Annotated in this window: 203 protein-coding genes, 2 tRNA genes and 1 pseudogene (1 of these 206 only partly in view); 135 read left to right on the top strand and 71 right to left on the bottom strand. The window is 70.5% G+C overall.

Translation table 11 applies throughout. From position 1 onward, the window contains the following. Nucleotides 1-1,012: 1,012 nt before the first annotated feature. The 10 genes from C4K88_RS17725 to C4K88_RS06415 all read left to right on the top strand — a co-directional run bounded on the left by C4K88_RS17725 (nt 1,013) and on the right by C4K88_RS06415 (nt 11,303). Entirely contained in the window at nt 1,013-2,638 is a 1,626-nt protein-coding gene (locus tag C4K88_RS17725) for a hypothetical protein (RefSeq protein WP_241521737.1), read from the top strand. Continuing rightward, nucleotides 2,631-3,620, top strand: coding sequence for an HAD-IIA family hydrolase (locus C4K88_RS06455; protein ID WP_104120779.1), 990 nt, complete (start codon nt 2,631-2,633; stop codon nt 3,618-3,620). The genes C4K88_RS17725 and C4K88_RS06455 overlap by 8 nt, the downstream gene beginning before the upstream one ends. A gap of 71 nt (nt 3,621-3,691) precedes the next feature. Further along, nucleotides 3,692-3,904 (top strand): hypothetical protein, encoded by a 213-nt coding sequence (locus tag C4K88_RS06450; RefSeq protein ID WP_104120778.1) that lies wholly within the window; start codon nt 3,692-3,694, stop codon nt 3,902-3,904. Further along, complete coding sequence (locus C4K88_RS06445) at nt 3,891-4,739, top strand: TlyA family RNA methyltransferase (RefSeq protein WP_104120777.1); 849 nt, start codon at nt 3,891-3,893, stop codon at nt 4,737-4,739. Before C4K88_RS06450 ends, C4K88_RS06445 begins: the two co-directional genes overlap by 14 nt. Beyond that, entirely contained in the window at nt 4,732-5,658 is a 927-nt protein-coding gene (locus C4K88_RS06440) for an NAD kinase (RefSeq protein WP_104120776.1), read from the top strand. The genes C4K88_RS06445 and C4K88_RS06440 overlap by 8 nt, the downstream gene beginning before the upstream one ends. Further along, the gene (gene recN, locus C4K88_RS06435) at nt 5,655-7,382 is read left to right on the top strand and encodes a DNA repair protein RecN (protein ID WP_104120775.1); all 1,728 of its coding nucleotides are present in this window, start codon (nt 5,655-5,657) and stop codon (nt 7,380-7,382) included. Before C4K88_RS06440 ends, recN begins: the two co-directional genes overlap by 4 nt. Next, nucleotides 7,379-9,079, top strand: a complete 1,701-nt coding sequence (gene pyrG, locus C4K88_RS06430) for a CTP synthase (RefSeq protein ID WP_104120774.1) — start codon at nt 7,379-7,381, stop codon at nt 9,077-9,079. Before recN ends, pyrG begins: the two co-directional genes overlap by 4 nt. Before the next feature lies 1 nt (nt 9,080). After that, nucleotides 9,081-9,767, top strand: a complete 687-nt coding sequence (locus tag C4K88_RS06425) for an NUDIX domain-containing protein (protein WP_104120773.1) — start codon at nt 9,081-9,083, stop codon at nt 9,765-9,767. A 5-nt stretch (nt 9,768-9,772) separates the two neighbouring features. Then, nucleotides 9,773-10,735 (top strand): site-specific tyrosine recombinase XerD, encoded by a 963-nt coding sequence (gene xerD, locus C4K88_RS06420; protein WP_104120772.1) that lies wholly within the window; start codon nt 9,773-9,775, stop codon nt 10,733-10,735. Between the two features lie 4 nt (nt 10,736-10,739). Beyond that, complete coding sequence (locus tag C4K88_RS06415) at nt 10,740-11,303, top strand: 8-oxo-dGTP diphosphatase (protein ID WP_167398980.1); 564 nt, start codon at nt 10,740-10,742, stop codon at nt 11,301-11,303. Nucleotides 11,304-11,327: 24 nt separating this feature from the next. Here C4K88_RS06415 and C4K88_RS06410 read toward each other — a convergent pair whose 3' ends face one another. The 4 genes from C4K88_RS06410 to C4K88_RS06395 form a co-directional block, all read right to left on the bottom strand. Then, complete coding sequence (locus tag C4K88_RS06410) at nt 11,328-12,470, bottom strand: bifunctional 2-methylcitrate synthase/citrate synthase (protein WP_104120770.1); 1,143 nt, start codon at nt 12,468-12,470, stop codon at nt 11,328-11,330. After that, complete coding sequence (gene prpB / locus C4K88_RS06405) at nt 12,467-13,423, bottom strand: methylisocitrate lyase (RefSeq protein WP_104120769.1); 957 nt, start codon at nt 13,421-13,423, stop codon at nt 12,467-12,469. Before prpB ends, C4K88_RS06410 begins: the two co-directional genes overlap by 4 nt. Nucleotides 13,424-13,432: 9 nt before the next feature. Next, entirely contained in the window at nt 13,433-14,953 is a 1,521-nt protein-coding gene (locus C4K88_RS06400; protein ID WP_104120768.1) for an MmgE/PrpD family protein, read from the bottom strand. A gap of 98 nt (nt 14,954-15,051) precedes the next feature. Further along, nucleotides 15,052-15,696 carry a GntR family transcriptional regulator gene (locus C4K88_RS06395; protein WP_104120767.1) on the bottom strand — a complete coding sequence of 215 codons (645 nt, stop codon included), beginning with the start codon at nt 15,694-15,696 and terminating at the stop codon, nt 15,052-15,054. 193 nt (nt 15,697-15,889) lie between these two features. Between C4K88_RS06395 and C4K88_RS06390 the strand changes: the two genes are divergently transcribed. After that, the gene (locus C4K88_RS06390) at nt 15,890-17,845 is read left to right on the top strand and encodes an AMP-binding protein (protein WP_104120766.1); all 1,956 of its coding nucleotides are present in this window, start codon (nt 15,890-15,892) and stop codon (nt 17,843-17,845) included. A gap of 6 nt (nt 17,846-17,851) precedes the next feature. Here the strand turns inward: C4K88_RS06390 and C4K88_RS06385 are convergent, their stop codons facing one another. Both C4K88_RS06385 and C4K88_RS06380 read right to left on the bottom strand, forming a co-directional pair. Next, nucleotides 17,852-18,574, bottom strand: coding sequence for a response regulator (locus C4K88_RS06385; protein ID WP_104120765.1), 723 nt, complete (start codon nt 18,572-18,574; stop codon nt 17,852-17,854). Then, nucleotides 18,571-20,223 (bottom strand): sensor histidine kinase, encoded by a 1,653-nt coding sequence (locus tag C4K88_RS06380; protein WP_104120764.1) that lies wholly within the window; start codon nt 20,221-20,223, stop codon nt 18,571-18,573. The genes C4K88_RS06385 and C4K88_RS06380 overlap by 4 nt, the downstream gene beginning before the upstream one ends. Before the next feature lie 206 nt (nt 20,224-20,429). Between C4K88_RS06380 and C4K88_RS06375 the strand changes: the two genes are divergently transcribed. The 11 genes from C4K88_RS06375 to C4K88_RS06325 all read left to right on the top strand — a co-directional run bounded on the left by C4K88_RS06375 (nt 20,430) and on the right by C4K88_RS06325 (nt 32,016). Beyond that, nucleotides 20,430-21,842 carry a cation:dicarboxylate symporter family transporter gene (locus C4K88_RS06375; RefSeq protein ID WP_104120763.1) on the top strand — a complete coding sequence of 471 codons (1,413 nt, stop codon included), beginning with the start codon at nt 20,430-20,432 and terminating at the stop codon, nt 21,840-21,842. Between the two features lie 304 nt (nt 21,843-22,146). Continuing rightward, complete coding sequence (locus C4K88_RS06370; protein WP_104120835.1) at nt 22,147-23,034, top strand: ParA family protein; 888 nt, start codon at nt 22,147-22,149, stop codon at nt 23,032-23,034. A 45-nt stretch (nt 23,035-23,079) separates the two neighbouring features. Beyond that, nucleotides 23,080-23,991: a segregation and condensation protein A gene (locus C4K88_RS06365; protein WP_241521736.1), complete on the top strand. Its 912-nt coding sequence runs from the start codon at nt 23,080-23,082 to the stop codon at nt 23,989-23,991. Continuing rightward, entirely contained in the window at nt 23,988-24,623 is a 636-nt protein-coding gene (gene scpB / locus C4K88_RS06360; protein WP_104120761.1) for an SMC-Scp complex subunit ScpB, read from the top strand. The genes C4K88_RS06365 and scpB overlap by 4 nt, the downstream gene beginning before the upstream one ends. A gap of 27 nt (nt 24,624-24,650) precedes the next feature. Continuing rightward, the gene (locus C4K88_RS06355; RefSeq protein WP_104120760.1) at nt 24,651-25,955 is read left to right on the top strand and encodes a pseudouridine synthase; all 1,305 of its coding nucleotides are present in this window, start codon (nt 24,651-24,653) and stop codon (nt 25,953-25,955) included. A gap of 3 nt (nt 25,956-25,958) precedes the next feature. Then, nucleotides 25,959-27,077 carry a prephenate dehydrogenase gene (locus C4K88_RS06350; RefSeq protein ID WP_104120759.1) on the top strand — a complete coding sequence of 373 codons (1,119 nt, stop codon included), beginning with the start codon at nt 25,959-25,961 and terminating at the stop codon, nt 27,075-27,077. A 32-nt stretch (nt 27,078-27,109) separates the two neighbouring features. Continuing rightward, nucleotides 27,110-27,835: a (d)CMP kinase gene (cmk, locus tag C4K88_RS06345; protein ID WP_104120834.1), complete on the top strand. Its 726-nt coding sequence runs from the start codon at nt 27,110-27,112 to the stop codon at nt 27,833-27,835. Nucleotides 27,836-27,930: 95 nt separating this feature from the next. Next, the gene (gene der, locus C4K88_RS06340) at nt 27,931-29,487 is read left to right on the top strand and encodes a ribosome biogenesis GTPase Der (RefSeq protein ID WP_104120758.1); all 1,557 of its coding nucleotides are present in this window, start codon (nt 27,931-27,933) and stop codon (nt 29,485-29,487) included. A gap of 76 nt (nt 29,488-29,563) precedes the next feature. Then, nucleotides 29,564-29,640, top strand: a tRNA-Pro gene (locus C4K88_RS06335). A gap of 250 nt (nt 29,641-29,890) precedes the next feature. Further along, nucleotides 29,891-30,727, top strand: a complete 837-nt coding sequence (locus C4K88_RS06330) for a hypothetical protein (RefSeq protein WP_146065632.1) — start codon at nt 29,891-29,893, stop codon at nt 30,725-30,727. Next, entirely contained in the window at nt 30,724-32,016 is a 1,293-nt protein-coding gene (locus C4K88_RS06325) for a wax ester/triacylglycerol synthase domain-containing protein (protein ID WP_241521735.1), read from the top strand. The genes C4K88_RS06330 and C4K88_RS06325 overlap by 4 nt, the downstream gene beginning before the upstream one ends. A gap of 45 nt (nt 32,017-32,061) precedes the next feature. Here the strand turns inward: C4K88_RS06325 and C4K88_RS06320 are convergent, their stop codons facing one another. After that, nucleotides 32,062-32,589 (bottom strand): flavodoxin family protein, encoded by a 528-nt coding sequence (locus tag C4K88_RS06320; RefSeq protein ID WP_241521734.1) that lies wholly within the window; start codon nt 32,587-32,589, stop codon nt 32,062-32,064. A 215-nt stretch (nt 32,590-32,804) separates the two neighbouring features. Here C4K88_RS06320 and gcvH point away from each other — a divergent pair, with 215 nt between their 5' ends. From gcvH to C4K88_RS06295, 5 genes are all read left to right on the top strand, one after another. After that, complete coding sequence (gene gcvH, locus C4K88_RS06315; protein WP_104120756.1) at nt 32,805-33,191, top strand: glycine cleavage system protein GcvH; 387 nt, start codon at nt 32,805-32,807, stop codon at nt 33,189-33,191. Nucleotides 33,192-33,266: 75 nt separating this feature from the next. Next, nucleotides 33,267-33,758, top strand: coding sequence for an FHA domain-containing protein (locus tag C4K88_RS06310; RefSeq protein WP_104120755.1), 492 nt, complete (start codon nt 33,267-33,269; stop codon nt 33,756-33,758). Nucleotides 33,759-33,766: 8 nt separating this feature from the next. Then, on the top strand, nt 33,767-34,516 hold the full coding sequence (gene ftsR, locus C4K88_RS06305) for a transcriptional regulator FtsR (RefSeq protein WP_104120754.1): 750 nt from the start codon (nt 33,767-33,769) through the stop codon (nt 34,514-34,516). Nucleotides 34,517-34,527: 11 nt separating this feature from the next. After that, entirely contained in the window at nt 34,528-35,028 is a 501-nt protein-coding gene (locus C4K88_RS06300) for a bifunctional nuclease family protein (RefSeq protein WP_104120753.1), read from the top strand. Nucleotides 35,029-35,250: 222 nt separating this feature from the next. Beyond that, nucleotides 35,251-35,838 carry a MerR family transcriptional regulator gene (locus C4K88_RS06295; protein WP_104120752.1) on the top strand — a complete coding sequence of 196 codons (588 nt, stop codon included), beginning with the start codon at nt 35,251-35,253 and terminating at the stop codon, nt 35,836-35,838. A 45-nt stretch (nt 35,839-35,883) separates the two neighbouring features. Here the strand turns inward: C4K88_RS06295 and C4K88_RS06290 are convergent, their stop codons facing one another. Then, a complete protein-coding gene (locus tag C4K88_RS06290; protein WP_104120751.1) occupies nt 35,884-36,708 on the bottom strand; it encodes a ParA family protein in 825 nt (274 codons plus the stop codon). Between the two features lie 202 nt (nt 36,709-36,910). Here C4K88_RS06290 and C4K88_RS06285 point away from each other — a divergent pair, with 202 nt between their 5' ends. Together C4K88_RS06285 and C4K88_RS06280 are read left to right on the top strand one after the other, a co-directional pair. Beyond that, nucleotides 36,911-40,357, top strand: coding sequence for a pyruvate carboxylase (locus tag C4K88_RS06285; RefSeq protein ID WP_104120750.1), 3,447 nt, complete (start codon nt 36,911-36,913; stop codon nt 40,355-40,357). A 73-nt stretch (nt 40,358-40,430) separates the two neighbouring features. After that, complete coding sequence (locus tag C4K88_RS06280; RefSeq protein ID WP_104120749.1) at nt 40,431-41,834, top strand: mycothione reductase; 1,404 nt, start codon at nt 40,431-40,433, stop codon at nt 41,832-41,834. A gap of 83 nt (nt 41,835-41,917) precedes the next feature. Here C4K88_RS06280 and C4K88_RS06275 read toward each other — a convergent pair whose 3' ends face one another. Continuing rightward, nucleotides 41,918-43,726, bottom strand: coding sequence for an AMP-dependent synthetase/ligase (locus C4K88_RS06275; RefSeq protein WP_104120748.1), 1,809 nt, complete (start codon nt 43,724-43,726; stop codon nt 41,918-41,920). Nucleotides 43,727-43,940: 214 nt separating this feature from the next. On the opposite strand from C4K88_RS06275, the gene C4K88_RS06270 reads away from it, so the two are divergent. Continuing rightward, nucleotides 43,941-44,945, top strand: coding sequence for an ROK family glucokinase (locus tag C4K88_RS06270; protein WP_167398984.1), 1,005 nt, complete (start codon nt 43,941-43,943; stop codon nt 44,943-44,945). A gap of 21 nt (nt 44,946-44,966) precedes the next feature. Here the strand turns inward: C4K88_RS06270 and C4K88_RS06265 are convergent, their stop codons facing one another. Continuing rightward, nucleotides 44,967-45,524, bottom strand: coding sequence for a hypothetical protein (locus C4K88_RS06265; RefSeq protein WP_104120746.1), 558 nt, complete (start codon nt 45,522-45,524; stop codon nt 44,967-44,969). Nucleotides 45,525-45,783: 259 nt separating this feature from the next. Here C4K88_RS06265 and C4K88_RS06260 point away from each other — a divergent pair, with 259 nt between their 5' ends. Both C4K88_RS06260 and C4K88_RS06255 read left to right on the top strand, forming a co-directional pair. Next, nucleotides 45,784-46,653, top strand: a complete 870-nt coding sequence (locus C4K88_RS06260) for a lysophospholipid acyltransferase family protein (RefSeq protein ID WP_104120745.1) — start codon at nt 45,784-45,786, stop codon at nt 46,651-46,653. 152 nt (nt 46,654-46,805) lie between these two features. Further along, the gene (locus C4K88_RS06255; protein WP_104120744.1) at nt 46,806-48,188 is read left to right on the top strand and encodes a class II 3-deoxy-7-phosphoheptulonate synthase; all 1,383 of its coding nucleotides are present in this window, start codon (nt 46,806-46,808) and stop codon (nt 48,186-48,188) included. 74 nt (nt 48,189-48,262) lie between these two features. On the opposite strand, the gene pknB is transcribed toward C4K88_RS06255, so the two are convergent. Together pknB and C4K88_RS06245 are read right to left on the bottom strand one after the other, a co-directional pair. Next, nucleotides 48,263-50,389 (bottom strand): Stk1 family PASTA domain-containing Ser/Thr kinase, encoded by a 2,127-nt coding sequence (gene pknB, locus C4K88_RS06250; protein ID WP_104120743.1) that lies wholly within the window; start codon nt 50,387-50,389, stop codon nt 48,263-48,265. 87 nt (nt 50,390-50,476) lie between these two features. Next, nucleotides 50,477-52,054: a lytic transglycosylase domain-containing protein gene (locus tag C4K88_RS06245; RefSeq protein ID WP_241521732.1), complete on the bottom strand. Its 1,578-nt coding sequence runs from the start codon at nt 52,052-52,054 to the stop codon at nt 50,477-50,479. 281 nt (nt 52,055-52,335) lie between these two features. Here C4K88_RS06245 and C4K88_RS06240 point away from each other — a divergent pair, with 281 nt between their 5' ends. Beyond that, a complete protein-coding gene (locus C4K88_RS06240) occupies nt 52,336-52,689 on the top strand; it encodes an Rv2175c family DNA-binding protein (RefSeq protein WP_104120741.1) in 354 nt (117 codons plus the stop codon). 51 nt (nt 52,690-52,740) lie between these two features. On the opposite strand, the gene C4K88_RS06235 is transcribed toward C4K88_RS06240, so the two are convergent. Continuing rightward, nucleotides 52,741-53,874 carry a polyprenyl synthetase family protein gene (locus tag C4K88_RS06235; RefSeq protein ID WP_104120740.1) on the bottom strand — a complete coding sequence of 378 codons (1,134 nt, stop codon included), beginning with the start codon at nt 53,872-53,874 and terminating at the stop codon, nt 52,741-52,743. 118 nt (nt 53,875-53,992) lie between these two features. Between C4K88_RS06235 and dinB the strand changes: the two genes are divergently transcribed. From dinB to dnaE, 23 genes are all read left to right on the top strand, one after another. Beyond that, complete coding sequence (gene dinB, locus C4K88_RS06230; RefSeq protein WP_277621637.1) at nt 53,993-55,222, top strand: DNA polymerase IV; 1,230 nt, start codon at nt 53,993-53,995, stop codon at nt 55,220-55,222. A gap of 230 nt (nt 55,223-55,452) precedes the next feature. Then, nucleotides 55,453-55,830 (top strand): SCO2097 family morphological protein, encoded by a 378-nt coding sequence (locus C4K88_RS06225; protein ID WP_104120738.1) that lies wholly within the window; start codon nt 55,453-55,455, stop codon nt 55,828-55,830. 262 nt (nt 55,831-56,092) lie between these two features. Next, entirely contained in the window at nt 56,093-56,524 is a 432-nt protein-coding gene (gene mraZ / locus C4K88_RS06220; RefSeq protein WP_104120737.1) for a division/cell wall cluster transcriptional repressor MraZ, read from the top strand. A gap of 217 nt (nt 56,525-56,741) precedes the next feature. Beyond that, complete coding sequence (gene rsmH, locus C4K88_RS06215) at nt 56,742-57,743, top strand: 16S rRNA (cytosine(1402)-N(4))-methyltransferase RsmH (RefSeq protein ID WP_104120736.1); 1,002 nt, start codon at nt 56,742-56,744, stop codon at nt 57,741-57,743. Then, nucleotides 57,740-58,333 carry a cell division protein FtsL gene (gene ftsL, locus C4K88_RS06210; RefSeq protein ID WP_104120735.1) on the top strand — a complete coding sequence of 198 codons (594 nt, stop codon included), beginning with the start codon at nt 57,740-57,742 and terminating at the stop codon, nt 58,331-58,333. Before rsmH ends, ftsL begins: the two co-directional genes overlap by 4 nt. A 52-nt stretch (nt 58,334-58,385) precedes the next feature. Continuing rightward, nucleotides 58,386-60,173 (top strand): peptidoglycan D,D-transpeptidase FtsI family protein, encoded by a 1,788-nt coding sequence (locus tag C4K88_RS06205; protein ID WP_306418606.1) that lies wholly within the window; start codon nt 58,386-58,388, stop codon nt 60,171-60,173. 57 nt (nt 60,174-60,230) lie between these two features. Then, nucleotides 60,231-61,832, top strand: a complete 1,602-nt coding sequence (locus C4K88_RS06200) for a UDP-N-acetylmuramoyl-L-alanyl-D-glutamate--2,6-diaminopimelate ligase (RefSeq protein ID WP_174705216.1) — start codon at nt 60,231-60,233, stop codon at nt 61,830-61,832. A gap of 6 nt (nt 61,833-61,838) precedes the next feature. Then, nucleotides 61,839-63,380, top strand: a complete 1,542-nt coding sequence (locus C4K88_RS06195; RefSeq protein WP_104120733.1) for a UDP-N-acetylmuramoyl-tripeptide--D-alanyl-D-alanine ligase — start codon at nt 61,839-61,841, stop codon at nt 63,378-63,380. Continuing rightward, on the top strand, nt 63,377-64,477 hold the full coding sequence (mraY, locus tag C4K88_RS06190) for a phospho-N-acetylmuramoyl-pentapeptide-transferase (protein ID WP_104120732.1): 1,101 nt from the start codon (nt 63,377-63,379) through the stop codon (nt 64,475-64,477). The genes C4K88_RS06195 and mraY overlap by 4 nt, the downstream gene beginning before the upstream one ends. Further along, nucleotides 64,474-66,054: a UDP-N-acetylmuramoyl-L-alanine--D-glutamate ligase gene (murD, locus tag C4K88_RS06185; RefSeq protein ID WP_104120731.1), complete on the top strand. Its 1,581-nt coding sequence runs from the start codon at nt 64,474-64,476 to the stop codon at nt 66,052-66,054. Before mraY ends, murD begins: the two co-directional genes overlap by 4 nt. Then, nucleotides 66,054-67,415, top strand: coding sequence for a putative lipid II flippase FtsW (gene ftsW / locus C4K88_RS06180; RefSeq protein ID WP_104120730.1), 1,362 nt, complete (start codon nt 66,054-66,056; stop codon nt 67,413-67,415). Before murD ends, ftsW begins: the two co-directional genes overlap by 1 nt. A 25-nt stretch (nt 67,416-67,440) precedes the next feature. After that, the gene (gene murG, locus C4K88_RS06175) at nt 67,441-68,562 is read left to right on the top strand and encodes an undecaprenyldiphospho-muramoylpentapeptide beta-N-acetylglucosaminyltransferase (protein WP_104120729.1); all 1,122 of its coding nucleotides are present in this window, start codon (nt 67,441-67,443) and stop codon (nt 68,560-68,562) included. Further along, a complete protein-coding gene (gene murC / locus C4K88_RS06170) occupies nt 68,559-70,076 on the top strand; it encodes a UDP-N-acetylmuramate--L-alanine ligase (RefSeq protein ID WP_104120728.1) in 1,518 nt (505 codons plus the stop codon). Before murG ends, murC begins: the two co-directional genes overlap by 4 nt. Next, nucleotides 70,073-70,939 carry a cell division protein FtsQ/DivIB gene (locus tag C4K88_RS06165; protein ID WP_104120727.1) on the top strand — a complete coding sequence of 289 codons (867 nt, stop codon included), beginning with the start codon at nt 70,073-70,075 and terminating at the stop codon, nt 70,937-70,939. Before murC ends, C4K88_RS06165 begins: the two co-directional genes overlap by 4 nt. A gap of 222 nt (nt 70,940-71,161) precedes the next feature. Beyond that, entirely contained in the window at nt 71,162-72,358 is a 1,197-nt protein-coding gene (gene ftsZ / locus C4K88_RS06160; RefSeq protein ID WP_104120726.1) for a cell division protein FtsZ, read from the top strand. A gap of 3 nt (nt 72,359-72,361) precedes the next feature. Further along, nucleotides 72,362-73,111, top strand: coding sequence for a purine nucleoside phosphorylase YfiH/LACC1 family protein (locus C4K88_RS06155; RefSeq protein ID WP_241521731.1), 750 nt, complete (start codon nt 72,362-72,364; stop codon nt 73,109-73,111). Nucleotides 73,112-73,152: 41 nt separating this feature from the next. Next, nucleotides 73,153-73,899 carry a YggS family pyridoxal phosphate enzyme gene (locus C4K88_RS06150; RefSeq protein ID WP_104120725.1) on the top strand — a complete coding sequence of 249 codons (747 nt, stop codon included), beginning with the start codon at nt 73,153-73,155 and terminating at the stop codon, nt 73,897-73,899. Between the two features lie 94 nt (nt 73,900-73,993). After that, nucleotides 73,994-74,515: a cell division protein SepF gene (locus C4K88_RS06145; protein ID WP_104120724.1), complete on the top strand. Its 522-nt coding sequence runs from the start codon at nt 73,994-73,996 to the stop codon at nt 74,513-74,515. Nucleotides 74,516-74,572: 57 nt separating this feature from the next. Next, on the top strand, nt 74,573-74,863 hold the full coding sequence (locus tag C4K88_RS06140) for a YggT family protein (protein ID WP_104120723.1): 291 nt from the start codon (nt 74,573-74,575) through the stop codon (nt 74,861-74,863). 147 nt (nt 74,864-75,010) lie between these two features. Beyond that, nucleotides 75,011-75,652 (top strand): DivIVA domain-containing protein, encoded by a 642-nt coding sequence (locus C4K88_RS06135; protein WP_104120722.1) that lies wholly within the window; start codon nt 75,011-75,013, stop codon nt 75,650-75,652. Between the two features lie 168 nt (nt 75,653-75,820). Continuing rightward, nucleotides 75,821-76,522, top strand: coding sequence for a signal peptidase II (gene lspA / locus C4K88_RS06130; protein WP_438502328.1), 702 nt, complete (start codon nt 75,821-75,823; stop codon nt 76,520-76,522). Continuing rightward, on the top strand, nt 76,512-77,447 hold the full coding sequence (locus C4K88_RS06125) for an RluA family pseudouridine synthase (protein ID WP_241521730.1): 936 nt from the start codon (nt 76,512-76,514) through the stop codon (nt 77,445-77,447). Before lspA ends, C4K88_RS06125 begins: the two co-directional genes overlap by 11 nt. 70 nt (nt 77,448-77,517) lie before the next feature. Beyond that, the gene (dnaE, locus tag C4K88_RS06120) at nt 77,518-81,057 is read left to right on the top strand and encodes a DNA polymerase III subunit alpha (protein WP_277621636.1); all 3,540 of its coding nucleotides are present in this window, start codon (nt 77,518-77,520) and stop codon (nt 81,055-81,057) included. A 45-nt stretch (nt 81,058-81,102) separates the two neighbouring features. Here the strand turns inward: dnaE and C4K88_RS17720 are convergent, their stop codons facing one another. Then, the gene (locus C4K88_RS17720; RefSeq protein WP_104120827.1) at nt 81,103-81,591 is read right to left on the bottom strand and encodes a flavin reductase family protein; all 489 of its coding nucleotides are present in this window, start codon (nt 81,589-81,591) and stop codon (nt 81,103-81,105) included. 129 nt (nt 81,592-81,720) lie between these two features. Here C4K88_RS17720 and C4K88_RS17715 point away from each other — a divergent pair, with 129 nt between their 5' ends. The 3 genes from C4K88_RS17715 to nrdR all read left to right on the top strand — a co-directional run bounded on the left by C4K88_RS17715 (nt 81,721) and on the right by nrdR (nt 84,294). Beyond that, complete coding sequence (locus C4K88_RS17715; protein ID WP_104120720.1) at nt 81,721-82,248, top strand: hypothetical protein; 528 nt, start codon at nt 81,721-81,723, stop codon at nt 82,246-82,248. Between the two features lie 52 nt (nt 82,249-82,300). Then, nucleotides 82,301-83,665, top strand: a complete 1,365-nt coding sequence (hisD, locus tag C4K88_RS06105; RefSeq protein WP_241521729.1) for a histidinol dehydrogenase — start codon at nt 82,301-82,303, stop codon at nt 83,663-83,665. 128 nt (nt 83,666-83,793) lie between these two features. Beyond that, nucleotides 83,794-84,294 carry a transcriptional regulator NrdR gene (gene nrdR, locus C4K88_RS06100; protein ID WP_104120719.1) on the top strand — a complete coding sequence of 167 codons (501 nt, stop codon included), beginning with the start codon at nt 83,794-83,796 and terminating at the stop codon, nt 84,292-84,294. Nucleotides 84,295-84,421: 127 nt separating this feature from the next. On the opposite strand, the gene ppgK is transcribed toward nrdR, so the two are convergent. Together ppgK and map are read right to left on the bottom strand one after the other, a co-directional pair. Next, a complete protein-coding gene (gene ppgK / locus C4K88_RS06095) occupies nt 84,422-85,234 on the bottom strand; it encodes a polyphosphate--glucose phosphotransferase (protein ID WP_104120718.1) in 813 nt (270 codons plus the stop codon). 85 nt (nt 85,235-85,319) lie between these two features. After that, the gene (map, locus tag C4K88_RS06090; RefSeq protein ID WP_104120717.1) at nt 85,320-86,198 is read right to left on the bottom strand and encodes a type I methionyl aminopeptidase; all 879 of its coding nucleotides are present in this window, start codon (nt 86,196-86,198) and stop codon (nt 85,320-85,322) included. Nucleotides 86,199-86,294: 96 nt separating this feature from the next. On the opposite strand from map, the gene C4K88_RS06085 reads away from it, so the two are divergent. Beyond that, nucleotides 86,295-86,459 (top strand): SPOR domain-containing protein, encoded by a 165-nt coding sequence (locus C4K88_RS06085; RefSeq protein ID WP_146065630.1) that lies wholly within the window; start codon nt 86,295-86,297, stop codon nt 86,457-86,459. An 11-nt stretch (nt 86,460-86,470) separates the two neighbouring features. On the opposite strand, the gene panB is transcribed toward C4K88_RS06085, so the two are convergent. Continuing rightward, entirely contained in the window at nt 86,471-87,352 is an 882-nt protein-coding gene (gene panB / locus C4K88_RS06080; RefSeq protein ID WP_104120715.1) for a 3-methyl-2-oxobutanoate hydroxymethyltransferase, read from the bottom strand. Between the two features lie 263 nt (nt 87,353-87,615). Here panB and glnA (C4K88_RS06075) point away from each other — a divergent pair, with 263 nt between their 5' ends. Both glnA (C4K88_RS06075) and C4K88_RS06070 read left to right on the top strand, forming a co-directional pair. Then, entirely contained in the window at nt 87,616-88,956 is a 1,341-nt protein-coding gene (glnA, locus tag C4K88_RS06075; protein ID WP_104120714.1) for a type I glutamate--ammonia ligase, read from the top strand. 32 nt (nt 88,957-88,988) lie between these two features. Next, nucleotides 88,989-91,997, top strand: coding sequence for a bifunctional [glutamine synthetase] adenylyltransferase/[glutamine synthetase]-adenylyl-L-tyrosine phosphorylase (locus tag C4K88_RS06070; RefSeq protein ID WP_104120713.1), 3,009 nt, complete (start codon nt 88,989-88,991; stop codon nt 91,995-91,997). Between the two features lie 21 nt (nt 91,998-92,018). On the opposite strand, the gene C4K88_RS06065 is transcribed toward C4K88_RS06070, so the two are convergent. Continuing rightward, entirely contained in the window at nt 92,019-92,675 is a 657-nt protein-coding gene (locus C4K88_RS06065) for a GmrSD restriction endonuclease domain-containing protein (protein ID WP_104120712.1), read from the bottom strand. 201 nt (nt 92,676-92,876) lie between these two features. On the opposite strand from C4K88_RS06065, the gene C4K88_RS06060 reads away from it, so the two are divergent. Next, a complete protein-coding gene (locus tag C4K88_RS06060) occupies nt 92,877-93,731 on the top strand; it encodes a carbohydrate kinase family protein (RefSeq protein WP_104120825.1) in 855 nt (284 codons plus the stop codon). Nucleotides 93,732-93,935: 204 nt separating this feature from the next. On the opposite strand, the gene glnA (C4K88_RS06055) is transcribed toward C4K88_RS06060, so the two are convergent. Next, on the bottom strand, nt 93,936-95,360 hold the full coding sequence (gene glnA / locus C4K88_RS06055; protein ID WP_104120711.1) for a type I glutamate--ammonia ligase: 1,425 nt from the start codon (nt 95,358-95,360) through the stop codon (nt 93,936-93,938). 255 nt (nt 95,361-95,615) lie between these two features. Between glnA (C4K88_RS06055) and C4K88_RS06050 the strand changes: the two genes are divergently transcribed. Then, the gene (locus tag C4K88_RS06050; protein ID WP_104120710.1) at nt 95,616-96,053 is read left to right on the top strand and encodes an RDD family protein; all 438 of its coding nucleotides are present in this window, start codon (nt 95,616-95,618) and stop codon (nt 96,051-96,053) included. Between the two features lie 74 nt (nt 96,054-96,127). Here C4K88_RS06050 and C4K88_RS06045 read toward each other — a convergent pair whose 3' ends face one another. From C4K88_RS06045 to C4K88_RS06030, 4 genes are all read right to left on the bottom strand, one after another. Next, the gene (locus C4K88_RS06045) at nt 96,128-96,880 is read right to left on the bottom strand and encodes a DUF4191 domain-containing protein (RefSeq protein ID WP_104120709.1); all 753 of its coding nucleotides are present in this window, start codon (nt 96,878-96,880) and stop codon (nt 96,128-96,130) included. A gap of 70 nt (nt 96,881-96,950) precedes the next feature. Next, a complete protein-coding gene (gene lipA, locus C4K88_RS06040) occupies nt 96,951-97,952 on the bottom strand; it encodes a lipoyl synthase (protein ID WP_104120708.1) in 1,002 nt (333 codons plus the stop codon). Further along, on the bottom strand, nt 97,949-98,686 hold the full coding sequence (gene lipB, locus C4K88_RS06035; RefSeq protein WP_104120707.1) for a lipoyl(octanoyl) transferase LipB: 738 nt from the start codon (nt 98,684-98,686) through the stop codon (nt 97,949-97,951). The genes lipA and lipB overlap by 4 nt, the downstream gene beginning before the upstream one ends. A 61-nt stretch (nt 98,687-98,747) precedes the next feature. Continuing rightward, nucleotides 98,748-99,149, bottom strand: a complete 402-nt coding sequence (locus tag C4K88_RS06030) for a hypothetical protein (RefSeq protein ID WP_104120706.1) — start codon at nt 99,147-99,149, stop codon at nt 98,748-98,750. A 133-nt stretch (nt 99,150-99,282) separates the two neighbouring features. Between C4K88_RS06030 and C4K88_RS06025 the strand changes: the two genes are divergently transcribed. After that, nucleotides 99,283-101,439, top strand: a complete 2,157-nt coding sequence (locus tag C4K88_RS06025; RefSeq protein WP_104120705.1) for a serine/threonine-protein kinase — start codon at nt 99,283-99,285, stop codon at nt 101,437-101,439. A gap of 33 nt (nt 101,440-101,472) precedes the next feature. Here the strand turns inward: C4K88_RS06025 and C4K88_RS06020 are convergent, their stop codons facing one another. The 5 genes from C4K88_RS06020 to C4K88_RS06000 all read right to left on the bottom strand — a co-directional run bounded on the left by C4K88_RS06020 (nt 101,473) and on the right by C4K88_RS06000 (nt 108,255). Next, complete coding sequence (locus tag C4K88_RS06020; protein WP_104120704.1) at nt 101,473-102,369, bottom strand: TIGR01777 family oxidoreductase; 897 nt, start codon at nt 102,367-102,369, stop codon at nt 101,473-101,475. Nucleotides 102,370-102,470: 101 nt separating this feature from the next. Further along, a complete protein-coding gene (locus C4K88_RS06015) occupies nt 102,471-102,902 on the bottom strand; it encodes an OsmC family protein (protein WP_104120703.1) in 432 nt (143 codons plus the stop codon). Nucleotides 102,903-103,040: 138 nt separating this feature from the next. Next, nucleotides 103,041-104,906, bottom strand: a complete 1,866-nt coding sequence (sucB, locus tag C4K88_RS06010) for a 2-oxoglutarate dehydrogenase, E2 component, dihydrolipoamide succinyltransferase (RefSeq protein WP_104120702.1) — start codon at nt 104,904-104,906, stop codon at nt 103,041-103,043. 153 nt (nt 104,907-105,059) lie between these two features. Then, nucleotides 105,060-106,442, bottom strand: a complete 1,383-nt coding sequence (gene lpdA, locus C4K88_RS06005) for a dihydrolipoyl dehydrogenase (RefSeq protein WP_104120701.1) — start codon at nt 106,440-106,442, stop codon at nt 105,060-105,062. Between the two features lie 265 nt (nt 106,443-106,707). After that, nucleotides 106,708-108,255 (bottom strand): leucyl aminopeptidase, encoded by a 1,548-nt coding sequence (locus C4K88_RS06000; RefSeq protein WP_104120700.1) that lies wholly within the window; start codon nt 108,253-108,255, stop codon nt 106,708-106,710. A 174-nt stretch (nt 108,256-108,429) separates the two neighbouring features. On the opposite strand from C4K88_RS06000, the pseudogene C4K88_RS05995 reads away from it, so the two are divergent. The 4 genes and pseudogenes from C4K88_RS05995 to C4K88_RS05980 form a co-directional block, all read left to right on the top strand. Continuing rightward, a pseudogene (locus C4K88_RS05995) lies at nt 108,430-109,323 on the top strand (proteasome assembly chaperone family protein); the annotation flags it as partial. Between the two features lie 178 nt (nt 109,324-109,501). After that, nucleotides 109,502-110,833: an MFS transporter gene (locus C4K88_RS05990; RefSeq protein ID WP_104120698.1), complete on the top strand. Its 1,332-nt coding sequence runs from the start codon at nt 109,502-109,504 to the stop codon at nt 110,831-110,833. Nucleotides 110,834-110,945: 112 nt separating this feature from the next. Further along, nucleotides 110,946-112,424: a DUF4192 domain-containing protein gene (locus tag C4K88_RS05985; protein WP_104120697.1), complete on the top strand. Its 1,479-nt coding sequence runs from the start codon at nt 110,946-110,948 to the stop codon at nt 112,422-112,424. Between the two features lie 312 nt (nt 112,425-112,736). Then, complete coding sequence (locus C4K88_RS05980) at nt 112,737-113,942, top strand: RNA polymerase sigma factor (RefSeq protein WP_104120696.1); 1,206 nt, start codon at nt 112,737-112,739, stop codon at nt 113,940-113,942. Nucleotides 113,943-114,149: 207 nt separating this feature from the next. Here the strand turns inward: C4K88_RS05980 and C4K88_RS05975 are convergent, their stop codons facing one another. Next, nucleotides 114,150-114,371 carry a DUF7455 domain-containing protein gene (locus C4K88_RS05975; protein WP_104120695.1) on the bottom strand — a complete coding sequence of 74 codons (222 nt, stop codon included), beginning with the start codon at nt 114,369-114,371 and terminating at the stop codon, nt 114,150-114,152. A gap of 271 nt (nt 114,372-114,642) precedes the next feature. Between C4K88_RS05975 and C4K88_RS05970 the strand changes: the two genes are divergently transcribed. After that, nucleotides 114,643-116,748: a DNA gyrase/topoisomerase IV subunit B gene (locus C4K88_RS05970; RefSeq protein WP_104120694.1), complete on the top strand. Its 2,106-nt coding sequence runs from the start codon at nt 114,643-114,645 to the stop codon at nt 116,746-116,748. Between the two features lie 7 nt (nt 116,749-116,755). On the opposite strand, the gene C4K88_RS05965 is transcribed toward C4K88_RS05970, so the two are convergent. After that, a complete protein-coding gene (locus tag C4K88_RS05965) occupies nt 116,756-117,742 on the bottom strand; it encodes a M56 family metallopeptidase (RefSeq protein ID WP_104120693.1) in 987 nt (328 codons plus the stop codon). Nucleotides 117,743-117,751: 9 nt separating this feature from the next. Then, nucleotides 117,752-118,120: a BlaI/MecI/CopY family transcriptional regulator gene (locus C4K88_RS05960; RefSeq protein ID WP_104120692.1), complete on the bottom strand. Its 369-nt coding sequence runs from the start codon at nt 118,118-118,120 to the stop codon at nt 117,752-117,754. Nucleotides 118,121-118,343: 223 nt separating this feature from the next. Here C4K88_RS05960 and C4K88_RS05955 point away from each other — a divergent pair, with 223 nt between their 5' ends. The 6 genes from C4K88_RS05955 to C4K88_RS05930 all read left to right on the top strand — a co-directional run bounded on the left by C4K88_RS05955 (nt 118,344) and on the right by C4K88_RS05930 (nt 127,646). Continuing rightward, nucleotides 118,344-119,927, top strand: coding sequence for a cytochrome ubiquinol oxidase subunit I (locus C4K88_RS05955; RefSeq protein ID WP_104120691.1), 1,584 nt, complete (start codon nt 118,344-118,346; stop codon nt 119,925-119,927). An 81-nt stretch (nt 119,928-120,008) separates the two neighbouring features. After that, on the top strand, nt 120,009-121,031 hold the full coding sequence (gene cydB, locus C4K88_RS05950) for a cytochrome d ubiquinol oxidase subunit II (RefSeq protein WP_104120690.1): 1,023 nt from the start codon (nt 120,009-120,011) through the stop codon (nt 121,029-121,031). 95 nt (nt 121,032-121,126) lie between these two features. Then, nucleotides 121,127-124,795 (top strand): thiol reductant ABC exporter subunit CydC, encoded by a 3,669-nt coding sequence (gene cydC, locus C4K88_RS05945; RefSeq protein ID WP_104120689.1) that lies wholly within the window; start codon nt 121,127-121,129, stop codon nt 124,793-124,795. Between the two features lie 127 nt (nt 124,796-124,922). Next, a complete protein-coding gene (locus C4K88_RS05940; RefSeq protein WP_104120688.1) occupies nt 124,923-125,972 on the top strand; it encodes a GNAT family N-acetyltransferase in 1,050 nt (349 codons plus the stop codon). 172 nt (nt 125,973-126,144) lie between these two features. Continuing rightward, the gene (locus tag C4K88_RS05935; protein WP_104120687.1) at nt 126,145-127,182 is read left to right on the top strand and encodes a TerC family protein; all 1,038 of its coding nucleotides are present in this window, start codon (nt 126,145-126,147) and stop codon (nt 127,180-127,182) included. Beyond that, the gene (locus tag C4K88_RS05930; RefSeq protein ID WP_104120686.1) at nt 127,179-127,646 is read left to right on the top strand and encodes a succinate dehydrogenase hydrophobic membrane anchor subunit; all 468 of its coding nucleotides are present in this window, start codon (nt 127,179-127,181) and stop codon (nt 127,644-127,646) included. The genes C4K88_RS05935 and C4K88_RS05930 overlap by 4 nt, the downstream gene beginning before the upstream one ends. Before the next feature lie 446 nt (nt 127,647-128,092). Here C4K88_RS05930 and C4K88_RS05920 read toward each other — a convergent pair whose 3' ends face one another. Then, complete coding sequence (locus C4K88_RS05920) at nt 128,093-128,935, bottom strand: helix-turn-helix transcriptional regulator (protein ID WP_104120685.1); 843 nt, start codon at nt 128,933-128,935, stop codon at nt 128,093-128,095. A 100-nt stretch (nt 128,936-129,035) separates the two neighbouring features. Between C4K88_RS05920 and C4K88_RS05915 the strand changes: the two genes are divergently transcribed. Both C4K88_RS05915 and C4K88_RS05910 read left to right on the top strand, forming a co-directional pair. After that, nucleotides 129,036-129,242 (top strand): hypothetical protein, encoded by a 207-nt coding sequence (locus C4K88_RS05915; RefSeq protein WP_104120684.1) that lies wholly within the window; start codon nt 129,036-129,038, stop codon nt 129,240-129,242. Nucleotides 129,243-129,292: 50 nt separating this feature from the next. Then, nucleotides 129,293-130,249 carry an SDR family NAD(P)-dependent oxidoreductase gene (locus C4K88_RS05910; protein WP_104120683.1) on the top strand — a complete coding sequence of 319 codons (957 nt, stop codon included), beginning with the start codon at nt 129,293-129,295 and terminating at the stop codon, nt 130,247-130,249. Between the two features lie 321 nt (nt 130,250-130,570). Here C4K88_RS05910 and C4K88_RS05905 read toward each other — a convergent pair whose 3' ends face one another. Continuing rightward, entirely contained in the window at nt 130,571-130,918 is a 348-nt protein-coding gene (locus C4K88_RS05905) for a nuclear transport factor 2 family protein (protein ID WP_104120682.1), read from the bottom strand. 189 nt (nt 130,919-131,107) lie between these two features. Here C4K88_RS05905 and C4K88_RS05900 point away from each other — a divergent pair, with 189 nt between their 5' ends. Continuing rightward, nucleotides 131,108-131,644 (top strand): MarR family winged helix-turn-helix transcriptional regulator, encoded by a 537-nt coding sequence (locus C4K88_RS05900; protein ID WP_104120681.1) that lies wholly within the window; start codon nt 131,108-131,110, stop codon nt 131,642-131,644. Nucleotides 131,645-132,282: 638 nt separating this feature from the next. Further along, entirely contained in the window at nt 132,283-132,825 is a 543-nt protein-coding gene (locus C4K88_RS17900) for a putative immunity protein (RefSeq protein WP_368771583.1), read from the top strand. A 102-nt stretch (nt 132,826-132,927) separates the two neighbouring features. On the opposite strand, the gene C4K88_RS05890 is transcribed toward C4K88_RS17900, so the two are convergent. From C4K88_RS05890 to C4K88_RS05865, 6 genes are all read right to left on the bottom strand, one after another. Further along, nucleotides 132,928-133,209 carry a hypothetical protein gene (locus tag C4K88_RS05890; RefSeq protein WP_104120679.1) on the bottom strand — a complete coding sequence of 94 codons (282 nt, stop codon included), beginning with the start codon at nt 133,207-133,209 and terminating at the stop codon, nt 132,928-132,930. 145 nt (nt 133,210-133,354) lie between these two features. Continuing rightward, a complete protein-coding gene (locus tag C4K88_RS05885; protein ID WP_241521748.1) occupies nt 133,355-133,681 on the bottom strand; it encodes an ArsR/SmtB family transcription factor in 327 nt (108 codons plus the stop codon). Nucleotides 133,682-133,793: 112 nt separating this feature from the next. After that, complete coding sequence (locus tag C4K88_RS05880; RefSeq protein WP_104120678.1) at nt 133,794-135,074, bottom strand: MFS transporter; 1,281 nt, start codon at nt 135,072-135,074, stop codon at nt 133,794-133,796. Between the two features lie 88 nt (nt 135,075-135,162). Further along, entirely contained in the window at nt 135,163-136,782 is a 1,620-nt protein-coding gene (locus C4K88_RS05875) for an ABC transporter permease (protein WP_104120677.1), read from the bottom strand. Continuing rightward, complete coding sequence (locus C4K88_RS05870; RefSeq protein WP_104120676.1) at nt 136,779-137,732, bottom strand: ABC transporter ATP-binding protein; 954 nt, start codon at nt 137,730-137,732, stop codon at nt 136,779-136,781. Before C4K88_RS05870 ends, C4K88_RS05875 begins: the two co-directional genes overlap by 4 nt. Before the next feature lie 61 nt (nt 137,733-137,793). Further along, nucleotides 137,794-140,394: a DNA gyrase/topoisomerase IV subunit A gene (locus C4K88_RS05865; RefSeq protein WP_104120675.1), complete on the bottom strand. Its 2,601-nt coding sequence runs from the start codon at nt 140,392-140,394 to the stop codon at nt 137,794-137,796. Nucleotides 140,395-140,516: 122 nt separating this feature from the next. Between C4K88_RS05865 and C4K88_RS05860 the strand changes: the two genes are divergently transcribed. Genes C4K88_RS05860 through C4K88_RS05845 form a run of 4 tightly spaced genes read left to right on the top strand, consistent with a single transcriptional unit; the run spans nt 140,517 to nt 146,089 of the window. Next, nucleotides 140,517-143,408, top strand: a complete 2,892-nt coding sequence (locus tag C4K88_RS05860) for a bifunctional acetate--CoA ligase family protein/GNAT family N-acetyltransferase (protein WP_104120674.1) — start codon at nt 140,517-140,519, stop codon at nt 143,406-143,408. A gap of 58 nt (nt 143,409-143,466) precedes the next feature. Further along, nucleotides 143,467-144,144: a DUF5998 family protein gene (locus tag C4K88_RS05855; RefSeq protein WP_104120673.1), complete on the top strand. Its 678-nt coding sequence runs from the start codon at nt 143,467-143,469 to the stop codon at nt 144,142-144,144. 6 nt (nt 144,145-144,150) lie between these two features. Next, nucleotides 144,151-145,359 (top strand): alkaline phosphatase family protein, encoded by a 1,209-nt coding sequence (locus tag C4K88_RS05850; protein WP_104120672.1) that lies wholly within the window; start codon nt 144,151-144,153, stop codon nt 145,357-145,359. Beyond that, entirely contained in the window at nt 145,352-146,089 is a 738-nt protein-coding gene (locus C4K88_RS05845) for a thymidine kinase (protein WP_104120671.1), read from the top strand. The genes C4K88_RS05850 and C4K88_RS05845 overlap by 8 nt, the downstream gene beginning before the upstream one ends. Before the next feature lie 139 nt (nt 146,090-146,228). Here C4K88_RS05845 and sepH read toward each other — a convergent pair whose 3' ends face one another. After that, nucleotides 146,229-147,581, bottom strand: coding sequence for a septation protein SepH (sepH, locus tag C4K88_RS05840; protein WP_104120670.1), 1,353 nt, complete (start codon nt 147,579-147,581; stop codon nt 146,229-146,231). Between the two features lie 202 nt (nt 147,582-147,783). On the opposite strand from sepH, the gene C4K88_RS05835 reads away from it, so the two are divergent. Then, nucleotides 147,784-148,083, top strand: coding sequence for a DUF4193 domain-containing protein (locus tag C4K88_RS05835; protein WP_104120823.1), 300 nt, complete (start codon nt 147,784-147,786; stop codon nt 148,081-148,083). Nucleotides 148,084-148,086: 3 nt separating this feature from the next. Here the strand turns inward: C4K88_RS05835 and C4K88_RS05830 are convergent, their stop codons facing one another. Beyond that, nucleotides 148,087-148,563, bottom strand: coding sequence for a DUF3093 domain-containing protein (locus C4K88_RS05830; protein ID WP_104120669.1), 477 nt, complete (start codon nt 148,561-148,563; stop codon nt 148,087-148,089). A 154-nt stretch (nt 148,564-148,717) separates the two neighbouring features. Here C4K88_RS05830 and dut point away from each other — a divergent pair, with 154 nt between their 5' ends. The 4 genes from dut (at nt 148,718) to C4K88_RS05810 (ending at nt 151,275) form a co-directional block, all read left to right on the top strand. Then, nucleotides 148,718-149,215, top strand: coding sequence for a dUTP diphosphatase (gene dut / locus C4K88_RS05825; protein ID WP_104120822.1), 498 nt, complete (start codon nt 148,718-148,720; stop codon nt 149,213-149,215). Nucleotides 149,216-149,451: 236 nt separating this feature from the next. Then, the gene (locus C4K88_RS05820) at nt 149,452-150,144 is read left to right on the top strand and encodes a DUF3710 domain-containing protein (protein WP_104120821.1); all 693 of its coding nucleotides are present in this window, start codon (nt 149,452-149,454) and stop codon (nt 150,142-150,144) included. A 65-nt stretch (nt 150,145-150,209) separates the two neighbouring features. Further along, nucleotides 150,210-150,497 carry a hypothetical protein gene (locus C4K88_RS05815; protein ID WP_241521728.1) on the top strand — a complete coding sequence of 96 codons (288 nt, stop codon included), beginning with the start codon at nt 150,210-150,212 and terminating at the stop codon, nt 150,495-150,497. Nucleotides 150,498-150,507: 10 nt separating this feature from the next. Next, entirely contained in the window at nt 150,508-151,275 is a 768-nt protein-coding gene (locus tag C4K88_RS05810) for a DUF3159 domain-containing protein (protein ID WP_104120668.1), read from the top strand. Here C4K88_RS05810 and C4K88_RS05805 read toward each other — a convergent pair. Continuing rightward, nucleotides 151,272-151,973, bottom strand: a complete 702-nt coding sequence (locus C4K88_RS05805) for a potassium channel family protein (RefSeq protein WP_104120667.1) — start codon at nt 151,971-151,973, stop codon at nt 151,272-151,274. The genes C4K88_RS05810 and C4K88_RS05805 overlap by 4 nt on opposite strands. After that, nucleotides 151,970-152,644 (bottom strand): potassium channel family protein, encoded by a 675-nt coding sequence (locus tag C4K88_RS05800; protein WP_104120819.1) that lies wholly within the window; start codon nt 152,642-152,644, stop codon nt 151,970-151,972. Before C4K88_RS05800 ends, C4K88_RS05805 begins: the two co-directional genes overlap by 4 nt. A gap of 102 nt (nt 152,645-152,746) precedes the next feature. Between C4K88_RS05800 and C4K88_RS05795 the strand changes: the two genes are divergently transcribed. The 4 genes from C4K88_RS05795 to C4K88_RS05780 all read left to right on the top strand — a co-directional run bounded on the left by C4K88_RS05795 (nt 152,747) and on the right by C4K88_RS05780 (nt 162,083). Further along, nucleotides 152,747-154,723, top strand: a complete 1,977-nt coding sequence (locus C4K88_RS05795) for an APC family permease (protein ID WP_104120666.1) — start codon at nt 152,747-152,749, stop codon at nt 154,721-154,723. A gap of 11 nt (nt 154,724-154,734) precedes the next feature. Further along, a complete protein-coding gene (locus C4K88_RS05790) occupies nt 154,735-156,150 on the top strand; it encodes a class I SAM-dependent RNA methyltransferase (RefSeq protein ID WP_104120665.1) in 1,416 nt (471 codons plus the stop codon). 126 nt (nt 156,151-156,276) lie between these two features. Continuing rightward, nucleotides 156,277-158,250: a 1-deoxy-D-xylulose-5-phosphate synthase gene (gene dxs, locus C4K88_RS05785; protein WP_104120664.1), complete on the top strand. Its 1,974-nt coding sequence runs from the start codon at nt 156,277-156,279 to the stop codon at nt 158,248-158,250. A 392-nt stretch (nt 158,251-158,642) separates the two neighbouring features. Further along, nucleotides 158,643-162,083, top strand: coding sequence for an Rne/Rng family ribonuclease (locus C4K88_RS05780; RefSeq protein ID WP_104120663.1), 3,441 nt, complete (start codon nt 158,643-158,645; stop codon nt 162,081-162,083). A 180-nt stretch (nt 162,084-162,263) separates the two neighbouring features. Here the strand turns inward: C4K88_RS05780 and C4K88_RS05775 are convergent, their stop codons facing one another. From C4K88_RS05775 to C4K88_RS05765, 3 genes are all read right to left on the bottom strand, one after another. Then, nucleotides 162,264-162,647, bottom strand: a complete 384-nt coding sequence (locus tag C4K88_RS05775; protein ID WP_146065628.1) for a hypothetical protein — start codon at nt 162,645-162,647, stop codon at nt 162,264-162,266. Between the two features lie 99 nt (nt 162,648-162,746). Then, nucleotides 162,747-162,869, bottom strand: a complete 123-nt coding sequence (ykgO, locus tag C4K88_RS05770) for a type B 50S ribosomal protein L36 (RefSeq protein WP_011693081.1) — start codon at nt 162,867-162,869, stop codon at nt 162,747-162,749. Continuing rightward, nucleotides 162,866-163,993: a GTP-binding protein gene (locus tag C4K88_RS05765; protein ID WP_104120661.1), complete on the bottom strand. Its 1,128-nt coding sequence runs from the start codon at nt 163,991-163,993 to the stop codon at nt 162,866-162,868. Before C4K88_RS05765 ends, ykgO begins: the two co-directional genes overlap by 4 nt. A gap of 511 nt (nt 163,994-164,504) precedes the next feature. On the opposite strand from C4K88_RS05765, the gene rplU reads away from it, so the two are divergent. From rplU to C4K88_RS05700, 12 genes are all read left to right on the top strand, one after another. Further along, nucleotides 164,505-164,813: a 50S ribosomal protein L21 gene (gene rplU / locus C4K88_RS05755; RefSeq protein ID WP_043444935.1), complete on the top strand. Its 309-nt coding sequence runs from the start codon at nt 164,505-164,507 to the stop codon at nt 164,811-164,813. A gap of 55 nt (nt 164,814-164,868) precedes the next feature. Continuing rightward, nucleotides 164,869-165,129, top strand: coding sequence for a 50S ribosomal protein L27 (gene rpmA / locus C4K88_RS05750; protein ID WP_028280075.1), 261 nt, complete (start codon nt 164,869-164,871; stop codon nt 165,127-165,129). 115 nt (nt 165,130-165,244) lie between these two features. Then, a complete protein-coding gene (obgE, locus tag C4K88_RS05745) occupies nt 165,245-166,822 on the top strand; it encodes a GTPase ObgE (RefSeq protein WP_104120659.1) in 1,578 nt (525 codons plus the stop codon). A gap of 5 nt (nt 166,823-166,827) precedes the next feature. Next, nucleotides 166,828-167,982, top strand: a complete 1,155-nt coding sequence (gene proB, locus C4K88_RS05740) for a glutamate 5-kinase (RefSeq protein WP_104120658.1) — start codon at nt 166,828-166,830, stop codon at nt 167,980-167,982. 47 nt (nt 167,983-168,029) lie between these two features. After that, on the top strand, nt 168,030-169,346 hold the full coding sequence (locus C4K88_RS05735) for a glutamate-5-semialdehyde dehydrogenase (RefSeq protein ID WP_104120657.1): 1,317 nt from the start codon (nt 168,030-168,032) through the stop codon (nt 169,344-169,346). Nucleotides 169,347-169,448: 102 nt separating this feature from the next. Further along, nucleotides 169,449-169,685, top strand: coding sequence for a hypothetical protein (locus C4K88_RS05730; RefSeq protein ID WP_104120656.1), 237 nt, complete (start codon nt 169,449-169,451; stop codon nt 169,683-169,685). A gap of 92 nt (nt 169,686-169,777) precedes the next feature. Then, nucleotides 169,778-170,419 (top strand): nicotinate-nucleotide adenylyltransferase, encoded by a 642-nt coding sequence (nadD, locus tag C4K88_RS05725; protein ID WP_104120655.1) that lies wholly within the window; start codon nt 169,778-169,780, stop codon nt 170,417-170,419. A 7-nt stretch (nt 170,420-170,426) separates the two neighbouring features. Continuing rightward, on the top strand, nt 170,427-171,182 hold the full coding sequence (locus C4K88_RS05720; protein ID WP_104120654.1) for a hypothetical protein: 756 nt from the start codon (nt 170,427-170,429) through the stop codon (nt 171,180-171,182). Nucleotides 171,183-171,209: 27 nt separating this feature from the next. Next, complete coding sequence (gene rsfS, locus C4K88_RS05715; RefSeq protein WP_104120653.1) at nt 171,210-171,620, top strand: ribosome silencing factor; 411 nt, start codon at nt 171,210-171,212, stop codon at nt 171,618-171,620. Further along, entirely contained in the window at nt 171,617-172,297 is a 681-nt protein-coding gene (locus tag C4K88_RS05710) for a histidine phosphatase family protein (protein ID WP_104120652.1), read from the top strand. The genes rsfS and C4K88_RS05710 overlap by 4 nt, the downstream gene beginning before the upstream one ends. A gap of 95 nt (nt 172,298-172,392) precedes the next feature. Beyond that, nucleotides 172,393-172,465 (top strand) — tRNA-Ala (locus C4K88_RS05705). A gap of 136 nt (nt 172,466-172,601) precedes the next feature. Further along, on the top strand, nt 172,602-174,212 hold the full coding sequence (locus tag C4K88_RS05700; protein ID WP_241521727.1) for an FG-GAP-like repeat-containing protein: 1,611 nt from the start codon (nt 172,602-172,604) through the stop codon (nt 174,210-174,212). A 12-nt stretch (nt 174,213-174,224) separates the two neighbouring features. Here C4K88_RS05700 and C4K88_RS05695 read toward each other — a convergent pair whose 3' ends face one another. Next, the gene (locus C4K88_RS05695; protein ID WP_104120651.1) at nt 174,225-175,622 is read right to left on the bottom strand and encodes a pyridoxal phosphate-dependent decarboxylase family protein; all 1,398 of its coding nucleotides are present in this window, start codon (nt 175,620-175,622) and stop codon (nt 174,225-174,227) included. A gap of 131 nt (nt 175,623-175,753) precedes the next feature. Between C4K88_RS05695 and pnuC the strand changes: the two genes are divergently transcribed. From pnuC to C4K88_RS05675, 4 genes are read left to right on the top strand one after another with little or no spacing between them, the layout of a single operon-like run. Then, nucleotides 175,754-176,419 carry a nicotinamide riboside transporter PnuC gene (gene pnuC, locus C4K88_RS05690; protein ID WP_104120650.1) on the top strand — a complete coding sequence of 222 codons (666 nt, stop codon included), beginning with the start codon at nt 175,754-175,756 and terminating at the stop codon, nt 176,417-176,419. Then, complete coding sequence (locus C4K88_RS05685; protein WP_104120649.1) at nt 176,416-177,525, top strand: AAA family ATPase; 1,110 nt, start codon at nt 176,416-176,418, stop codon at nt 177,523-177,525. Before pnuC ends, C4K88_RS05685 begins: the two co-directional genes overlap by 4 nt. Continuing rightward, complete coding sequence (locus tag C4K88_RS05680) at nt 177,522-178,271, top strand: NUDIX hydrolase (protein ID WP_104120648.1); 750 nt, start codon at nt 177,522-177,524, stop codon at nt 178,269-178,271. The genes C4K88_RS05685 and C4K88_RS05680 overlap by 4 nt, the downstream gene beginning before the upstream one ends. Next, on the top strand, nt 178,268-178,885 hold the full coding sequence (locus C4K88_RS05675) for a hypothetical protein (protein ID WP_104120647.1): 618 nt from the start codon (nt 178,268-178,270) through the stop codon (nt 178,883-178,885). The genes C4K88_RS05680 and C4K88_RS05675 overlap by 4 nt, the downstream gene beginning before the upstream one ends. Nucleotides 178,886-178,971: 86 nt before the next feature. Here C4K88_RS05675 and C4K88_RS05670 read toward each other — a convergent pair whose 3' ends face one another. Continuing rightward, on the bottom strand, nt 178,972-179,376 hold the full coding sequence (locus C4K88_RS05670) for a hypothetical protein (RefSeq protein WP_104120646.1): 405 nt from the start codon (nt 179,374-179,376) through the stop codon (nt 178,972-178,974). Nucleotides 179,377-179,567: 191 nt separating this feature from the next. Between C4K88_RS05670 and C4K88_RS05665 the strand changes: the two genes are divergently transcribed. Next, the gene (locus tag C4K88_RS05665; RefSeq protein ID WP_104120817.1) at nt 179,568-179,978 is read left to right on the top strand and encodes an SRPBCC family protein; all 411 of its coding nucleotides are present in this window, start codon (nt 179,568-179,570) and stop codon (nt 179,976-179,978) included. 31 nt (nt 179,979-180,009) lie between these two features. Here the strand turns inward: C4K88_RS05665 and C4K88_RS05660 are convergent, their stop codons facing one another. Genes C4K88_RS05660 through C4K88_RS05640 form a run of 5 tightly spaced genes read right to left on the bottom strand, consistent with a single transcriptional unit; the run spans nt 180,010 to nt 183,901 of the window. Next, nucleotides 180,010-180,732, bottom strand: a complete 723-nt coding sequence (locus C4K88_RS05660; protein ID WP_104120645.1) for a VOC family protein — start codon at nt 180,730-180,732, stop codon at nt 180,010-180,012. A gap of 11 nt (nt 180,733-180,743) precedes the next feature. Next, nucleotides 180,744-181,286, bottom strand: coding sequence for a P-loop nucleotide/nucleoside kinase family protein (locus C4K88_RS05655; RefSeq protein ID WP_104120644.1), 543 nt, complete (start codon nt 181,284-181,286; stop codon nt 180,744-180,746). A gap of 57 nt (nt 181,287-181,343) precedes the next feature. Further along, nucleotides 181,344-182,717 carry a hypothetical protein gene (locus C4K88_RS05650; protein WP_146065627.1) on the bottom strand — a complete coding sequence of 458 codons (1,374 nt, stop codon included), beginning with the start codon at nt 182,715-182,717 and terminating at the stop codon, nt 181,344-181,346. A 24-nt stretch (nt 182,718-182,741) separates the two neighbouring features. After that, nucleotides 182,742-183,326, bottom strand: a complete 585-nt coding sequence (locus tag C4K88_RS05645; protein WP_104120642.1) for a GrpB family protein — start codon at nt 183,324-183,326, stop codon at nt 182,742-182,744. Then, nucleotides 183,323-183,901, bottom strand: coding sequence for a P-loop NTPase family protein (locus C4K88_RS05640; protein ID WP_104120641.1), 579 nt, complete (start codon nt 183,899-183,901; stop codon nt 183,323-183,325). The genes C4K88_RS05645 and C4K88_RS05640 overlap by 4 nt, the downstream gene beginning before the upstream one ends. 179 nt (nt 183,902-184,080) lie before the next feature. On the opposite strand from C4K88_RS05640, the gene C4K88_RS17595 reads away from it, so the two are divergent. Next, nucleotides 184,081-184,329: an aminoglycoside phosphotransferase/kinase family protein gene (locus C4K88_RS17595; protein ID WP_206604352.1), complete on the top strand. Its 249-nt coding sequence runs from the start codon at nt 184,081-184,083 to the stop codon at nt 184,327-184,329. Between the two features lie 36 nt (nt 184,330-184,365). Beyond that, complete coding sequence (locus C4K88_RS17895; RefSeq protein WP_206604354.1) at nt 184,366-184,902, top strand: phosphotransferase; 537 nt, start codon at nt 184,366-184,368, stop codon at nt 184,900-184,902. 52 nt (nt 184,903-184,954) lie between these two features. On the opposite strand, the gene C4K88_RS05630 is transcribed toward C4K88_RS17895, so the two are convergent. Continuing rightward, on the bottom strand, nt 184,955-185,728 hold the full coding sequence (locus tag C4K88_RS05630) for a GAF domain-containing protein (RefSeq protein ID WP_104120640.1): 774 nt from the start codon (nt 185,726-185,728) through the stop codon (nt 184,955-184,957). Nucleotides 185,729-185,866: 138 nt separating this feature from the next. Between C4K88_RS05630 and C4K88_RS05625 the strand changes: the two genes are divergently transcribed. From C4K88_RS05625 to C4K88_RS05615, 3 genes are all read left to right on the top strand, one after another. Continuing rightward, nucleotides 185,867-186,664 (top strand): sigma-70 family RNA polymerase sigma factor, encoded by a 798-nt coding sequence (locus C4K88_RS05625; protein ID WP_306418604.1) that lies wholly within the window; start codon nt 185,867-185,869, stop codon nt 186,662-186,664. A 95-nt stretch (nt 186,665-186,759) separates the two neighbouring features. Continuing rightward, nucleotides 186,760-187,257, top strand: a complete 498-nt coding sequence (locus tag C4K88_RS05620; protein ID WP_104120638.1) for a hotdog fold thioesterase — start codon at nt 186,760-186,762, stop codon at nt 187,255-187,257. A 426-nt stretch (nt 187,258-187,683) separates the two neighbouring features. Then, complete coding sequence (locus C4K88_RS05615) at nt 187,684-188,067, top strand: hypothetical protein (protein ID WP_146065626.1); 384 nt, start codon at nt 187,684-187,686, stop codon at nt 188,065-188,067. Between the two features lie 39 nt (nt 188,068-188,106). On the opposite strand, the gene C4K88_RS05610 is transcribed toward C4K88_RS05615, so the two are convergent. The 3 genes from C4K88_RS05610 to C4K88_RS05600 form a co-directional block, all read right to left on the bottom strand. Beyond that, the gene (locus tag C4K88_RS05610; protein ID WP_104120636.1) at nt 188,107-188,997 is read right to left on the bottom strand and encodes an HNH endonuclease; all 891 of its coding nucleotides are present in this window, start codon (nt 188,995-188,997) and stop codon (nt 188,107-188,109) included. Between the two features lie 32 nt (nt 188,998-189,029). Then, the gene (locus tag C4K88_RS05605; RefSeq protein ID WP_104120635.1) at nt 189,030-189,407 is read right to left on the bottom strand and encodes a hypothetical protein; all 378 of its coding nucleotides are present in this window, start codon (nt 189,405-189,407) and stop codon (nt 189,030-189,032) included. 164 nt (nt 189,408-189,571) lie between these two features. Then, nucleotides 189,572-189,919: a hypothetical protein gene (locus C4K88_RS05600; RefSeq protein ID WP_104120634.1), complete on the bottom strand. Its 348-nt coding sequence runs from the start codon at nt 189,917-189,919 to the stop codon at nt 189,572-189,574. Between the two features lie 162 nt (nt 189,920-190,081). Between C4K88_RS05600 and C4K88_RS05595 the strand changes: the two genes are divergently transcribed. Beyond that, a complete protein-coding gene (locus C4K88_RS05595; protein ID WP_104120633.1) occupies nt 190,082-191,233 on the top strand; it encodes an App1 family protein phosphatidate phosphatase in 1,152 nt (383 codons plus the stop codon). Nucleotides 191,234-191,258: 25 nt separating this feature from the next. Further along, nucleotides 191,259-192,173, top strand: a complete 915-nt coding sequence (locus C4K88_RS05590; protein ID WP_174705212.1) for a methylenetetrahydrofolate reductase — start codon at nt 191,259-191,261, stop codon at nt 192,171-192,173. A 27-nt stretch (nt 192,174-192,200) separates the two neighbouring features. Here the strand turns inward: C4K88_RS05590 and C4K88_RS05585 are convergent, their stop codons facing one another. From C4K88_RS05585 to C4K88_RS05565, 5 genes are all read right to left on the bottom strand, one after another. After that, on the bottom strand, nt 192,201-193,037 hold the full coding sequence (locus tag C4K88_RS05585) for an SRPBCC family protein (protein WP_104120631.1): 837 nt from the start codon (nt 193,035-193,037) through the stop codon (nt 192,201-192,203). Continuing rightward, the gene (locus C4K88_RS05580) at nt 193,034-193,612 is read right to left on the bottom strand and encodes a winged helix-turn-helix domain-containing protein (protein WP_104120630.1); all 579 of its coding nucleotides are present in this window, start codon (nt 193,610-193,612) and stop codon (nt 193,034-193,036) included. Before C4K88_RS05580 ends, C4K88_RS05585 begins: the two co-directional genes overlap by 4 nt. Nucleotides 193,613-193,720: 108 nt before the next feature. After that, a complete protein-coding gene (locus C4K88_RS05575; RefSeq protein WP_241521725.1) occupies nt 193,721-194,068 on the bottom strand; it encodes a hypothetical protein in 348 nt (115 codons plus the stop codon). Nucleotides 194,069-194,241: 173 nt separating this feature from the next. Then, complete coding sequence (locus C4K88_RS05570) at nt 194,242-195,189, bottom strand: LysR family transcriptional regulator (protein WP_104120628.1); 948 nt, start codon at nt 195,187-195,189, stop codon at nt 194,242-194,244. A 176-nt stretch (nt 195,190-195,365) separates the two neighbouring features. Continuing rightward, nucleotides 195,366-195,599: a hypothetical protein gene (locus tag C4K88_RS05565; RefSeq protein ID WP_104120627.1), complete on the bottom strand. Its 234-nt coding sequence runs from the start codon at nt 195,597-195,599 to the stop codon at nt 195,366-195,368. A gap of 472 nt (nt 195,600-196,071) precedes the next feature. Between C4K88_RS05565 and nrdH the strand changes: the two genes are divergently transcribed. The 4 genes from nrdH to nrdF all read left to right on the top strand — a co-directional run bounded on the left by nrdH (nt 196,072) and on the right by nrdF (nt 200,039). Beyond that, a complete protein-coding gene (gene nrdH, locus C4K88_RS05560; protein ID WP_104120626.1) occupies nt 196,072-196,317 on the top strand; it encodes a glutaredoxin-like protein NrdH in 246 nt (81 codons plus the stop codon). Between the two features lie 36 nt (nt 196,318-196,353). Then, on the top strand, nt 196,354-196,824 hold the full coding sequence (gene nrdI, locus C4K88_RS05555) for a class Ib ribonucleoside-diphosphate reductase assembly flavoprotein NrdI (protein ID WP_438502327.1): 471 nt from the start codon (nt 196,354-196,356) through the stop codon (nt 196,822-196,824). Continuing rightward, nucleotides 196,821-198,980 carry a class 1b ribonucleoside-diphosphate reductase subunit alpha gene (nrdE, locus tag C4K88_RS05550; RefSeq protein WP_104120625.1) on the top strand — a complete coding sequence of 720 codons (2,160 nt, stop codon included), beginning with the start codon at nt 196,821-196,823 and terminating at the stop codon, nt 198,978-198,980. The genes nrdI and nrdE overlap by 4 nt, the downstream gene beginning before the upstream one ends. An 84-nt stretch (nt 198,981-199,064) precedes the next feature. Continuing rightward, entirely contained in the window at nt 199,065-200,039 is a 975-nt protein-coding gene (nrdF, locus tag C4K88_RS05545; RefSeq protein ID WP_104120624.1) for a class 1b ribonucleoside-diphosphate reductase subunit beta, read from the top strand. A 143-nt stretch (nt 200,040-200,182) separates the two neighbouring features. Here the strand turns inward: nrdF and C4K88_RS05540 are convergent, their stop codons facing one another. Further along, nucleotides 200,183-201,775, bottom strand: coding sequence for an HNH endonuclease (locus tag C4K88_RS05540; protein ID WP_438502326.1), 1,593 nt, complete (start codon nt 201,773-201,775; stop codon nt 200,183-200,185). Nucleotides 201,776-202,293: 518 nt separating this feature from the next. After that, complete coding sequence (locus C4K88_RS05535) at nt 202,294-203,337, bottom strand: AAA family ATPase (protein ID WP_104120622.1); 1,044 nt, start codon at nt 203,335-203,337, stop codon at nt 202,294-202,296. A gap of 235 nt (nt 203,338-203,572) precedes the next feature. On the opposite strand from C4K88_RS05535, the gene C4K88_RS05530 reads away from it, so the two are divergent. The 7 genes from C4K88_RS05530 to C4K88_RS05505 all read left to right on the top strand — a co-directional run bounded on the left by C4K88_RS05530 (nt 203,573) and on the right by C4K88_RS05505 (nt 210,261). After that, on the top strand, nt 203,573-204,424 hold the full coding sequence (locus tag C4K88_RS05530) for an SRPBCC family protein (RefSeq protein WP_104120621.1): 852 nt from the start codon (nt 203,573-203,575) through the stop codon (nt 204,422-204,424). A gap of 207 nt (nt 204,425-204,631) precedes the next feature. Then, a complete protein-coding gene (locus tag C4K88_RS05525) occupies nt 204,632-205,648 on the top strand; it encodes a DUF808 domain-containing protein (RefSeq protein ID WP_104120620.1) in 1,017 nt (338 codons plus the stop codon). Between the two features lie 151 nt (nt 205,649-205,799). Further along, nucleotides 205,800-206,507 carry an ABC transporter ATP-binding protein gene (locus C4K88_RS05520; protein ID WP_104120619.1) on the top strand — a complete coding sequence of 236 codons (708 nt, stop codon included), beginning with the start codon at nt 205,800-205,802 and terminating at the stop codon, nt 206,505-206,507. Continuing rightward, nucleotides 206,504-206,677 carry a hypothetical protein gene (locus C4K88_RS17330; protein WP_167398965.1) on the top strand — a complete coding sequence of 58 codons (174 nt, stop codon included), beginning with the start codon at nt 206,504-206,506 and terminating at the stop codon, nt 206,675-206,677. The genes C4K88_RS05520 and C4K88_RS17330 overlap by 4 nt, the downstream gene beginning before the upstream one ends. Then, nucleotides 206,661-207,320 (top strand): TetR/AcrR family transcriptional regulator, encoded by a 660-nt coding sequence (locus tag C4K88_RS05515; protein ID WP_104120618.1) that lies wholly within the window; start codon nt 206,661-206,663, stop codon nt 207,318-207,320. The genes C4K88_RS17330 and C4K88_RS05515 overlap by 17 nt, the downstream gene beginning before the upstream one ends. Before the next feature lie 236 nt (nt 207,321-207,556). Beyond that, nucleotides 207,557-208,336: a hypothetical protein gene (locus C4K88_RS05510; protein ID WP_104120617.1), complete on the top strand. Its 780-nt coding sequence runs from the start codon at nt 207,557-207,559 to the stop codon at nt 208,334-208,336. A gap of 170 nt (nt 208,337-208,506) precedes the next feature. Continuing rightward, on the top strand, nt 208,507-210,261 hold the full coding sequence (locus C4K88_RS05505) for an ABC-F family ATP-binding cassette domain-containing protein (RefSeq protein WP_206604351.1): 1,755 nt from the start codon (nt 208,507-208,509) through the stop codon (nt 210,259-210,261). Between the two features lie 25 nt (nt 210,262-210,286). Here C4K88_RS05505 and C4K88_RS05500 read toward each other — a convergent pair whose 3' ends face one another. Genes C4K88_RS05500 through C4K88_RS05490 form a run of 3 tightly spaced genes read right to left on the bottom strand, consistent with a single transcriptional unit; the run spans nt 210,287 to nt 213,070 of the window. Continuing rightward, nucleotides 210,287-211,168 carry a ribonuclease Z gene (locus C4K88_RS05500; RefSeq protein WP_104120616.1) on the bottom strand — a complete coding sequence of 294 codons (882 nt, stop codon included), beginning with the start codon at nt 211,166-211,168 and terminating at the stop codon, nt 210,287-210,289. A gap of 33 nt (nt 211,169-211,201) precedes the next feature. Beyond that, nucleotides 211,202-211,876 carry a GAP family protein gene (locus C4K88_RS05495; RefSeq protein WP_104120615.1) on the bottom strand — a complete coding sequence of 225 codons (675 nt, stop codon included), beginning with the start codon at nt 211,874-211,876 and terminating at the stop codon, nt 211,202-211,204. 39 nt (nt 211,877-211,915) lie between these two features. Continuing rightward, nucleotides 211,916-213,070 (bottom strand): AI-2E family transporter, encoded by a 1,155-nt coding sequence (locus C4K88_RS05490; protein WP_104120814.1) that lies wholly within the window; start codon nt 213,068-213,070, stop codon nt 211,916-211,918. A 332-nt stretch (nt 213,071-213,402) separates the two neighbouring features. Between C4K88_RS05490 and C4K88_RS05485 the strand changes: the two genes are divergently transcribed. Next, nucleotides 213,403-214,230 (top strand): CPBP family glutamic-type intramembrane protease, encoded by an 828-nt coding sequence (locus C4K88_RS05485; RefSeq protein ID WP_104120813.1) that lies wholly within the window; start codon nt 213,403-213,405, stop codon nt 214,228-214,230. Here the strand turns inward: C4K88_RS05485 and C4K88_RS05480 are convergent. Then, the gene (locus C4K88_RS05480) at nt 214,224-215,183 is read right to left on the bottom strand and encodes a formylglycine-generating enzyme family protein (protein WP_104120614.1); all 960 of its coding nucleotides are present in this window, start codon (nt 215,181-215,183) and stop codon (nt 214,224-214,226) included. The genes C4K88_RS05485 and C4K88_RS05480 overlap by 7 nt on opposite strands. Before the next feature lie 6 nt (nt 215,184-215,189). Between C4K88_RS05480 and C4K88_RS17870 the strand changes: the two genes are divergently transcribed. From C4K88_RS17870 to C4K88_RS05465, 3 genes are all read left to right on the top strand, one after another. Then, a complete protein-coding gene (locus C4K88_RS17870; RefSeq protein ID WP_306418603.1) occupies nt 215,190-215,693 on the top strand; it encodes an FmdB family zinc ribbon protein in 504 nt (167 codons plus the stop codon). A 36-nt stretch (nt 215,694-215,729) separates the two neighbouring features. Then, nucleotides 215,730-216,986, top strand: coding sequence for a formamidase (gene fmdA, locus C4K88_RS05470; protein WP_104120612.1), 1,257 nt, complete (start codon nt 215,730-215,732; stop codon nt 216,984-216,986). A 124-nt stretch (nt 216,987-217,110) separates the two neighbouring features. Continuing rightward, nucleotides 217,111-217,743: a DNA alkylation repair protein gene (locus C4K88_RS05465; RefSeq protein ID WP_104120611.1), complete on the top strand. Its 633-nt coding sequence runs from the start codon at nt 217,111-217,113 to the stop codon at nt 217,741-217,743. Between the two features lie 44 nt (nt 217,744-217,787). Here the strand turns inward: C4K88_RS05465 and C4K88_RS05460 are convergent, their stop codons facing one another. From C4K88_RS05460 to C4K88_RS05450, 3 genes are all read right to left on the bottom strand, one after another. Beyond that, nucleotides 217,788-218,549 carry a glycosyltransferase family 2 protein gene (locus C4K88_RS05460; protein ID WP_167398977.1) on the bottom strand — a complete coding sequence of 254 codons (762 nt, stop codon included), beginning with the start codon at nt 218,547-218,549 and terminating at the stop codon, nt 217,788-217,790. 53 nt (nt 218,550-218,602) lie between these two features. Further along, complete coding sequence (gene ypfJ / locus C4K88_RS05455; protein ID WP_104120610.1) at nt 218,603-219,505, bottom strand: KPN_02809 family neutral zinc metallopeptidase; 903 nt, start codon at nt 219,503-219,505, stop codon at nt 218,603-218,605. Between the two features lie 66 nt (nt 219,506-219,571). Further along, nucleotides 219,572-221,071 (bottom strand): MDR family MFS transporter, encoded by a 1,500-nt coding sequence (locus C4K88_RS05450; RefSeq protein ID WP_104120609.1) that lies wholly within the window; start codon nt 221,069-221,071, stop codon nt 219,572-219,574. Nucleotides 221,072-221,179: 108 nt separating this feature from the next. Here C4K88_RS05450 and C4K88_RS05445 point away from each other — a divergent pair, with 108 nt between their 5' ends. From C4K88_RS05445 to C4K88_RS05435, 3 genes are all read left to right on the top strand, one after another. Next, nucleotides 221,180-221,962, top strand: a complete 783-nt coding sequence (locus C4K88_RS05445) for a thioesterase family protein (protein WP_104120608.1) — start codon at nt 221,180-221,182, stop codon at nt 221,960-221,962. Nucleotides 221,963-222,074: 112 nt separating this feature from the next. Then, nucleotides 222,075-222,359 carry a DUF427 domain-containing protein gene (locus C4K88_RS05440; RefSeq protein WP_104120607.1) on the top strand — a complete coding sequence of 95 codons (285 nt, stop codon included), beginning with the start codon at nt 222,075-222,077 and terminating at the stop codon, nt 222,357-222,359. A gap of 113 nt (nt 222,360-222,472) precedes the next feature. Next, on the top strand, nt 222,473-223,317 hold the 5' portion of the coding sequence (locus C4K88_RS05435; RefSeq protein ID WP_104120606.1) for an aldo/keto reductase. Its footprint extends 187 nt past the window's final position; 845 of the gene's 1,032 nt are visible here — the first part of the coding sequence; it begins with the start codon at nt 222,473-222,475; its stop codon lies beyond the right edge, outside the window.

The raw sequence follows: 223,317 nt of genomic DNA, 5'->3' as shown, positions 1-223,317 counted from the left end.
CCGGAAGCTAAGACCCACAGCGCCGATGGTACTGCACCCGAGAGAGTGTGGGAGAGTAGGACACCGCCGGACAACCACTTCCAGGGAAGGCCCCGACACCACGTCGGGGCCTTCCCCCCTTTAACCACATATCCGCCTCCAAGACGATTAGGAGGCGTGGCGCGGGGTTCTGGCCGTCGCGGTGCGCCGGCCGGTACACGAAGCAGAGGCGTGCATCACAAGGGGCTGATTGCAGCATCCTGATGAAGTAGGGCCCGCCGCTTCGTGGTTCCATAGATGAGTAGTACGTCGCAGACGAGTAGTACCCACAGAACAATAGAGACCCGCCGGCAGAGATGTCGGAACCTGATGAGAGGACCGCGCTGCCATGGCTGAGCAGGAGCACACTGCCGGACGAGACGGAGACCCCCGCCAGTCGGATGGAACGCCGGACGGCAGTCAGGAAGAATCGGGTCAGCCCGAACGCCGCCACTCCTGGGGCTCCAAGTCGGCCGGTCGGAGCACTCCTTCATCGGCTCCCCGTGACGGAGATGAGGTCCGTTCCCGGGATGCTGCCCGCAACCCCGACGAGGACCGCTCGCGTACGCGCGGGGGTTCACGGGAAGCAGGAAGTGCAGGGCGTCCCCCCGGTGATCGGTCGGCCCGGAAGGGACCGTCGGATAGCCGTGGACGGTCGTCGTCGGGTTCCGCATCGGACCGTCAGCCACGGTCGTCCGATCGGGGACAGGCGCCGACGCGACGCTCCGATGAGGGACGCGATCGCCCATGGCAGGCGCGTTCTTCATCCGGAGACGGAAAGTCCGGCGGACAACGGCGTTCACCCGAGCGCGGTAACAGCCACCGACGGCCATCGGACCGTCAGGAAAAAGGCGCCGGTCCCGAGCGCCGGGGCAGCGACCGACACTCGGGCTACGGATCGGAAGAATCGGCTGCGCCGCGCCCTCATAATGCGCGTGATCTTCGGAGTGCCAACCGACCGGATAGGGAGCGCTCCCCGGAGATCGACGAGGACGTGAAGGGCGACGAACTCGACCGGGTGACGCGGGCGCAGATCCGCAACCTCGAGGAGCGAAGCGCCCTGTGGGTTGCCAAGCACCTGGTGATGGCGGGTCGTCTGCTCGACCTCGACCCGGAACTCGCCTTCCAGCATGCCCTCGCGGCCAGCCGCCGCGGCGGACGACTGGCGGCTGTCCGTGAAGCGGTCGGTCTGACGGCGTACGGCGCAGGACACTACGGTGAAGCGTTGCGTGAATTCCGGACTTTCCGCAGGATCAGTGGGTCCAACGTCCACCTTCCCGTCATGGCCGATTGTGAGCGCGGTCTCGGGCGTCCGGACAGGGCACTCGACCTCGCCCGCAGCGAGGAAGCCGAATCGCTGGACCCCGCCGGCAAGGCAGAACTCGCCATGGTCGTATCCGGTGCGCGCTCGGATCTGGGCCAGCTCGACGCCGCAGTCGCCGCATTGGAGATCCCTCAGCTCGATCTGCACCGGGCGTTCTCCTTCAGCCCCCGCTTGTTCCGTGCGTATGCGGCGGCGCTCGACGCGGTCGGTCGAACGGGTGAATCCGAGAAGTGGCGGCGCCAGGCGCGGGTCGCGGAGAAGGCTCTCGGTCTGGACGATGAGCTCGAGCCCGACATCGTCGACCTAGGCGAGGACGACGAGCCCGCTCCCGGCCCGGTGCCGAAGGTGTCCGACGTCCTCGGTACGCCGGCCGCAGCACCCGCCTCTGCGGATGCTGATGAGCCTGATACCGACGGGACCGCAGCTGAGCATCGCACCGGTAGCGAGCAGCTTGCCGCCAGTGCGTCGAACGACGCGGTGGCAGTCGCGCCTGAGGACGACGTCGAGGACGGGCAGGAAGACCCGAGCGAGCCGGAGGCCTCTCCGGCGCGAGCCGAGGAACCGGCAGATGCTTCGCCGGAGGTCGGCGTCCAGACTGTCGTTGCACTGACGGACGACGGGCTCGAAGTGCCGATCGTGGAGGACGAGCCCGTCGTGGAGGTTGCCCCGATCGTGGAGGATGCACCGGCAGGGGACACCGCCGGGGCAGCCAAGAGCGAGCGTGCAGGCATCGGACCGGTGCCTGCCGACGCCATCCGGGCCGGTGAGTCTGCGGCCTCGGTGCAGCCGCTTCAGGCCGAAATGCTGTTCAGCATGGATGATGCCGGGGCCGGGGATTCCGCGCCGTCGGCCGTCGGAGATGCTGACAGTGCCGGCGGTGCTGATGACGTCGAGAGCCCTGAGGACACGGATACCCCCCAGAAGGCCAAGTCCGTCAAGAAGGCCAAGAAGGCCAAGGAGTCCAAGGCCGCCAAGGGCGGAAAGGACGCGAAGAGCGCCAAGAACGCGGACGGTACGGAGGAGTCCAAGGCGGCCAAGAGCTCGAAGGGTGTGAAGGAGTCCAAGGCAGCCAAGGGTTCCGAGGGCACAAAAGAGCTCAAAGCCGCCAAGGGTGGAAAGGAGTCCAAGGAGTCCAAGGAGTCCAAGGGCATCGAAGACGCCGAGTCGATCAAGCACACCAAGGACACCAGCGCGATGACTGCCCCGTCGTCCCTGGTCGAGTTCTCCGCCGCGACCGACCAGTCGCCGTCGGAGTCGCTGTCGGAGTCGTCGTCGAGGGACGCCGTCGATGACTGACCGGTTGATCGACGCCTACGACGGAGTGCTCGCGGACCTCGACGGCGTCGTGTACGCCGGCCCGCACGCCATACCGGGCGCCACGGCGGCCCTGGAACGGCTCGCCGGTGAGGGCAAGAGCCTCGCCTACGTCACGAACAACGCATCGCGGTCCTCCGAGCAGGTGGCCGCACACCTGCGGGAGCTCGGCGCGCCGGCCCGCGCCGATCAGGTCTTCGGGTCCGCTCTGGCGGGCGCCGAACTGCTGGCCGGCTTGGTGCCCGACGGCTCGTCGGTGCTGGTGGTCGGCAGTGAGGCCCTCGCGGAATGCGTGCGGGAGCAGGGGCTCGTCGTCGTCGGATCGGCGAAGGACGAGCCGGCCGCCGTCATCCAGGGCTTCTCGCCCACCCTCGGCTGGAAGGACCTCGCGGAGGCGGCATACGCCGTCGCCGGGGGTGCCGTGTGGGTAGCGACGAACACCGACCTGTCCATCCCGCAGGAGCGCGGGATCGCCCCGGGTAATGGAACCCTCGTCGCTGCGGTCACCTCAGCGACGGGGAAGTCGCCGGCGGTGGCCGGGAAGCCGGAGGCGGCCCTCTTCCTGACGGCGGCACGCCACTCGGGCGTCGAACGCGCCCTCGTGGTGGGGGACCGCCTCGACACGGACATCCTGGGCGGCAACCGGGCGGGCCTGGCGACGGCCCTCGTCCTCACCGGGGTGGACTCCGGGAGGACCGCCCTGGGCGCGCGCGCCGAGGAGCGCCCCGACTACCTCCTCGCCTCCCTCTCCGAGCTGTACGAGGAGTATCCCGCGGTCACCGTCGACGGCGCCGCCGCCACCTGCAACATGTCGACGGCCCGCGCCTCGGAGTCCGAGGTGGTCGTCTCCGGCCGCGAGGACGACGTCGACAGCTGGCGTGCCGCCTGTGCCGCCTGGTGGGCCGTCCACCCGGATACGGCGACGGCGGCCGCGCCTGCCGTGCGCTTCGAGGCCGCTGGCTAGGCTGGACGCAGGACGGACCGTGCGCGCAGCGCAGCACCCGGGGTAACGGGCAGACACCAGGGAGGAATCGAATGGACGAGGCGCAGGACGCCGTGCCGGCACGCGGCATTCCGTCACCGACGGACGACCCGCGCGTCGACAGGATCCTCGGGCTCCTCGACGGGCTCGAGGACCTCCCGGTCGCGGAGCACGCCGACGTGTACCTCGACGTCCACGACCGCCTGGCCGGGGAGCTGGACCCGGACCGGGCGCTCCGTCAGGCGGGGGCCCATGGCGCGCCTTGACCAGGAACTCGTGGCCCGGGGACTCGCACGCTCCCGCTCGCACGCAGCCCAGTTGATCGGTGCCGGCAGGGTGCTCCGCGACGGCGTCGTGGCACGAAAGCCCTCTGTCCCCGTCCTACCGGACGACGTCCTCGCCGTCGAGGGGCAGGGCGAGGACTACGTGAGCCGTGCCGGCACCAAGCTCGACGGCGCCCTGCGCGCCTTCCCCGGCGTCGACCCGGCCGGTCTCCGCTGCCTCGACGCCGGGGCCTCCACCGGAGGTTTCACGGACGTCCTGCTCCGGCGCGGTGCGCGCGAGGTCGCGGCGGTCGACGTCGGACACGGCCAGCTCGTGCAGCAGCTGCGCGACGATCCCCGGGTGCACGTGTTCGAGGGCATGAACGTCCGTCACCTCGCCCCCGAGGACATCGGCGGACCGGTCGGGCTGACCGTCGCGGACCTCTCCTTCATCTCCCTCCGGCTGGTGATGCCGGCCCTGGCGGGCGCCACGCTCCCCGGCGGCGACCTCCTCCTGATGGTGAAGCCCCAGTTCGAGGTGGGGCGCAGCGGTCTCAACCGCCTCGGCGTGGTCACGTCTCCGGACGCCCGCCGCCGCGCGGTCGCCGGCGTGCTGCGCAGCGCCCTCGGGTGCGGGCTGGACATCGCCGGTGTCGCGCAGAGCGAATTGCCCGGACAGGATGGCAACCTGGAGTACTTCGTGTGGATAAAGATGCCGAGCCGGGCGATGGTGCCTAGGATCGAGGGGGAGCTCGACCGGTTGACGGACCAGGCGCTCGAGAGGGCAGCACTCTTCCCGCCGCCCCGACCGACCAATCAGACGGAGCTTGATGACTAGACGAATTCTGGTGCTCGCGCACACCGGCCGCAGGAACGCGATGATCGCGGCGCAGGAAGCATGCACGGGCCTCCACGACCTCGGGCTCCAGCCCGTCATGCGCTCCGAGGAACTCGCAGACCTCCGGGTCGAGTACGGGGCCTCCGCCGCGCCCGCCGAGGAGCTGGGCGACGGCGTCGACTTCGGCGACGTCGAACTCGTCATGGTCCTCGGCGGCGACGGCACCATCCTGCGCGCCGCGGAGCTCGTGCGGGAGGCGGAGATCCCCCTGCTCGGCGTGAACCTGGGGCACGTGGGCTTCCTCGCGGAGAGCGAGCGGGCGGACCTCGCCGAGACGGTGCGCTGGGTCGCGGACCGCAACTACACCGTCGAGGAGCGGACCACCATCGACGTGCTCGTCTGGCAGGGCGACACCCTGCTCGGGCGCAGCTGGGCACTGAACGAGGCCGCCATCGAGAAGGCGAGCCGCGAACGCATGATCGAGGTGGTCATGGAGGTCGACGGCCGCCCGGTCAGCTCCTTCGGGTGCGACGGCGTGGTCCTCGCCACCCCTACCGGATCGACCGCGTACGCCTTCTCCGCCGGCGGGCCCATCGTCTGGCCGGAGGTCGAAGCGCTGCTCATGGTGCCGATCAGCGCCCACGCCCTGTTCGCGAAGCCGCTCGTCGTCGCGCCCACCTCCGTGCTCGCCGTCGAACTGCTGACCCGCACCGACGCCGCGGGCGTCCTCTGGTGCGACGGGCGGCGCCACCTCGACCTGCCGCCCGGTGCCCGCGTCGAGGTGCGGCGCTCCGACAACCCGGTGCGTCTCGCCCGCACCCGGCGGACGCCGTTCTCCGAACGCCTCGTCCGCAAGTTCGAACTGCCCACCCAGGGGTGGCGGGGCCCCGTGCAGCACCAGGACGGACACACACCATGATCGAGGAGATGCGCATCCGCGACCTCGGCGTCATCACCGACGCCACCCTCCGCCTCGGGCCCGGCCTGACAGTCGTCACGGGTGAGACCGGCGCGGGCAAGACGATGGTCATCACGGCCCTCGGTCTGCTCCGCGGTGCCCGGTCCGACGCCGGTGCCGTCCGGCTCGGTGCGGGCTCCGCGTCCGCCGAGGCGGTGCTGCGCCTCGAACCGACGAGCCCCGCCGTCCTGCGGGCCGCGGAGGCCGGCGCCGCCCTGGAGGAGTACGACGGCGTCGCCGAACTGATCCTCGCCCGCACCGTGACCAGCGAGGGCCGCAGCCGGGCCTACGTGGGCGGCCGCGCGGCGCCCGTCGGGGTCCTCGCCGAGCTGGGCGATGAGCTCGTCGTCGTGCACGGGCAGTCGGACCAGCTGCGGCTGAAGGGCGCCGCCGCCCAGCGCCAGGCACTCGACAAGTTCGGTGGCAAGCCCGTCGAGGAAGCCCTCCGCGCCTACGGGGAGGCCTTCCGGCAGTGGCGCGACGCCCTCGCCGAACGGGACCGGCTGCGGAGCGAAGCGCGGGAGCGCCTGCGGGAGGCCGAGGGTCTCGAGGCGGCGCTGACGGAGATCGGCGACCTCGACCCGCAGCCGGGGGAGGACGCCGCACTGAAGGCCGAGTCGATGCGGCTCGGCAACCTCGAGGAGCTCCGCACCGCAGCCCTGGTGGCCCACCAGGCCCTCGTGTCCGAGGACATCGGGGCCAGCGCGGACGCGGTCTCGCTGGTCGACGAGGCGAAACGCCAGCTCGAGGCCGTCGCCGAGCACGACGCCGACCTGGGCCGGCTCGCCGAGCGGCTCGCGGAGGTGGGCTACCTCCTGGCGGACATCTCCGCGGAGCTGGCCGGCTACGGGACGGCGCTCGACAGCGAGGGTGCGGGCCGGCTCGAGGAGGTCGAGTCGCGGCGTGCCGCCCTCTCCGTCCTCGTCCGGAAGTACGCCCCCACCATCGACGAGGTCCTGGCGTGGCAGGAGGACGCCGTCAAGCGGCTGCTCGAACTCAGCGGTGACTCCTCTCGCGTGGAGGAGCTCGACGACGTCATCACCGACCTGGACCGGCAGGTCCACGACCTCGCGGACACGCTGTCCGCCCTGCGCCGCGCAGCGGCCGGTACCCTTGCCCGGAAGGTGAGCGACGAGCTGACCGCGCTGGCCATGCCGGACGCCGACCTGCTCATCGAGGTCACACCGGGAGAGGCGCTGACCGCCCACGGCGCGGACGACATCGCCTTCAACCTGCAGCCGCATCCCGGCTCCGCCCCGCGCGCCCTGGGCAAGGGGGCCTCCGGCGGAGAGCTCTCCCGCGTCATGCTCGCCATCGAGGTGGTCCTCGCCGCCGTCGACCCGGTGCCCACCTTCGTGTTCGACGAAGTGGACGCGGGCGTCGGCGGGAAGGCCGCCGTGGAGATCGGACGCCGCCTGGCCATGCTGGCCGAGCACGTCCAGGTCATCGTGGTCACCCACCTGCCGCAGGTCGCCGCGTTCGCGGCTCGGCACATCCGCGTCACGAAGAACGTCTCCCGCGACGGGGAGGGCGGGGGAGTGACGGCCAGCGACGTCGAGGTCCTGTCCGAGGACGAGCGCGTCCGTGAGCTCGCGAGGATGCTCGCTGGCCAGGAGGACTCGGCGTCGGCCCGTGCCCACGCCGAGGAACTGCTCGCCGATGCTGCCCGGACCGCCGCTCGGTGATAGTCTCGAATTCCGTGGCGCAGCAACTAAACTCCCGGTTCCTTAAATCCGCAACGACCAAGCACATCTTCGTGACTGGCGGCGTGGCCTCCTCACTCGGCAAGGGACTGACGGCCTCCAGCCTGGGTCACCTCCTGAGGGCGCGCGGCCTCTCCGTGACGATGCAGAAGCTTGATCCCTACCTCAACGTCGATCCCGGCACGATGAACCCGTTCCAGCACGGTGAAGTCTTCGTGACGGACGACGGTGCAGAGACCGACCTCGACATCGGGCACTACGAGCGGTTCCTCGACGAGAACCTCGACGGGTCGGCGAACGTGACGACCGGCCAGGTGTACTCGACGGTCATCGCGAAGGAACGCCGCGGCGAGTACCTCGGCGACACCGTGCAGGTCATCCCGCACATCACGGACGAGATCAAGCGCCGCATGCGCCTGCCCGCGGAGCAGACCCCGGGCAAGAAGGCCCCGGACGTCATCATCACCGAGATCGGCGGGACCGTCGGCGACATCGAGTCGCAGCCATTCCTCGAATCGGCCCGCCAGGTCCGCCAGGACATCGGCCGGAACAACGTCTTCTTCCTGCACGTCTCCCTCGTCCCGTACATCGGGCCCTCGCAGGAACTCAAGACCAAGCCCACCCAGCACTCCGTGGCGATGCTGCGCTCCATCGGTATCCAGCCCGACGCCATCGTGATCCGCTCGGACCGCGAGGTGCCGATGGCGATGCGCGAGAAGATCGGCCGGATGTGCGACGTCGACATCGACGCCGTCGTCAATGCGGCTGACGCGCCGAGCATCTACGACATCCCCAAGACGCTCCACGCCCAGGGCCTCGACGCGTACATCGTCCAGGCGCTCGACCTGAGGTTCAAGGACGTCAACTGGACGCGGTGGAACAAGCTCCTCGACGTCGTCCACAACCCGAAGCACCACGTGGAGGTAGCGCTCGTCGGCAAGTACATCGACCTGCCCGACGCCTACCTCTCCGTCACCGAGGCGCTGCGCGCCGGCGGGTTCGCGAACAAGGCGAAGGTCACCATCAAGTGGGTGCCCTCGGACGAGTGCCAGACCCCTGAGGGTGCGCGGCAGGCCCTCGACGGCGTCGACGCCATCTGCATCCCGGGCGGCTTCGGCATCCGCGGGCTGGAGGGCAAGCTGGGTGCGCTGACCTACGCCCGGGAGAACAGGATCCCGACCCTCGGCCTCTGCCTCGGCCTGCAGTGCATGGTCATCGAATACGCGCGGAACGTCGTGGGCCTCGAGGGTGCGTCGTCGAGCGAGTTCGAGCCGGACACCGAGTACCCGGTCATCGCGACCATGGCCGAGCAGCTGCACATCGTCAGCGGCGACGGCGACATGGGCGGCACCATGCGCCTCGGCCGCTGGGAGGCCAAGCTCCAGGAGGGCTCCGTGGTCGCCGGGACCTACGGCAAGACGACGGTCTTCGAACGCCACAGGCACCGCTACGAGGTGAACAACGAGTACCGCGAGCAGATCGCCGACGCCGGCCTCGTGTTCTCCGGTACGACGACGGACGGCAAGCTGGTCGAGTTCGCCGAGCTGCCGAAGGACGTCCACCCGTACTACGTCGCGACGCAGGCCCACCCCGAACTGGGCTCGCGTCCCACCCGCCCGCACCCGCTGTTCGCCGGCCTCGTCAAGGCGGCCCTCGAGCGCCGCGGCGCGAAGGTCTGACGTGCAGCCCACGGGGACCGGCGACGCCGGCTTCGGCGACGAGCAGAGCCCACGCCGGCTCCTCGGGACCACCACGGTCTACGAGGGGCGGGTGTGGGATGTCGTCAGCGAGCGGTTCACGCTGACCGAGGACGGCGAGGCCATCACCCGGGACTTCATCCGGCACCCGGGGGCGGTCGCCGTCCTCGTGCTCGATGACGACGGCCGCGTCCTCCTGCTGCGCCAGTACCGGCACCCGGTCCGCATGGCGCTGTGGGAGATCCCCGCCGGTCTCCTCGACGAGGAGGGCGAGGACTTCGTCGACGCCGCGGCCCGCGAGCTCGCGGAGGAAGCCGACCTCACCGCAGCGCGCTGGGACGTCCTCGTGGACCTCTTCCTCTCGCCGGGATCCTCCTCGGAGGCGCTGCGCGTGTACCTGGCCCGTGACATCGGGGACGTGCCCGCGGCGGACCGGCACACGCGGACCCACGAGGAAGCCGAGATCGAGCTGAAGTGGGTGGACCTCGACGCCGCCGTGGAGGCAGTCCTCGACGGGCGCATCCACAGCCCGTCCGCGGCCGCCGCGATCCTCGCAGCGCGGGTGGCCCGCGAGACCGGCTTCGCCGGCCTCCGTCCCGCGTCCACCCCGTGGCCCGAGCACCCCAGCCAGCACTCCGCCTGGCCGCGCGGTGCGGTGCTCGGGGACTGACGATCATGCCGGGGACGGCACCCGCGGGCGAGGACGGACCGTTGACCGTCCTGGTCCGCGACTACCTGCAGCACATGTCCGTGGAGCGGGGCCTGGCGGCCAACACGCTCGCGGCCTACCGGCGCGACCTACGGCGGTACGAGGCGTTCCTCGGGTCCCGGGGCGTGGACGACGCCGCGCGGATCACCCGCCATGACGTCTCCGCCTTCGCGCAGGCCGTCGTGTCCGGGGAGGACGGGCAGTCACCCCTGAGCCCGAGGTCCGCCGCACGGACCGTCGTCGCGGTGCGGGGCCTGCACCGGTTCTGGGCCCTGGAGGGCATCACCGAGGGGGACCCGGCCCGCGACGTGCACCCGCCCCTGGCCGGGCGTCGCCTGCCGAAAGCCATCCCCGTACCCGAGGTGGTGCGGATCCTCGAGGCCGTCGACACCGGATCACCGTCGGGCCGACGGGACCGCGCCCTGCTCGAGTTCCTGTACTCGACCGGGGCCAGGATCAGCGAGGCCGTGGGGCTGGACGTCGACGACGTCTCCGTGCACGACGCCTCGGACGGGCCCGCCGTCGTCCGGCTCACCGGCAAGGGGTCCAAGGAGCGCCTCGTCCCCGTCGGGTCCTACGCCGCGCGCGCCGTCGACGCGTACCTCGTGCAGGGCCGGCCGGGCCTGGCCGCGAAGGGCTCGGGCAGCCCCGCCCTGTTCCTCAACATGCGCGGAGGGCGCCTCAGCCGCCAGAGCGCCTGGACCATCCTCAAGACCGCGGCCGACCGCGCCGGGGTCACGCGTGAGGTCTCCCCGCACACCCTCCGGCACTCCTTCGCCACCCACCTGCTCGAGGGCGGGGCGGACGTCCGTGTGGTGCAGGAACTCCTCGGCCACGCCTCGGTCACCACCACGCAGGTCTACACGCTCGTCACCGCCGACACGCTGCGGGAGGTGTATGCGGCCGCGCACCCGCGGGCCCTTGCCTGAGGCGGTGGCGTCGGGGCAGGAGGCAGACCCGGCCCCCGCCGGCGAGTGGGTGAGCATCGACGGCGTCGAGTACCGGCGGGTGGTCCTGTGCTTCCTCTTCCGGGGCGGCGACGACAGCGGGGCCGCCGACCGGATCCACGGCGACCGGCAGGTGCTGCTCGGCCTCAAGCGCACCGGGTTCGGCACCGGACGGGTGGTGGCCCTCGGCGGGAAGATCGACGGCGCGGAGACGGACCTGGACGCAGCGGTGCGCGAGGTCGCCGAGGAGAGCGGCATCGGCCTCGTGCCCGCGGAGGTGCGCGCTGCCGGCTCGATCACGTGGCAGTTCCCGGCCCGGCCCGCCTGGAACATGGCGGCATCCCTGTTCACGGCCGAGGCCGGGAACGCCACGGCCGTCGCCTGCGAGGAGATCGAACCGCGCTGGTACGGCGTGGACGCCATCCCCTGGCAGGACATGTGGCAGGACGCGCCGCACTGGGTGCCGGGGCTCCTCGCGGGCCGGCCGGTCCACGCCACGGTCGTGATGTCCGACGACAACGAGAGCGTGACCGGCGTCGTCGTCGACTGATTCCGACGGCGCCGGGCCCCGGTCTCAGCCCTCGACGTGCCGCTCGTCGGGCCCGTTGTAGACGCTCAGCGGGCGGATGAGCGAGTTGGCGGCCGTCTGCTCCATGATGTGCGCGGTCCAGCCGGTGATGCGCGCGGCGATGAACAGCGGGGTGAACATCTCCGTGTCGAAGCCCATGAGGTGGTAGGTGGGCCCGGCCGGGTAGTCGAGGTTTGGCTTGATGCCCTTGGCCTCGTCCATCGCCGTCTCGAGGCCCGTGTACAGTCCCAGGATCTCGCTGCGGCCGTAGTAGGCGATCATGGCGTCGAGCGCGGACTTCATGGTGGGGACACGGGAGTCACCGTTCTTGTACACGCGGTGGCCGAAGCCCATGACCTTCTTCTTCGAGGCCAGGGCCTCCTCCATCCAGGCCTTCGCGCGGGCGGCCGCCTCCTCGGCGGACTCGTCCTCGCGGATGCCGATCTCCTCGAAGGTGTGCATGACGGCCTCGTTCGCCCCGCCGTGCAGGGGCCCCTTGAGGGCGCCGATCGCGCCGGTCACGGCGGAGTGCAGGTCCGAGAGGGTGGAGGTGATGACCCGCGCCGTGAACGTCGACGCGTTGAAGGAGTGCTCCGCGTACAGGACCATCGAGACGTCGAACGCGTGCACCACCTCGGCGGGCGCCTCCTCGCCGAAGGTCATCCATAGGAAGTTCGCGGAGTAGCCGAGGTCGTCGCGGGGCTCCACGCGGGCCTGCCCGCGGCGGCGGCGCTGGTCGTAGGCGACCACGGCGGGGAACACCGCGAAGAGGGTGGCGGCCTTCTCCATGTTCGCCTCGACCGAGCTGTCGTGTGCCAGCGGGTGGCAGGCGCCCAGCACGGAGACGGCCGTCCGTGCCACGTCCATGGGGTGGGCCGTCAGGGGCAGCAGGTCGATCGCCGCGACCACCTGCTCCGGGAGGGCCCGGTGCGCGCGCTCGAAGGCGTCGAACCGCGTCCGCTCCTCGGGGGTCGGCAGCTCGCCGTTCCACAGCAGATAGGCGACGTCCTCGACGTCGCGGTGTCCGGCGAGTTCCTGCACCGGGTAGCCCCGGTACAGGAGCGAATTGGTGTCCGGATTGACCTTCGAGACCGCGGTGGTGTCCACCACGACTCCCGCGAGCCCCTTGTGGATCTGTGGTTCTGTCACGCGTCGTCCTCCTGTGCAGTCGATCGTGCGGACCCGGTGGCGCCCGACGGGCGGCCACCGGGAATCTCGAAATTGAACACGGAGGAGTCGAAGCGGTTGTAGCCCTCGTAGTCCACCAGCTCGTAGAGCCGGCTCCGCGTCTGCATGTGTTCCACGGCCGACTCCTGCGTCCCCTGCGTCCTGATCGAGTCCAGCGTACGCTCGGCGGCGCCCATCGCACTGCGCAGCAGCGTGACGGGGTAGATCACCATGGTCACACCGACCTCCTGCAGCTGCTCGACGGTGAAGAGCTCGCTCTTGCCGAACTCGGTCATGTTGGCGAGGATCGGCACGTCCACGGCGTCGCGGATGGCGCGGAATTCCTCGAGGCTCCTCATGGCCTCGGGGAAGATGGCGTCCGCGCCCGCCTCGACGAGGGCCCGCGACCGCTCGCAGGCGGCCTCCAGGGTGTCCGTGCCGCGGATGTCGGTGCGCGCCATGATGAGGAAGTTCGGGTCCCGGCGGGCGTCGGCGGCGGCCCGGATCCGCTGCACGGCCGTGTCGAGGTCGACGACGTTCTTCCCGTCCAGGTGCCCGCAGCGCTTGGGGTTGAACTGGTCCTCGATGTGGCAGCCCGCGAGCCCTGCGTTCTCGAGTTCCTGGACGCTGCGGGCCACATTCATCGGCTCGCCGAAGCCTGTGTCGGCGTCGACGATGCACGGCAGGTCGGTCATGCGCGCGATCTGCCCGGCGCGGTGTGCGACCTCCGTCAGCGTCGTGAGGCCGATGTCCGGCAGGCCGAGATCGGCGGCGATGACCGCCCCGGAGATGTACACGCCGTCGAAGCCCTTGTCCTCGATGAGGCGGGCCGAGAGCGGGTTGAAGGCACCCGGGAACTGCTGGATACGCCCGGACGCGAGCCCGTCCCGGAACGCCCGGCGCTTCTGCTCGGGAGGAATACTCGAATACAGCACGGCCGCGTCCTAGAGGAGTCCCTGCGGCGCGGACGCCGCATCGATGACGCCCGGGCGGGCGAGGATGTTGAGCTGCCCCAACGAGCCGGCCGGCAGGTCCGGCAACTGCTCCACGGCGGCGAGGAAGCGGTCCAGTTCGGCGTCGTCGACGGTGCCCGCGGCGAGCATGCGCAGCTTGGCGACGTAGTCGGCACGCGCGAACGGCCGGGCGCCGAGGGGGTGGGCGTCCGCCACGGCGATCTCGTCGATGATGACCGTCCCGTCCGTGAGCGTGATCTCCACGCGCCCGCCGAAGGCCTTCTCCGCGATGTCCAGGGAGTGGTAGCGGCGCGTCCACTCGGGATCCTCGAGCGTCGTGACCTTCTGCCACAGCGCGACGGTGTCGGCGCGTGCGGCCCGTTCGGGGGCGTAGGAGTCCTCGTGGTGCCAGCGTCCGTCCTGCAGGGCGACGGTGAAGATGTACGGGATCGAGTGGTCGAGCGTCTCCCGGGAGGCCGTGGGATCGTACTTCTGCGGGTCGTTGGCTCCGGAGCCGATCACGTAGTGGGTGTGGTGGGAGGTGTGGATGACGACGGAGACGACGTTCTCCGGGTCCGTGGCCTCGGGGTGCGAGCCGTGGAGGCGGCGGGCGAGGTCGATCCACGCCTGGGCCTGGTACTCGGCGGAGTGCTCCTTCGTGTAGGTGTCGAGGATGGCGCGCTTCGGCTCGTCCGGTGCGGGCAGGGGCACCTCGTAGGCGGCCTGCGGCCCGTCCAGCAGCCAGGCGATCACGCCGTCCTCGCCCTCGTAGATGGGGGTGGGGGAGGTCTGGCCGCGCATGGCGCGATCGACGGCCTCGACCGCCATCTTCCCGGCGAACGCCGGGGCGTGGGCCTTCCAGGTGGAGATCTCGCCCTTGCGGGACTGGCGCGTCGCCGTCGTGGTGTGCAGTGCCTGCCCGACGGCGTGGAAGATGACGCCGGAGTCGAGGCCGAGCAGCGTGCCGATGCCCGCCGCGGCGGACGGGCCGAGGTGCGCCACGTGGTCGATCTTGTGCTCGTGCAGGCAGATGGCCTTGACGAGGTCCACCTGGATCTCGTAGCCCGTGGCGATCGCCCGGACCAGGTCCCGGCCCGAGGCTCCGGTGTGCTGCGCCGCGGCGAGGATGGGCGGGATGTTGTCGCCCGGGTGCGAGTAGTCCGCGGCGAGGAACGTGTCGTGGTAGTCGAGTTCGCGCACTGCCACGCCGTTGGCCCAGGCGGCCCACTCGGCGGACACGGGGGAGTCGACACCGAAGACGGCGGCGCCCGCGCCGTGCGCGGAGACCGGGTGGCTCAGCGCCTGCGCGCGGGCGGCGACGACGGGCGCGCGGTTCAGCGACGCGATGGCGACGGAGGCGTTGTCGATGATCCGGTTGATCACCATGTCGGTGACCTCGGGCGTGACCTCGACCGGATCGGTGGCGACCTCGGCGATCTTCCAGGCGAGCTGGCCCTCCCGGGGGAGGTTCTCCTCGCTGCGGTGGACGCGGACGGGGTGGAGTTCGACCATGGTGTTCCTCTCGGTGCTGCGGGACTGGTTCAAGGGTTGGTTCAGGGGCTGGGTCAAGGGCTGGTGCAGGGCTGGTTCACAGGGGGTCCAGGGCCGGGTCAGGTCCGGGGCGGACCCGGGGTGAGCAGGTGCTGGAGGCTGGTGTGCAGGTGCACGCGCATCGAGGCCTCCGCGAGGTCCGGGTTGCCCGCGCCCAGGGCGAGGGCGATCTGCTCGTGTTCGCGGGCCGAGGCCAGGAGTCGCGGTGGATGGTCCCGGGCCAGCCGCCGGATCCGCGCCAGATGGGTGCGGATCGGTTTCTGGGCCTGCAGCAGATACGGGTTCCCGGCCGCGTCGTCGATCGCCTGGTCCAGCCGCGCCACGAGGGCGTAGTAGGCGTCCTGCCCGCCGTCGTCGTCCCCGATGAGCCGCCCGGCACGGGCGAACTCGCCGGCGAGCGCGGCGAAGACCGCGCGGTCGCCCCGCACGGCGGCGCGGCGGACGGCGGCGCATTCGAGGGGCAAGCGGACGTCGAAGAGATCGGCGACGGCCGCCAGGGAGATCGAGGAGACGACGACGCCGCGTCCAGCGTGCGGGCTGGCGAGGCCCTCGGCCACGAGCCGGGCCAGCGCTTCGCGCAGGGGGGTCCGTGAGACGCCGAGCCGCGCCGACTGCTCCACCTCCGCCAGGAGGTCGCCCGGGGACAGCCGCCACTCGACGATGTCCGAGCGCAGGAGGGCGTAGGCGCGATCACTGGCCCGCATCCCCGTCTCCTCCCCTAGGTCCCGCTGGTGCCGACGGTGTCCGCTTTTACGGAACATTCCAGTCTTCAATGTATACACGAAGTGGTTTGGGTACAAGAATCCTCGGTGTTCGGCCGATCGCATCCAATCCTGTGTATACAACCCGGCATGGTGAATACTGGTCCTCACCGACCACGCGCGACGAGGGGCGACCATGGCTGCTGAACACGATGCCGGACACGATGCCGGACACACGGTGTTTCCCGGGGACGACTACCGACGCCTCCACGCGGAGAGCCTCGCGGACCCGGAGCGGTTCTGGCTCGGGGCCGCGGCCGCGGTGGACTGGATCCGCCCGCCGTCGATGGCCGTGGACGGATCGGATGCACCCCTGTACCGGTGGTTCCCGGGGGCGAGCCTCAACACCAGCTACAACGCGCTCGACCGCCACGTCGACGCCGGCCGGGGCGATCAGCCGGCCCTCGTCTACGACTCCGCGATGCTCGACACCCGCCGCACCCTCACGTACGCGGAGCTCCGCGACGAGGTCGCCGTCTTCGCGGGCGTCCTCGCACGCCTCGGCGTCACCAAGGGCGACCGCGTCCTCGTCTACCTCCCGATGATCCCCGAGGCCGCCGTCGCCATGCTCGCGTGCGCGCGGATCGGCGCCGTCCACTCCGTGGTCTTCGGCGGGTTCGCCCCCGCCGAACTCGCCGCCCGCCTCAGGGACGCGCGGCCCTCGGCGATCGTGACCGCGGACGGCGGCATCGAACCCGCCCGGCGCGTCGAGTACCTCCCCGCGGTCCAGGAGGCGCTCGCGCTCGCCGACGCCGCGGGGACGCCCGTCGTCGTCAAGGCCCGGGACGGCTTCGGCCACGGGGTGGCCGGGTACCAGGAGCCCGGGACGCGGTGGCTGGACTGGGACGAGGCCGTAGCCACTGCCGAGGCCGTCCCCCCGGTGGAGGTCGCCGCCACCGACCCGCTCTACATCCTCTACACCTCCGGCACCACGGGATCCCCGAAGGGCGTGGTGCGCGACAACGGCGGGCACGCCGTCGCGCTCACCTGGTCCATGCGGGCGATCTTCGACGTGGGCCCCGGGGAGACGATGCTGACGGCGTCCGACGTCGGCTGGGTGGTGGGGCACTCCTACATCGTCTACGGTCCGCTCCTGGCCGGCGCCACAACGGTCCTGTACGAGGGCAAGCCCGTGGGCACCCCCGACGCCGGGGCCTTCGGCCGGCTCATCGAACAGCATCGCGTGAAGGCCCTGTTCACCGCGCCCACCGCGCTGCGGTCCATCCGGCGGGCGGACCCCACCGGCGCCGCCGTGCGGGCCCACGACCTCTCCTCCCTGCAGACGCTCTTCTCGGCCGGCGAGCGGCTCGACACCGGGACCTCACAGTGGATCGGGGACGTCCTCGGCGTGCCCGTCGTCGACAACTGGTGGCAGACGGAGACCGGGTGGCCCATCTGCGCGAATCCGCGCGGGCTGGGCGGTGTGCCGCTGAAGGCCGGCTCACCGTCGCTGGCCTCACCCGGGTACGACGTCGTCATCCTCGATCCCGGCGGGTCCCCGGTGCCCGCCGGGAGCGAGGGGAGCATCGCCCTCCGCCTCCCGCTCCCTCCCGGCACGCTGACCACCCTGTGGGGGAGCGACGACCGCTACCGGGACGCCTACCTCGCCGACTTCGAGGGCTTCTACACGAGCGGCGACTCCGGCTACGTCGACGAGGACGGCTACCTGTTCGTGATGGGCCGCACCGACGACGTCATCAACGTCGCCGGCCACCGGCTCTCCACCGGCGCGATCGAGCAGGTCATCGCCCAGCACCCCGCCGTCGCCGAGTGCGCCGTGCTCGGGCTGCAGGACCCGGTCAAGGGACAGCGGGCGAGCGGCTACGTGGTCCTCAAGGCGGGGACCGACCTCGACCCGGCGACGCTCGAGGCCGAGCTCGTGGCGATGGTCCGCAGCACGATCGGTCCCGTGGCCGATTTCCGCTCCGCCGTCGTCGTCGAGGCACTGCCGAAGACGCGGTCCGGCAAGATCCTGCGCAAGACGATGCGGCAGATGGCGGCGGGCACCGCGTACGCCGTGCCGTCCACCATCGAGGACCCCTCGGTGCTCGACGCCCTGGAGCCGCTGCTGCGCCCCTCGACCGCCGGGTGACCCGCGCTAGCGCTCCGGCGGTGTCCGGGCCCAGGTGTACTCGAACTCGGGCCGCCCGCGGGTCCCGTAGCGCGGTGTCCTGAGGGCCGACCGCCGCTCGGCGAGGTACTCGAGGTACCGCCGCGCCGTCACACGGGACATGGACAGGGCCTCGGACACCTCCACGGCCGAGGTGGGCTCGTGCCGCTGCTTCAGGACACCCGAGACCGCGCGCAGCGTCTCCGCGGACAAGCCTTTCGGCAGAGCCGTCACCGTGGCGGGACGGAGCGAGGCGAAGGCCTGGTCCACCTCCTCCTGCGTGGTGGCCGTGGCCTGCTCCACGAGGTTCCGGCGGAACTCGCGGTAGGCGTCGAGCTTCTCCCGGAACGCGGAGAAGGTGAACGGTTTGATGAGGTACTGCACGATCCCGGAGGAGATCGCCGAGCGCACCACCTGCAGGTCCCGGACGGCGGTGATCGCGATGATGTCCACGGGCAGGCCGAGCCCGCGGAGCCGGCGGATGATGTCCAGTCCGTGCGCGTCCGGCAGGTTCATGTCGAGCAGGATGAGGTCCACGGCGGCCCCGCCGCGTCCCGGCTCCTCGCCGGCCAGCTCGAGGAAGGCCGCGAGCTCCCCGCCGCTCCGGGCCACACCGGCGAGCTCGAACCCGTCGAGGCGGCGGACGTACTCGGCGTGCGCGTCCGCGGCGAGCGGATCGTCCTCCACCACCAGGACACGGATGGCTCTCATGCGCCGACCCTGCTGCCGGTCCCCGCCGTCGCGACCGGCAGCCGGACGGTGAACCGCGCCCCGCCGTCGTCAGTGTCCGTCACCTCGATGGACCCGGCGAAGCGCCGGACCGCCTGGCGGACGAGGGCGAGGCCGATGCCGCGCCCCGCCGACGCCCCGCCCGCCGCCGCGTGCGGGGGCTTCGTGCTGTAGCCGAAGTCGAAGATCCTCGCCTTCTCGGAATCGGGCAGGCCGTGGCCGTTGTCCTCCACCACGACCTCCAGCGCCGGCGCCTGTCCGTCCACGCGCCGCACCGTGAGGCGGACGTGCGGTTCCCCGGAGCGGCTGGCCTCGTCGAACGCATTGTCGAGGAGGTTCCCGACGATCGTGACGAGGTCCACCAGGTCGAGGGAACCGGCCTGCGCGGCGGGGTCGATCTCCCAGGTCAGCTCGATGCCGCGCTCGTTGGCCTGGGCCGCCTTGCCGACCAGGAGCGCCGCGACGAAAGGCTCGTCGACGGCCGCCACCACCTCGTCCGTGAGCCGCTGCGACTGCTGCAGGTCCCGGGTCGCGAAGTCCACGGCATCGGCGCCCCGGCCCAGTTCCACCAGCGACACGATGGTGTGCAGGCGGTTCGCGTGCTCGTGCGTCTGCGAGCGCAGCGCGTCCGTCAGGGTCCGCATGGTCTCGACCTGCCCCGTCAGGGCATCGATCTCGGTGTGGTCGCGCAGGGTGGTCACGGTGCCGAGGGCGCCCTGCGCCTGGGGCGGGCGGCCCGGGGGAGCCGGCGGGACGGCGGGCTCCTGGTTGACCACCAGGACGCGGGTGTCGGTGAGGTGCACCTCGTCCAACGCCCGGCGGCCCGACGCGAGCAGGTCCCGCAGCGACGGCGGCACGGCCAGGTCCGACGCCGGGACGGGCTCCTGCGACCCGTCGAGTCCGAGGAGCCGGGCCGCCTGATCGTTGTAGAGCACCAGGCGCCCCGCGGCATCCGTCAGGAGCAGCCCCTCCCGCACGGAGTGGAGCACCGAGTCGTAGAACACGAACGTGCGGGAGAGCTCGGCCGGACCCATGCCCAGCGTCGCGTCCCGGAGGCGGCGGCTGAGCAGGAACGAGGCGAGGGCGCCGAGCGCCAGCGCGCCCAGGGCGATGAACGCGACGAGCGGGAGCTGCGCGTTCCGCGCGATGGCGGCGCGGTCCACGGTGATGCCCGAGGCGACCATGGCCCGCACCGTCCCGGCGTCGTCCACCACGGGCACGATCGCACGGATGGACGGGCCGAGGGTCCCGGCGTACGTCTCCGAGTGGGTGGTCCCGGCCAGGGCTTCCGCCACGGACCCGAGGTAGGGCCTGCCGATCTCGTCGGGGTTGCGGTGCGTGAAGCGGGTGCGGTCGGTCGCCATGATGGTGATGAAGTCGACCCCCAGGCGGTCCATCACCTCCACCGCGTAGGGCTGGAGGGTCGCCGAGGGGTCCGGGCCCCGGACGGCGTCGAGGACCGCCGGTTCGAGGGCGATCGACGTGGAGACCGCCACCATCCGCTCCGCCGCGGCGTCGTTCACGCCCCGGGCGGCGTCGAGGTACAGGATCACCGACAAGGACGCCGAGAGGACGACGACGAAGACGAGCTGGGCGAGGAAGAATTGCCGGGCGAGGCTCCATCGACGCACGCCGCGATCCCGCTCCTTCCGACTCCGACCCCACTTCCGCACGACCATGACCAGTATGAACGCAATCGTGATCCGGGTCACTCGCGATGGCACGATGAGGCAGGACGACTCAACACTACGCTTCCTGGCTCGAGACCCGCGGACGAAGAACGACCTTCCCCGCGGGCGCCGCCGGGCGGCCGACACCAAGGGAGAACAGCATGGCTATGGCGCCAGCGCGGTCCGACAGCGGACCAGCACAACCCCGCAAGCGGGTCGACAAGACCCATTTCCTCTACATCGCCGTCATCGCGGCCGTGATCCTCGGGGCGGTCCTCGGACTCGTCGCCCCGGAATTCGCGAAGGCCCTCAAGCCCCTCGGCACCGGGTTCATCAGCCTCATCAAGATGATGATCGCCCCGATCATCTTCTGCACCATCGTGCTCGGGGTCGGCTCGATCGCCAAGGCAGCGACCGTCGGCAAGGTGGGCGGGTTGGCCCTCGGCTACTTCATGCTCATGTCCACGTTCGCGCTCGCCATCGGGCTCGTCGTCGGCAACCTCATCCAGCCCGGTGAGGGCCTGGACATCTCGTCGTCCACCTACGCGGTGCCCGAGGCCGCCGAGGGCGGCGAGGGCGGGACGGTCGGCTTCCTGCTCAGCATCATCCCGACGACGCTGCTGTCCGCACTGACCGGCCCCAGCATCCTCCAGACGCTGTTCGTCGCGCTCCTCGTCGGCTTCGCGCTGCAGAAGATGGGGCCGGCCGGCAAGCCCATCCTCCGCGGCATCGGGCACATCCAGGCACTCGTCTTCCGCATCCTCGTCATGATCATGTGGCTCGCGCCGATCGGTGCCTTCGGCGCCATCGCCGCCGTCGTCGGTGAGACCGGCGTGCAGGCGATCATCAGCATGGCCACCCTCATGATCGCGTTCTACATCACCTGCATCCTGTTCATCGTGGTCATCCTGGGCGGCCTGCTGAAGCTCGTCACCGGCGTGAGCATCTTCAAGCTCATGAAGTACCTGGGCCGCGAATACCTGCTGATCTTCAGCACCTCCTCCTCCGAGGCGGCCCTGCCCCGCCTGATCGCGAAGATGGAGCACCTCGGCGTCTCCAAGCCGGTGGTCGGGGTCACCGTGCCCACCGGGTACTCGTTCAACCTCGACGGCACCGCGATCTACCTGACGATGGCCGCCCTGTTCGTCGCCGAGGCGATGGGCAAGCCGCTGGCCCTCGGCGAGCAGATCTCGCTGCTCGTCTTCATGATCATCGCGTCCAAGGGCGCCGCGGGCGTCACCGGCGCCGGTCTGGCCACCCTCGCCGGCGGCCTGCAGTCGCACCGCCCCGACCTGGTCGACGGCGTCGGCCTCATCGTGGGCATCGACCGCTTCATGTCCGAGGCCCGCGCGCTGACGAACTTCACGGGCAACGCCGTCGCGACCGTCCTCATCGGCACGTGGACCCGGGAGATCGACCGCGCCCGGGTGGACGAGGTCCTCGAGGGCCGCGAGCCCTTCGACGAGGCGACCATGAGCACCGACCACCGCTTCGAGAACGACGACACCGCCGTCGATTCCGTCGAACGGAGCTCGGCCGTCGAGACCGACGCCGCCGTCAGCGCACCGACCATGCGCTGACCCACGGCGGGGGACGCCTGCCCTGCAGGAACCGTGCACGCTGGAACCGCACGCGCAGGACCGACGGCGACGGACCGGGCATCCCCGGCCGTCGCCGTCGTCGTTCCCCGAGGGCGGACCACCGTTCCCGGCCAAGGTTCGACCTCAGGTCGAGGATCAAGGCTCGTCGAGGTCCGACGTCGATCTTCACGGAGGCCGCGCTCGGCGTTGTACCGTTGACCTAGAGAAACAGACCTGGAGGGACGCGGCCCTGGGCGATCACCGGCCGACCTGCCCCGACATCGATGGAAGCGTGGAGACATACGTGAGTAGCGAACAGGGTTCAGCGACCCTGCCCAGCACGGCGGACCTGGACCTGGGCCCGACCGGCCGCCCTGTGACGGAGTTCCCGGAGCCGCGGGTCCTGGATTCGCACGGCCCGGCGAGGGTCATCGCGATGGTGAACCAGAAGGGCGGTGTGGGCAAGACGACGTCCACCATCAACCTCGGCGCCGCGCTCGCCGAGGCGGGCCGCAAGGTGCTGCTGGTGGACTTCGATCCGCAGGGCGCGCTCTCCGCCGGCCTCGGCACCAACCCGCACGAGCTCGACGTCACGGTCTACAACGTCCTCATGGACCGCAAGGTCTCCATCCAGGACGCCATCCAGCACACCGCGATCGAGAACATCGACCTGCTGCCGGCCAACATCGACCTCTCCGCCGCCGAGGTGCAGCTGGTCAACGAGGTGGCGCGCGAGCAGGTCCTCGACCGCGCGCTGCGCAAGGTCTCGGACGACTACGACGTCATCCTGATCGATTGCCAGCCCTCGCTCGGTCTGCTCACCGTGAACGCCCTCACCGCGGCGCACGGCGTCATCATCCCGCTGATCTGCGAGTTCTTCGCGCTGCGCGCCGTGGCCCTGCTGGTCGAGACCATCGAGAAGGTGCAGGACCGCCTGAACCCGCGGCTGCAGATCGACGGCGTCCTCGCGACCATGTACGACGCCCGCACGCTCCACAGCCGCGAGGTCATCGCCCGCCTCGTCGAGGCCTTCGGCGACAAGGTCTTCGAGACCGTCATCAAGCGGACCATCAAGTTCGCCGACGCGACCGTGGCGGCCGAGCCCATCACCTCCTACGCGGCCAACCACTCCGGCGCCGACGCCTACCGCCGTCTCGCCAAGGAGCTCATCAGCAGGGGCGGAGCGCCCTAGTGCCCTCCCCCTCCGGATCCCCCCGGTCCCGCTAGGGTGGCCCCCGTGGCGGCCGCCCCGGTGGCCGGGACACCGGCGGACGCCGGAGCACGCCAGGTCTTCGAGGTGCAGCTGACCAACTTCAGCGGGCCCTTCGACCTGCTGCTGAACCTCATCTCCCGGCGCGAACTCGACATCACGGAGATCGCCCTGGCCCAGGTCACGGACGAGTTCATCGCCCACATCCGGCGCCTGCAGGCGGCCGACGGGGAGTTCGAACTCGACGAGGCGAGCGAGTTCCTCGTGGTCGCCGCGACCCTCCTGGACCTCAAGGCCGCCCGCCTGCTGCCGGCCGGCGCCGTCGAGGACGCCGAGGACGTCGCACTCCTCGAGGCCCGCGACCTGCTGTTCGCCCGGCTCCTGCAGTACCGGGCCTTCAAGGAGATGGCCCGGCACCTCGCGGCCCGCCTCGAGGAGGAGGATGCACGGCATCCGCGGGACGTGCCGCTCGAGCCACGCTTCACGCGTCTGCTCCCGGAGCTCGTCTGGCGTTCCTCACCCGACGACTTCGCGGCCGTCGCCGCGAAGGTGCTCGCGCCGCGCGAAGAACAGCCCGCCCGGGTGGGCATCGGGCACCTGCACGCAGCGGCGGTCAGCATGCGCGAGCAGACGCTCCTCCTGCAGGAGCTCCTCCAGGGCCGGGGCGCGCTGTCCTTCCGGCGCCTCACGGAGGACGCCGCCTCCCGGCTGGTGCTCGTGGTGCGATTCCTCGCCCTGCTGGAGCTGTTCCGGGACGGCGCCATCTCCTTCGACCAGGCGGCACCCCTGTCCGAGCTCCTGGTGCGATGGACGGCCGAGCCCGGCCGGGCGGCGGTCGGCGCGGCCGCGATCGGTGCGGACGCGGACGCGGCCGATACGGATACTGATACGGATACGGATACTGATGCCGATGCGGACGACGAGAGGGGCGCGGCATGAACGGGGAGACGGCACCCGACGGGGAGGGCATTCCCGTCGAGGACCTGCCCGGTGGACTGCGGGCGGCGGTCGAGGCGATCCTCATGGTCGCGGACCGTCCCGTGACCGGCGAGCAGGTCGCCGCGGCCCTCGACCGGCCGGACGACGCGGTGCACGCGGTGCTGATGGACCTGCAGCAGGAGTATGACGGCTATACTGGGTCAGGCTCCCAGGGCGCCGGACATCCTGCGCCGCGCGGTTTCGAACTCAGGAACATCGCCGGCGGGTGGCGCATCTTCTCGCGGAAGCACTTCGCGTCCGTCGTCGCAGACTTCGTGCTCGACGGCCAATCGGCCCGCCTGTCCCAGGCGGCGCTCGAGACCCTGGCAGTCATCGCGTACCGCCAGCCCGTGTCCCGGGCCCGGGTATCCGCGATCCGGGGCGTCAATGTCGACTCCGTGGTCCGCACGCTGCTGCAGCGCGGGCTGGTGGCCGAGCTCGAGACCGAGCCGGAGACCGGTGCCGTCCTTCACGGGACCACCACCCTGTTTCTGGAAAGATTGGGGCTGGGCAGCGTCGACGAACTGCCCCGGATCGCTCCCCATCTGCCGGGCCTCGAGAGCCTGGGGGAGTATGACGAAACGACGTACTGAGCACGACCGACGAGAAGGACTTTCACCATGACACAGCAGCCAGGATCCGGTTCCGGACGCAATACGCCGCGCCGCGGCGGGTCGGCCGGGCGCCCATCCGACGCTGCCCGTGCCAGGAAGTCCGCACCCCGGACCGGCTCGGCGCAGGGCGGCGGACGCTCCGGTGAGGGCCGCCCCTTCCAGGAGCGCTCCGATCGCGGTGGCCGTCCGGGCGCAGCCCGCCCCTCGCGGGACGACACGGGCTCTCCCCGGAACGACGCGCGCCCCTCGCGGGGCGACGCCCGCTCCTCCGAGGGACGCCCCTCCGGTGCGGGTGACCGTCGTGAATCCGCCGACGGCCGTGCGCGGTCGGCCGCGGGTCGCCCCTCCGCAGCCACCGGGTCGAGCCGCTTCGGCGCCAAGTCCGGAGGCCGCGCCGGCGGCAAGCCCGGCCGTCCGGGTGCGCCCGGCGGACGCGGCGAGCAGAAGGGCGCCGCGCGGCAGAAGCCGGCCGGGGCCAAGCCGTTCGGGCGTGAGCGCTTCGGGCAGGACCTCGGGCCCGTGCGCCCCGCCAGGCCCAAGCGGTCCAGCCGTCCCGCCGACGAGGTCGACGTCCACAACCCGGAGGGTGTCCGCCTGCAGAAGGTCATGGCCCTCGCCGGCGTCGCCTCCCGTCGCGTCTGCGAGGAGATGATCCTCGACGGTCGCGTGGAGGTGGACGGCACCTTGGTCACCGAGCTCGGCGTCCGCGTCGACCCCGCGCAGGTGGCCATCCACGTGGACGGCATCCGCCTGCAGCTCGACGAGAACCTCAAGTACTACGTCTTCAACAAGCCCCGCGGCGTCGTCTCCACGATGGAGGACCCCGAGGGCCGGCCGTGCATCAGCGACTTCCTCAAGAACAAGAACAAGAACGAGCGGCTCTTCCACGTGGGCCGACTCGACGCCGAGACCGAGGGTCTACTCCTGCTCACGAACGACGGCGAACTCACCAACCGCCTCACCCACCCCTCCTACGAGGTCCCGAAGACCTACCTCGTGCAGGTCCGCGGCCCGATGGGCCAGGGCATCGGCGCGCAGATGAAGGCGGGCATCGAACTCGAGGACGGCCTCGCGAAGGTCGACTCCTTCAAGCTCGTGGACTCGACACCCGGGCACATCCTCGTCGAGGTCGTGCTGCACTCGGGCCGCAACCGCGTGGTCCGTCGGCTCTTCGACGCCGTCGGGCACCCCGTGGAGCGCCTCGTCCGCATCCAGCTCGGGCCCATCCGGGTCGGGGACCAGCGTCAGGGCAGCATCCGTGTGCTCGGACGCCAGGAGGTCGGGCACCTGCTGGCATCGGTGGGCCTCTAGCCCATGACCTCGCGCACGGAGCAGGGCACGCACCTCACCGGACCGGTCCTCGTCATCGGGGCCGGGCTGCTCGGTGCCAGCATCGGGCTGGGCCTTCGAGCCCGCGGGCTCGACGTCGTCCTGTCCGACAGTTCGCCCTCCACCGAGGCTGTCGCCCGCGACATCGGGGCGGGCCGGCTCCTCACCGAGGCGCAGGCCGCGGGGGAGCGGCCGGAGCTTGTCGTCGTCGCGACGCCCCCCGACGTCACCGCGCGGGTGGTGGCGGCCGCGCTCCGGGACTACCCGGACGCCGTCGTCCTGGACGTCTGCAGCGTCAAGGAAGCGATCCTGCAGGAACTCGAGGCGACACCGGGCGTCGCGGCGCACCTGTCACGGTACGTCGGGACGCATCCCATGGCCGGACGGGAGACCTCCGGACCCGTCGCGGCCCGCGCGGAGCTGTTCACCGGGGCGCCCTGGGTGCTCTGCGGGGCGCACAGTTCCGCCGAGGCCGTCCTCTGCGCCGAACGGCTCGCCGTCGATCTCGGGGCGGTGCCCGCGCGGATGACCGTCGAGGAGCACGACCAGGCCGTGGCGCTCATCTCCCACCTGCCGCAGGTGGTCTCCTCCCTCGTGGCGAGCAGGCTGCAGGACTCGCCGGTGCAGGCGCTCTCGCTCGCGGGCAACGGCCTGCGGGACGTGACGCGCATCGCCGCGAGCGACCCCCGCCTGTGGGTGCAGATCCTCTCCGCCAACGCCGGCCGTCTCGTCGAGATCCTGTACGGCGTCCGCGAGGATCTGAACCGCCTGATCACGACCCTCGAGGACCCGACCGGTGGCGGCTCCCGCCTCGACATGGCCCAGCTGATGTCCGAGGGGAACGCCGGCCAGGCCCGGGTGCCCGGCAAGCACGGGACGCCGCCGAACTCCTTCGCGCGCCTGACCGTGCTCGTGGACGACGTCCCCGGGCAGATCGCGAAGCTCCTGACGGAGATCGGGCACACCGGCATCAACGTCGAGGACTTCCGCCTCGAGCACTCTCCCGGACGGGAGGTCGGCCTCGCCGAACTCTCGGTCCTCCCGGGCAAACGACAAGAACTGACGGAGTCCCTCACGCAGCGGGGCTGGAAGGTAGTGCAGTGACGCAGGTTTCAGCAGTCCCCACGCAGACGCCCATCCCCCAGGACACGGCGCCCGAGTCCGCGCCGGCCGGCCCGTTCTCCGGCTTCCGGCTCGGCAAGTCCCTCGTCGTCGCCATCGACGGGCCCTCCGGGTCCGGCAAGTCGAGCGTCAGCCGGGAGGTGGCCCGCCGGCTCCGTGCCGCGTACCTCGACACCGGGGCGATGTACCGCGCCGTCACCCTCCACTGCGTCGCGCAGGGGATCGACCTCGAGGACGCCGCCGCGGTCGAAGCGGCGGCGCGGGGGATCGAGCTGTTCATCAGCACCAGCCCGGACCGCGAGTCGGTGACCGTCGGCGGCGACGACGTCACGGCCGCCATCCGCGAGCCCGAGGTCTCCGCCGCGGTGAGCGCCGTGGCGACCACCATGGGTGCCCGGGCGGAGCTGATCCGGCGCCAGCGCGCGCTGATCGCCGGCGCCGGCCACCGCATCGTCGCCGAGGGGCGTGACATCACCACCGTCGTCGCCCCCGACGCGGAGGTGCGCATCCTCCTCACCGCGACCGAGGAGGCGCGCCTGCGCCGCCGCGGGGACCAGCTCGGCGGCACGCAGACCGACGCCCAGCTGAAGCGGCAGGTCACCGACCGGGACGCCCGGGACTCGACCGTCGTCGACTTCCACCAGGCGGCGGACGGCGTCGTCACGCTCGACTCCTCGGACCTCGACTTCGAGCAGACCGTCGCGGCCGTCCTCGGCATCGTGCGCACGGTGGCGCACTGACCGTCCCGTACCGGGACACCACCACAGGATTCCGGGCGCGAGCCCACCAGGATTGCCGTCGGGAGACGGCGAACACCAACCGAAGGACATACCAGATGAGCGAGAACCTTTCGCCGGAAGCGACGGAGCAGGGCCCCGGAGCGGACGAGGACTACGAGCCGAGCGGCGAGGACCAGGTCGGCGCGCTGCTCGACACCCTCGACGACGCCGAGGCCGAGCAGCGCGCCGCCTCCCTCCGTGCGGGCCTCGAGGACTACGAGCTCGACGACGAGGACGCCGCGCTCCTGGACCGCCAGGACGAGGACTTCGACGACGAGGCCGAGGGCCGGATGAACCCGGTCCTCGCCATCGTCGGCCGCCCGAACGTCGGCAAGTCGACGCTCGTCAACCGCATCCTCGGCCGCCGCGAGGCCGTCGTCGAGGACACCCCCGGCGTGACCCGCGACCGCGTCTCCTACCCGGCCCAGTGGTCCGGGCGGAACTTCACGCTCGTGGACACGGGCGGCTGGGAGCAGGACGCGAAGGGCATCGCCGCGCGCGTCGCGGACCAGGCGGAGATCGCCGTCGACATGGCCGACGCCGTGCTGTTCGTCGTCGACGCCACCGTCGGGGCCACCGCGACCGACGAGGCCGTGGTGCGTATGCTGCGCCGCAAGAACAGGCCCGTCATCCTCGTGGCCAACAAGGTGGACGACATCCAGAACGAGGCCGACGCCTCGGTACTGTGGGGCCTCGGCTTCGGCCAGCCCTGGCCGGTATCCGCGCTGCACGGCCGCGGCACCGCCGACATGCTCGACCACATCAACACCGTCCTCCCCGAGTTCTCCGAGCACGGCGGCATCGAGCGCTCCGGCGGCCCCCGCCGCATCGCGCTGATCGGCCGGCCCAACGTGGGTAAGTCCTCGCTGCTGAACAAGCTCGCCGGCTCCGACCGCGTCGTCGTCGACCCGCTGGCCGGGACCACGCGCGACCCCGTGGACGAGATGATCGAGCTCGGCGGGCGCACCTGGCGCTTCGTGGACACCGCGGGCATCCGTCGCCGCGTCCACATGCAGCAGGGTGCGGACTTCTACGCCTCGCTGCGCACGCAGTCCGCCCTCGAGAAGGCGGAGGTCGCCGTCGTGCTCCTCGCCGTCGACGAGGTGCTCAGCGAGCAGGACGTCCGCATCCTGAACCTGGCCATCGAGTCCGGTCGCGCGATCGTGCTGGCCTTCAACAAGTGGGACCTGCTCGACGACGAACGCCGCCGCTACCTCGAGCGCGAGATCGACCAGGACCTCGCCCACGTGGACTGGGCCCCGCGCGTGAACATCTCGGCGCTCACCGGCTGGCACAAGGACCGCCTCGTGCCGGCCCTCGACGTCGCGCTCGAGTCCTGGGACCGCCGCATCCCGACGGGCCGCCTCAACGCGTTCCTCGGGGAGCTCGTCTCCGCCCACCCGCACCCCGTGCGCGGCGGGAAGCAGCCCCGCATCCTCTTCGGAACCCAGGCCTCGAGCCGGCCGCCGAAGTTCGTGCTGTTCACCACCGGGTTCCTGGACCCGGGCTACCGCCGCTTCATCACGCGCCGCCTGCGCGAGACGTTCGGCTTCGAGGGCACGCCCATCGAGGTCAGCATGCGCGTCCGCGAGAAGCGCAGCCGCAAGCGCTGACCGGCGTCCGGTGTGCTGATCCGCTCCGGAATGCTGTAGTGTTATCCGAGTGGTTTGGCCTGCTGGACAGGCCGTTCGGGATGTGGCGCAGCTTGGTAGCGCACTTGACTGGGGGTCAAGGGGTCGCAGGTTCAAATCCTGTCATCCCGACCATATGATGTCCGTCGACATCGACCACGGAACGCCTTCCTTCGGGAGGGCGTTTCGTGTTTCCGGGTCCGGTAGGGGGCCTCTCGGCCCTAGGCAGCGGCCGCAGCGCGGGTGAGGATCGACGCATGAGCAGTGACCGCCCGCCGTCGCCGGGGGAGCCCGCCGGACCGGCGCCCCGGCCCGTACCGTCGACACCCCCTCCGGGCGGCGGCCCGGCCAGGGCCTCCTGCAGGACAGCGCGGGGGATGCGGTGGTGCGCCCCGGGGCCGCGTACGCTCTCTCCGCGGCGCTGGCGGTCATCACGCTGGTGGCCGCCGCCGGGTCCCTCCTCCTCCCGGGGGTCCTGGGAGGACCGGCCGTGACGCAGGGGACCCTGCGGGGGACGGCGCTCGTGCTGACGGTCCTCGCCGTCCCGCTGCTCGTCGCCGCGGCGTCCTTCGCGCGGAGGGACTCGGCGCGGGCCCTCGTGGTGTGGTTCGGAGCCCTCGCCTACATCACCTACCAGGCCGTGCTGTTCCTGTTCGGCACCCCCTTCAACAGCCTGTTCCTCGCCTATGTGGCGATGCTCTCGCTCGCACTCTGGTCCGCAGCGGCCCTGGTGCGACAGACCGATCCGGCAGCGTTCAACGCCAGGTTCGACGGGCGCCTGCCGGCACGGGGCATCGCGGGCTACGCATTCGTCATCGCCGTCCTGAACGCGCTGGTCTGGCTGCGGACGATCGTGCCCGCGATGCTCAGTGATACCCCGCCCGCCTTCCTGGACGGTTCGGGCGTGACGACGAACCCCGTCTTCGTGCAGGACCTCGCCGTCTGGCTCCCGCTGCTGCTGGTGGGCTCGTGGTGGCTGTGGACGGATCGTCCACTCGGGCGGCTCGTCGTCGGGGCGCTGCTCGTCCTGCTGGTTCTCGAGGGTGTCGGGGTGGCCACCGACCAGTGGTTCGGGGCGACCGCGGACCCGGGCACGCCGTTCGCGTCCCTCGCAGCGGTCCCTCTCTTCGCGGGACTCGCCGTGATCGGCATGGTGCCGCTCCTCGTGTACCTCCGCCACCTCGGGGCGGGCCGCGGAGCGCACTCCGGTCCCGCGCGGTGACCCCGAGCGCGGCCGGGGAGCGTCTGGCCCCGGTCGACGAGGCCAACCTCGTGCTCGACCACGCTGGGCAGGTGAACGTGTTCCTCGCCGCGGGCGTGCTCGGGACCGGCGGATTCGTGGGCGCCGACGGCGTCCCCGACCTGACCGCGCTGCGCGCCACCCTGGCTGAGCGGATCACGGCGGTGCCGCGCCTGCGGCTCCGCGCCGAGGGCACCGGCCGCCGGCACCGCTGGGTGGAGGTGCGGCCGGAGCTCGGCCACCACGTCCGCCTCGTCGATGCCGTTGCGGGACCGGCCGGGCTCGAGCGCCTGTGCGGGGACCTGATGACCGTGCCCCTGCCGCAGGACCGTCCACTGTGGGAGCTGCTGCTGGTCCCGGGGGCGAGCGCGAGCGGGGTGGGCATGGTGCTGCGCGTCCACCACGCGCTGGCCGACGGCGTGGCGGTGGTGGCGATCGTGCAGCAGCTCTTCGACCCGGACGGGGACTCCGCGCCTGCGGCATCGCGGCGACCGCCCGTCGTCGCCGGCCACCGGCGGGACGTGCGCAGCGTCCTCGGTCGGGGTGTCGTCGGCTGGCGCCGCATCCGGATGACCCTCGCGGGTCGGGAGGTGGGGCCCACGCTGTTCCTGGGCGAGCGCAGCGCGCACCGCGGGGTCGCGTTCGTCGACGCCGACCTCGCGGCCCTGGGGGCGCACGCGCGATCCGTCGGTGCCACCGTCAACGACGCCCTGCTCTCCGCGGTGGCGTCGGGTTACCGGGCGGTCTTCTCGGCGGCCGGCGAGGACGTCCCGGCCCTCCTGCCGGTGTCGGTCCCGGTGGCCCTGCCGCGCCGGGAAGTCTCGGGCAACCACGTGGGGGTCATGCTCGTGCACCTGCCGCTCGGTGACCCCGATCCGGTCGGACGCCTGCGCCTTCTCGCCGCCGACACCCGCTCCGCGAAGGTGCAGGCGCGGCAGCAGGGAACCCTCGAATTCATGCGTGGCCCCCTCGGCGCCCGGATCCTGGACCGTGTTGCGCACAGCCAGCACCTGGTAGCCGGCTTCGTGACCGACGTCCCCGGCCCGACGCGGCCCCTCCGGCTGGCGGGCGCGCCGGTGACGGCGATCTGGCCGGTGGCGGTACTCGCCGCGAACGTCCGCCTCGGCGTCGCCGCGGTCTCCTACGCCGGCCGCCTGCACTGCAGCGTCCACTTCGACGCGGCGACGGTGCCCGGGGCGGTGTTCGCGCGGAGCATGGGCGAGGCGCTGGCGTACCTGGAGGGGCGCCCCGCGGCCGGCCGCCCCGGGTGAACGGCGAATCAACGGCGGGGGATCACCGGCGGGAGGCCCCGGGACTCACCGGCGGGAGGCCACCGGGACGAGCGTCCGGGCCCAGTCGTGGGCGCGTTGCTGCTCTCCCGGCAGGAGGTGACTGTCGGAGTCGACGAGGAAGTCCTCGTGCGCGTCGAGAATGATGTGGTGCCGGTGGAGCCGCCGCCTGATCGCGGCAGTGGCGTCGCCGGCGAAGATGCGGGGCATGTCGGCCCGCGTCGAGAAGGCAGCGAAGCGGGGCGCCGGCGCGGACAGGGCTACGTGCTCCAGCCATTCGCGGACCCCCGGCCGCAGGGCGTCGGCCTCGAGGGCCAGGTCACGCTTGCCGTCCTCGGCCCAGGCCGAGGCTTCCTTCCGAGACGCCTCCTGCGGGAGCGTGTGCCCGTGGGTCGGAGCACCCACGACGACGAGGCCGTACCCGGACAGCGCCGTCGGAGCCTCCGCGGCGATCGCCACCGTGACGTCGCCGGAGGGCCGGAGGGCATCGACCACGGCCTCGGCGATCCGCCGGGTGCTGCCGAACATCGATTCGTACACGACCAGTGTCTTCACGCCCGTACCTTTCGTCGGTCTCCGCAGACGAGTCTGCCTCTGACAGCCGGCGTCCCAGAAGGGCCGAACGTCCCCTCGCCGCGCCGCTGCCGGCACCGTCCGCGTGCGATGAGAGGCGCGTCACGGCGCGGCGTGTTGTGCCTATACTCGACCAGTACTTGTACCGGGCGGCGCCTCCCGCGGCCGCTGCTGCATCCCGCGTCCGAAAGGCGACCATGAGCAACATTCCAGACGGCCTCTACTACACCGCGGAACACGAGTGGATCAGTGAGCCGGCCGTCGACGGCACCGTCCGCGTCGGCATCACCGACTTCGCGCAGGATGCCCTCGGGGATGTCGTCTACGTGCAGATGCCCGAGGCCGGGACCGGCGTCACCGGATCCGACGTCGTCGGCGAGGTCGAGTCCACGAAGAGCGTCAGCGACATCTACGCCCCGGTGACCGGGGAGATCGTGGCGCGCAACGAGGCGCTCGACGACGACCCGTCCCTCATCAATTCCGATCCCTACGGCGAGGGCTGGCTGCTGGAGATCAAGGTCGCGGACCCCGCCGTGGTCCAGGGCCTGCTGAGTTCAGCCGAATACTCGCAGCAGGTAGGCTAGATCCACCTCGCAAAGGCAGGGACGGTATGGCCGGCATCACGCCGACCCGCCGTGCAGTAGGTGGAGGAAAAGACCATGGTGCGCCACGTGAATCCAGCCGGAAACGGAGAAGATCCGAACATGACGTCTCCCGAGACAACGACCATCGGTCTGCCCCCGCAGGTCGAGGTGACCGAACTGGAACGGCATCTGACCCGTGAGGAGCAGGCCTCCGTCGCGGCCCTGCCCGCGGGTTCTGCACTGCTGATCGCCCACTCCGGCCCCAACGCCGGCGCACGGTTCCTGCTCGACGAGGACGTGACGAAGGCCGGCCGGCACCCGAACGCCGACATCTTCCTCGACGACGTGACGGTCTCGCGCCAGCACGCCGAGTTCCGCCGCACCGGGAACGGGTTCATGGTGGTCGACACACGCAGCCTCAACGGCACGTACGTCAACAACGACCGCGTGGACAGCGTGGCCCTGCGCAACGGCAACGAGGTGCAGATCGGCAAGTTCCGCCTGACCTTCTACGCAGCGCGCACCGTCCCGGGCCAGAGCGTCCAGCACACGACAGCGCAGGCATAGTCCGCTTCATGCCTGCCTCCCACCCCGCCCGCCGTCCGGCCGGCGTCCTCCCCGGATCCCCCGGCGCCGGTGTCCTCAACATCGGCGAGGTCCTGCGTGAGCTGGCCGAGGACTTCCCCCAGGTCACGGCGTCGAAGATCCGGTTCCTCGAGGAGAAGGGCCTGATCTCGCCGCAGCGCACGCGGGCCGGTTACCGGAAGTACGCGGCGCACGACGTCGAGCGCCTCCGGTTCGTGCTCGCGCTCCAGCGGGACCAGTACTTGCCCCTGAAGGTGATCAAGGACTACGTCGACGCGATCGACCGCGGCGAGCGCCCGGAGTCGCTGCCCGGCGGGATGACCCTCGCGCCGCGCGTCGTCTCCGACCAGCTCTCCCTCGAACTGCAGGGGCACGCCCGGCGGCTCACCGCGGAGACGCTCGCCGCCGAGGCGGGGGCGCCGCGCCGTCTCGTCGACGACCTCGTGAGCTTCGGCCTCATCACGGCCGTGGACAACCGGTTCGACGAGCACGCCCTCAAGGTCACGAAGGCCTGCGTGCAGCTCGAGGGCCACGGCATCGAGCCCCGCCACCTCCGGCCGTTCCGCGCCGCCGCGGACCGCGAGCTGGGGCTGGTGGAGAGCGTCGTCGCACCCCTGGCCTCGCGCCGGGACGTCGCCTCGAAGGCCCGGGCCGCGGAGACCGCGCGTGAGATCAGCGAACTCTGCCTCGGCCTCCACAGCGCCCTGGTGCACAGCCACATAGCCCGGATGGACAGTTAGGCGGCCAACCCGTGATCGAAGTAGAAGTGGTCGGCGTGAGGATCGAACTGCCGTCCAACCAGCCGCTGGTCCTCCTGCGCGAGAGCGCGGGGGAGCGGCACCTGCCCATCTGGATCGGCGCTCCCGAAGCCAGCGCCATCGCCTTCGTCCAGCAGGGGATCGTCCCTCCCCGGCCCATGACGCACGACCTCCTGGTCGACGTCGTCGCCGCCGCGGGGAAGCGGATCACCGAGGTGCGCATCACCTCGGTGGAGGACACGGTCTACCATGCGGAACTCGTCTTCGACGACGGCGTGACGGTCGGCTCGCGCGCCTCGGACGCCCTGGCCGTCGCGCTGCGCGTCCCCTGCCCCATCTTCTGCGCGGACGAGGTGCTGGCCGTGGCCGGCGTCGAGATCGCGGAGGCGGACGGGGAACCCGAGGACGGCGGGACGGAGGAGACGGCGGAGAAGGAGGTCCTCCAGTTCCGGGAGTTCCTCGCCGACGTGGAGCCCGAGGACTTCGAACGGTGATGTCGGGCACTGCGGGACCGGCCGCTCCGGCGGCTTTCCGCGGGCGGCCGGCGACACGGCAAATCTTGAGGTGGATCGTCTTTGACCTTGCCCCTCGGGGGATCTAACGTCGAAGGATACAGTTCCCACTGCGCGCGTGATGGACCCGGGGTACCCGTGCGTGCATCCTGCCGATCCGTCCGGTCGGCAGATGTCCCGGGGAACCCGACGAGGAGGCAGCACGTGAGTCCGAAGGGTGACGCCGGCGAGGCAGCCAGCCCATCAGGCACCGGCGTCCCGGCGCACGCCCAGGGCCTCCTGTTCACGGAGGACCTCCCCGTCCTCGACGAGGACGCCGGGTATCGCGGTCCCACGGCCTGCAAGGCGGCCGGCATCACCTACCGCCAGCTCGACTACTGGGCGCGGACCGGACTCGTGGAACCGGCTGTCCGCGGCGCCGCCGGTTCCGGTACCCAGCGCCTCTACGGGTTCCGCGACATCCTCGTCCTCAAGGTCGTCAAGCGCCTGCTGGACACCGGGGTCTCCCTCCAGCAGATCCGTTCCGCCGTGGAGCACCTCCGCGAACGCGGGGTCGAGGACCTCGCCCAGATCACCCTCATGAGCGACGGCGCGAGCGTCTACGAATGCACCTCCGCGGACGAGGTCATCGACCTCGTGCAGGGCGGACAGGGAGTCTTCGGCATCGCCGTCGGCCGCGTCTGGCGCGAGGTCGAGGGAAGCCTCGCTGCCCTCCCCAGCGAGCATGCCGCGGACCAGGACTTCCCCGGTGACGAACTCAGCAAGCGCCGCGTGACCCGCAAGATCAGCTGAGCTCCCTTCACCCCGGCACGCCCGCCACACCGGCACGCACCGCGCCTACACGCGCGCGGTCCGCCTGCGCATCCTGGCCGGATCCACCACGTTGGTGAGCAGCTCGTCGAACGAGGCCGCCGCCTGCTGCGCGGATTCGCCGGGCCAGTGGTGCACGGAGTGGGCGGCACCCTGGATCTGCTGCCAGTTGGCCTGCTCCGGGATGGTGGGGCTCAGCACCAGGTCTCCGAACATCTGCCGCATCTCGCCCAGGCGGAACGCGTGCTCGTGGGAGGTCTCGCGCACCCGGTTGGCGAGGATCCCCGCCGTCTGCAGGTTCGGCGCGAATTCGCGGCGGAACAGCTCGAGGGCGCGCATGGTGCGCTCGGTGCCCGCCACGGAGAAGAGACCGGGTTCCGCCACGAGGAGCACCTTGTTGCTCGCGGTCCACGCCATGCGGGTGAGACCGTTCAGCGACGGCGGGCAGTCGATCAGGACGAGGCTGTAGCCCTCGACACGCGCCAGGAGGGAGGACAGGCGCCGCTGGTCGCGGCGTCCGAGGTCCGGGCGGTCGTAGATGCCCGAGTGCGCGGACCCCATGGCGACATCGAGCGTGGCCGCCCGGACGCCCGGACGCCGCGCGGCGGTCGCCACCCAGCCGCTGGGAACGGCATGGGCGCCGAGGTCGGCGCGCCGGGCGTCCTTGAGCAGGCGCCCGATATCGGTCTGGCCGGAGGGCCGGACGCCGAGCCCGGTCGTCGCATCAGCGTGTGGGTCGAGGTCGACGACGAGCGTCGGGATGCCGGCCGCCAGTGCGGCCGAGGCCAGCCCCAGGGTCATCGACGTCTTGCCCACGCCGCCTTTGAGGCTGCTGATGCTCACTACCTGCACGTTCGAAACCCATACCCTGTCCCGGCCGCGACGGGCGGCCCGATGTCCCTGTGATCCCGTCCATCATAGGTTGCGCGGACCACCGGCTGACGGGCCCGGCGGAGCACCCGTCCACATGGCGGCACCGCCATGGACCGGCGCGGCCCCGCGGGTAGGATCATGCCAGCCTGAAGAACCCGACCGGCAAGGATGCAGGAGTACGATGTTCTCGAAGATTTTGGTAGCCAACCGTGGTGAGATCGCCATCCGCGCCTTCCGGGCCGGACACGAGGTGGGAGCCAAGACCGTCGCGGTCTTCCCCCAGGAGGACAGGAACTCGATCCACCGCCAGAAGGCCGACGAGGCGTACCTCATCGGTGAGGAGGGCCACCCGGTCCGGGCGTACCTGGACATCGAGGAGATCATCCGGGTGGCCCGGGAGTCAGGCTGCGACGCCATCTACCCCGGGTACGGGTTCCTGTCCGAGAACCCGGGGCTCGCCCGGGCCGCGGTGGAGGCCGGGATCACGTTCGTGGGACCGCCGGCCGACGTGCTGGAGCTCGCCGGCAACAAGGTCAAGGCCCTCGACGCCGCCCGGGCGGCCGGCATCCCGGTGCTGGCCTCCTCCCGCCCGAGCGCCGACGTCGCGGAGCTGATCGCGGCGGCGGACGAGATCGGGTTCCCCGTCTTCGCGAAGGCGGTGGCCGGCGGGGGCGGGCGCGGGATGCGCCGGGTGGACACCCGTGAGGCGCTGCCGGAAGCGCTGGAGGCCGCGATGCGCGAGGCCGAGTCCGCGTTCGGGGACCCCACCATGTTCCTGGAGCAGGCGGTCCTGCGCCCCCGGCACATCGAGGTGCAGATCCTCGCGGACGCCGAAGGCAACGTGATGCACCTCTTCGAGCGGGACTGCTCGCTGCAGCGTCGCCACCAGAAGGTCATCGAGATCGCTCCCGCGCCGAACCTCGACGACACCATCCGCCAGGCGCTGCACCGCGATGCCGTGAAGTTCGCGACCGCCCTCGGGTACGTGAACGCCGGGACCGTCGAGTTCCTCGTCGACACGGTCGGGGAGCGGGCCGGGCAGCACGTGTTCATCGAGATGAATCCGCGCATCCAGGTCGAGCACACCGTCACCGAGGAGGTGACCGACGTCGACCTCGTCCAGTCCCAGCTGCGGATCGCCGCCGGCGAGACCCTCGCCGATCTCGGCCTCAGCCAGGACACCGTCACCCTGCGCGGCGCGGCCCTGCAGAGCCGTATCACCACGGAGGACCCGGCGAACGGGTTCCGTCCCGACGTCGGCAGGATCTCCGCGTACCGGTCCGCCGGCGGCGCCGGGGTGCGGCTCGACGGCGGGACCGTCTACGCGGGCGCCGAGATCAGCCCGCACTTCGACTCCATGCTGGTCAAGCTCACCTGCCGGGGCCGGGACTATCCCTCGGCGGTCACCCGGGCGCGGCGGGCGCTGGCGGAGTTCCGCGTCCGCGGCGTGTCCACGAACATCTCCTTCCTGCAGGCCGTCCTGGACGACCCCGACTTCATCGCGGGCAATGTGGCGACGTCGTTCATCGACGAACGCCCCGAACTCCTGACCGCGCGCGTGCCCGCTGACCGCGGCACCAAGCTCCTCACCTGGCTCGCCGACGTGACGGTCAACCAGCCCAACGGCGCCCGTCCCGCGCACCTCGACCCGAGGGAGAAACTGCCGCCGCTTCCCGAGGGCCGCCGTGGAGCCGAAGGCGACGCCCAGCTCGAGGCCCGGGCCGACGCCCCGCCGCCCGGGAGTAGGCAACGGCTGCTCGAGCTCGGTCCGGAGGGTTTCGCGAAGGCGCTGCGGGAGCAGAACGCCGTCGCCGTCACGGACACCACGTTCCGCGATGCCCACCAGTCGCTGCTCGCCACCCGCGTCCGCACCCGGGACCTCGCCGCCGCCGGTGCGAGCGTCTCCCGGCTGACCCCCGGGCTGCTGTCCGTGGAGGCCTGGGGCGGCGCCACCTACGACGTCGCGCTCCGCTTCCTCGGTGAGGACCCGTGGGAACGCCTGGATGCGCTGCGCCGCGAGATCCCGAACGTCTGCCTGCAGATGCTGCTGCGGGGCCGGAACACCGTGGGTTACACGCCGTACCCGGAGGCCGTCACGACGGCGTTCGTGGCCGAGGCCGCCGCGTCGGGCATCGACATCTTCCGCATCTTCGACGCCCTGAACGACGTCACGCAGATGGAGCCCGCCATCCGGGCGGTCCGGCAGACCGGGACGGCGGTCGCGGAAGTCGCCCTCTGCTACACCGCGGACATGCTCGACCCCGCGGAGACGCTCTACACGCTCGAGTACTACCTGGACCTCGCGCAGCGGATGGTGGACGCCGGCGCCCACGTCCTCGCCATCAAGGACATGGCCGGGCTGCTCCGTCCGGCCGCCGCGGCGAAACTCGTGACCGCCCTGCGGGAGCGCTTCGAGGTGCCCGTCCACCTGCACACCCACGACACCGCCGGCGGCCAGCTCGCCACGCTCCTGGCGGCCGTGGACGCCGGGGTCGACGCCGTCGACGTCGCCAGCGCCGCCCTGGCCGGCACGACCAGCCAGCCCTCCGCGTCCGCCCTCGTCGCGGCCCTCGCGCACACGCCGCGGGACACCGGCCTGGACCTCGACGCCGTCTGCTCCCTGGAACCGTACTGGGAGGCGGTGCGCCGCATGTACGCACCGTTCGAGTCCGGGCTGCCCGGGCCCACGGGCCGCGTGTACCGCCACGAGATCCCCGGCGGGCAGCTGTCCAACCTGAAGCAGCAGGCCATCGCCCTCGGCCTGGGCGAGAGGTTCGAGGCGATCGAGGACATGTACACCGCAGCGGACCGCATCCTCGGCCGGCTCGTGAAGGTCACGCCGTCCTCCAAGGTGGTGGGCGACCTCGCCCTGGCCCTGGTCGGCGCGAACGCCGACCCCGCCGCATTCGAGGAGAACCCGCAGGCCTACGACATCCCGGACTCCGTCATCGGGTTCCTCAACGGGGAGCTCGGCAACCCGCCCGGCGGCTGGCCGGAGCCCTTCCGCACCAAGGCGCTGCAGGGCCGCGCACTCAAACCCCGCGACGCCCGGCTCTCCGCCGAGGACGAGGCGCGGCTCGCCGGCTCCCCGTCGGAGCGCCGGTCCGCCCTGAACACCCTCCTGTTCGCCGGACCGACGAAGGACTTCCGGGCCACCCGCGACACCTACGGCGACGTGTCCCTCCTGGGCACCGCCGACTACCTCTACGGACTCCAGCCCGGCACCGAGCACGTCATCGAGCTCGAGAAGGGGGTCCGGCTCATCGCCACCCTCGAGGCGGTCTCCGAACCGGACGAGAAGGGCATGCGGACCGTCATGTGCACCCTCAACGGCCAGATGAGACCCGTCAGTGTGCGGGACAGGAGCGTCCACAGCGACGTCGTGGCCGCGGAGAAGGCCGACCCCTCGACCCCGGGGCAGATCGCGGCCCCGTTCGCCGGGTCCGTGACCGTCACCCGCGCCGCGGGGGACACCGTCGCCGCCGGGGACACCGTCGCGACCATCGAGGCCATGAAAATGGAGGCCAGCATCACGACCCCCGTGGCCGGCACCGTCCAGCGCGTCGCCTTCACCGGCGCCGCGCCCGCGCAGGGCGGCGACCTCCTCCTCGTCGTCGCGGGATCCTGAACCACGGCACCGGCCGGAGCAGCACCGGCCGGCGCCGCGGCCGGTGCTGGGCTGCCGCCGTTAGACTGCGGGGGTGACCCACTACGACCTCGCGATCATCGGCTCCGGCTCGGGCAACACACTCATCTCCCCGGACTGGGACGACCGCAAGGTGGTGCTCGTCGACGGCGGGACGTTCGGCGGCACCTGCCTCAACGTGGGGTGCATCCCGACCAAGATGTTCGTGTACCCCGCCGGGTTGGCCGCCGCCCCGACGGAGTCCTCGCGGCTCGGGGTGGATCTCTCCCTGGACCGGGTGCGCTGGGCGGACATCCGTGAGCGCATCTTCACCCGCGTCGATGCCATCTCCCGGGGCGGCAGGGCCTACCGGGCGGAGGAGCTCCCGAATGTCACCCTGATCGAGGAGTACGTCCGCCTGACGGGGGAGAAATCCTTCGAGACCGCCGCCGGGGACGTCATCACCGCCGATCAGCTGGTCCTCGCCGCCGGTTCACGGGCCGTGCTCCCGGACATCCCGGGTATCAGCCTGCCCCAGGTGCACACCTCGGACACCGTGATGCGCCTCGACGAGCAGCCGCGGCGCCTGCTCATCATCGGCGGCGGGTACATCGCGGCGGAGTTCGCGCACGTGTTCGGCGCGTTCGGCACCCGGGTGACGCTCGCGGTCCGCTCCGCCGGCATGCTGCGGCACCTCGACGGGACCGTGGCGGACGCCTTCACCGAGCAGGCCGCCCACCAGTGGGACCTCCGCCTCGGCACGGACGTCACGGGCATCAGCGCCAACGACGACGGCAGCGTCACCGCCCGGCTCAGCGGCCCGGCCGGCGCCGCGGACCTGGAGGTCGACGCCGTGCTCGTGGCGATCGGCCGCACACCGAACACGGACCGCCTGGGGGCGGCCGAGGCGGGCCTGGACACGCACGACGACGGTCGCCTCGCCGTGGACGGGTTCCAGCGCGTCCTGCGCAACGGGACGCCGGTGGAGGGCCTGTGGTCGCTCGGCGACGTGAGCAGCCCCTACCAGCTCAAGCACGTGGCCAACCACGAGGCGAAGATCGTGGCTCATAACCTGCTCCACCCCGAGGCGCTGCGGGCCAGCGACCACCGGTTCGTCCCCGCCGCGGTGTTCTCCCATCCGCAGGCGGCGTCCGTCGGCATGACGGAGGACCAGGCCCTCGCGTACGCCGAGGCCGAGGGCACGGCCGTCGTGACGGCCGTGCAGCACTACGGTTCGACCGCGTACGGGTGGGCGATGGAGGATTCCCACGGCTTCGCCAAGATCATCGCCGAGCGGCACACGGGCCGGATCCTCGGTGCCCACATCCTCGGCCACGAGGCCTCGATGATCATCCAGCCGCTCGTGCAGGCGATGTCCTTCGGGCTGGACGCGCACACGATGGCGCGCGGCCAGTACTGGATCCATCCCGCCCTCACCGAGGTGGTCGAGAACGCCCTGCTGCACCTGGCCATCGACTGACCCGGGCGTCCCCCCGCCCGCGGGCGGGGGGACGCCCGCCCGGTCAGACGGACGCCCGCCCGGTCAGACGGACGCCCGCCCGGTCAGACGGACGCCCGGCTGTAGATGGACTCCACGACGTCCGAGTAGTCCTTGAGGACCTGGGCCCGCTTGATCTTCAGGGACGGCGTGAGGTGGCCCGTGGTCTCGGTGAAGTCGGTCGCCACGATCCGGAACTCCTTGATGGCCTCCGCCCGCGAGACGGTCGAGTTCGCCTGGTCCACGAGCCCCTGGATCTCGGCCAGGACCTGCGGGTGCTCCGCGGCGTCCGCCGTCGTGGTCCCGGCGGGCAGACCGTGCCGGTCGAGCCAGCCCGGGAGGGCTTCCTCGTCGATCGTCACGAGGGCGGAGATGAAGGGCCGGCCGTCGCCGACGACGACGCACTGGGAGACCAGGGCGTTGGCGCGGATCGCGTCCTCGAGGACCGCCGGGATCACGTTCTTGCCGCTGGCCGTCACGATGATCTCCTTCTTCCGTCCCGTGATGCTCAGGAAGCCGTCCTCGTCGAGCTCGCCGATGTCCCCGGTGCGGAACCAGCCGTCGATGAACGCCTCGGCGGTCAGGTCCGGGCGGTTGTAGTAGCCCTTCATGACACACACGCCCTTGGCGAGGATCTCGCCGTCGTCCGCGATCTTCACTGCGTTGCCCGGCAGGGGGGCTCCCACGGTGCCGATCTTGATGCGCTTCGGCGTGTTCACGGTGATGGGCGCGGTGGTCTCCGTCAGCCCGTAGCCCTCGAGCACCATGAGGCCGATGCCGTGGAAGAAGTGTCCGAGCCGGTCCCCGAGGGGCGCTCCGCCGGACACCGCGTGCTCCACGCGGCCGCCCATGGCCGTGCGGATCTTGCCGTAGAGGAGGCGGTCGAAGACCGCGTGCTTGACCTTCAGGGTCAGGGGGATCTTCCCGGCCTGCTCGGCCTTCGACCAGGCGATGGCGACATCGGCGCCGGCATGGAAGATCTTGCCCTTGCCGCCGTCCTCCGCCTTGAGCATGGAGTTGTTGTAGACCTTCTCGAAGACGCGCGGCACGGCGAGGATGAACGTGGGCTTGTAGCTCTGCAGGTCGGGGAGCAGGTTCTTGACGTCCGGGGTGTGCGCCACGGTGGCGCCGGCGGCGACGCAGAGGACGGAGATGAAGCGGGCGAAGACGTGGGCGAGGGGGAGGAACATGATGGTCTGGCCGCCCTCGCGCGCCACTTCCGGAAGGGCCGCGGCGGCGTTCTCGGACAGTTCGACGAAGTTGCCGTGCGTCAGTTCGCAGCCCTTCGGCTTCCCGGTGGTGCCCGAGGTGTAGATGATCGTGGCGACGTCGTCGAGCCCGGCGTGCGCCCGGCGGTCCGACAGCATCTGCTCGTCCGTCCCCACCCCGGCCGTCCGCAGCGTGTCCAGCCCGTCGCCGTCGAATTGCCAGACGTGCTGCAGCGAGCCGATGCCCTCCAGCGCGACGGCCTCGCGGACCACGCCCTCGTGGTGTGCCGATTCGACGAAGGCTCCGACGGCGCCGGAGTCGCTGAGGATCCAGGCGACCTGCGCGGGGGAGGAGGTCTCGTAGACGGGGACGGACACCGCGCCGGCGAACCAGATCGCGAAGTCGGCCAGGGACCACTCGTACCGTGTGCGGGCCATGATGGCCACGCGGTCCCCGGGCTGGACACCGGAGGCGATCAGGCCCTTCGCGACGTCCTCGACCTGGCGGCGGAACTCGGTGGCCGAGATGTCCTCCCACTCGCCGGAGGGGCCCTTGACGGCGAACAGGGCTGGATTCGACGGCTTGGTCGCCTGGCGGATCACGAGGTCCGTGGTGTTCGTCCGGCGGGGGACGTCGACGAGGACGGGGACACTGATGTCGCGCACGATAGCTCCTTTGATATCACCCCACGATGAGGTGGTACAACCCTATAGCGTTACCAGTCCGAAACACGTTCCAGTAATGTACGAATCGGTAACGGGTGCGCGCGCGTCCTGCCGGAACCAGGAGGACAGCATGCCGATCACGCCCGAGCCCGGGGGCCCCCGTGCCCGGCGGCTGCGCCCCGGGACCGGCCTGGCGTGGAGGGGCAACGGACCGATGGCCGCCCGCCCGGCCCGCGCCGCCCTCCCCAACCCGGCGCGACGCGGCCTGTCGGTCGGCGTGGACATCGGCGGCACGAAGATCGCCGCCGGCGTGGTGGACGTCCACGGCCGGATCCTCGCCGAGGCGCGCAGCCCGACGCCCGGCCAGGACCCCCGCGCCGTGGAGGCGGTCGTCACGGAGCTCGTCCGGGAGCTCTCGAGGGAGTACCGGGTCCGCTCGATCGGCATCGGGGCGGCGGGCTGGATGGACCTGTCGAACAGCACCGTGCTGTTCAGCCCGCACCTGGCGTGGCGTAACGAGCCCGTGCGGCGCAACCTGGAGAAGCTCCTCCGCCGGCGCGTGACGGTGGTGAACGACGCCGACGCCGCCGCCTGGGCGGAGTGGCGGTTCGGCGCGGGGCGGGGGGAGTCCCGCCTGGTCTGCGTGACCCTCGGCACCGGGATCGGCGGGGCCATGATCATGGGCGGGCGCGTGGAGCGTGGCCGGTACGGCGTCGCGGGCGAGTTCGGCCACCAGATCATCGTCCCGCAGGGGCAGCGCTGCGAATGCGGCAACCGGGGGTGCTGGGAACAGTACGCCTCGGGCAACGCCCTCGGACGCGAGGCGCGGGAGCTGGCCGCCGCGCAGTCGCCCGTGGCGCAGGCCATCATCGACGCCGCGGCAGCCGACGACGGCGTCATCACCGGGTCGCTCGTCACCCGGCTCGCCATGGACGGCGACCCGACGTCCCGGGAACTCGTCGACGACGTCGGGCAGTGGCTGGGGCTCGGGCTGGCCAACCTGGCGGCGGCCGTTGACCCCGGCACCTTCGTGATCGGGGGCGGGTTGAGTGCGGCGGGGGATCTCCTGCTCGAGCCCACCCGGCGCGCGTTCGGGCGGAACCTGACCGGTCGGGGCTTCCGGCCCGTGGCGCGGATCGAGCGGGCAGCCCTCGGCCCGGCGGCGGGGCTCATCGGAGCCGCGGACCTGTCCCGGCTGCTCTCCCGCAGCGGAACCTGAGGTCGCCGGAGCCCGCCCGCGTCAGACCTCGGCGCCGTCGTCCCCCAGGTCCCGGTGCTTGGGCAGCTTGGTGAGCAGGTAGCCGGCACCTGCGAGGAACACCGCGATCAGGCCGAGCGTCGCGGCCAGGGGGGCCGTCCGCCAGAACATGGCGACGAGGAACAGCATGACCGGCCCGCCGGCCGCACCGATCCACGCGAGGACCGTGAGCGGATCGCCGGAGCCGAGCGGCGGCGGGTCCTCGGGCGTGAACCCCTCGTCCTCGTCCGGGTCCTCCGGCGCCACGTAGTCCCGCGGCCCGGTGGACCGGAAGGGCTGGTTGCGGAAGATCGCCTCGGCCCGCTCGCGGCTCGTGGTGCCGGTGACGTCGCCGGGCGTGTCACCCGGGGGATCGTCCGCACGGACGGCATCATGGGCGCCGGAGCCGCGGGACGGCGGCGCGTCCGCCGATCCGGGATCGTCCGACCGCGGCGTGACGGGGGACCCGGCGTCCGCGGACGTCCCTTCGAGCCGCGCGACGAGGTCGAGCCAGACGGCGTCGTCCGTGGATTCGTTCGGTTCCTGACCTCGGGGGCCCATACGTTGCTACCTGCCGTCGCGTGCTGCGGCCAGGATTCGGAGGATCTCCGCCCGGCATTTTCGGACATTAGTGGGCGTGCTCGTTCAATCGTGGACACCGCACGGCGCTACGTCAACCGCCCCGCGCGTCGCCTTTCCGCCGGTGCTGGAAGCCGTGGTGACGCCGTCCGCCACGCGGGCACCCTTAGAGTAGGCTTCCAGTTGAAAAAGCGGGCGGCATTGCCGAGTGCCGCACCGTCCATGCAGGGAGGCTGGCAGCGTGTTCTATTGGGTGATGAAGAGGATCGTCGTCGGTCCGATCCTCAACCTCCTCTTCCGGCCCTGGGTCAAGGGGCTCGACAACGTCCCGGCCTCCGGCCCGGCCGTGATCGTCAGCAACCACCTGTCCTTCTCCGACTCGATCTTCCTCCCGATCGTGGTTCCCCGGACCGTGGTGTTCCTCGCGAAATCCGAGTACTTCACGGGCAAGGGCGTCAAGGGGCGGCTGACGGCGCTCTTCTTCCGCCTGTCCAACCAGTTGCCGATGGACCGCTCGGGCGGGGCGGCGTCGTCCTCCTCCCTGAGCGCCGGGATGGACATCCTGAACGACGGCGGTGTCCTCGGCATCTATCCGGAGGGGACACGCAGCCCCGACGGGCGCCTCTACCGGGGCAAGACGGGCGTGGCGAAACTGGTCCTCGCGACCGGCGTCCCGGTCATCCCGGTGGCCATGATCGGGACGGACAAGGTGCAGCCCATCGGCCGCCGCATCCCCAACATCCGCCGCGTCGGCATCATCATCGGCGAGCCCCTGGACTTCACCCGGTACGAGGGGCTCGAGGACGACCGCTTCGTCCAGCGGTCCGTCACCGACGAGATCATGTACGAGCTGATGCGCCTGTCCGGACAGGAGTACGTCGACGCCTACGCCAGCACGGTCAAGGAGCGGCTCGCCGCGGAGAAGGCCGCCGGGCGCAAGGCGCCCCGGCCGGGCGCCGACACGCGGAGGGCCGCCGTCCGGATCTCGAACGACGCCGCGACCCCCGCGCCGGGGGCCGTCACCGAGATCGGCCGCGCCCCCTCGGACGGATCGCGCACGGCCGACGAGGCCGCCGACACCCCGGGTAACGGGACGACCGGCAACGCCTGACGCCTCCGGGACGCAGGGCGACCGCCGGCCCGGTCGGTGCGGCTCGTCCGCGCGAGGCGCTCCCCCGGGGGCGGTAGCGCAGTATGACAGTGCGCGGGGCGGCCATGACGCCCCGAATCGGGCCGTGACCGCCCAGCCAGTAGAATTCGGGTGTGACTGACTTCCTAGCTCCCGTCCTCCCGCGTACCGCGGAATCCGCGTCGTCCACCACTGCCGGCCTCGACGCCTGGCGTTCGATGACCGCAGCGCAGCAGCCCTCGTGGCAGGATCCTGGAGTCTATGCGGCGTCGGTCAAGGAACTCTCCAGCCTGCCGCCGCTGGTCTTCGCCGGTGAGGTGGACGTGCTGCGCGAGCGGCTCGCCGCGGCCGCCCAGGGCAAGGCCTTCCTCCTCCAGGGCGGCGACTGCGCGGAGACGTTCGACGGCGCGACGGCCGACAAGATCAGCGCGCGGGTGCGCACCATCCTGCAGATGGCCGTGGTCCTGACCTACGGTGCCTCCCTGCCGGTCATCAAGATGGGCCGCATGGCCGGCCAGTTCGCCAAGCCGCGCTCCTCCAACGACGAGACGCGCGACGGCGTCACCCTGCCGGCCTACCGCGGGGACATGGTCAACGGCTACGAGTTCACCCCGGAGAGCCGCGGGCACGACGCCTCCCGGATGGTGAAGGCCTACCACACGTCGGCGTCGACGCTGAACCTGATCCGTGCGTTCACGCAGGGCGGGTTCGCGGACCTCCGCCTGGTCCACCACTGGAACAAGGGCTTCATGGCCAACCCGGCACACTCCCGCTACGAGTCGCTCGCCCGCGAGATCGACCGCGCCGTCCGGTTCATGGATGCCTGCGGAACGGACTTCGAAGCCCTCAAGCGCGTCGAGTTCTTCGCCAGCCACGAGGCGCTGCTCCTGGACTACGAGCGCGCGCTGACGCGCATCGATTCCCGCACGTCCCTGCCGTACGACACCTCCGCGCACTTCCTGTGGATCGGGGAGCGCACCCGCGAGATCGACGGCGCGCACGTGGACTTCCTGTCCAGGGTGCGCAACCCCATCGGCGTCAAGCTCGGGCCTTCGACATCCGGGGACGACGCCCTGGCGCTCATCGACAAGCTCGACCCGAACCGCGAACCGGGCCGGCTCACCTTCATCACGCGGATGGGCGCGAAGAACATCCGCGAGAAGCTGCCGAAGCTCGTCGAGCGCGTCACGGACTCGGGTGCGCAGGTCCTCTGGGTGACGGACCCGATGCACGGCAACACGGTCACCTCACGCAACGGCTACAAGACGCGCAACTTCGACGACGTCATCGACGAGGTGCGCGGGTTCTTCGAGGTGCACAACTCCCTGGGCACGTTCCCGGGCGGGCTGCACGTCGAGATGACCGGCGACGACGTCGCCGAGTGCCTGGGTGGGGCGGACCCGATCGACCAGGAGGCGTTCCTGGAGCGGTACGAGTCCGTGTGCGACCCCCGCCTGAACCACATGCAGTCCCTCGAGATGGCGTTCCTCGTCGCGGGAGCGCTCTCCAAGAGCTGATCCCCGCGTCCGGGCACGATCCCCGAAGGCGGCCGCCCCGGCGGCCGCCTTCGCCGTGTCCGGCAGCCCCTGCCCTAGGTGACCGTGATGCGGATGAGGGTGCCCTCGGGCTGCTCGCCCGACGGGCTCTGCCCCGCGACGAGTCCGAGGACCGCGCTGCCGAAGGTGTAGTCGACCTGCACCTCGAAGCCCGCCGCTTCGAGGACGCCCACGGCACGCTCCTCCGAGAGGGAGAAGACGCTGGGCACCTGCACCAGGCGGGGGCCGCGGGAGAGCGTCAGGACGATCTCTGTGCCCCGCGGGACCGAGGTGCCGGACGGGCTCTGCGCGACGACGGCCCCGGCCGGTACCGTCCGGCTGTACTCGCGGGTCCCGCCCACCACCGGCACCAGACCCGCGCCCTCGAGCGCAGCCGCGGCGTCCTGCTCGGGGAGCCCGACGACGCCGGGGACGGCGATCGGCGCAGGCCCGAGGGACACCACGAGATCCACCGCGGATCCGCGACGGCGCTCGGCGCCCGGCTCCGGGTCCTGTCGGAGGACCGCCCCGGCCGGCACGCTCTCGCTGTACTCCTCGTCCTGCGCGCCGACGGCGAGTCCGGCAGCCTCCAGCTCCGCGGCGGCCTCGGCCTGCGCCAGGCCGCCGAGATCCGGGACGGCGAAGAGCTCCGGCCCGCGGGAGACGAGGAGGTCCACGCGTTCGAAGCGCCGGATCTCGGTGTTCGCTCCCGGGTCGGTCCCGATCACCATGCCGGCGAGGACCTCCTCGTCGAAGGCCTCCTCGGTGGACACGGAGACGAGTCCCTGGTCCTCGAGGACGGCGCGCGCCTCACCGAGCGGCACGTTCGCGACGTCGGGCAGGGTGACCACGCCTGCCGGCCCTGCCCCGAACACCCAGCCCAGCGCGGCGACCAGGCCCGCGAGGAGGATCAGCAGCGCCGCGAGCAGGCGCAGGGACCGTCGCCCGGCCCGCCCGCGCAGTGTCTTCTGCGGGCGCTGTGCCTGGCGTGCCTGCTGCCGCTTCGAGAGGGGACGGGCCGTGCTGCCGGACCGTTCCCTGTCCCCGGCGGGCAGCGGCGGAGCAGACGCCGGCGGGACGGCGGGCATCGCCCCGATCACGCGGGTCGCGTTGCGGTCCGTGCTGATGACGGTGGTGTGGTGGTCCTCGTGCGCCGCACCCGGCAGGACCTCCGTCCGGCTCCCCGCGGCGTCACCGGGACCTGCTGGTCGGGACACCGTCACGGTCGGGGCGTCGTCGCCCGTCAGCCGGGGGACGACGGCAGCGGTGAGGTGGTCCTGCCCCGGGACGACGACGGGTGCGTCCTCGGGGGCGAAGTCGAGTTCGTCGTCGGTGAGCGTCGCACGGATGTGCCGGAGCTCGCCGAGGAGCGCGGACCCGTCCACCGGGCGGTCCTCGGGGTCCCGGGAGGTGCACCACTGCACGAGCTCGTCGATGTCCGCGGCGAGGCCGGGCAGGAACTCGGAGGGCGCGGGCACGTCCGCCTGCGCGTGCTGGATGGCCACCTGGATGGGAGTCTCGCCCGTGAAGGGCTGCCGCCCGGTGAGGAGCTCGAAGAGCAGAACGCCCGTCGAGTAGATGTCACTCTGCGCCTCGGCCGGCCGGCCGAGGACGAGCTCGGGGGAGAGGTACGCGACGGTGCCCACCAGGGTGGCGGTGCCCGTGCTCGCGGACACCGCGCGGGCGAGCCCGAAGTCGGCGATCTTCACCTGCCCCGTGTCGGACAGGAGGACGTTCTCGGGCTTCACATCGCGGTGGATCAGTCCGGCGTCATGGGCAGCGGCAAGCCCCTCGACCACGGCGTCCAGCAGGTCGAGCGCATGGCGGGGCGTGAGCCTGCCGCGGTCGCGCAGGAGGTCGCGCAGGGTCCGGCCCTGGACGAACTCCATGACGAGGTAGGCGACGTCCTGCCCGTCGAGGTCGTCCACGCCCTGGTCGAGGACGCCGACGACGTGCGGGTGGGAGAGCCGGGCCGCGGATTTCGCCTCCTGCTCGAAGCGATCGATGAAGCCCGGCTCCTCGGCGAGGTGCGGGTACAGGACCTTCAGCGCCACGCGCCGGTCCAGCCGGCGGTCGGTCGCGAGGTAGACGGTGGACATGCCCCCGCGGGCCAACCGCGAGTGGACGACGTAGCGCCCGTCGACAGTTGCTCCCTCGAGGGGGTCCTTCCGTTGCTGGTGCACCCTTCGATACTAAACGGGAGCAGTGCGAAGGGGGTGGGACCACACGCGGTCCCACCCCCTTCGCCGGCGCCGGGCCTGGCCCCGGACCTACCGGAAGTTCTTCTGGTGCGCCTTGATCGAGGCGACGTACTGCTTGGTGTCCGCGAACATGCCGCGTGTCTGCACCGAGTACTGGCCCTGGTAGTAGGACGCGATGGCGATATCCAGGGAGGGGCTGGTGCGCAGGAGCGAGCGGATGATCGCGACGCCGGCCGTGGCGTTGTCGTAGGGGTCCAGGAGGTTGAGCTTGCGTCCCACGAGGTCGCTCGCCCACTGGCCGGAGGAGGGGATGACCTGCATGGTGCCGATGGCGTTCGCCGGCGAGACCGCACGCTGGTTGAAGCCCGATTCCTGGTAGGCGAACGCCATCGCGAGGCTCGGATCGACGCCCATGGAGCGCGCGGTGTCGGCCACGATCTTCCTCATCTCGGCCTGCGACGGCGCGGGGAGCGCGTTGAGCAGCGCCTTGTTCGCATTCGCATCCGCGACCACCCGGTCCGGGTAGGTGTAGCCGAGGAAGGACGAGGGTACGAGGTCCGTCGGAGCGGGCGCCGGTGCCGGTGCGGGCGCGGCGCCCCTGGCCGGGATGGTGAGCTTCTGCCCGGGGTAGATGACCGTGCTCATGCTCATCCGGTTGGCGGTCAGCAGGGTCGACAGACCCACTCCATTGCGGGAAGCGATGGCTCCCAGCGTGTCGCCGGCCTTCACGGTGTAGGACCCGGCGGCGGGCGTGGGGGCCGGCGCGGGAGCCTTCGGGGGCGTCGCCTGCGGCGTGACGGACCCGGTGAGCTTCAGCTTCTGGCCGGGGTAGATGATCGAGGACCTCGAGAGACCGTTGGCGGCCAGCAGGGAATCCAGGCCGACGCCGTTGCGGGAGGCGATGGCCCCGAGCGTGTCGCCGGACTTCACCACGTAGGTGCCTCCTGCCGGCGCGGGCGCCGGCTTCGTCGGAGCGGGTGCCGGCTTCGTGGGGGCGGGTGCCGGCGCGGGTGCCTTGCCGCCGAGGCTGAGCTTCTGGCCGGGGTAGATGATCGAGGTCATCGACAGCCTGTTGGCCGTGAGGACGCTCTGCAGGCTCACACCGTTGCGGGAGGCGATCGCGCCCAGGGTGTCGCCCGGCTTGACGACGTAGGTCGACCCGCCGGCCGGGGCAGCGGGTGCCGCAGCGACGGACTTCGCCGTCGGGGCGGAGCCTCCGGTCAGCTTGATCTTCTGGCCGGGGTAGATGACGGTACGCGCGGTCATGCCGTTGCGCGTCAGGACGGCGTCCGTGGACAGTCCGAACCGCTTGGCGATCGCCCCGATGGTGTCGCCGGACTTGACGGTGTAGTCGCCCGGCACCGTCCGGGTGACGACGGCGATCTTCTGCGCGGGGATCTGCGCGGCGACGAGGGCTGCGGGGACGACGGTCCGCGAGGAGTGGAGGGCCGGCGCAGGTGCGAGGTGGCGGGTGACCGGGGCCGACGCGGTGGGGGACGCCGCCGCGGGCGGTGCGAGAGCGACGGAGGAGAGAAGCACTGCGGGCAGGGCAGCGGTGGTGACGGCGACATTCAGACCGCGTCGGCTGGCGCCGTCGGTCTTCATGCGGGCGCCGGTCAGCGGTGCGTTCGATCGCTGGGCAGTCATGTTTCGTTCCTCGTCTGTTGGCGGTGGACCCGCGCGGACGCACGTCCCCGGGAAGCTCTTCCTGTCCGGCGACCATGCTGTGCTGGTGGTGCTCCTGATGCACATGTTGATGCTGTGACTTTTGTGGCTCAAGTGAATCTACACGATGTGTTGCACGGCACAAGGGCGGAAAAAGGCAGGGAATCGTCAAGATCCAGGTGGCCCGCCCGCCGCGTCTTGAGGACTCCCTGCATAAGCGGCTTCGAGTGGAGTTGCCGGCGGGAGCATGGCACCCTTGGACGGTGACTGAACTCGAACAGCTCGTCCCGGCCTGGCTCAATCTCCCGGAAGTCGCCGAGGCGCTCGATCTGCCCATCACCCGCGTGCACTCGCTCATCAGCGAACGGGCCCTTGTGAGTGTGCGGATCGGAGAGCGGAACATCCGCAGCGTGCCGGCGGACTTCCTCATGGACGGAGGCGTCCTCGACAGCCTCAAGGGGACCGTGGTGGTCCTGGCGGACAGCGGCTACGGCGACGAGGACATCATCCGATGGCTGTACGCCGAGGACGAGTCGCTGCCCGGCCGTCCGATCGACGCCCTGCGGGAGGGCCGCAAGACGGAGATCCGCCGACGCGCGCAGGCGGCCGCCTGGTAGGAGGGCCGTTCCCGCCCGGGACGAGGTCCGGGGCGGATAGGACGCAGTGCCTCAGGCGGTGCGGGTGACCGCTGCCTCCGCGAGCAGGCGGAGGGCCCGCAGCGAGACGGGGTCCACCGCGAGTTCGTCGAGCGCCGCGAACGCTTCCTCCGATTTCTGTCCGATGAGCTGCTCCGTGTGCGTGAGCGCTCCGCTGTCCACGATGAGCGCCCGCAGTGCGTCCACGGAGTCTGCGTCGAGGGACGTGTCGCCGAGCATCGCGTTGATCCGTGCCCGCCCGGTCCTGCTGCTGGAGGCGAGCGCGCGGGCGATGAGGAAGGTCCGCTTCCCTTCGCGCAGGTCGTCCCCTGCGGGCTTGCCCGTCACCGACGGGTCGCCGAAGACCCCCAGGACGTCGTCGCGCAGCTGGAACGCCTCACCCAGCGGGAGCGAGAACGCCGAGTAGGCGGCGAGCAGCGCGTCGTCCGCGCCGGCGAGCGCTCCGCCGAGCATGAGCGGCCGCTCCATCGAGTACTTCGCCGACTTGAAGCGCAGGATGTTCAGGGCACGCTTCTCGGCCTCGGCCGGGGTCTGGTCCGGTCCGACGGCCTCCTCCAGCAGGTCCAGGTACTGGCCCGCCATCACCTCCGTGCGCATGCGGTTGAAGATGGTGCGCGCGGCCGGCCCGGCGTTCCCCGGGGCGCCGGAGCAGGACGCCGTGAAGAGCTCCTCGCTGAAGGCGAGGCAGAGGTCGCCCGCCAGGATGGCGGAGGAGACCCCGAACCGCTCAGCGTCGAGGTGCCATCCCGCATCGGTGTGCCGGGCCGTGAACTGGCGGTGGACGCTCGGGCGCCCGCGCCGGGTGTCGGACCGGTCGATGATGTCGTCGTGGATGAGCGCCGCGGCCTGGAAGAACTCGAGGGCCGTGCCCGCGGTCACCGGGGCGGACGCCTCCGGCGAGCCGCCCGCCGCCCGCCAGCCCCAGTAGCACAGCAGCGCCCGCATCCTCTTCCCTCCGCTGGTGAGGGTGGCGATGCTCGAGATGAGGGGGAGTGCCTCGTCGGAGATGGACGCCAGGACGGAGCGCTGCTCCGCGAGGAAGTCCTCGATGGTCCGGGTGAGGGAGGACCGGAACCGTTCCTGCTCCACGGTGATGGCGTCGGGAGCGGGGCCGCCCGGGTCGGGGGTGGCGGGTGCGGACAGCATGAATCTCCCGTGCGGGTCGTCTTCGGGTGGTCTTCCCACTCTAACCGGCGGCCCGGGCGGTTCTCCCGGCTGGGTCGGCAGTCCCCGCGGTGTCGGTGCCGCTGCGTACGATGAAGGCGTGCCAAAGGACGCAGAGCGGGAACCCGTCGACCATGCGGAGTGCCACATCCTGCACATCGACATGGACGCCTTCTACGTCTCGGTGGAACTGCTCGAGCATCCGCACCTGCGCGGCGTGCCGGTGGTCGTCGGCTCCCCGTCCGGGCGGTCCGTGGTCCTGTCCGCCTCCTACGAGGCCCGCCGGTTCGGTGTGCGGTCCGCGATGCCGATGGCGGTCGCCATGCGGCAGTGCCCCACCGCGGTCATCCTCCCGCCGCACCACGGCCGGTACGCGGAGGTCTCCCGGCAGGTGATGGCGATCTTCCGATCGGTCACGCCGGAGGTCGAGCAGTTGAGCGTGGACGAGGCCTTCCTCGATGTCGCGGGTGCGCTCCGGCGGCTGGGTAGCCCGCGGGAGATCGGCGAGCAGGTCCGCGCGGAGATCCACTCGACGCTGGGTATCACGGCGAGCGTCGGGGCCGCGACGACCAAGTTCGTCGCGAAGATCGCCTCCACGAGGGCCAAGCCGGACGGGCTCCTGCTCATCCCGGGGGACCAGACCGTCGCCTTCCTCCACACCCTTCCGGTCTCCGCCCTCTGGGGCGTGGGCGCGAAGACGCAGGACGTCCTGGCGCGCATCGGCATCCGCACGGTGGAGGACGTCGCGCACACCCCGGTCGCGACCCTCCGCAGGCTGCTCGGCGCCTCCGGCGAGCACGTGCACCACCTCGCCTGGGGTCGTGACCCGCGGCGGGTCGTGGTCTCACGCCCGGAGAAGAGCATCGGTGCGGAGGAGACCTTCCCCCGCGACGTCGAGGATTCCGACGTCCTCCGACGGGAGCTGCTGAGGCTCGCCCACCGGACGGCGACGAGGCTGCGGGCGTCCGGGAACCGTGCCGGGGGAGTGGCCCTCAAGCTCCGCTACGCGGACTTCTCGACCCTCACGCGATCGAAGAAGCTCGACGAACCGGTGGACAGCGCCAACGCGCTCTACCGCGCGGCGACGGCCCTGCTCGATGCCCTGGGCGACAGGCCGATGGCGGTGCGGCTCATCGGCCTCCGCGCCGAATCGCTCGAGGCCGGGGGTGACGGGTCGACGCAGCTGACGATCGACCGGCAGGACGACAACTGGAGACTGGCCGAACGCGCCCTCGACGACGTGAACCGGAAGTTCGGGGACGCCCGGGTCCTGCCGGCGGGACTCCTCGGCCGGACGCGGCCGCAGGGGGAGCGGGGCACCCGCCCGTGAGCGCCGAGGGAGGCCTTTATCATCCGGAACAGGTGGCTCCCAACACCGCATTGTGACTTTGCGCGCAATGGGTAGCACACTAGTCTTTAACCCGGTAGTCCAACTGCCGGTCGTGACGCAAATCCACCGCCCGGAACCTGCGGTCCCGGACCCTCCCATCGGGAACCGGGGCAGCGTCAGGAGCGTTGGTTGGGTGACGGAACGTTGGTACCCATATCAAGGAGGCGGTCATGGCACTCTCGGAACACGAGCAGAGGTTGCTTGATCAGCTTGAACAGCAGTTGCACGCCGACGATCCCAAGTTCGCGCACTCCATGGCCTCGGACAGTCGCAAGTCGATGTCGACCCGGCGACTGGTCATCGGTTCACTCATCACGATCGCCGGCATCCTCGTCCTCCTGGCGGGCATCGTCTGGCAGATCATCATCGTCGGCGTCGCAGGCTTCCTGATCATGGGAGGCGGCGTGTACTTCGCCACGACGAAGTCGAAGCAGGTCGCAACCGGCCAGCCGCTCGGCAAGCCCTCCAAGGCACCGACCGGTGGCAAGAGTGGCTTCATGTCCAGCCTCGAGGACAAGTGGGACGAGCGGAAGCGCGACCAGACCTAGCAGTCCGGGACGCCCCGACCCTCCTGACGAAGGACCCGCATCGGCGGGTCCTTCGTCGTTTAAGCCCTCCACTCCGCTCCCCGCCGGGCTCGGCGGCATCCTCACGCCGCGACCCGGCCCCGCCACCGCGACACGCGCGGAGGAATTGCGGCGCGGCGCGCCCCGGGTTCGTTGACCGGGGAGGGTTGTGGAGTAAAGTGGGGAATATAAGAGCAGCACGGCACCAAGCTGGGCTTGGCGGACTCAGAACAGGCGGTCAGGGATGTTCCTCGGAACTCATCACCCCCGCCTGGACGAGAAAGGCAGGCTCATCCTTCCTGCGAAGTTCCGCGAGGAGCTGAGCGAGGGACTGGTCCTCACCAGGGGCCAGGAGCGGTGCATCTACGTCTTCAGCATGAGTGAGTTCGAAAGGGTTCACGAACAGATGCGCGCGGCTCCCATCTCGTCACGCCAGGCGAGGGACTACAACCGCATCTTCCTGTCGGGCGCCTCTGACGAGGTGCCGGACAAGCAGGGCAGGATCACCATCCCGCCCGCGCTGAGGACCTACGCGGGACTCGACCGGGACCTCGCGGTCATCGGGGCGGGCAGCCGCGCGGAGATCTGGGCGGCTGACGCCTGGGACTCCTACCTGACGGAGAAGGAGACGGCGTTCTCCGAGACCGACGAGGACGCCTTCCCGGGCATCCTCTGATCGACAGCAGGACCAGCACACAGCACGACGGCGCAGGTGGGAACGTCCCTTGGATGAGATCTCCAGCCGCCGGATCAGGTTCGCCTCCTGGCTTCACTTCCCCGAAGCCAGGCGACGGCCCTCCGGCCGGATGGGGGTCTGATCCAAGAAGGCCGGCCTCCCCACCTGCCTGCAGTGATACCCGAGACGAGAACCAACTGCAGGAGGGGGAGGACGCATGACCGGTGACCGGCCGACGGACGAGCGCCACGTCCCCGTCCTCCGCGATCGCTGCGTCTCCCTCATCGCACCCTCCATCGCCGCGGCGGAAGCCGCCGGCCGCCGCGCCGTCGTCGTCGATGCCACCCTCGGCATGGGCGGTCACTCCGAGAGCATGCTCCAGCGGTTCCCCGAGGCACACCTCGTCGGGATCGACCGCGACACCGAGGCGCTCGCCCTGGCCGGCGAACGGCTCGCCCCCTTCGCGGCACGCACCGACCTGGTCCACGCCGTGTACGACGAACTGCCGGAGGTCCTCGAGGACCTGGGCATCGACGGCGTGGACGGCGTCCTCTTCGACCTCGGCGTCTCCTCCCTGCAGCTCGACGAACGCGACCGCGGATTCGCCTACTCCTACGACGCCCCCCTCGACATGCGCATGGACACGAGCCGGGGCATCACCGCGGCCGAGGTGGTCAACACCTACCCCGAGAGCGACCTCCTCCGTATCATCCGCACCTGGGGCGAGGAGAAATTCGCCGGCAGGATCGCGTCGGCGATCGTGCGGGCGCGGGAGACCGAGCCGTTCCGGACCACGTCCCAGCTCGTCGACGTCATCCGCGGCGTCGTGCCCGCCGCAGCGGCCCGCACCGGCGGCCACCCGGCCAAGCGGACGTTCCAGGCCCTGCGGATCGAGGTCAACGAGGAACTCACCGTCCTCGAGCGCGCCGTCCCGGCGGCCATCGGTTCGCTCCGGATCGGCGGGCGCGTCGTCGCGATGTCCTACCACTCCCTGGAGGACCGCATCGTGAAGAGCACCTTCACCGCGGGAACGAAGTCGTCGGCTCCCGTCGGCTTCCCGGTGGAACTCGAGGAGCACAAGCCCTACCTCCGATCGCTGACCCGCGGCACCGAAGCGCCCACCGCGGCGGAGATCGAGGAGAACCCGCGCGCGGCATCCGCCAAGCTGCGGGCCGTTGAACGAATCAAAGCCGGACCCGTCGACAGGAAAACCATATGAGCCAGGCACTGACCGTGGAGAAGCGACACGACGCTCCGGCCTTCTCCAGGCACGGGGCGCTCGCGCTCGCCCCGGGGCGGCCGACCGGACCGGCCGGCGAGGCACCGGGCACCACGAGGACCAGGACGCCGCTGTCCGTGGTCCCGGCGCGCCCTGCGCGGCGCAAGGTGCCCTTCGCGGTCTTCAGCCTGCTCGTGCTCGCCGCGGCACTCGCCTCGGTCCTCATGCTCAACATCTCCGTGTCCGGCACGCAGTACGAACTCGTGCAGCTCCGGAACCAGCAGACCGCCCTGAACCAGGAGAACGAGGCGCTCGTGCTCGCGATCGAAGCGAAGGAGGCGCCGCAGAACCTCGCCGCGGCGGCGACGAAACTCGGCATGGTGCCCTCCCCGAGCTTCGGGACCATCGAGCTCGATTCGAAGACGGTGACCGGCACGCCGGAAGCGGCGACGGAGGGCCCCGAGCCCGAGGTCCTCATCGCGGCGCCCGACCTCGGCTCGAACCCGGCCGGCTCCGCGTCCGCCGGGGAACCGGAGGACGCGGGGGCGGGGACGATCCCCGGGCCCGAGCAGGTTGGCTCCGGCCAGTAACGGAACGGCTCCAGCACCCCGCCCCAGACGCACTGATCGACAAGGATTCCCCGTGACCCCTGCACGCCCCGGCAGCCCCGACACCCTGCGTCTGGCCCTGGGCTCCCGGCGGCTGCGCGTGGGCCTCGCGTTCGTCCTCGTCCTCCTGATGGTCCTCGGCGTGCGCCTCTTCCAGCTGCAGGCCCTCGATCTCAACGGGATGGCCCAGGCCGGCCTGTCCAAGCGCCTCACGACCACCGCCGTGCAGCCCGTCCGGGGTTCCATCGTCGACATGAACGGCAAGTACTTCGCGCGGAGCGTCGAGCGCTACGACCTCGTGGTCGACCAGCGGCTGAGCGCCGTCGAGGAGTTCCGTCGCTTCAACGAGGAGCTGGACGAGTGGGAGGTCATCCCCATGGACCAGGGGCTCTCGGAGCTCTCCGCCGTCATCGGCGTCGACGGGGAGACGCTGCGGGGTGCCGTCCTCGGCGACAAGAACTTCAACTACATCCTCAAATCGGTGACCCCCGAGGTCAAGAACCGGGCCCTCGCCGTGAAGATCCCCGGCGTCTACGCGGACCAGACCAGTGTGCGCACCTATCCCGCGGGCGCCGTCGGCGGGTCGATCATCGGTTTCGTGTCCGAGAACGGCGACCCGCAGGAGGGTCTCGAGTACTCACTCAATGACCAGCTGACGGGCACAGCAGGTCAGCGGACCTTCGAGATCGGCGGGGACGGCATCCGCATCCCGTACGCCACCAACGAGGACGTCCCGGCGGTCGACGGCAGGGACGTCCGGCTCACGATCGACCAGGACCTCCAGTGGTTCGCGCAGCAGACCATTGCCTCCCAGGTGAAGGACTACAAGGCGGACTGGGGCAACATCGTCGTCGTCGAGACGGACACCGGTGCCATCCGTGCCATGGCCGAGTCGACGACGCCCGACCCCAACGACCCGACGGCGACGCCGGCGGATGAGCGCCGCCCCAACTCCGTCAGCGCGTCCTTCGAACCGGGCTCCACGACCAAGGTCATCACGATGGCCGGCGCGATCGAGCAGGGACTCATCGAGCCGACCTCGCGGTTCACCCTCGAGAACCGCTACACGGTCGACGGCCAGACGTTCAAGGACGCCTTCGAGCACGAGACCGAGAAGCGCACCGCGGCGGGCATCCTCGCGAAGTCGATGAACACCGGGACCGTGCAGGTGGGCCAGAAACTGACCCGGCAGGAGCGGTACGACTGGCTGAAGAAGTTCGGCATCGGTGAGCCGCTCGGGACCGGCCTCAACGAGGAGAACCAGGGCCTGCTGACCACCCCCGACAAGTGGGACGACCGTCAGCAGTACACCGTGCTGTTCGGCCAGGGCCTCACCCAGACGGCGCTGCACACCGCCATGGTGTACCAGACGATCGCCAACGACGGCGTGCGCCTGCCGCCGCGGTTGATCGACGCGTACATCGACCCGGACGGCACCGAGCACGAGGTCCCCGCGGCGGAGGGCACGAAGGTGGTGTCCCCGGAGACGGCCGCGAAGGTGCGGAAGATGCTCGAGACGGTGACGGAGGAGGGCTCCGGCAAGTCCGGGGAGCTCGAGCAGTACCGCGTGGGGTCGAAGACCGGTACCGCCGAGGCCCCCGGTTCCTCGGGCGGCTACGATGGATACACCCTGTCCTATGCCGGGATCGCGCCGATCGAAGACCCCGAATACGTGGTCGTCGTCACGCTCCAGCGGCCGCAGGGCGACCTCTACTACCTCATCCCGGGACTCTCGTTCCAGAAGGTGATGCAGCAGGTCCTCAATTCCAACAACGTGCCGGCGTCCACGATGAAGCCGGACATCTACCCGGTCAAGTACTGACCCGGAGGCCGGAGCACCGTGCAATCGAACACCTCGCGGGGAGGCGACGCCTCCCCGATGCGACCGCGGAAGCCACACCCCGTCGCCCTGTCCGCGGCCCTGGCCGCCATCGGGCCGCTGGCCGGCTCCGCCGGAACGCCGTACCTGCCCGTGGTCACCGGCCTCACGCTGGACTCGCGCTCGGTGCTCCCGGGCGACGTCTACGCGGCCGTCCCCGGAGCCACCCGCCACGGCGCGGACTTCGCCGGACAGGCGGTGCGCGCGGGCGCCGTGGCCATCCTCACGGACGAGGCCGGCGCCGCGATCGTCGCGCGTGCCGCCGCGGCGGCCGACGCCGCCATGCCTCCCGTCGTCGTCGTCCCCGACCCCCGCCGCGCCGCCGGACCGCTCGCGGGCGTCATCTTCGACAGCCAGCCGGAGGGCCCCGGCGCCGCCCCGACGCTCTTCGGGATCACCGGGACCAACGGCAAGACGACGTCCACCTACTTCCTCACCGCGCTCCTGGCCGCGCTGGACCGGACCACGGGGCTCATCGGGACGATCGAGATCCGCGCCGGCGCGGACGCCATCCCGAGCGCGCTCACCACCCCCGAATCCCCGCAGGTCCACTCGCTGCTCGCCCTCATGCGGGAACGCGGCCTCGACGCCGCGTCCATGGAGGTCTCCTCCCACGCCCTCGAGTACGGGCGGGTCGACGGCGTCCGGTTCGACGTCGCCGGGTTCACCAACCTCACCCAGGACCACCTCGACCTGCACGGCACCATGGAGGACTACTTCGCCGTGAAGGCGACGCTCTTCACGGCGGACCGCTGCCGGCGGGCCGTCGTCCTGGTCGACGACGACTGGGGGCGCCGCCTCGCCGCAACCGCGGACGTGCCCGTCCTCTCGCTGCGGACCGAGCCCGACGCCGGCGCCCAGCCTGCGGCCGACTGGACGGTGACCGCCGTCCGGCCCAGCGGACTGGGACACGCGTTCACCCTGGAGGGTCGCGCGGGGGAGCGGCTGCAGGTCCGCACCGGCCTGCCCGGGACCTTCAACGTCTCCAATGCCGCCCTCGCCACGGTGATGGTCCTCGCGTCCGGCGTGGCCGTCGGGGAGCTCCAGCACGCCCTCGACGACCACGACCCGTTCACCACGGAGGTGCCGGGGCGCATGCAGCTGATCGGCGAGGAACCCGCCGCGATCGTCGACTTCGCGCACAACCCGGACGCGCTCCGACGGACCCTCGCCTCGGTCCGGCGGCCCGGCGGCCGGGTCATCGCCGTGTTCGGCGCCACCGGGCAGCGCGACGAGTCCAAGCGGCCCGTCATGGGGGCCGTCGGAGCCCGCCTGTCCGACATCCTCATCGTCACCGACGACGACCCGCACGACGAGGACGAGGCGGTCATCCGCCGGGCCGTCCGGGCCGGCGCCGACGCGGCGATCCGCGAGGAGGGCCTCGCCTGCGAGGTGCTCGAGGTGTTCCCGCGGGCGGAGGCGATCGAGCGCGCCGTAGCCCTGGCCCGCCCGTCCGACACCGTTCTCGTCGCCGGCCGCGGCCACGAGGTGTGGCAGGAGGTCAAGGGCGTCAACCTGTCGCTCGACGATCGGGAGGAACTGCGGTCCGCGTTGACAAGGCATGGATTCTCTGTCCTTTCCCGCCCCGGGATAGAGTCCTGAACCGTCATGATTGAATTCAGCGCAGCCGAGATCGCGGCACTCACGGGCGGACGACTGGTCGGGGCCGATCCCGCCGGTCCCGCCATCATCGTCACCTCCGCAGCCACCGATTCACGCGAGTGCGTCCCGGGGTCGCTGTTCGTCGCGAAGCCCGGCGAGCAGTCCGACGGCCACCTCCACCTCGGATCGGCCTTCGGCGGCGGCGCTGTCCTCGCGCTGGCCGAGCGGGAGGTCGCCGGACCGGACGGCGCCCCGTACCCCTCCGTCGTCGTCCCCGATGCGGTCCTCGCGATGGGCGAGCTCGCCGCGGAGACCGTCCGCCGGCTCCGGGCCGCCGGTGACGTCACCGTCATCGGCATCACCGGTTCCGCCGGGAAGACCACCACCAAGGATCTCCTGGCGGGCCTCCTCGCCGGCCTGGGCCCCACCGTCGCACCCCGGGGGTCCTACAACGGCGAGGTCGGCGTGCCGTTGACGGTCTTCCAGGCGACCTGGGAGACGCGGTACCTCGTCATCGAGATGGGGGCCACGAAGCCCGGGCACATCGCCTACCTCGCCTCGCTCGTCCAACCGGACGTCGGCGTCGTCCTCGGTGTCGGCTCGGCCCACGCCGGCGAGTTCGGCGGCGTCGAGAACATCGCCCGGGCGAAGGGAGAGCTCGTCGAGGCCCTCGCCGCGACGGGCACGGCCGTTCTCAACGCCGACGACGAGCGCGTCCTCGCGATGCGGTCCCGGACCGCCGCGCGCACCGCGTTCTTCACCTCCTCCGACGACTTCGCGGCGGACGGCGCCGTGGTCCGGGCGAGGAACAGCACGACGACGCCCGAGGGCAATCCCTCGTTCACCCTCACCTTCCCGGACGGCGGCGAGCACGAGGTCGTGTCCCCGCTCCTCGGACTGCACCACACCACGAACCTGCTGGCCGCCGCGAACGTCGCCTACGAGCTCGGCTGCGCCCCCGAGCGGATCGCCGAGGGCCTCCGCACGCTGGCCGCCGCGAGCCGCTGGCGCATGGAGCGCACCGACCGCGCCGACGGCGTGACCGTCATCAATGACGCCTACAACGCGAACCCCGAGTCCATGCGTGCGGCCCTGAGGACACTCGCCGAACTCGGCCGCGGACGCCGGCGGACCTGGGCGGTCCTGGGGGAGATGCTGGAACTGGGCGAGAGCACCATCGAGGAACACGACCTCCTCGGGCGCGTGGTCGTCCGGCTGAACATCTCGAAGCTCGTCTGCGTGGGACCCAACACCCGTGCGCTCTTCAACGGCGCCGTCCTCGAGGGCTCCTGGGGCAGCGAAGCCGTGCACGTCGACGACGCCGCGGCAGCCGAGCAGTTGCTCGCCGCGGAACTCGAACCGGGCGACATCGTCCTGTTCAAGTCCTCGAACGGTGCGGGCCTCCGATTCCTCGGCGACCGGATCGCCGAGGGTCCCGACCCGCAGCCCAGCCAGGACCCCGGCCCGGACCACGCCCCGAACCGACCCGCAGCACTCGTCGAAGCCGCCAGTGGATCTGACGCTTCCGGAAAGGCCACCCAGCCGTGATAGCAATCCTCATCGGCTCGGCCGCCGCCCTGATCTTCGCCTTCGTCGGAACGCCCCTGTTCATCAGGCTCCTCGTGCGGAAGAGCTACGGGCAGTTCATCCGCGACGACGGGCCGACCGCGCACCACACCAAGCGCGGCACCCCGACCATGGGCGGCGCCGTCATCGTCGGATCCGTGCTCCTGGCCTATTTCCTCACGCACCTGCTGATGATGGCCGTCGGGGCTCCCGTCTCCGGCCCCAGCGCGTCCGGGCTGCTGCTGCTCTTCCTCGCCGGCGGCATGGGCCTCGTCGGGTTCGCCGACGACTACATCAAGATCTCCAAGCAGCGCAGCCTCGGTCTGTCCGCCCCGGCGAAGATCGCCGGCCAGACCGGCGTCGGCGTCGCCTTCGGGATCCTGGCCCTGATGTTCCCCAACGAGGAGGGCCGCACCCCGGCCTCCACCGCGATCTCGTTCATCCGCGACACCCCCATCGACCTCGCGTTCGCGGGGCCGGTCATCGGCGCGATCCTCTTCGTCATCTGGTCCCTCCTCATCATCACCGGAGCCAGCAACGGTGTGAACCTCGCGGACGGCCTGGACGGGCTCGCCGCGGGGGCGGCGATCCTCGTCTTCGGTGCCTACATGCTGATCGGCATCTGGCAGAGCAACCAGAGCTGCGGCTCGCCGGGCGCCGGGAGCGTCTGCTACGAGGTCCGTGACCCCCTGGACCTCGCCCTCATTGCCGGTGCCATGTGCGGCGCGCTCGTCGGCTTCCTGTGGTGGAACACCTCCCCCGCGAGGATCTTCATGGGGGACACCGGGTCCCTCGCCATCGGCGGGGCGATCGCCGGCTTCGCGATCCTCTCCCGCACCGAGCTGCTCCTGGTCATCCTCGCCGGACTGTTCGTCATGATCACGCTGTCCGTCATCATCCAGGTCGGCTACTTCAAGCTCTCGGGCGGCAAGCGCGTCTTCAAGATGGCGCCGCTCCAGCACCACTTCGAGCTCAAGGGCTGGCAGGAGGTCACCGTGGTGGTCCGGTTCTGGATCCTGGCGGGCCTCTTCGTGGCCGCAGGGCTCGGCATCTTCTACGCGGAGTGGGTCGTCGGATGAGCGGATCGGACGGCGGTACCTCCCCCAACACCTGGGAGACCCCGCGTCTCGCGGGCCTCACGTCGTGGGACGCCGACTGGGCCGGGCTCAGGGTCGTCGTCGCCGGCCTCGGGGCCTCCGGCTTCTCCGCGGCGGACACCCTCATCGAACTCGGCGCCGTCGTCGTCGTCGTCGACGCCGGCGAGACCCCAGGGAACGCGGCGAAGGCCGACACCCTGCGGATCGTCGGTGCCCGCGAGGTCCTGCTCGGCGCAGGCCACGCGTCCTCCCTGCCCCTGGTCGACGGCGCGCAGCCCGACCTCGTCGTCACCTCGCCCGGCTGGCCGCCCACCCAGCCGCTGCTCGCCGAGGCTGCCGCCGCCGGGATCCCCATCTGGGGCGACGTCGAGCTGGCGTGGCGCGTCCGGATCCGCGAGGGCCGCCCCACCGCGGACTGGCTGACCATCACCGGCACGAACGGCAAGACGACCACGGTGGGCCTCACCGAGTCCATGCTGATCGCGGCCGGCAGGCGCGCGGTCGCCGCCGGCAACGTCGGCACGCCGATCCTCGACGTCATCCGCGACCCGCAGGGCTACGACGTCCTCGCCGTCGAACTCTCCAGCTTCCAGCTCCACTGGGCGCACTCGATCGAGCCGCTGGCCAGCGTGTGCCTGAACATCGCCGAGGACCACGTGGACTGGCACGGCAGCTACGAGGCGTATCTGGCGGCCAAGGCGTCCGTCTACGAGCGGACGAGGATCGCCTGCATCTACAACGTGGAACAGCGCGAGACCGAGACCATGGTCGAGAACGCCGAGGTCCAGGAGGGCTGCCGCGCCGTGGGCTTCACCACCGGCATGCCCTCGATCAGCATGATGGGCGTCGTCGAGGACCTCCTCGTGGATCGCGCCTTCATCGAGCAGCGCAAGGACTCCGCCGCCGAACTCGCCTCCATCGGCGAGCTCGGGGAGGTGGTGCCCCGCCACCTCGTCGCCAACGCACTGGCCGCCGCCGGACTCGTCCGCGCCGCCGGCGTCCCCGCCGCAGCGGTGCGCGACGGCATCCGCGCCTACCAGCCGGGCGACCACCGCATCCAGGTCGTCGCGAACGAGGGCGGCGTCCTCTGGATCAACGACTCGAAGGCCACGAACCCGCACGCCGCCTCCGCGTCGCTCGCCTCCTTCTCCTCCGTCGTCTGGATCGCCGGCGGCCTGTCCAAGGGCGTCTCCTACGAGGACCTCGTGCGGGACCACGCCGGCCGGCTCCGCGCCGTCGTCCTGCTCGGCGAGGACCCCGCGCCCCTCCAGGGGGCGCTGGCCCGACACGCCCCCGATGTCCCGGTCTTCCTCCCGCCGAGCCACCACACTGGACCGGGGCGCGACACCGGCGGGTCACCCGACCCGGTCGCAGGGGACGCCCTGATGCAGTGGGTCGTCGCGGAAGCAGCGCGACTCGCCCAGGACGGCGACACGGTACTCATGGCGCCCGCCGCCGCGTCGATGGACCAGTTCACCTCCTACGCGCACCGGGGGGCGGCCTTCATGGCCGCCGTCCAGGCCCGCGGCGGAGAGGGCATCACCGCGAAGGAGTCGTAATGACCACGCCAACCCGTCCTGGAGGACGCAAGCCCTCCGTCCGGTCCACCCGGGCCCCGGGGGCGGGCCGGATCATCCCCTCCGGCGGAACACCTCCGTCCGCCCGTCCGGCAGGGACGGGGCGGACGGTCCGCGGTGGAGCCACGGCGACCGCCGGCGCACCCGCGCGGAAACCCGCCCGGGGCCTGCGCGCCCGGGCGCGGCGCGGCTGGCAGCTCCTCGAGGGCTCGGACCACTCGCCGTCCGGCTCCAGCTACTACCTGATCCTCGGTGCCGCCCTCGCGCTCACCGCGATCGGGCTCATGATGGTGCTCTCGGCCTCCTCCGTCGAGGCGATCTCGGAGGGCAAGGACGAGTTCGACCTCGCCGTCAAGCAGGCCGTGTGGGCCTGTGCCGGTCTGGTCCTGATGGTGGTGCTGTCCAGGCTCGGCCCCCGCGCCTACAAGGCTCTCGCCTGGCCCAGCCTCGGAATCGCGGTCGTGCTGCTCGTCCTCGTGCTGGTGATCGGCGTCGAGATCAACGGCAACAGGAACTGGATCCGGATCGGCTCGCAGACGCTCCAGCCCTCCGAACCGGCGAAGCTCGCACTGGCCCTCTGGTTCGCAGCCGTCCTCGAGCGCAAGAAAGCCCTGATCCGCGACTGGAAGCACGCCCTGATCCCCGCGCTGCCGCTGGGCGGCCTGCCCATCGGCCTCGTCCTGATCGGCGGGGACCTCGGCACCGGGCTCGTCCTCATGATGATCGCCGCCGCGGCCCTCTTCTTCGCCGGCGCGCCGCTCAAGATGTTCACCCTCGTGGGGGCCGTGGCCGCCGTCGGGTCGCTCCTGATGGTCGCCACGAGCTCGAACCGCGGCGGGCGCATCTCAGCCTGGCTCCGGCTCAACTGCGATGACGGCACGGACCTGTGCATGCAGTCCGACAACGGGCTGTTCGCCATGGCCTCCGGCGGCTGGTTCGGGGTGGGGATCGGCCAGAGCCGGCAGAAGTGGAACTGGATCCCCGAGGCCCACAACGACTTCATCTTCGCCATCATCGGCGAGGAGTTCGGCCTGATCGGCACTCTCGTCGTCGTCCTCCTGTTCGGCATCCTCGCCGTGGCGACCATCCGCGTGGCGATGCGCTACACCGACCCGTTCGTGCGGATCCTCATGGGCTCCATCCTCGTCTGGCTCATCGGTCAGGCGTTCGTCAACGTCGGCATGGTGACGGGCCTGCTGCCCGTCATCGGCGTGCCGCTGCCCTTCATCTCCTACGGCGGGTCCGCGCTGACCTTCACACTCGCCGCCGTCGGCGTCCTGCTCTCCTTCGCGCGGAAGACCCCGCACTCCGCCGTCGCGGCGTCGGACCGCTCCGCCCCCTGACCTCCGGAAAAGGTTCCGTCCTCCCATGACCCACCCCTCGACCCCCGACCGCCCGATGTCCGTCGTCCTCGCCGGCGGCGGCACGGCCGGCCACATCAGCCCGCTCCTCGCCATCGCGGGCGCCATCACCGACGAACGTCCGGACACGCGCATCACGGCGGTCGGCACCGAGGCGGGCATGGAGACACGCCTCGTCCCCGCCGCCGGCCTCGAACTGCGGACCATCGACCGGGTGCCCATGCCGCGCCGTCCCTCGACGGACCTCCTCAAGCTCCCCACGCGCCTCCTCCGGGCCGTCCGGCAGGCGCGGGCCATCGTGGCGGACGCCGGGGCCGACGTCGTCGTCGGGGTCGGCGGGTACGTCTCGACGCCCGTGTACCTCGCCGCGTGGACCCGCCGCATCCCCGTCGTGATCCACGAGGCGAACGCCCGGCCCGGGATCGCCAACCGGGTGGGCGCGCGGATCGCCGCACGCGTCGCCGTCGCGTTCGACGGCACCGGGCTCGCCGACGCCGTCCTGGTGGGCATGCCCATGCGCCGCAGCATCGCCGACCTCGATCGCGCCGGCGGACGCGTCGACGCCCGCACCTCCCTCGGACTCGACCCGGAGCGGCCCACGCTGATCGTCACGGGCGGGTCCTCCGGCGCGGCCAGCCTCAACCGCGCCGTGGCCGCCGCGGTACCCGAACTCACCGCAGCCGGCATCCAGATCCTGCACATCACCGGCCGCGGCAAGCAGGTGGCCGGCGACGACGGGGCACCGCTCGCAGTACACGGGTACCACCAGGTCGAGTACGTGGACGGGATGGAGCGCGTGTACGCGGCGGCCGACCTCCTCGTGGCCCGCGCAGGGGCCGCCACCGTGAGCGAGATCGGCGCCGTGGGACTGCCCGCCGTGCTGGTCCCGCTGCCCCACGGCAACGGCGAGCAGCGGCTCAACGCGGCCGGGCTCGTGGACTGCGGCGGCGGGATCGTCGTCGACGACGCCGATTTCACCGCCGACTGGATCCGACGGAACGTCCTGCCGCTGGTCACCGACGCCCCGCGGCTCACCGCCATGGCGGCGGCGTCCTACGCGCAGGGCGTCCGGGACGCGGACCGGCGCATGGCGGAGCTCGTCCTGACCGTCGCGGAGGCCCGCCGATGAGCACCCCACCGGACAGGACCGCGGACACCATCCCGGACAGGACGACGCCCGCACACGGCACGACGGAAGGCACCGGCATCACTCCGAACAGCAGCCCGACGGCGGACGCCGTCCTGGCGGAACCCGTCCACTTCATCGGCCTGGGCGGAGCGGGCATGTCCGCCGTCGCCCGCGTGCTCCTCGGCCGCGGCCTGCGCGTGTCCGGGTCCGACGCCGCGGAGTCCCGGGGCCTGCGCGCCCTCGCCGCCCTCGGCGCCGACGTGCACGTGGGCCACAGGGCGGACGCGGTCCCCGAGGCCGGGACCGTCGTCGTCTCCTCCGCGATCCGCGAGAGCAACCCGGAACTCGCCGAGGCGCGCCGCCGGGGCATGCCCGTCCTCCACCGGTCGGAGGCACTGGCCGCGGCGATGAGCGGCCGGCTCGCTGTCGCCGTCGCGGGTACCCACGGCAAGACGACGACGACGGCCATGATCACGGTCCTGCTGCGGGAGGCCGGGCTCGACCCGTCGTTCGCGATCGGGGGAGACGTGGCCGCCCTCGGTGTCAACGCGGAGTGGACCGGCGGGGACGTCTTCGTCGCGGAGGCCGACGAGTCGGACGGCTCCTTCCTGAACTACGCGCCGCGCATCAGCGTGGTGACGAACGCCGAGGCGGACCACCTCGACCACTACGGCACCGCCGACGCTGTGCATGCCGCGTTCCGGCGCTTCGCCGACCGGCTGCCCGAGGACGGCCTGCTGATCGCCTGCGCCGACGATCCGGGGGCCGCCGCGCTGGCGGCCGCCATCCCCGGGACCCGCCGGGTCCGGACCTACGGCTACGCCGAGACGGCCGACCTCCGGATCAGCGCCACGCGGTCGGTCGGGAGCACCACGAACAGCGTCCTGTCCTTCGCCGTCGACGGACTGGACGCCGAGCAGGAACTGCAGCTGAGCGTGCCGGGGCGGTACAACATCCTGAACGCCACGGCGGCCTTCGCGGTGGCCCTGGAACTCGGCGTCGACCCGGCCGTCGCCGCGACGGGCCTGTCCCTCTTCTCGGGCGCCGCGCGCCGGTTCGAGGCGCGGGGCGAGGGCGACGGCGTGCGGGTCTTCGACGACTACGCCCACCACCCCACCGAGGTGCAGGCGGCGCTGACCGCGGCCCGCACGGTTGCGGGGGAGCACCGCGTGCACGTCCTGTTCCAGCCGCACCTCTTCTCCCGCACGCGCGAGTTCGCCGCAGGCTTCGCCGACGCGCTCTCCCTCGCCGACACCGCCGTCGTCCTGCCGGTCTACGCGGCACGGGAGGACCCCGTCGACGACGTGGGAGGCTGGACGATCACCGACCTCATGCGGGGGCCCGGCGGCGCGTACGTCGCGGACCCGGACGAGGCACTGCACGTCGTGGTCGGCAGCGCACAGCCCGGCGACGTCGTCCTCACGATCGGCGCGGGGGACGTCACGCAGTACGGCACCCGGCTCGTGGGACTGCTCGCGGAGCGGGGCGCCGGACCGGCGGGGACCGGCGGATGACGCCGCGGAAGCCGCCCGCGCCGCGGGCGCCCGGCACGGCGGCCGCGAAGGGCACCCGCGACCCGGCGCAGAAGACCACCGCCGCCGGCAGCCGCACCCGCGGCAGTACCGCCACGCTTCCGGACCGGCAGGAGCGCGGCGCCGGGACGGTCCTCGATTTCCCCGTCCCGCGCCGCTCGCACCGGCTGAGGAACACCCTCGTCGCCGTCGTCGCCGTGCTGCTCGTCCTCGGAGGACTCGTGGCGTACGTGCTCTTCTCGCCGGCCCTGGCCCTGCGCACGGTCTCCGTGCAGGGGAACGCGCTCGTCGCCACGGAGGACGTCGAGGCGGCCCTCGCGCCCCTGACGGGGATCCCGCTCACGCGGATCTCCCGGGAGCAGGTCGCCGGCCTGCTGGCCGACCAGGCGCCCATCGAGGACGTCCGGATCGCGGCGGAGCCGCCGTCGACGCTCGTGGTCACCCTGAAGGAACGCGTGCCCGTCGCCGTCCTGCGGAACGGCGGGGAGTTCGTCCTCGTGGACGCCGGGGGCCGGCAGCTCACGCGCGTCGCCGAACGCGGCGACGCGAAGCTGCCCCTCATCGACGGTGGCGCGGACGCGGTCGACTCCGAGGTGTTCTCCTCGATCACCGCCGTCCTGGTCGAACTGCCGGTCGGCATCCTGTCGCGCCTGAACAGCGCGTCGGCGTCGAGCGTCGATTCCATCCAGCTCTCCCTGTCGGGGGAGCAGAAGATCTTCTGGGGCAGTGCAGAACGCAGCGCGGAGAAGGCGAGGGTCCTCGAGGCGATGCTGACGATGCCGAAGGCGGACCCGCCCGTCAAGGTGTTCGACGTCAGCACGCCGGACCGGCCGGTCACACGATGACCCCGCAGGCCCCGCGACACGGGGGATCGGAGGCCGACACGCCGACACGCGGCGTCCGGTCTTTGCAACGGGAAGCGTATGCACTTAGCGTCGAACATAGAAGTTACTTGACATAACGTTAACCCTCAACCTGAACGTTAACGTTATTTCGGGTGACGGTCGACGCCGGATTCCCGGCGGACCCCCGTACAGCACACAGATTTCGAACAAGGGACACAGGACGTGGCAGCACCTCAGAATTACTTGGCCGTCATCAAGGTCGTCGGCATCGGCGGCGGTGGCGTCAATGCCGTCAACCGGATGATCGAGGTCGGACTCCGGGGCGTGGAGTTCATTGCCATCAACACGGACGCCCAGGCGCTCCTCATGAGCGACGCCGACGTCAAGCTCGACGTCGGGCGCGAGCTGACGCGCGGCCTCGGTGCCGGCGCGGATCCCGAGGTGGGCCGCCGTGCCGCCGAGGACCACTCCGAGGAGATCGAGGAGGTCCTGCGCGGGGCCGACATGGTCTTCGTCACCGCCGGCGAGGGTGGCGGCACCGGTACCGGTGGCGCGCCCGTCGTCGCCCGCATCGCGCGGTCGCTCGGCGCCCTCACGATCGGCGTGGTCACGCGTCCGTTCACGTTCGAGGGACGCCGCCGGTCGAACCAGGCGGAGAGCGGCATCGACACGCTCCGCGAAGAGGTCGACACGCTCATCGTCATCCCGAACGACCGCCTGCTGTCCATCAGCGACCGCAACGTCTCGATGCTCGACGCGTTCCGCTCCGCGGACCAGGTCCTGCTCTCGGGCGTCCAGGGCATCACCGACCTCATCACCACGCCGGGCCTGATCAACCTGGACTTCGCCGATGTGAAGTCCGTCATGCAGGGCGCAGGCTCCGCGCTCATGGGCATCGGTTCCGCACGCGGCGAGGATCGCGCCGTCAAGGCCGCCGAACTCGCGATCGCGTCGCCGCTGCTCGAGGCCTCCATCGACGGCGCCCACGGCGTCCTGCTGTCCATCCAGGGCGGCTCCGACCTCGGCCTCTTCGAGATCAACGAGGCTGCGCGCCTCGTCCAGGAGGTGGCGCACCCCGAAGCGAACATCATCTTCGGTGCCGTCATCGACGACGCCCTCGGCGACGAGGCGCGGGTCACGGTAATCGCGGCCGGCTTCGACCAGGTGGACGCCACGTCCCAGCCGGTCGCGGCTGCAGCACCGGCCGCCCGGCCCGCCGTCGCACCCCGCGTCGGCGGAGACCAGCAGCAGCGTGTGGCCGCGACCGCCGGCCTCGGTGCCTGGTCGCAGCAGCGTTCCCAGAACGTCCAGGCCGTGCCGGCCGACTCGGGCTTCGACGTCGACCTGCCCGCGATCGTCGAGCCCGACCTGTCGACCGGTCGCTCCGACGACCTCGACGTGCCCGACTTCCTCAAGTAGTCGGTGGACACGGCCGGCCTGCCCGCGCGGACCTCTGCGTTCCACTGGGACGCAGAGGTCCGTCCGGGCCTCAGGGTCGCGTTCACGGCGGTCGGTGCGGGCAACCTCGCCCTCCACGTGGGCGATGATCCCGACACCGTCCGCGGCAACCGCCGCCGGCTGGAGTCCGCGATGGGTGTGCCCGAGGACGCCCTGCACTTCATGAGCCAGACGCACTCGGACCGCGTGGCCGTCGTCGACCGGGCCCCGCAGGGCGCGCCCGACGCCGACGCCATGGTGTCACCGGACGGGAGTGCACCGCTCGCCGTGCTCGTCGCCGACTGTGTGCCGATCGTCCTGGCGGACGCCCCGGTCGCGGACGGCGGCACGGGCGCCACGGCCGTGGTGCACGCCGGGCGCGCGGGCGTCGGCAACGGCATCGTCGGGCACACCGTCAGGATGATCCGCAGCCACGGCGCGCGCGACGTCGCGGCGTGGATCGGTCCGTCCGTGTGCGGATCCTGCTACGAGGTGCCCGAGGACATGATGCAGGCCATGGCGGAGATGCTTCCCCAGGCCGCGTCGCGGACGCCCCGGGGGACGCCGGCGCTCGACCTGCCGGCCGCGGTCGCCGTGCAGCTCGCCCGGGTCGGCGTCAGGGTCGATAGCCCGGCGGGACACGGCACCGGCTGCACCGTCGAGAATCCTGAGCTGTATTCCCACCGGCGGGACCCGGGGGCGGGGCGCATCGCGGGCCTCGTGTGGCGGGCGTGAGCCCGGACCGGCCGGGTACTGACCAGCCGGGTACTGACCGGTTGGGTACTGACCGGGCCCGCGAGCTCGGGGAACGCCTGCGGGCCGTCCGGGAGCGCATCGCGTCCGCCGCCGCCCCGACCGGGCGCGCCGCACCGCGCCTGATCGTCGTCACCAAGTACTTCCCGGCCTCCGACGTGCGGATCCTCGCGGGACTCGGCGTCACCGACGTCGGCGAGAACCGGGACCAGGAGGCCGCGGCGAAGGCGGCCGAGCTCCAGGACCTCCCGCTCGCCTGGCACTTCATCGGCCAGCTGCAGACCAACAAGGCCAAATCGGTGGTCCGCTACGCGCACAGCGTGCATTCCGTGGACCGACTCCCGCTCGTCACGGCCCTGGGCAGGGCGGTCGGGGTGGAGCAGGAGCGACGGTCCGCGGCGGGTACGGGTCCGCGGGGGGCCCTGCACTGCTTCCTCCAGTTCACCCTCGACGCCGGAGCCGACCCGGCGGGCGCGTCGGCCGGCAGGGGAGGCGCCCATCCCGACGACGCCGTCCGGCTGGCCGAGGCCTGCGTCGCGGCGGAGGGCCTGCAGCTCGCAGGTGTCATGGCCGTGGCACCCCGGGGTGCGGACCCGGCCGCCGCGTTCGAGCGGCTCCTGCGCATCTCGGCCGAGGTCCGCGCCGTCGACCCCGCCGCGGCCGCCGTCTCGGCGGGGATGAGCGGGGACCTCGAGGAGGCTGTGGCTGCCGGGGCGACACACCTCAGGATCGGCTCCGATGTCCTCGGTCCGCGTCCGGCCGTGCGGTAGCGTCGACGCTGGAACGGCGGTACGACGGGCACCGGGTTGGTAGTCTGTGGCACAACCCCGAACCTACCGATCCACTTTCAGGACAGGAGTCACCATGGCCGGCGCACTGCGCAAGACGATGATCTACCTTGGGCTCGCCGACGGTGACGAGCACTACGAGCCCGAACCGAAGAACGCGCAGAGCAGGAACGAGGACTACACGGTGGATTACGATCGCGACGAGCGTCACCTCGAGCCGGCTCCGGCCGCGATACGCGTGGCCCCGGCCGAGGAGTACCGGGCCCCGGTCACCCCGATCAAGCGTGCGCCGTCGTCCCGCGAGGACGCCTCCGCCCTCCGCCAGATCACCACGATCCACCCCCGCTCCTACAACGATGCGAAGCTCATCGGCGAGAGCTTCCGCGACAACATCCCCGTGATCATGAACGTCACCGATATGGGGGAGGCCGACGCCAAGCGCCTCGTCGACTTCTCCGCAGGCCTCGTGTTCGGGCTGCACGGCAGTATCGAGAGGGTCACGAATAAGGTGTTCCTGCTCTCGCCGTCGTATATTGAAGTACTCGGCGAGGACCTGAAGGCCAGCGAAGGACAGACCAGCTTCTTCAACCAGAGCTGAGCTGCGGCCCTCCGGTCGCGGAAGACCCTCCAAGGCACGAAGGACTGAAACTGCTCTGTGAGTCTGGTATTCGCCCTCATCTACCTGGTACTGATGCTGTTCCAGCTCGCCCTGATCCTGCGCATCGTCTATGACGCCGTGCAGGGCTTCGCCCGCGACTGGCGCCCCCAGAAGTCGGCGCTGGTGCTCGCCTCGGGCATCTACTCGGCGACCGATCCGCCCATCAAGGCCCTGCGCCGGCTCATCCCGCCGCTGCGCCTCGGCGGCGTACAGCTTGATCTCGCGTTCCTGGTGCTGTTCATCGTCGTGCTGATCCTGATGTCCGTCTCGGCGAACCTCGCACGATAACGGCCGGATCGGTGTCGGTGAAGACCAGCGCGAAGATATACGCTGAAGCACAGTCCGACGTGAGTCCAGCGGTTCATGTCCACAATCCAGTACCGCAGCCAGCACCGCCAGTCGGCGGGCCGGCGTCTATCAGTATGAGGTGACCCCATGGCTCTGACGCCAGAAGACGTTCTGAACAAGAGGTTCCAGGCGACGAAGTTCCGCGAGGGCTACGACGTGGACGAGGTGGACGACTTCCTCGACGAGGTCGTGGTCGAACTCAAGCGCCTGCTCGCCGAGAACGCGGACCTGCGCCGCAGGCTCGGCGAGGAGTCCGCCGACGCCTCGCAGACCACCGCCATTCCCGCTCCGGTCGCGGCCAGCCCGAACGCCGTGAAGGCGACCGACGAGAAGGCAGCCGCACCCCAGGCCGACGACGAGAACGGTCCTGCGGCGATCCCGCCGGTCGCCGTGACCCCGGCGCCCGCCGTGACGTCGGCGGAATCCGCCGCCGGCGTCCTCGCCATGGCGCAGCGACTGCACGACGAATACGTCAACGCGGGCGTCGAGCAGCGCGACAAGATCATCGCCGAGGCGCAGCTGGAGGCCACCGGCCTCGTCGACGACGCCGAGGAGAAGAGCCGCAAGACCCTCGGGGACCTCGAGGAGCAGAAGACGGTCCTTGAGCAGACGGTCGAGCAGCTCCGCGGTTTCGAGCGGGACTACCGTGCGCGCCTGAAGGCCTACATCGAGGGCCAGCTCCGCGAGCTCGATACCCGCGACTCGCTCGCGACCGAGGCCACCTCCTAGCGGGACACCCCGCCCCGACCCGCGTCGGGGCAGCAGCGGAAGGGCCGGCTCCCGGGGCACACGCCCCGGGAACCGGCCCTTCCGTCGTCAGGGCACCCGATCCCGGGATCCCGCCCCGTGCCGGACCCCTGACACCAGACCCCACAGCGCCGACACCCTGGATGGACCGTGAACGAGCACCAGCCCGCCGACACCACCCCCGAACCCGACGGCGACCCGCCGCACCCAGCGGACAGCACCCCGGCGACCGCGCCGGGACCCGCGCGCCGCATCCCGGTGCGGTACGCACTCACGATGCTCGCGTGCGCCCTGATCGTGTACACCGCCGACCAGCTCACCAAGTGGTGGGTCGTGTCCACCATGACCGAGGGGCAGGTCACGCCGGTCCTCCCGCCCCTGCTCAGCTGGCGCTTCTTCCGCAACCCGGGCGCCGCCTTCTCGATCGGGACGGACTACACCTGGGTCTTCACGATCATCATGGTGGTCGTCTCCGTCGCCCTCCTCCTGCAGGTGAGGAAGGTCGCCTCCCGCGGGTGGTCGGTGGCGCTGGGACTCGTCCTCGGCGGCGCGCTCGGCAACCTGACCGACCGCCTCCTCCGCGAACCCTCGTTCGGGCAGGGCCACGTGGTGGACTTCATCGCCCTGCCGAACTTCGCCATCTTCAACATCGCCGATTCGGCCGTCGTCAGCGGCGTGACCCTCATCTGCATCCTGACCCTGCGGGGCATCGGTCTCGACGGCCGCCGGGACGGCGAGCCGACGGACCCGACGGACCCGGCGGACCCTGTGAAACCGACGGAGCCGGCGAAGCCCACGACCCTCACGGACCGGCCCGGTCCGGCACAGGATCGGGACGATCGTGGCAGGTGACCGCCGGGAGCTGGTCATCGACGCCTCCGAGGCCGGGAAGCGGGCGGATGCCGCCCTCGCCCGGCTGCTGGACGCCTCCCGCACCGCCGTCGCCCAGTGGTGCGCGGACGGGCGGGTGCTGCGCGGCGGCGCACGGCTGGCGAAGTCGGACCGCGTCCACGCCGGCGACCGCATCGACGTCGACCTGCCGGACCCCGAGGACCGGCACCGCGTCATCCCCGAGGCGGTCGACGGCATGGGGATCCTCCTCGACGACGACGACTTCGTGGTGGTGGACAAGCCCGTGGGCGTCGCCGCCCATCCGTCGCCCGGCTGGGTGGGTCCCACGGTCGTGGGTGCCCTCGCCGCAGCCGGCTACCGCATCTCCACCTCGGGCGCCCCGGAGCGCGTCGGGATCGTCCACCGGCTCGACGTCGGGACCTCGGGGGCGATGGTCGTCGCCAAGACCGAACCCGCCTACACGGCCCTGAAGCGCGCCTTCAAGGAGCGCACGGTGGACAAGGTCTACCACGCCGTCGTGCAGGGACTGCCGGATCCGCTCAAGGGCACCATCGATGCGCCGATCGGACGCCACCCGCACCACGAGTGGCGGTTCGCGGTCATGGAGGGCGGGCGGGACTCCGTGACGCACTACGAGGTGCTCGAGGCCTTCGGCCGGGCGAGCCTCGTCGAGGTGCACCTCGAGACAGGCCGGACCCACCAGATCCGCGTCCACTTCTCCGCCCTCCGCCACCCCTGCGCGGGGGACCTCACCTACGGGGCGGACCCGCGCCTGGCCGCGGAACTGGGCCTCACCCGGCAGTGGCTCCACGCCCACCGCCTGGGCTTCGCGCACCCGCGGACGGGGGAGCCCGTGACCGTGAGCAGCCCCTATCCCGTGGACCTCGCGTACGCCCTGACGGCCCTGTCCGAGGGCCTCGTCTGACACGCCGCAGGGCTCCCGGGCGACACGCCCGGGGGCCCGCCGCAGGGCCGGGGAGCACTACACTCGGGGGGTGGCTACTCCTGCATCAACAGATTCGTTCGTCCACCTCCACAACCACACCGAGTACTCGATGCTCGACGGTGCGGCCCGGCTGACGGACCTCTTCAGCCACACCGAGGAACTCGGCATGAAGGCCCTCGCGACCACCGACCATGGGTTCGTGTTCGGGGCCTTCGACTTCTGGAACAAGGCCACCAGCGCGGGCATCAAGCCCATCATCGGTGTCGAGGCCTACCTCACCCCGGGGACCGCCCGGAACGACCGCACCCGCGTGCAGTGGGGCGGCGGCGGGCGCGACGACGTCTCCGGCGCCGGCGCGTACACGCACATGACCCTGTGGTCCGAGACCACCGGGGGCATGCACAACCTGTTCCGGATGTCCTCGCTCGCCTCCCTCGAGGGCTACCTCTACAAGCCCCGCATGGACCGCGACCTCCTGCAGACCTACGGGAAGGGCCTCATCGCCACCACGGGCTGCCCGTCCGGCGAGGTGCAGACCAAGCTCCGGCTCGGCCTGTACAACGAGGCCAAGCAGGCGGCGTCCGACTTCCGCGACATCTTCGGGGCGGAGAACTACTTCTGCGAACTGATGGACCACGGGCTGGACATCGAGCGGAACGTCAAGGCGGACCTCATCAAACTCGCCCGCGAGCTGGGGCTGCCGCTCGTGGCGACCAACGACCTGCACTACACCCACGCCGAGGACTCCAAGGCCCACGCGGCCCTGCTGTGCGTCCAGTCCGGGTCCACGCTGGCGGACCCGAAGCGCTTCAAGTTCGACGCCGACGAGTTCTACCTGAAGTCGCCCGCCGAGATGCGCGCCATCTTCCGCGACTACCCGGAGGCCTGCGACAACACGCTGCTCATCGCCGAGCGCTGCGACGTGGAGTTCAACACCAAGGCCAACTACATGCCCCGGTTCCCCGTCCCGGAGGGGGAGAACGAGCAGTCCTGGTTCGTCAAGGAGGTCGAGACCGGCCTCCAGTACCGCTACCCGGCCGGAGTGCCCGACGACGTCCGCAAGCAGGCCGAGTTCGAGGTCGGCGTCATCACCCAGATGGGCTTCCCCGGCTACTTCCTCGTCGTCGCCGACTTCATCAACTGGGCGAAGAACAACGGCATCCGGGTGGGTCCGGGCCGCGGTTCGGGCGCTGGGTCCATGGTGGCGTACGCGATGCGCATCACCGACCTCGACCCCCTCAAGCACGGCCTGATCTTCGAGCGCTTCCTCAACCCCGAGCGCGTGTCCATGCCCGACTTCGACGTCGACTTCGATGACCGGCGCCGCGCCGAGGTCATCCGGTACGTGACCGAGAAGTACGGCGACGAGCGCGTGGCCATGATCGTCACGTACGGCACCATCAAGGCCAAGCAGGCGCTCAAGGACTCCTCCCGCGTGATGGGCTACCCGTTCTCCACGGGGGAGCGGCTCACCAAGGCCATGCCGCCGGACGTCATGGGCAAGGGCCTCGCGCTGGCCGACGTGCACAACAAGAACGCCAAGCGCTACTCCGAGGCGGAGGAGCTGCGCGAGCTCCTGAAGACCGACGCCGACTCCGAGAAGGTGTTCGAGACGGCCCTCGGCCTCGAGGGGCTCAAGCGCCAGTGGGGCGTGCACGCCGCCGGCGTCATCATGTCCTCCGACCCGCTCATCGACATCATCCCGATCATGCGCCGTGAGCAGGACGGCCAGATCATCACGCAGTTCGACTACCCCACGTGCGAGGGGCTCGGGCTGATCAAGATGGACTTCCTCGGCCTGAGGAACCTGACGATCATCACGGACGCCGTCGAGAACATCAAGGCCAACAAGGACACCGACCTCGTCCTCGAGGACCTCGAACTCGACGACAGGGAGTCCTACGAACTCCTGGCGCGCGGCGACACCCTCGGCGTGTTCCAGCTCGACGGCGGCCCCATGCGGTCGCTGCTCAAACTCATGCGCCCCGACAACTTCGAGGACATCTCCGCCGTCCTGGCGCTGTACCGGCCGGGCCCGATGGGCGTGAACTCGCACACGAACTACGCGCTGCGCAAGAACGGCCTCCAGGACATCGAGCCCATCCACCCCGAGCTCGAGGGTCCGCTCGAGGAGATCCTCGGCGGCACGTACGGCCTCATCGTGTACCAGGAGCAGGTGATGAGCGCCGCCCAGAAGCTGGCGAACTTCACGCTCGGCCAGGCGGACATGCTCCGCCGAGCGATGGGCAAGAAGAAGAAGTCGGAGCTGGACAAGCAGCAGGCCGACTTCTTCGCGGGCATGAAGGCCAACGGCTATTCGCAGGCCGCGATGGACAAGCTGTGGATCGTCCTCGAATCCTTCTCCGACTACGCCTTCAACAAGGCGCACACCGCGGCGTACGGCCTGGTGTCCTACTGGACGGCGTACCTCAAGGCGCACTACCCGGCCGAGTACATGGCCGCGCTGCTCACGAGCGTGGGCGACGACAAGGACAAGCTGGCGATCTACCTCAACGAGTGCCGCCGCATGGGCATCACCGTCCTGCCGCCGGACGTCAACGAGTCCAGCGTCAACTTCACCCCCGTCGGCAAGGACATCCGCTTCGGCATGGGCGCCATCCGCAACGTCGGCGCGAACGTCGTCGGCGCCATGGTGGGGGCTCGGGAGGAGAAGGGGGCGTTCCTCTCCTTCAGCGACTTCCTGCAGAAGGTGCCCGCCGTCGTGTGCAACAAGCGCACCATCGAATCCCTGATCAAGGCCGGCGCCTTCGACTCCCTCCGGCACCCGCGGCGGGCCCTCGCGATGATCCACGAGGAGGCCGTGGACTCCGTGATCGTCCTCAAGCGCAACGAGGCGGCGAACCAGTTCGACCTCTTCAGCGCGTTCGACGACGCCGGTGCCGCCGTGGGCGGCCTGTCCGTCGAGGTACCGGACCTGCCCGAGTGGGACAAGAAGGACAAGCTGTCCTTCGAACGGGACATGCTCGGCCTGTACGTCTCGGACCACCCCCTCCAGGGACTGGAGGGCATCCTCAGCCAGCACGCCGACTCCTCCATCCCGTCCATCATCAGCGAGGAGGGACCGGCCGACGGCGCGATCGTCACCATCGCCGGCATGATCACTTCGCTGCAGCGCAGGATCGCGAAGAACAGCGGCAACGCCTACGCCCGGGCGGAGGTCGAGGACCTCGCCGGCTCCATGGAGGTCATGTTCTTCGGGCAGGTGTACGGGCCCATCTCCGGGGTCCTGGCGGAGGACCTCATCGTCGTCGTGCGCGGCCGCCTGCAGCGCCGCGACGACGGCGCGGTGATGCTCAACGCCCAGGAACTGACCGTGCCGGACCTCAGCGAGGGCCACTCGGGACCGGTGGTGATCTCCATGCTGCAGCACAAGGCGACGGAGACCGCCGTGACGGCGCTCGGCGACGTGCTGAGGACCCACCCGGGCACCAGCGAGGTGCTGATCCGGCTCAACGGGTCACGGAAGGTCGAGGTCATGAAGCTGGGCGTGGACCTGCGCGTCAGCCCCACGCCGGGCCTCTTCGGGGACCTGAAGGTCCTGCTCGGGCCGGCCTGCCTCGACGCCTGACCAGCAGGGCCGGGCCTCCCGGCTCTCCGCCCGGCCCGGCCCGCGTCAGATGACGTAGTCGGTGGCCGTCGGCGTCCCGTAGCTGCCGCCGTGGTACAGCAGGGGGGCGCCGTCGGGGCCGATGCTCCCGGCGACGACCTCCGCGACGACCACGGCGTTGTTCTCGAAGGACAGCCGCATGCTGATGCGCCCCACGAGCCAGCCGGCCACGTCCCGGAGGATCGGGACGCCCTCCGGCCCCGGCTCCCAGTGGTCGCCGGTGAAGCGGTCCTTCGTCCGCGCGAAACGGTTCGCCAGGCCCTCGTTCTCGGTGCTCAGCATGTGGACGCCCACGAAGCTCGTGTTCGCGACCGCCGGCCAGGAGGACGAGGAGCGCGCCATGTTGAACGTGAAGCGCGGCGGGTCGGCGGACAGCGACGCCACGGACGTCGCCGTGAAGCCGTAGGGGACGCCGTCGTAGGTGGCGGTGATGATGGATACGCCGGCCGCGTGTCGGCGGAAGACCTCGCGGAAATGTTCCGCGTGCGCGTCGATGGGCGGGGTCGCGACCGGCGCTGCGGTGCCTGGGGTGCTCACGGGGTTCCTCCGGGGATCGTCGGGCGTCGGACTCCACCACCCTAGGCCCGCACCCCGGACGCGGACCGGTTTGTTAATGTAGAAGTCATGCGCGCCAGCAAGGGTCCGGCCACCGGACCGAGCACCTACCCGCCCCCCGTCTACTCCGTGGCCGAGGACCGGCGATCGGTGCCGCCCGCGGGCGTCTTCTGGTGGCTGGGGTCCACGATCCTCCTGGGCGCCGTCCTGGGTGCTGCGTGGTGGCTGCTCGCTCCCACTGGGCGCCTGTTCGGTGACCCGTCCTCCGCCGACCAGTGGCTGCTCCGGGACCTCACCCTGGCCGGCCTCGAACTCGTCGCGGGCATCGCCGTCGGCGCGGTGGTCGCCCTCCGGCTCGCGCTGCCCGCCGCGGTGGCACGGATCCTGGCCGCCGTCGGCGGATCGGTCCTCGGGTCCCTCCTCGCCCTCGCCGTCGGGGAGGGCCTCGCCTACCTGCTCGGACCGCACGACCAGGACGGGCTGCCCGGCTCCGACTTCCTCCTGCACTCCTACGGTGCCCTCGCCATCTGGCCGGGCGTCGCCGCCCTCATCATCTTCCTCACGGCCCTCATCGGACTCGCGCGCCGCCCGGCCTGAGGAGCCAGGCGACCGTGACGGACCCCGGCGGCACTCCCGATAGACTCTCAGGGTGAATCCACCGTCCAGCACGTCATCGACCGTCGACTTCCGCACCATCGACCTGCGCGGCCGGAGCCTGTCGGCGGGTGAGCTGAAGAGTGCCATGCCGCGGGCCGCGGCGGATGCCCGGTCCTCCGAGGCCGCCGTCCAGGCGATCATCGACGACGTCCGCGCCCGCGGCCTCGAGACGCTCCGCGCCCTCGCCCTCCGTTTCGACGGCGTCGAGCAGGACCACCCGCGGGTGCCGGCAGACGTCATCGCCGCCGCCCTCGCCGGCCTCGACGACGGCGTCCGGGCCGCCCTCGAGGAGGCCATCCGGCGGGCGCGGGTCTTCGCCGGCGCGCAGGCGCCCGGCGACGTCGAGGTGCAGGTCGCGCCCGGGGCGCACCTGACGCACAAGTGGATCCCCGTGGACCGCGTGGGCCTCTACGTGCCGGGCGGGCTGGCCGTCTACCCGTCCTCCGTGGTCATGAACGTCGTGCCCGCCCAGGCCGCCGGCGTCGGGTCGATCGCCCTCGCCTCGCCCCCGCAGAAGGAGTTCGGCGGCTGGCCGCACCCCGCCATCCTCGCCGCCGCCGCCATGCTCGGCGTCACCGAGGTGTACGCCATGGGCGGCGCGCAGGCCGTCGCCGCCCTCGCCTACGGCGTCCGGGACGACTCCGGGACAGGACGGGACATCGATCCCGTGGACGTCATCACCGGCCCCGGCAACGTGTTCGTGGCCACGGCCAAGCGGCTGGTCCGCGGCCGGGTGGGCATCGACTCGGAGGCCGGGACCACGGAGATCGCCGTCCTCGCCGACGCGACGGCCGACCCCGACCTCATCGCCGCGGACCTCGTCAGCCAGGCGGAACACGACCCCCAGGCGGCGTCCGTCCTCGTGACCGACTCGGAGGTCCTCGCGGCCGCCGTCGTCGACGCCCTCGCGGTCCGTGCCGCCCGGACCCGGCACGCCGAGCGGGTGCGGACCGCCCTGTCAGGGCCGCAGTCCGGCGTGATCCTGGTCGACGACGTCGAGCACGGGATCGCCGTGTGCGACGCCTACGCCGCCGAGCACCTCGAGATCCAGACCGCCGACGCCGCCGCGGTGGCCGCGCGCATCCGCAACGCGGGCGCCGTGTTCATCGGCGCGTACAGCCCGGTGAGCCTCGGGGACTACTGCGCCGGGTCCAACCACGTCCTGCCCACCAGCGGGACCGCCGCCTTCGCCTCCGGTCTCAACGTGACGACCTTCCTGCGCGCCGTCCAGCTCGTGCACTACGACCGCGACGCCCTGCACGAGGTCGCGGCCTCGATCCTCTCGCTGTCGGAGGCGGAGAACCTCCCCGCGCACGGGGAGGCCGTCGCCGCCCGTTTCGAGGCCTCCGCGACCTGAGCCGCTGCCCGCCCCACTCCGGCGATCTCCACTACATCTGGTAATTACAGTGTTGTTGTTTCACTACATGTAGTTCTAGACTGATCCTGGCAGGTTGTTGGGACCGCCCACCGAGCGGGAGGGGAGTCATGTTCTGTCCGTACTGCCGCAACGCCGACTCCCGGGTCGTCGACAGCCGCCTCGCCGATGACGGTTCGGCCATCCGCCGCCGCCGTCAGTGCCCGCAGTGCGGCCGCCGTTTCAGCACGGTGGAGACCACCACCCTCAGTGTCATCAAGCGCTCCGGGGCCGGCGAGCCGTTCAGCCGGTCCAAGATCATCAACGGCGTCCGCAAGGCGTGCCAGGGCCGCCCGGTGACCGAGGACGATCTCGCCCTGCTCGCGCAGGAGGTCGAGGAGAACATCCGGGCCAGCGGCGTCGCGGAGATCGACGCCCACGAGGTGGGGCTCGCCATCCTCGAGCCGCTCCGCCAGCTCGACCAGATCGCCTACCTGCGCTTCGCCAGCGTGTACCAGGGCTTCGAGTCCCTCGACGATTTCGAGGAGGCCATCGGGACGCTGCGGCGGCAGAACGAGGACACCGGGCAGCGCGTCCCCACCGGGTTGCAGCGCCCGTTGACGGCGCACTAGCGCCCCATAGACGCCGGTGGTGGCTGCGGAGGGGAAGCCGACGCCACCACCGGTTCCACCTCCGGACGAGAGAAGCCCGGTACGGATCGGATCCGTACCGGGCTTCTGTGGTCCTGGGCCCCGGTGGTCAGGCCTTCGGGGTGGAGAGCAGGGCCGCCTGGAGCGCCCCACCGACGATCCCGGCGTGGTTCTTCAACTGCGCCGGGATGATCGGGGTGCGCAGCTGGAGGGAGGGCAGGTATTCGCTGCTCCGCTTCGAGATGCCGCCTCCCACGATGAACAGTTCGGGCGAGAAGAGGAACTCCACGTGCGAGAAGTAGCGCTGGAGGCGGACGGCGTACTCGTCCCAGTCGATCCCTTCACGCTCACGGGCGACGGCGGACGCCTTCGTCTCGGCGTCGTGCCCGTCGATCTCGAGGTGGCCGAGCTCGGCGTTCGGGACGAGCTTGCCGTCGAAGATGAACGCGGAGCCGATGCCCGTGCCCAGGGTGATCACCAGGACCGTGCCCATCTTGCCCTTGCCGGCCCCGTAGCGGACCTCGGCGAGGCCGGCGGCGTCGGCGTCGTTGATCACGTGGACGTCCCGGCCGAGGACCTTGCTGAACAGGCCGTCGACATCGGTGTCGACCCAGCTCTTGTCGACGTTCGCCGCGGACCGGGCGATGCCGTGCTGGATGATCGCGGGGAAGGTGACGCCGACCGGGACGTCGGCCGCGGGGCCCTCGGGCCGGGAGGAGAGCTCCGTGACGATCTGGGCGACCACCTCGGCGACGGCCTCGGGCGTGGACGGCTTCGGCGTCGGGATCCGGTACCGTTCACCGACGATCACGCCCTTCTCGAGGTCGACGATGCCGCCCTTGATGCCCGTGCCGCCGATGTCCACGCCGATGACCGTGGCGGGGAGCTTCTTCGATTTCTTCTTGTCGGTGTCCTTGGCCATGATTCTCTCTTGACGGATGGGGGCGTCGTCCGGCGCGAACCGGACATGGTCGTGGCACAGCGCACACAGGTGGGCTGCACGGGTGCTACGGGACGGTCAGGATCTCCGCGCCGCGATCGGTGACCAGGAGAGTGTGCTCGAACTGCGCCGTCCTCTTCCGGTCCTTCGTGACCACGGTCCAGTCGTCCGCCCACATGGTCCAGTCGACGGTCCCGAGCGTGAGCATCGGCTCGATCGTGAAGACCATCCCCGGCTCGATCACGCGGTTGTACGCCGGGGCGGCGTCGTAGTGCGGGATGATCAGGCCGGTGTGGAACGCCTCGCCGACGCCGTGCCCGGTGAAGTCACGGACAACACCATAACCGAAGCGCTTCGCGTAGGACTCGATGGCGCGGCCGATGACGTTGATCTCCCGGCCCGGCGCGACCGCGCGGATCGCACGGTTCAGGGATTCCTGCGTACGCTCGACGAGCAGTCGGGACTCCTCGTCGACGTCGCCGACGCAGAAGGTGTAGTTCGTGTCGCCGTGCACCCCGTCCTTGTAGGCCGTGATGTCGATGTTCAGGATGTCCCCGTCCTCGATCACCGTGGAGTCCGGGATGCCGTGGCAGATGACCTCGTTGAGCGACGAGCACAGCGACTTCGGGAACCCCCGGTACCCGAGGGTGGAGGGGTACGCGCCGTGATCGAGGAGGAACTCGTGGCCGATCCGGTCCAGGTGATCGGTGGTCACGCCGGGCTTCGCGTGGTGGCCGACCTCGACGATCGCCTGCGCGGCGATCCTGCCGGCCACGCGGATCTTCTCGATCGTCTCCGGCGTCTTCACCTCGGATCCGGTGAAGGGCGCCGGCGCGGTGCGGCCCACGTACTCCGGGCGCGGAATACTGCGGGGAACGGGACGCTGGGGGGAGATGGTGCCGGGGGTCAGGGTCCCAAGGGGCGCGGCTGCGGAAGTCTGGGGCATACCCTGATCTTATAGTGGGCGCCGGCCGGTAGCCGAAAGACGGTGCCGTACCGGCCCGCGGACGACACGGTCCGCGCCCGGACGGAGGAGGTCGGCATGACGGAGTACTGGTTCAACGTGCGCACGCACGAGGTCGAGGAGGACCGGCAGTCGGACTGGTCGCAGCTGATCGGCCCGTACGCGACGCGGTCCGAGGCCGAGAAGGCCCTCGAGAAGGTCCAGCAGCGCAACGACGCCTGGGACCGGGACGACGACTCCTAGAGCCGCCCGGGTCAGAACGTGTGCTCGGGGCCGGGGAAGGTGCCCGCCCGGACGTCGTCCGCGTAGGCGCGGGCGGCATCCGCGAGGACGGTCCGGACGTCCGCGTACTGCTTGACGAACTTCGCCTGCCGGCCGCCGCGCAGCCCGGCCATGTCCTGCCAGACCAGCACCTGGCCCGTGGTGCCCGGCCCGGCCCCGATGCCGATCGTCGGCACGCGCACCGCGGCGTCGACGGCGTCGGCCGTCTCGGTGGGCACCATCTCCATGAGGACGCAGAACGCCCCGGCATCGGCGAGGGCGACGGCGTCCTCGACGATGCGCTGCGACGCGTCCCCGCGCCCCTGGACGCGGTACCCGCCCAGGGCGTGCTCGCTCTGCGGCGTGAAGCCGATGTGGGCCATGACCGGGATGCCCGCGCGGACCAGCGCCCGGACGGTGTCCGCGTACTCGGCCCCGCCCTCCATCTTCACGGCGTGCACCAGGCCCTCCTTCAAAAGGCGCACCGAGGACTCCACGGCCTGCTGGGAGGAGACCTCGTAGCTGCCGAAGGGCAGATCGGCGACGACGAGGGCCCGCCGGGCCGCGGTGCTGACCGCCCGGCTGAAGAGGATCATCTCGTCCAGCGTGATGGGCAGCGTGGTGGCGTGCCCGAGGACGTTGTTGGCCGCCGAATCGCCGACGAGGAGCACCTCGATGCCGGCCTCGTCGAACACCTGCGCCGCGTACTGGTCGTACGCCGTCAGCATCGCGAAGCGCGTGCCGTTCTCCTTGGCCTGCTGCAGGTGGCGGATGCGGATCCGACCGGTCGGGGGGACAGGCGGGGTACCGGCCGGCGGGGTCGGCGTCGTGCCTGCGCCCGCTCCGTAGGGGGCGGGCAGTTCGGCGGAAGTCATGACACGAGACTATCGGACGGCGCTCCGCCGGTCCGGTCCCCGGGAACCGCGCGCCACACCGTAACCGGCCGTTAACACGGGCGCGCGACAATGGCGAGGCGCCGCCGCACCCGTTCCGTGCCCGCGGATCAGTAGAGTGAGGACGGCGTGTGCCGGAGGCGGGCCGCGGGCGTCCACGGGCGCCGCGGCGGAACGTCCCGGGCAGGCACGGCCTGCCGCCCCGACCGAGCGGTCCGGGCATCGATTCGAGGAAGAAGGTTGTCATGGACCGGCAGCAGGAGTTCGTACTGCGCACCATCGAGGAGCGGGACGTGCGCTACGTACGGCTGTGGTTCACCGACGTCGTCGGCTCCCTGAAGTCGGTGGCGCTCGCGCCGGCCGAGGTCGAAGGGGCGTTCGAGGAGGGTCTCGGGTTCGACGGGTCCTCCATCGAGGGGCTCGCCCGCGTGTACGAGTCGGACATGCTCGCCCAGCCGGATCCGTCCACGTTCCAGATCCTGCCGTGGCGCGGGGAGAAGGAGCAGACGTCCCGGATGTTCTGCGACATCCTCACCCCCGACGGCCAGCCGTCCACCGCCGACCCGCGCGGGGTCCTCAAGAAGACCCTCGCGAAGGCCGCCGACATGGGGTTCACCTGCTACACGCACCCGGAGATCGAGTTCTACCTGCTGAAGTCCGCCGAACCGGGGGCGGACGGCCAGCCGGTGCCGGTGGACCAGGCCGGCTACTTCGACCACGTCCCGGGCGGCGTCGCCCAGGATTTCCGGCGGATGGCCGTGGCCATGCTCGAGTCGGTGGGCATCTCGGTGGAGTTCAGCCACCACGAGGCGGGTCCCGGGCAGAACGAGATCGACCTGCGCTACGCCGATGCGCTGCAGACCGCCGACAACATCATGACGTTCCGCACCATCATCAAGGAGGTCGCGCTGACCTCCGGCAGCTACGCGACCTTCATGCCGAAGCCCTTCTCCGAGCACCCCGGGTCGGGGATGCACACCCACTTCTCCCTGTTCGAGGGTGACACGAATGCGTTCTACGAGGCCGGCGCCGAGTTCCAGCTGTCGAAGACCGCGCGCCAGTTCATCGCGGGCATCCTCCGGCACGCGCCCGAGTTCACGGCCGTGACCAACCAGTTCGTGAACTCCTTCAAGCGGCTCTGGGGCGGCGGGGAGGCGCCGAGCTACCTGTCCTGGGGCCACAACAACCGCTCCGCCCTGGTCCGCGTCCCCCTCTACAAGCCCAACAAGGGCCAGTCGGCGCGGATCGAGTACCGCGGCATCGACTCCGCCAGCAATCCCTACCTCGCGTACTCGGTGCTCCTGGGCGCAGGTCTGAAGGGGATCGAGGAGGGCTACGACCTTCCGCCGGCCGCCGAGGACGACGTCTGGAGCCTCACGGCCGCCGAACGCCGCGCCATGGGACACGACCCGCTGCCCGCCAGCCTGCACGACGCCATCCGCGTCATGGAGGAATCGGAGCTCGTCGCGGACATCCTGGGGGAGCAGGTGTTCGAGAACTTCCTGAGGAACAAGCGCGCCGAGTGGCACGACTACCGCATCCAGGTGACCCCCTGGGAGCTGCGCCGGAACCTCAACATCCTTTAAGGAGCGCCCGGGGAGATGGCTAGGGTTGGGACATGAGCCTCAACCGCAAGTTGATCAGTTACGGCTTCACGGACCTCGAGAAGAGCCGGCGTTTCCTGGACGCACCGGAACTCGAGGGCCTCGACGACGACGATCTCTTCGCGGGTCTGGCCGTGGCCGCCAACCCGGACATGGCGCTGCAGTCCTTCGTGAGGCTCACGGCCGTGGACCGCACGGCGGTCGCGGCGGCCTTCGCGGACGCGGGCCGCCGCGGCCTCCTGTTCCGGCTGCTGGGCGCCTCCGAGGCGCTCGGGGAGTTCCTCATGCGCCACCCGGAGCACCTCGACGTGGTGAGGTCCCGGCCCGCGACACCGCCGGTCGTCGCACCCGAGGACGTGCGCGCGGAGCTGCTCCGTTCCGTCGACGCCGACCCGGCGGCGGCCAACCCCGTCGCGGGGGTCGTCGGCGTCGACGCCTACTGCCGGCTGCGGGTCGCCTACCGGAGGCTCCTGACGGACCTGGCCGTCCGCGACCTCGGCCACTGCATCCCCGTCGACTACCTGCCCGTCGTCGGACGTGAGCTCGCGGACCTCGCGACCGCCGCCCTGGAGGCCTCCCTCGCCGTCGCCCGCGCCGAACTGGGCGAGGTGTACGGGCCCGACGTCGTCGCCCGGGTCAGGCTCGCCGTGATCGCGATGGGCAAGTGCGGCGCCCGCGAACTGAACTACATCTCCGACGTCGACGTCGTCTACGTGGTGGAGGGGGAGGACCTCGAGGACGCGACGCTCACGCGGATCGGGACGGGGCTCGCGTCCGGCATGTCCCGGGGCGTCTACTCGTCCGGGCCGGAGCCCGCCCTGTGGGAGGTCGACGCGAACCTCCGGCCCGAGGGCAAGGACGGCCAGCTCGTACGGACGCTGCAGTCGCACGTGGCCTACTACGAGCGGTGGGCGAGGACCTGGGAGTTCCAGGCCCTGCTGAAGGCCCGGGCCGCCGCGGGGGACGCCGACCTCGGCCGGCGGTACGAGGAGGCCATCGCCCCGCTCATCTGGGCGTCGTCGCAGCGGGAAGGGTTCGTGGAGGGCGTCCGGGCCATGCGCCGCCGCGTCACGGACAACATCGCTCGCGACGAGGAGGCCCGCCAGCTGAAGCTCGGTCCGGGCGGCCTGCGCGACGTCGAGTTCACCGTGCAGTTGCTGCAGCTCGTCCACGGCCGGCTGGACGGGTCGCTGCGGGTGCGCGACACCGTCTCCGCCATCGCCGCCCTCAGCGCCGCCGGGTACGTGGGACGCTCCGACGCGATGGACCTCGACGACGCCTACCGGTACCTGCGGGTCCTCGAGCACCGGATCCAGCTCATGCAGATGCGCCGGACCCACCTGATGCCCGAGGACGAGACGTCGCTGCGCGCCCTGGCGCGGTCCTCCGAGGGGTGCATGGTGACGGTGCGCCCGAGCGCCCAGAGCCTCCACGCCAAGTGGCAGTCCACGCGGCGGCTCGTCCGACGGCTCCACGAATCGATCTTCTACCGGCCGCTGCTCAACAACGCGGCGACGCTCCGGCCCGAGGACGTGCAGCTCACGGCGGAAGCGGCCCAGGCGCGGCTCGCGGCGCTCGGCTATCAGGATCCGCGGGGCGCGATGCGCCACATCGAGGCGCTCACGGGCGGGCTCCGGCGTCGGGCCCTGCTGCAGCGGCAGCTCCTGCCCATCCTGCTGGGCTGGTTCGCCGACGGCGTGGATCCCGATGCCGGGCTCCTCGGCTTCCGCCGGCTGAGCGAATCGCTCGGCGAGAGCCACTGGTACCTGGGCATGCTGCGCGATTCCAACGCCGCCGCGGAGCGGCTCTGCACCGTCCTGTCGAGCAGCCGGTTCATCACCGACCTCCTGGAGGTGTCGCCGGAGTCGACGCAGTGGCTCGGCGCCGATGCCGAGCTCGTCCCGGACACCTTCGAGGCCCAGTGGCACGAGATCCAGTCGAAGATGTCGCGGCACCCCGAGCCGGAGGACGCCATCCGCCTCATCCGCCTCATCCGGCGGCGTGAGCTGCTGCGGATCGCCATCGCCGACAGCTCGAACCTGCTGACCCAGGCGGAGGTGGGGGAGGCGCTGTCCGACGCCGACCGCGCGGCGGTCCTCGGGGCACTGCACGTGGCGGAGAAGGAGGTGTTCGCGGGGGCCGAGCAGCTGACCGACGTCGTCGTCATGGCGATGGGACGCCAGGGCGGCCGCGAGATCACCTACGGGTCCGACGCCGACGTCATCTACGTCCACCGGCCGCGGCCCGGCGCGGACGAGGCGGCGGCCCAGAAGCAGGCGGAGACGATCGTGGCCCGGCTGGTCGCGCTGCTCACGCAGCCCTGCAAGCCGGCGGTGCTCGCCGAGCGGGTGCTGGAGATCGACGCCGCCCTCCGCCCTGAGGGCAAGCAGGGTCCGATGGTGCGCTCCATCGGCTCCTACCGCGAGTACTACCGCCGCTGGTCCCTCGTGTGGGAGGCGCAGGCGCTCCTGCGGGCCCGGCCCCTCGCCGGCGACGACGGCCTGGCCGCCGAATTCCTCGAGCTCATCGACCCGGTGCGGTACCCGCGGGAGCTGGCCGAGACCGACGTCCGCGAGATCCGGCGCATCAAGGCGCGCGTCGAAGCGGAGCGGCTCCCGCGCGGAGCCGACCCGTCGCGGCACCTGAAGCTGGGACGCGGTGCGCTCAGCGACGTCGAGTGGCTCGTGCAGCTCCTCCAGCTGCAGCACGCACACGCGGTCCCGGCCCTGCGCGTGCAGTCCACGCTCGCGGCGCTGGACGTGATCGAGGCCGAGGGGCTCGTGCCGGCCGAGGACGTCGCGATCCTGCGCGGCAGCTGGACCCTGGCCACCCGCATCCGCGGGGCCAACGTCATCTGGAGCGGCCGCGGGTCCGATCTGCTGCCGTCCTCACGCCGCGACCTCGAGGCGGTGGCGCGCTGGTGCGGCTACGGCCCGGACAGCGGCTCCCACCTCGAGGAGGACTACCTCCGGATGACACGGCGCAGCCGGAGCATCTTCGAGCGCCACTTCTACGGGTACTAGCGTCCCGGTCCGGCCGGGACGTCAGTACTTCGTGATCGCGAGGTTCGTGGCAGCGCACTGGTCCGCCAGGCGCACGAGCGCCGCCTTCTCGCGCGAGTCCGCGGTCATGCCCCACCGTGCCTTCACCGTGATCCACTGCGCGAGGTACGAGCACTGATTCTTCGGCGGCATCCAGTCCTCGGGACCCTTGGCCTGCTTTTGCTGGTTCAGGAGCGTCGTCTGGGCGTTGAGGGCTCCTGCGTAGCCGGTGTCGTTGTAGAACGCGACACGGCGTGCCTGCGTCCACTTCCGCGCCCCCGACCCCCAGGTCTCGGCCACCGGGACGGTGTGGTCGATCTGCGCGGTGGACGCCGAGGTATGGACCTTGTTGTCGAAGGTCGTCGTCCAGCGGCCCGTGGCGACAGTGCAGCGGCGTGCCGTCGTATAGGAGAGCGCGGCCTTCGACTCGGTGACGAGGACCTCGGCGCGGGTGTTCTGGCAGTCCTTGTCCTGGTCGAGCCAGCCACCGAAGTAACGGTTCCGGTCGTAGCCGACATTGTTCTCGGCGGCTACCGGGAGGGCCCGGGCCGCGGCGCGAAGAGTGGTGGTGTACGTCGCTCCCGCGTCGGCCGGAGCGGCGATGCCGGTGAAGAGAAGGCCGGCGGCCAGGACAGCGACAAGTCCCGATCTGATGTTCATGGTGTCCCCGAAAGTAATGACCGTCCCCTCTGGACGCCTCCGGCAGTCTGCCACGTATTTCCACCGGTACCGTGGAATTGCGGTAATGCTTCGGTCTTTCTTCGGATATCGACAGGCCTTCGCATTCTTCCCGGCTACGACAGGTCTTTCGGGGTTCTTCGGACAGGAGGGTGTGAACGGGGCGCGCGCTAGGCTGCGATGATGTCCGTTCGTCCGATCGTCGTCATCTGTGGCCCCGCTTCGTGGAACCACCTGATTCTCCTTGATCACCTCCCGGAGCCCGTTCCGCACATGCAGTTCGCGCGGCGCTCCTGGCACACGGTCGGAGGCACGTCAGCGGGGAAGGCCCTGCACCTGGCGGATCTCGGCATCGACGTGCGCCTGTGCGCTCCCGTCGGCGCGGACGAAGCCGGCGGGCGGGTACGCGATGCCCTGACCCTGGCCGGCGTCACCGTCGAGGCGATTGCATCGGAGCGCACGGAGCGCCACGTCAACCTCATGACGGACGGTGGTGGCCGGGTGTCCCTCTACGTTTCGGTGCCGTCCACGCCGGCGGAGGACGACGTCGACGCCGCCGTGGCGAGCGTGGGAGCGGCGGATCTCGCCGTGATCGACCTGAGCGAGCTCGGCCTGTCGGTGCTCGAACGCGGCGGGCATGGGCAGACACCGCTCTGGATGGACCTCCACGACTACGACGGATCGTCCGCCTTCCACGAGCCGTTCCTGGGGGCGGCCGACGCCGTCTTCATGAACGACGACCGGACGGACGATCCCTGGGAACTCATGCGCTCCTGCCTTGCACGAGGGCCCCGCCTGGCGGTCTGTACACGCGGGGCACAGGGTGCGATAGCGCTGGAAGCGGACGGGACGCGCCACGACGTTGCTGCTTCTCCCGCCGACGTCGTGGACACCAACGGTGCGGGCGATGCCTTCATGGCCGGCTTCCTGGGCGCGACCCTGCGCGGCGCGTCAATTGCAGATTCCCTCGAAGCGGCTTCCGCTCAGGCCCGCGTCGCGATCGAGAGTGAGCATCTGCATCCCGTCCTGGGGCGTTGAATTCATGGTCTCGGGGTGCGACCTCACTTCGGCTCGCGATGTGCCGTCCTCGTGCCGACCTGAATTGTCGGCGGAACAATTGTTCCGCCACGGGCCGGCGGTGATTCCGGGCAAAAGGAAAGTCCGTACGGGCGGTCGGCACCGAAGTGCCGACCGCCCGTACGGACTCCTCGCGGACCGAAACCCGTTCAGTCGCGGATCCGACTAGACGCCGTAGTAGAGCTCGAACTCGTAGGGGTTCGGGCGCAGCGAGAGGGGCTTGATCTCCATCTCGCGCTTGTACTCGATCCATGTGTCGATCAGGTCCTGCGTGAAGACGTCGCCGGCCTGCAGGAACTCGTTGTCCGCCTCGAGGGCCAGGAGAGCCTCCTCGAGCGAGCCGGGAGCCTTCTGGATGTCCTTGGCCTCCTCGGCGGGAAGCTCGTAGAGGTCCTTGTCGATGGGGTCCGCGGGTTCGATGCGGTTCTTGATCCCGTCGAGGCCGGCCATGAGCTGCGCGGCGAACGCGAGGTACGGGTTCGACGACGGGTCCGGCGCGCGGAACTCGATGCGCTTGGCCTTCGGGTTGGACCCGGTGATCGGGATGCGGATGCCGGCGGAGCGGTTGCCCTGCGAGTAGACCATGTTGACCGGGGCCTCGAAGCCCTTGACCAGGCGGCGGTAGGAGTTCACCGTCGGGTTGGTGAACGCCAGGACGGCGGAGGCGTGCTTGAGCAGGCCGCCGATGTACCAGCGGGCCGTGTCCGACAGGCCGGCGTAGCCGCGCTCGTCGTAGAACAGCGGCTGTCCGTCGCTCCACAGGGACTGGTGGCAGTGCATGCCCGAGCCGTTGTCGCCGAAGACGGGCTTCGGCATGAAGGTGGCCGACTTGCCCCATGCGTTCGAGACGTTCTTGACGATGTACTTGAACTTCTGCAGGTCATCCGCAGCGTGGGTCATCGTCGTGAACTTGTAGTTGATCTCGGCCTGGCCGGCGCCGCCGACCTCGTGGTGGGACCGCTCGACCTCGAGGCCCGCCTTGTCGAGCTCGACGCAGATCGCGTCGCGCAGGTCGGCCTGCTTGTCGACCGGGGACACCGGGAAATAGCCACCCTTGAACGGCGTCTTGTTGCCGAGGTTGCCGCCGATCTCCTCGCGACCGCTGTTCCAGGGCGCCTCGATGGAGTCCACCTTGTAGAAGCTGCCCTGCGGGGAGGACTCGTACTGCACGTTGTCGAAGATGAAGAACTCGGCCTCGGGGGCGAAGAACGCCGTGTCCGCGATGCCGGTGGAGGACAGGTAGGCCTCGGCGCGCTCGGCGACGCTGCGCGGGTCGCGGTGGTAGGGGTCACCGGTGCGCGGATTGACGATGGAGAAGTTCAGCGCGAGGGTCTTCTCGGTGCGGAACGTGTCGACGAAAGCCGTCGTCGGGTCCGGGATGAGCTGCATGTCCGACTCTGCGATGCCCTGGAAGCCGCGGATCGAGGAGCCGTCGAAGAGCTGGCCGTGGATGAAGAAGTCCGCGTCGACCGTCTTGGCCGGGACGTTGAAGTGCTGCTGCACGCCGGGCAGGTCGGTGAACCGTACGTCGACGAACTTGATGTCTTCGTCGGCTATGAATTTGAGGACCTCGTCCGCATTCTTAAACATCGATTCATGCTCCTATCACAGGGCTGGGGGAAAGACCGGGCGCCAGCGCGTGCCCCTGCACCGCGCGGGAAGTCACGAGCTCCGACGGAGTGGGACACTGCCGTCATCTCGTTCCAACTGTAGGAGCGGGCAGTTTCTCGCTGGTGTCGCCGTTGTTTCCGGGACGTTACATGGGGGGAAGTGCTCTTCCCACCCTAGCGCGTTCCTGCGCGCGGGGGCATAATGCCGTGGTTCACCGCCCGGTACGCTGGAGGCGTGGTGAACAGAGATGACATCGGCTCGTGGATGGAAGGCCCTCCTCCGTCGGGCGATCAGCAGTGGCCCGGCCAGCGGCTCGGGCGCCCGGAATCCGGCCCGGGGTCGATCGCCCGCTTCGGCCCGAGGGCTGCGGCGCTCCTGATCGACTGGGTGATCTGCTCGCTGATCTCGGCGGCGTTCTTCGACTACGACTCCTTCGCCACGCTGTACCTCTTCCTCGTCGAACAGATCCTGTTCGTCGGCTTCTTCGGGTACAGCATCGGGCATCGGATCCTCCGCATGCAGGTGCAGACCCTGGACGGGAAGCCTGCCGGCTACCTGACCGCGATCATCCGGAGCGTGCTCCTGTGCCTCGTGATCCCGGCCCTCATCATCGACGCGGACCAGCGCGGACTCCACGACCGGGCGCGCGGTACGGGACTCTTCCGGATCTAGGCCGCACCACGACCCCGGACACGCGAAGAGCCCCTCCCGTCGGGAGGGGCTCTTCGCGTGCCGCTATCCGGAGGTCAGCGCCCGCGCATGGCCTTGCGGTCCGGGCGAGCCTTGAACGGGTCCACGCCCTTGGGGATCGGGAGCTTCGTCCCGAGGGCGCTCAGTCGCTTGTCGACGGCGGACACCTCCTGCTTGGTGAGGGTCTTCTTGAGCTTCTGCACGGTCTTCGGGAGCTTCGCGAGGGGGACCTGACGCTCGTCACGCCCGGTCTCGATGACATGGACGGGGACGTTCGGGATGATGCGGGACATCTTGCGCTTCTCGCCGTCCACGAGCTGCTTGACCCGCGTGGACGGGCCCTCCGAGACGAGGATGACTCCCGGGCGACCGATCACGCGGAACACGGCGTCCTGGGTGCGCGGGTTGACGGCGACGGGCTGCTCCTGCAGGATCCAGCCGCGCCGCAGCACGCTGAGCGCTGCACCGGCCGCGCCGGGCCTTCCCTCGATCTGCGAGAACGCCGCGCGTTCGGCCCGGCGGGACAGGATGAAGATCGCCGCGAGGAACGCGAGCGGGACGGCGATGATCATCAGCGTGATGACGTTGTCGATCAGCAACCCGATCAGCAGCCCGAGCGCGATGATGCCGACGAACGCGAGCAGCATGAACCAGACGACGCTCGGATCGTTGCGCCGCGTCATCTTGAAGACTTCGCGGATCTGCTTCATCCGCCCGGTTTTCTTCGGGCCCTTCCCAGGCTTCGGCTTGCGCGAGAAAAGACGGCGTTTGGGCGTGGGGGAACCGGAAGGATCGATCGTGTGCGACATAGTTCTTCGATTCTACGGGATGGCGGGGAGCCGACCGCGGCGCGGTCCGCCGTCGTGGGCGGCGGACGCGTCAGCCGGCGAGGAGCGAGGACGCTTCCTGCAGGGCGGACCCGGATTCGTCCAGGTGGGCGAGCTCCGGGGGGAGCTCCAGGCCCTTCTTGCGCATGGCGCGCGCCCAGAGGCGGCCCGCCCTGTACGAGGAGCGCACGAGGGGCCCACTCATGACGCCGAGGAACCCGATCGCCTCCGCTTCCTCGCTCAGCTCGACGAACTCGGCGGGCTTGACCCACCGGTCGACGGGCAGGTGGCGCTCGCTCGGGCGCAGGTACTGCGTGATCGTGATGAGGTCGCAGCCGGCCTCGTGCAGGTCGCGAAGGGCCTCGGAGATCTCCTCCCGGGTCTCGCCCATGCCGAGGATGAGGTTCGATTTCGTGACCATGCCGCGGTCGCGCCCCTGCGTGATGACGTCGAGGGAGCGCTCGTACCGGAACGCCGGGCGGATCCGCTTGAAGATGCGGGGGACGGTCTCGACGTTGTGCGCGAAGACCTCCGGGGCGGCATCGCAGATCGCAGCGATGTGCTCGGGACGGCCGGAGAAATCGGGGATGAGGATCTCCACGCCCGTGCCCGGGTTCATGCTGTGGATCTGCCGGATGGTCTCGGCGTACAGCCAGACACCCTCATCGGGCAGGTCGTCACGTGCGACACCGGTGACGGTGGCGTACCGCAGGTTCATGGACTGCACCGACTGCGCGACCTTGAAGGGCTCACTGCGGTCGAGGGGCTGCGGCTTGCCGGTGTCGATCTGGCAGAAGTCGCACCGGCGGGTGCATTCGGAGCCGCCGATGAGGAAGGTGGCCTCGCGGTCCTCCCAGCACTCGAAGATGTTGGGGCACCCCGCCTCCTCGCAGACGGTGTGCAGGCCCTCCTTCTTCACGAGGTTCTTCATGGCGACGAATTCGGGGCCGATGTTGACCTTCGCCTTGATCCAGTCGGGCTTTCGCTCCACCGGTGTCTCGGCGTTGCGCGCCTCGACGCGCAGCAGTCGGCGGCCCTCGGGTGCAAGACTCACAGGGAAGCTCCTTCTGGCTGGTTCTGGGCGGGGGCGGGCAGACCGCCGGCACCAGCAGGGTAGTGATCGGGTGCTTCGGCGTCGTCCTTGCCCACCAGTACAGCCTCATTCTTGCGCAGTTCGGCTTCGATCGACGACACGAGATCGGCAGGCGTGACGGTGCGGCCGCATTCGGCGGAGATCGAGGTGACCCCGGCGTCGGTGATACCGCAGGGGACGATCTGCTGGAAGGGTGCGAGGTCGTTGCTGCAGTTGATGGCGAAGCCGTGCATCGTGACGCGGTTCCTGACCCGGATGCCGATCGCCGCGATCTTGCGCGCGGGCTGCGAGCCGGTCTCCGCGAGCCACACACCGGACCGCCCCTCGATCCTGATGCCGTCGATCCCGAGGGGGCGCAGCGAGGCGATGATGACCTCCTCCAGGATGTGGACGTAGTCGGCGACGCGCGCCGGATCCCGCAGCGCGAGGACGGGGTAGCCGACCAGCTGCCCCGGGCCGTGCCAGGTGAGCTTCCCGCCACGATCGACGGGCACCACGGGCGTTCCGTCGAAGGGCCGCTCGTGCTCCTCGGTCCGCTTGCCGGCGGTGTACACGGCGTCGTGCTCGAGGATGAGGACGGTGCTCGGCGCGGAGCCCGCCACCACCTGGGCGTGGAGCGCCTTCTGCATCTCCCACCCCTGGGTGTACTCGATGTAATCCGGAGCCAGTCCGACGCGCGACAGCACAAGAGTCATGGGATAAGCCTAGTCCTGTGCAGTGACACCCTCCTGCCATCTGGCTCTGCCCTGGAGCCGGCTACTGGACCAGCGGCCCCGCGCGGTCAGTGCGGATGGTTGCGCCGGTCCTCGGAGCGGGCGGGAGATCGAAGGTGGCACCGAGGCGGACCAGCCGCCAGTCCGTCCCGGCGCGGCGCACCTCGAAGTGGAGGATCGGGGACACGGGGCCGGTCTGGGCCCGGAAGCGCCAGAAGTCGGTCCGCCACGGGTGGATGGGCCGGACGTCCTCCATGCCGGTCGGTGTCGAGGGCAGGGCCCGCCAGGTGGACCAGTGGCGGCTCGGGCCCAGCACGTGCCACAGGGAGCCGCGCCAGCGCAGTCGGCAGGGCTGCGGGACGCCCGTGACGTCCTCGAAGGTGAGTCCGACCGACTCGTCCACCGGACGCCATGCCTCGACCGGGTCGCTGGGAATGCGTTTCATGATTACCTGCCTCGTCGGGACTGTGCGTTAAAAATAGAACATATGTTCTACTCCTGCAATCACTTCCGGTCGCTTGTCGGGCCGGGCTGTGGATAACGCTGATGGAGGCGTCTGCATGGCCTAGAACTGGACCATGAACGAGGACGCGGGAGTGACGGAGGCGGGGCGGTCATCGCGCGTCACAGCGGGTACGCCATCGGGCGCGGCCCCGGAGGACGCCGCGCTGTCGTCCGATCCGCCGGTCGCTCCCGATGGGTGGGCCACCGAGCCCACCGATCGGGAGCGGCCGGCCGTCCCGGGCCTGCGGGTGGGGCGTCTCCTGGGCAGGGGTGGTTCCTCCGCGGTGTGGCTGGTGACGGACGGTGACGGACGGCGGTTTGCGCTGAAGGTGGTCGCTCCGGACGATCCGGGCCCTGCGGAGCAGCAGGCTGCGCGCCGCTCTGCGGAGGCGCAGGTCGTGGTCTCGGCTGCGGCGCCGAGCCGGCGCGCGAGACGTGCCGCCTCCGGGGGTGCGGCTCCCGCCCCGGGGCCGGCGCCGGTCGGACCGGCGACTCCGGCTCCGGCTGCCGCGTCGGGCGTCGAACGCGGCACGGGCGGCGCCGACACCGGCGTCACGGAAGCCCCCGACCCCGGCGTGCTCGCGCGCGAACTGAGGCTCCTGCAACGCTTCACCCACGACCACCTCGTTCCGGTCCACGGCATCGTCGGGACGGACCACGGCCCCGGTCTGCTGATGGACCTCGCCCCCGGCGGCTCGCTCCTCGGCCTCGTGACGACTCGCGGCCCGCTGCCGGTCCCCGAGGTCGTGACCGCCCTGGTCCCGGTGGCACAGGCGCTCGGCTACCTGCACGCCGCCGGCGCCCTGCACGGCGACGTGACGCCGGGAAACATCCTCTTCACGGCCGAGGGCAAGCCGCTCCTCGCCGACTTCGGGACCGGTCGACTGCTGGGCGCCGCACGGGGAGGAATTTCGGGAACGCCCGGCTTCCTCGACCCGCTCCACGACGGATCGTTCGAGCCCGGCGCCGATGTCTTCGCCCTGGCGGCCGTGGCCTGGTTCGCCCTGACCGGTCGTGTCCCCGGACCCGCCGAGCAGCGGCCGCCCCTCGTGCTGATCGTCCCGGAGGCGCCCCTGGAACTCATGCAGCTCGTCGAGGACGCGCTGAGCTCCGACAGGGTCCGACGACCCACCGCGGAGGACTTCGCCCGCGGACTGCTGGCTGTGTCCATGCCGGTTCCCGTCGACCTCGTCCCGGCCGTGCATGCAAGCGTGCTGCCTGACCTGCTGACCCGGCGCACCGACACCCCCGCCGGTGATCCGCGGTCCCGGGGGAGGCGGATGACGGGCCGGCGCTCGCGCGCCCACGGGGGAGTGCCAGGAGGCCGCGATGCCGAAAGGGCAGGGCGCCCGTCCGCAGGAAGGTCGCAGCCGGAACGCGTCCTGAGGAGACGGCGCGGGGACGTGCGCCCCCGCAGGGGACGGCGCCGCGCAACCCTGCTCCATGGGCAGCGGGTGGGCCCGATTCGACGGGACCGGCGGGCCCGCGTCGTGGTGGCCGCCCTGGCCGGTGTGGCCGCTGTCGCCCTGCTCGTCGCAGGGATGGTCCTGACCGTCGACGGATTCCGTTCGGAGCCCGCGGTCGGCCATGCTCCCGATCCGCCGTCCGTGACCACCGCGGGCGCTCCCGATCAGGTGCCGTCCGCTGCCGGGCCCGATCCTGCGGCTCCGGGCCCGTCGGACAGGACCGCCCGCGCCGGGACGGAACCGTCGGACCGGGACGATGCCTCGGGGGAGAGTGCTGCCGGTGGCGCGGACGCGGATCGGGCAGCGCGGGCCGATGATCCCGCCGTGGCGCTGGAGGGCCTGGCGGCCCTGCGGGCACAGGCCTTCACGCAGGCCGATCCCGACCTGCTCGCACGGGTCGACGTCGAGGGATCCCCTGCCATGGCGACGGACCACGAAGCGGTCAGCGCGCTCGCGGGGACGGGCAGGGCGCTCCGGAACCTGTCGATCGCCATCCGGGACCCGGTCGCCCTGACGGATGCGGCCCTGGCCGGCCTGCCGGGGCTCGCGAACCTGCCGGTGGTCGCCGAACCCCCGCCCGGAACCAGGGTCTCCGTGGTCCGGGCAAGGGCAGCGCTGTCGTCCTACACCGAGACGGCGGCCCCGGCATCGCAGCGGCCCGGGTCGACGACGCCGAGGGACGCCGCCTTGCAGGACCTGGTCTTCGTCCTGTGGACCTCAGGCGAGGGGTGGCGGATCCACTCGGTCGTGGCGCCGCCCGACTGAGTGGATCCACCGGACTGAGTGGATCCGCCGTCGTCAGGACGTCGCGGTGCGGTGCACCCAGCCCGCGAGGGCCTCCGGCGTGGGCTCGTCGAACGTGAAGCCGGCCCGGGTCAGCGCCCGGGGCTCCATGCGCTGGCTGACCAGCAGGAGTTCGTAGGCGAGTTGCCCGATGACGGTGGTCAGGATCTGCCCGGGCACACGGAACCACACCGGGCGGCTGAATGCCTTGCCGAGCTGCAGGGTGATGGCGTCCAGGGTCGCGGGCACCGGAGCGCTCAGATTGACCGGGCCGGACAGCGGGGCTGTGAGGAGGAACTCGAGCGCCCTGACCTCGTCGCGGAGACTGATCCACGGCCACCACTGGCGACCGGAGCCGAGGGACGTCCCCGCGAAGAACCGGATCGGGATGAGCAGGGGAGGCAGGGCTCCGCCCTCCTTCGCCATGACGATCCCGGTGCGGGCCAGAACGACGCGGACACCGTCCGGAGCCTTGAGCGCCTCGGCTTCCCAGCGGCGGCAGATGTCGGCGAGCAACGTCCCGCCGGACGACGAGCCCTCGGTCAGCACCTCGTCGCCGCGGTCCCCGTAGTAGCCGGAGGCGGACTGGCTGATGAACACCGTGGGCGGGTTCGAGGCCTTCCGCATCGCGTCGACGAGCGTCCGGGTCGCCGTGATACGCGACGAGTACAGCGTCTCCTTGTAACTCCTCGTCCAGAGTCCCCCTGCGATGCCCGCCCCGGAGAGGTTGATGACGGCGTCGGCCCACTCGACGGCCTCGACGTCGAGGTCCCCGGCTGCGGGATTCCACCGGACCTCCTGCGGCCCCTTGGCGGCCCTGCGCACCAGGCGCCGGACCTCGTGGTTCGTCTCGAGCTGGCGGATGAGGGCAGTACCGATGGTCCCGGACGCGCCGGCGAGGAGGATGCGCATGATCCCATCGAACCACTTGTCGCAGGGGAACGGTACCGGGCCGCGGCGGACGAAGGACCCCGGACGGTGTCCGGGGTCCTTCGTCCGCTGGGCGGGAGGCCTCAGCCGTGGAGCGTGGCCGTCAGGGAGATGTCCTTGACCGCGGCCAGCGCCTGCGACACGGGGCAGCCTTCCTTGGCACCCCGGGCGAGCCGCTGGAAGTCGTCCTCGGACAGTCCGGGGACGGTGGCGTCGAGCGTGAGACGGATGGCGGTGATCCCGGTGCCCGGCTGGAAGTCGACCTCGGCCTTCGTCTCGACGCGTTCCGGGGTCTTCCCCTCCTCGCCGAGGGCGTGGCTGAAGGCCATGGAGAAGCAGGCGGAGTGAGCGGCGGCGATGAGCTCTTCCGGGCTCGTCTTGCCCTCGGACTGCTCGGCGCGTGCCTTCCAGGTGACGTCGTAGGTGCCGAGGCCGGAGGAATCGAGCGAGACCTGCCCCGACCCCGTGGGGAGGTCCCCGCTCCAGACGGTGTGGGCTGTGCGAACGGTAGCCATGGTTCTCCTTGGTGTTGAACGGACACGGGGGTCGCATCCGGTGCTTCGCTCCCATCCTAGGGAGCGAGGTGGAAACAGGAGAAGCCGCCTCCCTCACGGGAAGCGGCTTCTCCTGCGCACCTGGTGGATCGGAGGGCGCTACAGGCCGAGGTCGGCCTCGAACGCGCCACCCTCCAGGCGTGCCTTCAGGGTCTGCAGGAAGCGGCCTGCGTCCGCGCCGTCGACGAGGCGGTGGTCGTAGGTGAGGCTCAGGTACATCATGGAGCGGATGGCGATCGTGTCGTCACCGTCGGGACCGGTGACGACCACGGGACGCTTGACGATGATGCCGGTCCCCAGGATGCCGACCTGCGGCTGGTTGATGATCGGTGTGTCGAACAGTGCCCCGGCGGAGCCGATGTTCGTGATCGTGAACGTCCCGCCCGAGAGCTCGTCCGGACCGATCTGGCCGTTGCGGGTGCGGGCACCGACATCGGCGATCTTCTTCGCCAGCCCCCCGAGGTTGAGGTTGCCGGCGTCCCGGATCACGGGGACGAGCAGGCCCTTCTCGGTATCGACCGCGATCGCCAGGTGCTCGGCGTCGTGGTAGGTGACTTCCTTCTTCTCCTCGTCGAAGGACGCGTTCAGCTTCGGGTGCTGCTTGAGCGCCTCGGTGACGGCCTTGGAGAGGAAGGGCAGGAAGGTCAGCTTCGCGCCGTTCTGGGCCAGGAAGGTGTCCTTCGACGCCGTCCGCAGCTTCGCGATGCGGGTCATGTCGACCTCGATCACCTGCGTGAGCTGGGCCGACACCTCGAGCGACTCGCGCATGCGCTTGGCGATCGTCTGCCGGATGCGCGGGGCCTTCTCGACGGTGCCACGAAGCTTCGAGGGCTCGACGGCGGGAGCCGCGGGCTTCGACGGCGCAGCGGCCGCGGGAGCGGACGCTGCCGGCTCCGGGGTCGTGACCTTCTTGGCTTCGGCTGCCTCGAGGACGTCCTGCTTGCGGATGCGTCCTCCGACACCGGTGCCCTTGACGGTCGACAGGTCGACGTCGTTCTGGTTGGCCAGGCGGCGGACGAGGGGAGTCACGTAGGCTGCGGCGTCCGAGCCTCCGGACACCTCCGCCGGCGCGGAGTCGGCCGCAGGCTTCGCGGCGGCCTTGTCCTCGGCCGCAGGCTTCGCGGCGGGCTTGTCCTGGGCCGGGGCGGGAGCGGCGGGCTTGTCCTCGGCGGGCTCGGGGGTCTGCTCGGCCTTATGGTCGGAGCCGGACTTCTCGGCAGGAGCGTCGTCGCGTTCCTCGGAGGGTGCCGCTGCCAGCGGTTCGCCCGACGCGGCCTCGACCTTCTTCGGCGCGGCGGCGCCCGAGCCGATCACGGCGAGGACCGCGCCGACCTCGGCGGTCTCGTCCTCGTTGACGCGGATCTCCTGGAGCTTGCCGGCGACGGGGGAGGGGATCTCCGTGTCGACCTTGTCGGTGGAGACCTCGAGGAGGGGCTCGTCGACCTCGACGTCGTCGCCGACGGCCTTGAGCCAGCGGGTGACGGTTCCCTCGGTGACGCTCTCGCCGAGCGCGGGGAGGGTGACCTCGGTCCCCTCGGCGGACTCGTCGGCGGAGGAGTCGGAGGACTCGGCCGCGGGAGCGGCTTCAGGAGCGGCCTTCTCGGGAGCAGCCTCGGGTTCGGCGGGAGCCTCCTCCTCGGCCGGAGCGGCGGAAGCGGCACTGTCCGAGTCGGCACTCCCGGCATCGGCACTCCCGGAATCGGCACTGCCCGAGTCGTCGCTCCCGGAGCCGTCGCCGATGCGCACGAGCGGGGCGCCGACCTCGGCGGTCTCGTCCTCGGCAACGAGGATCTCCTCGATCACGCCGGCGATCGGGGAGGGGATCTCGGTGTCGACCTTGTCGGTGGAGACCTCGAGGAGGGGCTCGTCGACCTCGACACGGTCACCGACCTGCTTCAGCCAGCGGGTGACGGTGCCTTCGGTGACGCTTTCACCGAGAGCGGGCAAGTTCACGGATTCAGACATAGTGCGCCCGTTTCTCCTTCGTAGATCGTTCCTTGGCAGCTGGCCGACGCGGGGGGCGGGTCCAGCTGGACGTGCTCGGATTTCCTGCTTCCGAGCTTAGTCCACGCCCTCGGGGCGTGGACCAAGCCGGTGGTGTACCTGGGGTGTTGCGCGTCAGCCGTGCAGCGGCTTGCCGGCCAGGGCGAGGTGGGCCTCGCCGAGGGCCTCGTTCTGCGTGGGGTGGGCGTGGATGAGCGGTGCCACGTCCTCGGGGTACGCCTCCCAGTTGACGATCAGCTGTGCTTCGCCGATCTGCTCGCCCATGCGGCTGCCGAGCATGTGGACCCCCACGATCGGGCCGTCCTTCTCGCGGACGAGCTTCACGAGGCCGCCGGTGCCGATGATCGAGCTCTTGCCGTTGCCGGCGAGGTTGTACTCGTGCGTCTCGACGCGGTCGTCGCCGAACTTCTCGCGGGCGGCCTTCTCGGTGTACCCCACGGAGGCGATCTCGGGATCGCTGTAGGTGACCTTGGGGATGTTCAGGTCGGCGACGACGACGGGCTTCAGGCCGCCGATCTCCTCCGCCACGAAGATGCCCTGCTGGAAGCCGCGGTGAGCCAGCTGCAGGCCGGGGACGATGTCCCCGATCGCGTAGATGTTCCCGACGCCGGTGTGGAGGCGCTCGTCGGTGATGACGAAGCCGCGGTCCATGGTCAGGCCGGCCGCTTCGTACCCGAGGTCCTTCGTGACGGGCCCGCGCCCGACGGCGACGAGCATGAGGTCCGCCTCGAAGGTCTTGCCGTCCTCGAGGGACACGACGACGCCGTCGTCGTTCTGCTCGACGGACTTGAAGCGGGTGCCGGTGTTGAACTTGATGCCGCGCTTCTTGAACGCCCGCTCGAAGCCCTTGACGATGGAGGCGTCCTCGTTCGGGACGAGGGAGGGCAGTGCCTCGATGATGGTGACGTCCACGCCGAAGGACTTCCACACGGACGCGAACTCGCAGCCGATGACGCCGCCGCCGAGGATGATCACGGACTTCGGGACGAAGTCCATGGTGAGTGCCTGGTCCGAGGTGATGACCTTGCCGCCGATCTCCAGGCCCGGGAGGCTGCGCGAGAAGGAACCGGTGGCCAGGACGATGTGCTTGCCGGTGTAGACGGTGCCGTCGACGTCGATGGTGTTCTCCGACGCGAGCTTGCCCGAGCCCTCGATGACCGTGATGCCCTTGGACTTGATGAGTCCCTGCAGCCCCCGGTACTTGCCGGCGATGATGCCGTCCTTGTACGCGTTGACGGCGTTCATGTCGATCGACTCGAAGGTGGCCTTGACCCCGTACTTCTCGGCGTCGCGGGCGCCGTCGGCGATCTCGGCCGAGTGCAGGAGCGCCTTCGTGGGGATGCAGCCGTTGTGGAGGCAGGTGCCGCCGAGCTTGCCCTTCTCGATGAGTCCCACGGTGAAGCCCAGCTGCACCGCGCGGAGAGCCGCGGCGTAGCCGCCGCTGCCTCCACCGAGTACCAGGATGTCGAATTCTTGCGCAGTTGCCGATGCGGCCACTTGGACGCTCCCTCGCGTGGTCTGTTGACGCGCAGGGCGCGTCGGTTGATAGATCGGTGATGACTGATGCGGTCGCAGTGCGGTCGCAGGTGCTTCGTACCCTTGTTTTTCACCCTATCCCCAGTTGTGGCCTGCATCCACTTGGAGCGCGTGCGCGTCCGGCGGTTGCCGGCCGATGTGCGCATTCTCACCTGATCGGGGAGAGGCGGCGGGGACGGGAGGGGTCGGGGCGCCGGGCCGGGATGCCGTCCCGGCGCCCCGGAGGTCACGCGGTGCGGGCGAGGACGTCCTCGACGTACGCCAGCAGGGTGCGGACCCCGACGCCGGTGCCCGCCTTCGGGGTGTACCCGTACGCGCCGCCCTCGTTGAAGGCCGGTCCGGCGATGTCGAGGTGTGCCCAGGGGATCTTCTCGCCGTCGACCTGACCGACGAACTCGCGCAGGAACACCGCGGCGGTCATCATCCCGCCGTTCCGCTCGCCGATGTTGGCGAGGTCCGCGACCTGCGACTCGAGGCTGGGACGCAGCTCCTCGGGCAGGGGCATGGGCCAGAACTGCTCGCCCGCGCGGTCCGCGGCGGCCTTGACGGCGTCCCGGACGCCGTCGTCGCCCATGACGCCGGAGACCCGCGTGCCGAGGGCGATCATCTGCGCTCCCGTGAGGGTCGCGATGTCGATGATGGCGTCCGGGGACTCCTCGCTCGCGGCGGCGAGTCCGTCGGCGAGGACCAGGCGGCCCTCGGCGTCGGTGTTGAGGACCTCGACGGTGCGCCCGCCGTAGATGGACAGGACGTCCTCGGGGCGCTGCGCGGTGCCGGAGGGCATGTTCTCGGCCAGGCAGAGCCAGGCGGTGACCTTGGCGGGCAGGCCCAGCTCGGCGACGGCGAGGAGCGTGGTGAGGACGACGGCGGCGCCCGCCATGTCCAGCTTCATGGTCTGCATGCCGGCGGCGGGCTTCAGCGAGAGTCCGCCGGAATCGAAGGTGATGCCCTTGCCCACGAGGGCGAGGTGCACGGCGGACTTGGCGGGGGAGTACTCCACCTTGACCATGCGCGGGGGTCGCGAGGATCCCTTGCCGACGCCGAGGAGGCCGCCGTAGCCGTCGCGCTCGAGGCGCTTCTCGTCCATCACGGTGACCTTGACGGGGAGACCGCGCGTGAGCTCCTTCGCGGCCTGCGCGAAGGTCTCCGGGTAGAGGTGGCTCGGCGGCTGGTTCACGAGCGTCCGTGTGGCGTTCACGTTCTTGCCGAGGATGACGGCGCGTCGGAGCGCCGGGGCCAGGTCGGCGTCGTCGGCCACCGGCGTGTACACGACGACGGCGCGGACGGCCTCCCGGTTCTTCGGCGGGGAGACCGTGCCGTCCGCCGCGATCCCGGACTTGTGCCCCTCGTAGGCGTACGCGCCGAAGGCGGCGCCCTCGGCGACGGCGGCGGCGGCCAGGACGCTCTCCGCGGGCAGGGCGAGGACGACGGTCTCGAGCCCGGTCAGCTGGCGGATCGCGGCGCCCGCGGCGCGGCGGAGGGTCTCCGGTGCGAGCACCTCACCGGCGGACACCGGTCCGACGCCGGAGAGCACGAGGGAGTCGGCGCCGGTCTCGGGCAGGCCCGGGAAGCGGCGGACCTCGTCCGCGGCACCGGTGATGCCGAGGACCTGGAGGGAATCCCCGAGGGCGCGCGCGGCCTTCGCGGGGAGGGGGCTGTCGAGCAGGACGGGCCCGTCGGCCCCCTTCGCGACCGCGATCACGAGCGCGTCGCTCGGAATCTTCTTGAGGTCCTTCGCGGAAGCGGTCAGGTGTAGCTCGGTGGTCTTGATCACGGAATCTGTCTCCTCGTGTCCGGCTGGGTTGTCCAGATCGGCGTTGCGGGTGGTTCCGGTATCCGGTGGGCCGGGAACCGTCCTGACGATCGTAGTCTCTGTGCCGCGGCGCCCCGGAATGAAGCCGGCGCAGGCGGTGTTGACGAATGCAGGACCTGACCCGAGGAGAGAGCCATGCTGGATCCACGAACCCTGTACACCGCCGACACCGATGCCTTCGACCACCCCGCGAGCCGGGGCCTTCCCCTGCTGGTGAGCCTGACCGGCTTCATGGACGCCGGGCAGGTCGTCTCGCAGGTCAGCGAGGAACTCCTCGAGGTGCTCGAGCACGAGCCCGTCGCGGTGTTCGACGCCGACCAGCTCATGGACTACCGCGGCCGCCGCCCGAAGATCACGTTCGCCGAGGACCACCTGACGGACTACCGGCCGCACCGGCTCGAACTGCACCGCCTGTACGACGGGCTCGGTGAGCCCTTCCTGCTGCTGACCGGCGCCGAGCCGGACTTCCAGTGGGAGCGTTTCGCGAGCGCCGTCGTCGGACTCGTCGAGGACCTGGACGTGCCGATGACCTCGTGGATCCACGCGATCCCGATGCCCGTCCCGCACACGCGGCCGATCGGCGTCACGCTGCACGGCAACCGGTCCGACCTCATCGACGGCATGAACGCCTGGCGTCCCACGGCCGAACTGCAGGCCTCCATCGGGCACGTGCTGGAGCTGCGGCTGGTCGAGGCCGGGCACGACGTCGTCGGGCACGTCATCCACGTGCCCCACTACCTCGCTGAGGCCGAGTACCCGCCCGCCGCCGTGGCGGGCCTCGAGTACCTGGGCGCGACCGCCGGACTCGTCCTCCCCACCGACCGCCTGCGGGAGACGGGGCGCGACGTCGAACGGCAGATCGCCCGGCAGGTCGACAACTCCTCGGAGGTGCAGTCCGTCGTCGCCTCGCTCGAGAAGCGCTACGACGAGTACGCCGAGGGCGTCGCCCGGAAATCGCTCCTGGTGAAGGAGAACAGCGAGCTCGCCAGCGCGGAGGAGTTGGGCGCCGCCGTCGAGGCCTACCTGGCGAGCCCGCAGGCGGAGGAGGAGTCGACGCTGCTCTGGGACACCGAGTTCCTCGGGACCACGGCCATCGACTACGACCGCCCCGATGCCACGCCGGAGACCGGGGCCGCGTCGAAGCCCGGCACCCCGGACGGGCGCGACGACGGACAGGACGGCGCGCCCGCCGCTGGATAATGGGCAGGTGAATTCTTCGCGGGCACTCCTGGTCTGGGCGGCTGGGGTCGCGGCCTACCTCGTCGCCGTCACGCAGCGCACCACGTTCGGCGTGGCCGGCCTCGAGGCGACGGACCGCTTCAGCGCCTCGGCCTCGCAGCTGTCGGTCTTCACCGTCGTCCAGCTGCTCGTCTACGCCGGTCTGCAGGTGCCCGTCGGTGTCCTCGTCGACCGGTGGGGACCGAGGACGCTGATCGTCACCGGCGGCGTGCTCATGGCGTTGGGGCAGGCGCACCTGGCCTTCGCGGATACGGTCGGAGCCGGCATCGCGGGCCGCCTGCTCGTGGGCGCGGGGGACGCCATGACGTTCATCAGCGTCCTCCGACTGCTCCCCGCATGGTTCGAACCGCGCCGCATCCCCGTCCTCACGCAGTGGACGGGGATCATCGGCCAGCTCGGTCAGGTGGTGTCCGTCCTCCCGTTCGTCGCCGTGCTGTCCGTGGCCGGCTGGCAGTCCGCGTTCCTCTCGGCTGCAGCCCTGTCCGCGCTCGCCGTCCTGCTCGCGGTCGTCCTGATCCGGGACTCGCCCGTCGCCGGCACCCGGACCGTCCAGACCATCCGGGAGACGGGCACCTCCCTCGCCGCCGCCTGGAAGCAGCCTGGCACGCGGCTGGGCCTGTGGACGCACTTCACCATCCAGTTCCCCGGCACCGTCTTCGTCCTCATGTGGGGCTACCCCTACCTGGTGCGGGCCGAGAAGGTGGGCGAGGGCGCGGCGTCGGCGCTGATGACCCTGTTCGTCGCCGTCGGAATCGTCTGCGGACCCCTCCTCGGCCGGTACGTGGGCCGGCACCCCCTCCGCCGCTCCACCATGGTGCTCGCGATCGCCGCCCTGATGGCCGGGGCCTGGCTCGCGGTCCTCCTCTATCCGGGACCGGCCCCCCTCGTCCTCCTGACCCTGCTGGTGGTGGCGCTCGCCGTCGGGGGGCCGGGATCCATGATCGCCTTCGACTTCGCCCGCACGTTCAACCCTGCGGCACGCATGGGGACCGCCACCGGGATCGTGAACATCGGGGGCTTCCTGGCGTCCCTGCTGACCATGTTCGCCATCGGGACCGTCCTGGACATCCTGCTCGGTACCGGGTTCTCGCAGGGCGACCTGTACGCGCTGCCGTCCTTCCGCCTGGCCATGTCCGTGCAGATCCTCGTCCTGGCCGTCGGCGCCACGGCCGTCGTCATCGCGAGGCGGAGGGTCCGCCGCAGGATGGCCGAGCAGGGCGTCGTCGTGCCGCCGCTCCGTGACGCCCTGGCCCGCGAACGCCGGCGCCGCCGCGAGCAGCGGGCCGCCCGGGGCCGGTAGGGGTCGGTCGGACGGCTGCGGTCCGCTCCGGTCGGCTCCTGTCCGGGCCGGGGTTGTCCACATAAGCCGGGACTCCCGTGCGACCGGCGGGTGGCGGGAGCAGGCTGGCGGCATGTCATCTCCTTCCAGCCCGGTACCGGGCACCCCGGCGTCACCGTCCCTCGTGGTCAGCTCACCGGCCGACATCCTCTCCTACATCCCGCACGCCCTCGGCTTCCTGCCCTCCGAGAGCCTGGTGGTCCTGACCACCGCCGGCCGGAAGCTCGGGGCCACACTGCGGGTGGACCTCCCCGACGCCGGGGCGGACCCGCTCGGGTTCGCCCACGGCGTGCTCTCGTTCCTGGAGGGCGACCTCGACGCCGACGGCACGCTCGTCGTCGTGTACACCGAGGAGCCCTGGGGGCTAGGAGCCCCGGCGCCGCGCAGCGGGACGGTGCTCACCCTCGAGGACGTCCTCGATACCGCGGGCCTGCCCGTCCGGGGTGGCTGGCTCGTCTCGCGGTCCGCGTGGCGGGACTTCTTCTGTCTCGAGGAGGAGTGCTGCCCCTGGCCGGGCCACCCCCTCGACACCGTGGCGCACAGCGCGCTGAACGCCGAGCTGATCTTCGGCGGGAGTGCCTTCGACGCCTCCGCACCCGACGCCGTCCTCCGGGCCGCACCGTCCGTCGCCGAGCGGGCCACCGCGCGGACGGCAGCCCCGGACGCGGTGATCCGGGCCGTCGAGACCGCGCAGGCGCACTATGCCGCGTGCTGCGCCGGCCGGTGGACGACCCCCGACCAGTTCCGCGCGACATCCGCACTGTGGGACGCCGTCCTCCACCGCTTCGGGGAGTTCGACGCGGAGGCCGAGCCCGACGTCGCCGGGTTCCTCCTCGCGAGCGTCGAGGCGCGGGCGGTCCGCGACTTCCTCCTCGTCAGCGCGTGCCTCGGATCCGCAGCAGCAGTGGACGGCGCCGCGGGCTGCGGATTGCTCACTCCGGGCCCGCGGGCCGACACGCCCTCGACACCGGACGGAGGTCCTGCCGCCGCAGGGGTCCTGCCGGAGGTACGCAGGTGCGGTCCGCTCCACGATGCCGTGGCGGCGGTCCGCGCGGCGGGTGTCGCTGCAGAAGTCGACGCCGGCCTCGATCCCGAATCCGAATTCGAGGCCGGGCCCGACGCAGACCCCGGACCGGGTGGACGGCCCGAGGCCGGGTCCGACGCCCGCTACCCGGAGCCGCGGACGGCCGGGCCCGCCTCCTGCGGTGCCGGGGCCCTGCGCTATGCGGACGTGCTGGCGGGCAGGTACCCCGGCGCGATCGCGTGGGACCGCGTCGACGCCATGAGTATCCTCCTCGCGCGGCTCGCTGCGGTGTCGGACGGTGAGTCCTGTGCCGCGGCCCTCACCATGAGCGCCTGGTTCGAATACGCGCGGGGTCGGGGATCACGGGCGGCCGTCTTCCTCGACGCGGCGGAGCGGGCCGTGCCCGGCTACCGCCTCGCGCGTCTGCTGCACGAACTCCTGCGCCGCGGAGGGCTCCCGGTCTGGGCGCGGAGCCGCACCACCGCCTGGACGGAGGGTGCCGCGGCGGCCCTGCGTGTCGCAGCCTGAGGCGAGGCCAGGCTCCGCGGACCCGGCGGGACGGAGCGGCCCGCCGGCCGCGGGGTGATTTCCGGCGGGGCAGCGAACCGTGAGACAATGAAAGTTGAGACCCGGTTGGGTCCGTGCACCAGAACATCACCGAGCATTCCCACGCAGGCGGTCGCTGACAAGCGGCTCCCGGGGGAATAGCGAGGGCTGCGGGACCGTTCCCTTGGGAACTGTCCCGGGCAGTGTTCATCTGGTATCGAGCGCGGACTTGACAGGGTCATAGTGGTGTTGTCCCTCTGACGATGCCACACACCGCCGTACGAAAGGTTCTCTGTGTCGGTCAAGAAGACAGCAGCACCGGCGTCGCCAGACGCTGGTACCACCACTACCAAGCGACGGGTAGCGGCCAAGAAGCCCGCGACCAAGGCCGCTTCGTCGGCTGCCGCAGCCAAGGCCTCGGCCGCGGACGCCGAGGGTTCCGTGGACACCGCCGACACAACGGACCCTGCCATCGAGGTCGATGCCGAGGACGCGAAGCCCGAGACCCCCGAGGTCGGGACGAGCACCGGCTTCGTCTACTCCGATGCCGACGACGACGACGCACCTGCGCAGCAGGTCGTCTCCGCCGGTGCCACTGCGGACCCCGTCAAGGACTACCTCAAGCAGATCGGCAAGGTCGCCCTGCTGAACGCCGAGCAGGAAGTGGACCTGGCCCTGCGCATCGAGGCCGGCCTCTTCGCCGAGGAGAAGATCGCCGCCGATCCGGACATGGATCCGAAGCTGAAGCGCGAACTCGAATTCGTGATCCACGACGGCAAGCGGGCCAAGAACCACCTGCTCGAGGCGAACCTCCGCCTCGTCGTGTCCCTGGCCAAGCGCTACACCGGGCGCGGCATGCTCTTCCTCGACCTCATCCAGGAAGGCAATCTCGGCCTGATCCGCGCGGTCGAGAAGTTCGACTACACCAAGGGCTTCAAGTTCTCGACCTATGCGACCTGGTGGATCCGCCAGGCGATCACCCGCGCGATGGCGGACCAGGCCCGGACCATCCGCATCCCCGTCCACATGGTGGAGGTCATCAACAAGCTGGCCCGCGTCCAGCGGCAGATGCTGCAGGACCTCGGGCGGGAACCGACCCCGGAGGAACTCGCCCTCGAGCTCGACATGACGCCCGAGAAGGTCGTCGAGGTCCAGAAGTACGGCCGCGAGCCCATCTCCCTGCACACGCCGCTCGGCGAGGACGGCGATTCGGAGTTCGGTGACCTGATCGAGGACTCCGAGGCCGTTGTACCGGCCGACGCCGTGAGCTTCACACTCCTGCAGGAGCAGCTCCACTCCGTGCTGGACACCCTCTCCGAGCGGGAAGCCGGCGTGGTGGCCATGCGCTTCGGCCTGACCGACGGACAGCCGAAGACGCTGGACGAGATCGGTAAGGTCTACGGCGTCACGCGTGAGCGCATCCGCCAGATCGAGTCGAAGACCATGTCGAAGCTGCGTCACCCCTCACGGTCCCAGGTCCTGAGGGACTACCTCGACTGACCGTCGAGCATGCCCACGACGAAGGGCCCCTCCCACGGGAGGGGCCCTTCGTCATGGGACCCGGAATGGTGCGAACCCCGGGAAGTGTCCTGGAGGGAAGTGTCCTGGACGAGGAAAGGCCCGCTCCGTCGGAGCGGGCCTTTCCTCGTCTGTCAGCGCCTGTACACGGGGCGCCTTCTCGGGTCAGGGGTCGATGCTGTGGATCGATCAGTCGTCGGCGAGGGCCGGCTTCGCGTGAAGCCGCTGAGTCTCGTCCTGCCACTCAGAGGTGAGCGGCTTGAGGTTCGCTTCGACGGCACGCGCGTGGTGGCCGCAGAACAGAAGCTCTCCACCGGAGGACTGAAGGACTGCCCGAACATAGGCCTGGGCGCCGCAGCGGTCGCAGCGGTCCAGGGCAGTGAGCTCGCGAGTGGCTACTGCAGTGGTCATGAATGCCTCCTCATGTGGATCGTGTATTCATATAACCACTATTCGTCGCCGCACCTCCGCAGGTTGGGCCCCTTTCGCTTGCGGCGTATCAAGGGTATGGGTCACACCCCCGGCGGCGCGCGAAGACCGTACGGAGGCGTGGCCCGGTCCCTGCCGGTCCCTGCCGGTCCCTGTCGGTGGGAGGTAATAAACTGGAGCGACCCACCCCGGCGACCACCCTCCTGACGCCTGTCCTGGATCGTGCCCGTTCTGCCAAGGAGCCTGACTCAGCGTGACCCCCACCTCGAACTACACCGCCCGGCACCTCTCGGTCCTCGAGGGCCTCGAGGCGGTGCGCAAGCGTCCCGGGATGTACATCGGCTCCACGGACTCCCGCGGCATCATGCACTGCCTGTGGGAGATCATCGACAACTCGGTGGACGAGGCGCTGGCCGGCCACGGCCAGAGCATCACGGTCATCCTGCACGCCGACGGTTCGGTGGAGATCCACGACGACGGGCGCGGCATCCCCGTGGACATCGAACCCAAGACCGGGCTGACCGGCGTCGAGGTGGTCTTCACCAAGCTCCACGCCGGCGGGAAGTTCGGCGGCGGCTCCTACACGGCATCCGGTGGCCTGCACGGCGTCGGTGCCAGCGTCGTCAACGCGCTGTCCTCCCGCCTGGACGTCTTCGTCGACCGCGGCAGCAAGACCTACGCCATGTCCTTCCGCCGCGGTGAGCCCGGGATCTTCAAGGACGGCAGGACGCCGTCGCCCACCGCGCCGTTCGAGCCCTTCCTCGACGGGTCGCGACTCGAGGTCGTCGGGACGGCCAAGCGCGGGGTGACGGGCACCCGCATCAGGTACTGGGCGGACCGCCAGATCTTCACCCCGGACGCCACGTTCTCCTACGAGGAACTGCAGACCCGCGCCCGGCAGACGTCGTTCCTCGTGCCGGGCCTGCGCATCACGCTCCGCGACGAGCGGAGGCTCCCGGGCACGCCGGCGGAGGCAGGTCCCGTGGAGGAGGTCTTCCAGCACGACGGCGGCATCTCCGAGTACGCCGAGTTCCTCGCCCTCGACGCCGCGGTCACGGATGTGTGGCGGTTCCACGGGTCGGGCCGGTTCAAGGAATCCGTGCCCGTCCTCGACGAGCGCGGACACAGCCAGATGGCGGAGGTCGAGCGGGACTGCGAGGTGGACATCGCCCTGCGCTGGGGCATCGGCTACGAGACGACGGTCCGCAGCTACGTCAACATCATCGCGACCCCCAAGGGCGGCACCCACCAGAGCGGCTTCGAGCAGGCGCTCCTGAAGACCTTCCGCAAGGTCATCGAGGCCAACGCGCGCAAGCTCAAGGCCGGCAGCGACAAGATCGAGAAGGACGACGTCTTCGCCGGACTGACGGCCGTCCTCACCGTCCGGCTCGCGGAACCCCAGTTCGAGGGCCAGACCAAGGAGATCCTCGGGACCTCCGCCGTGCGGGCGATCGTCGCGAAGGTGGTCGAGAAGGAACTGCAGGCACGGCTGTCCTCCCCGACGCGCAACGACAAGGCGCAGTCGGCGCTGCTGCTGGAGAAGGTCGTCGCCGAGATGAAGTCCCGCATCTCGGCGCGGGTCCACAAGGAGACGCAGCGGCGCAAGAACGCCCTGGAGACCTCCTCCATGCCGGCGAAGCTCGCGGACTGCCGCATCGACGACGCCGAGCGGTCGGAACTCTTCATCGTCGAGGGCGACAGCGCGCTCGGTACCGCGAAGAACGCGCGATCCTCCGACTACCAGGCGCTGCTGCCGATCCGCGGCAAGATCCTCAACGTGCAGAAGGCCTCGGTGGGGGACATGCTCTCCAACGCCGAGTGTGCCGCCCTCATCCAAGTCATCGGGGCGGGCTCCGGGCGGAGCTTCCAGCTGGACGCACGACGCTACGGCAAGGTCATCCTCATGACCGACGCCGACGTGGACGGCGCCCACATCCGGACGCTGCTCCTCACCCTCTTCTTCCGGTACATGCGCCCGCTGGTCGAGGCCGGCCGGGTGTACGCCGCCGTCCCGCCGCTGCACCGGGTGGAGGTGATCAACAACGGCTCGAAGGCCAACGAGATGATCTACACCTACTCCGAGGCCGAGCTGACGCGCCTCCTCGCCGCCATGGAGAAACAGGGGAAGCGGTACAAGTCACCGATCCAGCGCTACAAGGGTCTCGGGGAGATGGACGCGGACCAGCTCGCCGAGACCACCATGGATCCGCGCCACCGGACGCTGCGGCGCGTGCGCATCCAGGAGGCCGAATCCGCCGAGCGCGTCTTCAACCTGCTGATGGGCAGCGACGTCGCGCCCCGCAAGGACTTCATCGTCGCGGGCGCGGCCTCCCTGGACCGGGACCGCATCGACGCCTGACGGGCGCTCAGCCGAGCAGTTCGGGGGCCACCAGGAGCAGCGGGGGGACCACCAGCAGCAGCCCGGCGGAGGACAACGCCAGCCCCTGCTGCAGGCGACTGAGCGGCGGCAGGGGAGTGAGCAGGCGGCGCAGGCGCGGGACGGTGGACACGACGTCGGCGGTCCCGCCGGTCACCGCCGCCGTGAGGGGGATCCCGCTCTCGCCGGCCAGGGCGTCGTCGAGGGCGTCCGACGTCGACGGCGGGGCGCCCGCACCCACGATGGCGATGGCGCGGACGAGCGTCGGCTCGTCCACGTGGCGCAGGGCCTCGTCATCGGCGAGCATCTCGATCAGTTCGCTCACGGCCTGCTGGGCGAGCCGGGAGGTGGGCAGCCACGGCAGTGCCGACCGCCAGGCGGCGAAGGCCCAGAGCAGCAGGTGGTGCCGCTGGTGCAGGTGCGCGCTCTCGTGCGTGAGGACGGCGTCGAGTTCCGCCTGGCTGAGCAGATCCATCAGCCCGTCCGACATCACGGTGACGGAGCGGGCGCCGCCGGGCAGGCAGTAGGCGACCGGCGCGGGGTGTTTGATGACGAGCGTCGCGGGCTGGCCGGCCGCGGGGGAGCTGAGGAGGGTGAGCATGTCGCGGTGCCGCCGCCGCTGCCGGTGGATGCGCACGAAGGTCAGGGCCAGGGTGAAGACGAGGTGCCCGAAGAGGAGGATCGCGGCACTGATCGCGAAGACGTGGATGACGCCGAGGGACTCGGCCGACCCGTCATCGAGCAGGATGCCCAGGAACGCCGCGGAGGCCTCGACGAGGTTGTCGCCCAGGGGTTCGAGGCCCCAGACCAGCATGGCGCCGATCATGGACAGTCCGCCCGCCAGGGCTATCGACTGCCACAGCACCATGGCCGTGAACGGTGCCCGCGCGGGCCATTCAGCACGCGAGAGGGCGATGGGCGCGGGCCACGCGAGGATGATCGCGAGTGCCGCGAGCAGGTAGGAGGCCCAGAACACGGGGCGGGGTCAGCTGCCGCCGAGCAGCTTGCGCAGGGTCTGGGCCTCGGCGTCCGACACACTGCCGATGAACCGGGCGAGCACGGCCTCGCGGTCCGGCGCGGTCACGAGCACCTCGTGCATGAGTTCCGCCGTGTGGTCCTCGCGGCTGGTGACGGACATGTACCGGTGCGGCCGGCTGTCGCGCTCCCGGGTGACGAGGCCCTTCTTCTCCAGGCGTGACAGAACCGTGAGCACGGTCGTCACCGCCAGCTCGCGCCCCACCTCCCCGGACGGCGCCTCGGCGATGGCGTCCCGCAGCTCGTTGGCGGTCATCGCCTCCGGGGTCGTCCACAGCAGGTCCATCACTGTGCGTTCCAGGTCTCCGAGCGTTGCCATGTGCTTTCCTTCGATCAACCGCGATCCGTCCCCATCGGCCGACGGAGACGCACTCCCGGGAGGGAATGCCAGGGTGTGATACGTCTAACGTACAACCTCCCGGTGAACAATTCTACTCTGCGTAGAAGACTCTTTCCACATGTTCTACGATGTGTAGAAGAACATTTCTACGACCCGTAGAAGTTCCGTCGCCAGCGACGCGCCGAACTGCTGAAAGGGCCCCATGGAAGCCTTGGAGATTGCCCGGTGGCAATTCGGGATCACGACCGTCTACCACTTCATCATGGTCCCCCTGACCATCGGGCTCGGCCTGCTCGTGGCCGTCATGCAGACCCTCTGGTACCGCACCGGCCAGGACCACTACCTCCGGATGACCAAGTTCTGGGGCAAGCTCTTCCTCATCAACTTCATCGTGGGCGTCGCCACCGGCTTGGTGCAGGAGTTCCAGTTCGGGATGGCGTGGAGCGAGTACAGCCGCTTCGTCGGCGACGTGTTCGGCGCGCCGCTCGCGATGGAGGCGCTTCTGGCCTTCTTCGTCGAATCCACCTTCCTCGGCCTCTGGATCTTCGGCTGGGGGCGGCTCCCGCGCCTGGTCCACCTGCTCTCGCTCTGGACCGCCGTGCTCGCGTCCGTCTTCTCGGCCTACTTCATCCTCGTCGCGAACTCCTGGATGCAGCATCCCGTCGGCGTGGAGATGGTCGACGGCCGGCCCGTCATGGTCGACGCCTGGGCGGTCTTCACCAACAACACGGCCCTGGTCGCCTTCCCCCACACCCTCTTCGGCTGCCTCGCCGTCGCCGGCGCGTTCCTCCTCGGCATCAGCTGGTACCACCTGTGGAAGAGGCGCCACGACGGACTGGACACCCTCGGCCCCGATGGGAAGGTCGTCGTCGGCGCGGGCAGCGGCGCCCGGGACGCGGCGGACCACACCGTGTGGCTCCGCTCGGCGCGCGCGGGCGCCCTCGTCGCCATGATCGCGTTCGCCGGCACCGGCATCACCGGCGACCTGCAGGGCAAGCTCATGTTCGACCAGCAGCCCATGAAGATGGCCGCCGCCGAGGCGGCCTGCCACGACGGCACGGGCTTCTCCATCCTCTCGGTCGGCAATCTCGGCGCGCAGAGCTGCGACGACATCACCGCGGTCATCGAGGTACCCGGGGTGCTGTCCTTCCTCGCCAACGGCGACTTCACCACCGAGGTCAAGGGCGTCAACACCCTCCTGCCCGAGTACCAGGAGAAGTACGGCACGCACCTGCCGGACGACCCCATGTACGGGGAACTCGCCGGCTCGGAAATCGACTACCTGCCGGTCATGGAGGTCACCTACTGGGGCTTCCGCATCATGATCGGGTTCGGGGCGATCGCCGCCGCGGCGTCCGCGGCGGCCCTGTGGGTCCTGCGCAGGGGCACGGTGCCGGAGTCACGCTGGCTCATGCGGCTGGCAGTCTTCGGGATCCTGGCGCCGTTCGGGGCGAACATCGCAGGCTGGGTCTTCACCGAGATGGGCCGGCAGCCGTTCGTCGTCGCGCCCAACCCGGACCCCACCGGCATCGATGGCGTCTTCATGTTCACGGCCGCGGCGGTCTCGCCCGGCGTGTCCGTCCCGGAGCTGGTCACCTCGCTCGTCCTGCTGACCCTGGTGTACGCCGCGCTCCTCGTGGTCGAGGTGAAGCTGCTGTTCACCTACGTCCGGGGCGGCACGGCGTCCGCGATGCCCGAACTGGCCCACTCCGACGACCCGGACGGCACCGGCGGGTCCCACGACGGCAGGAAGGACGACGGCGATGTCCTCGCGTTCGCGTACTGACCGCCCCGCCGGCGGTGCCGCGCACCCCGCCGATGCGCGCCCCGACTCCCGATACCCCGCAACCACTCGGAAGGTGACCCGATGACCGAGGCCCTGCCCACCCTCTGGTTCGTCCTGATCGCCGTGCTGTGGTGCGGCTACCTCTTCCTCGAGGGCTTCGACCTCGGGGTCGGGATGCTGATGAAGCTCATGGCCCGCAACGACACCCAGCGGCGCGTCCTGCTCAACACCGTGGGGCCGGTGTGGGACGGCAACGAGGTCTGGCTCGTGACGGCGGTGGGCGCCACGTTCGCCGCCTTCCCCTACTGGTACGCGTCCCTGCTGTCCGCGCTCTATCTACCGTTCCTGCTCGTCCTGCTCGGCCTGATCTTCCGTGCCGTGGGCTTCGAGTGGCGCGGCAAGCGGCACAGCGACGCCTGGCGCAACGGCTGGGACTGGGCCATCGCGCTCGGATCCTTCGCCGCGGCAGCCGGGATCGGCGCCGCGCTCGCCCTGACGACCACGGGCCTGCCCCTGAACGAGAACGGCGACCGCGTGGGCGGCGCCTTCGCCTGGGCCACCTGGCCCGCGCTCCTCGGCGCGGCCGCCGTCGTGCTCTTCTGCCTTGTCCACGCCGCCGCGTTCATCGCCCTCAAGACCGACGGCGGGGTGCGTCGGCAGGCCGACCGCCTGTTCCGCCGGCTCCTGCCGGTGGCGATGCTCCCGTTCCTCGGCTGGGCGCTCCTGGTCCAGCTCGACACCGGGTCTGTGCTCACCTGGCTCGCCGTCGTCGCCGCTGCCGCCGGGCTGACCGCCGCCTATCGCTTCTCGGCCGTCGGCCGGGACGGCCGCGCCTTCGCGGCGCTGGGACTCGCGATGCTGGCGCTGGTCGGGTCGATCTTCGGCGCCGTCTTCCCCGTGGTCCTGCCGTCCACCGTGGACCCCGCCTTCGACCTGACCGTGCAGAACGCGTCGTCCTCGCCCTACACGCTCGGCCTGATGAGCATCGTGGCCTGCTTCGGCGTGCCGCTCGTGCTCGCGTACCAGGCGTGGACCTACTGGGTCTTCCGGCGGCGGGTCTCGGAGTCCAGCATCCCGCCGGCGCACGCCGTCACCGCGCTGTGAGCGGCGCCGTCGGAACCGCCGCGCCCCGGCAGCGCAGCGTGGGTGCCACGACCCGGCCGGCCGATGCTGCCCCGGGAGGACGGCGCGTGTCCCCGATGGCGACGCTGAAGGCCGGCGGGCCGGCGGGCGCCGCAGGGTCGACGACGGCGCTGTACCTGCTCGGCGTCCTCGCAGCCGTCCGCGCCGCCGGGCTGGTGCTCCTGGCACAGGCGCTCGCCCTCGGGATCGGTTCCCTCGCCGCCGGTGCGCTCGACGTCCGCGGCGTGCTGCTGCAGGGCGTCCTCGGCGCCGGGCTGCGCACCGTGGCGGCCTGGGGACAGGACGCCACCGCCGCGCGCCTGGCACTCGGGACCCGGGAGCGGCTGCGCGAGGCCGCGCTCCTGCGCCTGCTCGACGACGGCGGCACCACGCGCGCAGTCGGCGGCGGGACGGGCTCCCTCGCGGTGCTGCTCACCCGCGGCCTCGACGGCCTCGACAGGTACTACACGCAGTACCTTCCCGCGCTGATCACGTGCGCCGTGGTCCCGCTGCTCATCGGCGCGCGGATCCTCGCCGCGGACTGGGTCAGCGCGCTCATCATCGTCCTCACCGTGCCACTCGTCCCCGTGTTCATGGTGCTGATCGGCCTCCACACGCAGGAGCACACCCGGCAGGCCACCACCGCGCTGGGCCGCCTGTCCGATCACCTGCTCGAACTCGCGCGCGGACTCCCCGTCCTCGTCGGCCTCGGACGCGCCGCCGAACAGACCCGCGCCCTCCGGGACATCGCGGGCACCTACACCTCGCGCACCATGACCACGCTCCGCACCGTCTTCCTGTCCTCCCTCGCCCTCGAGCTCATCAGCACCATCTCGGTCGCGGTCGTCGCGGTCTTCGCCGGCGTGCGCCTGATCCACGGGGACCTGGGACTCGAGACCGCGCTGATCGCCCTCATCCTCGCGCCCGAATGCTACGGGCCCCTGCGCGATGTAGGAGCGGCCCACCACGCCAGCGAGGACGGGGAGGAGTCCGGCGCCCGCGTCCGCGCCATCATCGACGCCCCCGCGGCCCCGCCGGAGCACCTCCCCGAACGCGTCCCGCAGGCCGAGCCGGGCGGGCGGGGCGGCGTGCGGGTCGAGCACCTCACCGCCCGGTACGACGGCGCCCTCGCGCCGGTCTTCGCCGGCGTCCGGCTCGTCCTCGAACCGGGGAGCATCACCGCGCTCCGGGGCCCCAGCGGCTCCGGGAAGTCCACCCTGATGCGTGCCCTGGCCGGGGGAGCGGCCGTTCCTCCCGGCCTCCGCCTCGAGGGCCGCGTCGAAGGGCTCGGGGGCGACGCCGTCGCCTGGGTCCCGCAGCACCCCGAACTGCTCCTCGACACCGTCCGCGCCGAACTCGCGCTCTACGCCGGGCTCCCTGCGGACTCACCGGCCCTCACAGGCCAGCTCGCCGCGGTCGGCGCCGCAGGACTCGCCGACCGCCGCGGCGCGGAACTGAGCCCGGGCGAACTCCGGCGCGTCGCCGTCGCCCGGGCCCTGCTCCGCGCCCAGGACCCGTCGGTCACCCTCCTGCTCCTGGACGAGCCGACCGCCCACGTGGACGACGACGTCTCCCGCGCCATCCGAGCCGCCGTCAGGGCACGACGGCCGGGCCTGACCGTCCTCCTGATCGCCCACGACGACGAGACGGCCCGCCTCGCCACGGCCGAGGTGCATCTGGACGGGCAGTCCCCGGGGGAGGACGCCACGGCGTCCGCCGACGCGGTCCGACCGATCAGCCTCCCGGCGGGACGGCCGCCGGCTACGGTCGGTTCCGCCGCCGCGGTCCGACCGATCAGCCTCCCGGCGGGACGGCCACCGGCTACGGTCGGTTCCGCCCTCGCGGACCGCGACGCGGCAGCCCGGCGCAGCACGCCGGTCAGCACGGTGCCGGGGACACCCGACGCCGCCAGGACTCCGAACCCTCCCGCACCCTCCGGGACTTCCTCCGCCCCTGGGACTTCCTCCACCCCCGAGGGTTTCAACGGTCCTGGGGGTTCCACCGCCTCCGGAACCCCCGCCGAGGCGACCGGTAGCCGGCACCGTGGCCCCGAGGCCTCGTGGCTCCGTTCCGCCCGCGACGTGCTCGCGCTCGTCCGGCCCTGGGACCGGCGGTTCCTCGCCGCCGCCGCACTCGGCCTCGGCGCGTCGTCGTTCGCCGTCGCTCTGACCGCGCTCAGCGGCTGGCTGATCGTCCGTGCCGCCGAGCAGCCGCCCATCCTCTACCTGCTCACGGCGATCGTCGGCGTCCGCTTTTTTGGTATCGGCCGCTCCGTCCTGCGCTACGAGGAACGCCTCTGGCTGCACCGCGCGGTGTTCCACCGGGCGGACGACACCCGGCTGCGGCTGTGGACCGGGCTGCTCGGCACCGGACGGTCGTGGCGCACGATCGCCCGAGGATCCGGGGGCATCGAGCGTCTGGTCGGGGACATCGACGAACTGCGCGACTTGTCGTCGCGCGCCCTGCTGCCCGTCGTCACCTCGGTGCTGACGGGTGTCGCCGCGCTCGTCACGACGGCCGTGCTGCACCCTGCCTCCCTCGGGTGGCAGGCCCTCGCCGTCGTCGCGGCGCTCGTCATCGCACCCGCCGTCGCCGTCCTCCGCGAGCAGGCCGTCGGGGCAGCCGCGGTCCGGCTGCGAGCGCAGGGCCTCGAACGCGTCACGGGTCTGCTGCGCGCCGCCCCCGACCTCCGGGTGAACGGGGTCCACCGGTCCGCGCTCGCCGGCACCCGTGAGCTGGGGGAGGCGGTCGCGGCGGCCGCGCGGCGCTCGGCGTCCGCGGCAGGTGCGTCGACCGCCGTGATCGTCGTTGCGTGCTGCACCGCCTCGCTTGGCATCCTCGTCGGCGCGGAGGGCCTCCCGGCCGATCTCACGGCCGTCCTCGTGCTCATGCAACTCGCCCTGATCGAGCCGTTCGTGGCCGGCACGTCCGCCGTGCAGCACTGGGGTCCGTTGGCGGCCGTGACGCGCCGGATCGTCCCGCACCTCAGCCCTGCCGGCTGGGAGGCGGACCTGCAGCACACGGACAGCGGGACCACCACGCAATCCGCCACGCAGTCCGCAGCGCGCTCCGTCTCCCTCCGCGGCGCGAGCATCGGCTACGAACTCGGGCGCCCCGTGGTCGACGGCCTGACCCTCGACCTCGTTCCGGGGCGCTGGACCGGGCTCACGGGCCCCTCGGGCAGCGGCAAGTCCACCGTGATCGGCGCCCTTCTCGGCTTCCTCCCCCTCGAGCGGGGGACGCTCCTGGTGGACGGGCAGACTCGCGACGACGGCGGCACGCCGCGGCTCGCCTGGTGTCCGCAGGAGAGCCACCTGTTCAACTCGAGCCTGCGCTCCAACCTGCAGCTCGCCCGGCCGCCCGCTGACCAGGCCACGGACGCCGAACTGGAGGCCGTCCTCGACGCCGTGGGACTGACCGGACTGGTGGAGGGGCTCGACGGCGGGCTGGACGCTCCCGCCGGAGCGGGAGGGTCCAGGCTCTCGGGCGGCCAGCGGCAGCGGCTCGCCGTGGCGCGCGCCCTGCTCACGCGGTCCGGCGTCGTCCTCCTCGACGAACCCACCGCTCACCTCGACGCCGACGGCGCGCGGTCCCTTCTCGCGGACCTGCGGCGCGGCCTCCCGAACACCGCCGTCCTCCTCGTGACGCATGACCCCGCAGAGGCCGCCCTGTGCGACGACGTCGTGGCGCTGGCTCCTCCGGGCGACCACGAGCGGACACCCGTGGAGTCCGTGGTGAGCAGCTGACCGGCGCCTCGGATCCGGCGCCTCGGAACCGGGGTATCGGGATGCCGGACCGCCGGGTACGCCACGCACAGGTCCACCTGGCCCGCGCCTCGGGCAGGGCGGGGTGGTCCTCGCATAGGCTGGGGCCATGACCACCCCCTCCACCTCCGGACCCGATGCCGCCGCGGCCGGCCAGGCGCCGGCCGCTCCGCCGCTGCCCGACGGACTGCTGTGGCGACCGCTGACGTACGCCGACATCCCCCGCTGGCATGCGCTCATCCAGCGCATCGCGGACCAGGACCAGCCGGACTGGGTGGAACAGCGCGCCGACCTCGAGGAGGCGCTGCGTGCCTCGAAGAACGATCCCCGCAGGGACACGATCGCCGGCTTCGACGCCGACGGCGATCCGCGGGCCTTCGGGCGCCTGTCCCGGAATCCCGGCTCGTCGCTGATCCACGGCGCGGGCGGTATCGACCCCGCGTGGCGCGGCCGCGGGATCGGCCGGGCCGTCCTGACCTGGCAGGCGTGGCGCGCGGAGATGCGCCTGCGGGAGACCGGCCAGGCGGAAGGGATCTTCCGGAACTACGTCGAGGAACGCAACCCCTCGCACCTCGCGCTGCTCACCGCGAGCGGCAGCAGGATCGTGCGCTACTTCACCGAGATGACGCGGCCACTGGACCAGCCGATCCCCGAGCTCCCGGTCCCGGACGGGCTGGAGCTCGTCACCTTCGCGGAGGGTGCGGGCCGGGGCCTGTCCGAACTGGTCCGCCTCGCCCACAACGACGCCTTCCAGGACCACTGGGGGAGTGAGCCCCGCGACCAGGAATCATGGCAGTTCACCGTCAGCCACCCGGAGTTCCGGGCGGACTGGAGCGTCGCTCTCCTCGACCCGTCGACGGGCGAGGTGGCGGCCTACCAGCTGTCCAGCTACGACCCCGATTCCGAGCGGCTCCTCGGCCGCACGGAGGGCTACACGGACCTGCTGGGTGTCCGGCGTGCCTGGCGGGGTCGCGGACTCGCCCCGGCACTGCTCGCCGAGGCGATGCGGCGCTACCGCGCAGCAGGCATGCAGAACGCCGGGCTGGGCGTCGACACCGAGAACCCCTCCGGGGCGCTCGGTCTGTACGAGCGCATGGGCTACGTCCCCACCCAGCGATCGATCGTGTTCGACCTGCCGCTGAGCGTGAACTCCGCCTGATCCCCTTCCGCTCCCCGGGGGAACTGTGATTCACTCGTAGGCACGGAGGGGAGTATCCCCACATCCTGCTCGTCGTCACTACGAGGGTCCCAGCACCCTCCGGCGGACAGGGCCACCCCGGTGGCCGGGAGAGACCTCCAGTTGGTAACCACTGACTGGAAGGCAGCACTTCGTGAACGTACCCCTGTGGATCTGGCTGGCCGTCATCGGCTTCATCCTCCTCATGCTCGTCGTCGACCTCGTCGCCCACCGGCACGCCCACGTCATCAGCGTCCGCGAGGCGGCCGTGTGGTCCGGTATCTGGGTGTTCTTCGGGGTGGTGTTCGGCATCATCGTGTGGCGTGTCTGGGGAGCCGAGTTCGGGCAGCAGTACTTCGCCGGCTATCTGATCGAGAAATCCCTCGCCGTGGACAACGTCTTCGTCTGGGCCATCATCTTCACGTTCTTCGCGGTCCCCCGTGAGTACCAGCACCGCGTCCTGTTCTTCGGGGTTCTCGGCGCCCTGGTCTTCCGCGGGATCTTCATCGCCGGGGGCGCGGTGTTGATCCAGAACTTCTCCTGGATCCTCTACGTCTTCGCGGCATTCCTGCTCTTCACCGGCATCCGGATGCTCTTCCAGCGCAACGAGCACATCGACCCCGAGAAGTCCCGTGCCCTGAAGCTCTTCCGCCGGTACGTGCCCATGACCGATGCCTTCCACGGCCAGCGGTTCCTTATCCGGAAGAACGGGATCCTGCTCGCCACGCCCCTGCTGGCCGTCCTCGTGCTGGTGGAGGTCACGGACATCGTCTTCGCCGTCGACTCCATCCCCGCGATCTTCGCCGTCACCGACGAGGTGTTCCTCGTCTTCACCGCCAACGCGTTCGCGATCCTGGGCCTGCGCGCCATGTACTTCCTCCTGGCCGACCTCATCCACCGCTTCGTGTACCTGAAGGTAGGGCTCGCCCTCGTCCTGGTCTGGGTCGGCATCAAGATGGCCCTGAAGATCGATCTCTACTACATCCCCACGCCCATCTCGCTCTTGGTGATCACCACGATCCTCACCGTCGCCGTCGTCGCGAGCCTCGTGAAGACCCGCGGCCAGGAGCGGCACGCGCCCCCCGCGCCCGCCGTCGCCCCCTTCCGCACGGCCACCGAGGAGGAGATGGCCGACCTCCAGCCCGTCTGGGGCCGCCGCCGCGCTACGACCGCGCAGGACCGCCGGTCATGACACGGGCACGGAGGCCCGTCACGCGGGAGCGGATCAGTCCGCCGCGCAGGCGCGTCACGACCGGCGGCAACAGGGAGCTCCTCGCCTGGCTGTTCATGCGGTGGTCCGGTGCGCTGCTCCTGGTGCTGATCCTCGTCCACCTGTTCGTGAACCTGATGCTGGGCGACGGCATCAACCAGATCGACTTCGCCTTCGTCGCCGGGAAGTGGGCGAACCCGTTCTGGCAGTGGTTCGACCTCGTCATGCTCTGGCTGGCGATGCTGCACGGGACGAACGGGCTCCGGATCATCATCGACGACTACGCCGACGCCGCCATGACACGCCTGTGGCTCAAGGTCGTGCTGGTCGCCTGCTCGGCGGCGATCATCGCGCTCGGGACCCTGGTCATCTTCACCTTCGATCCCTGCCCGGCGGGCGCCGCGGCGTCGTCCCTTCCCTCGTTCTGCGCGGCGGTCACGCCCTGACGGGAGGCCCTCCCGGCGGCGCGCGAAAAGCCCCTCTCGGGCCGGTCTCGGCGGGCTGCCGTAAGCCCGCCGAGGCGTAGAACCGCCCGTCCGGGGAGACGGCGACGAGCCCGACGGCGTGCTCGGACAGCCGATCCACGACGACGGACCACCCTCGAGAGGGCGCGTCCCTCGGAGACGGAGATCGCGGGGGCCCGCCTACGCGATCGACGACCAGACGGCGATCTCCGTCATCGACGGCGCCGTGAGGATCACCTCGGAAGGACAGTGGAAACAGCTGGACCCGTGAACCGGAGGCGAAGCCGACCTGACTGCTGCCCCTGTGGCTCCACACGCCACACTCCTCAGCACACGCGGATCATTGCGGCACGGCAGCGGACACACCGGAGGGGGCTCTGCACGCAGGTCCAGTTGATCCGGCCCTCGGCCGGCGTGGCTGTCCTGAGTCACGTGGAGGTCGTGCGTGCCGTGCTCCAGCTGGCGAGGAAGGGCAGTTTCCGGGCGGTCTCCGAGTCGGGGTCGGTCGTGTAGACGATGAGGACCTGATCGGTGCCGCGCGTCGATGCCAGGGTCTCGATATCGAAGGACAGGGCCCCGACCACCGGGTGGAGGATCTGCTTGGCGGCGGAGGCATAGTCCTGCACCCGGTGGTCCTCCCACCATCGTGCTGCATCGGGGTCCCGCGATCGGAGCTCGTCGATCAGCGCGATCAGCCGGCGGTCGTCGGGATGGCGGCCGAGCTCACCGCGGAGGGCGGCGACGAAGGACGCGGCGAAATGCTCCCAGTTCACGATACGTTCCCGGGCGAGGGGGTCGAAGAACAGGTAGCGCAGCAGCGACGACGCCGGTCCCACGGCGCCGAGGACCGCGGTGAGGAGCGCATTGGTCGCCAGCACTTCTCCCCGCAGGCCGAGAACAAGAGCCGGCACGTGATCGACGACGGTCAGCATGCGCAGCAGTCCCCGATCCGCGTGCTGCTCGACCGGAGCCGGGGAACTGCGCCGACGCGAGGGGCTGGCCAGGGTGTGCAGGTGCTGTCGCTCCACCTCGTTCAGGCGCAGCGCTCCGGCCACGGCGTCGAGCACGCTGCGGGAGACATTCACCTGCCGCCCCTGCTCCAGCCGGCTGTAGTAATCGGCGCTCACCCCGGCCAGTACCGCCAGCTCCTCCTTGCGCAGTCCCGGGACGCGCCGCGGTCCGGGGAAGGCCCGCATGCCGGCCTCGTCCGGGGTCAGGCTGTCGCGGCGGGCGCGCAGGAACGCCCCGAGCTGTGTCCGATCAGCGGTCATCCGCTCACTGTAGGACGTCCCGCCCCGCCGTGCGTGGTCCTGTCATGCCCCGGTTCAGCGTGATCTGGCTCCCATGTCCGGTCGGATCTAGAACAGAGGCATGACATCGACACCGATCAGCCCGACCGTCAGCCCCCGGCACCTGGGGGCAGGACAGCACTCGTCACCGGGTCCACGAGCAGCCGCAGAGGCCACCGAGACGCTCGGAGGGCGCATCGACAATCTCGTCAGCAACGCGGGGATCTATCCCTCGACGACGACCGCGGAGCTGACCGACGAGGAGCCCGATGCGATGCTCGCGGCATGAGGGCAGCACACTCAAGGGACGACCATGAACACCACGACGGGACATCTTCCATGACACGCATCGACGCATCATTCGCCGCAACGAGCACCGCCCGGGACGTCGTCGAGGGCATCGACCTGTCCGGCCGCACCGCGATCGTCACCGGAGGCGCGTCAGGCATCGGGGTCGAAACCGCCCGGGCCCTCGCCTATGCCGGCGCGGACGTGACCCTCGCGGTCCGCGACGTCGACGCCGGGCGTCGTGTGGCACAGGAGATCACCGGCGCCCGTCCCGGGGCGAGCGTCCGCGTCGCGTCCCTCGATCTCGCGGACATCGACTCGGTCGATCGCTTCGTGGACACGTGGACCGGGATCCTGCACCTGCTGATCAACAACGCGGGCGTCATGATGACCCCTGAACTGCGGACACCCCGGGGGTGGGAGTTGCAGTTCGCCACCAACCACCTCGGGCACTTCGCCCTCGCCCACGGACTGCATGGCGCGCTGGCAGCGGCAGGTGAGGCGCGGATCGTCTCGGTGAGCTCCAGCGGACACGGTGCGTCCGACATCGTCTACGAGGACCTGTTCTTCGACCGGAGGCCCTACGACGCCGGACAGGCCTACGGGCAGTCGAAGACGGCGAATGCGCTCTTCGCCGTCGAGGCGACCCGGCGGTGGGCCGGAGACGGGATCACCGCGAACGCGGTCATGCCCGGCGGGATCTGGACCAACCTGCAGCGCCACTGGACCCCGGATGTCCTTGCTGCGACCAGGAAGCACGTCGCGGCCGCGGGTCTTTTCACCAAGACACCCGAACAGGGCGCCGCGACGTCGGTTTTCGCCGCAACCTCTCCCTCGCTCAAGGCCATCGGGGGACGGTACCTGGAGGACTGCAGGGAAGCGGAGGTGGTCCCCGCCATCATCGACGGTCTCCACGGAGTCCTGCCGTACGCCATCGATCCGGCCAACGCGCGACGGCTCTGGGACGTCTCCCACGACCTCCTGCACACACCCGGCCCGACACCCTGAGTGCACCCGTCAGTACCGGCCCGTTGCCAACCGCGCGGCAGGAAGCCGGAGATGGGACATTCTCGTTCTACCGGCGGCGGTGACCCCTGAATCGGTCTTCCACCTGGTGAGGTGTCGGGTGCGTCGTCGAAACGCTGCTGCCGGGCTTCGTGGACCAGCGCACCGGGACGAGTGCTGACGACGGCGCAAACGAGGACGCCGTTGTGTTCGAGGCGCCTCAGGATCGGCGTAAGTGACTTCCTGGGCGGTCGCACCATGACCCTCCCACGGGCGGTTCCTCCTCGCGTGACCCGTGGGGTCGGAGCTTCCCGGAAGGTCAGGTCAGATCGCAATGCTGATGCTCAGCGCGGCGACCCGGCCGCCGTCGACCGTGAAGTCGAAAGCGAACGGTAATGGCCCGCCGGGAAAGTCACCGTCGGCAGCAGCAATGAGCGTCGCGGCGCCGTCACCGCTTTGGCTGTAGGCGATCGGGTCGAGGGTGATCCTCGGCGCGATCTGATGATCATGGATCCACCGTTGGATCTCGGCTGCCCCGGCATACGTGGTGCCGTCGTCGCTGACGGTCGCATTCGGGGCGAAGACCGCGAACAGTGCGTCGGGGTCGTGACGGTCGGTCGCCGCGATGAAGTCGAGGACGGGACCGGCGGGGATCGTGGGAAGGGTGGTCATGGCTTTTCCTCCAGTGACAGTGGTCGGGCGGCGGACACCGAGGCCGACTCCCGGGCGGCGCAGAGTCCGAGCGTGCAGACGCCCCGTACTCGGGCAACGGTGCAAGTAGTGTCCTTTACGACAGTAGTAACTGTCTTTTTGGACAGTATATTCCGGGGGAGTGCTGGTGGTCCGCGGTAGTGTTGCGACATGGCACCAGCTCGGAGTGGACGCGACCCGGACAGTACGACGCAGTACCGGTCCGATCTCCTGACCGACCTCAGCCGTCTCATCTACCTGTGGGAGTCACCGGAATTCCAGTCGGAGGTCCTGACGCGGTCCGGCGAACCGTTGGACCAGCCGTCCCACCAGCTCCTTCGGCTGCTCGGCTTCGCGGGCCCCTCGCGGCCCTCCCGGATCGCGGAGCAACTGAAGACAGGGCCGTCGAATGTCAGCAAGATCCTGCACCGCCTCGAAGCCAATGGTTGGGTGCAGCGCACACCGGACCCCACAGATGCACGAGCCACGATCGTCGGGCTCACCGCAGCAGGGACGGACGCCGCGCAGCATGTGTTCGACCTCGGCGACGACATGATCGCGCAGGTGCTCACCGGATGGACGCCCCGCGAAGTGGAGAACTACACCCGCCTCACCCGACGCTTCGTCGACGATGCTCACGTCGCGGCCGAGATCATGCGGGCCCGCGGTCTCACGCGGGCACGAGGTACGGAACGTTCGTCCTCCTGAATGCTGCACCACCCCCACCGAACGGCGCGCAGCAACAGTGCCACGTCCCTGCCCGGCCTCGCCCCGCCCCACATCCGGGGGAAGAGTCAGTCAGCAGCAATGCTTTACGGGATGCCGCCACTACCGACCATGTCGTGCCGGCAGGATGATCGTATGAGCACATGATTTCTGGGATCGAGGAAGGCGGCGCAACCCGCCCGTGCGTGTCGTCGCGGAGGGTCGGACGCTGCGGGTGACCGCTGCCGGGAACAGTGACGTGTGGAGGGACAGGTCGTACGGCGTCGTCCATGACAGCGCGCGTGCCCTGTTGGCGCCATTGCCCGCGGAGGGGGAGGGCAGGGCCTGACGTGACGCGTCTGACCGGATGGAGCGGGGCGCGTCTGCGCCGGCACGAGCGAGCCCACGCCGCTCGCAATGCTGCGGGCAGACCGCACCCGACGAGCGCCCAGTGATCAGGAGACCGCGACGATCCGACGCGTCCGCGGACCGCTGACCGCGAGTACCCTCTCCAGCATGATCAGTGGTGGCGCCTACAGTCCGGCGAGTGGTGCTGTACCTCATCAGCGCGTGGTGTTCCTCGGGCTCAGAGCGGGATCACCACCCGCGCGTCCAGTTCTGAACATGGCGGGTTGTCGTCGGTGGACGAAGGGAGTAGGAACAGTCGTGTGATCCTTCCCGCCGTTCGCGATCCTCGCCTCGTGTCGGTCCGACGTGGTGGATCTTTGACAGAGGCGGATCACCGGTTGCTGGCGTTGTGGGCGGCCACCTGTGCTGAGCATGTCCTGGGGCTGTTCGAGGCATCGGATCCCGGGGATGACCGGCCGCGTGCGGCCATCGAAGCGGCGCGGGCTTGGGCGCGCGGCGAAGCGGGAATGATGACGACCCGCGCGATCGGCGGGCACGCGATGGGCGCGGCGCGTCCGTTGCGTGGTGCCGCCCGGTTCGCGGCCTACTCGGCAGGTCAGGCCGCCTGTGTCGCTCATGTCCCCGAGCATGACCTGGGTGCGGCCGCCTATGCCATCAAGGCCGCTGCAGCTGCAGCCGCCCAGCACCGATGTCGAGAAGCCGGGCGGGTTGAGCGTGACTGGCAGCGGCAGCAGATCCCCGCCCGCCTCCGCACCCTGGTCCTCGAGGACCAGAGCCGACGGAGCAGCATCTGCTGGTCCGTCTTCGAGGACTAGAACATCACGGCCGCGGGTCCGTACGCCGGCCGACTCTCGGGTCGGTTCGGCGACGATCCTCGACGTGCCCGTCCGTGGTGCTCTTCACCCATGCTGTCCCGCTCAGCGTTGGCGGCGGTTCCGCGCGCGGGCGTAGCGACGGGTCAGGTCGTTCACAGCGAGTGTGGCGATGATGATCGATACCGCGACCGCGGCCAGACCGATGTAGAGCCCGGTGAGCATCGCCATCGGCGAACTCGCATCGGCCAGGAACCGGATCCCGCCGATCGCTCCGACCACCCAGAACAGGGTGACGCCGATGACCGCGATGATGGACGGCAGAGCGCCCTGATTGTCCTTGAGCCAGTGTGCCGGCTGCGCCTTGTCGATCCCCATGAGTGCCATGCTCCAAGTCTCCGGTGACAGTTTCATCAGGGGAGCGACGGACACGTACCGGAATGGTCACGGTTCGGGCCGGGGACGCACCGTGGGGGCTGCGTGGGCGAGCCCGCGATGATCCGCCCGGGTCGCCGCCGGGTCGGGAGACGTCCTAGTCGTGGACGGGTTCTCCGGTCACGCGATGGTCGGCGTGGTTCATACCCTCGAGGATCAGGCGGGACAGGTGCCCGTCCACGATGCTGTAGATGACGTTGCGGGCATCCCGTCGCGTGGAGACCAGGCCGGAGTGCCGCAGCTTGGCCAGGTGCTGGCTCACCGCGGTCCGGTTCGCCCCGGTGGCTGCGACGAGGCTCCCGACGTCGGCGGGCCCCCGGGTGAGGATCCAGAGGAGGTGCAGGCGGGTGGGGTCGGAGAGCATCCGGAAGGTCGCGGCCCCGGCCTCGAGCCGCTCGGCATCGGGTTCCGCCGGGTGGACCAGACTCGGCCGCGCGGGCGCACCGCCCTCCGGGGCAGCCGGCCCGGTCGAGCCGGGGGAGTGTCCGTGCACGCCGCCCACCTTCCCTCGCGTGTTCTGCAGTGATGCCACCAACCTACCGTCGGTCGGCCGTCGCCCAGGTGTCCGGCGACCCGTCCGACGTCGTCCCGTCTCCCGCCGCAGCGGGGGGCCACACCACGACGCCGACGACGGTGCCGGCGAGCGCGAGTCCGCCGAGGGTGAGGGCGGCTGCGGCCTGGCCGGCCGCAGCGCCCACCCAGCCGGCAACGGGGTACGTGATCATGAAGCAGGCATGGGACAGGGAGAACTGGGCGGTAAAGAGAGGGCTCCGGGTGCGGTCGGTGGCGATGCGGCGCAGCAGTCGCGACGACGGGGTGCTGATCATGGACGTCCCAATGCCGAGCACGGTCCACAGGCCGAGCAGGATCGCCCACGAGCTGCCCGTGAGAGGCACGCGGCTCTGCTGGGTCAGGGCGAGGAAGGCTGCGGTGGGCAGTCCGGCCGTCAGCACCGTGGCCCCGATGAGCATGAACGTCCGGTCGGGGGTGCGCTCCAGGACGCGGGGTGCGATGAACGCGACGAGCATGGATCCGGCCCCGTAGAACGCGAGGGCGATGGCGACGTCGGTGTTCTTGCCATCGAAGAGGTCGCGCGCGTAGACGACGGTGTTGACGAGGACCAGGGCCGTGGCGGCTGCGACGACGAGGTTCAGGGCGAGAAGCCCGCGCAGGGATGGTTCCCGCAGGAAGATGCGGCTCCCGAGGGTGGTGCGGTGCAGCAGGGAGCCCTGCTGCCCGGCCGGGGGGATCTCCGGCAACCGGGTCCCGAGGACCATGGCAGCGGACACCAGGAAGCCGAGCATCGTCCCCACGAAGAGGTTGTGGAAGCTCATCACGGTCAGGAGCGCGGCGGCCAGGAGCGGGCTGACCAGGGACTCGAGGTCGTAGGCCAGCCGGGACAGGGACAGGGCCTTGGTGTAGTCCTTCTCCTCGGGCAGCACGACGGGGATGAGGGCCTGGAACGCGGGGGTGAACGTCGCCGACGCGGACTGCAGGACGAACACAAGGACGTAGATCTGCCACACCTGATCGATGAAGGGCAGGCTCAGGGCGATGGCGGCGCGGACCAGGTCCGCGCCGACGAGGACACCCTTCCGGGGGAGGCGTTCCACCAGGGCCGCCATCACGGGGGCGACGAACACGTAGGCGATCATCTTGATCGTCAACGCGGTGCCCAGCACGGCGCCGGCTTGCCCGCCTGCGAGATCGAAGGCCAGCAGCCCCAGCGCCACGGTCAGCAGGCCGGTCCCGAGGAGGGCGACCACCTGAGCGGTGAAGAGATTCCGGTAGGCGCGGCGGCGTAGGACAGACAGCATGGGACACCCGTCTCGAGCAGGGACACGTCCCACCACTATAGGTGCACAAGTGTGCACGCGAATACGTGATGGGCAGCTAGGTGCCCGGTCAGCCCGCCGGGGCGAGGTCCCGGCGGCGCATGAGACCGAGAGCCAGTGCGCCGCCCGCTACAACGGCCGCGAGGAGCCACCACAGACCCTGCACGTCGACGCCGTCGCTGGTGACGGTCGGGGCCACCCCGGTCGGCGACAGACGCACCGCCCAGTCCGGGAAGCCGAAGAGCGGCCCGAACAGGCCGAGCACCATACTGATCAGCACGAGGGCCCACCCGAGTGGGATGGTCAGCCGCGGCGCGACGACGAAGATCACCGCCGTGACGACGACGAACACGGAGGCTGCAGCGATCTGCCCTGCACCGGTCACGGCCACGTCACCCAGGAGGGACCAGTCGCCGTTCCGTGAGGCGAGGCCTGCGGCGGCGCCCACCAGGGCCGCCCCGATCACCACCACGATGCCCACGAAGGCCATGACCATGAAGCTCGCGAGCCACCGGGCGCGGTCCACCGGCGTGCTCAGCATCAGTTCCGCCGTGCCGTGAACCTCCTCCTGGCGTGCCCGGCAGACCGTCTGCACCGCGCAACAGGCCGCGAGGATCCCCAGCATCGTGAAGAAGACCACGACCGTGCCCTGCTCCATGTCCACGCCACCGGCGATCGCCTGCATGATCCGCTCCAGCGCGGGGTTGTCCGCCCCGATATCGCGGATCACCGCGGCAAGGGTGGTCGCGAGGATCCCCGTCACCAGGCCTCCCACTCCCCAGCCGATGATCGAGGGCCGGGACAGGCGGGCGACGAGGCCGATCGGGGAGGACAGCGTCGCGGGAGCCTCGGATCTGCCGTGCCGCTCGGGGACGAAGCTCGCGCCGAGGTCGCGCCTGGACTGCAGCGCGACGGCTACGGCGGCCAGCAGCACGGCGAAACCCGTACACAGCACGATCGGCCCGACGTCGTCCTCGGCGAACGGCCGAGTCTGCTCGCCCCACCCGAACGGTGACAGCCACGTGAGCCACGAGCTCTCGATGCGCTGCAGGTCGGTGCTGGGCGTCCCGAGGGCGTTGCCGATCCCGGCCGCGAGGAACGACAGCATCAGGATCCAGACGGCGAGGGAGTTGGCGCCCGAGGAGGTCCTCATGAGCTGGGCCGCGACGAGACCCACACCCAGAAAGGTCAGTCCCACCGCGCCGGCAGCCAGACCGGACACGACGGACCCCCGGACCGCGAGTCCGGTGGCCGCCAGCGCGACGGCGGTGAGCGAGGCGAGCACGAGGTTGGCCAGGACTCCATGGGCCAGGGTGGCCAGCAGGGGGGCCCGGCGTCCGGCCCGGGTGGCCGCCACCAGTTCGGCGCGGCCGGCCTCCTCGTCGCCGCGCGTGTGCCGCACGGCGAGGAACGAACTCATCAGGGCCGCGAGGAGCGCCAGGAACGGGAAGATCAGGAAGAGCATGAACGCGCCCTCCCCGGCCCCCGACGGCAAGCCGCGGAAGAGCATGATCACGGGATTGGCCATGACTACCGCCAGAATCGACGCGCGGGACTGCTCCGTGCCGTAGGCCTGCCCCACGCTGACATAGGTCAGCGAGGCCAGCAGCGCCGTGCCGGCCGTCCACAGCACCAGCTGCACCCCGTCGCGCCGCAGCCGTTGGCCGAGGAGCGCCGGGAACGCGGTCATCGTGCTGCGGCCTCGCGGCGCGTCCGAGGCGCTCCGCCGTGGTCCACTACGGCGACGTCGTCGCCGTAGTGCCGGAGAAACAGTTCCTCGAGGGACGGCGGCTCGATCCGGAGCCCCTCGACGTGCAGCGCTGTCAGCGCCGGCAGCACGGAGGAGACGCGGTCACTGTCGACGGTGAACCTGGCCCGGCCGTGCTCGACCCGCAGATCGTGGGCGTCCGGCACGGAGGCCAGCGGCGAGGCGTCCGATGCCGCGAAGGACACCTCGGTGCGGGTGAGGTGCCGCAGATCGGCGAGGGTGCCGGACTCCACGACCTTCCCGGCGCGCACGATGCTGACGACGTCGCAGAGCTGCTCGACCTCGGAGAGGATGTGGCTCGAGAGCAGGACGGTCGCCCCGCCCTCCCGCACCCGGGCGATCTCGTGCTGGAACACCATCGCCATCAGGGGATCGAGGCCGCTGGTCGGCTCGTCGAGGATGTACAGCTCGGCGGGCACCGCGAAGGCCGCGATCAATGCCAGCTTCTGACGGTTCCCCTTCGAGTAGGCCCGGCCCTTCTTATGGGGATCGAACAGGAAGGCCTCCATCAACCGTTCCCGCTCGAGGCGGTAGGCGCGCTCATGGCGGTGGACGCCGCGCAGACGGGCGACGAAGTCGATCGTCTCTCCACCGGACAGATTCGGCCACGCACTGACGTCGCCCGGGACGTACGCGATCCGGCGGTGGAGGGCAGCGGCCTCGCGCCAGGGATCGACGCCGAAGACCTCGACCGTGCCCGACGTCGCACGTGCCAACCCGAGCAGGACGCGCGTCGTCGTGGACTTCCCGGAACCGTTGGGACCGAGGAACCCGTGGATCTGGCCTTCTCCGACGTCAAGGTCGAGACCGTCGAGTGCATGCACCCGACCGAAGTGCTTGGCGAGGCCGCGAACCGCTATGACGCTGACCATGCAGGGGAGTGTACGCCCGCTCCCGCACCGTGGGAACGGTCCTGGTACCCGGGGAACCGGCCTACAGCAGGGTGCCCTGACCGTCGTCGGTCGGCTGGACAGTCCGGACCGGTCGGCCGGACGACGACGCCGGCTCCGCGGGCGGAGCGACCGGCTCCGGCACCGCGGGCCGCGTCGCCTCGATCAGGCCCACCAGGTTCGGTCCGACGGCGTCGATCTGCTGGGTGACGGGCACGCCCGAGCCGTCGCGCCGGCCGTGCTCCGTGGGCAGCGCGCGGGTCACACCGTTGGCGGATGCGGCACGCGCCGGGCCGTGGCCGGCCCAGGCCAGGGAGAGCGCCTCCTCGCCGCGGAGGAAGCGGTGCGCCCGCACGCCGGCGGTGGCGCGGCCCTTCACCGGGTACTCGGAGAACTCGGTGATCTTCGCCGACCCCGCGGCGGTCCCGGGCAGCGCATCGCCGGGGGCGGCGAGCGTCACCACGACGCCCTGTCCGTCCCCGGAGGACACCGATCCGAAGTGCAGGACGGCGTCGCCGGCCGCGAGCTTGATGCCGGCCATCCCGCCGGCCGTCCGGCCCTGCGGCCGGACGGCCGAGGCCGGGAACCGCAGCAGCTGGGCCAGTCGGGTGATGAAGACGAGGTCGTCGGCGTCGGCTGCGGCGGCCATCCCCACCACCCTGTCCCTGGGCTTGAGGGAGATGACCTCCCAGTCGTCGCGGTTCAGCGGGTAGTCGGGCTGTACGCGCTTCACGACGCCCTGCGCGGTGCCGAGGGCGACGACCGCGCCCAGCGGGGCGAGCCCCACGAGGCTCTCGCCGCGTTCGAGGGTGATGAATTCCGACGACGGCACCCCGCCCGCCAGGTTCGGGATGCCGGCGGTGGGGGGCAGGGCGGGCATGTCCATCACCTGGAGGCGGATCATCCGGCCCCCCGAGGTCACGGCGCCCACCTCGCCGCGCGCGGTGGAGGCGAGGACGGACCGGAAGGCGTCGTGCTTGATCCGCTGTCCGTCGCCGAAGGGCTGCCGGTCGGAGGTGCGGGCGAGCTGGCCCGACGCCGAGAGCAGGACCCAGCACGGATCGTCGGCGATCTCGAGGGGGAGCACCGCCTTCGCCCCCTTCGCGGCGGGCGCGGGCAGGGCCGAGCCCTTCAGCGGTGCGGCCGCCTCGGACTCGAGCAGCACGGTGCGCCGGGGTGTGGCGAACTGTTCGGACAGCGCGGCCAGCTCGTCGGACACCAGCGTGCGGAGCCGTTCCTCCGACCCGAGGACCGCCTCGAGCTCCGCGATCTCGAGGCGGAGCTGGTCCTGCTCCTTCTCGAGCTCGATGCGCGAGTACTTGGTGAGCTGACGCAGCCGCAGCTCGAGGATGTAATTGGCCTGGATCTCGGTGAGGTCGTAGATGGTCATGAGGCGCTCCCGCGCCGCGGAGGACTCGTCCGAGGCGCGGATGATCTGGATGACCTCGTCGATGTCGACGATCGCGACGAGCAGGCCCTCCACGAGATGCAGGCGGTCGCGCTTGCGCTGCAGGCGGTAGGACGTCCGACGGCGCACCACGAGGATCCGGTGCGTGATGTAGACCTGCAGTAGCTCCAGCAACCCGAGCGTCCGCGGCTGCCCGTCGACGAGGGCCACGTTGTTGATGCCGAAGGAGTCCTCCATCGGCGTGAAGCGGTACAGCTGGGCGAGGACCGCGTTGGGGTTGAAGCCGTTCTTCAGCTCGATCACCAGGCGCAGGCCGTGCTTGCGGTCCGTGAGGTCCACGATGTCCGAGATGCCCTGGAGCTTCTTGGCGGTGACGGCGTCCTTGATCTTCTCGATCACCTTCTCCGGGCCCACCGTGTAGGGGAGCTCGGTGACCACGAGGCCGGTCCTGCGGGCGGAGAGCTGCTCCACCTTCACCGTGGCGCGGGTCTTGAAGGAACCGCGCCCCGTCGCATAGGCGTCCCGCACGCCGTCGAGCCCCACGATCTTCCCGCCGCTCGGGAGATCCGGCCCGGGCACGAAGCGCATCACGTCCTCGAGGGAGGCCTCCGGGTGCGCGATGAGGTGGCGCGCCGCCGCGACGACCTCGCCCAGGTTGTGCGGCGGCATGTTCGTCGCCATGCCGACGGCGATCCCGCTGGCGCCGTTGACCAGGAGGTTCGGGAAGGCGGCGGGGAGCACTTCCGGCTGGGTGAGCTGGTTGTCGTAGTTCGGGACGAAGTCGACGACGTCCTCGTCGAGGTGGTCGGTCATCGTCAGGGCGGGGGCCGCCAGGCGGGCCTCCGTGTACCGGGCGGCCGCCGGGCCGTCGTCGAGCGAGCCGAAGTTGCCATGGCCGTCGATCAGCGGCAGGCGGAGGGAGAAGTCCTGGGCCATGCGCACCATCGCGTCGTAGATGGCGCTGTCGCCGTGCGGGTGGAGCTTGCCCATCACCTCGCCCACCACGCGGGCGGACTTCACGTGGCCGCGGTCCGGGCGCAGGCCCATGTCGGTCATCATGTAGAGGATGCGCCGCTGGACGGGCTTCAGGCCGTCACGGGCGTCGGGGAGGGCACGCGAGTAGATCACGGAGTACGCGTACTCCAGGAAGGACTCCTCCATCTCGGTTTCGACGTCGATGTCGATGATCTTCTCGGTGAAATCCTCCGGCGGTGCGGAGTTCTGGCGCCTGGCCATGTGCGTGGCGGTTCCTCAACAACTCAGGTGTACGGTGCGGTGGTCGGACGGCATCCGCGACCCGGGGATTGTTCCGGCCCGGGTCCCGGTCCGGCCGGGGGGATGCCGACTACCCTGATTCTATGGTGGCAGACGGACAATACCCCGAATACTGGGAGGCCGACGTCGTCCTGCGGGACGGCGGGACGGCCCACCTGCGGCCCATTTCACCCTCGGACGCCGACGCCGTCCAGGCGTTCCACGTCCGCCAGTCGCAGAATTCCATCTACCTGCGGTTCTTCACGTACAAGGCCAGGCTCAGCGCCAAGGAGCTCCGGCGCTTCACCGAGGTGGACCACCGCGACCGCGTCGCGTTCGTCATCACCCGGGGCGGTGACATCATCGGCATCGGCCGCTACGACCGCCTCGACGACCCCCTCGAGGCGGAGGTGGCCTTCAACGTCTCCGACCACCACCAGGGGCGCGGCGTCGGATCCATCCTGCTCGAGCACCTCGCCGCCGCCGCCCGCGAGAACGGCATCTCCCGGTTCTCCGCGGAGGTCCTGCCCGAGAACCGGAAGATGATCACCGTCTTCGCGGAGGCCGGCTACGAGGTGGAGCGGCACTTCGACGACGGCGTCGTGATGCTCAGCTTCGACATCGACCCCACCCGTCGGTCCCAGGCGGTGATGGAGTCGCGCGAGCACCGCGCGGAGGCGAGGAGCATGGCGGAGCTCCTCACGCCGTCGTCCGTGGCCGTGATCGGCGCGAGCCGCGAATGGGGGACCGTGGGCTACGCGCTGCTGGAGCACCTGGTGGACGGCGGATTCACGGGGCGCGTATACGCGGTGAACCCCGAGGCCTTCGAACTGAACGGCATGATCTCCCACGCCTCCCTGGCCGAGATCCCCGAACCCGTGGACCTCGCCGTGATCGCCGTGCCCCAGGACCAGGTGGAGTCCGTCGTCGACGCCTGCGGCGACGCCGGGGTCAAGGGCCTGCTCGTCGTGACCGCCGGCTACGCGGACGACGACGGCGACGGCCTCGCGCGCCAGCGCGCCCTCGTGCACAAGGCCCGGGCGCAGGGCATGCGCGTGGTCGGTCCGGCGTCGCTCGGCCTCGTGAACACGGACCCCGCGATCCGGCTCAACGCCTCCATGGCGCCCGGACTGCCGAAGCGCGGGGCGCTGTCCCTCTTCAGCCAGTCCGCCGGACTCGGCGTGCTCCTCTACGCGAGTGCGCACCGGCGCGGGCTCGGCGTCTCCTCGGTGATCTCCGCGGGGAACCGCGCCGACGTCTCGGGCAACGACGCCATGCAGTTCTGGGAGGACGACCCCACCACGCGGGCCGTCGGCCTGTACTTCGAATCGATCGGCAACCCGAGGAAGTTCTCGCGGATCGCCCGCCGCCTCGCGCGGACCAAGCCCGTCATCGTCGCGAAATCCGACGTCACCGGGCTGCAGCTCCCGCCGGGCCATGCCGTGCGCACCAGCCAGGCGCCGCCCGGAGCCCTCGACTCCATGCTCCGGCAGTCCGGGGTGATGAGGGTCGAGACCACGGAGCAGCTGATGGACATCGCGCAGATCGTGGCGAGCCAGCCCCTGCCCCAGGGCCCGGGCGTCGCGGTGTTCAGCAACTCGTCCGCGCTCGGCAAGGTGGTGGCCGACGGCGTCGTGTCGCAGGGCATGACGGTGGCACGGCTGGACGCCGGGCTGCAGCTCGACACGGGACAGTCCGTCGCCCTGCCCGCCCTCGCCGCGGCGGTGGCGGACGCGCTGCGCGACGACGCCGTCCACACCGTGATCGTCACCACTCTGCCGGCCCGCGGTCTCACCGCGGAGGCCGTGGCCGCGTGCCTGCAGCGGTGCGCCGAGGAGGCCGGCAAGCCCGTCATCGCGTCCTTCACCGGCATCCTCGACGCCCGCGTGCAACTCGACGGGCTCGTCGCCCTGCCGCCGTCGGACGCCGCGCCCAGCGCACCGGACGCACCGGTCGGGACGGCCACCGGGACCGCCGCCGCGCCCACGGTCGCTACAGCGCCTGCCGCGCCCGCGGTTGCTACAGCGCCCGCCGCGCCCACCGCCGCGCGCTCCGACGGGAAGGCGAGCGGGACGGGCACCGGGACGGCGACCGGGCAGCCTGCCGCGGAGACCGACCGCTCCCTGCCCCTGCAGCGCGGACTGCCCTGCTTCCCGAGTCCCGGGGCGGCCCTCGCCGCGCTCGGCGCCGTCGTCCGGTACGCGCACTGGCGCTCCCGCGACCACGGTGAGTTCGTGGACCCCGACGGTGTCGACGCCGACGCCGCGGCGCGTCTGCTGGCGGGCGTGCGGGCACGGGTGGCCGACGTCGAGCTGACGCGCCTGACCGCGGAGGAGAGCGCCGCGCTGATGGACTGCTACGGCCTGCGCCTCCAGCCGCCCGCCCGCTTCTCCACCGCCGACGAGGCGATCGAGGAGGCAGGGCGCCTCGGCTGGCCGGTGGCGCTGAAGACCATGGACGAGAACCTCCGCCACCGTCTCGACCTCGGCGGCGTCCGGCTGAACATCGGCGACGCGCAGTCGCTGCGGAGGAACATCACGCTGATGGAGAAGGTGCTCGCGCCGTTCGGCAGCTTCGGCATGGAGGTGCAGTCCATGGCGCCCTCCGGCCAGGCCTGCAGCCTCCGTGCCATCGAGGACCCGCTCATGGGCCCGGTCATCTCCTTCGGACTGGCCGGCGACGCCGTCAACCTGCTCGACGACTGGGCGCACGCGGTCCCGCCGCTCAGCACGGGCGACATCGCGGACCTCGTGCGCGCGCCGCGCGCGTCCCGCAAGCTCTTCGGCTACCAGGGCCTCCCTCCCGCCGACGTCGCTGCCCTCGAGGACCTCGTGGCGCGCGTGGCACTGCTGAAGGACAACCACCCGGAGATCGCCCGGCTCGAGTTCAACCCCGTGCTCGTCGCCTCGTCCGGGCTCACGGTGCTCAGCGCCGCGATCGACGTCGGCAATCCGCAGCGCCGCACCGACAGTGCGCGCCGTGCGATGCGCGACTGAGGTCCCGCGTGCGCGGGTTGGTTAGGCAGGAGACGGGCCGGTGGGGGAAACTGGGGGAATGACCCCATCGCTTTCCGCACAGTGGCGCGACCTCGATGCATCGCTCGAGCGGGCAGGTTTCTACCCCCGGCTCGTGGCCGACGTCGTCCATGACGCCCTCGACGGCCGGGAGCCGCTCTCGCACGTCGCGCACCTCGAGACGCACTTCGAGCGCACCGAGGTGCACCGCCACATCACGGTCCTCGTCCTCACCGAGGACATGCTGGTCATCACGCACGTGGACGACCAGCAGCTCGACGACGCCGGCGAGCAGGTCATGGCCCAGATCTCCACCGAGTCCGTGCCCGTCAGCCAGATCCGCTCCGTGGTCCTCAGCTACCTCTACGCCCAGCCGCAGGACTACAAGCCCACCGACCAGGTCCGCGAGATGACGCTCGCCATCGCCTGGTCCGGCGGGCAGCGCCTGGACATCGGGCCGGCCAGCTGCGGGGACCCGCAGTGCGACGCCGACCACGGCCTCACCGGCACGATGGCGCAGGAGGACATCGTGCTGCGCGTCAGCGCCGAAGCGGACGGCGCGCAGGCGGTGCAGAACGCCAAGGGGTTCGCCCGGGCGCTGCGCAAGGTCAACACGGCGAGCCCCGTCGCCGGCGGGTACATCGCCGCGCCGGACGTGACGCCGCGGCGGCAGCTCGGCTTCGGTGGGCGGTTCACTCGGGCGCACCACCAGCGGTAGCGCTCGATGCCTTTCCGCCACAGGGAACCCCTGCCCGCTCCGCCTGCCTACGGTGCGTCCACCGTCGCCGAGGTGATGACGAGCGCGGCCGCAGCGCTCGGGGTGGACGGCTTCACCAACGCCCTCGGCCTGCCCGCCTCGCGGCGCATCGCCGTCGTCATGGTGGACGGCCTCGGCATGGCGCTGCTGCGCAGGTACGCCGCGCACGCCCCGTTCCTGCGGGAGAGCCTCGCCTCCGCGCGGATCCTCTCCTCCGCCTTCCCCTCGACGACGGCGGCGTCGCTGGCCAGCCTGGGTACCGGGCTCGCCCCCGGGCAGCACGGCATGGTGGGCTACGACGTCCTCGACCCCGCCCAGGACACCGTGGTCAACATGCTCGGACGGTGGGACGCCGCCGTCGATCCGCTCCTCTGGCAGCCGCACCCCACGGTCTTCGAGCGGGTGTCGGGGCAGCTGCCCGTCGTCACCGTGAGCCACCCCCGCTTCGAGGACTCGCCCATGACCCGCGCTGCGCTGCGCGGCGGGGCCTTCGCCGGGGCGGGCACCATCCACACCCAGATCGACACCGCCGCCCGGCACCTGGCCGCCGCGCCGCGCATGCTCATGTACTTCTACGTCAACGACCTCGACAAGGCCGGACACCGCTGGGGCGTCGAGTCCCCGCACTGGCTGCGCGCCCTCGAGGACCTGGACGCCGCGCTGAAGCTCCTGGCCCGCCGCGTGCCGCCGGACACCCTCCTGCTCCTGACGGCGGACCACGGCATGGTGGACATCCCCGCATCGCAGCGGATCGACTACTCCGGGCATCCCGACCTCCTCGAGGGCGTCGCCCACACGGGCGGCGAACCGCGGATGCTCCACCTCTATCTCGCCCCGGACCTCCCGGCCGAGGACCGCGACGCCCTGGCGCTGCGCTGGCACGAGGCCTACGGCTCCCGCGCGTGGATCCTGACGCGGGACGAGGCCGTCGCGGGAGGCTACTTCGGGCCGGTCCGCGACGAGGTGCTCCCGCGCATCGGGGACCTGCTCGTGCTGGCGAGGGAGGGCATCGCCCTCATCGACGGCCGGCGCGTGCAGCCCACCGCCTTCGAGATGGTGGGGCAGCACGGTTCCCTGACCCGGGCCGAGCGCGACATCCCGCTCATCGTGCTGGCGAAACCCGCCGCCCCCGGCCGCTCCCAGGGGAACCGCGGCAGGGGGGCGCGCCGTGGCTGAGCTCCTGTTCTTCTCCGGCACCATGGACTGCGGGAAGTCGACCCTCGCACTGCAGATGGACCACAACCACAAGGCCCGGGGGCGCCGGGGCGTGCTCTTCAGCTCCCACGACCGCGCGGGGGAGTCCATGATCTCCAGCCGCCTGGGGCTCCAGGTGGCAGCCGTCGAGGTCTTCCCGGAGACCGACTTCTGGATCGAGCTCACGCTGCGGCAGACCATGGGAGCGCGGATCGACTACGTGATCTGCGACGAGGCGCAGTTCTACACGGTCGACCAGATCGACCAGCTGGCGCGAGTCGTGGACGAGATGGACATCGACGTGTTCGGGTTCGGCATCACCTCGGACTTCCGCACGCGGCTCTTCCCCGGTTCCCAGCGGCTGATCGAACTCGCCGACCGCGTGCAGGTGCTGCAGGTCGAGGCGCTGTGCTGGTGCGGCAAGAGGGCCACCCACAACGCCCGGACCGTCGACGGCGTGATGGTGGTCGAGGGGGACCAGATGGTGGTCGGCGACGTGGACCAGCCGATGGACGACGACGCCCCCGCCGTCGTGCGGCGTCCCGCGGACCCTTCGGTGGGCGGGGAGCCGGGCCGGGACCCGGTGGTCGGGTACGAGACCCTGTGCCGACGGCACCATATGCGCCGGCAGACCTCCCGGACGTCGCCGTCGCTCTACTCGAACGAGGACCCGCTGCCCTTCGAAGCGGAGCGCGAACCCGGCAGGCTCTGACGATCGGCCCGCACCAGGAGGACTGCCCCGGAGGAATCGCGCGCGAGCAGGCCGCCCAGCCGCGCGGAGCCCGTCGTCCCTACGGGCCCCTCCGCTTGGCCGGCACTACTCGGTTGCCGGCACTATTCGTTTGCCGGTCCTACTCGCCCTTGCGGCCGAAGACGATGTCGTCCCAGCTCGGCACGCTCGAGCGCTTGGGCTTGACCCGGCGCTCGGCCGCGACGTCCGCCCCGTCCTTGCCGGCCTCCTTCGCGGGATCCTTGGCAGCATCCCTGCCCGAGCCCTTCCCGGCAGTCCCGGGCGCGTCCCGGCCCGTGCGGGGAGCCTGGCCGCTGCCACGTCCCGACCCTGCCGGCGGCTGGAGCCGGCGGGCAGGCTGCGCGAAGACGCTGATCTCACGGGTGTCCGTGCTGACCCCCTCGTAGAGTCTCGGCGACCCGTCCTCGTGGAGGGCCTCGCCCTCCTCGGTCCCCGCATCGCCGGGGAGCGCGCCGTCCACGGGATCCGGTGCGAGCGCGAGCCCTGCGGCGTCGTCCTGTCCTGTCCGCGTGTCCTGGTCGGCGCTGCCCAGGTCCCCGTCGGTGGCGGTCCCGGCATCCCGGGTCCCGTCGTCGTCCCGTGGATGGGCGGCCGGGATGCCACCCCGCGTGAGGAGTTCCGCGAGGGCGTCGTCGCCGTCCTCGTCGGCGCCGAGGCGCTGGCCGCGGCGTGAGCGCAGGACGTCCAGCAGGCCGTCCTGGTCGGCCGGAGTCGGTTCGGGTGCCTCCCCGGCCTCCGCCTCGAAGTCGAAGACACGGTCCGCCACGGCGCTGAGCCGGCGGGCGGGCAGCGGGCCGTCGAGGGGTTCGAGCTCGCTGAGCACCTGCGCCCAGCGGTTGCCGTTCACGACGGTCTTGCGGGTGGGGTTGTAGGTCCACTGCGCGGGCGGCTGCTCACCGAGATCCACGGTGGAGCCCTCGGGCAGGTCGAACGAGGCCTCCACGTGCCAGGAGCCGTCCTGCCGCCGCCACGAGTCCCACTCGAGGGACGCCGGGTCCACCCCGTAGCTCTGCACCCGGTAGGCCACCATGTCGCCGAGGAGGGCCGGGTCGTCACCGAAGGCGGACCGGTAGCCGTCATGGCTCGGGAGCGGTGTGGCCACCTCGACGCGCTGTGCGAGGTAGGCCAGATAGTCACGCTCGGCGCGGACGGGGCCCTCGTAGCGCTGCACGTGGGCCAGGTCGAGGCCCGATTCGGCGGCGACCTGCTCCGCCGTCGCCCCCGTCCGGATGCGCGCCTGGATGTCGCGGGGAGTCAGGGGGACCGGGGGCTTCGGCGGCTTCGGACGGGCAGGGCCCGGCGGTGCCTCGCGGATCGCGGCCGGGGCGTCGGCGGGGGCACTCGCACTGCGCAGCGCGTCGTCGATGGGCAGCCGGTAGGACGCGCCCTCCTCGCCGCTCAACAGCAGATGACCACCGTCCTCATGGACACCCACCAGGCGTAACTCCTGCATCAACATTCCTCCAGCCGACAACGATTCCTAGATGAAACTGTGCCACTGAATGGCGACCATTCCTACTACGTGATCAGGCGTGGCGGTCCCGGGCGCCGTGGCGGGCACAAATCGGGAGGCCGTAACGTTATGGCAGCCGTGGGCAGACGACCCACGGGGAACCGGGCAGGATCCGGACGGTATGGAGCGTGAGAAGGCAGATATGGCGACAGACTACGACGCGCCGCGGACGACGGTCGACGACGACACCCGCAGCGACGAACTGAAGGCACTCGATGCGCGGGCTGCGCTGCAGACGGTGGTGATCGACGAGGACGAGCTCGAAGCCGCCGACTCCTTCGACCTGCCCGGCGCGGACCTCTCCAGCGAGGAGATCGCGGTGCAGATCCTCGCGGCCCAGGCCGACGAGTTCACGTGCGCCTCGTGCTTCCTCGTCCGGCACCGGTCGCAGATAGCCCTTGACCGCGACGGGCAGCTGTACTGCATGGACTGCGAGGGCTGAGGCTCAGCCAGCCAGGGCGGCAACGAGGCGTTCGGGGGTGCGGGAGGACGCGAGCCAGTAGGGTGTGCGGTCCTCGGGGTCCGTGACCTCGATCCTGACGACCGGGGAGATCCAGCCCCTGATGCACAGGTAGGCGAGGCCGTTCAGGCCCGGGCCGCGCTGGTAGGTGGCATCCTCGCCGCCGAACCAGTCCACCGCCCCCAGGTACTCCCGCTCGATGGTCGCCCGGCCCACGGTCAGGGTGGTCGGGGTGACCGTGATCCGCGGCGTGGAGAGAATCAGCAGAGTGAAGACGATGATCGCGACGACGACAGCCACCGCGTACCCGACGAACATCGAGATGGGGGCGAACATGATGATCGTGGCGGCGGAGAAGCCTGCCGCGATGAGCCAGATCCAGGGTGAGGGCCACAGGCGCTCGTCGTAGAGGACGGTCTGGTCGGGTGTGTTCTGGGGGGCTTCCCCGGGCGCGCTGGACATGACACCAGCATTCCACCCTTTGGCCCGGGTCTCATCCCGGCGCCACCTTGCCGTCCCGCCCGCCGGGGCGTCCCCTGGCTGTCAGGTGGGTCACGGGCAAAGGGGCTAAAGTGGGGTGCTGGTCACCGGATAGCTCGCGTTGGAGATGCAGTTCATGGGTACACAGCAGGACCTCCCGGTCCAGATCCTTATGCTCGACGACGGCCTCGAGCCCCCCGCGTACGCCACCGACGGCGACGCGGGCGCGGACCTGCGCACCGCCGTCGATCTCGTCCTCGCACCGGGCGAACGCGCGCTCGTCCCCACGGGCGTGGCGATGGCGCTCCCGTCCGGCTACGTGGGGCTCGTGCATCCGAGGTCCGGGCTCGCCGCCCGGCACGGGCTGACGATCGTCAACGCACCGGGAACCGTCGACGCCGGCTACCGCGGGGAGATCAAGGTCTGCCTCCTCAACACCGACCGGCTCGAGCCGGTCCGCCTCGCGCGGGGCGACAGGATCGCCCAGCTGGTCATCCAGCGCGTCGAACGTGCCGCGTTCGCCGTCGTCGACCGGCTGCCCGACAGCGCCCGCGGCACCGGAGGCTTCGGGTCGACCGGCGGCTTCGGCAGTCCCGATCCGGCCTCCGCCGTCGCAGCGCCCGCGGGCGGCTGACGCCCTCCTCCGTGGCGCAGCAGCGGCCACCGAAGATTCCACCATCTCGTACACGCCATCAGGAAAGGAACCCGGACATGGCTTTTGGGCGCCTCAGGAAGAAGAAGCAGGACGACGCCGCCGACGCGTCGGAGCAGCAGGGCCAGGACGCCGCGGCTGCGCCGGGCGGAACGGAGGAGAGGACTGCCGCGGCCGGGACCGACGACGCGCCCGCCGGCGCTCCCGCTGCTGCAGGTATGCCCACGGACGCCGGCGCCGCCGCGCCCGGCGCCGCGCCGGCCGCCGCCCTCGTGTCCAGTGCTGATTACGACCGCGCCGCCCACGGCCCGTTCGACCACTCCGAGCAGGACACCGCGAACGGCTACATCGACCTCGGCGCCGTGCGGATCAACGCGGCCGAGGGGTTGCAGCTGCGCCTCGAGGTCGAGGAGCGCAGCAAGCGGGTCATCGCCGTGACCCTGGACCTCAACGGGTCCACCCTCCAGCTGCAGGCCTTCGCCGCGCCGAAGACGGAAGGCCTCTGGGACGAGATCCGGGAGCAGATCGGCGCCTCGGTCGGATCCCAGGGCGGCACGGTCGAGGAGCGGCCCGGCAGGCTCGGCACCGAGCTGTTCGCCAAGCTGCCCGCTCAGACCCCCGACGGCCAGGCCGGGTACCGGGTGGCCCGGTTCGTGGGCATCAACGGCCCCCGCTGGTTCCTGCGGGGCGTATTCGGCGGCCCCGCAGCCCTCGAGCCGACGGCCGCGGCGCCCATGGAGCGGCTCTTCCGCAGCGTCGTCGTCGTCCGCGGCGACCACCCCCTCCCGCCGCGCGAACTGCTGCCGCTCAAGCTCCCCAAGGAAGCCGCGGCAGGCGCACCGGCTCCCGCTCCTGCACAGCCCGACCTGAACCCGCTCGAGCGCGGCCCCGAGATCACCGAGACCCGCTGATCCCCGTGCCCGCCGTGCCGTCCCTGCGAGGTCCCGCCGACCCCGACGGCCGGGGGACCACTCCCGTGCCAACAGCCCTGCCGCACCGCGGGAGGATCAAAGCCCAGGGCGTGGTGACCAGCCTCACCATCGCACCCGCGCTGTCCCCGCCGTCCTTCAGCGTCCTTGCCCGGATCGACTGGAACGGTGCACGGCAGGCCGTCCGGATCATCTGGATGGGCCAGCGGCGCGTGCCGGGCGTCGAGGCGGGAATCGCCCTGCGGTTCGAGGGAATGCTCACCACGGTGGACGGCATGCCGACCGTGTACAACCCCCGCTACGAGATCATCGGCAGCCCGGACGAGAACGGATGAGGACCCCCGCATGAACCACCCGATCGAGGACCCCGACGCCCACCGGCGGCTGCCGGACGACGCCCGCCCTGCCGGGGATCGCCCGACCGACCCGCAGGCCGGCCCGACGGCGGCGGACCTCGCCAGGCAGTACGCCGCGAAGTCCGGGGTCAGGCGCACCGAGTCCGGCCAGATCGACGTCCTGTCCTCGGTCGGGGGCGTCCAGGGGCTCGCCGAGAGCATTGCGCCCGGGCTGGTCTTCACGGTCCTCTTCACCCTCACGAGGGACCTCACGATCTCGCTCGTCGCGGCGCTGGCGGTCGCCGCCGTCTTCACCGTCCTCCGGCTCGTCTCGAGGAAGCCGCTGACGCAGGCCCTCGCCGGACTCATCGGCGTGGCGTTCTGTGCCGTCGTGGCCCAGCGCACCGGCAACGCCGAGGACTTCTTCCTGCCGGGCTTCTTCATCAACGGCGGGTACATCATCGCGATGGCCGCCTCGGTGGTGTTCCGGTGGCCCTTCGCCGGGCTGCTGTTCGGCTTCATCCGCAACGAGGGCATCGAGTGGCGGAAGGACCCGGCACGCGTCCGCGCCTATGCGACCGCCACCTGGATCATCGTGGCGGTGCTGGCGCTGCGCCTGGCCGTCCAGGTGCCGCTCTACCTGGCCGGGAATGTCGCGGCGCTGGGCTCCATGCGGGTGGCCATGGGCCTGCCGCTGTACGCGCTCGGCCTCTGGCTCGCGTGGATCATCTCCCGCCCCCGCCCGGTCGCGGCCGGCGGGCCGTCCGCCACCGGCTAACCGTACGGCTGGTCGTCGGCGTCGTTCCGGTCGTCGTCGGTCCGGGCCGAGAGTGCCACACGGAGCTCGTCCTCGGCGGCGATGGCCGCGAGGAAGAACACCTCGTCGCCACCCTCCACGAGGTCGTCCGGGCTTGGGGTGATGGGGGAGTCGTCGCGCAGGATCGCGACGACGGCGCAATCCTCCGGCAGGCTGAGGGAGCCGATCGTCTCGCCGACGAGCGGGGAGTCCTGGGGAACGGTGAACTCCACGATCGATGACACCCCGGTCTGCAGCGTCAGCAGGCGCACGAGGTCGCCGATCTCCACGGCCTCCTCCACCAGGGCCGTCATGAGCCGGGGCGTGTTGACTGCGACGTCCACGCCCCAGGAGTCGTCGAACATCCAGTCGTTCTTCGGGTTGTTCACCCGGCCGACCGTGCGTCCCACACCGAATTCGCTCTTCGCGAGCAGCGACACCACGAGGTTCACCTTGTCGTCGCCGGTCGCGGACACCACGACGTCGGCTTCGTCGAGCCGTGCATCCTTGAGGGTGGTGAGCTCGCACGCGTCCCCGATCAGCCACTTGGCGCCCTTGAGTCCGCTGCGCCCGATCACCTCGGGCTTCTCGTCGATGAGCAGGATCTCGTGCTTGTTGCCGAGCAGTTCACGTGCGATCGACGAGCCGACACTCCCGGCTCCGGCGATGACGACCCTCATTGGTTCTCCTCCGTCGGCGCGGCGGCGAGGATGCGCCCGATCTCGCCCGTCGCTGTCGTCTTCATCATGGCGTGCAGGATGTCGCCCTGCTGGTAGCTCGTGTCGCGGGTGGGCAGGATGCCCTCGCCGAAACGGGTGAGGTACGCGATGCGGACGCCGCTCGCGTCCTCGATGCTCCTCAGCGACCGGCCCAGCCACGCATCGCTCAGTGCGAGTTCGGCGAGGATCAGCCGCCCGGAGGTCTCGCGGAAGTCGCCGTTGATGGTCTGCTCCGGCAGGATCCGCCGGAGCACCTGGTCGGCGCTCCACCGCACGGCGGCGACCGTGGGGATGCCGAGACGCTGGTAGATCTCCGCGCGTCCCGGGTCGTAGATGCGCGCCACCACGTGCGGGACGTGGAACGTCTCACGCGCCACGCGGGTCGCGAGGATGTTCGAGTTGTCCCCGCTGGACACGGCGGCGAAGGCGTAGGCGTCCTGGATCTCGGCGTACTTCAGGGTCTCCCGGTCGAAGCCGACGCCCGTGACCTTGCGGCCGCCGAAGGACGAGCGGAGACGGCGGAACGCGCGGTCGTCCTGGTCGATGATCGCTACCGAGTGGCCCGATTCGTCGAGTGTGTGGGCGAGGCTGACGCCCACCCTGCCACAACCCATGATCACAAAATGAGCCACCGAGGGCACCCCTGATTCCTGCTGTAGATCCTGCCGTTCCGAGCCGTACCAGCACCAAGCCTAGTGGCTGGCCGGACGCCCGGACGCGCTAGTGTTTGGGGCGTGCTGACTTTTCTCGAAGCCGTCAAGCGGGTGCTGGTGGGCAAGCCCTTCGCCAGCGACAGGCTGAGGAACAGGAGCCTGCCGAAGCGCCTCGCCCTGCCCGCGTTCTCGGCCAGCGCACTGTCGTCGGTCGCCTACGCCCCGGACGAGATCCTCCTGACCCTCGCCCTCGCCGGTGTGGCCTCCGTGGCCATCTCGCCGTGGGTGGGCCTCGCCGTGATCGCCGTCCTGCTGGTCGTCGTCGCCTCGTACCGGCAGGCGGTCCACGCGTACCCCTCCGGCGGGGGCGACTACGAGATCGCGAAGCGGAACCTGGGGCCCCGGGCGGGCGCCACCGTGGCCTCGGCCCTGATGGTCGACTACCTGCTCACCGTCGCCGTGTCCGTCTCGGCGGCGGCCCAGTACGTCGTCTCGATCGCCCCGGCGCTGGAGGACGTGCGCGTGACCCTCGCCGTCCTGGGCGTGGCGGTGCTCGTGCTGCTGAACCTGCGCGGTATCACGCGGGGCGTCCGCGCCCGGGCGGTCCTCACCTACGGCTTCCTGGCCGGGATCCTCGCCCTGTGCATCACAGGCGCCGTCCAGGCCCTCACCGGGACCCTGGCCGACGCCCCGAGTGCGCGCTTCGAGATCGTCCCGGATCCCGCGCTCGACGCCGGCCTGGTGGGGCTCGCGGGCGGCCTCCTGATCCTCCGGGCGTTCTCCGCGGGCGCTGCCGCCCTCACCGGGCTCGAGGGCCCCGGCTCCAACGTGCCGCGCTTCGAGAAACCGCGGTCCCGGAACGCGGCGACGACGCTCCTGATCCTCGGCCTGGTGTCCTCCGCGATGCTCGCGGGCGTCATCTACCTCGCCAACGCCACGCGCGTCCACGTGGTGCAGGACCCCTCGGCGCAGCTGCTGCTCGACGGCGCCCCCGTCCCCGCGGACTACATCCAGGCGCCCGTGGTCAGCCAGCTCGCCCGCACCGTGTTCGACGCCGGCTCACCCCTCTTCTACCTCGTCGTCGCCGCGACGGCGCTGATGCTCATGCTCGCGGGCCACGCGGCCTTCAACGCCTTCCCGGTCCTGGCCTCCATCCTGGCGACGGACGGATACCTGCCGCGGCAGCTGCGGACCAGGGGAGACCGCCTGACCTTCAGCAACGGCATCCTCGCGCTCGGCCTCGGCGCCGTCGTCCTCATCCTCGTGTTCCGGGCGGACGTCACCGCCCTGGTGCAGCTGTACATCGTCGGGGTGTTCGTCTCCTTCACGGCCGGACAGCTGGGGCTCATCCGGCACTGGAACAGGCTCCTGCGCAGCACCGTCGGCAAGCAGAACCGGTGGACCATCCACAAGTCCCGGGCCATCAACGCGCTCGGCTTCGGCCTCACGGCGGCGGTCCTCGTCGTCGTCCTCGTCACCAAGTTCGAGTACGGCGCGTGGATCGCGGTCCTCGCCATGGCGGTCCTGTTCGTCCTCATGCGCAGCATCAAGAAGCACTACGACGCCGTGGCGGCGGAACTCGCGATCGACGACGCCGTGCGCCTGCGTGCCCTGCCCTCACGCGTCCACGCCGTGATCCTCGTCTCCAACGTGCGGAAGCCCGTGCTGCGCGCCCTGGCCTTCGCCCGTGCGTCCCGGCCCTCCCGGCTGGACGCCATCACGGTCGACGTCGACGCCGAGCAGACGCGCCGGACCCTCGCCGACTGGGACAAGTACGAGATCCCCGTGCCCATCACGGTGCTCGCCTCGCCCTACCGGGACACCATCAGCCCGATCCTCGAATACATCCGTTCGATCCGCCGGGATTCACCCCGCGACCTGATCGTGGTCTACATCCCCGAGTACGTGGTGGGAAAGTGGTGGGAGCAGCTGGTCCACAACCAGACCGCCCTGCGCATCAAGGCGCGGCTGCATTTCGTGCCCGGGGTGATGGTGGCCAGCGTGCCCTGGCAGCTCGCGTCCTCCGACGCGGCCCAGATCTATCAGGACATGAAGTAGGAAGAAGCCCCATGAGCGACGCCGTCCGAGCCTCCGATCCCTCGACGCCGGAAGAGCGGCCCGAGCACACGTCCGCGCCCGCGCCCGCCGGAGAACCCACCGAATCCGCGGAGCCCGCAGGGCCCGCCGTCGACCTGACCGCGGAACTGACCGTCGGGAAGGCCGCCCACGGCGGCCACTTCGTGGCCCGGCACGAGGGTCGCGTCGTCTTCGTCCGGCACGCCCTGCCGGGGGAGCGCGTCCGTGTCCGGTTCACCGAGACGGACGACGCCGCGAGCTTCTGGCGCGCCGACGTCGTCGAGGTGCTCGAGGCCTCACCCGCCCGCGTCGCCCACCCCTGGCCCCTCGCCGATGCCCTGAAGGCCGCCGCCCGGGGGCGCGCGGCCGTCGGCGGCGCCGAATTCGGGCACATCGCCCTCGACGAGCAGCGCCGGCTCAAGGGCGCCGTCTTCGAGGAGCAGCTCTCCCGCCTGGCGTCGGTCGACCGCCCGGTGACGGTGGAACCGGCGCCGGGGGAGGCACCCGACGGCCTCGGCTGGCGCACCCGTGCGGCCTTCGCCGTCGACCGCGCCGGCCGGCTCGCCATGCACCTGCACCGCTCCCACGACGTCGTCCCCGTGCGCGAGATGCCCCTGGCGGTCGCGGCCGTCAACGACCTCCGGCTGTGGACGCTGGAGCTGACCGGCATCGAGCGGGTCGACGTCGCCGTGCCGTCCGGCGGGGGCGAGCCTCTCGTGCTGCTGGTGCCCGCCGCGCGGGCCTCGCCGCGCCGCGTCGCAGCCGTCGCGTCCTCGATCGTCGGAGCCTCCGTGGGCGTCCTCGACCCCGAGTCCGGGCAGGTGCGGCGCCTGACGGGCCGCACCTGGCTGCAGGAGAGCGTGCTCGGCCTCGACTACCGTGTCACCGGCGCGGGCTTCTGGCAGATCCACCGGGGCGCGCCCGAGGCCCTGGTCACGGCGGTCCTCGACGGGCTCCGGCCCGCCGCCGGAGACCACCTCGCCGACCTCTACGCCGGCGCCGGGCTGTTCACCGTGCCGCTCGCCCGCGCTGTCGGGCCGGAGGGCTCGGTGCTGTCCGTCGAGGGATCCCCGGGCACGAGCCGCGACGCGAAACGCAACCTCCACGGCTCCGAGCACGTCAGCATCGTCCAGGGCCGGGTGGACGCGGTGCTCGGGCGCTGGGCCGAGCCCCTTGACGGCGTCCTGCTCGACCCTCCGCGCGCCGGCGCCGGCCGGAAGGTGGTCCGGCAGATCGTCGAGGCCCGCCCGAGGGTCGTCGGCTACGTCTCCTGCGACCCGGCGTCCTTCGCCCGAGACCTCGGCTACTTCCTCGCCGCAGGGTGGTCGCTCGACACACTGCGGGTCTTCGACCTGTACCCGCACACGCACCACATGGAGTCCTTCGCCCGCTTGACCCCTCCCGCCTGACGCGTCGGCGCGCCCCACCGCGGCGCATACGCCCGCGGATGGCACCCTGCCGGGACCCCGAACGTTAGAGTTAAGGATCATTCGGGGTGGCTCCGCCGCTCCGCCGAACGAAGCAAGGAGGCGCGGATGGGACTCTTGGAGACGATCCACGGCCCACAGGACCTGAGCAAGCTCAGCGAAGCGCAACTGACGACCCTCGCGCAGGAGATCCGCACCTTCCTGGTGAGCAACGTCTCGCGCACCGGCGGTCACCTCGGCCCCAACCTCGGGGTCGTGGAACTCACCCTCGGCATCCACCGCATCTTCGATTCGCCGCGCGACAGCATCGTCTTCGACACCGGGCACCAGTCCTACGTGCACAAGCTCGTGACCGGGCGCCAGGACTTCGGCACGCTCCGGCAGGAGGGCGGGCTGTCCGGGTACCCGTCCCGGGCGGAATCGGTGCACGACATCGTGGAGAGCTCGCACGCCTCCTCGTCGCTCTCCTGGGCGGACGGCATCTCGCGGGCCCGCGTCCTCAGCGGCGAGGGCGACCGCTACACCGTGGTCCTCGTGGGCGACGGAGCCCTGACCGGCGGCATGGCGTGGGAGGCGATCAACAACATCGCGGCGGACAAGCGGCGCCGCGTGGTGATCGTGGTCAACGACAACGGGCGCTCCTATGCCCCGACCATCGGCGGTGTCGCCGACTACCTGGCGTCCCTCCGCCCCACCCTCGATACGGTCCGGACGCACCGCGTCTACGAGCGCACGCTGGACCGGGTGAAGAACCGCATGCAGAACGGCGGCCCGATCGGCGAGTTCAGCTACAAGAGCCTCAACGCCCTGAAGAAGGGCGTCAAGGACTGGTGGGCGCCCCAGGGCCTCTTCGAGGACCTCGGGATGAAGTACGTGGGCCCGGTGGACGGGCACGACCAGTCCGCCGTCGAGCAGGCCCTGCAGCTGGCCAAGAAGTACGAGGGGCCGGTGATCGTGCATGCGATCACGGAGAAGGGCCACGGCTACGCGCCCGCCCGGGCCCACGAGGCGGACCAGTTCCACGCCGTCGGCATCATCGACCCCGAGACCGGCGAACCCGTGGACGGCGCCGGGTCGCAGTCCTGGACCTCCGTGTTCGCGAACGAGATCGCCGACATCGCCGACGAGCGCCCCGACATCGTGGGCATCACCGGGGCCATGCTGATCCCCGTGGGACTGCACCGCTTCGCGGCCCGGCACCCGGACCGCGTGTTCGACGTCGGCATCGCGGAGCAGCATGCCGTCACCAGCGCGGCGGGCATGGCGTACGGTGGGCTGCACCCGGTCATCGCCCTCTACGCCACCTTCCTCAACCGCGCGTTCGACCAGCTCCTCATGGACGTCGCCCTGCACAAGGCCGGGGTGACGGTGGTCCTCGACCGCTCCGGCGTGACCGGCCCCGACGGCGCGAGCCACCACGGCATGTGGGACTTGGCGCTGCTGCAGGCCATCCCCGGCCTGCACCTGGCCGCACCGCGGGACGCGTCCCGGCTGCGCGAGGAACTGCGCGAGGCCGTCTCGATCTCCGACGCTCCCACCGTGGTGCGGTACTCCAAGGGCTCCGTGGGTGCCGAGGTGGACGCCGTCGAGCGCCTCGAGGACGGCGTCGACGTCCTCGCGCGCCGGCCGTCCGGCTCGCGCATGAACGACGTCCTGATCGTCAGCGTGGGTGTGATGAGCGAGCTGGCGCTGGACGTGTCGGGCAGGCTCGGCGCGCAGGGCATCAGCTCCACGGTCATCGACCCCCGCTGGCTCCTCCCGGTCCGCCGCTCGGTGATCGACCTCGCCGCGGAGCACCGGATCGTGATCGTCATCGAGGACGGCGTCCGCGCCGGCGGCGTGGGGTCCCGGATCCGCCAGGAGATGCGGTCCGCGGGCGTGGATACCGCCCTCAACGAGGTGGGCCTGCCGGTGGAGTTCCTCGACCACGGGTCGCGCGGGCAGGTCCTCGAGCGGGTGGGACTGACGGCGCAGCAGATCACGCACGACGTCGTCGCGCAGGTCCTCGGCACGAAGGTGCCCGTGGCGCGTCCACTCGCCGACGACCACGCTCCCGCGACGGACCAGTTCCCGCGGAGCTGACGGGCCGTCCCCGGCGCGAGTCCTGCGCGGGGGACGCCTCCTGCGGGAGGGTGGTGTGAGACAATGACGAAGGCTGGCGAGGGAACCACATTCCTCCGCCGGTCCAGTGACAGGCTTCCGTTCCGCAAGCGATGCTCCCGTCCTACCGAGTCCGCCCGTCGGCGGAAGTAGGCGGAATCCGCCGGTGGGACCCACCGTCCACCACGGCGGTCGAGTTGGAAAAGCGCCACTGGTCGTCGAGTGATACAGCACCCCCATGACGGTGCGACCTCGGACGACATGACATCGACTTCCGGTCTGCCGCCGGGCGAAAGGCCCGCGGCCGGCCGACATACCGCCCCCGAGGGCGCTGGAATGTGGCCGGTGCCGCAGGGGCTTGGAGCGAGCACCCCATGGATCAGTCAGAACAGCAGGAGAACGGCCAGATCGCAGCGGAAGCATCCGCCGCCGTACAGCCCCCGGAAGCCCCGGCCGCACCGGCAAGGACGCCGCGGAAACGCCGGACCGCGAGTGCGCCGGCCGGCGCGCCCCCCTCGGCGCCACAGGCGGGGCCCGACGCCGCTGCGACCCCCGCCCGGGCCGATGCCCCCGTTGCCGACGCCGCCGATGCGCCCGCAGAGACCGCCGCCCCGGTCCGCAAGAGGGCGCCGCGCGTCCGCAAGCCGGTCGTCGTGACCGACCAGACCACCTCGACCGAAGGTGCCGGGACCACCGCGGATGCCGCCGGGGCCACCCCGGCCGGATCCGACGACGCCCCAGCCGCACCCGTGAAGGCACCCCGCACCCGCCGTCGGGCCGCCACGGCGGAGGCCGGACCCGCCGGCACCGCCCCGGCCGCCGTCGAGCCCGCCCTCGCGCCCGTCGCAGCAGAGGCCGCGCAGTCGGCCGCCGGGACCGGGACTTCGGTTGCCCCCGGTGCACCAGCCGAAGACTCCGCCGATGCGCCCACCGCGCCGGCGCGGGCGCCCCGCACGCGTCGTCGTGCGGCCAGCACCGACGCCGGACCCGCCCGGGCCGCCGAGAGCAGTGTCGAGAGCCCCGCCCCGGCTGCGCCTGTCGATGCCGTCGCGCCGGTGGACGCCGTCGCAGGAACGGATGCCACCGAGGCCGTCGCGGAGGAGAAGCCGACCCGCGCCCGCCGGACCACCAGGACGCGCAGTCGCCGGGCCTCGGAGCCCGTGCAGCAGGACGGGCCGGCGGACGATGCCACGAACCCTCCCGTCACGAGCGGCGCCGCCAGCGCCGACGGGACAGGAGATGCAGACGCAGCAGAACCCGCGGACGCCACCGACGCTCGCTCCCTCGATCCGTTCGCCGTCCCGGAGTCGCCGCTGTCCCTCCTGTTCCACGCGCCGGACCTCACCACGGTCTCCGTACCGTCGGTGAAGGTCGCGCCCCCGCGTGAGGACGACGAGGCGGGGGAGGACGAGTCCGAGGAGTCAGGCCGCCGCTCACGCCGCAGCCGCCGCAGCCGGGGCCGCGGCAGGGGCGACTCGGGCCAGGCCGACGCCGGGTCCGACGATCCCGCGGCGGAGGATGCGGAGGACCGCCCGAACGGGAACGGGCCCGAGGAGGGCGCCAGCGTGACCTCCCGTCGTCGTCGTCGTCGCCGCCGCGGTGACCAGGACCTCGAGCTCACCGGCGGCGAGGACGACGACCCGCCCAACACGGTCACCCGCGTCCGGGCGCCGCGCCAGTCCAGCGAGCCCGTCTCCGACCGCGTGACCAGCGTGCGCGGATCGACGCGCCTCGAGGCGAAGAAGCAGCGCCGCCGCGAATCCCGCGATACCGGCCGTCGCCGTCAGGTCATCACCGAGGCCGAGTTCCTCGCGCGCCGCGAGTCCGTCGACCGGCAGATGATCCTCCGCCAGTCGGACGACAGGATCCAGATCGGCGTGCTCGAGGACGGCATCCTGGCGGAGCACTTCGTCTCCAGGACGCAGCAGGACTCGCTGATCGGCAACGTGTACGTCGGCAAGGTCCAGAACGTGCTGCCCAGCATGGAGGCCGCCTTCGTCGACATCGGACGCGGACGCAACGCCGTGCTCTACGCCGGTGAGGTCAACTGGGACGCCGCGGGCCTCGACGGCCAGCCGCGCCGCATCGAACTCGCCCTCAAATCCGGGGACCCCGTCCTCGTCCAGGTCACCAAGGACCCGGTGGGACACAAGGGCGCCCGGCTCACGAGCCAGATCTCCCTGCCCGGCCGGTACCTCGTGTACGTCCCGGGCGGGTCGATGACGGGCATCTCCCGCAAGCTGCCCGACGTCGAGCGGAACCGGCTCAAGCGCATCCTCAAGGACCGTCTCCCCGAGAGCGCCGGCGTGATCGTCCGCACCGCGGCCGAGGGTGCCAGCGAGGAGGAGCTGACCCATGACATCAACCGTCTGCGGGCGCAGTGGGAGGAGATCGAGCGCAAGGCCGGCTCGACCAAGACCCTCGCACCGGAACTGCTGTACGGAGAGCCGGACCTGACCATCAAGGTGGTCCGCGACGTCTTCAACGAGGACTTCTCCAAGCTCGTCGTCTCGGGCGAGGACGCTTGGGACACCATCGAGGCCTACGTCATGTACGTGGCGCCGGACCTCGTGGGCCGGCTGGAGAAGTGGACCGGCGAGGAGGACATCTTCGCGGCGTCCCGCATCGACGAGCAGATCGCGAAGGCCCTGGAGCGCAAGGTCTACCTGCCCTCCGGCGGATCCCTCGTGATCGACCGCACCGAGGCCATGACCGTCGTCGACGTCAACACCGGGAAGTTCACCGGCAGCGGCGGCAACCTCGAAGAGACCGTCACCAAGAACAACCTCGAAGCCGCCGAGGAGGTGGTGCGTCAGCTGCGCCTGCGGGACATCGGCGGCATCATCGTCATCGACTTCATCGACATGGTGCTCGAGGCGAACCGCGACCTCGTCCTCCGCCGCCTCGTGGAGTGCCTCGGCCGGGACCGGACCAAGCACCAGGTCGCCGAGGTCACCTCGCTGGGCCTCGTCCAGATGACGCGCAAGCGCATGGGTACGGGTCTGCTCGAGGTCTTCGGCGAGGACTGCGAGCACTGTGCGGGACGCGGTGTGGTCACCTACATGGAGCCGGTGGAACACCGCCGGTCCACGACCGCCGAGCCCCAGCAGCAGCCGCGCCAGGAGAAGCCGTCCCGGAACGAGCGCAAGCGCAACCGCGGCCGCGGGGGCCCGCAGGACGACGTCGTGACGCCGGCGCCGGCGGCCGTCGTCGAGAGCCCCGACCGGGCCGCGAAGGCCGAAGCCGCCCGCGCAGCCCTGGCCAGCATCGCCGCCGCCACCCACCACGCCCACGAGGAGGTGTCCCAGCAGGACGCCCCCGAGCCGGATGTCCAGGTGACGGAGGCCGTCCTGACGATCAACGGCGAGACGGTGACCCTGCCCCGTGCGGACGGCCGCCGGCCGGCCGCCCAGGAGGACGAGGAAGCACCGGCCACGCGCCTGACCCTCGACAGCCTGAGCGAGGCCTTCAACCGGAAGCCCACCGCGGTAGAAGCCGACGTCGAGCCGTCCGGGCAGGCGCTCGAGGCACCCCGCACGGAACCGGTGGCCACGACCACCGCCCCGGCAGGGACCGCCCCGGCAGTGGCCCCCGAGCCGGCCGCGAGTGCCACCACACGTGCGTCGCGTCCGCGCCGTCGTGTGGCGCGCAGTGCTCAGGGAGCGGCGGACACGGCCATCGAGACGCAGGGTGCGGAGCCCGCCGTCGAGCCGGCCGGGACCCGGCACATGGCCAAGGCCGCGGCTCCGAAGCCGGACGCCTCCGGAGCCGAGCCGCTGATCTTCGGCGTCGGGGTGCCCGCCGCCGAGCTGTAGGCCGCGCCGGAACGGTAGCGCGCTGTTTCGCGTCGAGAGGGCCGGAGTCCACAGGGACTCCGGCCCTCTCGCGTGCACGCGCGGCGGTGCTTCCGGTGATGACACAGCAGCGCCGCTCCCCATGGGGGCGGCGCTGCTGTGTTGGTGGGATCGTTCCGCGCGGACCGCCGCGCGCCGACGTCAGGTCGCCGCGCCGATGTGGAGGCGGACCGGTGGGCCGACCCCGAGGACCGTGTCCCGCAGCTCGTCGGGCAGTACCCGCCCCCTGTCGGACGTCGGCGTCCACTCCTCGATCCATCGGCCGAGGGACGCCAGATGGTCCGCGGCATCGACGCCGCCGAGCCAGAGCGCCGGGCCGGTCGAGTCGCTGTCGGTCCTGCGGAGCGCGACGGCGGCGACCGCCCCCCGGGCGCACTGCTGCATGCACGGAGCGGAGACGAGCACGCCTCCGGAGGAACGGGCCACACACTCGGCGAGACCGCCGTCGGCGGACGCCCTGGTGAGGGCGGCGCACCGGTGGCCCCGACACAGTGCGACGACGACACCGGCCGGCTCCTCGGGCACGCCGGGGCGGCTGGTGTCAGCTGCAGGATGCGGGGCGGGCTGACGCTCACTGCCAGGCCCTGGGCGCTCCTCGCGATTCGGCGTCATCCCGTCGTCGCCCTAACCCTGCCGGGCCTTCATGCGGGGATTCTTCTTGTTGATGACGAATGTCCTGCCACGTCGCCGGACGATCTGCGCGCCGGGGATCTTCTTGAGGGCTCGGAGGGAATTGCGGACCTTCATGGTGCTCCTTCAGGGTTGGTGGTGCGGGTGGTGTCTCGGCGTGCGGTAGCCGGGGATTCGGTGCCCAGGACGAGCAGTTCCTCGTCGGTCAGGGCACAGGCCTCCAGCAAAGTCATGATGTCGTCGTCGTCCAGCTCGTCGCCGGTGAGGGCCAGGTGCGTGCCCCGGCACCACTGCCCGTGCAGCGCATCGGCGCTCCAGGCGCCGCCGTCGATCAGGGAGATCCGCGGGCCCACCCCCTGGACGGCGACACGGGCATCGACGCCCGCGATCCAGACGTTGCCGCGGACGAAGCAGCAGCCCTCGGAGATGGCGCCAAGGGCTGTACGGAACCGTTCGGGATGGAGCGGGCGGGCAACGCGGCACTCCACGGTGCGGAACTCCTCCGACGGGGCCTCAGGGGTGTGCACGAGACCGGGCAGGCTGCGCGCACGGGCCGCCGCGTCGTCGTACTCACCCAGTGCACCGAGATGTCCCGGTGTCGAATGAGCGGCATCAGGCATGCCGGGACTGCCGGCCACGCCGAAGGCATCCACCACGGTGGCGTGGGGGGCGAGTTCGCCGATGAGCTGCAGACCCCGGCTGCGCAGGGTCGGATCCTCCGGAAGGAGTTCGCTCCGGGTAGGGAGGACGGTGTCGGCGAAGAGGAACTCCCCGATCAGGAATTCACCCGGAGTGCGGGAGTCCTCCGGTACCGCGGTGTAACCGGAGGCGAACAGGGTGTGCCGGTCCCACAGCTGGTCCTCCACGTCCTCCGGCCGGATGGCCAGGGCCACGGTCTCCACGGTGAAGGCCCGCGGCGCGACGGCGGTGAGTCCGTCGATCGAGTTCTCGGCGGTGGTCCCGGGCGGCAGCCCGACGATCGCACGGGAGACGCCGAGGTCGTACAGGCGCAGCAGTGTCGGCGCGAGATCGAACCGCACCGTGCAGCTCAGGCACCCGTGCTCGAGGACCATCGACTCCCGCTCGGTGACGTCGCCTCCGACATGCACCCGACGGGCCACCACGCCGTCGTCGAGCAGATCGTGCAGGACCACCGGGATGCCGGGCGAGCCTTCCGCGAGGGCGAACGCCGCGCTGTTACGGCTCAGTCCGTCGAGGGAGGTGACGAGGATGAGATGCATGCCACCCACTGTATGAGAATTGTTCTCAAATAGAAAACGGTGGACCGCGCCGGATCGAAGCCGATCGCGACGGATCTCCCCGTCGCCGCCGGCACGCTCCTGTCCGGCGGTGGCCTGCCCGGGATGCCGGACGAGCCGGCCATCGTGACCGACGGCATCGAAATGCCAGACCACGACCACGCGGACGGCGAGGACCACGCCGATGGTGAGGGGCGGGGCCGTCGGTGCCGCCGCGGTCGGGGCAGTGGAACGGAGGGCGCCTCTGATTTGCGGGAAGAGGCCGTACTGCCGTAATCTGGACCCTCGGTGCATCCGCCTGTTAACCGGCGTGTCCGTGGATATTCCTCAGGGTTCTCCCCGGTGCTGGAAATCCTGGCGACACCGTGACCCCTGGGTCCGGCGTCGTGGACATGGAGCGGGCAGGCGCGGAGAGCAACCTCAGGATTGCTGCCGAGGCGCACCCTAGTTTTTTCATCAGAAGTCAAAGTTGTCGAGAGAAGTGAGTTCCCAAGTGGTGTACGCGATTGTCCGCGCAGGCGGCCGGCAAGAAAAGGTTTCAGTAGGAGACCTCGTTACCCTTGACCGCGTCACCGGTCAGGCTGGAAGCACGTTCAAGCTCCCCGCCCTCCTTCTGGTCGACGGCGCCAAGATCACCTCGGCAGCGGAGGACCTCGCGAAGGTCTCCGTCACCGCCGAGATCGTCGAGAATCTTCGTGGACCGAAGATCGTCATCCAGAAGTTCAAGAACAAGACCGGCTACAAGAAGCGCCAGGGTCACCGTTCCGAACTGACCCGCGTCAAGATCACGGGCATCGCGTAGTCCCTCGGACCACCGATCCCCACGTAGAACATTCCAGCGAAGGCAGGCATAACCCATGGCACATAAAAAGGGCGCAAGCTCCACTCGCAACGGCCGCGACTCGAACGCCCAGTACCTCGGCGTGAAGCGTTTCGGTGGCCAGGTCGTCAAGGCCGGCGAGATCATCGTCCGCCAGCGCGGCACCCACTTCCACCCGGGGGCCAACGTCGGCCGCGGCGGGGACGACACCCTCTTCGCACTCGAGGCAGGTGCCGTGGAGTTCGGCACGCGCCGCGGACGCAAGGTCGTCAACATCGTGGGCGCTGCAGCAGAATAATTCTGCGCACGGTACACCAGGCATTTCGGGTGGGGTGAGCCTCTACGGCTCGCCCCACCTTTCTTTTAAGCCGATCAGACTCGGCACAGTGAAGCATTTGTAGAAGGAGATCAACGTGGCGAGCTTCGTTGACCGCGTAGTCCTGCACGTATCCGGCGGCACCGGCGGCCACGGCTGCGTTTCCGTCCACCGCGAGAAATTCAAGCCTCTCGGCGGGCCCGACGGCGGCAACGGCGGCGACGGCGGGGACGTCATCCTCCGCGTGGACCACCAGACCACCACTCTCCTCGACTTCCACCACGCCCCCCACCGGCACGCCACCAACGGTGGCAACGGCATGGGCGACTGGCGCGGCGGCAAGAGCGGTGAGACGCTGATCCTGTCCGTCCCGGACGGCACCGTCGTCAAGACGAAGGACGGCGAAGTGCTCGCCGACCTCGTGGGCGAGGGTACGGAGTTCGTCGCGGCGGCCGGCGGTCAGGGTGGGCTCGGCAACGCCGCCCTGTCCTCCCAGAAGCGCAAGGCCCCCGGATTCGCGCTGCTCGGCATCCCCGGGGACGAGCGCGACGTCGTCCTGGAGCTCAAGTCCATCGCGGACATCGCCCTCGTCGGCTTCCCGTCCGCCGGGAAGTCCAGCCTCATCGCCGCGATGTCGGCCGCCCGCCCCAAGATCGCGGACTACCCCTTCACCACCCTCGTGCCGAATCTCGGCGTCGTCGAGGCCGGCTCCACCCGCTTCACCATCGCGGATGTCCCCGGCCTCATCGAGGGCGCCAGCGAGGGCAAGGGCCTCGGCCACCACTTCCTCCGCCACGTGGAGCGCTGCGCCGCGCTGGTGCACGTGCTCGACTGCGCCGCGCTCGAGACGGACCGCGACCCGCTGAACGACCTCGCGATCATCGAGGGCGAACTGGACAAGTACGCCGTGGACATGAGCTTCGCCGGCCCCGACGGCGACGTCGTCCCCCTGAACGAGCGCCCGCGCCTGATCGCGCTCAACAAGGTGGATGTGCCCGACGGCAAGGACATGGCCGGCTTCGTCCGTCCCGAACTCGAGGCGCGCGGCTACCGCGTGTTCGAGGTGTCGGCCTCCAGCCACGAGGGCCTGCGCCAGCTCGGTTTCGCCATGGCGGAGATCGTCGAGAACGCCCGCAAGGCGGTCGCCACCGCGCCGCCGCGGATCGAGCCCCCCGTGCTCCGCCCCCGCGGCGTCAACGCCGCGTCGTTCCGGATCCGCCACGAGGAAAAGGACGCCCTGCCGCTCTTCCGCGTCCTCGGCGAGAAGCCGGAGCGCTGGGTCAAGCAGACGGACTTCACGAACGACGAAGCGGTCGGCTTCCTCGCGGACCGCCTCGCCAAGCTCGGCGTGGAGGAGCAGCTCTTCAAGACCGGCGCGAAGCCCGGCGACACCGTGGTGATCGGTGAGGGCGACGGCGTCGTCTTCGACTGGGAGCCGACCATGATGGGCGGCGCCGAACTGCTCGCCGGCCCCCGCGGATCCGACCTGCGCCTGGCCGAGTACGTCCGGCCCACCCGCGAGCAGAAGCGTGAGGAGTACCAGGAGCGCAAGGACGCCAAGGCCGCGGCCCGCGCCGAGCTCGAGGCCGACCGCAAGGCGGGCATCTGGACCGAGTCCGTGCAGAACCGCAAGCAGGCCGCCCAGAAGGGCGCAGAGACCGAGTCCGAGGACTAGGCCCCGTGGCTGCGGACTCCCGGCACCCCCTCGCATCCCGCGCGGGGCTCGCCGCGGCGGGCCGGATCGTCGTCAAGGTCGGCTCGTCGTCCCTGACCTCGGTCTCCGGCGGCATCTCCGGGGAGGCCCTCGTCCGGCTCGCCGACGTCCTCGCGGAGCGGCGCACGGCCGGGACCGAGATCATCCTCGTGTCCTCCGGGGCCATCGCTGCGGGTCTCGCCCCTCTGGGCCTGGCACGCCGTCCGTCCCAGCTGTCCTCGCAGCAGGCGGCAGCGAGCGTGGGGCAGGGCCTGCTGATGGCCCAGTACTCGCAGGCCTTCGCGGCGCACGGCGTCACCGTGAGCCAGATCCTCCTGACGGCGGACGACCTCATCCGGCGGTCCCACTACGCCAACGCGCACCGCGCCATGGAGCGGCTGCTGAACTTCGGCGTCGTGCCCATCGTCAACGAGAACGACACCGTCGCGAGCCACGAGATCCGCTTCGGCGACAACGACCGCCTCGCAGCCCTCGTGGCGCACCTCGTCAAGGCCGAGGCGCTGATCCTGCTGTCCGACGTCGACGCCCTCTACGACGGGCCGCCGAGTGCCGGTGCCAGCCGGATCCCGCACGTCGGATCGGCCGCCGACCTCGAGGGCGTGACCATCGGACGCGCCGGCCGGGCCGGCGTCGGCACCGGCGGCATGGTCACCAAGGTCGAAGCAGCGACGATCGCCGCGGCCTCCGGCATCCCCGCACTGGTCACGTCCACCGCGAACGCCGCGGCCGCGCTCCGCGGCGACGACGTCGGGACCTGGTTCACCGCCACCGGCAAGCGCCAGCCCATCCGGCTGCTGTGGCTGGCGCACCTCGCCCGGGTCCTCGGAACCCTCGTGCTCGACGACGGCGCGGTCCGCGCCGTGGGGGAGCGGCGGCGGTCCCTCCTGCCTGCCGGCGTCGTGGACGTGGACGGCGTGTTCGAGGCGGGAGACCCGGTGCAGCTCGTCAGCGGCGACGGCACGGTGGTGGGCCGCGGGCTCGTGAACTACAGCTCGGCCGAACTGCCCCGCATGCTCGGCCGGTCCACGCACGACCTCGCTGAGGAGCTCGGCGCCGAGTACGAGCGCTCCGTGGTGCACGTCAACGACCTCGTGGTCCTCCCGGCGGCCCGGGCGTCATGAAGACCCGGCCTCCGGCCGCAGGGAAGGCTCCTCGCTAGACTGGGGCCATGACCGACCTGCAGGCCGAGCCCACCGACCGCACCGACGACGCCGTGCTCTCCCCGGACCAGCTCACCGATGCCGTCCATGCCATCGCCGACCGCTCGCGGGAGGCGTCGCGCGTCCTCGCCCGGGCTACCCGGGCCCGCAAGGACCGCGTCCTCCTGGCGATCGCCGACGCCCTCGTCAGCCGACGCGACACCGTGCTCGCCGCGAACCGGACCGACGTCGAGCGCGGCCGCGCCGCCGGGACCTCCGCGTACCTCCTGGACCGCCTGAGCCTCGACGCCGAGCGGGTCGGGAAGCTCGCCGAAGCATTGGCGCAGCTCGCCGCCCTCCCGGATCCCGTGGGCACCGCCGTCCGCGCGGAGACCCTGCCCAACGGCCTCCGGATGAGCCAGGTGCGCGTCCCCCTCGGCGTGGTCGCCGCGATCTACGAGGCACGCCCCAATGTGACCGTCGACATCGCCGGTCTGGCCCTCAAGAGCGGCAACGCCGTGATCCTGCGCGGCGGCAGTGCGGCCGCGGCCACCAACGCGGCGCTCGTCGGGATCATCCGAGACACCCTCGAGGACCACGGGCTGCCCGACGACGCCGTCCTCACCATCGACGAGTTCGGCCGGGAGGGCGCCCAGGTCCTCATGAAGGCGCGCGGCCGGGTGGACGTCCTGATCCCGCGCGGCGGGCGGGAGCTGATCCAGTCCGTCGTGACGACGGCGAGCGTCCCCGTGATCGAGACGGGGGAGGGGAACGTGCACATCCTCCTGGACGAGACCGCCGACGAGAAGATGGCGGTGGAGATCCTCCTCAACGCCAAGACGCAGCGCCCCAGCGTCTGCAACACGGTCGAGACCCTCCTCGTCCACGCCCGGTCGGCGGCCGCCCCCGAGGTCCTCGCCGCACTCGTCCGTGCCGGCGTCACGCTGCACGTCGACGAACGGTCGCGGAGCTTCCTCCCGGCCGGGGTGGACGCACCGGCAGCGACCGACGACGACTGGGGGCGCGAGTACATGCAGCTCGACCTCGCGGTGAAGACGGTGGACAGCGTCGACGACGCGCTGCAGCACATCCGCCGATGGAGCACGGGCCACAGCGAGGCGATCATCACGAACGATCTGGCCTCCTCCGAGGAATTCGTGGCCGGCGTCGATTCCGCCGCCGTCCTCGTCAACGCGTCCACGCGGTTCGTGGACGGCGGTGAACTGGGCCTCGGCGCCGAGGTGGGCATCTCCACCCAGAAGATGCATGCCCGGGGGCCGATGGGCCTGGCCGAACTCACGACCACGAAGTGGATTGTGCTGGGCGCCGGGCACGTCCGCCGCTGACGCCCCCGCGGGGGCCCGGCCTCCCGCTCGCGTACCATGGGATGTGACGACCACGCCGCTCCGCAACGGACCGGCGGACCCTGAATCGACAGAGGAACGACGATGCTCTATTCGCTCGGCAGCGCGCTGCTGGCCACCGAAGCCGTGGAACACCACACCGAACTGCCCATGGAGCCCTTCATGTACGGCCTGATCATCATGGGCATCCTGCTCACCCTGATGCTCATCACCGTGTCGTTCTCCAACGTGCGGAACCGCCACGAAGCCGTCGAGGAGCACCTCGACCCCCACAAGCAGCACACCAACAAGCACGACCACGGCGAAGCGAACCGGCACTAGCGGTCCAGGTGGCAGCTGACACGACCGAGCGGGACGCCATGCACGGCTCCCGCCAGCGGCACCACGACGGATCGGCTTGGCGCCTCGGGGTGATGGGCGGGACGTTCGACCCCATCCACCACGGGCACCTCGTCGCCGCGAGCGAGGTCGCGTCGGTGTTCGACCTCGACGAGGTGGTCTTCGTCCCCACCGGCCAGCCCTGGCAGAAGGCCGACAAGGACGTCACGGCCGCCGAGCACCGCTACCTCATGACGGTCATCGCGACGGCGTCGAACCCCAGCTTCACCGTGAGCCGGGTCGACATCGACCGCCCCGGCCCCACGTTCACCATCGACACCCTGCGCGACCTGAAGGCGGAGCGGCCCGACGCGCAGCTGTTCTTCATCACCGGCGCCGATGCCATGGCCCAGATCCTCACGTGGAAGAACGCGGAGGAGCTCTGGTCCCTCGCGCACTTCATCGGGGTGACGCGCCCCGGACACGAGCTCGACGGGCGTGGCCGCGACGTCAGTCTGCTGGAGGTGCCCGCCATGGCGATCTCCAGTACGGACTGCAGGCACCGCGTCGGCGAGGGAAAGCCGGTCTGGTACCTGGTGCCCGACGGCGTGGTGCAGTACATCGCCAAGCACCGCCTCTACCGGCACGTGGACCAGTTGGGGGACGGGCACGCTCCACCGACGGCCCCCAGGGCGCACCGGCACAGCCCGAGCTCCCTCCAACAACCCACTGGATGAATCAGCGATGAGCAAGGCAGACGACGACGGCCCGGGTCGGGTCGAGATCCCCACGCGCCGTCAGCTGCGGTTGCAGCAGGTCGACGGGCGCGCGGTGGCGCCCGATCCCGCGACCGACCCGCGGCCGGACGACATCAGGCCGCCGCTGCCCGGCGGGCGCCGGGACCGCCGTCGCCGGCAGTCCGACGCCCGGCCCGTCGGGGACATGAGCGTCGAGGAGGCCCTTGCCGCCCGCCGGTCGCTCGGGGAAGACGCCGCGAAGCTCGCTGCCGACCTGCAGGCGGCCGGTCCGAGGGACCCGCTGGCGGTCGATCCCGGGGTGCTCGCACAGCAGAAGGCGCTGGCCGCCCGTGCGGCCGCCCTGAACTCCCGCGTGCTCCGGCTGCAGCAAGGGTCGGAGCAGAACCAGGACCAGCAGCATCCCCCCGTGCCGCACGACCCGACGGCGGCCGACAATCTGTCGATCATCGCGCCCCCCGAATTCGTGCGGGTACCGGGCAGTGGGCAGTCCGTCCTGCGGGCGCCGCGGACGTCCTCCATCGCCGTCGTCCTGCCCGCGCGGGTGAGCGGAGGCGCAGGTTCCGAGGCCACGATCGAGCCGATCGGGGCTCGCACCGCCTTCGGCCTGGACCCCCTCGATGCGATGACCGCGGGCCTCGGACGGCTGCGCCGAGTGCGGTATCTGCAGTACTCGTTGCTCGTGGTGGGCGCGACCGCGCTCACGACCGGGATAATAATGACAGTCAGCTCCCTCAATGGGTGAAATTGCTGGCCACACACAAGGAGATCAGTGAGCGCTACCGAACAGTCCATTGGCATTGCCCGCACTGCGGCGCATGCCGCAGCGGACAAGATCGCCCAGGATATCGTCGCCATCGACGTCAGCGACAGGCTCGCCATCACGGACATCTTCGTGATCGCCTCCGCGCCGAGCGAGCGCCAGGTCAACGCGATCGTCGACGGCATCGAGGAGGAACTGTCCAAGCAGGGCCTCAAGCCCGTGCGCCGTGAAGGCCGCAGCGAGGGCCGCTGGGTGCTCCTCGACTACGCGCAGGTCATCGTCCACGTCCAGCACGAGGAGGATCGCGTGTTCTACGCCCTCGATCGGCTGTGGAAGGACTGCCCGTCCGTGGACCTCCAGCTCGCTGACGCACTGCAGAGCTCGCCGCAGGTCGCAGCGTCCGACGACGTCCCGGAGTGACGCGGTACGCCCACGCGCACCCCGAAGCCCGGCGCATCGTCTTCTGGCGCCACGGGCGCACCGAATGGAACCACTCCGGTCTGTTCCAGGGCCAGGAGGACATCGACCTCGACGACACCGGGCGTGAGCAGGCGGCGCGGGCGGCCGAGGTGCTGGTGACGAAGCAGCCGACGCTGATCGTCTCCTCGGATCTCCGCCGTGCAGCGGACACGGCCGGCATGCTCGGGGAGCTCGCAGGGCTGCCGGTCGTCTACGATCGGCGCCTGCGCGAGACGAACGCCGGCTCGTGGCAGGGCCTGTCCTTCGCCGAGATCGACGAGCAGTTCCCGGATGACAATGCTGCCTGGCGGGGTGGGGACCCGGAGGTGCGTGCCGGCGGTGCGGAGAACCGCATCGACGTCGGGGGACGCATGCTCGCGGCGGTGACGGAGGCGGTGGAGCGGATCGGCCCTGCCGAGACGCTCGTCGTCGTCAGTCACGGCGGATCCATCAGAGCGGCCCTCGCAGCCCTGATGGGGTTGCCGCCCGAACGCTGGGGCGCCGTCGCCGGGCTGTCTAACTGTCACTGGTCCGAGGTGCACGAGGTGGTGGACCGGGACGAGGCCCTCTTCTCGTGGCAGCTGACCGAGCACAACGTGGGGCTCGGCTCGCTTCCCGAGGAGCCACTGGAGGGCTGAGCGGGTGCGGGGAGCCGATTTGTCGAAGCAGCCAGAATTCACTAGACTGATGGAGTTGCTTCGGCCGGTTCGCCCGGACGATGCAGTGCAGATCTGGGGCTATGGCGCAGCTGGTAGCGCACCTGCATGGCATGCAGGGGGTCAGGGGTTCGAATCCCCTTAGCTCCACAACGAACCGCCGTACCGAGGTGAAAACCCCGGTACGGCGGTTTTTTGTTGCGTCGATGATATTCAGGGCACATCGCAGCGACATCGGGCTTTTGGTGACCATCGGCCCGGCCGGCAGCGCATGATCGGCGGTAAAATGACTACCTTCGATGAGGTGGTCGGCATGATCGGTGGCACGCTGCGACGGATTGTTCTAGTTGTAGGGACATCGCTTGCCCTCCTGTCCGGGTTCGTGACCGTCGCGCCTCCCGCTCAGGCCGCACCCCTGTATGGTCACGACATCTCCTGGCCGCAATGCCCGACCTCCGTCGGCGGATTCGGCCTCCCGTTGCCACCGGCCTCCACCCAGTTCGTCATCATCGGACTGACCAAGGGTTTGCCCTTCACGGAGAATCCGTGTCTGGCAAGCCAGGTCACGTGGACCAAGACCAAGAAGACTCACGGCTACGCGATGGCCTCGTATCCCACCGCGGCGCAGCTGAGCACCTACGGCAGCCGGGGGCCCTGGGCGGCCACGAGCCGGGCCGCACGACTCTCCAACGTGGGCTATGCCGAGGCGAAGTTCGCCGTCGCAAGCATGAACAGGGTCGGCTTCCGTCCGCCGGTCGTTTGGATCGACGTCGAGCCACGGCCTGCCCAACCCTGGCCGTCGAGCACCGCCGCCCAGCAGCGCGATAACCGGCTCATCGTCGAAGGGATGATGCGCGGACTCCGCGACTCCGGGTTTTCCTATGGCCTGTACTCCTATGCATCGGGCTGGGCCGCCATCACGGGGTCGTGGCGATTGCCCGGCGTGCCGGTCTGGGCCACCGCGGGGCGGCTCGACTACCCGAGCGAGGCACTGGACCGGTGCCGGCAACCCAGCTTCTCCGGCGGTCGGGTCTACCTCGCCCAGTGGTACGACGACACGCGCGACTACGACCTGACGTGCGAGCCCTACGCGTTCACGCCCCTGGCTATGCCGGCGTCGACCCTGTCGCGGTCCACAGCCGACTTCGACGGCGACTGGAACACCGACCTTCTGGCCCGCGTCACCGCGACCGGGGACCTCCGGCTGTACCGGGGGAAGGGGAACGGCTCGGTGTCACCCGGCGTGCGCATCGGAGTGGGCTGGTCCTCGATGAACGCGCTCGAGACACCGGGTGATTTCGACGGCGACGGGAAGGCCGATGTACTGGCCCGAGAAGCGGCCACCGGCTATCTGTGGCTGTACCGGGGGAGCGGCACCGGTGGCTGGCTCCCGCGCGTGCGGGTCGGCAGTGGTTGGAACGGCTTCAGTTCGATCGTGGGGCCCGGGGATTTCAACGGAGACCAGTTCGCCGACGTCCTCGCCCGGGATCGCGTTACCGGCTACCTGTGGTTGTATCCCGGCAACGGCAAGGGCGGGTGGCTGCCGCGGGTCCGGGTGGGCAGTGGTTGGAACAGCTTCAGTTCGATCGTGGGGCCCGGGGACTTCAACGGAGACGGACAGGTTGACGTCCTGGCTCGTGAAGCGGCGACCGGCTACATGTGGCTGTATCCCGGCAACGGCAAGGGCGGGTGGCTGCCGCGGGTCCGGGTGGGCAGCAGTTGGAACGCGATGACCGCCGTGATGGGCCCAGGAGACCTCAACGGCGACCGCACCGCCGACGTCGTGGCGCGGGATGCCCAGGGCAATCTGTGGCTGTATCGGGGTAACGGCTCAGGTGGATGGCTGTCCCGGGTGCAGATCGGCACCGGGTGGAACGGCATCAATTCGATCTTCTGAGAATCAACTTCTCTATGAGCCCCGGACCGCCGCCAGGGCGTCCCGCACCGCGTCGACGGCGACCGTCGTGTCGTCGTCGTCCGTACTCCAGTTGCTGACGGAGATCCGCAGGATGTCCCGATCCTGCCACCGCGATCCCGACATCCACACCCGGCCGTCGGCGATGATCCGGGCCGTCACCGCGCGCGTGGTGGCGTCGTCGCCGAAGGCCAGCGAGACCTGGGTGTAGGAGACGTCGTTGAGCACCTCGACGCCGTCCAGTGCGGCCAGCCGGTCGGCGAGTTGCCGGGCGCGGAAGACCAGCTCCCGGACCTGATGGGCGACGCCGTCCCGGCCCAGCGACTTCAGCGCCGCCCAGACGGGGACGCCACGGGCGCGCCGGGACAGCTCGGGAACAGTCTCGAAGGGGTCGGCCGGTCCGCCCGTCTCGTGGACGAGGTAGCTCGCATGCACGCCCATGGCTGAACGCAGCGCCGTCGTGTCCCGGACCACGGCGATCCCGCAGTCATAGGGGACGTTCAGGGTCTTGTGGGCATCGGTGCCCCACGAGTCGGCTCCCTCCACGCCCGCGGTCAGGGCCGCCAGTTCCGGCACGGCGGCGGCCCACAGGCCGAACGCGCCGTCCACATGGACCCACGCGCCGTGCGCCCTGGCGACGGCGATCGCCTCCGTGAAGGGGTCGAAGGCGCCGGAATGCAGGTTCCCGGCCTGCAGGCAGACCAACAGCGGCGCGCGGGCCGGGACGAGGCCCAGGGCACGGTCCAGTTCCACCGGGTCGATACGGCCCTGTCCGTCGACCGGAACCACAGTCGGCCGGCCCAGCCCCAGATAGCGGAGCCCGAGATCGATCGTGTCGTGCCGCTCGATGCCGACGAACGTGTGGATCCGTGGCCCGCCGGTGAGACCTTCGGCCTCCAGATCCCAGCCGGCGTCGGCCATCAACCGCCACCGGGCCGCAGCCAGGCCTGTGAAGTTGGCCATCGTGGCACCCGTCGTGAAGCCGATGTCGGCATTCGGCGGGAGACCGAGGAGGTCGAGCAACCATGTGCCGGCGGCTTCCTCGATGGCCGCGGTGGCAGGGGTCGCGAAGCGCATCCCGGCGTTCTGGTCCCAGGCGCTGACCAGCCAGTCCGCGGCCAGGGACGCGGGCAACGTGCCTCCGATGACCCAGCCGAAGAACCGTCCGGAGGGCATGGCCATCAGTCCGGGTTCCGCCTTCACGGCCAGGTAGTCGACCACCTCTGTCGCCGGGGTTCCGGCTCGGGACAGGGGGCCGCCGAAGTCCACCTCGAGTTCGGCAGCCGTCCGGCTCGGACCGACGGGCCGCTCGTCCTGACTGGCCAACCAGCGTCGTGCGTGTCCGACCGCCGCGGTCAGGGCACTTCTGTAGTCTTCCTCGGGTGCTGACATAGCGGCATGCTACGCCCGGGATCCTGTGACGGGCAGTGCTCAACGGCCGGTCATCCCCCGGGGTCTTCCAATCCTCCCCGATTAGCCCTACAGTGTTTATTGTCAGAGTGACAATAAACGAGGAGCACACGATGGACGCGGTACTGGACTGGATGAGCTCACCGGCAGCGACACTGCTGGGGGCGCCGGTGAGCTGGATCGAGGTCGTCGGCTTCGTCACCGGAGCGGCCTGCGTGTACGGCGTCGCCCGGCAACGGGCCTGGAACTGGCCCGTCGGCATCGTCAACAACATCGCGTTCATGATCCTGTTCTTCGGTGCCGGACTCTACGGTGAGACGCTGCTGCAGGCGGTGTTCGCCGCCGTCGCCGTCTACGGCTGGTACAACTGGGTCCGCGGCGCCCGGGACACCGAAGTGACCGGCGACTTGCCCATCCGGGACGCCGGCCGCATCGAGATCCTCATTGGGATCGGCGCTGTCACCGCTGCGACCGTCGGCATCGCGATGATCCTGACGCACGGCACGGATTCCCAGGTGCCCTGGCCGGACGCCTTCGTCCTCGCCGCCTCACTGCTGGCGACCTACGGGCAGGCCAAGAAGATCTTCCAGCACTGGTACGTCTGGATCGCCATCGACCTCGTGTCCGTCCCGCTCTACTTCTCCCGCGGCCTGAATCTCACCGCCATCCTCTACATCGGGTTCACCGCCCTGTGCGTCTACGGCCTCATCGACTGGAAGCGCACCCGCACCGACGCCGCGTCCGCTCCCGCCCTCGGATCCGAGAAGGTGCCGGCATGAGCCGCTTCGCCCAGGGGGTGATCATCGGGAAGTTCTACCCGCCCCACGCCGGCCACCGGCACCTCATCCTGACGGCGGCGGAACGTGTCGAGAAGCTCGCCGTCGTCGTCCTCGGCAACCGCTTCGAGAGCATCGACCTCGCGGACCGCGTGAAGTGGCTCGCCGCCGAGTTCGAAACGACGAACGTGACCGTCATCGGCATGCCGAACGACTGCCCCGTGGACTACGAGTCACGAGCCGTCTGGAAGGCCCACGACGAGGCGCTGCGGGTCGCCCTCAGGATGAACGGCATCACGCGCGTCGACGCCGTCTTCAGCTCCGAGGAGTACGGGCAGCAACTGGCGGACGACCTCGGTGCGGTGCACCTCATGGTGGACGCGCCCCGCACCGCCCATCCGGTGAGCGGGACGCTGTGCCGCGACGACTTCGCCGCCGCGTGGCGGACCATCATCAGGCCCGCCCGGCAGGACCTGGCCGTCCGCATCGTCGTCGTCGGTGCCGAATCGACCGGCACGAGCACCCTGACCACGGCCCTCACCGCGCACTACCGGAGCCGGTACCCCGAGCTCCTCGACGTCCCCGAGTTCGGCCGGCAGTACACCTACGACAAGTTCGCCGCGGCGCAGACCGCGAACCCCGACGCGGTCGTCGCCGATCTCGTCTGGACCGCCGAGGATTTCGCCGTCATCGGCGAACGGCAGAACGAGATGGAGAACGAGGCCGCCACCCGGTGTCCGCTGGTCATCGCCGACACCGACAGCCTCGCGACCACCCTGTGGGAGCGGTACTACCTGGGGGAGGGCAGTCATGGCTCCTACCGGGCCCTGACGCAGCTGCCGCGCCGGGACCTCTACCTGATCACCGACCACGACGGCGTCCCCTTCGAGGACGACGGCTGGCGCGAGGGCGAGCACCGTCGGGCGGAGATGACCGAGTGGTTCAAGGAGGAACTGACCCGCGCGGGCCACTCCTGGATCCTCGTGTCCGGGGACCACAAGCGGCGGATGACGACGGCGACGTCCACCATCGACCCGATCATCGCGCAGAGGAGCCGCTTCGCCTCCCCGCCCTGGGCGACCCGCACCGTCCTGGCAGCAGCCCGATGAGCCTCGGGGAGAACCGCTTCCTGGAGGAGTACGAGCCCGGCGACTACCCGTCCGTCGCGCTGGCAGTGGACCTGGTCGTGTTCGCCGTCGTCGGGTCCACGCTTCATGTGGCGCTCGTCCGCCGCGGAGAACACCCCTTCGAAGGGGACCTCGCCCTGCCGGGTGGTTTCGTCGGAACCGAGGAGGACGCGCTGGGAGCAGCCTGGCGGGAACTCGAGGAGGAGACCGGGCTGGACCTCGGGGCACACCGCGCCCATGTCGAGCAGCTCGCCACCTTCAGCTCCCCGAAGCGTGATCCGCGCATGCGCGTCGTCTCCGTCGCTCATCTGGCGCTGCTCGCCACCGACGGCCGCACCCTGCCCGAACTCAACCCCGGCAGCGACGCCGCCTCGGCGCACTGGTACCCCGTCCACGCGGTGCTCGCCGACGAGGAGCTCGCCTTCGACCACCGCGACATCCTCACCACCGCACTCGAGCGCCTCGCCGGGAGGATCGAGTACACCCTGACCGCGGCGAAGCTCCTGCCCGAGGAGTTCGCCCTCTACCAGCTGCGCCACGTCTACGAGGCCGTCTGGAACACCGCGAAGCTCGACGCCGGCAACTTCACCCGCAAGATGACCGGGGCCCTGACCGACACCGGCCGGAAGGTCACCCGCTCCAAGGGCGCGCCCGCCTCGGTATTCACCGTCAAGGACGAGTACCTCAGCCCGCCGATGACGCGGCCCACCACGGGGCCGGAACGATGAAGAACCGGGCCGCTGGCAGCGCGGAGGCGCTGCGAGATCGTGAACCCCGGGCATTTCGCGCGACGGCCTACTACCGGCGCTCCCGCTGGCGGCACCGTCGAGAGCGCGCCTTCAGCTACGACGTCCTCCGGTCCGACGGCACCGTCGACCAGGACATCGACCTGGTGAAGGTCATGTACCGGGGGTCGGCGGCGGACTTCGCCGTCACCGAGGCCGGAATGATGGAGCACACGCCGGAAACCGGCACTGGACCGTGGATCGCCGACAGCTACGGGATGCCAGTCGACGGGCCCGACTGGATCCAGTTCATGGCGGAGGAGCGCGAGAAGCATGCCCGGGCAAAGGCGGTCGTCGCCGTCAGGGCCACCCGTGTGACCGAAGAACACCGGACCCTCATCCTGCGAAGGATCGTGCCCCGCACGTACCTCGCTTTCGATGTCCGGTATGCAGACGGGACGGTCCGTCACGACGTGAACCTCGACGCAGAGCTCAAGGGTGCCCGCTACCCTGCGGACCTCCAGGCCACCGAGCGGGGCGCACGTGCGGCAATCGGAGTGTGGGCGGACTACCCCTACGGGCGTCCGCTCCGCGCCGATGGCAGCCCGGACCGGTAGCACCCGGGCGCCGGGCCCGGCCCGTTCAACGCATCGGCGTCGGGGACGTGCGACCGTAGCGCAGAAGCATCACCAGGCGTGACGCTCTAGATCCGACGCTTGTAGTGGTCGTGGGTCAGTTTCAGCTGCTCGGCCCAGAACGCGTACTTCCTCTCACCTGAGGCGTCCGGTTCGAGGTGGCCGAGGTGCTCGGCGAGGATGTAGAACTCGCTGCCGGGCTCCCGTTCCGCTTCCGAGAGGGTCGCGACCGAGGAGAGCATGAACCGGCTGTGCAGGAGGTCGTCCTTCACGACGTCGGCGAGGAGGGCGCCGAGGGCATCGCGTCCGGCGTCCAGGGTGACGTCGAACGGTTCCGCGCCGGTGTCCTTGCTGATCTGTCGGGTCAGCTCCGCGTACGTGATCAGTTCCTGTCGGCGGGCAGTGTGGACCATGATGCTGCGGGCGGCTTCCATGATGATGGCCCGGTCCTCGTCAGTGCGTGAGTGCGGCATGCTGCCCCTTCTGTCGGCTTCGGAAAGCCTATCCGCCCCAGCTGCATAGCTCTCCCTGCTCCGTGGGAGGTGCTCGGGTATGCGCCTCGAGCCACGCACGTCATTCCTGTGAGGAACAGGCATGTCGACGCTGTCAGCATGTACAGGAAGGTGAGCCACGGTGTATGGCTTGACCCATGAGGAGTCACCACGTGAGCCGGGTCATCACGGCATCCCCGACGACTGTCTACGATTTCGCGGCGGACGTCGGCAACTTACCCATGTGGGCGGCCGGTCTCGCGCGGTCTGAGCCGGTGCAGGAAGGCGGGGAGCTGGTCGTTGACTCACCGATGGGAAAAGTTCGGATCCGATTCGTGGAACGGAACCGGTTCGGGGTCCTCGATCACGACGTCGTCCTGCCGTCGGGGGACATCATCACCAACCCGATGCGCGTTCTCTCCCACCCGGACGGCGCCGAAGTGATCTTCACCCTTCGTCAGATGGGGACCAGCGATGAGGACTTCGCCCGGGACATCACGATGGTCGCAGCCGACATCGATCGTCTCGCAGACCTGATCAGGAACCTTCCCTGTACGCGATCGGCGGCGGAGCATCAGCGGTGAACCTGCGGCCTGGCAGATTCGACGCGGTTCCTTACAGCGAGTCGCTCTTTCGATGCGTTCTGGAGAGGGACGTCTTCGACAGGTCGGGGGTCGAGTGGATCGTGATCCCGGGGCTGATGTCCAGTGTTGCCGCGATGGCGCTGTCGATGGTGACGGTCAGGGCGTCGGTGCTGCTCGGCGTGGCGGTCGGGAACCAGTGCCGGCCGGGGTTGACGAGTATCAGGAGTCCTTCCACGTCTCCGACAGGTTGGAACGTCGGTGCTCCACTCCCATAGGTGTCGATGTCGAACATGGACTTGATTTGTGCTGCGGCGTCTGGCACGTCGTCGACCGCCATCCCGACTTCGCTGATGCTTCGGATGTGCGCGGCGCCGAACGAGTCGGTGCGGTGATCGACGATGTCCCGGCGAATGATAAATTCGAGAATGTTTCCCTCCGGGTCCGTGAAGTAGAGGGAATGGGCGTTCCAGTGGGCGGACGTCTCGAATTCGTCGCGTCCTTCGGCATCGCGGAGGAGCGGCACACGGTCGGAGGCCCATTGCTTGGCGCTGTCGAACATCGATCGCGGAATGGTGAACGCAAGGTGCTGCTTGCCGGGGCCGGTCGGCCCCTGGCGGAGGATGAGCTTCGATGCGCCGGCTCGGATAGTGAGCGTGTTGTTCTGGCGGGTTGTGGGAAGCCCGAGCACGGAGCCGTAGAACGACTCTGCACGGAGAAGATCCTCTGATTCGAAAGCAACCGAAATGATGTGCATGTTTCTCCTTTTCAGCCCACAAGAGGCAGTGAAGGCCACCGCCAGGACGCCCACGCCGGCCAGCTGAGGAAAGGCGACGGAGGGGGAGGGATCGAGCCACCGTGCAGTTCCTCTTTGTCAGGCTCAGAGAAAGCTGCTGCGAAGCGGTCATGATCTTCAGGGCTCAGCTCGAAGGTGGCGCCGTCCCCGCCGATCCAGCGCTGATCGGCACGGGACCGTCGCTCGTCCTCCGGCAGCACGACGTAATGGAGCGCGAATTCGGCTCCTGCCCGTTCTGCGAGGTCGCGGAGGGTATAGCGCTCATCCGGTGACCAGAAGCCGAAATCCAGGACCACCGAGACGCCGCTGCGAACCGCTCGGTCGGCAAGCCAGATGAAACGGCCCTCGAGTACGTCACGCTTGCCGTCGGCGTCCGATTCACCGAAGAGGGGCTGCATCCAATCGTCGGGGGTAAGCCGGAGCGCACCCGACTGGTCTTCGATCGTGCGTGCGAGCGTCGTCTTTCCGACGCCCGGAAGTCCGACCATCAGATGGAGCGTCGGCGTCGATGTCATGCCACCACCCTCCCATGTCCGGTGCGTCGACCTTCCCACCGGTCGAGAGGAACCCGTTCAGATATCGAGGACGCCGTTGATCGCTGCCGACCGGGGCGGGAAAGCGCCGGTGTACAGGTCCTCGTCCAGGTGGACGGTCGCGTACGCCCACGTGCGCGGGCGTCCGGCGTCGTCGAACACCCGATATCTCCTACGTAAGCGCGCATGGGGAACGATGTGGTGTTCGAACGACACGACGACCACCGTTGCCGGCCATTCTCCCTGGACGGTGATCTCCACGTTCCGGTACTCGCTGTGCGCCCTGCGGTACCCCGGATGATCGCTCGTCCAGATGACGAGTGGAGCATCGAGGCCTTCGAACCGCACCCGGAGATGGGTGACTGCCAGCTCACGGGCCGCATCACTGGACTCCACCAAGGGCCAGCGGGTGCCCTCGACTCCAGCCAGATCGAGCCGATTCGACCAGGACGCCACAGCACGTCGATGGCGTTCGTCGTCGGCGTCTTCCGCGGCGTAGTCGTTCGCTTCGGTGGGCACGGCACGGGAAGGCAAGAGATCGGTGTCGATCCTGTCCGGCAGTCCGTCCTTCACGTCGACGGTGATCTCGCGTGCCTCATAGGCCAAATTCCAGTTGCGATGGTGCTGATCGAAGACTTGGTGCGGCCCAGTGGGGTAATACTGCACCGTCAGCTGCGTCCCCTTCAGGCGCACCTGGTGGACGAGGTGATCGACGAGAATCAGCGCGCGCGAGCCATCCGTCTGCAGCCACACGAGTTCTGTCTCGGGGGTCGACAGCGGGGCACCAGGGGCAGCGTCGCCATTCCCCGCACGGTCCGCGTAATGGGTACGCGCTCCGGTCAGGCCGGTGATGGGCCGCTCCGTATCGTCACCGTGGCGGGCCTGCATCTCGATCTCTGATGTATGGGGCGAGACGTCGGGCTCCTGCGGAGGTTCGCCGGGCCAGAACGGTTCCGGAGGCATCCAGTCCAGACGTTCAGGATGGACACCCGCGGCGCCGAGATCGTCCTGCGCCCGCCCGGGCGCATCCGGTGCTCCCATCCATTCCGAGGCAGTGCGAGGATCACCGATCCAGAGGCCGTCATCATCGGCACCGACCGGCCAACCGGCACGGAGTGCGAAGTTCGCGACGCGGCCGTCACGCGCGATGAAGACGGTAGACCGCTCGGCGAGGTCCGTAGGATCCTCGGTGTCCTCTGTCTCATAGATGAGCCATGCTCCGTTGGGGGTGGGCCATACGCGTGGTCTTTCGACGCTCCGCTCGGGCATGTCGGCTTCAGGCCACACCACCCAGCGCACGCTGGAGTCCTGACCGACGATCGCCGCAACGGGACGAGTTGCGTCCGGCACGATCGTGCTCGTGCCGACGACGACGACGTCGGCTGGTATCAGGGGCTCCACGGGTTCCTTCACGGGGCTCAGGCTATAGGGGAGTCATCATCCGGATTGTGACCGCGTGTTCAGGTCATAGATCTCGTCCTTCTCCTCGGCGGTGAGGTCAGAGACGGCCAGGATGTCCCGCAGGACGGCGGACTTGCCCGCTACATAGCGGTGAATGTTCATGGACGGGTCGCCCGCCAGCTGTCGCTTGACCGCGCCGTACCGGTCCCGAAGTGCGGGGTGTGTGAGGAGCGCTGCCCGCACCGCCAGGTGGTTGCGGAGGTGGAGCGTCCCGTCCACACAGAGGTAAACATTGCGGGATGGGGTCTCATCCGGTGCCGCGAACGCTGCGCGGTCCGGTACCCCGAGGTCGCCCCGGTGGGCGTAGCCCGCGCGTTCGAGCGCTTCGATCGCCGCGGGGACCACATCGCGCTGAACGATGATGTCGATATCGAGGATGGGCTTGGCCGGCAGGTCCGGGATGGCCGTCGAGCCGACGTGCTCGATCGAGACGATCAGCAGGCCGGACAGAGCAACCTCCAGGGCATCGGCGACAGCCCGGAACTGGCGTGCCCAGTCCGGTGAATGCGGTTCGAGGATGATGCCGGCGCTGTACCGGACGGTTTCCGGGCCCGAGCTCATGCCTCATTGTCCCTGCGGGATACGTTCGACAGGGGCGGTCTCGGGGCGCCGGCTGCCAGCCATACAGCGAGCTCACGTGGCCGTCCAAAGGACAGGGCGGGAGGCATCGACGCATCGGCCCGGATCCGCTCGATCGCCTCCCGTTTGCTGGCGAAGCTCCTGAAGTGCCAGAGGATGATCGAGTCCTTCGTGAGGGCGCGGCGGAGCGTTTCGATGTTGCCGTTGCACACCAGGTCCCTGCGGATGATCCTTCGGATGGTCCGGCGGGTGAGGCGTCCCAGCGAGAGCCATCTGGGGTAATCGAGAAACACGATCAGCTCGGCTCGGGCCAGAATGATGTCCCGCCAGGACGAGTACGCGCTGTCCAGGGCCCAACGGTCCTGGGCGGCAATCCCGGCCGCGATCCCGTACTGGTCCTCGATGGGTCGGCCGCTCCAGCCGGGGAGCCAGCCGAGGTCGTCATCGGCCGAGAACGCGGGGACACCGGCGACGGCGGCATAGGCCTGGGCCGCCGAGGTCTTCCCGCTGCCGGTCACGCCATGGAAGAGGACCCGTCGAGCCGGTGCAGCCGTCATAGTTCTCACCGTAACGTCCAACAAGGTGATCTGGTGGACGGCTCATCACAGGATGCGTGCGACGGGTCGGCGAACGATCCGTCGCATTCTCGTACAGTGAATATCCTTCGATTCGGTCGGCGGCCCGGTCGGGAGGCCGACCTGCCCGACGACCGCATTCTGCAACGGAGTACTCGAGAATGACCGACAACAACGGTTCTGATGATGAGGTACTGCTCACGGGTGAGGGGTGGACGGAGGTCTACCGGATCGGGGACTCGGTCCACCGGCCGGTCCGGCCGCACACCGCAACGATTCACGCGTTCCTCGCGCACCTCCATGAGCGGGGCTTCACGAACGTGCCGGCGCCCCGCGGCTACGACGCGAGAGGGCGGGAGGTCCTGAGTTATGTCGAGGGGGACGTACCCGTGGCACCCCTTCCCGCCTGAGCCGTCGGGGAGGAACAGCTTGCGGAACTTGCCCGACTGATTCGTCGCGCACATGATGCCGCCGAGGGATGGCGCCCTCCTGAGGACGCGGTCTTCGGAGCGATCCCGGGATCTCCGCAGCCAGGGCTGGAACCACTGTTCGGCGAACCGGAACTCGTCGCTCATCAGGACTATTGTCCGGGCAACGTCGTCTTCCGTGACGCTCTGCCGAAGGCGCTGATCGACTTCGATCTGGCGCGGCCCACGACGCGCGTGGCCGACGTCGTCAACGCCCTGTACTGGTGGGCGCCGCTCTGCCACCCGCAGGATCGCGGGCCGGCACTGGCCGACGTCGACGTTCCACGCCGTGTCAGGCTCTTCGTCGATGCGTACGGGATGTCCACCGTCCAGAGACATCAGGTTGTCGATGCCGCACTCCGTCGCCAACGAAACTCCGCAATCACGATGAGGGCTGCAGCGGAAGCGGATCCCATTTTCCGCCGCTGGTGGGAGGGCGGGGTGAAGGACAGGTTGCCGCGGGCGGACAGCTGGCTGACGGCGACCGCTCCGTCGCTCCGGGAAGCACTGCGATAGTCGACGAAGGGATCGGACCCGTTCCTCGAGCGTCACCCTTGTCAGGTGTAGGTCAGGCGGCGAGTTCGTGTTCGGCCATGAGTGCGAGGCGGCTGAGGGAATGCTCGTCGGAGGGTGAGAATGGACGCGCTTGCTGGTCGATGACGCAGAGGGTGCCGACGGTCCATCCGTCGGGGCTTCGGAGCGGATAGCCGGCATAGAAGCGGATGAAGGGATCGCCCAGGACGAGGGGGCTCCACTTGAACTTCTCGTCGTGGAACGTGTCACGAATGATGAGTGGCTGCGATGTCTCGATGGCGGTGTTGCAGAAGGACCGGGCTTTCGGCATGTTCTGCTCCACCGGCCCGATGACGGACTTCAGGAACTGCCGCTCGTCGTCGATGAGGGTGACGATCGCGGTGCTGACCTGGAAGCGCTGCTGCGCGTTGCGGGTGATCCGGTCGAAACGTTCCTCGGGGCCGGTGTCGAGAAGGTGCGTGCGCGTGACGGCGTCGAGGCGTGCCTGTTCTTTCTCGGCGTCGGACAGCATGAACGCACTGGAGGCCCCCAGCTCACGCCATGACATCGCGGACGAACCGTCGGCGGCGTCGTGGGCGGCGTGCGGGACCGGGAGCGCCGGTGATCTCTGGGCGAGCATGTTGACGACATCGGCGAGCAGATTGGTCTCGCGAGCCGGCAGCTCGATCGAACCACTCAGGTAGTCACGAACGGCCGCGAAGGGAGCGGTTCCTCCGCCGTCGAGGTAGCGCTTCGTGATGTGGTCGGTGTCCAATGCCTCTGCGGCTATCGCCTGAAGCATGAGGGCCCGCTGTGGGCGTCCGTGCATGGTGCTACCTCCGCTTCATTTCTCGATGTCCTCCGGCCCTGGACGGGTCGCCTCCCGGGATTACCACAAGACTTCATTAAACCAGCGCTGCGCAACAGCATGCCTCATGTCTGAAAGTGCCGGGCCGCATTCAACGAGGTGGCCGTTCCCGCGACTCGGTTTCGTATCGACGAAAGTGGTGGACGAAGCGTTGTGAGACGGATTACATTCGAAAGAGAGGGCGCGGCACAAGCGCCCTGGTCTCGGTCTCGCTCAGAAAGTCCCATCATCTCTTCCATCCTGTCTCCTTCCAGCGGTAGTTTCACCGTGGAACCGCGGGGATCATCCGGAGTCGAAAGCGCTCCTGCGTGCGTCGCAGGAGACGCAGGGAGGGGCGAGCCTGATCTGACCGCTGTCCTCGTCGCTGTGGGCTGCAAGGACCCGGTAGCCTTCCAGATCCTGTACGAGCACTGCGCTCGCCGGGTGTACGGGATGGTGCGGAAGACGCTGCAGAATCCGGAGAGCTGCGCTGAGGTGACGCAGGAGGTGTTCCTGATGGTGTGGGAGCAGGGCGGCAGGTACCAGCCGGAGCTCGGCCATCCGATGTCGTGGCTGATGACCCTCGCGCATCGCCGTGCGGTGGACCGGCTCCGGGCGGACACCTCACGGAGGGAACGGGATGACAAATGGGCACGGCGGAATTCGTCTACCGGGGTGGACGACGTCGCGGACGCGGTGTTGGTTCGCCAGGACGCGGCGACCGTGCGGGACGCCATGGCCGTCCTGTCACCTGTCCAGCATCAGGCCATCTCCCTGGCCTACTTCTCCCATCTGACCTATACCGAAGTGGCCGAGCACCTCGGGCTACCCTCGTCCACTGTGAAGACGCGGATTCGCGACGGCATGAAGAAGCTCCGTGCGGCGATCGAGGCGAAACACGGAATCGACGCTCGCTAGGCAGCCGGGTCCTGCTGCTCGGTATGTGCGTTGACGAGAGCGATCAGACCGGTTTGCTTGGTGACCATTCAGTAAGCACCACTGACAGGACGTTGATGACGAAGATCCAGCACAGTCCGACCGACACCGATGCGGGCAGCAGTACCGCCCCGACACCTGAGGCGACACCGGTGCATCCTGCCTTCGTGAACGATCGCGCCGCGGAATGGCTGGGCGTGGAGGTGCTGCGGGCCGGGTTCGGCGACGTCCTGATCCGCATGCAGCTGCGCGAGGAGATGCTCAACGGCTACGGCGTGGCCCAGGGAGGCATGGTCACCGCCTTCGCCGATGTGGCGTTCGCCCTCGCCTGCAACGACCCGAACGGTGACGGGAGTACGGTGACCGTGGCGTCCGGTCTGGATATCAACTTCATCAATCCCGGCTTCGCGGGGCGGACGCTGACCGCCCGTGCCACCCTCGTCAGCCAGACCGGCAGGAGCGGGCTCTTCGACATCCGCGTAGCCCAGGGAACCCCCGACGGCGGGGAGGAGACCCTCGCCGAGCTGCGGGGCCGTTCCCGCACCATCCCCAATCCCAGTCACCGCACCCCGTAAGGCGCAGTGCGGGCAGCAGCGAGTGCGGGCCGAAAGAAGACTGGATCGCCGATAACGGTTTGGCCATGGTGCCCCCCGCAAGCCTTCGAAGAATCGATTCGGAGGTAATGTCCCCCGTGGGGGATGACGCAGTGCAGAGCAATTGCCAAGGAATTCCTCGTCAACCATGCCGCTTCGTCCTCAGGAACTCCATCAATGGCCAAACTGCCCGCTGCCCTTGCCCTCGCTTCCGTCGCCGCACTGCTGGCCGGATGCGCCGCCTCCACTGACGAACCTGCAGCCGCGCCCAGGCCCACAGCATCGGCGTCGTCGCCCAGTGCCGCTCCACAGCCGTCGGAGACCGCTTCCGCGCCCCCGGCGGCGAGCGCTTCCGCTACTCCCTCCGCCACGCCGTCCACCGAATCGGCTGCGCCGTCGGAATCAGCAGTGCCCTCCGCCCCAGTCGCGACACCCACCAGCGCCCCGGCCCCCGAAGCGACCGAGGTCGTCGCTGTCACGCCGAACCCGGAATGGGGCGTGGTGCGGGCGACAGTCGCGCAGGGCGCTTCTTTCACGGTCAACGGCAGCGGCTACGAGCCGGGGCAGGAAATCCATATCAGTCTAGGGATCGACAGGACCGACAGCTTCGTGATGGACGAGCAGACCGCCGTTGCCGATGCCGCGGGAAACTTCGGCCTGACCATCACGATCGCGGCGGATCTTCTGCCGGGTGCCTACGGCATTCTGACCTACGTCGCCGATGAGGGGTTGGGCGGCCCCGAGCTCGAAGCGACGAAGCGCTTCGCCGGGATCGACGTCGTCGCGTCCTAGGTGGACTGAGCCCGGGCAGCCGCAACGCGCCGGGCGGCGTCACCGTTCGTCCGGCTCCGACGATGCCTCGAGGATGCGTGCCGCAGCCGACTCCGCGGCGAGTTGCTCGTCGGTCAGCGCCGTTCCACGCAGGAATCCGCTTCGGGCGAGCATCTCCCGGAGCTCCCCGATCCCGTAGGGGCGGGGCCACCGGCTATGCGCGACGACGTGGCAGGTGGCACAGAGCGGTACGAGGTCCACAAGGGGGTCGACGTCGTAATCGGCGCCCACGTACTCCGGCGGGGTGATGTGGTGCATCTGGACCAGGTCGCCGCCGTCGAGCCCGTACTTGTGCTCGAAATCGAGGCCGCAGGCATGGCAGGTGGACCCGTGGTGGGCGACGACTGCCCTCCGCAGCCCCGGGTCGTGCTCGAACCGGTCGACGTCGACCCGCTTCCGTGCTGCGGGCGGCAGGGATCCCGGAGCGGGATCGACGGACGCGGTCTCGGGGGCGAAGGACTCCCTCCAGACGGCACGCATCGCGGTCTCCTCCGTCCCGTCGATCACAACCGGCCGGCCGGCCGCGGCCAGGACGCCGGGCACGCGCTCGACGAGCGGCTCCAATGCCACCTGGTCGCCGCGGGGGAGGAGTGCGTCGAAGGCGATCTGCACCGGCGTCGTCGGCCCGTCCTCCAGGGCACCGACGGCGGCGAGGGTGCCGTGACCGATCAGGCCCTGCCCCGCCCGCGGGCCGGTGAGGATCACGAGCCACACGTCCATGCCGCGCTCGGCGACGGGCTGCGAGGCGCCACGATGCGGGGAGGCGAGGTGGGCGGGAAGAGTCCACCGCTGGAGGATGACGCCGTCACGGCGCGCGGCGTCGACGTCCGCTGCGTACGGGCCGTCCCACTGCTGGTCGTCCGGATTCCAGGGGATGATCAGTGCCGCCATGGCACGAGTGTGCCATGGCCGCCGGCGGGAGATCAGCCGCGCAGCAGCCAGTTCTCGGCGTCGGCCCTCTCGGTGAAGAAGCGTACCTCGGCACGGGCCTTCACCAGGAAGGCGGTGAGCACGAGGTCGACGGCGTCGGTCCCGAGGACTGCGACCCTGGCGGGGAGGTCGTGGGCGAGGATGGCGGTCCTCGCCTCCCACGAGATCTCCTTGAGCTTCGCCACCTCCACGAGCAGTGGCAGCGTCGTCGCGCCGGACGCGGCGATGGCTGATCCCACGCGGGCGACGTCGTCGCGATCGATGGCGATGCGCGGCACCCAGCAGAGGCGGATCAGCGAGGGCAGGGCGGCGAGGGAGAAACGGCCCCTGCGTCGGTCCGCGAGTCCTCGGGCATGACAGCGTTGCATCACGGCTGTATCCATCTGACAGTTCCCCCGAATCGCGCACGTCGCTGCGCACGACGTCCTGCCACCAGGGTTGGGGTGGCGCGCGTGGGCGGCCGGTCGCGCGGGAGCGCGGACCGCACGGTATTCGGCGGCGTGGCCGGTGCGGATGGGTCGAAGGGCGTCAGCCGTCAGAGATTCCAGGGCGGCTGATCGTGCCAGAGCAGCAGGCTGTCGAAGCTGCCGATCACCTCGCGGACCCCCGGAGCGAGGACGGGAAGCCCGCCGTCGACGGCGATCAGGGGTCCGTAGTGCCGTAGTTCCGCCATCTCGTTGGCGAAGTGGAGGGCCCGCGCGTCGGCTGCCGTGAGCCCCAGCCCGCCTGCGGCGACGGCTTCGAGGGCCGACTGGGCATGCCCGAACTGAATGGCGTGGGCGAGGTCGATCGCCGTCGTCTCAGGATCGTGGGCCGCTTCGGTGTCCCAGCGTCGCAGCACCGGGTCTTCCTTGAAGTGCACGCTCGTTCGTTCCCATTCCATTGCCATGACGTCCCCGCTGATCGTTGGCTGAAGTGATTCCAAGGGTCGCAGTATGCGCTTTCCCGGACAAGACCGGCCGATCCGTATTGCCAAGTTGTTAGCCGCCCGTGACCTGCGCCGACTTCGCTCGTCCGCCGCCGTGAGCCGTGCCAGACTGGAACCATGCGCCTATCTTCCCTGAAACCGCACGCGCGTTCGACCAGCCCGAGCGACCCCGCGACGCCCCCGAGCGAGGACCGTCATGTCGCGATGCGGCTCGACGACGCGTGGCTCCGCTTCCAGATCCGGGTTGCGACCCGCCGCGGACGGGTGGAGAGCGTCATCCCGTACACGGGCTACGGGTCGACCTCGTGGGTGCGGGTGTTGGCGCGCGTGGTCCTCAGCGATCCGAGGGACGCCGTCCCCGGGTCGGAGGAGGGGCGCCTGAAGCCGCTGAAGGAAGGCATGCGCGGATGGCGCAACTTCACGAGCGCGCCGGTGGCCCACGCCGTCGTGCATGTCACCATCGGTGACACGGTGCACGACGTCGAGGCGGACCGCGGCGGCGTGGTGGACGCCAGGATCCCGGTCTCGCTCGACGCAGGGTGGCACAACATCACCCTTCAGGCCGGCGGATCCACTGCGGTGGAGGCTCCCGTGCGCATCGTCGCGGACGGGACCGAGTTCGGCGTCGTGTCCGACATCGACGACACCGTCATGGTCACAGCGCTGCCCCGGCCGTTCCTCGCCGCCTGGAACACCTTCGTGCTCGACGAGCACGCACGGACGCCGACCCCCGGCATGGCCGTGCTCTATGAGCGGATCGTGCGCACCCTCCCGTCATCACCCGTGCTGTACCTCTCCACCGGGGCGTGGAACGTGGCACCGACGCTGTCCCGTTTCCTCTCCCGGAACCTGTACCCTGCGGGTCCGAAGCTGCTCACCGACTGGGGGCCCACCCGCGACCGCTGGTTCCGCAGCGGCCAGGAGCACAAGCGGCTCTCCCTGGAACGGCTGGCCGAGGAGTTCCCCGACATGAAGTGGCTGCTCGTGGGCGACGACGGTCAGCACGACGAAGCGATCTACGCGGAGTTCGCCCGGCGCCATCCCGGGAACGTGCGGGCCATCGCGATCCGCCAGCTCTCCGCGAGTGAGGCGGTACTCGCCGGCGGCCGTTCGAAGACCGGTATCCAGCCGACACCGGGGATCCCGTGGATCTACGCCCCCGACGGCGCCGGCATGTCCGACCGCCTCGAGGAGATGGGCATCATCGGGAACACGGTGCGCACGGCGGACGTGCCCGAGGAGGGCGAGGTTGCGGGGGAGTCGGACTGACCGGACGGGCGGGGGAGGAACCAGCGTGAAGGACTCCGAGCCCTCACCCACCTATCCGGCGCTGTCCTACGAGCTGTATCCACCGCGGAACGCCGCGGCGGAGGACTCGCTGTGGACGACCATCCGCCGCCTCGAGGACACACGGCCGGACTTCGTCTCCGTGACCTACGGCGCAGCCGGCAGCAACCGGGACGCCGCCTTCACGCTCCTGCGGCGTCTGCTCACGGAGACCACCCTGAAGCCGTTGGCCCACCTGACGAGCGTCGGTACCAGCCGCGAGGATCTCACGGAGATCGTCGACCGGATGATCGGCGGCGGAGTGCGGGGGATCCTCGCGCTGCGCGGGGACATGCCGGAGGACGCCCACCCCGTGCCGGACGAGGTCGAGCACGCCGACGGGCTCGTCCGGCTCATCCGTGACGTCGAGGCCGGACGGACCGCGCAGCTCGCGGCCGGAAGGATCTCGGTGGGCGTCGCGGCCTATGCGACGCGCCACCCCGAGTCGCCGAGCCTCGAGCACGACGTCGAGGTGCTCCTGGCAAAGGAGGCAGCCGGTGCGGATTTCGCGATCACCCAGGTGTTCTTCACGCCCTCGGACTACTCGGGACTCGTCACCCGGGCGCGCAGCGCCGGAGTCACCATCCCGATCATCCCCGGCGTCATGCCGCTGACGAGCACGCGCCGGCTGGAGAAGCTGAGCAGCCTCGCGGGGATCGACGTCGACGACGCCCTGTGGTCCCGGCTGGACGGTGCAGACTCCGACGCCGAACGCCGCCGCGTGGGTGTCGACGCCACCGTGGAACTCGCCCGGTCAGCCCTGGAGGAGGGCGCCCCCGGCATCCACCTCTACACCTTCAACGAGCACGAGGCCGCTCTGGACGTCCTCGACGCGCTCGACCTGGAGCGACCGCCGCTGGCCGGTCTGCCGGCGTCCCTCTGACCCGTCACCGGACGGTTGCCTGGCCGCTCAGGTCATGCTCGCCGGCTGGGTCACATCGCTGCCTGTGTCCTCGGGGACCGCGACCTCCAACCCCTGCAGCCAGGCGTGCCAGGCCGGCTCTTCGCGCCGGACGTAGTCCGCCGCATCGGCGGAGAACAGGTAGGCCCGTACGCCCGCCGTCGCCGTCCCTGCGCTCTCGCCGTACGCGAAGACGCTGAGCATCCCGGGCACGGGCGCGGTGAGCCGGATCAGCACCTGCCGTTCGCCGACCCGCTCGACGGTGCCGGTAGCGCCGCGGATCTCGACCTTCGCACCCTCTCCACCCAGCCCGAGCGCGTCGTGCAGCGCCGACCAGAGCGCCTGCGCGTCGACGGGGTAGGAGGCGGAGGCCTCGAGCTGGGTGGTCTCCTGGCCCGGGAAGTGCTTCAGGTAGAGGCGAAGGTTGTCGAAGAACGGCATCCAGTTGACGCCCATGTCCTCCCAGAACTCCGACTCCCAGTCGGCGCCGGTCCCGAAGCCGCTGCTCGTGACCCGCACCACGCAGGTGCCGCCTGACTGGGCTTCGACCAGGAACTCCGACGTCAGTGGGCTGAGCACATCCGGGTCCTTGCCCATGAGGGCGGCCCAGTCCTCCTCGTAGACGATGCGCCGCGGTGGATCCCAGCGGGTGACGTGGCCGTCCGAGCCCATCTCGGGGCCCATGGTGAAATGCAGCGAGCCGCCCTCGCGCTCCTCCATCTCGGTCGGCAGGAACCAGGCGCTCATGCCTTTGGCGGTGGCGATGGCCTGCCAGACCTGCTGCGGGGTCCCAGGGACCTCGACGCTGAACTCCAGGCGGTACGGGACATTCGGGATCGTGTTCATCGGTTCTCCTCGGGCAGTGGGTGTGCGGCGACGACGAGCCGGTGGGGGCGCCCGTCGTCGTGGTGGTAGCGGGCTGCGAGCTCGAGCACCGTAGCGGTCAGCTCGTCGGCGAACGAGGCCCGGTCGGCGGCCGACCGGAAGCCGATCTGCGTATCGATGGTCAGGGTCGGCAGGGCTTTGCCGGATGCCCCGGCCCGGCGCGCCAGGGCGCCGACCTCGCGCACCAGACGACCTGCCAGCGCGACGAGATAGCCCGCCGACAGGTGGTCGTCGTTGGCGTCCGGATCGGCCGCGGAGGCGCTGACGGCTGCCGGTGACACGACGTAGGACGTCGCCGATGCGCGCAGGACCCGCTCGGTGATGCCCCCGTGCCGGCGCTCCTCGACCAGCTCCACCAGGCCGTGGGACTCGAGCGCCTTGAGGTGGTAGGTGATCTTCTGGCGTGCGAGGCCGATCCGGGTGGAGAGCTCGGCGGCGGAGGCCGGAACAGCCAGCTCGCCGAGGAGTCTGGCGCGGACCGGATCCAGGACGGCCGCAGCCGCCCCGGTGCTTTCGATGACTTCGACGTCCTGCATGTCACCACGATGACCTTTGACAATAATAGTTGTCAAGGGCTCGAAGGCCCGGAAGTGCTCACGGATCAGCGAACCGGTAAGGGCCGGTGCTCCTTGCGCCGCCAGCCGCTACGCCACGGACGGGTGGCGCGATCTCGCTGCGGTGAGAATCCGGGCCAGCGCCCACCCGGCAACAGTCACTAGTGGCACACTGGCGACGATCAGGGCGACCGGGTTCGGCTGGAACCTCGGACCGTCAGGGCCGGCCACGTACGCGCCGAGCGGCAGCACCCAGCCGCCGCCTCCGCCGCCCGAGCCCTCGCCCTCCGGAGCTGCGCCCTGATGCGCCGTGCTAGACCCGCCGCCGCCACCGAACCCGAAGACGACCAGGGCGGCCGGGACGACGTCGTGATCACCGACCGTGACGCTCTCGCCGAACGCGATCTTCGTGCCCCATGACGGCACCGACCTGGTCATGTTTCCGACTGGATCTTCCATGAGCTCTCGCCTTTCGCTCCTGCCTCGGTAGTGACCGCCCGGCGCCGGTGAGCGCATGGCAGGCATCACCGGAACTGCCGGGATCGGACTCTCGGACCGGCCCAGAGTAGAACGTCCCACCCCGGGCCACCAGAGGCCTTGTGAAGGTGCTGTCAGTGGGCTTGGGCGGGGTCCGCCGTCGTATGCCGGGGTGCGATGCTCTGGGTGCGGAGGATCTCGGCCAGGTGGTCGAGGAAGAGCCGGACGCGGGCGTCGTCGGCGTCGCCCGTGCGGAGCGCGAAGATGCTGCGGGCGAGCCGGATCTCGGGTACGTCGAGGGCCACGATGCCCTCGGGCCGGTTGACCATCGCGAGCTCGGGCACGAGGGCGGCGCCCAGGCCCGCCGCGGTGAGCTCGAGGCTCGCGTTGAAATCGTCGCAGTACGCGCTGATGCGGGGGTGCAGGTTACAGCTCGCGAAGAGCCGTTCGATGACGGTGGCGTCCGCCGTCCCGGGGTGGTGCATGATCCACGGCATGTCGGCGAGCTGGTCGGCGCTGACGCGGGCGCCGCTGCGGATGCCCCAGCTCGCGGGCAGGATGACGCGGAAGTCGTCGTCGCCGATCCACTGGCGGCTGAGGGTCGACGGCCACGCGAGACCGGCCTGGCCCACCTGGTAGACGAGCGCGAGGTCGAGGTCCCCTCCCGTGCGCAGCCCCTGGATGGTGTGGGCGGGCTCCCCGACGAACACGCGCAGCGACACGCCGAGGCGCTGCCACTCGGGCATGCGGAGCAGCCGCGGCAGCGCGAACGTGGCGAGGCTGGGGAAGAGGCCGAGCCGCAGCTCGTGGGCCGGTCCGGATCCGGCGCGGGCGGTCGAGGCGAGCAGGGCGTCGATGTCCGTGAGGACCTTCGCGGCGTGCCGGGACATGGCGACGGCGGCGTCCGTGGGGACGGCGCTGCGGGCCGAGCGCGTGAAGAGGACGGCGCCCGTGTCGCGCTCCAGCGCGGACATCTGCTGCGACACCGCCGACGCCGTGTAGCCGAGGCTCGTGGCTGCAGCGCTGAAGGACCCGTGGCGGATCACCTCGAGCAGTGTCCGCAGGTGGATCGGGTTGATCATCGGGCACTCTCCCTCTCCGTGGACCGGGCCGGGCCGACGTCGGCATGGATGCCGTCGAGCCTACCCGCGGTCTTCCGGGCGGGGTCAGTCGGGGGAGAGGTCGGTCGCGTGGTGTCCACCCTTCCTTGCGCATGTGTAGTGGGTGCGCGACGGCGGCACCCGCCATACGTGCTCCTTCAATGAGGGGTCCGTGGGTCAGGAGGGGTGTCCTTCCAGCCGCCTCGATGGGACATAGATGGCGGGACAGGTTTCGGCGCGGGCCAGACGACGATCAGCGCTGTGGCGAAGGGCCCGAGGAGGAGCGAGACCAGGAACCAGATCCCCCTCGATCTGTTCTTCTGCTCCGCCAGACCCGCATTGACGAGGGCCAGAGCGAAGATGAAGAGACCTGTGCTGACGTAGGTATCCATCCCTCCACCCCACCACTTCGAGCGAAGCCTCTGGGGACGCTCCCGCGGTGTGGCGTATGTCTTCCGCCCTGCTCCGTCCCGAGGCCGTCGGGTGATGCGCGACACGCCGTGAGGAACACGACACGAATTATTTCTGCCTGTGAGGAAGCCCTCCACAGGGCTGTGGACGACGCCCCCGCGAGAGCCGCGATCGGCTGATTTCCGGGCTTTCCGATCGGCCCCGTCTGTGGACATCGTGTGGACTACGACCGCCCCGAATGACATACTTGTAATACATCATCTAGGGGTTGGCACCACGCAGCTGCACTAGATGTAGTATCGAAGTACAGAAGCAGCCGCTGGACGGCATGGGCTTGCCAGACGCGGGAATCCCCGGATTTCTTCCCCTTCCGGGGGTCGCGCGCCGCTCATGACACAGCAGCTGTTCATCGATAAATCTCGTAAGAGTAGTAGAGGAAAAGGGGACCAGGACATGACCGTCACGGTGTACACGAAGCCGGCTTGCGTACAGTGCAACGCCACCTACCGCGCTCTGGACAAGAAGGGCATCGCCTACCAGAGCGTCGACATCTCGCAGGACCCCGCTGCCCTCGAGCGCGTGCGTTCCATGGGCTACATGCAGGCCCCCGTGGTCATCACGGACAACGACCACTGGTCCGGCTTCCGTCCCGACAAGATCAACTCGCTGGCTGACGCGCTCGTCAGCTCAGTAGCCTGACCGATCCCTCCGGGGATCGCCGCGAGGCATCCGAACATGGCCACCACCATGGACCACCGAACCGCCCCCGCTGACTCGGCTGCTGCCGGGGACGCCGAGGGACCACTCACGGATGCCCCGCTGATCTACTTCTCGTCGGTTTCCGACAACACCCACCGCTTCGTGATGAAGCTGGGGGTCCGGGCCGCCCGCATGCCGGTTCTTACCAGGGATCCCACCCTGCGGGCAGCCCGGCCGTACGTCCTGGTTCTTCCCACCTACGGCGGGACCACCGGCAAAGGGGCAGTGCCCCGCCAGGTGGTGAAGTTCCTGAACAATGAGCAGAACCGCAACCTCCTGAGGGGGGTGATCGGGGCCGGTAACACCAACTTCGGTGAGACCTACTGCCTTGCGGCCGACATCGTCGCCGCCAAGTGCAACGTCCCCGTTCTCTACAGATTTGAAGTCATGGGCACGTCCGAGGACGTGGCCCGGGTAACCCAAGGATTGGAAGAGTTTTGGACATGAGTGTTGCAGAGACCGAGACGGGCGCTCCCGCAGCCGCGGTGGACCGCTTCAAGGACATGGGCTATCACGAGCTGAACGCCATGCTCAACCTGTACGGGCCGAACGGAGAGATCCAGTTCGACGCCGATCGGGAGGCTGCGCACCAGTACTTCCTGCAGCACGTGAACAACAACACGGTGTTCTTCCACGACCTCGAGGAGAAGCTCGACTACCTCGTGAAGAACGAGTACTACGAGCGCGAGACGCTCCACCAGTACACGATGAACTTCATCCGCGACCTCTTCAAGCGCGCCTACGCCAAGAAGTTCCGCTTCGAGACCTTCCTCGGCGCCTTCAAGTACTACACCTCGTACACACTGAAGACGTTCGACGGCAAGCGCTACCTCGAGCGCTACGAGGACCGCGTGTGCATGGTCGCCCTGCACCTGGCCCGCGGCAACGAGGCACTCGCCGAGCAGATGGTCGACGAGATCATCGACGGCCGCTTCCAGCCCGCCACCCCCACGTTCCTCAACGCCGGCAAGCGCCAGCGCGGCGAGCTCGTCTCCTGCTTCCTGCTCCGCATCGAGGACAACATGGAGTCGATCGGCCGGTCCATCAACTCGGCCCTGCAGCTCTCCAAGCGTGGCGGGGGCGTCGCGTTCGCCCTCACCAACATCCGCGAGGTCGGCGCGCCGATCAAGCAGATCGAGAACCAGTCCTCCGGCGTCATCCCCGTGATGAAGCTCCTCGAGGACAGCTTCTCCTACGCGAACCAGCTCGGTGCCCGCCAGGGTGCCGGTGCCGTGTACCTGCACGCCCACCACCCGGACATCAACCGCTTCCTCGACACGAAGCGCGAGAACGCGGACGAGAAGATCCGCATCAAGACGCTGTCCCTCGGCGTCGTCGTGCCCGACATCACCTTCGAGCTCGCCAAGCGCGACGAGGACATGTACCTCTTCTCGCCGTACGACGTCGAGAAGGTCTACGGCATGCCGTTCTCCGACATCTCGGTCACCGAGAAGTACTACGAGATGGTGGACGACGCCCGGATCAAGAAGACCAAGATCAAGGCCCGCGAGTTCTTCCAGACCCTCGCCGAGATCCAGTTCGAGTCCGGCTACCCGTACATCATGTTCGAGGACACAGTGAACCGGGCCAACCCGATCGACGGCAAGATCATCATGTCCAACCTGTGCTCCGAGATCCTCCAGGTCTCCGAGCCCACCACGTACAACGAGGACCTGTCCTACGACGAGGTGGGCAAGGACATCTCCTGCAACCTCGGCTCGCTGAACATCGCAAAAACCATGGAATCGCCCGACTTCGGGCGGACCATCGAGACCGCGATCCGCACCCTCTCGGCCGTCTCGGACATGAGCAACATCGGCTCCGTCCCGTCGATCGCCAAGGGCAACGACGCCTCGCACGCCATCGGCCTCGGCCAGATGAACCTGCACGGCTACCTCGCCCGTGAGCGCGTCCACTACGGCTCGGAGGAGGGCCTGGACTTCACGAACATCTACTTCTACTCCGTGGTGTACCACTGCATCCGGGCGTCGAACCTGATGGCCATCGAGACCGGACGCACCTTCGCCGGCTTCGAGAAGTCCAAGTACGCCAGCGGCGAGTTCTTCGACAAGTACACCGACCAGGTGTGGGAGCCGGAGACGCCGCGCGTGCGTGAGCTGTTCGCCGACGTGCACATCCCCACGCAGGAGGATTGGCGGGCACTGAAGGCCTCCGTCATGGAGCACGGTATCTACAACCAGAACCTGCAGGCTGTCCCGCCGACCGGCTCGATCTCCTACATCAACAACTCGACGTCCTCCATCCACCCGGTGGCGTCGAAGATCGAGATCCGCAAGGAAGGCAAGCTGGGCCGCGTGTACTACCCGGCGCCGTACCTGACCAACGACAACCTGGAGTACTACCAGGACGCGTACGAGATCGGTTACGAGAAGATCATCGACACCTACGCCGCTGCCACGCAGCACGTGGACCAGGGCCTGTCCCTGACGCTGTTCTTCAAGGACACCGCCACCACACGTGAGATCAACAAGTCGCAGATCTACGCCTGGCGCAAGGGCATCAAGACCGTCTACTACATCCGTCTCCGCCAGCTCGCGCTGGAAGGGACCGAGGTCGAGGGTTGCGTCAGCTGCATGCTGTAGGCAACTAAATTGGCCAGGCTGGGCGATATGCCCGGCCTGGCTCCCGGCACACCAGGCAGTACCCACGCAGACAAGGAACACACCATGAGCGAGAAGCTGAAGCTCGTAGACCAGGTCCAGGCCATCAACTGGAACCGTATCCAGGACGACAAGGACGTGGATGTCTGGAACCGCCTGGTGAACAACTTCTGGCTGCCCGAGAAGGTGCCGCTGTCCAACGATGTGCAGTCGTGGGCCACGCTGACGCCGGAGGAGCAGCAGCTCACCATGCGCGTCTTCACCGGTCTCACCCTGCTCGACACCGTCCAGGCCACCGTCGGTGCCGTCAGCCTTATCCCTGACGCCATCACGCCTCACGAGGAGGCCGTCCTCACGAACATCGCGTTCATGGAGTCGGTGCACGCCAAGAGCTACTCCTCGATCTTCTCGACGCTGGCCTCCACCAAGGAGATCGACGAGGCGTTCCGCTGGTCCACGGAGAACGTGAACCTGCAGCGGAAGGCGCACATCGTCACCGACTACTACCGCGGCGACGATCCCCTGAAGCGCAAGGTCGCCTCGACTCTGCTCGAGTCCTTCCTGTTCTACTCCGGCTTCTACCTGCCGATGTACTGGTCCTCGCGCGCCAAGCTCACGAACACGGCGGACCTCATTCGCCTCATCATCCGTGACGAAGCAGTGCACGGCTACTACATTGGGTACAAGTTCCAGCGTGGGCTGGAGAGCGCGACACCGGAGCGCCGCCAGGAGCTCAAGGACTACACGTTCGAGCTGCTGTTCGAACTGTACGAGAACGAGGTCCAGTACACCCACGATCTCTACGACTCCGTCGGCCTGGCCGAGGATGTCAAGAAGTTCCTGCACTACAACGCCAACAAGGCGCTGATGAACCTGGGCTACGAGGCGATGTTCCCGTCCTCCGTGACCGATGTGAACCCGGCGATCCTCTCGGCGCTGTCCCCGAACGCCGACGAAAACCACGACTTCTTCTCCGGCTCGGGATCCTCGTACGTGATCGGCAAGGCAGTGAACACCGAGGACGAGGACTGGGACTTCTAGCCTCTTCCCTTTCAGGTCCCGGAAACGGCCCCGCACGCGACGCGTGCGGGGCCGTTTTGGTCTCAGCAAGCTGTGATCTCACGGAGCTCCAGCGGAGGAACACGAAATATTCGACCCGCCGCAGAGTCGTACAGTCTGGTGGCTCAGGCGAGAAGCACTTTTGCCCGGCACGTCTGACCTAGCGTTTTGATCCTCCATCGCGTGGCCCGTCTTCGTTGGACAGGAGCGTCCCCGGGCGGTGGGGAGTTGTGGCTGCTGCCGGGCAGCGGTGGTGCGGTGGAGTGGTAGGTGTGCCCGGTGGGCGTGGTGACCGTCAGGCCGTGCCGTTCCCCGAGCTCCGCGTGTGGTCGTGAGTCCCAGCCGTCGAGTTCCTTGGTGTGGTTGCAGGCCTCGCAGAGCCCGGCCCCGTTGGCCAGGGTGGTGGGTCCGTTGGTGTGCCAGGGGATGATGTGGTCGTAGTGCCGGATCGGCGCATCACAGTACGGGGTGCGGCAGAGGTCGTCGCGGGCCTGGAGGAAGCGGCGCTGCCCGGTTGTGAACAGCCGGGCCCGGGAGTCGACCGCCACGAGGTCCCCGGTTCCGGGGGCGGTGTAGAGGCGCCGGAGCCACACCTGGAATCCCGGTGCGGCCGCCGGATCAACTGCGGTCCCTACGGGTCCGGGTACTTGATCCACTGGTTGCTCCGCGGTCCCTGACTCGAACACGGTTTCATCCCCCGTTGACCGCCCGGCGGGCTGACCAGCCGGGCACTTGCTGGGTATCCCGGCTGCACGCTTAGCAGGGAGCCCCGCCTTTTCCTGGGTGAGGAGGTCGCGGGCCCAGCCTGCGGGGACGATCCCGTAGCCGGGGAGGCGGGCCGGTTCGCTGTCGCCCTGCAGCAGGGTCCGGTCGGTCATGATCAGCTGCACCTCGATGCGGGAGAACCCGCCCGGGGTGCCGGTGGTCCGCTCCACCAGGGCATCCGCCATGAGCTGGCCCCTGCTCCGGGTGTCGCCTGCGGCGCGTTGGGTGTCGGCGTGCCGGGTCAGTTCCGCATGGACCGCGACCCCCTGGGCGACCGGGAGCAGGGCGGTCAGATACGTCATGGTGTCCGGCGCAGGGCGCAGACTCACATGCCGGTCCCTGGCGGCATGGCTGGCACGCTGGGTGACGCTGCGGGGGTCCCTCCGGTACGCCGCCGCCCGCGCCGCCGCGATGAGGGCCCTGTCGCCGGCGCCGTCGAAGGTGCCCGTGTCGGGGCTGAGTTCGTCGTCGACCGCGCACCGGTCCGCAGCGGACAGGCACGCGGTCTCCCGGACCAGGAGGGTCGCACGCCACTCGTTCAGCCTGCCCGACTCCAGGGCGGTTAGGGTGTGGGGCATCTCCGTCACCAGCGCCCGCGCCACCCCGAGCAGCCGGCCGCCGCGGGCCGGGGACTCACGCCGGGCGAGGGCGAGCTGCGCGCCCACCCCACGACCCTGCTCCACCACCGGGACACCAGCGGCCGCCTGCGACTGACGCTGGACCAGATCGAAGACCACGGCAGCCCGAGCCTGGGCGCCGGCGATCGCGGACTTCAACTCCTCGAGGGCAGCCACGAGATCGACCAACTCAGCAGCATCCACGCCACCGGCCCCGCCCGCGGCATCGAGGCCGCCAACGCGAACCGGCCCTCCCGCGGCACCAGCACCACCCCCCGTATGAGCACCAGCCGCGCCGACCGGCAGCGAGGCCACTGCGCCGATCAGCTCCCGCACCCGAACAGCCGAAGCTCGAGACTCGACACTGGCGGACGGGACGGTGGGGGACGGGTCACCCTTCGACCGGGCCCCGGCCGGAGGGTGAGCTGCGGACTGGACACGGGCAGGCAGTGCGACTCCCGGGACCAAGCCGGCTGGGACCGAGGCGGAGGAAAGGGTGGCGGACGTGATGAAGGCAGGAGCCGCATGCGAAGGGGCGCATGCCGGTCGTGGAAGACCACCGATATCAGTGGTCTTCCACGAGGCATTCCGGCTGCTGTCCATAGTGAATTTTCTCAACCGCTACCGAGAGGATGAGGGTCGTTGCTGCCTATGTGGACAAGTTGACGCGTTCCCGCCGGAGGATGCTCAGCACACGCCGATACCGGAGGATGCCCAGCACACGCCGATATCCGAGTCTCGATCCGGGCGCCGAGTCAGCTGATCCCATGATCCGGACCGAGCGACAACATCCCGCAGAGCTCACGCCGGCCTCGACCACGGCCAGAACCCGCCGCCATGAGGCGGCAGCACCCCTACGGCCAGTTCCGCCAGTTCCAGCGCGACGGATGGGGCGCCGCAGGGGCCTGCGGCTCCGGCTCGGGCACCTCGCCCAGCGCCTGCGCGGCCTCGACGAGGTCATCGGTGGTGAGGGTCATGACGTCGTCGCGATCGAGGGTGTCCAGACTGCGTCCCTCATCGCGCGACAGCCGAAGCGCCTGGCGATTGAGCGACTGCTCGAACAGCGTGCGCGCGAATCGTGCATTGCCCGAATCCTCGCCGGCATGGATGTTGGCGAGGATCCGGCGCAGCATCTGGTCGGCGCCCGCCTCCAGGGTGTATTCGTGCTGGGCGAGCATCTGCTTGAAGATGGTCTCGAGCGCGTCCACCGAGTAGTCGGGGAAGGTGATCTCCCGCGCGAACCGTGACCGCAGTCCGGGGTTCGAGAGCAGGAAGCTCTCCATCAGGCGCGGGTACCCGGCCACGATGACCACGAGGCGGTGCCGGTGATCCTCCATCCGCTTGAGCAGGACCTCGATGGCTTCCGGCCCGAAGTCCATCCGGCCGTCGTCCGGGAACAGCGCGTAGGCCTCGTCGATGAACAGGACTCCGTCGAGCGCCCGGCGAATGACCCGGTCGGTCTTCATCGCCGTCGCGCCGACGTACTGACCCACCAGGGCTGACCGGTCGACCTCCACCAGGTGGCCCTTCTGCAGCAGGCCGACCGCGCGGTACATCTCAGCCAGGAGCCGCGCGACGGTGGTCTTGCCGGTGCCGGGGTTGCCGAGGAACACCAGGTGCTGGGAGGTTGCCACCTCGGGCAGGCCGTGCGCCTTGCGGCGGGCCTGGACCTGGAGCAGCGCCACGAGAGCCCGCACCTGTTCCTTGACGCTCTCCAGCCCCACGAGGGCGTCCAGCTCGGCCTGCACTTCCGCGAGGGGCCGCGCCGGTCCGGGCCGTGCATTGAAGAGCTCACCCACGCGGTCGTCACCGCGGTCGGAGCCGGGGAGCTTGATCTGATCGGCCAGATTGCCGAGCGTCTCGCGCAACTCGTCGAGCGGATTGCGGCTGCTTGCCATGCGTTCCTCCTGATGGTTCGAGCCGCGGATTCGCGATCCGCGGTGGGTGGACAGCAGCGCTGACCGGGCAACGTCCCTGAGAGTGCTGATCAACTCTAGATCCATCGCGACACGAAGTCGTCCTGGAGAAATACCCCCGAAGGTCACGGTCTGCGTTATACTAAGTAGGCTGATGAATACGATTGGTTGTCATCGAATCGCCAGCCACAACTTGTCCCAACCTGAAGGAGACGCCATGAGCACGAAGGTCGAAAAGAGCATCCTCGTCAACGTCCCGGTGAGCATTGCCTACAACCAGTGGACTCAGTTCGAAGAATTCCCCCACTTCATGGGCGGCGTCAAGTCCGTCAAGCAGCTCGACAACGAGCGCCTGAACTGGGTCGTCGAGATCGGCGGTGTCCGCCGCCAGTGGGACGCCACCATCCTGGAGCAGGTCCCTGACACGCGGGTCTCCTGGGCCGCAACCGAAGGTGCCACCAACGCAGGCACGGTGTCCTTCGAGGACATCGGCGGCGGACAGACCCAGATCCACCTCGTGCTCGAGTACGAAGCCGAGGGCCTCGTCGAGAAGATCGGCGACAAGCTGAACGTCGTCGACAACCAGGCCGAGGGAGACCTCAAGCGCTTCAAGGCCTTCATCGAGGACGAGGGCTACGCCACCGGTGCATGGCGTGGAACGGTCTCGCCCGGCCTCATCGGTGAAGCTAACGTCGAGGATGCCGCCGCATCACGCGGTGACAGTGGCAAGGCAGGCGTTTCAGGCAAGGTGGCCGCCGGTGTCGGTCTCGCCGCAGCAGCCGCAGCCGTCGGCGTCGCCGCCAGCAAGAAGAAGGACACCGACGACGACACGACAGTCGTCGACGAAGACATCACACTCACGCCCGTGACCGATGTCGCTCCCGAGGTCTACACGACCGACGACGCCGTGCTCTCGCGCAGCACCGAGGACGTCCTCCTTCCCGCCGAGGACGTCGATCCGGCATCGACCGGTACGGCGACCGGCACTGGCACCAGCACCGGCACCGCGACGGACGGCCTGAATGATCCGCTGCTGAACAAGAACCGCACCACCGGCGGCGCACTCTAGCCACCAGGCAGCACCCGCCCCGCTGAGGGGTGGTTCGCGGGCAGCCACCCACTCCATCAGGAGAGGGTGGCTGCCTGCTTTTCAAGGGTGTGATTCAGCGACAGTCGGGAGCTACCCGCCCTCCTATACTCGAAGGATGCTTACGACACACCCCGCCCCGGGCCACCATGTCCAGCCGTCCGCCGCCGAGCGGTCCAGGGGCGCCCTGTGAGCGGCGGGCTCGTCGCCCTGCTCGACGACGTCGCGGCGATCGCCCGCATCGCGGCCGCCTCCGTCGACGACGTCGCTGCCGGTGCCGCCAAGGCGGGCACCAAGGCGGCCGGCGTGGTCATCGACGACGCCGCGGTCACCCCGCAGTACGTGTCCGGAGCCGACCCCTCGCGCGAGCTGCCGATGATCAAGCGGATCTTCTGGGGTTCGCTCCGGAACAAGCTGTTGATCATCCTGCCGGCACTTCTGCTCATCAGCGCCTTCATCCCGGCGGTGATCCCGTTCATCCTCATGCTCGGCGGCACCTACCTGTGCTACGAGGGCGCCGAGAAGGTCTGGCACAAGCTCCGCGGCCACGCCGCCGAGAAGGCGCCGGCCAGCGCCCGCGGCCCCGAGGCGGAGGCCAAGGTCACCAAGGGCGCCATCACCACCGACTTCATCCTGTCATGCGAGATCATGGTCATCTCGATGAACGAGGTGTCCGACGAGTCCATCTGGGCCCGCGCGATCATCCTGGTCGTCGTCGCCCTCGCCATCACGGTCCTCGTGTACGGCGCCGTCGCGCTCATCGTGAAGATGGACGACATCGGCCTGCACCTCACCACCAAGGACTCCCCGAGGACCCAGCGGTTCGGTGAGCTGCTCGTCAAGGGGATGCCGGCGGTGCTCGCCGGCATCACCTTCATCGGCACGATCGCCATGCTGTGGGTGGGTGGCCACATCATGCTGCAGGGCGCCTACGACCTCGGATGGCATCTCCCGTACGACCTCGTCCACACCCTCGAGTCGCCGTTCGTCGGCATCCCCGTCGTCGGCGGTCTGCTCGCCTGGCTCGTGAACACGCTGTGCTCCGCCATCCTCGGACTCGCGTGGGGGCTCGTCGTCCTGGCCATCGTGCACCCGCTGTTGAAGGCTCTGCCGTTCGGCAAGAAGGGTGAGCACGAGGAGGGCGACATCCGCGCTGCCGTCGCCGGCTACCGGTCGGGCAAGGGCAGCACGAAGTACACCTCCTAGCCCCGCCTGGCTCCACCGGCCCTCCGAACGCACCTGTGTTCGGAGGGCCTTTTCTTTACCCTGGCGATGGAAGCATCTGCATGCTAACGTGCAGTTACTGCATAATCAGTCGAGAGGAGTCCGACATGTCCGTCCACTACAGGCGCTTCCCATGAGCGCCGTCCCCGTCATCGACGCCCGGAACATCTGCAAGAGCTACGGCAAGGGCGACGGACGCTTCGACGCCCTGCGCGACGTGACCCTCCGCATCGAGCGGGGGGAGTGCGTGGCGATCGTGGGCAAGAGCGGGTCGGGCAAGTCCACGCTGATGCACATCATCGCCATGCTGGACACGCCCGACGCCGGAAGCCTCGCCTACGCGGGGGAGGACGCCCTCGCGCTGTCCCCGAAGAGCGTCAGCGAGCTGCGCAACCAGGAGTTCGGCTTCGTCTTCCAGCAGTTCTTCCTCACCCCGGGAACGTCCGTCCTGGACAACGTGACACTGCCGCTGAAGATCACGGGGGAGCCGTCGAAGAGCCGCAAAGCCCGCGGGCTCGAGGTGCTCCGCCAGCTCGAGCTGGAGGACAAGGCCACCAGCCGGGCCACGGACCTCTCCGGCGGCCAGAAGCAGCGCGTCGTCATCAGCCGCGCCCTGGTCAACGAACCCAGCGTCATCTTCGCCGACGAGCCGACCGGCAACCTCGACAGCGCCACCGGCGCGATCGTCCAGGACACGCTCTTCGCCCTCAACCGCGATCTCGGGATCACCCTGGTCATCGTGACGCACGACGAGGAGCTCGCCGCCCGCTGCGACCGTCAGGTCTTCCTCCGCGACGGCGTCCTGGTAGCACCGGCCCAGGATCGGGGCGCGGCGGCATGAAGACGGTCGATCTCATCGGCACCGCGGTCCGCAACACCTTCCGCAGCAAGCTGCGCACCACCCTGACGGTCCTCGCCCTCTTCATCGGTGCCTTCACCCTGACCCTCATCGCTACGCTACGAGTAGGGACGGTTCCGGACACGAGGGGGAGACATGGCAGGCGGCAGTGAGCAGGGACTCCGGCAGCGCAAGCAGGCGGCGACGGCGCTGGCCATCGAGCGCAGCGCCGTCGCGCTGGTCCTCGAGCACGGGCTCGACGCCGTCACGGTGGACATGATCTGTGCGGCGAGCGGCGTCTCCCAGCGGACCTTCTTCAACTACTACCGGACGAAGGACGCCGCGATCCTCGGCGCAGCGCCCGGCAAGCTGGACGAACGGCAGGTCCGGGAGTTCCTCGTCTCGGACTCGCCCGACATGCTCGAGGAACTGCTCGGCCTGCTGGCCTCCCTCGTGCCGGTGAACGCCGACACCCGGGAGCTGGTGGCGCCGCGCATGCGGATCATCAGTGAGAGCCCCGCCCTGATGCAGAAGGAGATGGAGCGGCTCTCGGGCGTCCACGAGGAGGTCGCCGAGGTCCTCTACCTGAGGATGCGGCGGGCGGCGCCGGCAGACGAGTCGGCGGAGGACACCCGCCGGCAGAGCGCGCTGGTGGCCCACCTCGTGCCGGGGATCCTCAGGTTCTCCCTCGAACAGGGCGACGGCGCTGCCCCCGGCGCAATCAGCGGGCTCCTGGCCCGTGCGCTCACAAGACTCGTTCCGGTCCGGTTGACGGATCGTTCAGGGACGGAGACGCAGGCCCCGCCGCGCCTGTGACGTGAGCGGCGCCCACCTGCGGCGTATACCGGGGGTTGCGTCGACGGCTCAGTTTGCTCGCTCCGAACCCCCAGGGAGCCGATTTGTAAAGACCGCCGCCCGGCGACCCCGTGTCCTTCCGCTCGTTCCGGGGCGGTTGGAGGATGAGCGGCGAGAGCGCTGCGTGTGTTGTGGTGCTCCCGTCGCGGACCCGGATCCGGGTTCGTTCCCATCGCACCGTGAAGGATACGAATCCCATGAACAAGATGCGCTTGCTCGCAGTCCCCGCCCTCGCCCTCGGTGCCGTCGCCATGGCAGGGTCGCCCGCGATGGCAGCGGACGGCAGTTACTCCTCGACCCTCGGTCAGGTCAACGGCACCACGGGCACCGGCACCGTCACCGTCGACGTCGTCGGTGACCAGGCCACGATCGACCTCCAGGTGTCGGGCCTCGCCGAGACCTTCCAGGGCGCGCCTTACCCCCACGTGCAGCACATCCACGGCGGCGCCGCCGGGGTGTGCCCGACGCCGGCGAACGACGCGAACGGCGATGGCATCATCAGCGTCACCGAGAGCGCCCCCGGCTACGGTGGCATCCTGGCGACGGTGACGACGTCCGGGCCCACGACGCCCGCCGAAGCCCTGAACCTGCAGCTCGCCGGACAGGGCGGGACGTACACGATCCAGCGCACCTTCACCATCGATGCCGCGACTCAGGCGGCACTCGAGAACGGTACGGCGGTCTTCAACGTCCATGGCCTGGACCCGGCGACGACGCCGTCCACCCCGGAAGCCTTCAATGCCCCCAGCGATCTGGATCCGGCCCTTCCCGCGGGCGCCACGGCACCCGCACTGTGCGGGACGCTCGTAGCGGCCCAGATGGGCGCGCTGCCGTCGGGCGGAGCCGACACCGGTGCCACGGTGGAGACCGCAGCCACGCCTGCCTCGGCCGGGCTGATCGCCCTCGGTGGCGGCGTCGTCCTCGCGGCCGCCGTCGGCGGGACCTACGCCGTGCGCCGCAGCGTGGCGAAGGCCTGATCACCTCCGCCCGCAGCCGGGTGACCGTCGCGACCCTCAGGGGCTCCGCGCCGGTCGCCCGGGCGGGTGCGGCATGCCCTGATGCCCCGACACCCGACGTCGTCCTATAGTGGAGCCGTGCTCTCCTAGATCCTCGCCCGGCAGGACACCAGCCAGCCCTGAGGATCACCGTGCCCGGTTCGCACTCCCCATCACCCCACTCCGCCGCCCACCTGCGCGTGGACGGCGTCTCCAAGAGCTTCGGGGCGCGCCGCGTCTTGACCGACGTGTCCTTCACCGTCTCCGGCGGCCGCACCGGCCTCATCGGCGAGAACGGCTCCGGCAAGACGACCCTGCTGCGCATCCTCGCGGGCCTCACGGCGCCGGATGCCGGCACCGTCACCACGACGCTTCCGGGTGCCGGGACGCCGCGCATCGGCCTGCTGCACCAGGAACCGCCCTTCGCGCCGTCCGCCACCCTCACGGAGGCCCTCGAGGCCGCCGTCGCCCCCGTCCGCGCCGCCGCGCACGCCGTCGCCGAAGCGGGCCTGGCCCTGGCCGTCACCCCCGAGGACCCTGCGGCCGCCACCGCGTATGCGGCGGCCCTCGAGACGGCGGAGCGCGTCGGCGCGTGGGACATCGACACGCGGATCGCCGCCGTCGTCTCCGGACTCGGCCTCGCCGACCTCGCACCGGACCGGCCGACGCGGACGCTCTCCGGAGGGCAGCGCTCCCGCCTGTCCCTGGCCTGGCTCCTCCTCAGCACGCCCGACGTCCTGCTCCTCGACGAGCCGACCAACCACCTCGACGACGACGCCGCCTCCTACCTGGGGAGCCTCCTCGAGGACTGGCCGGGCCCCGTGCTCGTCGCGAGCCACGACCGCGCATTCCTCGACGACGTCGTCACGACCCTCATCGACCTCGACCCCGCTCCACTGCCCCAGGCGCTCGCCGGGCCCCTCGTGGCCGACGGCGACGGCACCGGCATCGGCGTCGTCCGCTTCACCGGCAGCTACACCGGCTACGTGCACGCGCGGCTCGTCGCCCGGGAGCGGTGGGAACGCCGGTACCGGGACGAGCAGGCGGAGCTGAAGCGGCTCCGCGCTGCCGTCTCGGACAGCCACCTCGTGGGCCATGAGGACTGGAAGCCCCGCTCGGAGGGGCGCGTCAGCCGCAAGTTCTACGCCGACCGCAACGCCAAGGCGGTGTCCCGCAGGGTCGACGACGCTGCCTCCCGGCTCGTGTCCCTCGAGGAGCGGCAGATCCGCAGGCCACCGCGGGAGCTGCGTTTCCGGGGTCTCACGGCGGCCGGGACCCCGGCAGCACCGGGAGCACCGGCAGCACCGGCCGGGACGGAGCCGGTGCTCACTGCGGTGGCGGCTGCGGTGAGCGGGCGTCTCGACCCGGCGTCGCTGGTGCTCGGTGCGGGGGAGAAGCTGCTCGTCACGGGCCCCAACGGATCCGGGAAGTCGACCCTCCTGCGTCTCCTCGCCGGCGAGCTGACGCCGACCTCCGGGACCGTGACCGCGGCTCCGTCGCTGCGCATCGGCCTGCTCGCACAGGACGTCGACCTTCCCGACCCGCTCGGCCGCGGATCCGGACGGACGGCGCTGCAGGCCTATGACGACGCCGTCGGCCCGGTGAGTGACCAGGTCCCGCTGCGCACCTTCGGGCTCATCCACCCGCGGGACGAGGACCGGCCCGTTGCGGTGCTGAGCGGCGGCCAGCAGCGCCGGCTGGCCCTGGCGATCCTGCTGGCGAGTCCGCCCGACGTGCTCCTCCTCGACGAGCCGACCAACCATTTCTCCCTGCTCCTCGCCACGAAGCTCGAGGCCCTGATCCCCGCCTATCCCGGGGCGGTCGTCGTCGCCTCGCACGACCGCTGGCTCCGGCGTACCTGGCAGGGCCGGCGGCTCGGGCTCGTCGGGGACGCCGCGGCGCGCTGACCGGGGCGTTGCGCGGGACGATCCGTCAGCGGTGCGCCGGGAAGGGGATGCGGTCGAGGTCCGAGGCCGCGATCACCGTCGCCGTGCCGGCCGTGGCCCGGGCCTGCGCGGCCAGCAGGCCGACGTCGTCGTACCGGGACGAGAAGTGCGTCAGGACCAGCGTGGCCGCACCGCCGTGACCCGCGAGGGACCCCGCCTGGCCCGCGGTGAGGTGCCGGTACCGGGCGGCGAGCGCGGCGTCGCCGTCGCTGAAGGTGCTCTCGGTGACCAGGAGGTCCGCGCCGTCGGCGAGCGCGGCCGCGCCGTCGCACAGGCCCGTGTCCATGACGAAGGCGAAGCGGCGCCCGGGCCGGTGCACGCTGACGTCGTCGAGCCTCACGGAGCCGAGGCTCCCCTCGCGCTGCAGGCGCCCGACGTCGGGCCCGGTGATCCCGGCGGCGGCGAGCCGGTCCGGCAGGAACGTGCGCCCGTCCGGCTCGGTCACCCGGTAGCCGAAGGCCTCGACGCGGTGGTGCAGCTCCTCGACCTCCACGCCCGGGGCGATGGGCCCGGCGGCGCCGTGGGGGTGGAGGTGCAGGTCCAGTCCCGGCGTGGCGAGGAAGACGAGGGCGCGCACCACGTCCTCGCCCGACGCCGGGTAGTGCACATGGACGGGGTGCTCGACGCCGTCCAGCACCATGCGGGAGAGGACGCCCGGCAGTCCGAAGCAGTGGTCGCCGTGGACGTGGGTGATGCAGATGCGGTGGATCTTCCCCGCCGAGAGGTTGGCGTGGATGAGCTGGCGCTGGGTGCCTTCGCCGGGGTCGAAGAGGATCCCCTCCTGTTCCCACTGCAGGAAGTACCCGTTGTGGTTGCGGGTCCGGGTGGGCGCCTGGGAGGACGTGCCGAGGATGACGAGCTCACGCATGCTGCCAGTCTTGCACTGCGGCCCCGCAGACGGTCAGAACCGCCCCACACTCACCCACGCGATGAACAGCCCGGCTACCAGCAGGGTCACACCCGTGATCGTCCCGCTGTGGCGTTGCAGCCAGGCGTCCAGATTCTTCAACACCGCGTCGGCGCGCTCGGGCCGGCGGATCCGCAGGACGATCGGCACGAGGATCTCGGCCTGGGCGATCAGGACGTAGGCGAGGACGACCACGATGCTTGCGACGGGTTCGAGGCCCTGCAGTCCGATCAGCGTGCCCGCGGTCAGGGAGAGCAGGATCGCCTTCGGCCGCAGGGCCAGGGCCAGGCCCAGGGCAACGTACTCCCAGGGGCGAGCCGAGCCGACGCGGGTCCGCACGCGCGTCAGGGCCGCGCTGTCGGTGGTGCGGGGGGTGGACAGGACGTAGATGCCGTAAGCGATGACGCTGGCTGCCACCACCAGACCGCCGACGGCCAGCGTCGCATTGCGCTCCGGGCCCTCCGGGCCCTCCGGACCCGGCAGGAAGCGCAGGCCGGCCGCGGCGGCTCCGACCAGCAGGAGGGTCCCGGCGACGCTCCCGGTCAGGAACCACCAGGCGCCGCGGTGGGCGGTGGGGGACAGCAGGATGATGATGGTCACGCTGGCGGGCACGGCGCTCATCGTCCCGGCGAAGGCGACGGGCAGCAGACTGATCAGGAGACTCAGCATGGGGGGCTCACAGGGCACCAGGACGGCACGAGGATGTTGTCATGCGTGCCCCTCACGGGGGGCGGAGGACCTCGCCTTCCGCTGTGCCCGGAAGGCGCGCCGCTCGGCGTCCTCGTCCTCGAGGAGGACCTCGAAGTCCGTCCTGTCCCCGGTGAGCGCCCGCCGCCACCACGTCGACGGTTCGGCGTCGATGAGGATCGACCGGACCAGCAGGGTCAGCGGTACGGCCAGGATGGCGCCGAGCGGCCCGAGGACCACGGCCCAGAAGAGGACGGAGACGAAGGTCAGGGTCTCGCTGAGGGACACCGCATCCCCCACGTACTTGGGCTGGATGACGGACTGGATGGCGCCGTTGATCACGCCGTAGACCACGATGACGATCACGACGGTCTGCCACCCGCCGCTGAGGAAGCCGAAGAACAGGGGCGGCACGATGGCGATGAAGTAGCCGACGTTGGGAATGAAGCTGCAGATGAAGGAGAGCAGGCCCCAGAGAAGGGCGCCCGGAACCTGGAGGAGGACGAGCACCAGCGCGTTGAACGCGCCCTGCGCCAGGCCGAGCACCGTCGTCGTGACCATGTAGCGGCGCGTCCCGGTGGCGAACCCGATGAGCGCGGACACCAGCCCGGGGTGGTGGGGGCGCACGTAGGCGAGCAGCGCCGGCACCCGGGACCCGTCGACGGCCATGAGGATCAGCAGGGTCAGGATGATCACGAGACCGCCCACCGCGTCGGTGACGCCGCCCAGCAGGTCCCCGATGAACCCGGTGATGCTCTCGGGGGTGAATCCGTTCTGGACCGCGTCCGTCCCGCTCGAGTTGAAGCCCAGCGACGCCAGCATCCCGGACACGGTGGTTCCCACCTGATCGAGCTGCGACGCGTACTGGGGGAGCAGGGCCGAGAAGCGCGCGAGGGCGAGGGCCAGGATCAGCGCGAACGAGAGGACGAGGGCGAGCACGGCGACGATCGACGCCACCGTGGCGGCACCCCGGGAGAAACCCCGCTGGTACAGCCGGCGGTGGAGCGGATGGACGCACAGCGTGAGGATGATCGCCAGGAACACCGGGACGACGACGCCCCGCATGGCGGCGACCCCGAAGGCCGCCGCGGTCGCTCCACCGAGGGCGAGCAGGACGACGGTGCTGCGAGGGAGGGCCGGTCGTGGATCGACGACGGGAGGCGGGTCGGCTGCCATGAGAATCTCCTTCCACCGGAGCGACGCCGTGGGTCGGGCGGGATCGTCGAGGAGCGCCGGCACGCGGATGGTGCCTTCATTGTCGGCGCGAGGCGGGTCCGCCTGTCTCATCCCCGACGGATGAGACAGGGTGCCGGGCGTTGACAGGTCATCGGGGAGGCAAGGGGGCGTGCGGTCGGGTCTGGACCGGCAGCGCGCGGCCGGGAAAGAATAGGACCGGGCCCGCACGGGCGCCGGCGGTCCGTGGGAGGGGCGCACCCGCCGGGCACGACGTCGGAGGAGCACGCACCGTGGAGTACGCAGCAGCGCCGGGCGCGCCTCCTCCGGGCGCCATGCTCACGGCCACCCGGTCCTGGAAGCAGGGCACCTGGCGCACGCCCTCCCGGGCGCTGATCCCTGCCGCACTGGTATCCCTCGCCGGCGTCGTCCTCCTCGTGCTCCACCAGCCCCTGAGCGGCTACGGGCTGCTGGCCGCGGCGCTCGCCGTGGCCGCCGTCGTCGACCGCGCCCTGTTCCGGGACCTGGTGCTCATCGCGTTCGGCCTCACCGTGATGACCCTCGTGCCCATCACCACGGACATCAGCGTGCAGCACATGGCGGTCATGGGCTCCGCGATGATCCTCGCCGTCGGTGTGCCGTACGCCGTCTCGCGCTTCGTGTACCGGGACCACGCGATCACGTTCCCCCTGCGGACCGGCGAGTCATGGACCCGCACCGAGAAGTGGTACCTGCCCGTCGTCGTCCTCATGGGCTACGCGCTGCTGCCCTTCTACATGCTCAGCACCGGGGTCTACACGAACTGGCCGGCGGCGTCGGAACCCGCGGAGATCGCCCGCCTGTTCGTCGGAACCAACGGGCTCGGGATCTGGGACGAACTGTTCTTCATCTGCACGGTCTTCGCGCTCCTGCGCCGGCACCTGCCCATGGTGCAGGCCAACGTGCTGCAGGCGGCCCTGTTCACCTCGTTCCTGTGGGAGCTGGGCTTCACCGCGTGGGCGCCGCTGTTCATCGTCCCGTTCGCGCTCCTGCAGGCCTTCATCTTCACCCGCACGCGCTCGCTCTCCTACATCATCTGCGTGCACCTGCTGTTCGACCTCGTGCTGTTCCTCGTCCTCCTCCACGCACACAACCGGGCGTGGGTGGATATCTTCGTCTACTGAGGCGCGTCCGCCGGGGATCCGGGGTCCGCGACGGAGCGTGCGCACCGGAAGCCGATGTGCGAGGTGGCCGTGTCCTCGGTCTGCGGGGAGCGGGCGGCAGGACGGTAGCGCAGGCAGTACTCCGGGGCGCACAGGTGGGAGCCTCCCTTGAGGACGCGGCGCGGGACGTCCGCCCCGGGCTCCGCGCTGTCGGCCGCGCTGTCCCGGTGCGGAGTGCACGCGCATCCGCCGGCCCCGTCGTCAGCCGGTGCTGGTGCTGGTGCTTTGATCGCGTGGCGGGCCGCGTAATAGGTGCTGGTCCACTCCCACACGTTCCCGATCATGTCGGAGAGGCCGTACCCGTTGGCACGGAACGACCCGACGGGGGAGGTTCCCTTCCATCCGTTCGCGCCCGTCCGGAGGTACGGGAAGCGTCCCTGCCACGTGTTGGCCATCAGCACGCCGTCCGGCCTGGCCTCGTCGCCCCACGCGTAGGCGAACGCATCGGACAGTCCGCCCCGGGCGGCGAACTCCCATTCCGCTTCGTCCGGCAGCCGTTTACCGGCCCAGGTGGCATAGGCGGCGGTGTCCGCGAAGGACACCTGGACCACCGGGTGGTCCTCCTTGCCCTCGAGGGAGGAGCCCGGGCCCAGCGGATGCCGCCAGCAGGCACCGGGGCTCCAGCGCCACCACCGTGTCCAGTCGCCGAGGTCCACCGGGCCGGGCGGGGGTGTGAAGACCAACGCGCCCGGGGCCAGATCACGGGGTGGGAGGTCCGGGAACTCCACCGGGTCCAGCGGTCGCTCGGCCACTGTCGTGTAGTCCGTCGCAGCGACGAAGACGGCGAAGTCCGCATTGGTCACGGGCCGCTCGTCCAGCTCGAAGGGGAGCACGCGCACCTGGCGCGCCGGTCCCTCGTCGGGGTAGAAGTCCTCCGACCCCATCCGGAACTCGCCGGCCGGAATGTGCAGCATCGTCGCATGCTACCTGCTGTCCCACCCTCGCTCCAGAGGCCGTCCGCTGCGCCGGTGTCGCGTGCACGCCGGACCGTCCAGGTCCTGAGCCATCGGCCGATCACTCATCCTTTTCGGGTGAGGCGGCGGCCGATCGGGTGGACCACGGTGAGGGGTGAACCAGAGCCCTCACCCCCGAGGAACGCTCTGTCGAGGCCCCGAAAGGGAAGGGTCTGCCGCATGCCGATCTATGAGTACCGCTGCCCCCGATGCGACGTCTTCGAGCTCACCCGCGGCATGGGGTCGGCACCTGCGGAGGAGGACTGCCCGACGTGCGGGCAGCGGGCCAGGCGAAGGATCAGTGCACCCCGCCTTGCCAGGACCGGAACAGCGGCCTTCCGGCTGATCGATGCGGCCGAGCGCAGTGCATCGGAGCCGCGCGTGGTGTCCGGAACGCCTCCGGCCCCCGGCAGGAGCGCCCGCCCTGCCTACTCGACGAATCCGCTCCACCAGAAATTGCCGCGCCCCTGATCCTGGTACGCGGCGTCGATCATCAAAGGAGATGAAATGCCCGACGTCATATTCCCTCTCGACTCGGCCCGGAAGTTCGAGGACCAGGAGAAGATCGGACACAACCGGTGGCACCCGGAGATCCCGCCGGTGGCCACGGTGAAACCAGGGGACTCCTTCAGGGTCCACTGCCGGGAATGGTTCGACGGCGCCATCGTCAACGACGATTCCGCCGAGGACATCCTGAACGCGCCGCTGCTCACCGTCCACAAACTCAGTGGCCCGTTCGCCGTGGAGGGCGTGAAACCGGGGGACCTCCTCGTCGTCGACATCCTCGACGTCGGCCCCATCCCGCAGGAGGATGCGGGCCCGCTCGCCGGACAGGGGTGGGGGTACACCGGGATCTTCTCGCGGAACAACGGCGGCGGCTTCCTGACCGACCAGTTCCCGGACGCCTACAAGGCCATCTGGGACTTCAGCGGGCAGGTGGCGACGTCGCGGCACGTGCCGGAGGTGTCCTACGTGGGGCTCATCCATCCGGGACTGATGGGCACGGCGCCGTCGGCGGAGCTGCTGGGGAGGTGGAACAGGCGGGAGGGAGACCTCATCGCCACGGACCCGCACCGCGTCCCTCCGCTCGCGCTGCCGCCCGAGGCCGGGCACGCCCTGCTCGGGAGCCTCCCGGCCTCGGAGTTCGACCGCGTGGCGGGGGAGGCCGCCCGCACCGCCCCGCCCCGCGAGAACGGCGGCAACCAGGACATCAAGAACCTGTCGAAGGGCTCGCGGATCTTCTACCCCGTCTTCGTGGACGGCGCCAATCTGTCCCTCGGTGATCTCCACTTCTCACAGGGCGACGGCGAGATCACCTTCTGCGGTGCGATCGAGATGGGCGGGTTCATCGACCTCCGGGTGGACGTCATCAGGGGCGGCATGGACACCTACGGCGTCAGCGAGAACGCCATCTTCATGCCCGGCATCATCGAGCCCCGCTACAGCGAGTGGATCGCGTTCTCCGGCACCTCCGTGACACTCGACGGCACGCAGCACTACCTCGATTCGCACCTGTCCTACCAGCGGGCCTGCCTGCACGCCATCGACTACCTCACGAAGTTCGGGTACAGCCCGGAGCAGGCCTACCTGCTGCTCGGATCGGCGCCGATCGAGGGCAGGCTGTCGGGCGTGGTGGACATCCCCAACTCCTGCTCCACCGTGTACATCCCCACGGCGATCTTCGACTTCGACGTGCGCCCGTCCGCGGCCGGTCCGTACAGGATCGACCCCGGCATGGGCGCGCCGCGCTCGCGCAACGCCTAGGGCACTTCCCCGGTCACGGCGGACTTTGACACGCGGTGCCCCCCATGATTGCTTGGTGGGGCACCGCGCGGGCCACCGCGCACCCCACCCGGTCGGAGGACGTCATGGACAGGATGCCCGCCCGATGACCACCACCTCCGATGCCGCCGACTTCATCGACGACGCCCTCCAGTACGAGAGCTCCTGGGAACGCGCCGAAGACTACGAGCGGCGTTTCGGGACAGGCCTCACGTACTACGGGGCGTCCGTCGGCGCGGTCCGGGGCACCATCAGGAACGCGGAACGCCGCTTCGCGGGCCTCGGGCACGACGACGTCACAGCCCTCGCCGCCGACCTCTGGTCCCGCCCCGTGTTCGAGCGCCGCCTCGCGGCCGTGGTGCTCCTGCAGTCCGCGGTCCGGCTGCTGCGGCACTCCGACCTCACGCGCATCGAGGGCTTCCTCCGCTCCGCGCAGGTGCCCGATCTGGCGGATCCGCTCGCCGTGGACGTCGTCGGCCCGATGCTCCTCGGGCTGCGTGGCCAGGATGCCGCCCGGGCGGCATCCGTCCTCGACCGGTGGGCGGCCGGGCAGGATCCTGCGCTGCGCCGGGCCGCGGTCCTCGCCCACCTGCCGGCCTTCCGGTCGGGGCGCGGCGATGACGCCGCGTTCCGCCGGACGGTCCGGCTCGTCGCGGGCGCGGGCGCGGGCGCGGGGCGGGAGCGGGTGCCGGCGGTCGACGACGCCGTCGAGCTGGTGCGCGGCAGCGGCGCGGCCTGAGCCTGCCCCAGGCAGAAGGGCGCACCGGCGGGCCGGCACTGCTGCTAGCGGATGTCGATGGCCCGGACGATCCTGCCGCGGAGGGCCGGCATGAGGTGGTGGACGCCCATGAGGGCGAGGCCGTACCGGCGGACGCGGCGCATCGACGTCGCGACCTTCAGCCGGGGGTCGATGCGCACGGCGCCGAGGCCGAGGCGGCGGGAGATCCTGACCGAGAAGTCGATGTCCTCGTCGCGCTCGTCGATGGAGGTCCGCCCGATGCCGCCGGACGCCAGGTAGGCCGAGGAGCGCACCGCCATGTTGTGGCCGGCGACGAAGCGCAGATAGGCGGGATCCAGGTGCTTCACCGTCAGCAGAATCCGCAGCATCACCAGCGCCCCCGGCATGAGCAGGTCATCGCCCCACCGGAAGTGCCGGTCCCGCAGCGGGATGCTCGTCCCGCCCACCAGCTGCACCTGCGGATGGTGGGTGAACAGGGCGCGGATGCGGCTGGTCCAGTCCGCGGCGGGCTCGCTGTCGCCGTCGGTGCGGGCGACGAGCGTGAAGCCGTCCCCGATGGCCGTGCGGAACCCGGTGTCGCACGCGGCGCCCGTGCCCTTCTGCGGCTCCACCAGGAGCCGGACGTCGAGGGCGGGCCGGGCGGCGATGAACCGTTCGACCCGCTCGACGGTGTCATCCGTGGAGCCGTTGTCCACCACGTAGACCCGCAGGTCCGCGGCGTCGCGCTGCCCGCGGAGGGCATCGAGCGTCCGGGCGATGCCGGGTTCGTTGAACACGGGGACGACGACGGCGAGGCGGTCGGTCACGAGCAGGTCCTTCGGGGGAGCAGGAGTTCGGTGGGCATGGGCATGGGCATGGGCTAGGGGCGATCGAGGTCGGTGGCGGCGAACGTGTCGCAGGATGCCAGGTCCCCGGTCTCGTAGCCCTGGGAGAACCAGGCCTGGCGCTGGGCGCTGGAGCCGTGGGTCCAGCCCTCGGGGTCGACCTGACCGGTCATGGACTCCTGGATGCGGTCGTCGCCCACGGACGCCGCCGCCGAGAGGGCGTCCCGCAGGTCGGTGTCCGAGAACGGGCGGAGGAACGGCTCGCCGGACTCGGGATCGGGGACGGAGACGGCGTGGGCGGCCCACATCCCGGCGAGGCAGTCCGCCTGCAGCTCGACCCGGACCCCACCGGATTCCGCGCCCTGCGGGTCCTGCTGAGCGGCGCCGAGGGTCCCGATGAGGTTCTGGATGTGATGACCGAACTCATGCGCCACCACGTACTCCTGGGCGAGGGGGCCGCTGGAAGCACCGAAGCGGGTCACGAGATCATCGAAGAACGCGGTGTCGTAGTAGGTCTGCTCGTCCGCCGGGCAGTAGAACGGGCCGACGGCGCTCGTCGCCGTTCCACAGCCCGTGTTCTCCCGGCCCGAGAAGAGGACCACGCCGGGCTGCGTGTAGGTCACGCCGACCTGCTCGAGGGTGGGCACCCAGAAGCTGTCGAGGCTCTCCGCCGTCGCGAGGATCCGGCAGTCCAGCTGCTCGTTGGCGTCGGCGCCGGAGCGGCACGCGCTGATCGCCCCGCCGGCGGGGCCCTGCTCCTGCGTCGTGCCGGTCCCGTCGTCGAGCCCGAGCTCGTCGACCACGCCGGGGCCGAAGATCAGCGAGAGGATGAGGAGGAGCCCGCCGCCCACGCCGCCGCCGACGGCCGCGCCGCGTCCTCGTCCCCGCCGGTCGCTGACCCGCGAGGGGTCGAGTTGCACGTTGTCGTTGAAACTCATGATCCAACCATAAGCCGACTTAGCGTCGACGGGCGTCACGGCCCGCTGCACGCGGGGGGCGGGCGGCTAGTGCAGGGGTGCCGGGGTGTCGTCCGCGGTCTCGGGTGCGCGGACGAAGAACGAGGCGACGACGGCGAGCAGGAAGATGATCGCGCCGTAGAGGAAGGCCGCCCGGATGCCACCGGCGAGCGCGGCGTCGGCCGCGGCGCCCTCCGCGGCGAGCGACGTGCCGCGCAGTGTCATGACGGAGATGAACAGTGCGGTGCCGGCGGCTCCGGCCAACTGCTGGACGGTACCGAAGACCGCGCTGCCGTGGGAGTACAGCCGTGGCTGCACCGAGCCCAGGGCCGCGGTGAGGAGCGGCGTGAACATGAGCGCGAGCCCGATGCTGAGCAGCACGTGCGCGGCGAGGACGAGGGGCACGGGGGTGGTCTCCGTCACCTGCGTCATGGCCCAGAAGACGGCGCTGACCAGGAACGCACCCGGGACCAGGAGGACGCGGGGGCCTCGGCGGTCGTAGACGCGTCCCACGATCGGGCCGAGCAGCCCCATGGCCAGTCCGCCCGGGAGCAGGAGCAGGCCGGACTGGAAGGGGGTGAGCCCGAGGACGGACTGCGCGTAGATGGGGATCAGGATGATGGTGCCGAACAGGGCCATCATGCTGACCGCGATCGCGACGATCGAGATGGAGAAGTTCCTCGACGTGAAGACGCGGAGGTCGAGCAGGGCCGCGTCGCGGCGCTGCAGGACCAGCTGGCGGGTGACGAACACCGCGAGGCCGGCCAGGCCGACGGCGAGGGGCACCCACGCGGGGATCGCGCTGTCCGTGGACGCCTCGCCGAGCCGGCTGAGCCCGTACACGATGCCGCCGAAGCCGACGGCGGAGAGGACGACCGAGGGGACGTCGATGGAGGACGTCCGCGGCGTGGTGACGTTCTGCATCTTCGCGGAGCCGAGGGCCAGGGCCGCGAGGGCGATCGGCAGGACCAGCCAGAACAGCCAGCGCCAGTCGAGCGTGCTGAGGATCGCACCGGAGATGGTGGGGCCCAGTGCGGGGGCGACGGAGATGACGATCGAGATGTTGCCCATCACCTTGCCCCGGGAGGCCGGCGGCACGAGGGTCATGACCGTGGTCATGAGCAGCGGCATCATGATCGCGGTCCCGCTGGCCTGCACCACGCGTCCCGCCACGAGGATCTCGAAGCCCGGGGCGATCGCCCCGATGAACGTGCCGAGGCTGAACAGGCTCATCGCGGCGATGAAGACGGGCCGGGTGTTGAACCGCTGCAGGAGGAAGCCGGTGATCGGGATGACCACCGCCATGGTGAGCATGAACGCCGTCGTCAGCCACTGGCCCGCACCCACCGTGATGCCGAGGTCCGTGACCAGGCGGGGGATCGCGACGCCCATGATCGTCTCGTTGAGGATCACCACGAACGCCGAGATGAGCAGGAGGGTGATGACCAGCCTGTCGCGGGCCGGGAGGGCGCCGGGGCCGGGGACTGTCTTCGGTGGGGCCGGCCGTCCGGCGGGGTCCTCGAGGCGGGACGGGGTGCTCTGGGTCATGACAATCCTTGATGGTTGATGAAGTCAATCAACTGAACCACGACCGGCAGGAACCTATTCCGGCCCATGGCGCGCCCGCCTCCGGGGAGCGGACCGGCGTCGCCTAGCATGGGACGGGTGAATTCCTTCTACCGCGATCTCGGCAGCGGCAAATTCGAGTCGACCGTCCACGCCCAGGGTGCCTGGAATCCGCAGGAGCAGCACATGGCTCCCATCTCGGGCCTGCTCACGCAGTGCCTGCTCGAGTGCGAACCCCGTGAGGGCATGCAGCTCAGCCGGGTCAGCTTCGACATCCTCGGGATGATCCCCGGCGGTGAGTTCTACGTGACCACTCAGGTCGTCCGTCCCGGCCGCACCATCGAACTGGTCGAGGCCCGCATGGAGGCCGCCGGCCGGACGGCGATCGTGGCCCGCGCCTGGCGGCTCAGCACGCAGGACACCGCCGACGTCGCCGCCGCGGAGGACCCCCGGATGCCCGGCCCCGACGACGCCGGACCCCACGAGGGCATGACGGCGTGGCCGGGCGGCTTCATCCGGTCCCTCGAGGTCCGTGTGGTCCCCGGGCACCGGCCCGGCAGGGGGCAGGTCTGGATGCGCAACCCGTATGCCATGGTGGAGGGCCGGCAGGCCCCCGACCTCGTGCGGCTGGTCGGGATGATGGACGCCGCCAACGGGATCGCCTCCCGCGTGGAGCCCGGAGGCGACAGCTGGATGTTCCCCAACGTGGACCTGCAGATCCACCTCCACCGCATGCCGCGCGGTGAATGGCTGGGCCTGGACACCCGCGTGACCTTCGGCGAGCACGGCGTGGGCCTGACCTCCAGCGTGGTGCACGACCTCGATGGTCCCTTCGGCCGGCTCGAGCAGATCCTCACGGTCCGCCGGCTCTGACGCGCAGGAACGCCGCCGGCTCCGACGCGTCGGAATGCCCCGGCCCACCCGCGGGTTGCACGGGGTACGCAGTCCGTGCCGCGGGGCCGGACGCCGTCGACGAGGAGGAAGCATGCCGAAGGCACTCTGGAAGGACACCGTCATCGCCCAGTCGGACACGACGGTGATGGTCGAGGGAAACCACTACTTCCCGCCGGACTCCATCACCCACGAATACTTCAGGCCCTCCGACACGCAGACCGTCTGCCACTGGAAGGGCACGGCCAGCTACTACACGCTGACCGTGGACGGCCAGCAGAACCCGGACGCGGCCTGGACCTACCCGGAACCGAAGGAGGCGGCGGAGAACATCCGCGGTCACTACGCTTTCTGGAAGGGCGTCACGATCAGCGACTGACACCCCCCCCCCGCAGAGGGCGCCGTCCTCCCGACGGCGCCCTCTGCGTGTGCTCGCCGACGAGCGCACCCACCGACGACGGCGCCACCCGGCGCCCTGACGAAGGAGCACCCATGCAGTATCGGACACTCGGCAACAGCGGCACCTCGGTGTCGCACCTCGCCCTCGGCACGATGACCTTCGGCGCGGAAGCGGACGAGGCCGGCTCCCACGCCATCCTGTCGGACTACGCCGCCGCGGGCGGCAACCTCATCGACACCGCGGACGTCTACACCGCCGGTGCCTCGGAGGAGATCATCGGCCGGTGGCTCGCGAAGAACCCCGCGGAGCGGGACCGCATGGTCCTCGCGTCCAAGGGCCGGTTCCCGATGGGCGAGGACGTCAACGACCTCGGCCTCTCCCGGCGCCACCTCCGCAAGGCCCTGGATGCCTCGCTGACCCGCCTCGGCGTGGACCACATCGACCTCTACCAGGTCCACTCGTGGGATCCGCTGACCCCGCTCGAGGAGACCCTCGGCTTCCTGAACGAGGCCGTCGTCCAGGGCAAGATCGGGTACTACGGCTTCTCGAACTACACCGGCTGGCAGCTGACGAAGGCCGTCATGATCGCCCGGCAGCGCGGCTACAGCCTCCCGGTCACCCTGCAGCCCCAGTACTCGCTGCTCGTCCGCGAGATCGAGGCGGAGATCGTGCCGGCCGTGCTCGACGCCGGGATGGGGATGCTCCCGTGGTCGCCGCTCGGCGGCGGCTGGCTGACGGGCAAGTACACGCGCGACACCCTGCCCACCGGAACCACCCGGCTGGGCGAGAACCCGGAGCGCGGCATGGAGGCCTGGGAGCAGCGCAACGCCCAGGAGCGCACCTGGCGGATCATCGACGCCGTCACCGGTATCGCCGCCGTGCGCGGCGTCAACGCCTCGCACGTGGCGCTGGCGTGGGTCGCCGCCAAGGCCGGTGT

Origin of the sequence: Arthrobacter pityocampae, assembly GCF_002927275.1 — a bacterium.
Taxonomy (GTDB): Bacteria; Actinomycetota; Actinomycetes; order Actinomycetales; family Micrococcaceae; genus Arthrobacter_D; species Arthrobacter_D pityocampae.
Note: the sequence above shows the minus strand (reverse complement) of the source record. Positions and strands in the feature narration are given on the sequence as shown.

Bases quoted from the DNA above. Each gene is read 5' to 3' on its own strand.
- C4K88_RS06455 (WP_104120779.1), top strand. From the start codon at position 2,631: ATGACTGACCGGTTGATCGACGCCTACGACGGAGTGCTCGCGGACCTC.
- C4K88_RS06450 (WP_104120778.1), top strand. From the start codon at position 3,692: ATGGACGAGGCGCAGGACGCCGTGCCGGCACGCGGCATTCCGTCACCG.
- C4K88_RS06445 (WP_104120777.1), top strand. From the start codon at position 3,891: ATGGCGCGCCTTGACCAGGAACTCGTGGCCCGGGGACTCGCACGCTCC.
- C4K88_RS06440 (WP_104120776.1), top strand. From the start codon at position 4,732: ATGACTAGACGAATTCTGGTGCTCGCGCACACCGGCCGCAGGAACGCG.
- recN (WP_104120775.1), top strand. From the start codon at position 5,655: ATGATCGAGGAGATGCGCATCCGCGACCTCGGCGTCATCACCGACGCC.
- xerD (WP_104120772.1), top strand. From the start codon at position 9,773: ATGCCGGGGACGGCACCCGCGGGCGAGGACGGACCGTTGACCGTCCTG.
- C4K88_RS06400 (WP_104120768.1), bottom strand. From the start codon at position 14,953: ATGGTCGAACTCCACCCCGTCCGCGTCCACCGCAGCGAGGAGAACCTC.
- C4K88_RS06395 (WP_104120767.1), bottom strand. From the start codon at position 15,696: ATGCGGGCCAGTGATCGCGCCTACGCCCTCCTGCGCTCGGACATCGTC.
- C4K88_RS06390 (WP_104120766.1), top strand. From the start codon at position 15,890: ATGGCTGCTGAACACGATGCCGGACACGATGCCGGACACACGGTGTTT.
- C4K88_RS06385 (WP_104120765.1), bottom strand. From the start codon at position 18,574: ATGAGAGCCATCCGTGTCCTGGTGGTGGAGGACGATCCGCTCGCCGCG.
- C4K88_RS06375 (WP_104120763.1), top strand. From the start codon at position 20,430: ATGGCGCCAGCGCGGTCCGACAGCGGACCAGCACAACCCCGCAAGCGG.
- scpB (WP_104120761.1), top strand. From the start codon at position 23,988: ATGAACGGGGAGACGGCACCCGACGGGGAGGGCATTCCCGTCGAGGAC.
- C4K88_RS06355 (WP_104120760.1), top strand. From the start codon at position 24,651: ATGACACAGCAGCCAGGATCCGGTTCCGGACGCAATACGCCGCGCCGC.
- C4K88_RS06350 (WP_104120759.1), top strand. From the start codon at position 25,959: ATGACCTCGCGCACGGAGCAGGGCACGCACCTCACCGGACCGGTCCTC.
- der (WP_104120758.1), top strand. From the start codon at position 27,931: ATGAGCGAGAACCTTTCGCCGGAAGCGACGGAGCAGGGCCCCGGAGCG.
- gcvH (WP_104120756.1), top strand. From the start codon at position 32,805: ATGAGCAACATTCCAGACGGCCTCTACTACACCGCGGAACACGAGTGG.
- C4K88_RS06310 (WP_104120755.1), top strand. From the start codon at position 33,267: ATGGTGCGCCACGTGAATCCAGCCGGAAACGGAGAAGATCCGAACATG.
- ftsR (WP_104120754.1), top strand. From the start codon at position 33,767: ATGCCTGCCTCCCACCCCGCCCGCCGTCCGGCCGGCGTCCTCCCCGGA.
- C4K88_RS06285 (WP_104120750.1), top strand. From the start codon at position 36,911: ATGTTCTCGAAGATTTTGGTAGCCAACCGTGGTGAGATCGCCATCCGC.
- C4K88_RS06270 (WP_167398984.1), top strand. From the start codon at position 43,941: ATGGCCGCCCGCCCGGCCCGCGCCGCCCTCCCCAACCCGGCGCGACGC.
- C4K88_RS06265 (WP_104120746.1), bottom strand. From the start codon at position 45,524: ATGGGCCCCCGAGGTCAGGAACCGAACGAATCCACGGACGACGCCGTC.
- C4K88_RS06245 (WP_241521732.1), bottom strand. From the start codon at position 52,054: ATGACTGCCCAGCGATCGAACGCACCGCTGACCGGCGCCCGCATGAAG.
- C4K88_RS06235 (WP_104120740.1), bottom strand. From the start codon at position 53,874: ATGCTGTCCGCACCCGCCACCCCCGACCCGGGCGGCCCCGCTCCCGAC.
- C4K88_RS06225 (WP_104120738.1), top strand. From the start codon at position 55,453: ATGGCACTCTCGGAACACGAGCAGAGGTTGCTTGATCAGCTTGAACAG.
- mraZ (WP_104120737.1), top strand. From the start codon at position 56,093: ATGTTCCTCGGAACTCATCACCCCCGCCTGGACGAGAAAGGCAGGCTC.
- rsmH (WP_104120736.1), top strand. From the start codon at position 56,742: ATGACCGGTGACCGGCCGACGGACGAGCGCCACGTCCCCGTCCTCCGC.
- ftsL (WP_104120735.1), top strand. From the start codon at position 57,740: ATGAGCCAGGCACTGACCGTGGAGAAGCGACACGACGCTCCGGCCTTC.
- C4K88_RS06200 (WP_174705216.1), top strand. From the start codon at position 60,231: ATGCGACCGCGGAAGCCACACCCCGTCGCCCTGTCCGCGGCCCTGGCC.
- C4K88_RS06195 (WP_104120733.1), top strand. From the start codon at position 61,839: ATGATTGAATTCAGCGCAGCCGAGATCGCGGCACTCACGGGCGGACGA.
- murD (WP_104120731.1), top strand. From the start codon at position 64,474: ATGAGCGGATCGGACGGCGGTACCTCCCCCAACACCTGGGAGACCCCG.
- ftsW (WP_104120730.1), top strand. From the start codon at position 66,054: ATGACCACGCCAACCCGTCCTGGAGGACGCAAGCCCTCCGTCCGGTCC.
- murG (WP_104120729.1), top strand. From the start codon at position 67,441: ATGACCCACCCCTCGACCCCCGACCGCCCGATGTCCGTCGTCCTCGCC.
- murC (WP_104120728.1), top strand. From the start codon at position 68,559: ATGAGCACCCCACCGGACAGGACCGCGGACACCATCCCGGACAGGACG.
- C4K88_RS06165 (WP_104120727.1), top strand. From the start codon at position 70,073: ATGACGCCGCGGAAGCCGCCCGCGCCGCGGGCGCCCGGCACGGCGGCC.
- C4K88_RS06145 (WP_104120724.1), top strand. From the start codon at position 73,994: ATGGCCGGCGCACTGCGCAAGACGATGATCTACCTTGGGCTCGCCGAC.
- C4K88_RS06135 (WP_104120722.1), top strand. From the start codon at position 75,011: ATGGCTCTGACGCCAGAAGACGTTCTGAACAAGAGGTTCCAGGCGACG.
- C4K88_RS17715 (WP_104120720.1), top strand. From the start codon at position 81,721: ATGCGCGCCAGCAAGGGTCCGGCCACCGGACCGAGCACCTACCCGCCC.
- nrdR (WP_104120719.1), top strand. From the start codon at position 83,794: ATGTTCTGTCCGTACTGCCGCAACGCCGACTCCCGGGTCGTCGACAGC.
- ppgK (WP_104120718.1), bottom strand. From the start codon at position 85,234: ATGGCCAAGGACACCGACAAGAAGAAATCGAAGAAGCTCCCCGCCACG.
- map (WP_104120717.1), bottom strand. From the start codon at position 86,198: ATGCCCCAGACTTCCGCAGCCGCGCCCCTTGGGACCCTGACCCCCGGC.
- C4K88_RS06085 (WP_146065630.1), top strand. From the start codon at position 86,295: ATGACGGAGTACTGGTTCAACGTGCGCACGCACGAGGTCGAGGAGGAC.
- panB (WP_104120715.1), bottom strand. From the start codon at position 87,352: ATGACTTCCGCCGAACTGCCCGCCCCCTACGGAGCGGGCGCAGGCACG.
- glnA (WP_104120714.1), top strand. From the start codon at position 87,616: ATGGACCGGCAGCAGGAGTTCGTACTGCGCACCATCGAGGAGCGGGAC.
- C4K88_RS06070 (WP_104120713.1), top strand. From the start codon at position 88,989: ATGAGCCTCAACCGCAAGTTGATCAGTTACGGCTTCACGGACCTCGAG.
- C4K88_RS06065 (WP_104120712.1), bottom strand. From the start codon at position 92,675: ATGAACATCAGATCGGGACTTGTCGCTGTCCTGGCCGCCGGCCTTCTC.
- C4K88_RS06060 (WP_104120825.1), top strand. From the start codon at position 92,877: ATGTCCGTTCGTCCGATCGTCGTCATCTGTGGCCCCGCTTCGTGGAAC.
- glnA (WP_104120711.1), bottom strand. From the start codon at position 95,360: ATGTTTAAGAATGCGGACGAGGTCCTCAAATTCATAGCCGACGAAGAC.
- C4K88_RS06045 (WP_104120709.1), bottom strand. From the start codon at position 96,880: ATGTCGCACACGATCGATCCTTCCGGTTCCCCCACGCCCAAACGCCGT.
- lipB (WP_104120707.1), bottom strand. From the start codon at position 98,686: ATGACTCTTGTGCTGTCGCGCGTCGGACTGGCTCCGGATTACATCGAG.
- C4K88_RS06030 (WP_104120706.1), bottom strand. From the start codon at position 99,149: ATGAAACGCATTCCCAGCGACCCGGTCGAGGCATGGCGTCCGGTGGAC.
- C4K88_RS06025 (WP_104120705.1), top strand. From the start codon at position 99,283: ATGAACGAGGACGCGGGAGTGACGGAGGCGGGGCGGTCATCGCGCGTC.
- C4K88_RS06020 (WP_104120704.1), bottom strand. From the start codon at position 102,369: ATGCGCATCCTCCTCGCCGGCGCGTCCGGGACCATCGGTACTGCCCTC.
- C4K88_RS06015 (WP_104120703.1), bottom strand. From the start codon at position 102,902: ATGGCTACCGTTCGCACAGCCCACACCGTCTGGAGCGGGGACCTCCCC.
- sucB (WP_104120702.1), bottom strand. From the start codon at position 104,906: ATGTCTGAATCCGTGAACTTGCCCGCTCTCGGTGAAAGCGTCACCGAA.
- C4K88_RS05985 (WP_104120697.1), top strand. From the start codon at position 110,946: ATGTCATCTCCTTCCAGCCCGGTACCGGGCACCCCGGCGTCACCGTCC.
- C4K88_RS05975 (WP_104120695.1), bottom strand. From the start codon at position 114,371: ATGACCACTGCAGTAGCCACTCGCGAGCTCACTGCCCTGGACCGCTGC.
- C4K88_RS05960 (WP_104120692.1), bottom strand. From the start codon at position 118,120: ATGGCAACGCTCGGAGACCTGGAACGCACAGTGATGGACCTGCTGTGG.
- C4K88_RS05955 (WP_104120691.1), top strand. From the start codon at position 118,344: ATGGAAGCCTTGGAGATTGCCCGGTGGCAATTCGGGATCACGACCGTC.
- cydB (WP_104120690.1), top strand. From the start codon at position 120,009: ATGACCGAGGCCCTGCCCACCCTCTGGTTCGTCCTGATCGCCGTGCTG.
- cydC (WP_104120689.1), top strand. From the start codon at position 121,127: ATGGCGACGCTGAAGGCCGGCGGGCCGGCGGGCGCCGCAGGGTCGACG.
- C4K88_RS05940 (WP_104120688.1), top strand. From the start codon at position 124,923: ATGACCACCCCCTCCACCTCCGGACCCGATGCCGCCGCGGCCGGCCAG.
- C4K88_RS05930 (WP_104120686.1), top strand. From the start codon at position 127,179: ATGACACGGGCACGGAGGCCCGTCACGCGGGAGCGGATCAGTCCGCCG.
- C4K88_RS05920 (WP_104120685.1), bottom strand. From the start codon at position 128,935: ATGACCGCTGATCGGACACAGCTCGGGGCGTTCCTGCGCGCCCGCCGC.
- C4K88_RS05915 (WP_104120684.1), top strand. From the start codon at position 129,036: ATGACATCGACACCGATCAGCCCGACCGTCAGCCCCCGGCACCTGGGG.
- C4K88_RS05910 (WP_104120683.1), top strand. From the start codon at position 129,293: ATGACACGCATCGACGCATCATTCGCCGCAACGAGCACCGCCCGGGAC.
- C4K88_RS05905 (WP_104120682.1), bottom strand. From the start codon at position 130,918: ATGACCACCCTTCCCACGATCCCCGCCGGTCCCGTCCTCGACTTCATC.
- C4K88_RS05900 (WP_104120681.1), top strand. From the start codon at position 131,108: ATGGCACCAGCTCGGAGTGGACGCGACCCGGACAGTACGACGCAGTAC.
- C4K88_RS05890 (WP_104120679.1), bottom strand. From the start codon at position 133,209: ATGGCACTCATGGGGATCGACAAGGCGCAGCCGGCACACTGGCTCAAG.
- C4K88_RS05880 (WP_104120678.1), bottom strand. From the start codon at position 135,074: ATGCTGTCTGTCCTACGCCGCCGCGCCTACCGGAATCTCTTCACCGCT.
- C4K88_RS05875 (WP_104120677.1), bottom strand. From the start codon at position 136,782: ATGACCGCGTTCCCGGCGCTCCTCGGCCAACGGCTGCGGCGCGACGGG.
- C4K88_RS05870 (WP_104120676.1), bottom strand. From the start codon at position 137,732: ATGGTCAGCGTCATAGCGGTTCGCGGCCTCGCCAAGCACTTCGGTCGG.
- C4K88_RS05865 (WP_104120675.1), bottom strand. From the start codon at position 140,394: ATGGCCAGGCGCCAGAACTCCGCACCGCCGGAGGATTTCACCGAGAAG.
- C4K88_RS05860 (WP_104120674.1), top strand. From the start codon at position 140,517: ATGGTGGCAGACGGACAATACCCCGAATACTGGGAGGCCGACGTCGTC.
- C4K88_RS05855 (WP_104120673.1), top strand. From the start codon at position 143,467: ATGACCCCATCGCTTTCCGCACAGTGGCGCGACCTCGATGCATCGCTC.
- C4K88_RS05850 (WP_104120672.1), top strand. From the start codon at position 144,151: ATGCCTTTCCGCCACAGGGAACCCCTGCCCGCTCCGCCTGCCTACGGT.
- sepH (WP_104120670.1), bottom strand. From the start codon at position 147,581: ATGCAGGAGTTACGCCTGGTGGGTGTCCATGAGGACGGTGGTCATCTG.
- C4K88_RS05835 (WP_104120823.1), top strand. From the start codon at position 147,784: ATGGCGACAGACTACGACGCGCCGCGGACGACGGTCGACGACGACACC.
- C4K88_RS05830 (WP_104120669.1), bottom strand. From the start codon at position 148,563: ATGTCCAGCGCGCCCGGGGAAGCCCCCCAGAACACACCCGACCAGACC.
- dut (WP_104120822.1), top strand. From the start codon at position 148,718: ATGGGTACACAGCAGGACCTCCCGGTCCAGATCCTTATGCTCGACGAC.
- C4K88_RS05820 (WP_104120821.1), top strand. From the start codon at position 149,452: ATGCCCACGGACGCCGGCGCCGCCGCGCCCGGCGCCGCGCCGGCCGCC.
- C4K88_RS05810 (WP_104120668.1), top strand. From the start codon at position 150,508: ATGAACCACCCGATCGAGGACCCCGACGCCCACCGGCGGCTGCCGGAC.
- C4K88_RS05805 (WP_104120667.1), bottom strand. From the start codon at position 151,973: ATGAGGGTCGTCATCGCCGGAGCCGGGAGTGTCGGCTCGTCGATCGCA.
- C4K88_RS05790 (WP_104120665.1), top strand. From the start codon at position 154,735: ATGAGCGACGCCGTCCGAGCCTCCGATCCCTCGACGCCGGAAGAGCGG.
- dxs (WP_104120664.1), top strand. From the start codon at position 156,277: ATGGGACTCTTGGAGACGATCCACGGCCCACAGGACCTGAGCAAGCTC.
- C4K88_RS05780 (WP_104120663.1), top strand. From the start codon at position 158,643: ATGGATCAGTCAGAACAGCAGGAGAACGGCCAGATCGCAGCGGAAGCA.
- ykgO (WP_011693081.1), bottom strand. From the start codon at position 162,869: ATGAAGGTCCGCAATTCCCTCCGAGCCCTCAAGAAGATCCCCGGCGCG.
- C4K88_RS05765 (WP_104120661.1), bottom strand. From the start codon at position 163,993: ATGCATCTCATCCTCGTCACCTCCCTCGACGGACTGAGCCGTAACAGC.
- rpmA (WP_028280075.1), top strand. From the start codon at position 164,869: ATGGCACATAAAAAGGGCGCAAGCTCCACTCGCAACGGCCGCGACTCG.
- C4K88_RS05735 (WP_104120657.1), top strand. From the start codon at position 168,030: ATGACCGACCTGCAGGCCGAGCCCACCGACCGCACCGACGACGCCGTG.
- C4K88_RS05730 (WP_104120656.1), top strand. From the start codon at position 169,449: ATGCTCTATTCGCTCGGCAGCGCGCTGCTGGCCACCGAAGCCGTGGAA.
- nadD (WP_104120655.1), top strand. From the start codon at position 169,778: ATGGGCGGGACGTTCGACCCCATCCACCACGGGCACCTCGTCGCCGCG.
- C4K88_RS05720 (WP_104120654.1), top strand. From the start codon at position 170,427: ATGAGCAAGGCAGACGACGACGGCCCGGGTCGGGTCGAGATCCCCACG.
- C4K88_RS05700 (WP_241521727.1), top strand. From the start codon at position 172,602: ATGACTACCTTCGATGAGGTGGTCGGCATGATCGGTGGCACGCTGCGA.
- C4K88_RS05695 (WP_104120651.1), bottom strand. From the start codon at position 175,622: ATGTCAGCACCCGAGGAAGACTACAGAAGTGCCCTGACCGCGGCGGTC.
- pnuC (WP_104120650.1), top strand. From the start codon at position 175,754: ATGGACGCGGTACTGGACTGGATGAGCTCACCGGCAGCGACACTGCTG.
- C4K88_RS05685 (WP_104120649.1), top strand. From the start codon at position 176,416: ATGAGCCGCTTCGCCCAGGGGGTGATCATCGGGAAGTTCTACCCGCCC.
- C4K88_RS05680 (WP_104120648.1), top strand. From the start codon at position 177,522: ATGAGCCTCGGGGAGAACCGCTTCCTGGAGGAGTACGAGCCCGGCGAC.
- C4K88_RS05675 (WP_104120647.1), top strand. From the start codon at position 178,268: ATGAAGAACCGGGCCGCTGGCAGCGCGGAGGCGCTGCGAGATCGTGAA.
- C4K88_RS05670 (WP_104120646.1), bottom strand. From the start codon at position 179,376: ATGCCGCACTCACGCACTGACGAGGACCGGGCCATCATCATGGAAGCC.
- C4K88_RS05660 (WP_104120645.1), bottom strand. From the start codon at position 180,732: ATGCACATCATTTCGGTTGCTTTCGAATCAGAGGATCTTCTCCGTGCA.
- C4K88_RS05655 (WP_104120644.1), bottom strand. From the start codon at position 181,286: ATGACATCGACGCCGACGCTCCATCTGATGGTCGGACTTCCGGGCGTC.
- C4K88_RS05645 (WP_104120642.1), bottom strand. From the start codon at position 183,326: ATGAGCTCGGGCCCGGAAACCGTCCGGTACAGCGCCGGCATCATCCTC.
- C4K88_RS05640 (WP_104120641.1), bottom strand. From the start codon at position 183,901: ATGACGGCTGCACCGGCTCGACGGGTCCTCTTCCATGGCGTGACCGGC.
- C4K88_RS17595 (WP_206604352.1), top strand. From the start codon at position 184,081: ATGACCGACAACAACGGTTCTGATGATGAGGTACTGCTCACGGGTGAG.
- C4K88_RS05630 (WP_104120640.1), bottom strand. From the start codon at position 185,728: ATGCACGGACGCCCACAGCGGGCCCTCATGCTTCAGGCGATAGCCGCA.
- C4K88_RS05620 (WP_104120638.1), top strand. From the start codon at position 186,760: ATGACGAAGATCCAGCACAGTCCGACCGACACCGATGCGGGCAGCAGT.
- C4K88_RS05610 (WP_104120636.1), bottom strand. From the start codon at position 188,997: ATGGCGGCACTGATCATCCCCTGGAATCCGGACGACCAGCAGTGGGAC.
- C4K88_RS05600 (WP_104120634.1), bottom strand. From the start codon at position 189,919: ATGGAATGGGAACGAACGAGCGTGCACTTCAAGGAAGACCCGGTGCTG.
- C4K88_RS05595 (WP_104120633.1), top strand. From the start codon at position 190,082: ATGCGCCTATCTTCCCTGAAACCGCACGCGCGTTCGACCAGCCCGAGC.
- C4K88_RS05585 (WP_104120631.1), bottom strand. From the start codon at position 193,037: ATGAACACGATCCCGAATGTCCCGTACCGCCTGGAGTTCAGCGTCGAG.
- C4K88_RS05580 (WP_104120630.1), bottom strand. From the start codon at position 193,612: ATGCAGGACGTCGAAGTCATCGAAAGCACCGGGGCGGCTGCGGCCGTC.
- C4K88_RS05575 (WP_241521725.1), bottom strand. From the start codon at position 194,068: ATGACCAGGTCGGTGCCGTCATGGGGCACGAAGATCGCGTTCGGCGAG.
- C4K88_RS05570 (WP_104120628.1), bottom strand. From the start codon at position 195,189: ATGATCAACCCGATCCACCTGCGGACACTGCTCGAGGTGATCCGCCAC.
- C4K88_RS05565 (WP_104120627.1), bottom strand. From the start codon at position 195,599: ATGGATACCTACGTCAGCACAGGTCTCTTCATCTTCGCTCTGGCCCTC.
- nrdH (WP_104120626.1), top strand. From the start codon at position 196,072: ATGACCGTCACGGTGTACACGAAGCCGGCTTGCGTACAGTGCAACGCC.
- nrdI (WP_438502327.1), top strand. From the start codon at position 196,354: ATGGCCACCACCATGGACCACCGAACCGCCCCCGCTGACTCGGCTGCT.
- nrdE (WP_104120625.1), top strand. From the start codon at position 196,821: ATGAGTGTTGCAGAGACCGAGACGGGCGCTCCCGCAGCCGCGGTGGAC.
- nrdF (WP_104120624.1), top strand. From the start codon at position 199,065: ATGAGCGAGAAGCTGAAGCTCGTAGACCAGGTCCAGGCCATCAACTGG.
- C4K88_RS05535 (WP_104120622.1), bottom strand. From the start codon at position 203,337: ATGGCAAGCAGCCGCAATCCGCTCGACGAGTTGCGCGAGACGCTCGGC.
- C4K88_RS05530 (WP_104120621.1), top strand. From the start codon at position 203,573: ATGAGCACGAAGGTCGAAAAGAGCATCCTCGTCAACGTCCCGGTGAGC.
- C4K88_RS05520 (WP_104120619.1), top strand. From the start codon at position 205,800: ATGAGCGCCGTCCCCGTCATCGACGCCCGGAACATCTGCAAGAGCTAC.
- C4K88_RS17330 (WP_167398965.1), top strand. From the start codon at position 206,504: ATGAAGACGGTCGATCTCATCGGCACCGCGGTCCGCAACACCTTCCGC.
- C4K88_RS05515 (WP_104120618.1), top strand. From the start codon at position 206,661: ATGGCAGGCGGCAGTGAGCAGGGACTCCGGCAGCGCAAGCAGGCGGCG.
- C4K88_RS05510 (WP_104120617.1), top strand. From the start codon at position 207,557: ATGAACAAGATGCGCTTGCTCGCAGTCCCCGCCCTCGCCCTCGGTGCC.
- C4K88_RS05500 (WP_104120616.1), bottom strand. From the start codon at position 211,168: ATGCGTGAGCTCGTCATCCTCGGCACGTCCTCCCAGGCGCCCACCCGG.
- C4K88_RS05495 (WP_104120615.1), bottom strand. From the start codon at position 211,876: ATGCTGAGTCTCCTGATCAGTCTGCTGCCCGTCGCCTTCGCCGGGACG.
- C4K88_RS05490 (WP_104120814.1), bottom strand. From the start codon at position 213,070: ATGGCAGCCGACCCGCCTCCCGTCGTCGATCCACGACCGGCCCTCCCT.
- C4K88_RS05485 (WP_104120813.1), top strand. From the start codon at position 213,403: ATGCTCACGGCCACCCGGTCCTGGAAGCAGGGCACCTGGCGCACGCCC.
- C4K88_RS05480 (WP_104120614.1), bottom strand. From the start codon at position 215,183: ATGCTGCACATTCCGGCCGGCGAGTTCCGGATGGGGTCGGAGGACTTC.
- C4K88_RS17870 (WP_306418603.1), top strand. From the start codon at position 215,190: ATGCTACCTGCTGTCCCACCCTCGCTCCAGAGGCCGTCCGCTGCGCCG.
- fmdA (WP_104120612.1), top strand. From the start codon at position 215,730: ATGCCCGACGTCATATTCCCTCTCGACTCGGCCCGGAAGTTCGAGGAC.
- C4K88_RS05465 (WP_104120611.1), top strand. From the start codon at position 217,111: ATGACCACCACCTCCGATGCCGCCGACTTCATCGACGACGCCCTCCAG.
- ypfJ (WP_104120610.1), bottom strand. From the start codon at position 219,505: ATGAGTTTCAACGACAACGTGCAACTCGACCCCTCGCGGGTCAGCGAC.
- C4K88_RS05450 (WP_104120609.1), bottom strand. From the start codon at position 221,071: ATGACCCAGAGCACCCCGTCCCGCCTCGAGGACCCCGCCGGACGGCCG.
- C4K88_RS05445 (WP_104120608.1), top strand. From the start codon at position 221,180: ATGGGACGGGTGAATTCCTTCTACCGCGATCTCGGCAGCGGCAAATTC.
- C4K88_RS05440 (WP_104120607.1), top strand. From the start codon at position 222,075: ATGCCGAAGGCACTCTGGAAGGACACCGTCATCGCCCAGTCGGACACG.